Below are 230,686 nucleotides of genomic sequence, written 5' to 3'. Positions count from 1 at the left end.
CTGAGAAGAAAGTTACAAAGGATTGTATATTCTTATCATCATAGCGCTGTTACTACAGTAATAACACTAAGAATAACTATAAGTTTCTTTGAATGATAGTTGAATTTTGATTGAAATTTTGAGGCTATAAAAACCGCAGGTACCAGTTGGTTTTTATTAGCTAAAGTAAACGTCAAATATCTGGAATTCTGGACATAAAATCCTCCTTTGAAAAAAAAGATTAGAAAAAAATGCAATGCACATACGACAGAAATTAAGTATGTGTGTATGCACCCACATACGCTGAAGAGGATACGCTACATTTTTTTATGAGTTTGATTGTTTAATAAAAAAAAGTCTGCAGACAAAGATAAATTTTTGAGCTCTAAAAGTATCTCTAATTGTCATTATAATCAGATTTAGAATATGCGGAAGTAATTTTTTAGCTATAAGAATATATTATAGAAAAAAGGAACCCAAAAGTTAGCGTTATTGGTAATCCAACTTGGTGTAACGGCACTGTAGACCTTACAATAAAGACTGAGAGGAAAGTTACAAAGGAAGATTATCATGCTTCTTCCATATTCTTTCTACTTTCTTGTTTTTAAGTAGCTCTAATGCTTTGTGAAAGTGATGCCTTGTTTTACTTGGCACTATAATGTCATCAATGTATCCATGTGATGCAGCAAAAAATGGATTAGCAAATTTCTCTTTATATTCTTTGATTAACGTTTGCTGGTCTTTTTCATGCCTAAATATAATTTCAACTGCACTTTCAGGGCCCATTACAGCTATTTCAGCGGTTGGCCAAGCATAATTTATATCACCTTTTAAATGCTTTGAGTTCATAACAATATATGCACCACCATACGCTTTTCTAGTGATAAGGCTAATTTTCGGCACGGTCGCTTCAGCATAAGCGTAAAGCAGTTTCGCTCCGTGTTGTATTATATTATTGTATTCTTGATTTGTACCTGGCAGGAAACCTGGAACATCAATAAGTGTGATGATGGGAATGTTAAATGCGTCACAAAATCTTACAAACCTCGCAGCTTTTCTTGAAGAGTCAATATCCAAGCATCCTGCAAGGTGCATAGGTTGATTTGCAACAACACCAATAGTATTTCCTCCAATTCTGCCAAAGCCAATTATGATGTTACGGGCAAAATCGGGTTTTAGTGCAAAAAATTTCCTTTCATCACACACCTTTTCAATAAGTTCATACATATCATAAGGAGTATTAGGATTACTAGGAACTAGAGTGTTCAAAGATTCATCAACATCATCAATTAAGTCACAGATTGTTACAGGTTTTGGCAACTCTTGATTGTTTGCTGGCAAAAAGGTAAAGAATTCACGCATTTCTAGCAACATTTCAACGTCGTTATTGAATGCAAAATCTGCTACTCCTGTTTTGCTTGTATGAATTTTTGCTCCACCGAGATCTTCGTGGCTTACGTTTTCGTATGTAACCTTTTTTACTACATCTGGTCCGGTTATAAACATGTATGAGCTATTTTTTACCATGAAAATAAAATCGGTTAGCGCTGGAGAGTAAACTGCACCGCCAGCACATGGGCCCATGATTAGAGAGATTTGTGGTATAACGCCTGATGCATTTACATTCCTTTGAAAAATTTCTCCGTAACCAGCAAGGGAATTTACTCCCTCTTGAATTCTAGCTCCACCAGAGTCGTTTAGTCCGATAATTGGAATCCTGGCATTAATTGCCATATCCATAATTTTGCATATTTTTTTTGCATGTGATGCACCAAGTGATCCACCAAAGACAGTGAAATCCTGAGAATAAACAAAAACTTTTCTGCCATGAATAGTACCATGGCCAATTACAACTCCATCACCTAAAAAATCAGCATTTTGCATGCCAAAATCAGTTGCGTGATGCTTCACAAACTTATCATACTCTTGAAATGAATTTTCATCGAGCAATATACTCAGCCTTTCTCTAGCGGTTAGCTTTCCTTTTTCATGTTGCTTGTTAACTCTATCAGGACCTCCTCCTTTTTCGGCTTCTAATGTTTTGATCTTTAGAGTTTCTAGTATTTCAGAGTCTTGCATGTAGTAAAATAACTTTCAAATTGGTTGTAAACTTTATTGAGCTTACAAATCCTATTGATTATACACATACACCGTTACTGCATGCAACGGTGTATGTGTACGATAATTAATGCGCTAGCAATTTCTATTTAATATTTTGAGAATGCTGAGACTCACTAACATTCTGTGCACTTGCACTTGTTACACCTGTTGATGGATTAATTGTTATAACTTCTCTTTCAATTCCTTGTAAGTTTGAAGCCAATGAGACCAATTTTGCTAGAGTCATGTCATTATATTTATCCATCTTCTTATTCTCATAATAGCCAATTTTTATTTTTACAGCTTTGTTTTCCTCGAAGTCCTCAGGACTTATATTATCACTTAAATCAGTACAAAATACGTTACCATTTCCACTAATATTTAAAGCAATACTGCAATCTCTATCACCCACTTTCCAGTTAAATTTAATTATACAAGACTCATTTAGTATTTGATAAAGCCTTACACCATCATCACTTTGTGAAACACGCACCAACCTTTTATCTTCTGGAGATACCAATGTAAAAGCTCCAATTTTTGGATTACTATCCTTTAAGGCTTTACCAAGAAATGAGTTATCAAATTTTAACTCACCTCTGCCTTCTTTTAACGATACCCATGCAGTAAATGATTTATCTTCTTTTCCTCTCAACCTCACATCTATAGAATCATTACCTGTATATTCAGGAATTCCTTTTCGAATTACACTCAGAAATTTCTTAGTTTCTTCATCATTGTCACTCAAAAAAAGCTCCTTATTTTCATGTGACCGGGATGGATCATTGAGATTCTCCAATGCTTTAGCTAAAGTTATATAGTTATATATACGTGTCCTGTTGTTATAAGGTGTCCCTAATTTATAAATTTTAGGAGTTAATTGAGCAACTTGATCGAAATTCATTATTAAAGTTTCATTTGCATTATGCATAGCGCCTCCAATTCTACATAATAAACTTAAGATAAAATATCCTAATTTTAGGATAGGTATATAATCTATCAAGTCAATAGTTAAATTAAAAAATTTTGATTATAATTTACTATTTATAAAATACGCTCTTAAACTATGCTGAAAATAGTCATAATAGGCCTTCCAAATGCAGGCAAGTCAACTCTATTTAATAGGCTGGTGGGAAGAAAAGCAGCGGTAGTTAGTGACATTCCAGGAGTAACAAGAGATAGGCGTGAAGGAATTGGAAGAATTAGTGATTTAGAGTTTAAAGTCATAGATACAGGAGGATGGAATGACCAAACCAGTTTTTCACTACAAGTTATTGAACAAATAGAGTTTTCTTTGTCGAGTGCAGATGTAGTTTTCTTTCTTATTGATGCAAAAGTGCAAAACGAGCAGAACAAAGAGTTTGCAAAGTGGCTGAAGAGAAAAACAAATAAACCTGTAATACTAATAGCAAACAAATGTGAAAGTCATAAATCGGAAAATGTTGATTATTTGCAGTTTTTCAATTTCATAGGTCCGGTATACATCTCAGCCGAACATAATCTTGGTATGATTGATCTTTATGATGCATTAGCTAGTGTTATTGAAGGTCTTAGCGAAGGCACTGAGCTGCCTGAAAGTGAGTCCATTAGACTGAGGATTGCAATCATCGGTCGCCCAAACGTTGGAAAATCAACTTTTTTAAACAGTTTACTTGCAGAAAATAGACTAATAGTAAGCTCAGAACCCGGTACCACGCGTGACTCTGTGGATATTTCATACGAACATAATGGGAAATTAATCACTCTCATCGACACTGCGGGAATCCGCAGAAAGGCAAATGTTGTTGATAACTTAGAATCAAGATTTGTTGAAAAAAGTATAGAGTCAATAAAGCGCTCTCATGTAGTGATTTTAATGTTAGATTCCTTGCTTGGCATTGAGCAGCAGGATTTATCAATTGCTGAAGCTGCAATTAAAGGGGGGAAGGGAATTATCATTGTTTTAAATAAGTGGGATTTAATAGGTAAGGATGACAGAAGTAAGTTAATAAAATTTGTCAAACAACAGGAAGTGACTCGGTTATTTTTGGAAGTGCCAACTGTAACAATTTCTGCATTGAAAGGTATGCGCTGTGGTGATGTGATAGATAAGTGTCTTGAAGTGAGTGAATCCTTAAACAAGAAGATCAGCACTGCAAAACTGAATAATTGGCTAATAGATGCTGTGGAAAAACATTCTCACCCACTTATAAAAGGTAGAGAGATTAAAATGAAGTATATTGCTCAAATTGGCACCAAACCTCCAGCTTTTTCTTTGGTATGCAACGTCCCGGAAAGTGTTGATGAGAGTTATAAACGTTATTTGACTAATGGTCTTAGAAAAAACTTCTTTGTTGAAGGTGTACCAGTTAGATTGCTTTTGAAAAAGAATAAAAACCCCTATGTAAAGTAGATAATCTTGTTTTACTAATAATATACTTTTTTATCTTAGTAATATTATTAATAAGTAAATAATATTACTTAAATAAGTAGTTGATAAATTAATATTATATAGTAAAGTATTAACTTGTTTAGTACTTTTGCTATGAATTATAAAGGACAAGATTTAAGGCCTGGATCTCCACATACTTTCACGGTTGATACACCTTTAGTATTTCAGTGGCTTCCAAAAAGATATGGATACCCGATTCCAGAAAAATATTTGGAAAGATTGAGCAATTGGGCAAAAAGGGAAGATACGCGTGTAGTGAAATTAGTAATAAATGGATCTGGTTTTACTCCTACGCAACGTAAAGAGTTGGAGAATAAAATATCAAACAGAGAGTTTAACCCAAACAAAAACATAGAGCTTATAGACTTTAATGAGCTGGATTTAGGAGAGTATGAATTTAGCTTTCACTTACAAACAGATAAGAAAACAGAACTATCTAAATGTCCTTTATACACTGTATCTCAATATTTCAAAGATCTATACTCTATTCCAGAAAGTAAAATTTTGGTGTTGAGATAGACAGTATGCGTATATTTATGTTGTTGGTATTGAAATCTCCTATGATCTATTTTGATTTTGATATCTTACCTAAAGAAGATAAGAAAGTTGGTGAGATTCAGGCTGTGCATGGCTTTTTGGTTGCTGAAAATGACAGAAAAGGTTATGACTATGATGGTATAGCAAGTATTGAAAATGCTATCATTGCTCTAAGCGATGCTGGTAGAGTAAAAATTATGGAAATTTACAATGAAGTAAAGAATAAGTTTCAAAAAGATTATCCTTTGTTTAAGTTATCAGAACATGAGATTTACAAAATTATGGAAGAGATAGTATATTTCACTCTTTCTAATGACGTTCTTCTTCTTATATCTAGCTATCAAGATTCTAACAAACGTTACAACAGACGTTTGGAAGAAGCAAGATTGCTTATGCAAGAAACATTTGGGTTTAAAACCAATGGAGGAGAAGTTGATATTCAATATGACAATAGCTGGACGAAAAACAAGGATGAATTGTATACCAAAGAAGAAATTGCAAAAATAGATAGTGATACTAGGGTTGTAACTAGTATGCAAACTAAATCAGTATCTAGCTGTGAATACATGCATAGAGGCTAGATAAAAAAGTTATAGAGTGATATGTGTCGCTTTATAATTATATAGAACATTATTAAACAAAAGTTGACTTTTTCGGTTGTTGTGGTAATTCGTTAATTATGTCAGATATAAATAACAGTTCTACAATCTTTTTGCTGTCAAGTGCCGCTGCTCTGATTTTTGCATATGTGCTAGAGTATTTCTTCAATATGCTACCATGCAAGTTATGCATATACGAGCGAGTAGTTTACTATGTTACAGGGCTACTTGCAGTTGCGTACATGTTCAAAGACAACAAAATCCTAATCTATGCGATGTTTTGCAGCTATCTCATTGGTGCAATAATATCTTTTTATCATGTAGGTCTTGAACTCCACTTATTTCATGATGTTTTAGGCTGTACAGAGCAAGCAAGTGGTAACGTTAGCATAGAAGAGTTGAGAAATAATCTATTAAACCCCAATTACTCTCCGTCTTGTGACAGGCCTCATTATATTTTTGGTGTTTCATTAGCAACATGGAATCTTATTTATCTTATAGTAGCCCTGTTTGTATCAGGTAGGATATATTGTAAAGAAAGAAATTTAAGGCACAATTGGTGCAAAAAGTAGCAAGAGTAGATGCTGCATTTGTACACCGCTTAGTTGTCACCCAGTTTCCGCAATTTAAAGATCTGTCTATCTGCCAAATCGTGCCCGGTGGATGGGACAATAGAACATTTCGTCTGGGTGATCACATGCTTGTGCGTATGCCAAGCGCTGCAAAGTATGCAATGCAGGTGGAAAAGGAACAAAAGTGGTTACCCAGGTTGGCACCTTTACTGCCACTTTCAATTCCAAAGCCTTTGGCAATGGGAGAGTCGTGTGAGGGTTACCCATGGCAATGGTCTATTTACCAATGGATTGATGGCAACACCGCTGCATCTGTGCACATAGCAGATCTGAATAACTTTGCAACCAGCCTTGCTCAATTTCTCGCTGCTTTACAACGCATAGATACTACAGATGGGCCTCTTCCCGGACCACATAATTTCTATCGTGGAGGGGTACTAACAACCTATAATGCTGAGACAAAGCAAGCAATTGCCGTTCTAAAAGATAGAATAGATGCCAATGCTGCAATCGAGCTCTGGGAAGCAGCGCTAGCAAGCGCTTGGAAAGATTTGCCAGTGTGGGTCCATGGTGACGTTAGCGCTGGCAACCTATTGGTGCAAGAAGGAAAATTGAGTGCCGTCATTGATTTTGGAGGATTGGGGATCGGCGATCCCGCTTGCGATCTAATGATTGCTTGGACGCTGCTTAGAGGAGAAAGCCGAAAAATCTTCCGTGCAATGCTTCCGTTGGATGCTAGCACTTGGACTCGTGGCCGTGCCTGGGCTTTATGGAAGGCTCTTGCTGATATTACCACAAACACGAACGCTGTCGAAGCTTGGCACACTATTAATGAAGTGTTTAGAGATTATAAACGCAATTCATAAAGTATATTTGTATGAACATTGTGATTTGAGAGCAATCTCCACTAGAAAGGATGTAATCTCAGTATTGAAATCCAGTTTTTTTATCAAAAAATTTTTTGTATAAGGAAGGTGTCATACTAGTCACAGCTGTACGAACATTGTGATTTGGGCTAAAAAGATGCGAGTAGCCCCTTCGGTGTCATCTTATGTTTTTGTCATCCCAGTGCCCAGATACTGGGATCCAGAACAGGTAATAAGAAGTGCTGGAATGACATCCTGAAATTTTAGCTACAAATATTAAGAAATTTACCAAATAGAAAAAAGGCAAAAGAATCCCCCAGTAGTGAGTTTTGACCCTATAATAATGTAAATTGGCGTTGTAATAATGTGCTAACGCTTATTTAAAGCGCGTTTTGGCTGAATGTAGAAAAAATAAAAAAAGACATGCAGCCGCTATAATTTTTTGTAATTTGCCAATAAATATCTGAGTTTTTTACTGAATTTTGTTGTTAAATCTGCAGAGATTAAAAACAAGGATAAATACTCTTATTGATATGATAAGGAACGTGGGAAGGTTTGTCAAGTCGCTTCTATACACCTGAGCATTGATCATACGGGTTCCATCTGTTATATATAGTCTTTTGCACACGAAAAAAACTGATGAATGAGTATGATATTACAGTTATAGGCAGCGGTCCTGGTGGTTATATAGCAGCAATTAGGGCGGCGCAGCTTGGACTTAAAACTGCAATTGTTGAAAAGGAGGAAAATTTGGGTGGTATATGCTTAAATTGGGGATGTATACCAACAAAATCGCTACTTAGAGCGTCTGAAGTTTATAGATTAATAAGAAGATCAGAAGAATTTGGCATAAAAGTAAAGGATGCAAGTTTTAATATACAATCAATGGTGAAATATTCAAGGAACGTTGTTGGCAAGCTATCAAGTGGTGTTGAGTATTTGATGAAAAAAAATAACATCAAAGTCCATCAAGGCTTCGGTAAACTTGCAGGTAATCGTACTATAAAAATTCTTAATGACAAAAAGGAGGAGGAAATTTCTTCCAAGCATATCATTTTAGCAACAGGTGTAAGGGCAAGAAATCTTCCTGGAATCGAAGTAGATGGAGATTTAATATGGAATGCGCAGCACGCTATGACTCCAAAGAAGTTACCAAAATCTCTACTAATCATAGGTTCTGGTGCGATAGGAATAGAGTTTGCAAGTTTTTATAGTACTTTGGGAGTTGATGTAACAATTATAGAAGTAAAAGACACTATTTTGCCGCTGGAAGATAAAGATATTTCAAATTTAGCACAAGAAATATTCACAAAACAAAGGATAAAAATATATACAAACAGTAGCGTAAAAGCTTTGACTAAAAATAAAGACTTTGCTCAAGTGTTACTAAGTAGTGGTGAGAGCAAAGAATTTGATAGGGTGATTGTTGCAGTTGGCGTGCAAGCAAACACTGAAAATATAGGTTTAGAAAATACAAAAATTAAGTTGAGTCCTTCTGGTTTCATTGAAACGAATGAGTGGTATGAAACAAGTGAATCAAGTGTGTATGCAATAGGTGATGTAGCTGGTCCCCCATGTTTAGCGCATAAAGCAAGTCATGAAGCTGTAATCTGTGTTGAGAAAATTGCCGGTAAAAATGCTCATAAGTTAAAAAAAGAGTGCATACCAAATTGCACTTACTCTCATCCGCAAGTAGCAAGCGTTGGCCTTACTGAGGAACAGGCAATAAAAAGTGGATACGATATAAAAGTAGGAAAATTTCACTCCAACTTTAATGGTAAATCTATTGCACTAAGTGAAACTGAAGGTTTAGTGAAAACAATTATAGACAAAAAAACAGGCGAACTTCTGGGTAGCCACATGATAGGTGCGGAAGTAACAGAGTTAATTAGCAATTTTGCTCTTGCAAAGCAACTAGAAGGAACAGACTTCGACATAAAATCTACGATTTTTCCTCATCCAACCATTTCAGAGATGATACATGAGTCAGTACTTGCTGCAGATGGTGAATCGCTGAATAGTTGAACTAACGTTCTATCGTTTTGGAGCTACAAGTATCCTGATTAGGCGATTCAATTCTAATAGATTGATTACCAATATCAGATTTTTCTAACTTTTCTTTTAACCCTTCAGCTGCTTCTTTCACTTCAAGCTTTTTTTCCTGATTAAGATCCTCTGGGCTTTTTCTTTTACTGTCTAAACCTTGTTGTCTATCAATATTTTTATTGAGTTGTTCTTGCTGAGGTAGATCAACAACTGAGTTAAAAAGAGCTTTTATTATGTTTTTTAATAAACCTCCGCTTCTGCTTTGCTCTTGAGGCTTATTTTTTACGTTAGATTCTTTTTTACTGTCACTATTTTTAGGCATTTTTAACTCAACTATCATAAAGCTTGATAAAATTTTACATGCAAAGTATTAAAAAATAATTAACAATCTATTATCAAATTACTACTTACAGATGACTATTATTCTAGCAACAGGCGGTACAGGTGGGCATGTTTTTCCAGCTATAACCTTAGCAAAAGCACTAAAGGTACAAGGGCACAATTGTATATTATTCAATGATCAAAAAACCATCAATATAGAAAGTTATATTTTACCATTGTGCAAGCCAAGTGGCAACAAATTGAAGTTTCTCTTTTTGTTAATGTATAGTTGTGTATTAGCACTGTATCAAACGAGAAAATTAAAACCAAAGCTAATCATTGGTTTTGGTAGCTACGCTTCTTTTCCAACTCTTCTTGCAGCAAAGATTCTTTCTATACCTATAGTTTTACATGAACAAAACACAGTTTTAGGGAGAGTAAATAGATTCTTTTTCAAGAGTGCAAAATTAATTGCAACTAGCTTTCCAGAGACTAAGTATGCAGAAGGTAGTAAATGCGTTTTTACAGGAAATTTTGTCGATATAGAAGCACAAGGCTATTCTAGAGCTGAAACAGTTTTAAACGTGTTAATAATAGCAGGCAGTCAGGGTGCAAATTTTTTTGATGATGTAGTGAGCAGCGTAATTTGTGATCTACCTGTTGAAGTAAAAGAGAGGATTAGAGTAACGCAGCAATGTACGAAGAAAAATATAAACAAGGTCAAGAGTCTATACAAAAGTGAAGGAATTGATTGTGAGTTAAGTGAGTTTTTCGATGATATGGAAAATAAACTGGCCAATGCTCATTTGGTAATTAGCAGAGCGGGGGCAACTTCAATAGCAGAGATTACTCTTGCTGAGCGTCCTGCTGTATATATTCCTTATCCTCACTCAAAAGATAACCATCAATTTTATAATGCAAAACATATTGAAGATTCGGAAGCAGCTGTAATGGTTGAGCAAAATAGTAACGCGAAAAAGAATCTAGGAGAGTTGCTAGTTGATTTATTGCAAAATTGTCAAAAATTGCGTGATATGGCTAATAATACTAAGAAAACAAGAATAAGGAATGGAGTTACTGAATTTATTAAGGCAATAGCTCAAGAACTTAGTTGACGAATTGCTTTTTCTTCAAATGCATCCCATAGTTCTTTTTCTAGTGATTTACTATACAACTTATTGATATAAACTACTCCCGTAGGCGAAGTTGTGTTAATTTCAAGAAGGAAGTCATCTATAATATCAATACCAACAAATATTAGCCCTCTTTTCTTTAGCTCAGGACCAATTTTATTACATATTTCAGTGTCTCTATCATTCATTTCAATAGATTCAAAACTTGCTCCAAGTCTCATATTTGTTCTGATTTCTCCGCTAGACTTTGGAACTCGCTTCATTACTCCTATTGGCTTTCCATCCAGTAGCAGTATTCTTTTATCTGTATTTATCTTTTTACAAAATGCTTGTGCAATTACAGGACATTCATATTTTGCAATCATGAGATCGACTACCACTTGAATGCTATTTTGGTCTTGTATTCTTATTACGTCATTTCCTCCATAGCTATATAGTGGTTTCAAGATGATATCCTGATAGTCGTGACAAAAATTTCTAATCATCGATATATTTTCAGTGATCAAAGTTGGAGGAATTAGCTCTGGAAATAGTGAAGTAATTAATTTTTCAGGACAGTTTCTTATTTCTGTTGGATTATTTATTACTAACGCAGTAGTCTTTTCTAAGATATAGGTTGTTGTAATGTACCGCATATCAAAAGGTGGGTCCTGCCTGATAAGTATGATATCCATTTCATTCAAATCTATAGTTACATCTTCTTTAGAAGTAAAACCAAAATCATCAACGCTGACTTTCTGAGCAAGAGCAATTGACTGATTTAACTTGAGTGCTAGATTATTAGGAACATAGACAAAAATTTCGTGCTTTCTCCTCTGCGCTTCTTTTATTAATGCAAATGTAGTATCAGTTTCAAAATTTATATTTTCATCCATTTGAAAAGCTACTTTCATTTATCCTCCCTTCCTATTACAATATACTATAGTACCATAAAAGTGTTAATAATGGAGCAAAGTATGGAATTAACAGTAGGAAATAATGCACCTGATTTTAGTTTGCCAACAGATTCTGGCGAAATTTTATCGCTGAGTGAATTTTTTGATAAAAAAAATGTAGTCCTTTATTTTTATCCTAAAGACGATACTCCGGGCTGTACAATGGAGGCAAAAGGCTTTAGAGACAAAATAGAAAATTTCTCTTCTCTTGACACAGTGATAATTGGTGTATCAAAAGATAGCGTTAAGTGCCACGCTAACTTCAAAGCAAAATATTCTTTGCCATTTTCTTTAGTTTCTGATGAAAATGCTGAAATGTTGGAAAAATATGGTGTTTGGGTAGAAAAAAGCATGTTTGGCAAAAAGTATATGGGAATAGAGCGCACTACTTTTTTAATCGATAAAAAAGGTAAAGTAGTGAAGATCTGGAAAAACGTAAAAGTTAGTGGACATGTTGATGAGGTTCTAGAAGAAGTAAGGAGAATATAAATTAAAGAATGACTACCCATTGCTATATAAAAAAACTGAAATTATATAACTTTCGTAGTCATTCAAACTTTGAACTGGATTTAGATGATAGACCAGTTGTAGTAACTGGCAAAAATGGTATTGGAAAAACTAATATACTTGAAGCAATCTCATTGCTTGCTAAAAGCAACGGAATGAAAAAAGCAAAAATCAATGAGATGCAAAATAGGCGCAGTAATGAAAGTTGGGTAGTGTATTATGATTTTTTCAATGGAGCAGAGCTTAACTCAATTGGTATAGGAAAGAATCTTAATAAGAAATTAATACAAATTGATGGGAAAACGCAGTCAAGCTACTCATCTTTGTATAGAATATCTAATGTAATATGGCTAATTCCACAAATGGACTATATTCTTCTTAATTCTCCAAGTGACAGGTTAAAATTTTTAGACCGTATAGTTTCACTATTTGAAGAAAATTACACCTATTGCTACATGAAATATAGAAAAGCTAAGCATGAGCGAAGTAAATTGCTTAGAGAGAATATTTTGGACGAAAGTTGGCTCTCTAGTCTTGAAAACGTCATGGCTACCAATGCAATTGATATTTTACGTATGCGATCATCTGTTTTAAAGATATTACAAGACACAATTGATAACCATTCTTGTGAGTTTTTTCCAAAGGCAAGTTTGAAATTTAGCAGTCAGCTAACTTTGAACGATACTGCAGAATATTTTCAGAATCGTCTAAAGGAAAACAGAGAAAAAGACTCATTAACTGGTAGAGTAACCTTTTCTGTACATAATGATAATTTTTGGGTTTTTTGCCAAAAAGGGGACATGCCAATAAATCTTTGTTCTACTGGAGAGCAAAAGCTATTACTGCTTTCTATCATCTTATCTAGTGTAAAAGCAAGGTGTATTCATTACAATAAAGCACCTCTTCTTCTGCTTGACGATATAATGTCGCATCTGGATAAAGATTACAGAAAGGTGTTAATGGAGGAGGTGTTAAGCATTCAATGTCAAACTTGGATAACCGATGTAAATCAAGATAATTTCAATAACTATCTTTGCTCTTTCAAGTTTTTTGAATTATCAAGTAAATAAATTTCAAGCGTGCTGTCATACATCAAGCTCATATTCGGTATGTAAATCTCTAATTAAAGCCTCAGCGTGTTTTTTTTGAACAACTATACTGATCTTGATTTCGGACATTGTGACAGCAAGTATTTCTATCTTTTTTTCGCTTAAAACCTTGAGTGTGCGATACATCACTTCAGTGTTAGACATAACACCAATACCAATTATTGAAATTTTAGCTATATTATTGTTTACGACATAATTTTCATTTTTGTTCAATAACTTTGTCATTAAATCAACATCAAATTTAGAAATCAAAAAGCTTGACCCATGTATCATGTCAACTTTAACGTTTGCTCCTGCTATATCTCTTAAAGTATCCAGAGTATTTGCAAAGTTAGTAAAAGTTACAAGAGCTTCGTGAGTGCTATAAGTTATTCCAGTAATTAAGTATCTTTCCAGTACATCTTTTTCGTGTAGTACTGTAGTGCCTTCTACTTCCTCAAAAGTGGATAACACTTGCACCTTAATATTATGCTTCATTGCAAGTTGTACTGAACGATTATGCAATATTTTAGCACCAGATGACGACATCTCCAATATTTCATTGTAAGAGATAGATTTAAGCTTGCGTGCCCTTGGAACAATTTTTGGGTCTGCTGTATATATTCCGTCAATATCAGTAAAAATTTCACAAGTCCTAATACCAAAGACTACAGCAAAGGCAATTGCTGAGATATCAGATCCTCCTCTACCAAAAGTAGTGATTCTATCATCGTGTATACCCTGAAAACCAGCAATGATTGCAGCAGTATAACCCTCAGCAAAAGATCTTTTTACATGGTCAATTTTTATCTTTTTTATTTTAGACTCAGAATAAAAATTATCCGTTACAATTGGTAACTGCCAGGCGAGCCATGATTTAGCATTAACTCCAACAGACAGAAGAGTGATAGCTAATAACCCGCAAGAGATTTGTTCTCCTGCTGAAAGCAGGACATCATACTCTGATAACTCTTGTCTACAATTTAAATTTGAAATTTGCCTGGCTTGAAAAGCCATTTGGTCAGTGAATCCTGCAGCAGCAGATACAACAGCAATTACATTATAACCTTTTTCAATATCGTTTTTTATTAGATTTGCAACTCGATTTAAGTCAGTTAGCGAAGTACCACCAAATTTTTTTATTATTATTTTGTTCATAGTTACAATAAGGTCAATTTCACCTTTCTAGAGAGTATAGTTGCTTAATTAAATGTGTTTTTCTGATCACTAATTAAAGTGATAGAGGATTATTCATCTTTATCACTACCAAGGTCTTTTAACATACTGTAGTTGCCTTTTCTAAATTTACCTTTTAAAGATGTAACTCCGCTTTCGCTAATTCCACTTAAGCTTAATGCTGCTCCACCTAGCTGCAATCCAATCTCAGACGTCTCGGGAATAATTTTACTAGCCCCTAGATCTTTATAAACCTCCACATTATTCAAATCTGGTAAACGTATTATAATATTTACATGTGGGAAGTTTGTTGCAACTAGAGAAACTATTTTCTTTATAGTGACTTCGTTCTTTATTGAAACCACAAGAGCTTGAGCTCTTTCTATTCCTACTGATTTTAAAATTTCATATCTTGTAGCATCTCCAAGATATATAGGGAAACTGTCATTTTTTCCTTCTTTCACTATTTTTGATTGAATATCTACAACAACATAACTTAAATGCTCTGCAGTAAGCATTTTCGTTACCATATATCCCACTCTACCAAACCCGGCAACTATTACGTGGTTATAAAGATCTTGTGTGTCTGTTTCGATTGCTTCATCGTCTAGTATTATTTTTTCAGTGCTAAATGAATTTGCTATCCAGTCTCCAATTCCCGATAAAAGAGGAGTAAAAGCCATAGTTACTGTAGTTACCATCATAAGCACTTGAGCGATTTCACTTGATAGTACATCTAATTCATCTGCTAAACGGAATAAAATAAATGCAAATTCACCGCCTTGTGCAAGCAGTAATCCAGCTTGTATTGCAGGTGCACTTCTAAATCCAAAAAATCTACACAATGTATATATAATGGACGTCTTTAAAACGATAAGGATAATTGATAATAAAGTAACGAGTGGTAACTTATTGAGTAAAAGGTCAATATCAATAGACATGCCAACAGTCATAAAGAATAAACCAAGAAATAAGTCTTTAAATGGCAATACTGCATGTTCTACCGAATTCCTGTGTTCTGTTTCTGCAACTAGTAACCCAGCAACAAATGCGCCTAATGCCATTGATAAATGAAATTGTTCAGTAATAAATGCTGATCCTAATATTATCAGAAGTGTTGTTGATATAAAGATTTCATTACTCTCCATTTTGGCAATAACCGAAAACAATGGCCTCAGTAATAACCTACCAGTTACAAATATCAACACCAATGCAATAGCTGCTTGCACTAATGAGCCTGCCAACGAGCTTATTAAGCTGTGTTCAGAATTGCCAGTAAGCAGGGGCACTAGTACTATTAGAGGTACCACTGCAAAGTCCTGCATTAGTAGCACTGCTATTGACAATCTACCAACTTGGCTTGCTTGAGAACCCTTTTCTTGCAGAACCTGCAACACTATTGCTGTTGAGGATAGTGCAAGTCCACCACCAATAACTGCTGCCATGTTTGTATTTACTCCAAAGGCAAGAGCAATGCACCATATTGCTATCATGGTAACTATAACTTGAAGGGAACCAAACCCAAACACATGCCTACGCATAGCGATAAGGCGTTCAAATGTCAATTCAAGACCTATAATGAACAATAGGAAAACTACGCCAAACTCTGCAAAGTTATCCATTACTTCAACTGAATGTATCAGATTAAATCCATGAGAACCAATCAATGCACCTGCAACAAAGTAACCAAGCACTGGACTAATATTCATTTTCCAAAACGCTATGACTATAAACACAGCAGCGGAAAGTAAGATTATAATATCAAACAAATGCTGAGAGCCGCTGTGCATAATATTTAACCTGTAGAATTAGACCATTTTATTGAACAACCAATACTTGATTTTTGGTCAATTGGAGGATTGCTAGTTTTTGCAATAAATTTCATCGCTTGAAATAAATCACTACTTCCTATTTCATAATTTTGAACTTTCTCTTTTTTTGCATTGTTAAAACGTCCACGATAACGAAGTTTTAAATCAGCGTTAAACCCAAAGAAATCAGGGGTACAAACAGCACCATACTCTTTAGCTACTTCTTGGTTACTGTCAATTAAATATGGAAATGTAAACTTATTTTTCTCTGCAAAATTAATCATGTTTTCAAAGGAGTCTTCTGGGTACTTATTCACATCATTTGGCATGATTGCAACGGTGTTTACCTGATAATCTTTTTTCAACAAATTAACATCGCTTACTAGATTGCTAATAATTGATTGAACGTAAGGACAGTGATTGCATATAAACATTACAATAAGACCATTTTCCCCATAGCAGTCACTTAATGTATAATATTTGTTATCCACTCCCAAGAGATTGAAATTCTTTGCAGTAAAGTCTAAATCTATCTTAGGAGTGTCTAGCGTAACCATAGCTCATAGAGAATTGTATACCGTATATAATTTATGATCTTATTGCTTAAATGTCAAATGGTTTCTATGTACACTATTTGCATTTAGCATTGTAATTATAAAATTTATGTTCATAACCTTCGAAGGAATAGATGGTTCTGGTAAAACAACACAGTCTGAGTTACTTGCAAATTATTTCAAGCAAATTCACGGTGAAAATAATGTCGTATTGACTAGAGAACCAGGTGGTACTGATCTTGCAGAAAAAATAAGAGGATCACTACTTAAGGATAATATTGATCCCATCTCTGAACTTTTATTATTTACCTCAATGAGATATGAACATATGAAAGAATTAATACTACCAGCTCTTAAAGAGGGAAAGACAGTTATTTGTGATCGATTTATCGATTCAACTATTGCGTATCAAGGGTATGGACTAGGTGTTGACTTGAGTCTAATAAGAGACTTACACAAATTAGTGGAAATTAAATATCCAGATATCACATTTATTTTAGATATTGATGTTCAAGTTGGACTCAGCAGAGCAAAGGATAAAAATAAGTATGAAGAAATGAGCATTGATTTCTATCATAAAATTCGAAAAGGATTTCAAGAAATAGCTATAAAAGAATCTAATAGATGTAATGTTATTACTGGAATTGCAGATAAAGACAACAATAAAGTGTATAGTGAAATTATTGATGTAATAAGAAAAAAGAAAAAAGGCATGCAGCCGCTATAATTTTGTCAATAAATACCCTGAGTTTTTTACTGAATGTTACGATTGAGCCTACAGGTCAAAAACAAGCTTTGAGTTAGAAATAACATTGCTATTATAATAAAAGAAATCGCAATATTTGTACAATTGAAAGATGGTTGCGGGAGTAGGATTTGAACCTACGACCTTCAGGTTATGAGCCTGACGAGCTACCGAGCTGCTCCATCCCGCGTCGTTGCTTATTTATTATTATATGCGTAATAATAATAAATAAAAGAATAAAATCACACTATTACATATATTTATATATCTATTAACCTTTCTTAACATGATAGTAAATTATATACATAACAATCTGTGCAATGAAAAATATAACTTGATATTGTGGTTCCCTATTTTTCAGTGTGCAGGAATTTTAACCTATTTCTCATTAAATTTTGAACCAAGCTGTGCTTTCACTATATCTATTTTTCTCTTGCTTTCACCTATACTAATTCTGATTGCAATATTATACAGGAAATACGCAATATTATGCATTTCTTTAATTGCAGTGCTCATAGGATTTACAGCCAGCAAATTCAGAACAGATTCAGTTAATACTCATATTCTTGATAAGGAAAGGTATGTGAAAGATATTGTTGCTACAGTGAAGGATATTAACGATAGGGGCTCATATAAACAATTTTTGCTTTATGAAATAAAAAACACGAAGTTCAAGCTGGATAACATCAGAATATCAGTTAAAACAAAAGCGGAAGAAGGCATTAAAATAGGGGATCAAGTAAAATTATCAGCAAAACTCTTTCCTCCAAAAATTGCGCCTTCGGAATATGCATATGATTTTGCAAGAATAGCATATTATCAGAAAATAAGTGCAACAGGCTTTGCAACAAGCAAAATAGTCCTGTACAAAAAGGCTGAAGCAAGAAAATTTCAAGAGTATATAGAATCTTTCCGTCAATATATCTATGAAAACCTACAGCAAAATACCAAAAAGCCACACGCGGACATAATCTCTGCATTATTAATTGGCAAAAAAGACGGGATAGATCAAAAAACTATGAATGCGATACGAGATTCAGGTATAGCACATTTATTCGCTATATCTGGTTTACATTTATCGTTTGTTGCTGGTCTATTTTTTATAGTATTCCGTAATTTATTTGCAATATCTGAAACTTTGACTCTTAAATATAACACTAAAAAAATATCTGCATTCTTTACTATCTTGCCAACTACCTTTTATTTGTTGATTACCGGTATGCAAATTTCTGCTCAGCGTGCCTACATCATGGTGATCTTGGTACTTGTTGCAATAATCATAGAAAGGAAATATCGAGGATTAATAGCAATTGCGTTTGCTGCTTCGGTGATACTCATAGTGGAGCCAGAAGCAATCTTAAAGCCAGGTTTTCAAATGTCATTTTCTGCTGTTTTGGCACTAGTTGCCAGCTATCAGATCAATGCTAATAAGTTATTCAAAATAAAAATAATAAAATATTTTGTGTCGATAATGATCAGCTCAGTCATAGCAAGTTTAGCAACTGTTCCGTACACAATATACAATTTTAACTATTTTTCAATCAGTGGCATTATCACAAATTTGATTGCTATACCAATAGTTACACTCATTATTATTCCACTTGGAATAATTTATGTTTTATTGATTCCTTTAGGTATTGAATGGATTATAGCGCCATTTATAGAGCGCCCAATTGACAGTATCTTGTGTATAACAAATGCAATCGCTAGTCTTCAGTATTTGGTTATTCCCACTCGCACTTTTCCTGGCTCATCAATTATTATAATAACACTTGGGTTATTGTGGCTATGCTTGTGGGAAAGGAATTGGCGTTTTTTTGGAATTTTCTTTATTGTGCTGGGTATTTTCTCTAGCGCTATGTATAGAACCCCTGACATCCTGGTCAGTATTGATAATCTTGCTGTAAAAGAAGATGACAGTTTACTATATTCTCTTACTAGGAAAAATAGGAACTTTGTTGTCAAAACATGGGCTAAACAAAACGGGCAGAATCAAATTTTGAATCACACTAAATTCAGTAATTCAAACAAAAGGCTAAAATGTAATGATTATGACTGTACATATAATAAAGGAAATAATAAGTCAGTGTTGCTAGCTCATAAAAGAGAAGATATTTTAGAAAATTGTAACAATGTCGATCTAGTAATTCAGTTAAGCAAGTTTAACTATCCAGCTTGCAATACTAAAATCATCAAATACTCTGACTTAGAGGCATATGGCACACACTCTGTTTGGCTAGCAAATAGTGGCATAAAGGTTAGCAAAGTCCGTTCTAATCGTCCTTGGCATAAGCCAAAAAACTTGTTTTAAAAGTGTTATTAGTATATAATTAATTAGGTGCTAGGAAGTTTATGCCTTTAGATATAATAAATCCTTTAAGTGTTAAAGTAGATCATAATTTTGCCAAAATAGATGATGCTATTGGTTTTTTCCCTAGATTATGGCATGCAGCAAAGAAATATTCCGTAAGTAACACTCTACCTATAGCAGCTGTAAATACTTGGCTTCAATTTTCTTTGGCTTATGTAGCTGCAATAATAATAACTAGTAATAATTTAAGCTTTATTACAGATATTTTTAACCCAACATTCATGCCAATTTACACTTTGGTTTCTATTATTCTTTTAACAACTTTTGCAGCCTCTTCTGCTATGAGATATATGCATAAGCAGAAGATAAAAGAAGGAAAAAAGCCGATAGAGGAATTAATAAATGATAAAATTAGAGGTGGCAAAGACAACGAGATAAGTGAACTTGCTGAAAATGCTCTAAAAATAGAGATAAAACCAAATTTAAGTTTTACAAGTCACAAAAAAGCAAGCTTTTCAATAATTTTGCCAATCTCTGAAAATCAAAAAAAAATATTAGATGATCAAAGACAAGAGAATAAGAATAAGGCAATTTTTCTTACCATACCATATGTAATTAGTGCTGTAATTATAGTTGGTGCGTTAATACAAAATAGACTGAGCTTTGCCAATATTCAGGATTTGGAATGGGCCATAGTTGCACTGGCTAGTATCATTGCTATTGTTGGGATATGTATAACATTCAGCAAGCTAAAAAACAATGAGATAAACAATAATCATAATATTGTTAAAAAGTTTAACAATTTGGATATTCTCTTTCCATTCAGAAGAGGTGGGGTTGTATCAGTAATGGAAAAAAAGACAAAAGATGAAGAAGAAAATGATTCTACATCTCGATTGATAAAATTACTTGATAAGCACTTGACTGATTTTACAGATAAAATTGTTGACTCACTTGATAAGCAGTTAGATGAAGTTAAAGGTCTACTCGATAATAAGCTTCTAAAGCCTGCAAATGATGAAATTAAAGAAACACTTGTTCATCTACGAAGAGTCAGAGAAGACATCAAAGAAGATTTGGATGAGTTGCACAAGGAAATCTCGCCCATTTTAAGTGAAGCTAAAGGGCTGGTAAAAAGAGCAAGTTCACTAAACATTGAAAGTATTTTTTCTAGTTTAGATAATGCTATTAAAATCGCTGAAGATAAGGTTGAGCGATTTGAACCAAGCAGATTTGTTGGCTTTTTTAAATCTGGGGAAAGCACAGTTAGTGATGATCCTTTGTTTATAGATATGTTGGAAAAGCAAAAAAAAGAGGCGGAAAAGATAAGGAAGAAATTAGAGGAAGAGCTAAAAAAAGTAAAAGATGAACTAGAAGAATTAAAGAATAAACAAACTCAATCAACCGAACCTAATAGCAGTGAAGGCAGTATTACTGCTACTTCTCTTGAAAAACAGCGAGATGAAGAGAAAAAAGCAATAGAAAAAAATAGATTATTAAAATCAAAAAAAAGGATGAAAGAGCTGGAGCAAGAAAATGCAAAATTGGAAAAAGAATTATCTGAACAAGAAAAAATGGATGAATGGAGAAAAAAAGTTAACGGTAAAGCAAGTGGCTTTCTATATTATTTATTAGAGTCTATTAAGCTAGAAGAAAAAGATAAAAAAGAAGAAAAGAGGGAGTTAACGCTACGGAATTTTGATAATAAAATAATAATTTACTGGAAAGATGGCTCTCAAACAATTTGCCACATTAAAAAACAAGACGGCCTTCAAATTCAACCTAGTACAAAAGTTGATTTTGTGAATCCAGATGTTCATGCAGCATTTGAAGTAGCATGTTCAGGACTTTAAATATTAGTAGTGAAGAGAAAAAATTAAGATTAGATACTTATGTAGCTAAAAAATGCAACATATCTCGCAGTAAAGCGCAAAGATTGATACAGAATGAGCAGGTGAAATTACTTGGTATACCGATAATTAATAATGATCACATAGTAAAACCAGGTGAAGAGTATGTGGTGCATCTCATTCAACCTGACATATCCACATCAATTGAGCCTAATTATGACATAAAACTTGATATCGTCTATGAAGATGATGACATTATAGTTCTGAGTAAACAAAGTAGATTAACAGTACACCCAGGTGCTGGAACAAACAATGATACACTCCTGAATGCAGTGATCGCTCACCTTGGCAAAATTCCATATACAAATACAAGACCAGGAATTGTTCACAGGCTTGATAAAGATACTAGTGGACTCATGGTAATTGCAAAAAATGAACAATCCCACAGCTTCTTGTCTGAACTGCTATCAAATCGTAAAATAAAACGGGAATACTTAGCAGTAATTTGGGGAGCATTACCTAATCTGCAAGGAACAGTAAAAACCCATATTGCTCCAAAACGCAGTAATAAAGAAATGATGTGTGTCACAAAAACAGCAGGTAAATTAGCAATCACTCATTATTCAGTGAAGAAAATTATAGGGCAAGCAAGCCTGGTTAAATGTACTTTAGAGACAGGCAGAACACACCAAATTCGAGTACACATGAGCCACATAGGACATTCTGTAGTTGGTGATCAAGTTTACGGAAAAAATAGTAGTAAAAGTGAAAAACATGCTAAAAACTCTGACTTTATCCGTAATTTCAATAGACAGGCACTACATGCTCACACGCTAGGCTTATATCATCCAAAAAGTAAAGAATATATAGAATTTGTTTCTGATTTACCACAAGACATGCAAGTCTTAATCGGTGAATTTGAAAATATATCTTAACAACATTCATATCAATATTATCATCCATGTTATCAAGAAATTAATTAATGAGAGAAAAACTGCTGCACTACCTAGATCTTTCACTTTTTTTGAAAGTATATGTTGTTCACTGGAAATACGCTCAATTGTTGTTTCAAAAGCAGTGTTAATAATTTCTACAATTAACACCAAAAATAGGCTACTTACCATTACTGCACGTTCTAAATTACTTACATCTAAAACAAACAAAGTTGAAACACATATTATAAAAAGCAGTAACTCCTGTCTAAACGCAACTTCTGATACAAAAGCTGATTTTATTCCTTCACAGGAGTATTGAATTGCTTTTATTAGACGAGTAATGCTTTTCTTCATTATCAATTTTGGAAACTCAATGAATTACACTTATTGCACTCAGGTAAAAAATGCATGAAAATACCTTTCAGTCGTGATCACTTACAAAGATTTTTAAGTTAAAGTCTAGCATATTGTTTGAATCAAGAAAATTAGTACAAAGCCTTTCAACAAACGCTCAAGGCAGTTATAGCATTTCTCATAATAGTCCGAACAGGTCATAGGAAGGCAGAATCAACAGCACGACGAAAGGATTCGAATAGAGGAATGTTTTTCCTGGCTCTGTTTTTTATAGCAAACCAATAATGCTCAATTTTGTTGAAATCTGGAGAATATGGAGGAAGATATAAAATTTCTGCACCAACTCCTTTAGCAAATCTTATTAGACTTATGAAAAGTAGCATTATCAAGGATAACAGTTTGTCCAGGTTCCAAAATCGGTGTCAGAAACTGCTCAAACCATTTATTAAAGATATCCATATTGCAGTGGCCTTTAAAGGTTAACGGAGCAATTATTTTTCTTCCACTTAAGGCTGCAACCATGCTAATTCGTTGAGTTTTCTTTCCAGATTTTAGGGCATAAAACCGCTGTCCTTTCTGGCAATACCCATAGGTTCAGTGTTATCAATGCCAGACTCATCTATATACACTAATTCTTTAGGTTCTTTTGTTGCTATAACCTTTGAAAATTGAGCTCGCTTTTCTTCATTTCTTTCTTTATATCCGTAGGTCTTTTTTTTCTTGTGAATCCTATATTTTTAAGTGCTCGATGAATTGTTTGTCTACTAATATTGCCCCAGCATCTCTGACTGAGTTTTGCCACCTTGCTCATTTGCAAATTCGGCAAATGCATTCCAGTCGGTAATTTTATGCCACGCTTCCAAGCTTTTTTGATTGAAAATCTCCCGTTTTCTCACGTCTTTTCTTCCACTCATATAAAGTTGTTTCTCCAATCTTAAATCTCTTGGCAACAGTTTCTCCACTCTCTCCTTCATCCAATGCTTCCATTACCTTTTTTCTTAAGTCATAACTATATGCTGCTGGCATGCTTACCATCACTACTATAAATCCATATCTTACCTTTTTTGGACTATTATGAGAAGTGCTATATATATTGATACTGACACAAAAATCCTTTAATTAAATTTCTCTCGCCTTAGCTTACACGATCCTCATTTTGAAATAAGTAATAATTTATTATAGTCTTGATATTTAAACATTTTGTATCTGCTGTAATGATTTCACTTCCAATTTGCTATTCTTTACATATTGAATTGCAAGCGCTAACGCTTTACTCCCAGAAGCTGTGGTGCTATAAGCTATATTTTGCAAAATAGCAGTTCTCCTGATATCTTTGCTATCTGAAACTGATTTCACACCTTTTGAGGTATTGATCACTAGATTTATTTTTCCATCTTTGAGCATATCAACTATGTGGGGTCTGCCTTCTCTCACTTTATTTACAGCTTTTGCAGCAATGCCGTTATTGTTCAGATACGAAGCTGTGCCTTTGGTGGCATATATTTCAAAACTCAGTTCTTTCAACATTCGTGCAACAGGCAATATACACTCTTTATCATCATCTTTTACTGAAACCAGAGCTGCTCCTTCTGTTGGTAACTTGTATCCTGCAGCCATGTGCACTTTTGCAAGTGCAGCTTCGAAAGATAAGTCAATTCCCATCACTTCTCCTGTTGATTTCATTTCAGGACCAAGTAAAGTATCAACTCCTGCAAAGCGGGTAAATGGAAAAACAGCAGCTTTAACTGCAAAATGATTGAAAGGCTTGTTTTCCTGATTCAAATTTTTACCCAAAATAACCTGAGTGGCAAGCTTTGCAACAGGAATGTTGATTACCTTGGAAATGAAAGGAACTGTACGGCTAGCCCTTAAATTCACTTCAAGTATGTATACATCACTCTCTTGAACAGCAAACTGAATGTTTATCAGACCTTTCACTTTTAATGCTAATGCTATTCTTTCAGTTTGGAGCTCGATCTCTTTTATTACTTCGTCACTCAATGTATTTGTCGGTATTGAGCATGTTGAATCGCCAGAGTGGATACCAGCTTCTTCAATGTGCTCCATGACCGCTGCAATGAAAACTTTTTTCCCATCACATACAGCATCAACGTCAACCTCAACTGCATTGACTAAAAATTTATCAAGAAGCAGCGATCCGTGTTCAAAAATTTTGGTTTGATTCAAGACATACTCTTTAAAGCTCTGAGTATCGTGTCTAATCGACATAGACTGACCGCCGAGGACATATGATGGCCTGACTACTAGTGGAAACCCCACCTTTTCTGCGTTGGTTAACGCTTCTTCTACTGAATGGCAGATAGAATTTTCAGGTTGTTTTAAATTAAGTTGCAAAGCAAGATTTTTAAATCTCATGCGATCTTCTGCAAGGTCAATAGAATCAAACGAAGTTCCCAGAATTTTGAAACCTCTCTCGTTAAGCACTTTGGCTAACTTTAAAGGCGTTTGCCCGCCGATTTGAACTATTACACCAACCAGTGTGCCATTTTCTTGCTCTTTGCTTAGTATTTCAAGCACATCCTCTGCAATCAGTGGGGCGAAATATAAACGATCAGCGGTATCGTAGTCAGTTGAGACGGTTTCTGGATTACAGTTAATCATTATTGTTTCATATCCCATTTCTTTGGCGGCAGAAGCTGCATGTACGCATGCATAATCAAACTCAATACCCTGACCAATGCGGTTTGGACCACTTCCTAAAATGACAACTTTTTTTCGATCCGAAATATTCGCCTCACATTCCGTTTTATTTTCAACATCACCCTCATAGCAGCCATACATATAAGCAGTGCTCGATTCAAATTCAGCTGCACAGGTGTCTACACGTTTATAAACTTGTTTAGTACCAAACCTTTTCCTTATTGCTTCAATTTGCTCTACTTTCTTATTGCTTAACTTTGCCAACCTTGCATCTGAAAATCCCATTTTTTTCAGCTCTAACATTTCATATGCAGTTCCAGGAAGGCCGTTTTCCTTGATTTTTTGTTCAGCCAAGATGATTTGCTGTATATTTTGCAGAAACCATAAGTCATATCCTGTAATCGAATTTATTTCTTCTATGCTAATTCCGTGACGCATTGCGTCAGCAGCAATCAGTAATCTGTTTGGCAGCAATTTTGCTAATTGAGATTTAACATCTGTGTCTTCAGAAAACACTTCATCAAGTCCCGTGAGCCCTGTTTCAAGTGAGCGAAAAGCTTTCTGTAGTGACTCATTAAAAGTGCGGCCTATAGACATTACTTCTCCCACTGATTTCATGGAGGTTGATAGTTCACAATTCGTCCCCTTAAATTTCTCAAACTCAAATCGAGGAATTTTAGTGACGATATAATCAATCACTGGTTCGAATGCAGCAGGTATAACTGGAGCACAGTCGTTACATATTTCATCGAGCGAATAGCCAATAGCAAGTTTAGTTACAACTTTTGCAATAGGATAGCCTGTTGCTTTCGAAGCAAGTGCAGAGGAGCGAGAAACCCTTGGATTCATTTCAATTACAACGAGGCTTCCATCTTCTTTAGGATTCACTGCAAACTGAACATTTGCACCACCGGCGCTAACATCAATTTCTCTCAACACTGCTATAGATGCATTTCTCATCTGTTGGTATTCTACGTCACGCAGAGTCAAAGCAGGAGCAACCGTGATACTATCTCCGGTGTGCACTCCCATTGGATCAATATTTTCTATCGAACAGACTATTATGCAGTTATCTTTACAATCACGGATAACTTCCATTTCATATTCTTTCCAGCCGATAATTGATTCATCTATCTGAACTTCATTTATTGGTGAAATTTTTAGAGCACTTTCTGCAATATTGAAAAACTCCTCTTTATTGTATGCTATGCCGCTACCTGCGCCACCAAGAGTGAATGATGAACGGATGATTGCTGGTAATCCAATGTAATCCAAAGCCTTTTTTATTTGTTCTTGATTTTTTATAATGATACTTTTGGGGTATTTTAGACCTATTTTATCCATGGATTGGCGAAATAATTCTCTATCTTCCGCTTTTTTTATTGCTTCTCTATTTACTCCTATTAATTCTACGTTGTATTTGTCTAACACTCCATCATCTGCAAGTTTTATTGCGCAATTGAGTGCTGTTTGCCCGCCCATTGTTGGCAATATTGCATCTGGCATCTCCTTAATTATAATTTTCTCTATGATTTCAGGTAGCACCGGCTCAATATAAGTTGCATCAGAGAATTCAGGATCTGTCATTATAGTTGCGGGGTTGGAGTTAACTAAAATGACTTTATAACCTTCACTTTTTAATACTTTACAGCTTTGCGTTCCAGAATAATCAAACTCGCATGCCTGACCTATAACTATTGGGCCTGCTCCTATTACTAATATAGATTCTATATCTGTGCGTTTTGGCATAATTACAATAATAGTCTCGACTCAAATAATGTTACCAATCTTTCCTGTGTATGTGAATTTTTATTAAACCTAACTACCTTTAGGCTTAACAGTATCTTTGCAGATACTATGGTAATTTACTCGGGAGATTTGCTAAGTGGTAAGATTTGTCCTGATATGCTACAATCTTCAGAAGCAAGTTCTACAAATTTGTCTGTCAGTTTATCAGGTGGCACCAATTCAGATATATCTTTTCCCGAAAATGCTTGCTTATACATTTCACTATCGATAGGCCCTTCCGAATACACGGCATTTATGCATAAGTTCGTATGTTTTGTCTCAGATGCATATATCTTCACCATTGCTTCTAGTGCAGCCTTACTTGCAGCATATGGTACCCAATATGGATAAGAGGAAGGAGAAAGTGTTATCTCTGAGGTCATGAATATCGCTCTTCCAGCATTAGACTTTTTTAGTATTGGACCCAAATTTTTTAGCAAGTACCAACTGGCAGTAAAATTTGTATTCATTACGTTCTGTAGATCTTCAAGCTCACAATCATGAACAGAGCTCAACTTACCTAAAATTTCAGTGCATGCAATCAGTATATCAAGTGTTCCAGATTCTGATAATTTTGGGCTTTCTATCATATTTGCCAGTTTTTCTACGTTTTCAAAGTCTAAAAGGTCAAGCTGAATTAGTTTCACAGAGCCTTCTTTCAGCTCTTCAATTTCGTTATACAATGGCTTGAGATTATCAAGAGATCTGGAAATCAGAATTACACATGCACCTTCTTTTACAAATCTTTTTGCAACAGAAGAGCCTATTCCACCTGAAGCTCCGGTAATTAAAGCTATTTTACCTTCTAAGTCACCCATTTCTTTCTCCTTAGCAAGATCCATTGAAATATTTTAGCTGAAAATTAAATTTTGCTCCATATATAAAAATCAAACTTAGCACATAAAAAAATAGTAACGATACTATCACACCACCTAAACTTCCATATATCAAATTCAGTTGGTCAAAGGAAGCTTTTAAGTATTGCTTGAAAGCTGAAGCAGAGATCGTCCAAAGAATAACAGCTACACAAGATCCGGGAAATACGTCTGATAAGTTTTGTTTTATGTTTGGCAATGTAAAATATAGCCAAGATACTATAGTAAAAAGCAAAAACTCAATAAGTAAATATCTAGTATAACTTAGCCCTTGGTAAGAAAAATCAATTAATATTGGCACTAATGTAAAAAATACTATAGTCAGAGTTGTAACAAGCGTAATTGCTAAAAATTGTAATATACTGAGCACCCTTCTCCATATATAAGGCGATGAAACCGGGACTTTATAGGCCTTATTCAATATCGTTCTGAATCCTTCAATTGTCGATGAGGCAGTCCAAACAGCGCCTACAATTGCCAAGGTTAATAAGCTTTGCGGAGGGCCTGATATTATCTCCCTAATACGTGGCATCAAAGATGATAAAATATCCTGTGGCATGTTATCAATAATAAATGCCCAGCCGACATTGTATTGATCTAAGAAATTTGCGAACGTTGATGCCATGGCCATTAAAACAATAAGAAAAGGAAATATTGATAACAGGATTAAAAATGATAGATATCCTGCGTGCTCCACTCCATCATTATAAATTGTGTCAATTAAAGCACGATAAAGGCAATAAACGATACTATAAAATTTCTGTAGCACTTGTAATACAAATAAACTAAGAAAAGTATTCTAAATGAAATAAAGCATACTTTTAAGCAAAAAATCCTCACCGTTTACTTAAATTTAATCAAATTGAAGGATAATCCAGCGTTAAATACGGAGGCATAATGAAAAACTTTCTTCTACTTGTAGCTTTAATTCTTTCCTTTGCGTTTGATGTACATGCTGATGAAACATCAGCAGTGATATGTAAAATAGTGAGCTATACTCACAGTTTGGGTGGACCAATGATCACGATAGTGATAATAGGTGCAGCATTGCTTGCAATATTTGGCAGAATGCCGTGGCCAGCACTTTTTGCACTTGGTGCATTTACTGCTGTGTTTTTTGGTGCTCCTGCAGTTGTGAAAGCAATAACAGGACAAGATGCATGTACAACTAGTAGTACAACCCCAACTTGCCCTAGTGGTCAAAGATGGGATGCAGCATCAAATAGATGCCGCTAGGCACTAAAATTTCAGAAAAACATTAGCAAATGGTGCTTCTTAAAGAAGCACCATCATTGCACGAACTTGTGATTTAAGAGCAATTTTTGCCAGTTCATCCAAGTACTGGTTTACTTTATGACGGTGTCATCCCAGTGCTTGACACTGGGATGGCTTTGTTGCACCACTCAAGGAAAGAACAGGCAGTTACTGATGGAATTTGTTATAAAATAGATATTTAGCCGACAAAGGAAAAATATGCCAATAAGAATGAAAGTCAGTAACTGCAATGAATATAACAAATTTCTTCAAGAAAGGGGAAATGTTTTTCATTATATCAACGATGCCATTGAAAATTGGTACGAAAATAGTCCAAAAGTAGCAGGTGGCAACAATGTCTACAGCGACAAAGTAGTGATTCTAATTCACATAATAACCTATCTATTCAGGATTGGTCTTAGGCAAACAGTGGGATTTATAGAGAAATATCTTGAGCAAATAGGGAAAATTTTGCAAATTATCAGCTATTCGCAGGCTTCAAGAAGGTTTAAAAAGCTTAATATCAAAATCAACGACTGCAGAGTTGATAAGAACGATATGGAAGATATTGAAATTGCTATAGATAGTACAGGTATCAGCATCTACAATAATATTCCAGGCCATAGTAAGGCAAATGGTACAGATAGAAAGTATCGCCGCTATGAGCAAACAAGAAAGCTACATGTAATGCTAGAGATAGGTAGTAAAAAAGTTATAGCTGCAAAATACAGTAGTGGAGTTTATTCCGACCACTATGGAGCCTGTGATCTTATTGAAAGAGTGGATACCAAGTATAACATAAGCACGATATATGCAGATAGGGCATATAATCGAAAGAAGTTATACAAACTGTGCGATGAGCTTGACATAAAGACAAGGATTCCTCCGCAAAATAATGCAGTAGAGCATCCAAAGTTGGATTATATGAATGAGAGAAATTCTACAATCAAGCTCATAAAGTCATATGATGAAGATGGTATGAAGAGGTGGAAAAAAGAGATAAATTATTGGAAGAGATCTTATATAGAAAGTTTTTTCTCGCGACTGAAGCAAATATTTGGATTTAGTTTTAGGAATAAATCTGAGATTAATCGTGAGAAGGAACTGCTACTCAAGTGTTATTTGCTTAACAAATTTACTGAAATAGGCATGGCTAAGTTTGATATAGCTTCATGAATTTATTATACATTACCCACTATCCGAAGAGCTGTGCAACAAAGCCCACTGGGATCCAGGAAATTTGATTGGATATTAAGTTTATGAGCATAAAAGCAGTTAATTTTATGTTAAAACACAACATTTTTGATGAGGCTGTATTAAGCGATGGATCCCAGTGGGCTTTGTTGCACCACTCAAGGAAAGAACAGGCAGTTACTGATGGAATTTGTTATAAAATAGATATTTAGCCGACAAAGGAAAAATATGCCAATAAGAATGAAAGTCAGTAACTGCAATGAATATAACAAATTTCTTCAAGAAAGGGGAAATGTTTTTCATTATATCAACGATGCCATTGAAAATTGGTACGAAAATAGTCCAAAAGTAGCAGGTGGCAACAATGTCTACAGCGACAAAGTAGTGATTCTAATTCACATAATAACCTATCTATTCAGGATTGGTCTTAGGCAAACAGTGGGATTTATAGAGAAATATCTTGAGCAAATAGGGAAAATTTTGCAAATTATCAGCTATTCGCAGGCTTCAAGAAGGTTTAAAAAGCTTAATATCAAAATCAACGACTGCAGAGTTGATAAGAACGATATGGAAGATATTGAAATTGCTATAGATAGTACAGGTATCAGCATCTACAATAATATTCCAGGCCATAGTAAGGCAAATGGTACAGATAGAAAGTATCGCCGCTATGAGCAAACAAGAAAGCTACATGTAATGCTAGAGATAGGTAGTAAAAAAGTTATAGCTGCAAAATACAGTAGTGGAGTTTATTCCGACCACTATGGAGCCTGTGATCTTATTGAAAGAGTGGATACCAAGTATAACATAAGCACGATATATGCAGATAGGGCATATAATCGAAAGAAGTTATACAAACTGTGCGATGAGCTTGACATAAAGACAAGGATTCCTCCGCAAAATAATGCAGTAGAGCATCCAAAGTTGGATTATATGAATGAGAGAAATTCTACAATCAAGCTCATAAAGTCATATGATGAAGATGGTATGAAGAGGTGGAAAAAAGAGATAAATTATTGGAAGAGATCTTATATAGAAAGTTTTTTCTCGCGACTGAAGCAAATATTTGGATTTAGTTTTAGGAATAAATCTGAGATTAATCGTGAGAAGGAACTGCTACTCAAGTGTTATTTGCTTAACAAATTTACTGAAATAGGCATGGCTAAGTTTGATATAGCTTCATGAATTTATTATACATTACCCACTATCCGAAGAGCTGTGCAACAAAGCCATCCCAGTGTCAGCTACTCGGATGACACCATTTGCTACGCAATTTACTTTCAAAAATGAATGCTCGTACAGCTGTGTGTCAGCTACTTACATAACACCTCTCGAAAATTACTTTAGTTGCAAATATTAAGAAATTTACCAAATGAAGAAAAAAGGCAAAAGAATCCCCGTGTGACAAGTTTTATAATGTAAATTGGCGCTATAATAATGTGCTAACAAGCGCGTTTTGGCTGAATGTAGAAAAAATAAAAAAAGCCGCTATAATTTTTGTGTAATTTGCCAATAAATATTTGAGTTTTTTACTGATTTTGTAATTGAGCCTGCAGGTCAAAAATAAGGATAAATATTCTTGGTATCATAGTAAAGGGAATGACGAAATTTGTAAAGTAGTTTTCACTCAAATGACGCCCAGGCAAAAACTATATGGTTATGCAAAAAATCTATTTTTAAAACTGTTAATATAACATAGAAAAAACCTCACCTTTATTAATAATAGATTACTTACCAATTGGGTAGTCACCAGTGAAACAAGCATCACAATATTGCGGTGTAGCGTTGTTACGTTTTTCTTCTTTAACAGCCCTGTATAGGCCATCAATACTCAAGAAGGCTAGGCTATCTATTCCTATAACTTCCTTAATTTCCTCTACAGATTTATTTGCAGCAATTAAATCTTTGCACTCTGGCGTATCTATTCCATAAAAACAAGAGTGCTTAATTGGTGGACATGAAATCTTTAGGTGAATTTCTTTTACTCCTGCATCTTTTAACATAACTATTATACTTCTGAGCGTGCTACCACGCACTATACTATCGTCTATTAAAATTATGTTTTTACCCTTTAAAATATGCTTATTAGCATTGAACTTTAATTTTATTCTAACCTTACGTATTTCAGGGATTGGCTGTATAAATGTTCTTCCTATATAATGATTACGAATTATCCCCAGTTCCATAGGTAATCCTGAATGCTTTGCATATCCAATAGCTGCAGGTATTCCAGAATCAGGTATTGGTACAATCATATCTACATTGTTCTTTGGTGGACTTTCCTTTGCAAGTATTCTTCCTATTTCTTTTCTTGTATCGTATATAGACCTATTCTCCATTATGCTGTCTGGTCTTGAAAAATAAACGTATTCAAAAATACAAAAACTTGATTTTTGCTTTGGGAAAGGAAACATTGAGGCTAGCTTACTATCCGAACTGATGGTAACTAATTCGCCTGGTTCTATTTCTCTAATAAACTCTGCATTTATTATATCAAGAGCACAAGTTTCAGATGCAAGAACGTAAGAACCGTTTAACTTTCCTAAAACAAGAGGCCTGATTCCAGATGGATCACGTACTCCAATAACTACTTCTTGATTGATTGCCACAAAAGAATAAGCACCTTGTATTTGCTTTAATGCATATATAAAACTCTCTAAAAAGCTATCTTTTTCACCGCTTGCTGTCAGATGCACTACTACTTCTGTATCAATATCTGACTGAAAAACACACTCTTGTTTAATTAATTGTTCGCGTATCGGAGAAATATTAATTAAATTACCATTATGTGCTATGGCGAAATCTCCAAATTTGCCACTTTTGCCAAACATGGGCTGCACTCCAAATTTACTACCACTGGTTGAGTATCGAACATGACCTATTGCACAATCTCCAGGTAAGGATTTCTTTATTTCATCTATATCATCAAATACGCTGCTCACTTGACCTTGAAAGTGATAAGAGAGCAGCTTATCGTTGTTACTGGTTACTACACCAAAAGACTCTTGACCTCTATGCTGCAAAGCGTGGAGAGCAAGTATAGAGTTAAAAGCAGCACTTTGGTTGCAACTTATGCCAAATACCCCACACTCCTCATGTACTTCATCAAGCATGAAAAATATTAAATAAAGCCTGATTGTACTTTAGTAGAGGTAAAGTACAAGAATTTTATTTGTTAATCCCTTTCAAAGTTGAAGCTTTCTACGGTAGTTTTGATGTATACCAGAAAGTAGATTATATGCAATTAACCAATTTTGAGATTTTTGACAATTTTTTAGCACTGAAGAGAAAAAGATATCTTTATTGACTTATCTATGTATTGAAGTAATCACTAAAAAGTTTTATTGGTTATGGTATATAATATGTCTAAGCAAGTAGGTAAACAAGGTGAAAGTAATCTTATTTTAGAGCCTGAACAGTTCTCTAACAGCTTCTTCAATAGTCAACAGAGTAGTTCATCAAATCCAAAATTACCGACTATAAGTCGTAAAGATAGGCATATGGATTTAATCAAGAAAAGGTACGCAAAAAACAAAGATGTTGCAGAATATCTAAGAAGTTATGACTTTATTAAAAGAGCAGAAGAATTGTCAATAATTTATCTTTTTGAGCGAGACTCATCTTCTACGAAATTGCAAATACCATTGACTACAGATGAACAAATTCTAGTTAAAAAATTTTGTGATGAGATGATAAAAGGTATAACAGAACACGATGAGCAAGAAAGCGTTTTAAAGTACATGGAACGCATAATAGAGGGTTATTTAAATCAAGGAATAAGATTAAACTCATATTACGGTAAGGATAATAAGACTGTAACAAATTTTATATTTGAAAAAATGGAAGAATTAATTAATCGCTTTCATGCAAATCCACACAATTCAACTACAAAAAATATCATACAAAAGATCACTCGTAATTTAGTGTTAAAAGGTGGGGTAGAAAAAGGATTATCTTTTTATAGCGATATTGAAGGCGGATATTACGGCTCTAATTATTTAAATGATCTTAACGAACAATGTAAGAGTAAGAAAAAAATGCTAGAGGGTCTAGCATATGAAGGTATTGTGAAAGAAAATAACAAGCAAATTGATAAATATGATCTTGAAGTAGAAGTAGATAATAAATATTTTTATATTAAGTATCCACAAGGTAGTATTGTTGAAATTGCGAGAACTTTAAATAATGAAAAAGCTAAGGATTTAGAAGTTGGCATATTTCAGATTGAGGAAAGTATAGTAAAAGTTGAAATTACAGAAGATGGAAAAAGAAATTACACAGATATCTTAAAAGGTGGTATTGAAATATTTTTTACTACTAAAATAGGAGAGATTAGTATTTATCTACGGAAAGATGGTAACAAAATGGTAGTAGAAATTGATGAGAAAAGCAAAATAAGGTTTAGCAAGTTAGAAAACAAATCAAGCTTTGGAGGGAATTGTCTTATACAGGGAAAAAGTGTTTTAGAAGTTATGGGCAAGAGTTTTGAAAATATTCCTGAGGAGTTAACTCAGACTATTAAAAACGTTCCATCTACTAGTCTTATGCAAACATGTTTACAACAACAAGAAAACTCTAATAGGGAATTAAATTAATGTATTTTTAGGATAATAATTAAGAAATTAATTATAAACATTCATACGCATTCGATTGTAGTAGAGGATATGGGGCAGCAATTAGCACAAGAACTAAAGGCAAATGTGGTTGGTTGTCAAATAGTGATTGATTAAATCAATTTAGAGAGGTAAATAGCAGCTTTGCAGCTTGTTTTTATGAACAAAGATAAAACGTTGTAGCCAAGTGCGCTTTCGGCATTGTGCTGAATTGCAATATCTCTGTGCTCTAATTCCTCATCGCGAAATTTACTTATAGTTTCTCTTAATTCCCCATCTTCTAAATGTAAGACTTGCTCCTTGTAGTGCTCTCCGATCACTTCTTCAACTGCAGCAGTGCAAGCCATAGCGGCTTTTTTACCCATCATGGCAGTTACAACACCAAGTGATACCCCTAAAGCACCCCAAACTGGCAACAAAACAGTAGGACGAACTCTTTGCTCCTTGATTTTCTCATTAAAATAGTGGAAATGTTTTTTTTCCTGCTCCTCCATTTCAATTATTTTGTCAATTATGGAAGATTTTTTAAGAATAAATTTTTGACCGGAATAAATGCAAATGGCTCCATATTCGCCAGCATGATTTACTCTAATTGCTTGTTCTAAAAAATTTCCTTTCAATTTTTTTATATTGCTTTCCAATGTCTCCTCCCTTTATTTCTGCATTAGTACTACTATAAACCAATATATTATAGAGTAAATAAAATTCCATGCGTGCATTGCACCAACATTGTGATTACAGGAACTCAAGCAGCTATAGCAACGGCAAGAGTTACTTGACGGACTCCGCCATTCTCCTTAAAATAAGGGTGAAGATATATTATTTATCTTCAGTCTGTGCAGATAAAAGGACAAAAAGCTCGATATACTTGATGTTTAATTTTTTGCACTATGTGCACTCTATGTCTTTATAAAACTTTTACCCACATAAGCTAAAATACGCTTATCAAAGCATTTAATGCAATGAAAAACGCCAATTAAAAAAAAGGTAGTAGCTGATAGATTTTCTTTTGCCTTTTTCTCTGTTTAGTAAATTTTTCAATATTTAATGCAATTAGCCGGCACTGGGATGACAACGAGTAGTGAGCTAAACGTCCGTGTGGTTATTGGTATTATCAAGATATTCTCTAATCTTCTTTAAATCTTCCCAAGCTAAGCGTTTTTGTGCTGGTTGACGAAGTAGATAGGCTGGATGAAATATAGCGGCTGTGGTAATTGCATGAGATAAATATTGGTTAGTATAAGTATGAAATTTGCCACACAAGTTCGATATAGTCTTTGTGTTATCAAGAAGGCTATAACATGCGATTCCTCCAACAAAAATCAGAATCTGCGGTAAAACAAGAGCAATATGCTTCTCAACAAATGGTCTGCACATATCAAGCTCTAGATCAGTTGGTTTTCTATTACCTGGTGGACGCCAAAACACGGTGTTGCTTATATATACCTTAGTGCGGTCCAGATTAATTGCACCGAGCATCTTATCGAGCAGCATTCCGCTTGCACCACAAAATGGTATGCCTTTCAGGTCTTCATTTGCTCCTGGTGCTTCACCAACAAGCATGATTTTTGCATTTGGATTACCATCGGAAAAAACAGTATTAGTTGCAGTTTTTTTTATTTCACAACCCTCAAATGACTTAACTGCACTTCTTAGTTCATCTACACTACCACATTCACTTGCAAGCTTCCTTGCTTCAATGATCCAGTCACTTGGGAACATGGCTTTTTTCTGCTCGATGACAGAAGACTGTGCAGCTCTCTCATTTTCCACTTTTTTTTCCTCTTCACCTTCAGTTAGCGTGCAGTCAACACCCACTTCATGATAGAACTTCAACAATTCTAGATCTTCATTGTTCATAGTGCCTCTTAACCTTTTGAGCTTTTTTCATAGCCATATCGTACTTCAATTTAGACAAATGTCTAACGTATAATATACCATTTAAATGATCTAACTCATGCTGAATACACCTTGCAAGCCAACCACTAGCTTTTAGCGTCTGTTCTTCGTTATTTAAATTTTTATATTTCACAGTTAAATATTTTGGACGCTTAATTTCATGGCTTTGCTCTGGAATTGAAAGGCACCCTTCTTTGAGAATTACTTGTTCACCCGATAATTCTGTAATTTCAGGATTAATCATGCAAAATTTGCCAGTTGATTCATATCCTGCTGGCCCATCTTCAGCCTTCTCTGGCTGAACGTCCATGACAAAAACTCTCTTCATCACTCCAATTTGCACTGCAGCAAGGCCAAGACCATCTTCATGGTACATAGTTTCGAACATGTCATTTACTAATTCTTTAATTTTATCGGTTATATCTATTACTTCACTGGCACGTGTAGTTAACCTTTCATCAGGGGCAATTACAATTGGCAATTTAGACATAAAATTAAAATTTTATGTTTTATTTTTTCCTTTGTACAGTATTTTGGGTATATTAAAATGTTGCTGTATTTTTAATAGAAATATAAATTATTAAAGGAAGCTACAATTTGAATGGAATTGTGTCATAAGGTCAACTAATGTACTCTGCAGTAATAATAAAACCAAAGCGAAATGTTTTTGCCGTTTTAGACGTAGGTACAACAAAAATTATCTGTCTCATTGTTAAGATCAATAGCAACTTCAGCTATAAAATAATAGGAACGGGTTATAAAAGTGCAGAAGGTATAAGCGGTGGATCAATAACTGATGCAAAGCATGCAAGTTACTCTATTTCATCAACTATAGGTTTAGCTGAGCAAGTATCAGAAGAGACTATAGACCAGATATATGTGAATGTAGCCGGATGTGGAGTCTCATCTTTTAACGTATATAACGAAATTATTGCAGCTAATCACGAAATTTCAGACCGAGACATAAAACGTGTAGTCTTTCAGACATTTGAGAAATATATCGAAGAAAATGTCATCATTCACAATATACCACTGAAATATCACTTAGATGATATGACTGACATAAAGGAAGTCAGTGGATTATATGGAAAAAGATTATCTGCTGATGTTAATGTTGTCACTGCTTCGCGTCCAGCGCTTACCAATATCGAAAATTGTATAACTAATAATAGTGGGATAAGTATGGCTGGTTGTGTTGCTTCTGCATATTCTGCAGGCCTTGCCTGTCTAAGTAAAGATGAAAAAGAGCTAGGAACTGCCGTTGTTGACATAGGAGGTGGATGCACTGCAATTGGAATTTTTAAGAGAGGAAAACTTGTGTACACAAGCAGCATTCCAATTGGTGGCATTCACATTACCCGAGATATAGCTTATGGACTATGCACAAGTATAGAGCATGCTGAACGCATAAAAATACTATACGGTAGCACTATTGTAACTTCAATAGATGAGAATGAATGTATTGCAGTGCAAAGTAATGAAAGCGATGAACCAACTCAAGTGTTTAAGTCTGAACTTGTTAACATCATAAGACCAAGGGTTGAGGAAATACTTGAGCTGATAAGAGAACAATTTCAAGAACAGAAAGATCCAATTAATAAAGTAGTGATCACAGGTGGAACCAGTCAACTCACAAGCATGAAAGAAATTGCAAGCTATATATTCAATAAACAAGTCCGTATCGGATGCCCTGAATCTTGTAGCGGTCTTGATGGCGAATACGACAAAAATCCTGTATTTTCTGCTGCTTTAGGCTCTATAAAGCTAATAGTTGACACCTTTTATAGAAATAATTCTGGAATGCTTGGTCACGATGGCAAAATAAGTAAGTTATACCATTGGGTTAAATCAAAAGTCACAGTCTAGATTTTTGTCTTTATCTCTTAATATACAAATGGCTTGATCTAGGAGCTTATTTTTATAGTATTATTACACTGATGTATCCGTAAGAGAAGCAGAAAATTACAATAAAACGTAAGAAACATGAACATAACTATACATTCACAAGAAGATTTTGACTTTATGCGTAAAGCTGGCAGGCTTGCAGCTGAAACCCTTGATTTTATTGCACCACACGTCAAAGTAGGCGTAACAACTAATGAATTAAATGATCTATGTCATGATTTTATAATCAATGCAGGTGCAATTCCAGCACCACTGAATTATAAGGGATATCCGAAATCAATTTGTACTTCGAAAAATGCTGTTGTATGTCATGGTATTCCTGATGATAAACCTCTTAAAGATGGAGATATTTTAAATATTGACGTTACAGTGATTTTAAATGGCTGGTATGGTGACACAAGTCGCATGTTTTGGGCTGGTAAACCCTCAATAAAAGCAAAGCGTTTGTGTAATGCTACTTATAATGCGCTAATGGAAGCAATAAAACAAGTCAGGCCAGGCAATAAGTTAAATAAAATAGGACTTACTATAGAAAAATATATTGAAGATTTTGGATATTCTATCGTACGCAATTATTGTGGACATGGCATAGGAAAGGTTTTTCATGCTCCACCAAATGTTGTACATTTTTATGATGAAGGTGAGGATCTTATCTTAAAAGAAGGCATGTTTTTTACGGTAGAACCAATGATCAATGCTGGAAAACATGAAACTCTGCTCAGCAAGCTAGATGGCTGGACAGTGACAACACGTGATCTTTCACTTTCTGCACAGTTTGAGCATACGCTTGGAGTCACAAAAGATGGAGTTGAAATATTTACACTATCACCTAAAAATTGGCATTTTCCACCTTATGATTAGATTTTTTAAACACTTGGTTTTTGAAAAAATCTAACTCTTAACTTGTGATATAGCAACTAACCCAATTAATGCACAGAAAATCATGTAAAAACTTGCTAAAGTTCCTTGTCCTGTAACTTTGATAATAGTTGTGCATATAAATGGTGCAAGACCACCAAAAAATCCCGAAGCTATATTTCTTGATAAACCAAATCCACTGTATCGTACCTTTATTGGGAATAATTCACACATAAACGCGCTAACAGGACCAAGAGAAGCAGCTATTGGGATTATAAAAAGAACGTGCGCCATTATGGTGAGCAAATTATTACCACTTAGTATCATTGAAAAAACTGGATAACTTACTACTATAAAAGTCACAAATGCAAATTTCATGACTCTTTCTCTCCCTACCTTATCAGAAAGTATTGCAAATAGTATAGTCAATCCTCCAAGTGCAACCTGATTCAATATTTCTACTGCGTGATTAAAGTGAGTGTTTATTGTTGATGCAAGTAGATTAAAAAACACTAAATATATGTAAAGAGATGCATTCTCAACTATGTCAACTCCAATTGATATTAGAAAAGGTTTTTTATAGCCATTTAACAGTTCTTTTAACGGTAATTCATGTGGCTTTTCCTGCTTTTTATATTCTGGGCTTTCATCGAGTATATATCTCATATATATACTGATTAATCCTATTACAAAACTGAAAATAAAAGGCAATCTCCATCCCCAAGATTCAAAATCGGATACTTTTTTGCATATAAGCACCACTATAAGACTTAATATTGAGCCAAGAATTGCGCTCAATACTTCAATACTGCCAAAGAATCCTCTTTTATTTTTAGGAGCATGCTCTATTAAAAATGGGGCATTTCCTGCCTCTCCTCCAAGAGATATACCCTGCAATAATCTTAAACATACCACCAGTACTGATGCGAGTACCCCAATGTTCTGATACCCTGGAACAAATGCAATAAGTACGGTTGATAGAGTCATCAATATGATAGAGAGAAATAGAGCAATCCTTCTTCCATATTTATCTCCAATGTGGCCAAATATAGCAGCACCAATTGGTCTTATTAAGAAACCCACTGCAAACACTCCAAAAGCTTTAAGTATGCTGACTAATTTGTCGTCTGATGGAAAAAACACATCTCCGATTATGCTTATTAGATGGCTGAAAAGCATGTGATCATACCACAACAAAGTGTTACAAATTAAACTTGATAGTATTACTTTTGTTATTTGTTGCACGAAATCTTCCGTAATTTGTTTGATATTATAGTAATATTACTTACTTTTTCAAACGTGAATTATGTAAATGTTATATTAATAATATTATCTTATTAAATTTTTATATCGTTGATTATATTTAAATATTCTTATACTATACCTATATATTTCCATATATTTTTTGGCGAGAAAGTTATTTTAATTTAAGTGCACAAAGTCTCTTGATATGACACATACTCCAGTTTTGTTAAAAGAGATGCTATTTCAATTAGCACCACAAAGTGGTGGCATATATGTAGATGCTACATTTGGGGCTGGAGGATATAGCAAAGCAATATTGGAATCCGCTGATTGCAAAGTGTATGCAATTGATAGGGATGAAACAGTTACCAAATTTTATGATGATCTAAATGTTAAATACCCTAATAGAATAAAGTTATTTATTGAAAAGTTTAGTAATATCAAAGATTTATTAGATAGTAATAATATTAAAGGTATCAATGGAATAGTTTTCGACGTTGGAGTTTCATCTATGCAGCTTGATAATGGAGATAGAGGATTCTCATTTCTACGTGATGGCCCACTTAACATGAGCATGGATAACTATTCTCATATGAATGCTTCGACGTTTGTTAACGCTTTACGTGAAGAAGAGATTGCGAACACTATATATAATTATGGGGGTGAGCGTCATTCCCGCAGAATCGCAAGAGCGATAGTAAATGCGCGGAAGAAGAAAATTATCAAAACTACATTTGAACTTGCGGATATTGTACGTTCTGTAGTGTTTCGTGGAAAAAGCAAGATTGACCCTGCAACTAGGACATTTCAGGCAATCAGAATATGGGTAAATGATGAGCTAGGAGAGCTTGAAAAGGGTATTAAAGCTGCATCTGAGATTTTAAGTGAGAACGGCAAATTAATTGTAGTTACTTTTCATTCTTTAGAAGATCGTATAGTCAAAACTGTTTTTAAAGATTTATGTGAACCAGGATCTACTAAAACATTCTCCCTTTTAAATAAAAAAGTGATCAAAGCAAGTTCAGAAGAAATAAATGTAAATCCACGCGCGCGTTCAGCAAAACTGAGAGCTATACAAAGGTTATCATGAGGACCTTTCGTGCCATTTCAATAATTATGTTTTTCTTCAGCATTGTAGGATTATTTAAGGTAAAATTATATGTCCAATCACTAAATAAATAGCTAACACAAATAAAGCGTGAAATTAATTTAGTGCAAAGCAACATAAAAGTTCTTCAAGCAGAATGAAGTTATTTGAGTAATCCAAAAAAACTTGCAGTCTTACGGAGAAATACCTAAAAAATAACTCTTTGATACTAGCTAGCCAGGTTCAACTTTCTAAATAGCCGCAGTGCGTTAGCAAAATCATAGTAACGATTAGGTTTAGGTTTTTAGATAAACACACTACAATAAAATTTACTTTAGTATAAAGTTATTTGCATAAGATTTTGGCAGTCTTTTAACATCTTTTGGCATTTCAATTGTGTAATTTGTGTTGTGTTTCTTTGCGTAAGATATTGCTTTTTCAAGAGAATCAAACTTTAATACAATCTGTTTTTGGGGATCTTTTGAGCCAACCCATCCCATCAAAGGTTCAATATAGTAAGAACAAGGCTCAATTTTTAGGTACCAGAATTTTGTATTACCTAAGCCAGATTGTGTTGCAGTTTTTGTTGGCTTATAAATCTTAAAAACTACTTGATCGTTAATACTCATAGCTCTTACTACGTAATCTTAAGTATATATCTAAATAAATTTTTCCACAAAGAATTAGTGTGAAAGAATGAAGTTTGAAATAAATATTTTTATGTTATATTATTAAATTATATAAAAAGGATTAGCTGAATAGGAGTAATCGATGGCACAGCAAGAAATGGTAACAATTAATGCAGAGTTACGTGATGTAAAAAAAAAGAAAGCGATGCAGGCTCTGAGGGAGAAGGGAAGTATACCTGCAGTTATATATGGTAAAGGGCATGATAACGTAAATTTGACATTGTCTGCAAAGGAATTTACTAAACAATATAAATCAGGTGCTCTTTCTGCACATTTAATAGAACTAGATATTTCAGGGAAAAAAGAATATGCTCTTGTTCGTGATATTCAATGGCATGTAGTAAAGGATACTGTGCAACATGTTGATTTTCAGTTTGTTGATAAAGGTAGTGAAATTAAAATAGATATACCTTTATCATTCATCAATGAAAGTAAATCACCAGGAATCAAATTAGGTGGAGTGCTTAATGTTCTGTGTCGTTCTATTACTGTCAAATGCTCTCCTGAGAAAATACCTCAAGTCATAGAAATTGATTTGTCTGGCAAAATGATTGGTCAGTCTATACATATCAATGATGTAAAATTGCCAGAAGGTGTTAAATTTGTAGCTCATGAGGAAGAAAATTTCACCATTGTAACAATCTCTGCTGCCGATAGTGATGTTGAAGAAACTCAAACAAAAACAGAGGAGTAGTGCATTTAATAGCTGGGCTTGGTAATCCTGGTAGTCAATATGAGTTAACTCATCATAATATTGGTTTTATCGTTATTGACGCAATCTACAAATATTGGAATTTTCAGTCATTTTCTAAGAAAGCCGATTACTTGATAACCTCTGGCATAATTAACAATAATAAAGTTATGCTAATAAAGCCTTATTCGTTTATGAATAATTCAGGTATTCCTGTTGCAAAAATAAAAAATTTTTACAAATTATCGCTAGACAATATTGTTGTCATACATGATGATGCTGACTTGAAATTTGGAAGAATAAAAGTAAAAAAAGGTGGTAGTTCTGCTGGACATAATGGACTTAAGTCTATAGATAGCTTTATTGGTAATGATTATTGGCGTTTAAGATTTGGAGTAGGCAGGCCTGAAGGTCAGAAAAGCTTAGCAGACTATGTGTTATCAAAATTTGAAAATTTTGATAACGTTATCCTCTTAGTGGAAAAAATAGCAAAAAATATACACCTAATGCTGCAAGGAGATACCACAGCTTTTATCAACTCGGTTGAGAGTGAAACTTTAGTATAGCAAACGAATACTGCCCAATACAAACTAATTTAGATTAGAATACTGATTCTTCTAGAAGTTGTTCGCGTTCCTCTTCTATTGCAATGGAATTATCATGATTTTTAAATAAATCTCTGATTTTTGTTTCTATTTCACTTGCAATTTCTTTGTTTGCCTTGAGGTAACTTTTTACATTTTCTCTTCCTTGGCCAAGACGCGTATTGTTATATGAATAATAAGCACCTGCCTTTTCAAGTACACCAAGTTTTGCTCCTATATCTATTATTTCTCCAAGTTTTGATATGCCTTCATTGTACATTATATCAAATTTTGCCTCTCTAAACGGAGGAGCAACTTTATTTTTTACAACTTTAACTCTCGTTTCATTACCCGTAATATTCTCCTTATCCTTTATCGCACCAACTTTTCTTATATCAAGTCTTATAGAAGTATAGAATTTTAACGCATTTCCACCAGTGGTAGTTTCAGGATTTCCATATACTACTCCTATTTTCATACGAATTTGGTTGATAAATATCAATATACAGTTTGCTTTTGAAACTACAGAAGTTAGTTTCCTGAGTCCATGGCTTAGAAGTCTTGCTTGTAGTCCCATGTGCTGATCGCCCATATCCCCTTCAATTTCAGCTCTTGGAGTTAGTGCTGCAACAGAATCAATAACTATTACATCAACTGCACTAGAACACACTAAATACTCAACAATATGCAACGCCTGCTCTCCAGTGTCTGGTTGTGAAATTACCAAATCATCAGTTTTCACTCCAAGTTTACGAGCATATATAACATCCAGTGCGTGTTCCGCATCGATAAATGCACATAAACCTCCTTTTTTCTGTGCTTCAGCAATTACATGCAAAGCAAGGGTAGTTTTACCAGAACTCTCAGGGCCAAATATCTCAATTATACGTCCTTTTGGCAATCCCCCAACACCCAGAGCTGAATCAAGTGCAATCGACCCTGTAGATATCGTGTCTATTTTTTCTACAGGATTTTGCTTTAGTTTCATTATTGCACCTTTACCGAATGCTTTTTCAATTTGACTTATTGCATTATCTAGTGCTTTTTGCTTATCATTATTTCTTTCTTCTGGATTATGTGCCATGGATCATTTATTAACTTGTATAGTCTCCATGGTAATTGAACGCAACCAATCTGCCAAGGGTTTTTTAATAACGAAGAACGTTAGTTACCTAAAATTAGATAGATAGACTTTGTAGTGCGATACAAAATAACGATAGAATACAATGGTAGTAGTTTCTCTGGCTGGCAAAAGCAACAACACTCTGCTAACTCAATTCAGGAAACCATAGAAAACGCTATATTTAATTTCAGTGGCGAGAGAGTCTCTTTGCATTGTGGTGGCAGAACTGACACAGGGGTTCATGCTTTAGGGCAAGTTGCTCATTTCAATATGGAAAGGCAATTTGAGCTTTACAGAATAAGAAATGGAATAAACTATCACTTAAAAGCGATTCCTATAGTTGTGCTTAGTGCAGAAGCCGTAGATGATGCATTTCATGCGCGATTTTCAGCAAAAAAAAGATATTATGAATATAGAATAATTAATCGCTACGCTCCTGCAGCTCTGGAAATCGGTTATGTGTGGCAAGTATTTAACCCACTTGACGTAAACATCATGCGTGAAGCTGCTAGACACCTGCTTGGAAAACATAATCTTTCAAGCTTTCGCTCAAAAGATTGTCAAGCTACAAATCCGGTCAGAACAATCGATGATATTGATATAGTACAAAACGGAAGTCACATATACATCAAAATATCTGCGATTTCCTTTTTACATAACCAGGTGAGGATTATTGTTGGTACTTTAGTTGAATTTGGAAAAAATAGAACTAATCCACAAGAAATGCTAAACATATTAAGTCAATGTAAAAGAAACGCTGCTGGAATCACTGCACCGCCTCACGGCTTATACTTAGTAAAGATAGATTACTAGCTTAAGTCCTCATTGGCATTACTATATATAGTGCACTTGGATCATCTTCATCAGTGATAATTGTAGCGCTATTACCATCTGATAAGCTAAATTTACACTTGTTTTCTATACAGGATAAAACATCAAGTAAATAACGAGAATTAAATCCTACTTCCATAAGAGCTCCATCGTAATCCACTTCTATAGACTCAGTTGCATCACTACACTCTTGGGAATTTGAATGTAGAGTTAATAAATTCTCTTGCAATGAAAATTTAATTGATTTTATTTTATCGGACACAACAACGGAAACTCGGTCTATAACACTAGCAAGTTTGCTACTCTCAACAATCATTTGTTTATCTTGAGACGTTGGAATAACGGCTTTGTAATCTGGAAAAGTTCCATCTATCAATTTTGATATTAGAATATACTCACCACATGTAAATTTGATTTTTCTATCTGAAAGTTTTATATTTATCTCATTACAATCATCCAATACTTTCAACAGTTCCATGATAGTTTTACGTGGAATGATCACCCCAAATTCTCCGTTGATATCTTCAGGTTTAGGCCTTTTTATACATGATAAACGGTGGCCATCAGTTGCAACGCAGTACAGAAATTGCTCATCTGTATGCAGATATATCCCATTCAAATTATACCTTGTATCATCTAGCGACACAGCAAACTTCGTTTTAGTCAACAAGTCTACCAAATCTGCACTTAGTAGAGTGAAATCGTATTGATGATCACCTTCTTCAAGAACAGGGAAGTTATTTGAAACTACGTTCGGTAAAGAAAAATTTGCATTTCCACAGGATATCAATAATTTTCCTTGATTATTCATTTCGAAATTGACATCCAAATTAGTTGGCAATTTTTTCACTATATCATGTAAAGTATGTGCTGAGATTTTCACTTCTCCTTCTGCTGATACATTTGCAGTAAGTGAGGCAAATATTGAAATGTCAAGATCAGTAGCCTTCAATTTTATGCTACCATATTGTGCTTTGATATTTATACACGCTAAAACATCTATCGCGTTGCGCCTTTCAACCACTCCACTTACCCTGGATAGCGTATTTAAAAGGCTTGCACGACTTACACTAAAACGCATTTGTTCACACACAGAACTTTGTTCTTTGATTCCTATATCTACAATTTTTGACATATTAATTCTCAAAAATATATTTTAAATGATATTCATATTCTATGTAAAGTGATATCCATATTTTTGTCTGAGAGACAAAACAGCCTATCTTATACTTTAGTGATCAATAATTTACTTTGTATGGCATAAGTCATGCATTTTTTGGTACGCTTTTTGAAAGCCAAGCAAGGAATAAGTATCATCAACATTTGCTGTTTTTACTTTTCCATTAACTACCATTGATAATCCCTGCTTCATTTTTAGAATCAAATCTTGGTCCATTTTTGTATCATCTGTCCACGCAAGACTTCCCTGTATTATTGGCAATTGATATTTAATTTTTTTATCGATATTGAGAACTACAGGCTCATTATTATACTGAAAGCCAGAAGTGACGCTCACCTCATCTGCTTTTTTATCAACGTAACTGACCATTACATACGGCTTGCGATCGGCTGTATAATGTTCACTTTTTTTCTTAGGATGAGATACAATATAACACACTTTTTCACCATCTTCCAATGCAGTATACACAAACCAGTCTTTATATTTTTCGCTCAGTTGTACATTACTAACCGATGCAAGAGTGTCTATTGAAAGAAATATTAGAAATACGAAAAGACTACGCATGTAAACCGAATTTCAAACTCTCTGATTTTATATGTTGTTTTACCTTACTCATCGCTTGCTCAGCCAGCTGTCTTATTCTTTCTCTTGAAACACAATATTTTTTGCTAAGCTCATCCAAAGTCTGAGTATTCTCAGATAAATATCTGCTAATGAAAATGTCTCTTGATCTTTCATTAAGACTTGCCAGCGCATTGCTTAAAATTGTTTCTTTTAATGCCTTTTCTTCATGATTCTGGTAAGCTACTTCTTGACTAACTAAATTACACGGAATCATATCTTGTAACTCCTTTTTAGAGTCATCACCTATTTTTATACAATTATTTAACGACTGATCCTTACAAGCCAGACGATAGCTCATCTGTACAACATCTTCTTCAGATACAGAAAGCTCATTTGATATTGCTTTTATTTCTTCTTTACTCAAAGTTTCTCTGTTTGTGTATTGTAAAATTCTTTTTTTTATTTTACGTAAACTAAAAAACAATCTCCTTTGTGCTTGCGTTGTACCTATTTTTACAAGTGACCAAGATTTTAATATAAAGTCTTTCATTGAAGCTTCAATCCACCATACTGCATAAGTTGAAAAACGAAATCCCAAGTCAGGATTGAACTTTTTCACTGCATGCATTAAACCCATATTTCCTTCCATGACCAGGTCCATCAACAATAGACCGTAATTCTTAAATTTCATTGCAATTTTTACTACCAAATTCAAATGGCTAGTAATCAACCTGTGAGCAGAAGAAATATCCTGGTATTCTTGCCAATTTTTTGCTAATCGCACTTCCTCTTCTTGGGAAAGCATAGGAAATTTTCGCACTTCAGCAATATATTGCATGAGATTAGTGCTACTATTAACACATAAATTTGCTACTGGGGTCAACATAATAACTTAAATTAAAACTCTATACATATAATATATTGATTTTCAGTGAAAAATTCAAGCTTTAATTAAAAAAGCATAACTTTATATCTAGTTGAGATCTTAACAACAGCTACCTAAATGTAGAATTAAAATTGCCAGCGTGTAACGATAAAAACTACATTAAATAAATAATGTGTTATTCCAGTGCTCAAACACTGGAATTCACATTTCTTTTTTCTAGATCCCAGTGTCATGCTACTTGAATGACAAGAAAAACCCACTGGGATAATAAGACAAAGATAGACTAGAAATTAAACGCTACTCCAGCTTCTGCACCAACAGTGCTGTAAAGAACTTTGATTCCGCCATCATCTTTAGCTGTCTTACCAAAATTAGCACCATAAGAACCAAAATAACGAGCACCAGCATAAAGCTTGATTTCTGGGGTTACATCATAACTAACACCAGCTTTTGCTTGATAAGCAAAACCAAATCCAGATTTTTTATCACCAGTAACCTCTGTTACTAAAGGATTGCTTACATACGCTGCACCAACACCAACACCAACATATGGAGTGATAGGCATATCTTCAATTGCTATATCGTAATAAACATTAACTAGTCCTGAAAATGCTGTTAAACTTTCTACAACTGCTGGAGAAGTATCTACTACATCTGCATCTTTACTCAATTGTGAGTAAAGTCCTTCAACATCAACCCTAATATCATCCATTTTATAACCAAATGCACCACCTCCAGCTAGAAAAGATGCTTTTAAGGGACTATTGTTGTCCTTACCTGATTTATATGTAACACCATCAATCTTTGTTTTAAAAGGTAAAACTTCACCATTATATTGCAAACGAACATAGTAGCTAGTTTCTTCATCACTTATTGGACCAATAGGGTCTGATGAAAAAGCAGAGTTTGATAGGCTTAGCAACGTCACTAAAGCAGCTGCCGAAAAAAACTTTTTATAATGCATAATTGCCCTCGTTAAAAAAATTAAAATTCCACTTTAGCAGTCTAAATAATAACTAAAGTTAAGTCAAGTGCTAACTTAATAACACAAAACCTTCTGTATCTTAACTAACTTTTAGGAAAATACAAAGATTTTATTAATTAATAAATAGAGTTACTCTACTTTTTTTACTCTTGATCTTCTGACACCTATTTCACTAATGTCTTTTTATCTTCTGATCTGCATTCATCATTGTGAATTGCTGCATATTCATGCAGTAATATGAATGTACTTCATGGAAGTACTAGTATAAAAGGAAAACACTTAGTTACTGCATTAAGTCAAACTTCAGTAGTAAATTTAAAAAGGAAGTTTAAATCCAGGTGGTAACCCCATCATACCTGCAAGATCAGAGGTTGCATTTGCCATATCTTCTTCTGCTTTTTTAATGGCATCATTAAACGCTGCTGTCACTAAATCTTCTACTATGTCTTTTTCTTCATTTCTCATAAGCTCTAAGTCTATGTTTACCTTTTTAGCTTTATAGCCACCTATTTTTATAACTTCCACTAATACAGAAACTTTGCCACCACCAGAAATACCTTGAAACTCTTTTCCAATATATTTTTCTTGGGCTTCCGCAAGCTTTTTTTGCATTTCTTGCGCTTGCTTCATTATTTGACTGAAATCCACAACCTACTCCTTATTTTCTATATTAACTACCTTTGCACCTTTAAACGTATTTAATATATCCTTAACTACAGGTGCATAATTTAAATTACTCACTTCCCTATTCATATAACTCGTATCAACTATAATAACCCACTCCTGATTAGTAGCTTGATTTAAGTAACTTTTCAAGTCATTACAAAAATTACTGTTCAAGTTAGATACAGCTTTTAATTTTAAATACCCAAATTTACAATCTATTAATTTTAGATTACTACACAGTTGTTTGTAAAGATAAATTTGGTTACTCCGCCTTAATAGTTGCAAAATCTTATCAAAATCGTAATTTTGTTGTTTATTTTTCACATGGATCCCAGTGTCACGCACTGGGATGACAGAGTGGGGTTTTTCCACATATTTTTTTGGATCCGAGTAGTCAGTTACTTGGATGACAGAGGGGGAAGGTGCAACAGGTCTGCCCTGTCTATTTCCTTGCTCTACATTCTGTGAAAGAATTTTTTTGATCACCTGTTCCGGAGAAGGCAAATCAGAAAGATAACAAAGGCTAATTAACATCATTTCAGCAGCAACCTCATTGCATGTTGAAATTTTTATATCTTGAATACCCTTAAGCAGCACCTTCCACAATCTCGAAAAAAATATTAAAGACTTTTTTGCACTCAAATCTTTTACTCTGCTCTTCTCATATTCTGTATCAATCTCTTTTGTAATTAAAAAACGGCATATTAACTGGATTGTTTGCAGCAGATCTTCAAAAATATTGAGCGGATTTGCTGTTTTTACCACATTGTCGAATACTAACAAAGCCTTCTGTAAATCACTATCTAATACTGCTTCCAGTAGATCAAATATAACGTTTCTATCTACTAGACCAAGTATGTCTGTAACACTTTGAGTGGATATTGTACCATCTTTGCTATATAGCAATGCTTGATTCATCAAAAATAAAGCGTTACGCATTGAATTGCTACAGTGGTGAGCAATTAATTCCGATGCTTCTTTTTCAATAAAATAATTTTCTTTTTGTGCAATATCATTTAAACGCTCCATTATCTTAGCTGAAGGAATGTTATGTAAGTCAAACCTTTGACAACGTGCAATAACAGTTATTGGTATCTTTTTTATTTCTGTAGTTGCTAGAATAAACTTTACGCTAGATGGTGGTTCTTCTAGAGTTTTAAGTAATGCATTAAATGCATTACTGGATAACATGTGTACTTCATCTATAATGTAAACTTTAAATTTAGAACTTATTGGTAAATAGCAAATATCTCCCAAGATCGCTCTAACATCCTCAACACTAGTGTGACTTGCCGCATCGATTTCAACTACATCTGGATGGCTTGAATTTTTTATTGCCAGACAACTTGTACATGATCCACAAGGTTCAAAAGTTGGCCCCAATGAGCAGTTCAAACATAAAGCTATTATTCTTGCAGTGGTGGTTTTACCAATTCCACTGCTACCAGAAAGCAGTATAGATTGTGGAATTTTGTTGAGAGTAAAAGCATTTTCTAGTATACGCACCAATATATCTTGACCTACTAAATCTTTAAAGCTACTAGGACGATATTTTAATGCTATGTTCATAGCCTAGAATAAAACAAATAGTACAAATAGGTATGCAACCCAAAAAGATTCTGATATGGTTGCTTCATTTCTGACCTGACCAAGTTACAGAATTTTTGCCTGCATACCTTATCAAAGGTTATACTTTTTTTTTTTTTTAGCAAGGTATATTCTATATTAGTCTTATAATTTATATGTTAGACCTTTTGCAACATTACTTTGGAGTAAACAGCCGTTACCTAAAATACTCTTCTTCTGTCATCCCAGTGTCCAGACACTGGGATCCAGAAAACTTAATTTTAAATGAATACATTAGGCTGTTGTATAATAAGAACTGGATTCCAGTGGGCTTTGTTGCACAGCTCTTCGGATAGTGGGTAATGTATAATAAATTCATGAAGCTATATCAAACTTAGCCATGCCTATTTCAGTAAATTTGTTAAGCAAATAACACTTGAGTAGCAGTTCCTTCTCACGATTAATCTCAGATTTATTCCTAAAACTAAATCCAAATATTTGCTTCAGTCGCGAGAAAAAACTTTCTATATAAGATCTCTTCCAATAATTTATCTCTTTTTTCCACCTCTTCATACCATCTTCATCATATGACTTTATGAGCTTGATTGTAGAATTTCTCTCATTCATATAATCCAACTTTGGATGCTCTACTGCATTATTTTGCGGAGGAATCCTTGTCTTTATGTCAAGCTCATCGCACAGTTTGTATAACTTCTTTCGATTATATGCCCTATCTGCATATATCGTGCTTATGTTATACTTGGTATCCACTCTTTCAATAAGATCACAGGCTCCATAGTGGTCGGAATAAACTCCACTACTGTATTTTGCAGCTATAACTTTTTTACTACCTATCTCTAGCATTACATGTAGCTTTCTTGTTTGCTCATAGCGGCGATACTTTCTATCTGTACCATTTGCCTTACTATGGCCTGGAATATTATTGTAGATGCTGATACCTGTACTATCTATAGCAATTTCAATATCTTCCATATCGTTCTTATCAACTCTGCAGTCGTTGATTTTGATATTAAGCTTTTTAAACCTTCTTGAAGCCTGCGAATAGCTGATAATTTGCAAAATTTTCCCTATTTGCTCAAGATATTTCTCTATAAATCCCACTGTTTGCCTAAGACCAATCCTGAATAGATAGGTTATTATGTGAATTAGAATCACTACTTTGTCGCTGTAGACATTGTTGCCACCTGCTACTTTTGGACTATTTTCGTACCAATTTTCAATGGCATCGTTGATATAATGAAAAACATTTCCCCTTTCTTGAAGAAATTTGTTATATTCATTGCAGTTACTGACTTTCATTCTTATTGGCATATTTTTCCTTTGTCGGCTAAATATCTATTTTATAACAAATTCCATCAGTAACTGCCTGTTCTTTCCTTGAGTGGTGCAACAAAGCCATTCCAGTGTCAATCACTGAAATGACACCCTTCCGGTGGGGATTGCTCTCAAACTACAATGTTCGTACAGTTGTACTGGGATTCAAGTATAAAAATATTTGGAAATTATACAATGGACAATGGATTCTAGGAATATATGTTAAAAGTAATGTCCATAATGAAATAAGCTGGATTCCAATGTCACGTACTGGAATGACAACATATAGGTATTGGAATAACAAAAGAGGAATATTATGATTTTATATCATTTTCCTCTTTGTCCATTTTCACGAAAAGTTAGAGCTCTTCTCAAGGAAAAAAAGCTGAGTTGTGATTTGGTATATGAAAATCCATGGGAAAAGCGGAATGAATTCATGGAGATCAATCCAATCGGACAAGTTCTCTAATTGCATAAAAGTCAACAATAATTTTTTGTATCATGAAAAATATTTTTTGATGTAAAATTCAGCTCTAATACAACCTTTTATTTATTATTGTATTATCTTATTCAATCAAAAGAGGTTTTATTGGCAATAAAAACATCAACACTAATTTCCAATTAATCTCTTTTAAACTATGTAGCCAATGAATATGTGGATAAATACGTCCACACAAACTTAAAGTATTTATCCACATATTCATTAAGCTTATAAAAACTAAGGTATCATTCTTTTCCTCTATAGTCTTAATGATTTTACATAAGTTAAAAGTAGCATGCTTCCATTGTTCTCTCCGCGGTCTAATATGGCTAATTCATATTGTAGCCAAGCCGCACTATACTTGTTAGGCGGAAGTGGACGGCAACATGTACGCCACGAAGTCTATGCTTCAACTTATCCTCTTGCTTATCCCTTCCATCGGCATTGCTATCTTTACTTTCAGTAAAATTATTGTTTTATACTTCTTTAGTGTTTATTGATAGCAAAACTCTTTTCTATCGATTAGCATCTTATGCATAATCACGGCTAATTTTCTTGCTACTGCAACAATTGCTTTTTTCATGCCCTTTTTCTTTTTAAGCTTCAATCCCCAGCTTCTTAATTTAAATGTCCTTTTACATTTTACCAGTAAGACCTGCGCGGCTTCATATAACATATTCCTACAGTCCACTGGTCCCATTTTTGATATACTTCCGTGTCGATCAATCTCACCAGAAGCGTACTGTCTTGGACTTAATCCCATATAGGCTCCAACTGTATAAGATGTTTCAAACCTATGCAGATCATCTATTGCAGCTTTATATGTCATTGCTACTATAATACCAACTCCTGGAACAGTAGTTAATAATTTACAATCCTCATCTTTTTTGCTTTGTTCTGAGAGCATTTTATCAAGTTTTCTTATTGATTCTTCTATTATTTCTAAACTATGTACTAATGATTCAATTGAGGTTTGGCTAATTTCATCTAGATTATTAACCATTTCTTGCACTTTTAAAGCAAAGTTTGCAGAACTAAGACGTTGATTAACTTTTATCCCGTATATTTTCAGTAATCCCCTTATTGTTCCCGCAATTTGCTCTCTGCAACGTATTAATTGTCTTCTGCTTCCAAGTATTATTTTAACCTGACAAGCTTCGTCTGATTTTACTAATACCTCCTTAAATAGCCCAACTCTCATCATTTGTGCTATGCCTCTTGCATCATTTTTATCATTCTTATTGATTCTCGCAGATAATGCTGCTGCCATATGCCTTGCATCTACACAAGTTACTGGTAATCCAAGATTCCTCAACTCTTTGCACATCGATATTGATAATTGCCCGCTTTCTATTCCTATGGACTCGTATTTTTTGTTTTGACCAAGCAGAAACTCAGCTATTGCACTGCTTTCACTTGCAACAACCCCTTCTTTAACAATTTTTCCTTTCTCATCAATGATACTAATAAAAGTTTCTTTGAGTGAGACATCTAACCCGCTATAATGTTTCATGAGACTACTCCTACTGTAAAAGTTTAAATTATTCTTGAAGAACTAATTCATTGAATTTGTTACTTCGTGCTAAAATAATGGAGTATGTCTCTCCATCATTCAATAGCAATTACAGTATGTACCAGTATTAATAGATAATAACTTTGTAATAGCGGATAGTAATGCCATTTGTGAATATATAGAAGAGATTTACAATAGTAACGTCAAATTACTTGGTTCATCAACTATTATTAAGTCTAAAATACGCGCTTTAATCAATTGGTTCGATAGCAAATTTTACAATGAAGTTACTAAGTATATTATGAATGAAAAAGTAATTACTAACCGCAGCCCTGACTCTAGATTTCTTCATGCAGCTCAGCATAACCTGCCTTACCATATGGAATACATCGAACACTTAATTAACAAGAACGTTTGGCTTGCAACCGATAAGTTCACTTTAGCCGATATTACTTTAGCATCACATATTTCTATAATAGACTACGTAAATAGTTTTCCCTGGGAAAAAAGTAAGATTTTAAAAGAATGGTACTCCATTGTTAAATCAAGGCCTTGTTTTCGCGAAATATTATTAGAGAGAGTTTTTGGCTTAACTCCCCCTAGACATTACGCTGACCTTGATTTTTAACTTGCGTTAGTTTTAAAGCTACAGTCATTCCTTCGTCAGTAGGAATCAATATGGAGAAATATTTTTTTTCATCTGACAATCTATCGTTAAACTCTCTCATAGCATGCCATGACTTTTCTGATACTTCTTTTGGAGGAGATTCTAAAAATACTGTATCAAATAATAGAGTGTTATCTGCAACGATTAGCCCATCTTGTTTAATGTATGACTCTGCCCAATCTAAATACTTAGGATAACTACTTTTGTCAGCATCGATGAATATCATGTCAAATGGTGCCTTTGCTGATAATTCATTAATTTTTTCCAGTGCATCACCTTCTATTAGAGTAATTTTATCACTTAGATTAAAAGCACTAAAATTTTTTTTTGCTATTCTTGAGTGTTGAGGATTATTTTCTATTGTATATATATGACCATCTTTCGGTAAAGCTTTTACCATACAAATTGACGAATAACCATATAAAGTGCCAATTTCAACTATGCTTTTAACTTTATGGATTTTGATAAATAAATTTAATAATTTTCCTTCTTCAGGAGTGATTTGAATACGTTGTTTCTTATCAAGAGTACAATGTTCTTCTATTTTTTTATACTCTTTTGCAAATAAGCTTCTTATGTACAACGATTTTCTGCTAAAGTTATGACGCATTAAGTTTTATAATATAAACTAAGGAGGTTTAATCTATATAAGATTTATAGATATAACAATAGAGTTAAGAATAATAAAAATTTTTATTTTAAGTTGTTATTTTATAAAGTAAAATTTTAAGTGACAAAGATTATTATATATTTTACTATGGTTAACTAGTATAATAACCAATTGTTATACTAGAATTAAGGGATCGTTTATTTTACATCTCTCTTAAAATGTAATTTTTATAATCAATTAGAGGGGGTTATATGTCTTATAACATTGCTAACGAAGTTGAAACGTTAAGCAAGAAATCTAATAATAATGAAGGAGTGAAATTACTGCACAATCCAGCTTATCGCGAGAAGTACAAAGAACGCTTTAACGAAGCTCAGAAAAAAGTTATGGATATGGTCCAATTTTATGATGGAACGATAGTATTAATAGAGAATAAAATTGCTATGTATTATTATGCTTGGCACAGTAAAAAAAGAGAGTTTGAGCGTAAAAAGCAACAAACAGTATCAAAAAATAATGATTCAGCATAGGGTTTTTATATGGTAAGCTACAGTGTTATTACTTCACTATAGCTTTTCCATATAACTCATCTATTACATTAGTGAAGTATTCCAGCTCTCTATACCCTTCATGTTTGATTTTACCATTCTCTACATATGATTTGTCATCGTTAATCTTGATGATGAATACAGGAGTAGCTGTGATATCAAGTTTATTAATTGCAAGTGATTTATCATTTATAATTTTGTCCATCATCTTTTTATCATTAATGCATTGGTTAAATACATCTTGCTTCAAATTGCTTAGTGCAGCAATTTTTTGTAGTATAGTTAAATCACTAAAATTAGAGTAGTTCCACGAGTCTATTGCATTAAACACAGCTTTGTTAAAATTAAAATAGTCTTCTTCTTTTTCATAGCAATAACTTAGCATTGCAGCTTTTAATCCTCTGTAATCTAGAGGAAAATGACGGAATATGTATAACATCTTACCTGTATCTATGTACTTTTCTTTGATTTTAGGAAAAACTTTCTTATGAAAAAGAGAACAGTGATAACAAGTGAGCGAAGCATATTCTATCATTAAAATTGGTGCTTTTGGATCACCTAATAATTTATCATCAGGCAGTAGTGACAGTAGTTCTTTTGATGTTATTTCATCAGTTTTTTGAGTGTTGGGTAAGTTTTGTTCAATAGCTGCATAAGAACTAACACTTATAAAAATAAGTAAGAACAATAATCTAAAAATCATTACAATGGAAATACTTAACTTATTAAAGAATTTATGCATTTATATAAATGATGTCAAGATAACTTTTTCTCGGCAACACTTTCTACTCTGTCTTTAAATGCAGCAATTATTTTACTTTGTGTGTATTTATAAACTGAGTTTAATAAGGCGGAAAACAAATTGGATTTAAATTCAAACTTTATATAGAACTCTACCATAGTTTTACTTTCATCTATAGGAGTGAATTTCCATTCGTTGTATAAATGTTTAAATATTCCATTTGACGACACAGCTTTTATCCAACTTTTATTTGCTCCATTTGGAGAAAGAAAGGTCACTTCTGATGTGTAACTTCCTTTAATGCCATGAAAAGCTGCAAGGAGGTCCACAATCATTTGGCTATCAGTTTTTTCTTTTATATAAACAGCTTTGCACCAAGGAACAAAATCAGGATACTTCTCAACGTCAATTACAACTTGAAATATCTCATGAGATGAACAGAAAAAAACACCTTGTTCTTTATATTGGTGTAACATAAACCTAAATAATGGAAAAGGGATCCATATCTACCGTCAGTCTTAGTAGATTCCTGAGACCTAAAGTTAAGGTGGGCATCACGTACTAATTTCAATGAAATTAACAGAGGCAATTCCCTTGATCAGAAATTATCGCTCGGGAAATTTAACTTAACTCATAACGCATAGCACAGACCCCTAAATTAATTATAGATTATTTATATAGAGTATGTCTATAGATATATTAAAACTAGCGATCATTATTTTGCCTTTGTTAAATTTTGCATTTTAAGTATCATAGCTAATAAATATATCTTATGAATCTTATTAAGTTCTTAACCATTTTTATTGTAATCTCCTCAAGTGCTTACGCGAATTGTATAGGGCACAAAACTTTTGTGCTTGCCATGAAGCAGCAAGTAGACAACACGTCTATGAAAGGGAATAGAAAAAATCTAGAACATGTACAAGAAGAACTTCTGAAAATTATTCAGAATAATGTTGACCTCAAAGGAATATCTCGATTTGTCATAGGGAAATATTGGAATTTATCTACTCAGAAAGAAAAAGAAGAGTTTCTAAAAGAATATGAAGTATATCTCGCGCGTTTGTGCGCTAAAATTTTGTATAAATACATAAATAATAGTGAAATGATCATAATGAGTACAAGAGCAGTTGACGATGAAACTTGTCTGATAGGAACAAGATTTTCTTATGGTGATGAGGAATTTACAAACATTGACTTTAAAGTGACTAAAAGTGACAATTCTTTCTTAATAAACGATGTTGTAATGAGTGGAATAAGTATTTCTATTAATCAACGTTCTCAATTTAGTGAAAAGATCGACACGAATGGCATGGCAAGTGTAATAGATGAATTAAAACGTAACAATAATTTATGATATACATGCCTCATTGGCCTAAGCCGATTGGCAGTAGGCCAAAGGATTTTTCTCTTGATCGCATAAAAAGTTTTCTAAATAAACTGGGTAATCCCGAGAAAAAAATACCGCCAATAATTCACATAGCTGGCACTAATGGCAAAGGATCAACACTATCCTTTATAAGATATATAATGCAAGCAGCAGGGTATAAAGTTCATACGTACACTTCTCCACATTTAGTGAATTTTAATGAGAGAATAGTTGTTGCAGGCAATGATATCGATGATAGTGAATTACATAACTCACTGGAAGAATGCCGTATAGCAGTCGCAGAACAACCCATCACTCTATTTGAAGCCGCAACGACTGCAGCCTTCTTAGCTTTTTCTCGTCATAAAGCTGATATTACTTTAGTTGAAGTGGGTCTGGGTGGAAGGCTTGATGCAACAAATGTTATAGATAATCCGATTCTAACGATCATCACTTCCATTGCACTTGACCATACAGAATATCTTGGTCCTACCGTAGAAACCATAGCAGGTGAAAAGGCTGGAATAATGAAACCTAATGTTCCTTGCGTAATAGCACCACAAGAAAAATCTATAATGAACACGCTAGAACAACACGCAATAAACAAAAAATCTCCCTTATATAGAGGAGGATTTGAGTGGAATTGCGAAAAACAGAATAACAGAATAGTCTTTCAATCGACTATTCAATCAATAGAATTTTCTTTGCCATCTTTAAAAGGAGATCATCAAATAATCAATTCAGGAAACGCAATTGCAGCATGTAGCATTTTGAGTGGGAAGTATGGATTTAATATTGGAGAAGAGGACATTGCTTCAGGTTTACAGAGCACTTATTGGCCTGCGCGGCTAGAGTCTATAAAAGAAGGTAATTTAATTTCTTTATTACCAAAAGATTGGCAATTATTTCTAGATGGCGCGCACAACAATGATGGTGCCAAAGTGTTAGCTAAGTGGGTAAGAGACAATTTTGCTGAAGGTATCTATATGATCTTTGGTGTTACTCGTAACAAAAACGTCGCAGAGTTCTTAGAGCACTTAAAGCCATACATCAAACTACTATGCGCCGTTTGTGTTAAATCTGAACCTAAAGCAACAAGTACAGATTTAATTAGAGAAGGAGCTCATAATATAGGAATCAATGCTATCGAATGTGAATCAATCAGAGATGCTATATCAAATCACATACTAAAAGCTTCTATACAAAACGTCAAAACCATACTAATCTGTGGCTCGCTATTTTTAGCCAGAGATTTGAGTATGGAGAATAGCTATCAATTAATCCAAGAACAATAAATGCACTACACAACTTGCTCTCTTCCATGAGCGTGAACACTATCGGGATTTACAATGCTGCTTGGCTTTTCGGTTAATGCTCCTATAGGTACATTTTGTTCATCACCTCTTCCTTCAGTTTTTACAAGATTTACAACTTTTCTCTCGTAGATCTCACTTGCTAATTGTAATAATAAAGTACAACCTAGTACTATAGCAAATCCAATGAGTACTTTACTGTCTACGCAACTAGATTGGTACTGCAACACCAAACCTGCTATTAATAAAATAGGAGGAAGATAATTTGAAATTTGGGAAGTAAGAATTAGATATTTAAATGCTTTACTTTTGAACATTTCATCTATATAAATAGTACCTTCAAAAATAAACGTTAGTGCGGTTGTGTGTCCCACGCTGGCTCTCTAAAATTACTTTAGCTACAAATATTAAGAAATTTACTAAGTAAAAAAAGACAAAAGAACCCCCGTATAGCGAGTTTTAATAATTTAAATTGATAATGTACTAACAAGCGCGATTTGGCTGAATGTAGAAAAAATAAAAAAGACATGCAGCCGCTATAATTTTTATGTAATTTGCCAATAAATATTTGAGTTTTTTACTGAATTTTGCTGTTAAATCCGCGGAGATTAAAAACAAGGGTAAATACTCTTGCTATCATAGTAAGGGAGATGGCGTAATTTGTCAAGTTAAATAAGCTAAGTTATTAACATGTAATAATTAGGCAGCTATTGCAGATTGAATGTTCAAATGATCACTAACTTTGAGGTTTTGGTTTCATCTATTTGCGGCTGACTAATCATAGTTCGAATGAAATTGGTTGCCATAAAGGTACAACCTAGAATAAAAAAAGCAACGGAAATAAAGGGGATAATAGGAAATTCAAGAGGTAATATAGATGTAATTCCTCCTATTAAAAATGAAACGTTAGATGCAATGTCGAGGCAGATCTTCATTAATTTCTCTTGCCGAGAGGTATCGAGTTGCTTATTAAGGCCACACTGCCTAAAATGATCAGTTAATGACCATATATTTAAAGCAAGCGAAAGTGCACTTAGTATAGTGCTGACAATAGTAAAATACAAGCTTAAGGAAGAAATATTTAGGGCTAATGCTGCTATGTACCCACTCAAAGAAGCAATAGATAGTGCAGTAACCAAGCGTTTTGAATAAGTTCTTATTTTCTTTCTGTAAACAAGCTTTTTTTCTTCATAACTCATAAACTTAGTAGTAAATACATTATATCATAGCATTAATTGACTCAAAAATCAATACAGAGTGCCCGGGAGAAGACTTGAACTTCCACAACTTGAAAAGTTACTAGCACCTGAAGCTAGCGCGTCTACCAATTCCGCCACCCGGGCTTTTTGTGATTTACTATGTTAAAATTAAATAATATACTTAAACAATTTTTAGCTCAAAGGTAATGCCAAATCTAGATCAAATATTTTTTGCTCAGAACAATGTTAATATTAATAATGTATATAAAATAGTCAACAACGCTTTGAGCAATAGTGATGGTGGTGAGCTATTTTTAGAGTTTTGCCAATCAGAATCCCTGATTTTTGATGATAATATATTAAAACATATGGATTTAAATATCAGAAGAGGATTTGGTCTCAGGTCTTTTTGTGAAGATAGTACGTCTTTTGTTTGCTCTTCTGAGATTAGCGAAAAAGAAATTAGTAAAGCTGCCTCTATGGTAAAAAGTTCAGCATCTTTAAGCAAAACAAATTCAGTAAACTTAAATGAGGAGGCAAAAAGCCTGTATTCAAAGATTAATCCCATAAATGAAATGGATCTGAGCTCAAAAATTAAACTACTCAATGAGATTAATGAGTATGTAAGGTCGAAGAATAACTGCGTGAAGCAGGTAAAAATAACTCTAAATGGAGAATGGCAAGTTGTACAAATAATAAAAGATGATCACAGGTTAAGCGATATCAGGCCTTTGGTACGTTTTAATGTACTAGTCATCGTAGAGAAAAATGGCCGAGCAGAGAGAGGTTCTGCAGGGCACGGTGGAAGAGACTCTTATAGTAAATTTGTTTCTGAGAAGAAGTGGAAAAAAGTTGCAAACCAAGCGTTAGAACAAGCGCTAGTAAATCTTGAGGCAATTCCAGCTCCGGCTGGAGAGATGACAGTTGTTTTAGGTTCAGGTTGGCCAGGAATATTATTGCATGAAGCTGTAGGTCATGGACTTGAAGGTGATTTTAACCGTAAAGGAATCTCGGCATTTTCAAATTCTATGGGTAAACAAGTGGCAGCCAGTAACATTACTGTAATTGATGATGGAACTCTACCTAATTTGCGTGGTTCTATTAGCATAGACGATGAGGGTACTTTACCTGGCTATAATGTGCTTATAGAAGATGGAATTCTAAAAGGATATATGCAAGATCATATGAACGCTAAACTTATGGGTGTAAATCCAACTGGTAATGGTAGAAGAGAAAGTTACAAAGAAGTTACTATGCCACGCATGACAAACACCTATATGTTGGCAGGAAAATATGCACCAGAAGAAATAATATCCAGTGTAAAAAGAGGCCTATATGCAGTAAATTTTGGTGGTGGACAAGTTGATATAACATCAGGAAAATTTGTTTTCTCATCTTCAGAAGCTTACCTAATAGAAAATGGTAAAATTACACAGCCAGTGAAAGGAGCAACACTAATTGGTGATGGGCCAACAGTGCTAAAAAAAGTATCAATGATTGGTAATGATCTAAAGTTAGATCCTGGTGTTGGTACGTGCTCAAAAGACGGGCAAAATGTGCCTGTTGGAGTTGGTCAGCCAACACTCAAGGTCGATGCAATAACTGTTGGTGGAACTGAATATGTAGATAAGGGCTAAGCGAACTCAGCTCATGCTGTACAATTGTACAAATATTGTAACCATTATTCAAGTAGCTCATATAGATGCAAAAACTACTTAACAAATCTCTCTGCCTTCCTTGCCATAACGTGTATAACAATCTCACAAAAAATAATATCATAGAATTCAATAGGTGGTCTTTAAAAAATCCTTAAGGAAAGTAAAATCTGTTTAAATAGGCCGATATAGATGGTTTTACGATATAATAAAATTATTATAAACAAGAACTTATAAACTCTAGCAAATGAATTTGTGAGTTTAGTGGTGTTAGGAATACCTGGCTCTTTTATGTGGATTGACATTCTCAATAACCTGCTCTAGAGATAGATTATATAATTTTGACAAGGTTCTTGGCATGTGATATTTTTCTCGAATATAGGTAATGGCATAAATGACTTTATATCTATATCCAGCTCTAGGGGAAGATCTTCAATGTTTACGTCCATCCCTGACAAAGGATATTCTATGTCCATGTGCAGCTTTGGGGGATAGTTCTACTTTGAAGATTTCTTTCACTTTTACTATTGCGACTCCCAATTCCACTGAAATCACTCTTTCCCTTAATTCATATTGATATGGTGACTCCATTTATTCCCTCACTTTCAGCTTTTTCTTGCTTTACCATATCTCTTCCCCTCTTGTCTCTATCTTTATGTATTAAGCTATATAACTCAAAATCTTGATAAAATGCAGAAAAGTTTTTTTAATTTCAGCTCCATCCTCGAAGAGTTAGAAAATAACTTTAAGCAAGTTAGTCAGAATTTTTCTGACGCAAAGGAACAAGTTTTAAATTTAGCTGTCAACTCTGAAAATTTGGCAGGCAAGTTTCTTAATTATCACCCGAATATGTGCATAGTATAAAATTAGCTTGATAGACTTCAAGAGCTTTGCCTATGAAGTCAGTGTGCTTCTTGAAATGCAATATACTTTTATTACTTTAATTATGAAAATCCGTTAAGCCTTCTTGCCAATTACTACAATATTTTCACTTGGAAAAAAGTAGTCAGGTATAGCCATGTTCTTTGGTGCAGGACCGCCAATTACTCGGCCTGATGTGTCATAATATGAACCGTGACAAGGGCAGAACCAACCGTTGCCGTCTTTTGTAGCGTGATCAACTGGTACACATCCAAGATGGGTGCATATTCCAATCATAATTAACCATTCATCTTTTCCTTTATATACTCTTTTTTCATCTGATTCAGGATCTCTCAAATTTTCTGCATTTATGGCTCTTGCAGCCTCAATCTCTTGTTTTGTGCGCTTGCGGATAAATACTGGCTTACCTTGCCATTTTACCTTTTTTCCTTGTCCTTCTTGAATATCAGATAGATTAACCTCAACCGTAGACATCGCTAAAACCTCAGCAGAAGGATTCATAGACTTAACCAATGGCCAAAGACCGCTTGCAGCTCCTATACCTGCCATGGCACACGTAGTTAATGTGATAAAATCTCTTCTACTCTTATTTTTGGCAAAATCTTTAACAAGAGATGTTTTTTTATTCTTCTCATTCGTCAATGATTTTTTATTTTTAGTTAACTTCTTATCCATCAATCTCTACTTGAACATAGACATATATTTTAATTTAAATATTATAGATTAATCAATAGAAATTTGCACTATTTGTTTAACCTTTGCTATACAGTTAAGAAGAAGCAGAGTTGTCAATTTCGGAAATACTATCTTCAGTGGAATCGGGATCCTCAATTTTCGCTACTGACACCACCTTTTCTCTACTCTCTGTTTTAAACAGAGTGACTCCTTGAGTGCTACGTCCTGCAATTCTGATATCATTTACTGAAATACGAATTAACTTTCCTTTATCTGTAATAAGCATGATATTATCACCCTGTTCAACTGGAAAGCTAGCAACAACATTACCGTTTCTGTCGGTAGTAAGGATATTTGTAATACCAACACCACCTCTATTTGTTACCCTATACTCGTACGCAGAAGTTCTTTTACCAAAGCCATTTTCAGTAATAGTTAATATGAACTCCTCATTCATTGCAAGTTTTAAGAACAGTTTGTTATCTATTCCTAAATCATTCAAAGTCTTTTCCAATTTAGAATCAATGAAGTTATTAATTGCAGTCCCCAGTCTTTTTGCAAGTGGAACTTTTAAGTAAAGTTCTTTTGTTTCTGTTGCTACACCTATCCCATTTAATATGGTCATAGATATCACGCTGTCATTCTTTGCAAGTTTGATACCTCTTACGCCATCTGAATTGCGACTTTTAAATTGACGCACATCACTTACAACAAATCTGATGCTTTTTCCAAGTGTTGTTGAAAGTAGAACATGATCAATTTCGCTACATACTTTAACTGATATTAACCTATCCCCTTCGTCGAGCTTTATTGCTATTTTTCCATTGCTTGGAATATAGTGAAAATCTGCTAAGGAGTTACGCCTTATGTTCCCATGAGCAGTAACAAAAACTATATTTTGATTTTCGTCATTCTCACTTGGAAGCGGCATGATGTTAGTTATAGTTTCACCATCGCTAAGCGGGAATATATTAACAAGCGCTCTTCCACGTGCAGTTGGCTCTGCAAGAGGCAGTTTATAAACCTTTAATCTGTAAACTCGACCAGTATTAGAAAAGAATAAAAGGCTAGTATGAGTATTTCCAACAAATAATTTTGTGATTACGTCCTCCTCTTTTAACCCCTGTCCTAGCTTTCCTTTTCCACCACGATGCTGGGTTCTATAGTGAGAGAGCTTCACACGTTTGATGTAACCATTCATAGTTACGGTCACTACCATATCTTCTTGTGGAATTAGATCTTCAGCTTCAATGTCCGTATCTGATTCCTCTATTGAAGTTTTTCGCGGCACAGCAAATCTGTTCTTTATTTCTTGTAGATTGTTTTTTATTTCTTTCATCAACTTCTCTCCTGAGCCAAGAAAAGCGATATATTCTTTTATCAGGTTGATCATTGAACTTAGCTCAGCTTCTAATTTGTCTTTTTCAAGGCCTGTTAAACGTTGCAATTTCATGTCAAGAATAGCTTTCGTTTGCAGCTCAGTTAATCTATACACTCCGTCTTTCAAAAAGCTCATGCTGTCTGAGATTAATCCAATAATTGTGTTTATCTCAGCTGAAGTTTTCCATTCTTTATTTAAAAGTTCTCTACTTGCTTCCGCAGGATCTTTTGCACCACGGATGATTTTTATCACTTCACCTATGCTCAAGACCGCAATGTAGAGCCCTATATATATATGAGCTTTTTCCCTCGTTTTTCTTAGACGAAATTCTGTTCTCCTGATTAATACTTCTTTTCTAAAATCAACAAAAGCAGCTATGATTTCTTTTAATGACATCAAAGCAGGCCTGTTATTGTTGAGGACTAGAGTGTTAACACTAAAACTACTTCTTAGTGGAGTTAGTCCTAATATTTGATTAAGTATAAAACTTGCTTCAGCATTTCTTCTGAGGTCAATTACTACCCTAATACCAGACTTATCAGACTCATCCCTAATTTCTGTTATGCCATCAATTCTTTTTTCTTTTACAAGCTCACCTATCTTCTCAATTAATTTTACTTTATTTACCTGGTAAGGTATTTCATTAATCACTATTGCTTGCCTATCTTGTGGCAGGTCTTCTATGTGAGTCTTGCCTTGCACAACAATTGAGCCACGACCAGTTGCAAATGCTGATCTTATTCCAGACCTTCCAAGAATCATTCCCCCAGTTGGGAAATCCGGCCCTGGCATCACTTCAAGTAACTCATCCAAAGTAACTTCAGGATTATCTATATATAACATACAAGCATCTATTATTTCTCCAAGGTTGTGAGAAGGAATATTGGTTGCCATACCAACTGCAACACCGCTTGCACCATTTACCAATAGATTCGGAAATTCTGCAGGCAGTACAACAGGCTCTGTTTCATTTCCATCATAGTTTGGCCTAAAATCAACTGTATCTTCGTCAATATCATTTAGTAAAAAATGCGACACTCTGTGGAGCCTTGCTTCTGTATATCGCATTGAAGCTGGCGGATCTCCATCTATCGAACCAAAGTTACCTTGCCCATCAATCAGTGGTAAAAGAAGAGAAAAATCTTGAGCCATCCTGACCAAGGAGTCATAGATAGCCATGTCACCATGTGGGTGATATTTTCCCATTACATCCCCGACTATACGAGCTGCTTTTTTATACGGTTTACCGGCATCGAACCCAGCCCTCGACATTGCGTATAATATGCGCCTATGAACAGGTTTAAATCCATCTCGCACATCAGGTATAGCTCGACTTATGATCACACTCATTGCGTAGGAGAGATAAGAATCCTCTAGCTCTTTCACTATTGAAACTGGTACTATGTTGTCTTGCATTTTCTATACTTTGATTGAAATAACTGTAATATTAATATTCAACTAGGCTAATGGGCAATGACAGACTTGAACTGCCGACCTCCTCGGTGTAAACGAGATGCTCTACCAGCTGAGCTAATTGCCCCTCTAGATATAATTCTATAGTTCAATGTTGTTGTTGTAAACAAAAATAGCGATACAAGCAACTCTTATGGAATCGCTGAGTGCGCACTATGGAGTTGTATAAATTTTAGCCTTGCTGCTACCTTGTATAAAGGTATTCTTTCACTTGCATTTTTTGACATGTTCAACAACTTTGAATAACATGCTGTGGCATTTTTAAAATCTGAGAGCTTATCTAGAATAACAGCTAAATTATAGGTATAAAAAATATTGTTTTGATCTAAAGAAATTGCTGCTTTCATATATTCTTTAGCTTTTATGTAATCCCCTTTTTTCATATAGATCAAACCTAAATTTGCTGATAAAGGGGCGCTATTTCTGAGTGTATCATACAATTTCAACATTTCACTCAATGCTAAATTAGGATCATATTGTGAAATTATCGTCAGAAAATTCTTTAATACATAAGGGTTGCTAGGATATTCTTTTAACAGTCTTGTGTAAATCTCTACAGCTTTTTTAAATTCTTTGTTAGCGTAATAGATATTCCCTAGTCCAATTAAAGCACTTTCATGATAAGGAAATTTTGCGATAATCTGATTGAGGAGAGAAGTAGCTGTTTCACTATCTCCTAACTCAAAGGAATCTTTTGCTTTTTTTAAAATAGAGTATATGTCAAAATTCTTGCCAGAATTCTGCGAAATTTTGATATTAAATTTGTCACTTTTTCTCTCGATAACATCAAGATCTTTATATTTTTTATCAGCTTTTATATGCTTGACAACACTATCAAAGACCTTCTGTATCTCCAAATTTTCACTAGCATAAGTAACAGAAGACCTCCATAAAATCACAACGCAAATTAACATGCAGACAAACATAGATCCTAGTGTTGTGGCATTGGCTGCAGCGCGTAACCAGTAAATCTTATTTCTTTGAACTATACGCAACACATTACAAATTCATAAATGCTAAATTACTTATCTAATATAATAATAAAGATATTATTAATTGGCAGATACTATCTAGAATGAGTTAAAAGAGCACTTCTACACATTCCATATGGTTGCCAATTACACTCCTCACATGCGTAGTCAAATTTCTCTAAAGACATTTTCTTTCTAATTCTTTTTACTGCTTTACTCCAGGTCAAAATCTCGCCAATTTTTATTCCTAAAATTTCCATATGCCTTCTATCTAGCTCTAAAACTTTAGCTTGTGTGGTACATTTACCTTGTTTAGTCTGGTTTGGGCAAACACTACAAATAGTGTCAAGATTATCAACTACTTCGATTTTAGTATTAGGATCACTAATTACTTTACTTGCTATCTTTTTGTAATTTTCTACAAAGCTCTGAGAATATCCATACCCTTGAAATGCAAGAGTGCACATAAAATGATGAGGACGAAACCTTATCACTTTTTCAAATACTGCAAAGCTGCTACAAGTAGAAAAATTTTTACCAAACCAGGAAGGATGAATGGTAAAACACCTACCATTATTGCTTGTTTCAGACCCACGTAAATAGTAAGCCAACTAATACCACAAATAAAGATTACGACTGTACCCGCCAGACAACTTAAAGAATTACACATAAATGATTTATATTTAGAGTTCAGTAATTCATTTACTTTGTTCATTACCATAACAGCAGCTAAACAGCCAATTAAATATCCACCTGTTGGTCCAAGAAAAATGTGATAACCACTAGAAAAATTCGCAAAAACAGGAAATCCTGCTGCACCAAGTGATAGATATGTAAGCACAGAATAGAATGCTGTTCTGCGGTTAAATTTAAGCCCAACAAGCATTAATCCTAAAGTTTGCAATGTGATAGGCACAGGCTGCAATGGTATGCTTATTTGAGCCATCAAGAATAAAAGTAAAACACAAGACAATATTTCAGCCAGTGTTGACCTACTGCTTGATTGTGTTATAAACATATCTTCCCAATAAAAATAACTTACTAAATGTAATATATGTGTATAAGAGGTTTTGCAATTTAAATTTTGCTTATATTGCGCTACAATGAATTATTTATGCACTATTTAAAAATGATGAGTAAACAAGATCTATTATCGTTGATGAAAGAAAGACACAGCGGACGTTCATACGATCCTACAAGAGCAATATTTCAGAAAGAAATGGATATTTTAATAGAAGCTGTAAGGCTAACACCCTCGTGTTTTGGTGATGAACCTTGGCGATATGTGATATGCAACAAACAGAACAATCAAAGCGCATGGAAAAAATTGCTCGGTTGCCTTGATGAATCTAATCAAAAGTGGGCAAAAGATGCACAAATACTAATTATATCTCTAAGCGCTAAGAACTTCCGTAAACAAGGTAAAGGAGAAAATCTTTGGGCTAAACATGATACTGGTGCAGCAAATTATGCACTTATGCTGCAGGCTGCAGCTATGAACTTAATGGCTCATCAAATGGGTGGATTTGATAGAGATAAAATAGTTAAGAGATTCAATATACCTGATGATTTTAATGTAATGTCAGTGATAGCAGTTGGTTACGAAAAAGAGGGTGCTGAAGTCAAAGAAAAACAAAGAAGATCAATAAAAGAAATATTCTTTTATGACGAATGGCCAGCGAGCTGACTTGACCATTCTTCTCTTAATATCTTAAAAATTGAATTATTTGGCAAATAATTTTTTTTCATCCTACCCTCTTCAATTGCTTGCCAGTCTTTCCATGAAAGCTTCTCGTTTCCAAGTTCATAGTCCATACCATCCCATATATCTTCTCGAAAGCCATAAACAGCAAAATGCCAATTATATTCATTAAAAATAGAAGTAAGATCTCGAAAATAGTGCTCTAATCCTTTTGAGCAGCGGTGCCCGCCAAACTCTCCAGCAAGGATCTTATAATCTGGTATATTATACCTCTTTTGGAAAATTTTTACAGGTTCTATATATGATTTTAACTTATCTTTATTCCAATACTCTACTTTTTTTGCATCAAAAGATTGAACATGTCCAGGGTAGGCGAAGTTACCTTGGTTTAATTTTAAGTTTGTATAAGCAAAGGGCTCATATATATGAAATGAATAAAGAACATTTTTATCACTAACTGGTTCAAATTTGTTAAAAGTATTAGAGTCAGCATAACTGCTGCTATCAAGTATTATTGGGGTCTCTGAGTCAACTTGGCGGATACTGTTTACCACGCTGCTATAAAAGCCAAATAGATTCTTCTGAACTTTGCTTTGTTCTACTTTATAAATAGCCGAGTCTGCAGTATTATAAAGCCTTTCTGGATGTGGTTCATTTAAGATATTATATCCAACAATAGCAGGATGATCTTTAAGCTCTTTCGCAAGATCTTGCCAAAATTTTGCTGCTTGTTTTTGAAAAGCTTGATCTGACCATAAACGTAAATCATCTTTATCGTTATTATTTTGCTTCCATCTAGATCCAGGTAAGCTAAGCATCGTTAACACTACTGGTATTTTTTGTTGATGAAAAGCATCTAAAACATCTTTCAGAACTTTCAGGTCTTTGGAAATCAGGCCCGGATAATTGTCTGCATTGCCTAAGAGGAAGTCACGTTGCGTAGTTTCAAATTTGTCAGGAGCAAGACGAATAAAACCAATTTTGTATTCCTTTGCTGCTTTGATTAAGTCACTATCAACTTTTCTATTGAAAACATTTGCTCCCTTTCTGACTCCAGTTTGCCAAAAGAGCATTTTGCTGTTCTCCGGTATTGACTTAGCACTCACATTACAGAAAACTATAGAATACAAAACAGCTGTAATTAGAAGAAAAATTTTCACTTATATAATTTTGCTATAATGGTAAGTAACCTAACAGACAAGATCCCGTTTGTAAAGATGCATGGTACTGGCAATAGTTTTGTTATCATAGACTCACGTTCAGCAAATAATTTAGACTGGAATTATAGACAAATTGCTGATCAAGGCAGTTGTGATCAAGTGATAATTATAACAATGTCTAATGCTGCAAACTGCTTTATGCATATCTACAATGCTGACGGTAGTCGAGCTGAAATGTGTGGAAACGCAGCACGCTGTGTTGGATATTTGATAATGTTAGAAAAAGGTACTGAATATATCACTATTGAGCTGATAAATAATCGTATCTTAGAATGTTTTAAAGTAGGTGATAAATCAATAAAGGTCAATATGGGTAAACCACTGCTTAAATGGAATGAAATTCCTCTTTCTTGTGAATGCGATCCCCTTTATCTACCTATAGAGCTTGAAATGCTGAAAGAGCCAGTTGCAGTAAATATTGGTAACCCTCATATAGTTTTTTTTGTTGATAACATAAGCGAAATACCATTGCAGAATTTAGGACCAAAGCTAGAAAATCACGAATTATTTCCTCAGAAAACAAATGTTAGTATTGCACAAATAGAAAAATCTGGAGAAATAAACTTAAGAGTTTGGGAAAGAGGAACAGGTATTACTGCTTCATGTGGTAGTGCGGCTTGTGCAGCATTTGTTGCATCTATACTTCGTAAGTGTTTGGCTACTAAACAAACTTCAGTACATTTACCAGGAGGTCATTTACTGATTGAGTGGTCAAAAAATATACTGATGACTGGGGATATAGGGTTTTTATGACCTAGGCTAGGCACTGACACTCATTACTTCTAACACCTTTTTACCAATCACAGCAGGGGTTTCTGCAATCGCAATCCCAGCACTGCGCATAACCTCTAACTTTGCACCAGCACTTCCACCGCTGGAAGAGATGATTGCTCCAGCGTGTCCCATACGTCTTCCTGGAGGTGCCGTTTGGCCTGCTACAAAACCAACGATTGGCTTTTTAGTTTTTTCTGTTTTCACAAAATGTGATACATCTTCTTCTTCGTTTCCACCTATTTCACCAATAACTACAATACCATGAGTATCGTCATCTTTTAAAAAGAGCTCCATACAGTCAACAAATGTCATACCATGAACTGGATCCCCCCCAATTCCGATACACGTGGATTGACCAAGACCAACAGCAGTTGTTTGTGCTACCGCTTCATAAGTTAAAGTTCCAGAGCGAGACATAATTCCTATATGTCCACGTTTGTGAATATGTCCTGGCATAATTCCTATTTTGCATTCTTCAGGTGTAATAACCCCTGGACAGTTTGGGCCAATCAATCGACTGTTTGAACCAGCGAGAGCATGCTTTACCTTTACCATGTCAAGTATAGGAATGCCCTCTGTAATACAAATTATCAATTCTATTTTTGCATCTATTGCTTCAAGTATTGCAGCAGCAGCAAATTTAGCAGGTACATATATAACTGTAGCATTTGCACAGGTTTTTTCTTTGGCTTCTGCTACAGTATTAAAAACCGGTAAATTAAGGTGAGTGCTACCACCCTTTCCAGGAGTTACACCTCCCACCATTTTCGTTCCGTAATCAATTGCTTGCTCTGAATGAAATGTGCCTTGTGCACCAGTAAAACCCTGGCATATTAATCTTGTATCTTTGTTTACTAAAACGGACATGCTTTATTTTACCTCTTTTACTATCTTTTGCGCAGCATCACCCAGTTCATCTGCAGCAATAATATTTAATCCTGACTCTTCTAAGATTTTTTTTCCTTCTTCAAAATTAGTACCTGATAATCTAACCACTAGAGGAACTTTAATGCTCATTTCTTTTGCAGCCGCAACAATTCCACTTGCGATAATATCGCAACGCATTATACCACCAAATATGTTAACCAGAATTCCTTTTACGTTGCTATCAGACAATATGATTTTAAATGCTTCAGTTACAGTTTCTTTACTCGCTCCACCACCAACATCCAAAAAGTTAGCAGGCTCTGCTCCATAGTACTTTATTATATCCATTGTTGCCATAGCAAGACCTGCACCGTTCACCATGCAACCAATATTGCCATCCATTTTGATGTAACTAAGTCCATGTTTTGAAGCTTCTATCTCTTCTTTAACTTCTTCATCATAATCACGAAGCTGCACGATTTCTGGATGACGATATAAAGCGTTGTCATCAAAATTAATTTTAGCATCAAGTGCAACAAAATCCCCAGAATTTGTTTCAACTAGTGGGTTAATTTCTATTTGGCTTGCATCAGTTGTAATAAACGCATCATATATATTTTTTGCAATATTTGTTATTCTTTCTATTTGTTCTGAATTCAAATTAAAATTATTGGCAAGTTTACTGTTATCAAGATTTGTAAAACCAGTAGCAGGGTCAATATCAAATTTCACAATTTTTGTAGGAGAATTTTTTGCTACCTCTTCAATATCCATACCACCTTCTGAGGAAAATATAAATACTAACCTACTGAGCTTTGGATCAACTACTAGACTCAAATAGTACTCTTTTTTAATGCTTGAACCTTCCTCAATGTATATTCTTCTTACCTGCTGTCCACTAGGCCCTGTTTGATGAGTAACTAAAGTTATGCCGAGCATGTTCTTTACAAACTGTTGAGCTTCTTCAACTGACTTTGCTAGCTTTACACCACCAGCCTTACCCCTACCACCTGCATGAATCTGAGCTTTAACCACAAACACGTCAGATTTTAGTTGATTTATTTGAGTTTCTACTCCTTCTGCAGATGTAGCAACAAAACCCTTTGGTACCGGGACATTAAACTTGTGTAAAATTTCCTTTGCTTGATATTCATGAATATTCATAAGATAACTAATTATTAACCTTAGTAAAAACTACCAACCATAACGCTGTCTTCTGCATTCTTGCTGATACCTCTTTTTCCTTGCTTCAGCTTTTTTTTTAGCTGTTTTCTCTGATTTCTTTTCGTGATATTTTTTTTTCATTTTGAGCCCTCTTCCTTCCTTTTGAATTATTTTTCTCAACACTGGAAGAGCTCTATCTACATCACCATAATGGACTGATACTTCAATCAAACTCTATACCTCCTTCGGTAATCACTTCAAAATCCATTTATAAATTAGAAAATTAACATTGTCAATTATTTTATAAACTTGAGCGATAGAATATGATATGCAGTGATTTATATGAAAAAAGCTTCATTCTGCTGTCAATCATTTACTTGCTGATAAAAATTGCTCTTAGGTTACAGTGCTCTTGTAATTTTTCTAATCTCGGGGCGGAGAGATTTGAACTCCCGACCCTTTGGTCCCAAACCAAATGCGCTACCAGGCTGCGCTACGCCCCGACTTCTTTACTAAGAGTATCGATAGTTCGGAAAAATGCAAGTTTCATTTATTTCTTTTAGGAAAAATATAATGCAGATTTCTTTATATAGAGTGTCAAGTTGCACTAGCCATATTAAAAAATCTAGCTATACCAATTGGTGAAGGTTAATGCAGCAACTACAGCAGTATCAACTCTCAAAATTCTTTTTCCTAGACTCAGTTTCTGACAAAATTTATTGGCAGAATCAAGTTCGCAAGATGAAAAACCACCTTCGGGGCCAACAATAATAGCAACGTTTTTCTTGCCTTTTAGAACTTTATTAGGAGGTTGTCCTTCACCTGTTTCATCACACAAAACAAAATTTTTATTCTGGGAATCGGATAATTCACAAAAATTAATAGGAAGAAAAATCTGTGGTATACTTGTCCTACCGGATTGTTCCGCAGCTTCAATTGCCTGTAATTTCGCTCTACTTAGGTTAATGTTTTTTACTACTGTACGTTCTGTTGAAATAAATTGAATGCAGGTTACTCCCATTTCAGTTGCTTGTCTTACTATGTTGCTTAAGGCGCCGCTTTTTACCAGAGCACAATACAAATATAGATTTTTTTCATGTTGTTGTTGTTTAGTGCGTTCTTTTATTATAATTTTTGTCGATTTACTTGATATATTCACTACTTCTCCTAACCATTCTCCATCCTTTCCATTAAAAAGATAGATGTTATCATGCTTCTTAAGCCGCATTACATTGTAAATATAGTGACTTTGTCGTGGATGAAGCGCCAAACTTACATTTTGTGATAAAGCTTCTTCAACATAAAGCCTAATTTTTTTCATTCAAAACTTTAGTTATTTGCATTCTGTTTGAGTGACTCTTACGGGATTTGAACCCGTGTTACCACCGTGAAAGGGTGGTGTCCTAACCACTAGACGAAAGAGTCGACTTGAATCTAACTGAGTTATATCGATTATACATATAAAGTCAATTCAATTATTTTGAATCACACAGTTAGAGTAGTGATTTTATATCGACAGCCTCCTATTACCCCATGTTCAATGCTTACTGAACCTATCTCAGATTTAGGAGCTTTAGATCCTAATTCTAATTTTTGTTCAACTTTTGTATCTGAATCATAGCCAGAATCGTATCCAGAATCTCTACGCTCAAAATTTTGCCTTATTTCTTTTACGTTAAAGCCAGCCTTGGTCTTGATTTGCTGACTCGCTGGCTTATTAGCACTTTGCTCATTTAGTTTTACTTGCAAATTATTCACTTTATCCTTCACTAATCCATGATAAGTCCCAGAATTATCTTTTATATGTTTTGCTTGTCTTTCTGATCTCTTTTTCGATAAATCTACTTTAGCATAAATAGGCTCTGGTTGCTCTTTATGATTTAAGCTAGTGGGCTTTTTTTGCTCTGAGAAATCATCTACATCTTCATAAATAGGTTCTCCTGATATACTAGAATAACCACTATCTTTCAATGATAAATTTTCAGTAGATCTTTTATGCAAATCATATACTTCAGCATAAATGGATTCTTCCGATACGCTCAACTCTTCTAATGAGTTACTAACCTTAGCGTCATATACCTCATCATAAATGGGCTCTTTTAAAAGTAAAATATCATCATGCTCAAAAATCCTAGGAGGTTTTTTAGGTGAGTTGGCCTTAAATTTTATCTCTACTTCCTCTTTAAGCTTGTCACAACTTTCCGTTTGTTTCAAAATCTCCAATATTTCTTTTCTTTCTTTTTTTATTAGCTCACCAAGCACTAAACAACATTTTTCTTTATGATCTTTGAGACTGTCCTTATCTCCGTACTGCATAGCTTATGATGCTATTTTGTATTGAAGGATTACATTTCCTATACTATTATTTATCTCATTAATATTTGCTCCAGCACTAATAAGTAACGTCATTACATTATGATCAAGATTTGTTACTGCATACTCTAAAGCTCGATTTAAAGTTTGATCATTATTCAAGTCAAATGACCCCTTGTTCCTAAAAGGATTAATTCTAGAAAAGAGTTTTTCAAAGCTGTTTACTATATTATGAAGACTTAAAGCTAGCCTCACGCCTCTTATATTGCTATTTCTAGCGGATTTAATTAAAAAACTATCTACTTATACCCATGATTGTACCCCTCTATACAAAAGCTCACCATATGTGGTACAATCTTAAACTATAACGATTTATTTTATATTAATAATCGCTTTTCACACCCACTTAACAAGAGGAGGCATCGACATCATAATTGCATCGGGGTTACCATTAGTCATTAAACCAAACCTTGTACCACGATCATAAAGAAGATTGAACTCCACATATCTGCCACGTTTTATCAATTGTTCTTCTCGTTGTTCTTTTGTCCAAGATTTTTGCATATGTTTGTGTATGATGTGTAAGTAAATTTCTAAAAAGGCTTCACCTACTGCTTTTGTGAACTCAAAATCGTTTTTCCAGTTGCCAGAAGTTAGATTGTCATAAAAAATTCCACCAATACCACGTGGCTCTTTTCTATGTTGTAAAAAAAAGTAATCATCACATTGCTTTTTAAATTTCGGATAATATTCGATGTTGAACTCATCGCAAGTTGCTTTAATTGATTCGTGAATATACTTGCAATCTCCCTCATCCTTATAAATTGGAGTAAAGTCCATTCCTCCACCAAACCATTGTTTTGAGGTATATATCAATCTTGTGTTCATATGTGCTGCAGGGATAAGGGGAGATTGCATGTGAGACACTAAAGATATACCGCTTGCCCAAAACTCTCCATTGCTTTCACTTGCACCAGGAATTTCATTAATGGCTGAGTCTTCGAGCTTTCCGTATACTCTTGAAACGTTTACTCCAACTTTTTCAAAAATATTACCAAAGATAATTGTAGATTCACCACTTCCTCCACCTGGTCGGTTCCACTTTCTTTTTTCGATTTTTGGTTGTGTGAATGACTGTACCTCAATTGATAAGAAAGATTCGGTGATCTTGTTTCTCAGTGCGCAGAACCATTCAAATGCTTGTGTCTTTTGTTTTTCCATAATGCCTTCTGTTGGCTTATTAATATTATTGTACTCTATATTTACAGGACTTAATTAGATTGGGATAGTAACTACTCATCAAGGATGTTAATAAATCTATAATAATTAAATCAATATAGTAGAATATTTTTATATGTGCAAGGATGCCAAGCAATAATAATGAGTAAAAGATACATAGATAACAAAAAAGAGAACAGAGTTGACTTCATACTAAGAAATTATGGGATGTCAATTATTGTGATGGCAGTCATTATGTTCTTACCTCCAATAGCAATATCAGTACTCTATTTTTCTAATGTATATAGTCAGCATGTTAATATAGAGATTAATTTATTAATTAGCATTCTAATGACTCTCTTTGTGGTATATAATATAAAACGTTACAAGTATCTACTTAATATCATAGAGTTTCAAAATGCAATATTTGCAAATGCGCTGAATCATAATACAGAGTTTTGTCTCATTTTACATAAAGATGAGGGTATTATTTATGCTGATGCGAGGTTCTACGAAAGGTTCAAAGATCACATAAACGATGATGTTACGCTAGATAAAATTCTTGAAGCAGGAGATGTGTCAGAAAAAGACAGAAAATCACTCTATCATGCGTTAAGAAATAACACTTCTGTAAAAGTATGCATTTCCTTAAGCAAGAAGAGTAGAATATCTAACTTTCTTTTGCTCTCTGAACCAATACCGGATAATCCACAAATTGCTATAAATAGTAATAAGACTTTAAATTTATCATTAGCCCCAATAGCAAGACCGAATGGGTATTTTGTACTGAAGGCAACACAGGTAAACAAAGAGCAGGTATATGAAGAGTTGATAGAGAAACACAATATAGCAACTTACGTTGCAAATACAAAAGGAGGTATCTTATCTGTAAATAAAAGATTTTTAGACATGTTTGAACTAAAAAAATTGGAAAAAGGTAGCTCAATCAATGATTTTATATCTCAATCTAAGTATGACGATACAATAACCAAAAATGAAATTATGTTTTTTACTATAAGCGGTGCTCCATTTAAGGCTTATATGAGTACTGCTATATTTTGTGATAAATACAATCATAGCTATATACACGGCTTTATAACACCAACTGAATCAAATATTGTTGATTATCAACTACACCCTTGTTTTACAAATTCGTCAATTGCTATTGCACAATGCGATATAAATGGCAATTTTATAAAGAAAAATATAGCATTAGTAAAACTTGCGGGGTCAAGTAATGATTCTATCTTTGCATTGATATCAGATGGTTATCATATGAAAGTGCGTGAATATTTTTCAAGTAATAGGATAAATAATGCGTCCTTTGATGTGCAGCTCAATGGCGGTAATAACATGAAAATATATTTTAATAAGTTTCTTCATAATAAAGTGATGTTCATACTTTGTTATTTTATTGATAATACTGAACGTAAAAAACTAGAGATAAAACTTGAGCATTATCAAAAGGTGCAAGCTATAGGGCAATTAGCAGGTGGTATTGCACATGATTTCAATAATATATTAACCGGAATAATAGGATTTTGTGATTTGCTTTTACTCCAGCACTCAGCTAGCGATCCATCTTTTGGAGATATAATACAGATACAGCAAAATGCAAAACGTGGGTCAAATTTAGTAAGACAACTGCTTGCTTTTTCAAGAAGACAGACTTTGCAGCCAAAGATTATTAATGTAAATGGTACGATAGCTAATCTTTATGAAATGATCAAAAGATTAATAGGTGAAAATATAAAATTTAATATTTATTATGGTAGCGATTTGGGTGCTGTTAGGGCTGACCAAGGACAATTAGAGCAAGTTATGCTTAACTTAGCAGTTAATGCTGGTGCTGCTATGGAAAAGGGGGGAGAGTTAACTATACGAACCTTTAATCAAAAGGTTGATTCATTAAATTCTACACCTCAGGATATGTTTTCTCCAGATAAGGAAACGATTGAACATGGGAATTATGTTGTGATTGAAGTGATTGATACTGGATGTGGAATGACGAGTGATATAATTGAAAAGGCATTTGATCCATTTTTTTCTACCAAAGATATTACTTCTGGTACAGGTCTTGGCCTCTCTACTGTATATGGCATTATTAAACAAACCGAAGGATACATCTATGTTGCTAGCAAAGTGAATCATGGAACTAAATTTAGCATATTTTTGCCCATAGTTTACATATCGGATGAAAATGATAAAGAGGAAGATAGTAAAGAAATAGAGAAACCGGTAGAGATTAAAGGTAATGGTATAATTTTATTAATTGAAGATGAAGATTCAGTAAGGGAATTTACTGCTAAGGCTCTTACAAGAAAAGGATTTAATGTAATAGAAGCGAGTATAGGCAGCGAGGCACTAGAGATCATTAGAAAAAAAAATCAACACATAGATCTAATAATCACTGATGTAATCATGCCAGAGGTGAGTGGTCCAGAAATAGTTAAAGAAACATTGATACATAGGCCAAACATCAAAGTTATTTTTATTTCTGGGTATACAGAGGATGCTTTTTTAAAGAGCGATGAAATCAATATAGAAGACTTCCATTTTTTACCCAAACCATTTACTCTGAATGAGTTAGGAAATAAGGTTCAAAGTGTGTTACACAAGACAAAAAAAGGCAGTTTACTTTGAGCATGATTGGCAACAAAAAAATTTTTCTAATGCAAAAATTTCTTGCATATATACAATAGAGTTATTTTATACATAAGATAAAAGGCGTGAGCAAGATCATTGCAATAGTAAATCAAAAGGGTGGAGTTGGTAAAACTACAACTAGTATAAATTTATCAACAGCCTTTGCTGCTGTGGGAAAAAGTACTTTACTGGTAGATCTTGACCCTCAAGGAAATGCTAGTACAGGACTTGGGATTTCTTATCGTAGCAGGGAAGAAAAAAATATATATAAAATACTGCTGAGCAGCGAAAGTGAATTGGTGGAATCGGCAATTTTCAATATAAAGGAAATTCCAAATCTATCGCTGATTTCATCAGTGGTTGACTTATCAGCTGCAGAAATTGAGCTATCACAACTTGAGCAGGGAAAATTCGTACTAAAAGATACGCTAGAGAAAGTACGTAATAATTATGAGTACATAATTATCGATTGTCCTCCATCACTTGGTCTGCTTACTATCAATGCTCTGACCGCTGCTGACTCGATTATTGTTCCTCTTCAGTGTGAATTTTTCGCTCTGGAAGGATTGAGCCATTTAGTTAAGACTGTAGAGCTGATAAAAAGAAATAACCTAAACCCTTTCCTGTTAATAGAAGGAATATTGCTCACAATGTATGACAGACGCAACAAACTTAGTGAGCAGATTAAAAATGATATTTGCCAATATTTAAATGATAAAGTATATAAAACTATTATCCCCTTGTATGAGACCATTATTCCACGTAATGTACGGTTATCAGAAGCGCCTTCTCATGGAAAACCTGCTATTGTATATGATCTTAAGTGTCCTGGTGCACAAGCATATATAAGTTTGGCAAAAGAAATTTTAAAGAAACACATGAGCATCTGTAAAGAGAAAAAGCTGATAAGTGAGGGTGCAGCGTGAAGGACAATAGGCGCTTAGGTAGAGGTCTTGCTGGCCTCATAGGCGATAATTATGGTAATAAAGAAGATCGGTTACCTATTTCATTACTACACCCGAGCAAATTTCAGCCGAGAAAATATTTTGATGAGGAGTCATTAAAAGAACTTGCAGGTTCGATAGAGAAAAATGGTATAATACAACCTGTTGTGGTGCGCAAAGATCCAAGTAATGAAGGTTATGAAATAGTAGCAGGGGAACGTCGTTGGCGAGCAAGTAAGGTCATAAATCTTGATAGTGTGCCGGTTATCATAAAAGATTTAAATGACAAGGAATGCTTAGAAGTATCGATAATTGAAAACATACAGAGGCAAGATATTAATCCAATAGAAGAAGGTGAGGCGTACAGAAAACTAATAGATGAATTCTCCTATACACACGAAGAATTAGCCTTAACTTTAGGTAAAAGCCGCAGTCACATAACCAATATGATACGAATGCTGTCACTCCCTAATGGAGTAAAAACAATGATCAACGAGAAAAAATTGTCTATGGGTCATGCAAGAGCATTGATTAATGTTGAAAATGCGGAAAGTATTGCAGAAAGAATAGTTTCTCAGGGCCTGAGCGTTAGGCGAACTGAAAAATTGATAAAAGACTTACAACAAAATAACGACCGAAAAGAGCATAAGTGTACTAAAAATCAAGATATGGCAGTATTAGAAGGAGCTATATCTTCTCAGCTTGGTTTAAAGATCAAAATTAATGACAGTAATTCTAAGGGTAAAGTCATGATACGTTATAACAACTCAAATGAATTGGATTTTATATTGAAAATTTTGAATAGAAGACTTGAATCAGCTATTAATGTCGAAAGTAGCTCATAGAAATTTCTTGACAAACCTTCCCACTTTCCTTGCAATGGAAGTGAAATGGTGGAGTTTGTCAAGTAAGTTATTTCGTTTCTACCTTCAATAAAAATTTGCACGCAATAGCACAGAAGCATACGTTGCTATTCCCTCATTTCTTCCAATAGAACCTAATTTTTCCGCTGTGGTTGCTTTGATATTTACGAATTCACCATTAATTTCTAATATTTTTGATATGAATTCCTTCATTCCTGCTTTGTAAGGCGATATTTTAGGCTCTTCACAAACTATAGTAATATCTAAATTAGACACGCTATATCCTTTTTCCTGTGCTTTTTTAGCAGCAAAGTCAAGAAAATGAGATGAATTGCAATCCTTCCATTTAGAGGAATTAGGAGGAAAATGTTCTCCTATATCGCCACATCCTAGTGCTCCGAGTATTGCATCAACGATTGCATGTATTGCAACATCACCATCGGAATGTGCCTCTATTGCCATATTATGCTCAATTTCCACACCGCAAATTTTTATAAAGCTCTTAGCATCATTTTGAATTTTAACAAATTTATGTATATCATAACCGGTTCCGACACGGAATTTTGGCTCTCCAAAGAGAAGTTTTGCCATATTGATATCCTCTTTTGTAGTTAACTTAAAATTCTTTTTCTCACCTTCAATAATCGCAACATGTTTTTTATGCTCTACCATTAGTGATGAATCATCAGTAAATTCTTTGACTGATTGATGGCACGATAATAATTCTCTGAAATTAAAAATTTGAGGAGTTTGCATGGCTCTAAGTTTTTCTCTTGAAATCGTAGATTCAATGAAATTATTACTCACCAACGATATAGTATCCTCGACTTCTATTGCTGGAACTACTCCTGTATATTGACCATTAATCATAGATTCAATCAAGTTGTTTATTAGAATATTTGATACAAAAGGCCTACAAGCGTCATGTATAATAACAAAATCTGGATTGATCTTTTGCAAACTCTCCAGTCCAAGTTTAACTGAACTCTGCCTGCTTTTTCCTCCACATACTGGACTCAGCAATTTAGTATCTATAGTTGATGACGTAACTTCTTTATAGAAATCTTTTTGACTTTCATTCACTACCACTCTTATGTAACTTATGTACTGATTAGCTAAGAATTTCCTAATTGTGTGAAATAAAACAGACTTACCTGCCAATTTTATATACTGTTTAGGGATTTTGGCATTGCATCTACTGCCTACTCCTGCTGCAACTATTAATGCTGCTATCTTGTATTCCTCAAGTCTGTTAGTGTACATGCTTACCATTTTCGGTGTTAATACAAGTTATCTAGCATTTTAAAAAAGTTGATCCAATTCTCAAAAAAGAATATTCTTTTACTAGGTGTAATATATGCTAGAGGAAAATAATACACGTTGCTAAGTATAATAAAGAAAATGAGATACATCTTATATTTTTTCATGGAATAGGTGATAATTATAAGAATGCGGCCAGGTATATACAAGATAGATCTACATATCTCCATAGGTCTAATTTTCACACTCATGCACATAAATACCCAATTGGTCAGGTAAGGAAGCAGTATTACTACTACCCCCTCCCTTAGAAACGCAGCATGCAGGTTTCCCCACACTACGCTTGAGCCCCTTATCTAAGTTCTTCTTTTCTAGAACCGGCTTGTCCTTCATGATTCCTCAGGAAACATCATTCTTAATGGTGACACCAACAGTAGAGAACCTTCTCTTGAAAAGGAGCTTGCTAACATTCTTGTTCGTTTCACTCTCTCATCAAAATACTTTTTCCATTTTAAGTCAAGGGGATTTGCATCCGCTCTGATTTTAACATGTCGTCTGATAGGTATATCAATCAGCTTAAGCAGTCTTAAATACCGTATCTCTTTTGGTTTGTTCTTGCATATGGGTGCAGCAAAAACCCATTGGCGTTGACCCATTACTTTGAAGTAACGATTCTTTATCCAACGTAATCCTTTACGAGGATGTCTTTTCTTTGCCCATTTCCATAAACTATGCCAAATTTCATTGTCGATCTTTCTAAACGCTTTTTTAGCACACACATGGTGATAGTAATTTCCCCATCCTCTCAGTAGAGAGTTGAGTGACTTAATTACTATAGCCTGAGTGTTCGCTATATTTGCTTTTATCAATGTACGTGCTTTATTAAGAAGTCTTTTAATACTTTCTTTCGAAGGTTTAATAATTAACTTCTTATTATATCTACGTACATTACAACCAAGAAAGTCAAACCCTGTTGTAATAGATGTAATCTTTGTCTTCTCTTCTGACAGAATTAAACCTCGCTCATGAAGAAAAGATGATACTAAAGGCTTAACTTCCTTTTCCAGTACTTCATGTGTGAAACCTGAAATAATAAAGTCGTCTGCGTACCTGATTACATTCACTCCACTTCTGATTTTTCCTCTTCTTTTGCTACCTAATTTACCAAAGCGACTTTCTAATAACTGTTCAAGACCATCTAAGGTAAAGTTAGCTAGTATTGGAGAAATTATACTTCCTTGCGGAGTGCCAGCAGTTGTGGGATACAGAGTTTTCGATTCTAGGAAACCAGCTTTTAACCATCTATGAAGAATTTTCTTTTCCATAGGAATATGCTTCATAAGCCATTCATGGTTAATGTTGTCAAAGCACCCTTTGATATCACCTTCTAGTATCCATTGTGGTCGATTGCGTCTTGCCAGTAATAAGTGACAAGCAGCAATAGCATCCGCGCAGGATCTTTTAGGTCTAAAGCCATAGGAGTGACGATCACTGATCGTTTCAGCTATCGGTTCCAGAGCAAACAGATATAATGCTTGCATCGCTCTATCTTTTATCGTGGGTATACCGAGAGGCCTTCTTTTGCCATTAGATTTACTGATATAAATTCGTTTGAGCGGAGAAGGTTTATATCCTCTTTGTTTTAACAGCTTTATTCCTTGAAATTTAGCATTGCAAGTTGACCATAGTTGACGATCTACACCTGCTGTGGTTTTTCCTTGGTTTTCAGTTACTCTCTTAACAGCCAAAGCTTTTCCGCTAAAAGAGCGTGTGAGAAGATGTTGTAAAGCTTTTACCTTACCCCATCTTCCTTCTTGGACAGCCTTAACAATACGTCTTTGTAGCCTCACAATAACTTTCTGGCATTTCTTCCATGGCAATTGCTTCCATGCTTCAAAGCTTTCGGTAGATGCACTTACAGGTTTACTTGTAATCATCTGCTTTCCTACCTTAAGTGGTTAACAAAGTTTCTTGTCACGAGGGACCAAATGGAAGTCTGCTCGTTTTCACGCGAATTAATGTTACAAATTCTATCCATTTCGTTACAAAATGGCATTCGCTTTCTCCATTCTCCTTTACCTGCACTTCCATCAGCATTCCTTGCGGTTTGCTTGCCATGTAGGCGAAAATACAGGCTTACCCTGTTTCTCCAGTCATACAACAGTGGGTTAGGTGGCTTCTCTATACCGGTGGAGTTATTATTTGCGTACATCTAGAAATGAAAAATGTAACTTATCCACATTACCTTTTGGTCAGAGCTTATCAGCATCTTTAGCTCTTTCATCGTATCGGTACTTATAAAGCTTCACTTACGTTCACCATACCACTAGCCTAGCCCTCCAACCACATGATGCTTGCAGTTTATGCCCCTCTCACGATTGAGCATCTTCTTTTTCAAGAGGAGGTTCATTGTCCGCATCGCTTGGCACCAACCGGTTGCCCGATTCGCACTGATGCGTAGACTCAGACGGCAAAACATCTGGTTTAATAAGTTTTAGAATCCTTTCAGTTTCTTTCTGAATGAATTCCTCTCCTTTTAAACAATATGACCGAAGACTTTCAGGTCGCACCATTTCAAAACTATATAACTTACGCAATAGCTAGTTTCTTATTTTTAGGAATATCCATATTATCACCCACTCTGATATTATTTACCAACCCAATGACGTCTAGGACAGCGAATTCAGCAATATTAGCAGCTTTGATTTGCACTTTTTTGTCTATATCAATACTCATGATTCCATTTATAAATAAGAATAAAAGCTTATCTCAGTCTTCGATAAAAAAAATCAATGAATTAATGGACAAGGGTGTAAAACCTGAAAACATCATACTTTTCGGCCATTCCTTTGGAGGAGCAGTTGCATCAGAAGTATTAAAATATTTTACAGACAAAAATATTAAACTTGGAGGCGTTATTTTTACTAGCACTTTCAGCTCTTTTCATAATGCAATAAAGCATTTTCCAATTCCTCAAGCAAAAATTTTAAGTGTACTGCCCTCATGCTTATTGAAAAAGATGCTTAAGGTCCTAAATTTAGATTTTGATATAGTAAGCAATATACAAAAGCTACAAAATGATAATATACCAATAGTAGTCATTAATCATGAAAGAGACACCTTAATACCATATCCTGCACAATTGGCAAAGGCAGTAGATGATCTATTGTTAAATAGAAATTCGATTAAGATCGTTAATCTGAGAGGCTTTACAGATAACCCGCATAACGGAGTTTTATCTAGTTGGCAATTGAGTGAAAATTTGGCTGATCTCATGCCTAATAAAATAATGAATAGATAGTACTTACAAAAAACTTTATATTTTTCGGTAAATTAACTATTCTAAACACATGCAAAAACGTCATATAACTATTTGTTGTGTACTGCTTTTCATAATAGGGGCATTATTTTTGATGCGTCCTATGATTGTTCCGTGTCTAATATCTGTTTTTGTTGCACATCTATTTAACCCGCTAGTAACCAAGTTTGAAAAATATAGAATACCACGTTCATGTTCTGTAGTTTTTATAATACTTACCTTATTGATAGCTTTTATATTAGTTATCACATTTGTTTTACCTATTATATATTTTCAAATTACTTTAATATTAAATTTCTTAGTGAATAAGATACCTTCATTAAAGCTTAAAGTGATTCCTTCTGTGCTAGAATTTCTTAATATAAAAACTGAAGATAGTTTATTTGATCACTTGTCTAAAAATCTAGTAGAAAATTACAGTGATTATATATCTTATTTTATAAATGCTCTTAGCATGGGCAGTAATCTTATAATTCAAGTGCTAAATTCAAGCTTTAATTTGATTTACATGGTATCATTAATAGCTATTACGCTTGTGGTGTTTTTTTATGTATTACGTGATTGGCCTGCAATTGTAGAAAAGGCTAATAAACTAATTCCCATTCTTTACAGAGAAAAAGCTGCAGGTTATTTTTCTAAAGTAGATTTCATTATATCTAATTACCTAAAGGGACAGTTAAACGTATGTATAGTCATGATGATCTTTTACTCCGTGGGCCTTAGCATAATTGGGCTGAAGCATTCTGTAGCTATTGGAATTTTATCAGGAACATTAACATTTATACCCTATATAGGGCCATTATTATACACTATTATCGGATTTTTGAGCGCCATTACTCAATTTAGTGGATGGTTTGAAAGTACTGCTGTCTTGCTATTATTTAGTGTTGGTCAATTAATAGACTCAAGCATATTAGTGCCTTTATTAATAGGAAAAAAAGTTCATATACATCCAACTATCATTATTTTAGGAGTTGTCATATGCACCTCATATTTTGGGTTTATAGGTATATTATTTTTTATTCCAATAATAGCAATGTTCAGTGTATTAGTAGAATATGCAGTCAATAAATATTTTGAAAGTGAGCTTTATAAAAATGGCTAATTAGTTCACGATAAAAAAAGGATCTCTGATACATTTGAGAGATGGTGCGACCTGAAAGTCTTCGGTCATATTGTTTAAAAGGAGAGGAATTCATTCAGAAAGAAACTGAAAGGATTCTAAAACTTATTAAACCAGATGTTTTGCCGTCTGAGTCTACGCATCAGTGCGAATCGGGCAACCGGTTGGTGCCAAGCGATGCGGACAATGAACCTCCTCTTGAAAAAGAAGATGCTCAATCGTGAGAGGGGCATAAACTGCAAGCATCATGTGGTTGGAGGGCTAGGCTAGTGGTATGGTGAACGTAAGTGAAGCTTTATAAGTACCGATACGATGAAAGAGCTAAAGATGCTGATAAGCTCTGACCAAAAGGTAATGTGGATAAGTTACATTTTTCATTTCTAGATGTACGCAAATAATAACTCCACCGGTATAGAGAAGCCACCTAACCCACTGTTGTATGACTGGAGAAACAGGGTAAGCCTGTATTTTCGCCTACATGGCAAGCAAACCGCAAGGAATGCTGATGGAAGTGCAGGTAAAGGAGAATGGAGAAAGCGAATGCCATTTTGTAACGAAATGGATAGAATTTGTAACATTAATTCGCGTGAAAACGAGCAGACTTCCATTTGGTCCCTCGTGACAAGAAACTTTGTTAACCACTTAAGGTAGGAAAGCAGATGATTACAAGTAAACCTGTAAGTGCATCTACCGAAAGCTTTGAAGCATGGAAGCAATTGCCATGGAAGAAATGCCAGAAAGTTATTGTGAGGCTACAAAGACGTATTGTTAAGGCTGTCCAAGAAGGAAGATGGGGTAAGGTAAAAGCTTTACAACATCTTCTCACACGCTCTTTTAGCGGAAAAGCTTTGGCTGTTAAGAGAGTAACTGAAAACCAAGGAAAAACCACAGCAGGTGTAGATCGTCAACTATGGTCAACTTGCAATGCTAAATTTCAAGGAATAAAGCTGTTAAAACAAAGAGGATATAAACCTTCTCCGCTCAAACGAATTTATATCAGTAAATCTAATGGCAAAAGAAGGCCTCTCGGTATACCCACGATAAAAGATAGAGCGATGCAAGCATTATATCTGTTTGCTCTGGAACCGATAGCTGAAACGATCAGTGATCGTCACTCCTATGGCTTTAGACCTAAAAGATCCTGCGCGGATGCTATTGCTGCTTGTCACTTATTACTGGCAAGACGCAATCGACCACAATGGATACTAGAAGGTGATATCAAAGGGTGCTTTGACAACATTAACCATGAATGGCTTATGAAGCATATTCCTATGGAAAAGAAAATTCTTCATAGATGGTTAAAAGCTGGTTTCCTAGAATCGAAAACTCTGTATCCCACAACTGCTGGCACTCCGCAAGGAAGTATAATTTCTCCAATACTAGCTAACTTTACCTTAGATGGTCTTGAACAGTTATTAGAAAGTCGCTTTGGTAAATTAGGTAGCAAAAGAAGAGGAAAAATCAGAAGTGGAGTGAATGTAATCAGGTACGCAGACGACTTTATTATTTCAGGTTTCACACATGAAGTACTGGAAAAGGAAGTTAAGCCTTTAGTATCATCTTTTCTTCATGAGCGAGGTTTAATTCTGTCAGAAGAGAAGACAAAGATTACATCTATTACAACAGGGTTTGACTTTCTTGGTTGTAATGTACGTAGATATAATAAGAAGTTAATTATTAAACCTTCGAAAGAAAGTATTAAAAGACTTCTTAATAAAGCACGTACATTGATAAAAGCAAATATAGCGAACACTCAGGCTATAGTAATTAAGTCACTCAACTCTCTACTGAGAGGATGGGGAAATTACTATCACCATGTGTGTGCTAAAAAAGCGTTTAGAAAGATCGACAATGAAATTTGGCATAGTTTATGGAAATGGGCAAAGAAAAGACATCCTCGTAAAGGATTACGTTGGATAAAGAATCGTTACTTCAAAGTAATGGGTCAACGCCAATGGGTTTTTGCTGCACCCATATGCAAGAACAAACCAAAAGAGATACGGTATTTAAGACTGCTTAAGCTGATTGATATACCTATCAGACGACATGTTAAAATCAGAGCGGATGCAAATCCCCTTGACTTAAAATGGAAAAAGTATTTTGATGAGAGAGTGAAACGAACAAGAATGTTAGCAAGCTCCTTTTCAAGAGAAGGTTCTCTACTGTTGGTGTCACCATTAAGAATGATGTTTCCTGAGGAATCATGAAGGACAAGCCGGTTCTAGAAAAGAAGAACTTAGATAAGGGGCTCAAGCGTAGTGTGGGGAAACCTGCATGCTGCGTTTCTAAGGGAGGGGGTAGTAGTAATACTGCTTCCTTACCTGACCAAGTAAATTTTTATGCAAAAATTATTATCAAAAAGTAGTAATGTAAGAGGCTTTACGTGCAATTAAATTTATTTAACAATAATCAAGTTGATTATTGTTGGCAAAATTATATCACCTTAGATGAAAATAAGCACGTATATAACTCAATAGTTAATGATTTATCTTGGAAATGCCTGATTCTTTTTGGACCTAACAGCTCTGGGAAAACTCACCTTGCTCATATCTGGCAATCAAAAAACGATGCTATTTTCATTGATGTAAATAATTTTGTAAGCGAAATGAGGTACAGCGATGCGTTTATTTTAGAAGATGTACAAAACATTAAAGATGAGGAAATGTTGTTACATTGTTATAATTACATGAAAGAAAATGATAAGAGACTGCTAATTACTTCTTCGATTTTACCGAAAAAGCTTAACTTCAAACTAAAAGATTTAAGCTCGCGAATATTATCAACTATCAGCGTAAAAATTTTACCTGCAAGCGAAGAATTATTAAGAATTATGCTAATAAAACAATTTTCAGATAAACAGTTAAAAATTGATCTAAAGGTAATTGATTATATTCTAGCAAGAATAGAACGTTCTTTCCACAGCATTAATAAAGTTATAGAAAAAATAGATAATGAATCTATAGGATCAAATGTAACCATTCCTTTTATTAACACTTTATTAAAAAAAAGTGCCAATTGATTCCTTTTTTTGTAAGGTATTTATTACATATATTAAAAATTTATTAATACCCATACAATAATGAAGTTGAAATCACTATTTCTTTATGTTAAAATTATAATAAATACTATGATATAATAAGAATAAACAGACATAGCTAAGGGAAATTTTATACGATAGTAAAACTTACTTTACAGGATGTTTTTTATAGACTCAATGTGATAATTGAAATATGGTAAAAATAAGATCAAATTTAAAAAAAAGGTTAAAACAAAGGTTTGTAGTACTTACTTTATTGATAAATGCTTTGTTTATCTCATATTTTCTTATAAAAAACACAAAAAATACTTTCAATCAAATTATAGTCAAAGAAATAAATATAGGAGCTGATAATGAAAAATAAACAACCACAAAATAAAAAAGAGAATCTTTACATCACGTATTACATAGATGCTTTGGTTTCTGAAAAATCCTCTACACAAAATACTTTGGAAAGTTATCGTTCAGATTTACACCAACTTGAAAAATTTTTATTAGAAGGAGGCACTACCTTAGTTGGTGCAAGTAAAGCTAATATTAAAGATTATGTAAACTTTTTACGTACACAAAAGAAATATAAAACTAGTTCTATATCAAGAAAAATATCTGCTATCAAAAATTTCTATAAGTGCCTATTTAATGATGGAATAATAGATTTTAATCCAGCACCGGCTAATGATAATGAATTAAGAAATCCAAAGGTTTCCCGTCCTTTGCCTAAGTATTTAAGTGTTCAAGAAATATTTTTGCTCATGGAAACAGTAAAAAAATCAGCAAGCGGATCGAATAAAGAGATAAGCAGTAAAAGGCTATGTGCAATTTTAGATATTCTTTACTCTTCCGGGATGCGTGTTTCTGAACTAATTAATATGAAGTTATGTGAAGTATTACATTTAGTAAACGGTAATGGTAAAGAAGGCTATATAATAATAAAGGGAAAAAGTAGCAGAGAAAGGCAAATCCTTTTTAATGAGCAAGCATTGCAAAGTCTTAAAAATTATTTATCAATTCGTGACAATCTGCTTCCTAACAACAAAAAATCTGATTGGCTATTCCCAGGTGATAAACCTAATAAACCCATTACAAGGCAAAGAGTTGGTCAATTAATAAAGGAATTAGCAAGAAAGTGCGATATTGATGAAAATAAAATCTCTCCACATGTGATTAGGCATTCTCTTGCTACCCATCTACTGAATAGCGGAGCAAATATTGTACTGATACAAAAAATTCTTGGCCATACTAATCTTTCTACAACACAAATATATACTCATATTGCTAACGAAAAGTTAAAGGACAAATTAGCTGATTCTCATCCTATTACTCAGATGATCAATAATTAAACTTATTGCTTTTAGTTTTGTAGTAAAGTTAAATTCAAATAAGTTTACGTGTGTTTGTGATTGCAAGTTTATTGTTTAATTTACTCCTTATATTATGGGAAGTATTCTATACTTTAATTACTCTCCCTGTAATTTTCTTTCCTGAGTGTGTAATAACCATTTTCCTTGTTTGCTCGGTGAGAGTTGTATTATTCATGTTGCGTTTATTATGTGGCATTAAATATGAAGTGAGGGGAATGGAAAACATTCCTAAGCAACCTTTTATAATTGCATCTAAACACCAATCTCCATTTGAAACATTTATTTTTATACTACTCTTTAGAAAAGCAGTTTTTATTTTAAAACGTGAATTGAAATGGATTCCATTCATTGGTTTACATCTTATAGCGCTGAAAATGATTTTTATTAACCGTTCAGATGGTATCAGTTCTATACGCCATATAATTAAACTAGCAAAAATGCATATAAAAGAAAATAGAAGCATAATAATATTTCCTGAAGGCACAAGAACGACTATAAACCAAAATATAAAATATCAATCGGGTATTGCTGCTTTATATAGCGTATTATCTGTTCCTGTGTTACCGATTGCTTTAAACACTGGTTTGTTTTGGCCAAAAAGCATACTTTCTCTGAGAAAGAATCCCGGAAAGGCGGTAATAGAAATATTACCTCCCATATATCCTGGGTTAAACAAAAATGAATTCTTGCAAAGTTTAGAAAAAATCATTGAAGAAAGAAGTAGTAGATTAATTGCAGAAAAAACTGATATTGCAAATTAACAAAAAAACTTTATAATTAAAAGAAAAGTACAGGTATTAATATATGGCAAATCATAAGAGTGCTAAAAAAATGATGAAGGTAATAGCAAAGCGTACTTTAGTAAATAAGATGCGAAAAAGCAAAACTCGTACTGCTATTAGAAGATTAGTTGATATAATCAAGTCTGGTGACAAAGAGAATGTTGTCTTGGCATTTCGGAATGCTGAATCCAATTTACACAAATGTGTAAATAAAGGTGTCATTCATAGGAATACTGCTGCACGTAAAATAAGTCGCTTAAATGCAAAAGTAAAAGCATTGATGACCGCTTAATACGGTTAATGTAAAGTTAACTGTATTAATATATACTTTTCAGTTTGTATATTCTGTATAAAATTAAGTAGCTCAAGTGATGGATAAAAAAGCATTATTGGAACTAAGTAATGGGTCAAAAATTGATCTGCCCGTATTAAGTGGAACAGTAGGTCCTGACGTGTTAAATATTAAGGATTTATATAAGACGACAGGATTATTCACTTATGATCCGGGGTTTGTTTCCACAGCTTCATGCTCTTCCACAATTACATTCATTGATGGAGATGAAGGAGTTCTTAAGTATAGGGGACATGATATAGCTGATTTGGCAGAGAATAATAGTTTTACTGCTGTGATTTATTTATTGCTCTATGGTGAACTACCCAGTTCAGAGCAACACAAAAAATTTCTTCTCAAAATACAAGAATCATCCAAAGTATCAGAGCAAGTTACAAATGTAATCAAAGCATTTCCAAAAACTGCTCACCCTATGTCGATTTTAGTTGCATGTTTTGCAAATTTGTCAGCATCTTACCATGAAACACATGGCAACAATGTCAATGGTGAAGATTTAGATTTTGGAATTTCTGCAATAGCACAAGTTCCTGCAATTGTTGCAATGATTTATAGACATATCAACAATCAGGAATTCACAAATGCTAATAATAAATTAAGTTATAGTGAGAATTTCTTAAATATGATATTTGGCAGTGCTGTTAATAATACCCTTTTTGTAAAAGCTCTGGATAAAATATTTACTCTCCATGCTGATCATGAACAGAATGCTTCTACAGCAGCTGTCAGATTGGTAGGGTCAGCTGGTTCTAATCTATTTGCAAGCCTGTCTGCAGGAGTTGCTACACTTTGGGGTCCAGCACACGGTGGAGCTAATGAGGCAGTTATAAATATGCTAAAAGAGATAGAGCAAAGTGGAGATGTAGATAGATTCATTGAGAAAGCTAAAGATGATAAAGATCCATTTAAGCTAATGGGATTTGGACATCGTGTTTATAAAAACTATGATCCGCGCGCGCTTATATTAAAGGATGCTTGTCATGAGATTTTAAGCAAACTAGAGCAAAACAATGAATTACTTGAAATTGCAAAAAAACTTGAAGAAATAGCTTTAAAGGATGAGTATTTTATTACACGTAAGTTGTATCCAAATGTTGATTTTTATTCAGGTATAATAATGAATGCTATCGGTATCCCTTCAAGTATGTTTACACCCATTTTTGCACTTGCAAGAACCACTGGTTGGGTTGCCCAGTGGTATGAAATGGTAAACGATAAAGAAACCAAGATTTGTAGGCCAAGGCAGCTCTACCTTGGCAAATAAACTTTCATTCACAATTCATCTTTGAATAGCCTAATTTCCTTTAGCTATAAAATACAACAAATTGATTTTTTATTAGTTGATGTCTGCTTTTTTGCAGAACATTGGTCAGGCTGTGATATAGAAGGTTGGTTAAATGTTGTTTCGGGCTTATTAAAAGAAGATCGTGCTGAAGAAGGGCCAAAGCCACTATCTTTAGCCGAAGCATCATCCCCACCTTTACCTTCACCATAGTAGTCGGGCCTAAGGAATTTTCTTGAGTTTCCAGTATGTGATTTACCTATAACTGAATTCTTAGGTGAACCAGCAAAACCACTATCTGCACTTGGTCCATCCGTCCCTACTTTTTCAGGAGGGACAAGAATTTGTGGTTTCATAGCTTGCACACGCGCAGGATCAATGGATAGCTTATATTTAACTTTATCTTTACCTGTATCTTCGCTGATTAAAGAGCTCTCCATGATCTTATCCATCACGCAGTAAGCAATGTCTGGGTTAGCAAAATCTATTCCGTACAATCCTTTACTATCACTATTCAATAGAGACTTCTGCGAAGTATAAGCTTCAACATTATTTAATACATCCATACCAAACATATTATTAACGTGATTCACTTCTTCTCTTGTTAAATATCTATTACCATTACTACCACTTATAATAGGAATTAAAACTGAATCTTCATCACTCCCTAAGTAAGAATTACGCACCATAAAATCAACTTGTATGTTTGCTTTAAGAAACAAATCAACCACTGCAAATTTCATCATGTCATTAACTCCAATCTCGCCTTGTGGAGTATCAAAACAACGACCTGTCAAGTGTGCTTCATGCTTTACTATGTCTTTGATGAATTTAAGATCATCAAAAACGCCTTTCTTTAGATATACATAATTCCCCTTCTCTTCTAAAAAATCCTTAAATCTTTTAGGACTATTTTCATAACTTTCCATTCTCGATGAGAATGATTTTACAAAAGATTTTTTTAATTCTTGATCATCAAAGCCCTTACAGTATAAATAAGATTTTCTTTCAAAACCCACATCGTATACATTTTCATTCACATAATCTGGACCTTTAGGATGATCGTCTATAATACGTGCTATTGTAAATCGTATAAGTTCATTAGCTAGCAAATATTTTAGATTACAAACTACCTCTTTTTCAATTGGCACTGAAAACCTATGTCTGCTATTATCTGTAGTCCATTTTCCTTGATTAAAGTTAAAAGGAAAAGAGTCTGTATAAAAAAGATCATTGGCAGCCTTTTCGACAAAAACTTTTTCATCCTCATCTTCATTATCTCCACAAAACTTTCCTACTATACTCTCTCTCATATTTTTCAAGTAGTCTTTGCGCTGACCAATATTCATATCTTTATCAAATGAGAGAACAACATGATCTTTTTCTATAGTGAGATTAGTAATAGCAGTATTATCAGAAAGAAGAACACTATTAAACGCTTTTACTAATTCTCGATTTATTTTACTTTTATTAGGCATAACGCCACCTCTCTAATTAATTAACATAATTACTTACCACTCCTACTGGTGCCCTGACCACTAGATTGATTTTTCTTTCTTTCCTCTTCACGTCTAATCATGTCTCTAAAATCATCTATTTTCTTTGGATCTATTTTGCTCAGATCAACCCTTCCTCCTCCTGGAGCAGTATTATCAAATACTCTTTTGCCTGAACCATTGTTACCATGCATATCAACCTCTAAATTAAATTATTATGTAATGAGTATATTAAGAATCAATTATTAGCACAAGCAGTTTTTTAACATAAATTTTATTCACCATTTTTATACTCCTGGATTCCAGACTGGGATGACAAGAGAGGAGGTAATGGAATAACACCTTTCCTTATTGACTTAAGTCGCAACTGTACAAACATTGCAATATGGCACATCGTTGGCACTGCCTCCCATTCAAGACGGTGTCATTCCAATACTTTCTCTCTTGTCATTCAAGTAGCCTCTTTAGTATCAAAGAATAGCCTCTTTAGTGTCATCAAGTAGCTCCTTTAATGTCATTCCAGTCTGGAATTCGGTAAATTTATTTATTATATATGAAAAGTTATTATATTTATATACTTGCAAGTGAACGCAATGGGACTCTATATATAGGTATAACATCAAATTTGACTAAACGAATTTGGGAACACAAAAGCAAAGCCATCTCTGGTTTCACGTCAAAGTACAATGTTTGTAAACTAGTCTATTTTGAAAGACATAAATTTAGCAATTAGTAGAGAAAAACTCCTAAAAAGTTGGCAGAGAAAATGGAAAATAAACTTAATTGAAAAAACAAATCAAGAATGGAAAGATTTATATGATGAAATTGTATCTGGATGACAGTGTCTGAGTACACAACTTTACGAACATTGTAATATGGCGCATCGTTGGCACTGGCTTCCATTCAAGACGGTGTCATTCCAGTCTGGAATCTAGAAGAAAAATGGATCCTAAACTGGAATGACAGCTCTTTTAACTAAGTTCCTGGATCCCAGTGGGCTTTGTTGCACCACTCAAGGAAAGAACAGGCAGTTACTGATGGAATTTGTTATAAAATAGATATTTAGCCGACAAAGGAAAAATATGCCAATAAGAATGAAAGTCAGTAACTGCAATGAATATAACAAATTTCTTCAAGAAAGGGGAAATGTTTTTCATTATATCAACGATGCCATTGAAAATTGGTACGAAAATAGTCCAAAAGTAGCAGGTGGCAACAATGTCTACAGCGACAAAGTAGTGATTCTAATTCACATAATAACCTATCTATTCAGGATTGGTCTTAGGCAAACAGTGGGATTTATAGAGAAATATCTTGAGCAAATAGGGAAAATTTTGCAAATTATCAGCTATTCGCAGGCTTCAAGAAGGTTTAAAAAGCTTAATATCAAAATCAACGACTGCAGAGTTGATAAGAACGATATGGAAGATATTGAAATTGCTATAGATAGTACAGGTATCAGCATCTACAATAATATTCCAGGCCATAGTAAGGCAAATGGTACAGATAGAAAGTATCGCCGCTATGAGCAAACAAGAAAGCTACATGTAATGCTAGAGATAGGTAGTAAAAAAGTTATAGCTGCAAAATACAGTAGTGGAGTTTATTCCGACCACTATGGAGCCTGTGATCTTATTGAAAGAGTGGATACCAAGTATAACATAAGCACGATATATGCAGATAGGGCATATAATCGAAAGAAGTTATACAAACTGTGCGATGAGCTTGACATAAAGACAAGGATTCCTCCGCAAAATAATGCAGTAGAGCATCCAAAGTTGGATTATATGAATGAGAGAAATTCTACAATCAAGCTCATAAAGTCATATGATGAAGATGGTATGAAGAGGTGGAAAAAAGAGATAAATTATTGGAAGAGATCTTATATAGAAAGTTTTTTCTCGCGACTGAAGCAAATATTTGGATTTAGTTTTAGGAATAAATCTGAGATTAATCGTGAGAAGGAACTGCTACTCAAGCGTTATTTGCTTAACAAATTTACTGAAATAGGCATGGCTAAGTTTGATATAGCTTCATGAATTTATTATACATTACCCACTATCCGAAGAGCTGTGCAACAAAGCCATCCCAGTGTCAAGCACTGGGATGACAAGAGAGGAGGCACTGAGATGACAACAAAGGGGCCACTTGAAGACAAGAGAGAGCTACTTGTCCGCCATGTCATTCCAGCACTTGATGCTGGAATCCAGATAAAAAACCAGTCTGGAATGAAAAAAAGAGAGAGAACCTTTACACACCTCTCTCTTTGACTGAAGAAGCGTGGTTTTCAACTCTTACACCATCAGTTAATCCTCCTGGCAGTTCCACAGCAGCATTAGCAGCTTTTTGCTGACTCTTAGCAGAAGGCTCTTTTATTCGTTTCGTCCCATAAGTATCCCTCTCTTTGTTATTTCTTCTAATTCTCCTGTGTTCCTTTTGCTGTGGAGCAGGTGGACAGACAGCTAATTTTGGTTTTTCATTTTTCTCTTCTTTTGCTTCTTTCTTTTCTTTATTCATTTTTTCCAGTTTTTGTACTTCACTATTTTTGTGACTTATAACAGGTTTAGGTAGAGTGTCTACTAATTTTTCTATAGGCTTTGGTAAAATAGCACGTTCTTGCTTATTCAGAGTGATTGGCATTGGAACTTGAGATGAAAAATTAAATAGGGAAATTGGTGTGATTTCATTCACTTTTGTTTCTATTTCTTGACGAACTTCTTTTGATTCTGTTTTTTCTGCTTTTTTGTCTCTTTTTTCCTCAGTTACATCTTGCTCTACTACTGCTGCTAAATCAACTGCAAAAATTTCTGCAAACATTGCAATGACTGAGCCCACGAGAAAAGTTTGAAGCTTCAATTTTAAATTTTGCAACGCTTGCAAACGTTCGAGTATTGCTATTTCTTCTTCAGGAGATAACTCACCGCTGAGTAATTTCTCCTGCAATTCTTTTATCTCTTTGTCTAGCCTTTTATCCCAACTTAAATCTAAATCTTTTTTGAAGATCTTTTTAACTAATTCCTTAAGCTTATCACGCAAAAACTTAATTATCGAAAGAAGCAGATTTTTCTCTTTCTTCTCCTTGAGCATTTTGTAGACTTTCGGATCTACATTTACTTCAAAAAGATTAAAGAGGGATTCAAAGAAATTTGCGAATACCCCTTGATTATCATCAGTAAAGTAATCCTCATTATCTTGTATCTGTAGCTCTACTTGAGATAATGTTTCATCAATGCAACTCGCAGCCTGACGCTCAAGCTCTATTCTCTTGAGCTCAGCTTTCCTAGCAAGCTCCTCCATGAATCCTTTTAATTCATTGAGCTTCTGCTCTGCAGAGAGATCTTGCTCTCTGATTCGATTAATGTAGATTGAGCTACCGTCCTCTTCGTTGTTATTGATTAAAAAATTTTTCATTGCTTTTTCTCCATTAATTGAATTACTGTTTCTATAATTGTTTAGAAGGCTTTTTACCATTTTATCTTAAGTCTATAAAATACAATAACTCAATCTTACAATATGAAGTATTTAATAAGTATTAATCTTAAAAAATATCAATAAATTATTGATATTTTTACATTCATACTATATACAGCCTAGCATATATTACGTAATTTTTCAAGAACATATTCACTATAACAGAAGACTTTCTTATTTGCCTCTAAAACACCTGCAAATCATATAATAAAAGAATATTATAATGTTTAATGTAATACTATACAATGTTATAAAATATAGTATAATACTAGCATACCACTGAATTAATGCTGAGATATTCCCTTGCTTGATCAGTTAAAACACGTCCTCTTGGTGTGCGCTTTACAAAACTGACCTTGATTAAATAAGGTTCTACTGTTTCTTCAATATTGCCAACATCTTCAGATAGTGCAATAGATATGGTGTCAATTCCAACAGGTCCTGAGGTGTTAAACAAAAATCTCAGATAATCCATATCTAATTTATTTAGTCCCATTTTATCTATACCCAATTTTGATAGTGCAGAACCGGCAATTTCACAGGTAATTTTTTTATCATCTTTTACTTCAACAAAATCTCTTATTCTTCTGAGTAATCTCAAAGCAATTCTTGGAGTACCACGGGCGCGGCAGGCAATTTCCTGCACAGCATCCTTTTCGATTTCAGCACAAAGAACTCTTGCACCTCTTTTGATAATATCAATCAGTTCCTCAAAAGAATAAAACTCAAGATGCAGGGGAATACCAAAACGATCCCTCAGCGGTGCAGAAAGCAGTCCAAGCCGTGTTGTTGCCCCAATCAGTGTAAATGGTGGTAAATCTATTCTTAAAGTTCTGGTAGATGGGCCCTCACCTACTAGTATATCTAGGCAAAAATCTTCCATAGCAGTATATAAAACTTCCTCAATGCTACGATTTAATCTATGGATCTCATCGATAAATAGAACATCTTTTGCATTTAAAGTAGTGAGCACTGCAGCTAAGTCCCCAGCTTTACTAAGCAATGGACCAGAAGTTGCACGAAAGCTAACCCTTAACTCCTTAGAGACAATTTGTGCTAAAGTTGTTTTACCAAGCCCTGGAGGACCATAGAGCAATACGTGATCCAAAGCTTCAGCTCTCGTCTGTGCAGCATTTATAAACACTTTTAAATTTTGTATTAAGTCTTTTTGCCCGACAAAATCATCAAGTTGCTCAGGCCGGATATTTAAATTACGTACATCTTCAGAGTATTCCTTACTACATGATATTGACTTCATATTGTTTTAAGCGCCATACGAATAATATCTTTAGTGTCCAAGTTTGGTGATTCATCTTCTATTTTTTTTATTGTATCATAAGCTTTTGTTCTTTCATATCCAAGATTGATCAAAGCTGAAAGAGCATCTTCACTAATTGAGTGAAAATGATTGTTATTTATCTCTAATTTACTTACTTTGCCATTCAGCTCAGTAATAATTCGATTTATGAGTTTCAGGCCAAGTCCACTCACCTTAAGTGCTAGTTTATCCTCATTTATAATTGCCAAAAACAGTTGCTCTGGAGTTAATTTGCTCAAAATTGACATTGCGGTTTTATAGCTGACACCGCTCACTTTAACTAATAAACGCAGACACTGCTGTTCTTCTTTACTTATAAAGCCATATAGCTGAGTAACGTTTTCTCTGCTATTTGCATAAGTGTCGATAAGTAATTTTACTCTACTTCCAATCGAACAAGCACTTAAAGTTTTGGCTGAAAGATATACTATGTAGCCAACATCATTCACATTCAGGATTATGTGATCGCTACACACCTCATCAACTATTCCTCTTAGATTTCCTATCATTTCTAGTACTTTATAAAATTCAGTTTAAATGCTCCTGAATCTTAGGTCAAGCAAACGAACATTATAGAAGTAGTTCCAGTTTCAATCATTGCAGACAAGTTTGCAGGAAATCTATTTTAATATGTTATTCCAGATCATTATGTAATTGAACCACAAGTTACTCCGATAGAAATAGAATTGCAGTCTCCTAACTTAGCTAAGTAATAGAAATTTCTATCTTTGGTGAAATAAAGGTAATTGTTTACTGTTTGCGAAAATATTTGCATAATTTAAGTAACATTACTTGATAAGAATTAACTATGGAGCTTAATAAGATTGCAGCATCGATTTTACTTTCTGGATTAATAATTATGATAGTTAGTAATGTAGTTGATATGCTCTACAACCCAGAGGATTATAAAATTGAACACCAAACAATAGTAGCAGCCAGCAATGAGCCTCAACAAAAGATTGAACAAGTGGCACTTGATATTGGAGAACTCATGCAGAATGCTAGCTTTGAAAAAGGCAAGTCAGCAGCAAAAAAATGTATAGCTTGTCATAGTTTTGAGAAAGGTGGAATGAATAAAGTGGGGCCAAACTTATGGAACGTGGTTGGAAATAAAAAGGCCCATCTTGGCAGCTCATTCAATTACTCAAAAGCACTACTTGAAAAAGGTGGGAAATGGGAGTATGAGGAGTTATTTGCTTTTTTAAAAAATCCAAAAGCCTACATAAAAGGTACACGTATGGCATTTGCAGGCATTTCCAATCCACAAGAGATTGCAGATCTAGTCAGCTATTTGCGTTCGATGAGCGATAGTCCGGTTGCCTTGCCAAAGTAGTATGAATTATTGTAAATTACTCGATGGAAGTAATGGCCATATAGCATATCGAAAGCTACAAGGAAAGAAGGCTTCTATAGTTTTTTTTAGTGGTTTTGCATCCAATATGGATGGAACTAAAGCAACTGCCGTTTACAAATTTTGCCAAGAAAATGATATAGCACTTGTGCTCTTTGATTATTTTGGCCATGGTAATTCAAGCGGTGATTTTGCTGATTATACAATAAGTGATTGGCAAAAAAATTGTGCTAAAGTGATAAGTGAATTAACTAGCAATAAACAAATAATTATAGGTTCAAGTATGGGAGGATGGCTGATGCTGCTCACTGCTCTTCAATTTCCAGAAAAAATTGCAGCATTAATCGGCATATCGTCTGCTCCTGATTTTACTGAAGATTTGATATTCAAGCAATTGTCAGGCAAGCAAAAAGAAGAACTAGGTTCTAAAGGTGTAATAGATTTTACTTCGGAGCATTGTGCATACAAAATAACTAAAAATCTGATCGAAGACGGTAGAAAGAACCTTCTTTTAAACAGAGAAGCAATAGATATAAACTGTCCTGTGCGCTTATTGCATAGCATTAATGATAAAGATGTTCCTTATCAAACTTCATTGAATTTAGCTGAAAAAATTAAGTCAACAGACGTTGAAGTACACTTAATAAAATCAGCAGAACACAACATGTCTGATAATCATTCACTGAAAATTTTATTTAAGACCATCAGAGAATTTTTGCCAGGAGAAATATATAATTGAAGTAATTCAGATGTGTTTGTCGTAAGAGCTGCAGTTATAGCTTCAACAGTAGGCACTATTCTTGATCACCTCAACATTTTCTCTTGGCAATTCTTTAATAAATCGAGAAGTGCTCATTGGTTGCCACTGATTATTAATTTCCCTCCTATCTGCACATGAAATGATCAACCTTTCTTTTGCTCTAGTTATGCCAACATATGCAAGTCTTCTCTCTTCTTCCAAAGCTTTACCACTTTTATCTTCAAAAGATCTTTGATGAGGAAATAATCCTTCTTCCCAACCAGGTAAAAACACGCACGGGAATTCAAGCCCTTTAGCCGCATGAAGAGTCATAACATATACAGTGTCATCGCTATTCATATTATCCACTTCCATCACCAAACTAATATGCTCCAAGAAGGTTATAGTGCTGTCAAAATTCTTCAAAGATGAAATGAGCTCTTTAACATTTTCTATTCGCGCTAAACCCGTCACTCCTTCATTCTCAAGCATTTCCATATATCCTGATTGATTTGCTACGATTTTAACAAATTCATGCAGTGGTTTTACGCTTACTATTTCTTCCCAAGCTTTAATTTTATTTAAAAAATCATTTAGTGAGAGTTTAATTCTTTCGGTTACTTGATCACTATTAACCAATATTTTTGCTGCCTCAAAAAAAGAAATTTTGTTATCCTGAGCAGTCGTGTATATTTTCTTTAGAGTTGTAGCTCCTATGCTTCTTTTTGGACGATTTACGATCCTTTCAAAAGCGAGATCATCATTATTATTTGTAACAAGCCTCAAATATGCAATTATATCCCTTACTTCTTGACGTTCGTAGAATTTTACGCCACTTATAATCTTATAGGGAATTGAATATTTTATAAAATACTCTTCGAGAACTCTAGTTTGAAAAGTAGCCCTGACGAGCACTGCAATATCACTAAATCTGTATTTATTGAGTTTTAATATCTGTTCGCTTATGAACCTTGCTTCAGCCTTTCCGTCCCACAATTTGATTAGATTTACCTTTTCGCCTTCAATGTTTGTTGTCCACAATTTTTTTTCTAAGCGAGTCTTATTGTGATTGATCACATATGATGCAGTTGCAATTATGTGGGATGTTGACCTGTAGTTACACTCCAGTTTAACGGTTTTTGCATTTTTAAAATCATCGGAAAATTTCAAAATATTTTCAACTTCTGCACCACGCCAACTGTATATCGACTGGTCATCATCTCCTACACAGCAAATATTTGAATGCTCTTTTGCAAGGTATTTTAGCCAAAGATATTGTATTGCATTTGTATCTTGATACTCATCTACCATGACATACTTAAACTTGTTTTGGTAGTAGGACAGAACCTCGGTCTTTTTATTAAAAAGTTGTATGTTATATAACAATAAGTCACCAAAATCAACAGAGTTAAGGAATTTTAACCTTTCCTGATACTGGTAATAGACTTTAAGTGCAGTTACGTAAACTGGCCTAAATGATTGAACATCTTCCACTTCAGACGGCAATAAGCACTTCTCTTTCCATTGCTGAATAATATTCATAATGGTCTTATATTTTTCTGATAGGTAATCAGGATTTATTTCATTGATAATATTTTTTATTACCTGTAATTGGTCATCCACACCAATGATTGTAAAATTGGGGTTTAAGCCCACAATTTCTGCGTGCATGCGCAAAATTTTTGCTGCAATTGCATGGAAAGTGCCAAGCCATGGTATGTTTGTGCCCGTTAGCTCAAGTACCCTTGATACCATCTCATTTGCTGCTTTATTTGTAAATGTAACTGCTAATATCTCATCAGAATAAGCGTGACCGTTTCTAATTATGTGTGCTATTCTTGAAGTAATCGTTCTTGTTTTTCCGGTTCCGGCTCCTGCCAGTATCAAAACTGGCCCATTTATGTTAGTTACAGCTAATTGCTGTTCTGGATTTAACAGTGAGAGATAATCGTTCATTGAAGCTCTATAGATTATAACTTTATAAAGTTAAACCTATGATCCAAATATTGTAAAGGTCTTATTGAACATAACATTCAACTCATTCAAGTACTAGATATTTAAGCGTAGATCTATCTTGTTGGGGTAGCTTCAAGTGTATGGTGAGTAACAACAACTTGATTTGAGATATTGGCATCAAAACTTCTGCTTGTTTGATGAATAGGTGGAGTTTGAAATGGCTTAGGCTTACGATTCAGTTCCTTCATCTTTATTTCCTCAGCTTTAATAGGAAGTTTTTCTGGAACATAGAAGTTATGAATTTCAGCTCGTTCAGTGAAATTTTCATATGTTGCTTTCAACCAAGCTCCAATATCATATATAAAACCATATGCTTTTTCTTTAAATTCTATCAATGATCTACTGAAACTTGCTAATGTGTTATTAAAGTAAATTGTCATATAGTCTCTTGTGGTGTATTGATAACCTTCTCCATTTAATCTGCTATTTTGTGCGTTAGAACTATTGTTGCTTTTGAAGTAACCAAATATGTTGTACATTTTGAGCTACCGCTGACTATTAATATACATACATTATATATTAATAAATCAAGATTGTCAAGAGTGTTTATTGCATTACTGAGGAGTTGAAGCTTGTAGTACGATATTTTCAAATCTTTAATATAGTATTGACTTTACAGCAACAATTACCTTAAGTTAGTAACTATTGTTGCAGTTAAAGTATCGATGCCTTTTTTCTTTTATTTTTTTGCAATTCTCAGCATTTTATCTGCTGTATGCGTAATTAGTGTAAGAAATCCTGTGCATGCAGTATTATTTTTAATTTTCACCTTCGTTAACTCTGCAGTTCTTTTCATTCTCCTTGGAGCTGAGTTCATTGCTATGATGGTGATGATAGTATACATCGGTGCGGTTGCGGTGTTGTTCCTCTTTGTAGTTATGATGCTCGATATTGACTACATAAGGTTGCGCCAGGGTTTTGCAAAGCATTGCACTCTTGGTGCTATGTTGTGTGTTGTGTTTTTTCTAGTCATCAGCTTTGTAATCCGCAGCTCAGCACCGAATATAAGCAATGTTATAAACTATAATACCAATAATGTGAAAGCTATTGGTAATTTGCTGTATACCGACTACATGTACGCTTTTCATCTTTCTGGTATTCTGCTGCTTGTTGCAATTGTCGGTGCAATTGCTCTTACTTTGCAGGACAAGAAAAAAGGAGTTAAAAAACAGAATGTATTAAAGCAATTGACACAATCTTCATCTGTAAAATTAGTTAAGGCTAAATTTGGAAAAGGAGTAGAATGGAAATAGGATTAAATCACTTTTTGATAGTTGCTGCTGTTTTGTTCACTATTGGAGTGTGCGGTATTTTCATCAACCGTAAGAGCATAATCAATATATTGTTATCAATAGAAATATTATTGCTGGCAATTAATATCAACTTAGTTGCTTTTTCTGCCTTTATGAATGATATAGTTGGGCAAATTTTTGTGATGTTTGTGTTGACTGTTGCGGCAGCAGAGTCAGGAGTTGGGCTTGCAATATTGGTTGTATATTATAGAAGCCGTGGCAATATAGATGTTGAACAAGCAAATTTAATGAAAGAATGATGGATATACTGAAATTAATAGTATTTTTGCCACTCTTTGGTTCGCTGTTTGCAGCACTTTTTAGAAGAGGTGTTTTTAGTCAGTTAGTTACAACGGCAGGGATTGGAATATCTGCAGTTTTATCTTGGTATGTTTTTCTCACCTTCTCTGAAAATTATCACTTGAGTTTATTTCCTTTATTTTCATTAAGTGTATTAAAAGTAAATTGGGCAATTAGTGTGGATGCTCTCTCATCCTTAATGCTTATTGTTATTACCACCGTTTCACTGGTAGTACATCTCTACTCTATCGGTTATATGGAGCATGATAAGGGGAAGTCGAGGTTTTTTTCTTACCTATCGCTATTTACGTTTTGCATGATTGTGCTGGTTGTAAGCGATAATTTCGTGCAGCTTTTTTTTGGCTGGGAAGGGGTTGGCCTATGTTCTTATTTACTCATAGGATTTTGGTTCCAAAAATATTCTGCAAATAATGCAGCAATTAAAGCATTTGTTGTGAATAGGGTAGGAGACTTTGCACTATTGATTGGAACCTTTCTTATTTATTATACATTTCACTCTTTGAATTTTACTGAAGTTTTTGACACAACTGATCTTCTTGGCACGCAGAACATTAGGGCATTCTGCTGTGAATTCAAAGTAACTCATATAATATGCATATTACTTTTTATTGGCTGTATGGGTAAATCTGCACAGCTTGGTTTACATGTTTGGTTGCCAGATGCAATGGAAGGGCCAACCCCTGTTTCTGCACTCATTCACGCAGCAACGATGGTAACAGCAGGTATATTTTTAGTAGCAAAATGTTCTCCATTATTTGAGCTATCAAATGTGGCACGAGAATTAATAGTTATTGTTGGGGCACTTACTGCCTTCTTTGCAGCTACGGTTGCGATTACTCAGAACGATATAAAAAAAATAATTGCTTATTCAACCTGCAGTCAACTTGGTTATATGTTCATGGCATGTGGGCTTTCTGCTTACAATGTTGCTATTTTTCATTTAATGACACACGCTTTTTTTAAAGCTCTACTATTTCTTGGTGCTGGCAATGTGATTCATGCAATGCATCATGAGCAAAACATTCAGAAAATGGGAAATTGCTGGAAGAAAATCCCTTGCACTTATACTCTCATGTGGATTGGATCTCTTGCGCTTTCTGGAATATTTCCATTTGCAGGTTTTTACTCAAAGGATTTGATAATTGAACATGCTTATAGCACGGATAGCTTTGCTTTTGTAATAAGCTTAGTTGTTGCATTCTTCACAGCGTTTTACTCTTGGAGGTTATTGCTTCTTGTGTTCCACAGCCAAAAACAAAGTAAAATTAATATACATGAGGCACCAAAGATTATGCTTATACCATTACTGATACTCGCTTTTGGATCAGTATTTTCTGGAATATGGGGAGCAAATATTTTGAACATAACTAGTAATGCGTTTTGGAAATCAAGTTTAGTGATGATTGATGAGCATGGAGTTCATAATTTCTTTATAAAACTACTGCCAACCTTAGCAAGCCTAAGTGGAATAGCACTTGCGTGCCTAATTTACCAATATCAAGTAATTAGGCAAATTAAGAGTAAATTTTTACTTAAGTTTTTGCAGAATAAATGGTACTTTGATGAGGTGTATGAGTTTGTTATAATTGCACCGATAAGGTTTATATCTAGGCTTCTATGGAAGTTTGATGTTAAGGCTATTGATTCATTTGGACCAAATGGTGTTGTAAGGTTGGTTAATGAATGTTCAAAAAGTTCTATAAAGTTACAAACTGGTTATATATTTGATTATGCATTTATTATGTTTGTTACTTTAATAATCGGTGCTTTATATATTATTGAAATTAAATAGAAGGTGTTGTTACTTAGTATATTCTTGCTTCCACTGATAGGAGCGTTGATTTTATCCTCGATCAGGATTAATCATCAATCTATACACCTAAAATTCCTTGCCCTATTTTTTGCTATACTTCCATTTTTGCTTAGCATTGTAGCTTGTATAGAATTTGATTATAACAATGCGGACTTTCAGTTTGTCAGCTATCCAATCAAGAATGTAGGAATAGGGATAGATGGTATATCGTTGCTTTTCCTTCTGCTTACAACTTTCTTGTTTGTAATTTGTATACTCTATAACTGCAAAATGAGTTATACGACCCTAAAAGCCTATATGGCATTATTTCTACTGCTTGAGAGTTTTGTAGTCGGTTTTTTCGTTTCACTGAATGCTATAAGCTTTTATGTGTTTTTTGAAGCTGTTTTAATACCAATGTTCTTTATTATTGGCATTTGGGGAGGGAAGCAAAGGATATATGCGACGTTTAAGTTATTTCTTTATACATTAACTGGCTCATTATTATTTCTGCTTGGATTAGTGTATATCTATAGTACTTTTGGGACGTTTAATATACAAAAATTAGCTACATTAGTGCCAAGCCTTGATCTTGAAGTGCAGTCATTGCTGTGGATTACATTTTTTATTTCTTTTGCAATAAAAGTACCTATGTTTCCATTTCACACTTGGCTTCCTGATGCGCATGTGCAATCACCAACTTCTGGATCTGTGATTTTAGCTGGCTTGCTTATTAAAATGGGGGGATATGGATTTTTAAGGTTTTCTATTCCAATGCTTCCTCAGGCAAGTTTGTATTTTTCAAATTTCGTTGTTGTGCTGAGCATTATTGCGGTGATATATGCTTCTCTAGTTGCGTTTGCTCAAGATGATATAAAGAAGTTAATAGCTTATTCTTCAATAGCACATATGGGGATCGTTACCGCTGGCCTCTTTTCATTTTGTGAGGAAGGAGTACTGGGTAGCATATTTCAAATGATTAGTCATGGCCTTATTTCTGCTGCTTTATTTTTGTGTGTTGGAATGCTATATACTCGAACTGGAACTTTGGAGATTGCAAAGTATTTTGGCATAGTAAACACAATGCCAAAATTTGGTTTTATGTTCATTTTATTTTCAATGGCTTCAATAGGGCTACCTGGAACATCTGGATTCATAGGTGAGTTTTTGGCTATGGTTGGAATGTTTAAGAGCATAGGGTTTTTTACAGGATTTATCGCACTTGGCACTATTTTAAGCGCAGTTTATATGCTGAATTTATGTAAGCAAATAATATGGGGGGTTAGCTATTCTAAATTATTAAATAATCGCTTGGATAGCATAGAATTTTCTGTCTTAATTCTGCTTGCAGTGTTTGTTATTTTGCTTGGATTCTACCCAACCCTTGCACTGAATTATTTGAAGCCATGTATGGCAAATTTGTTAGTCAAATATAATGCGCTATGAATTATATACAGATATTGCCGGAAACGTTCTCTATTATCTCCTCGTTAGTGTTGCTACTACTTGGAATTATATTTAACCGCCGAACTATCAACTTATTAGCACTTGGCTGCACAGTGGTAACTTTGATTATTTTAATTATTTCGGCAGAAAACAATGAAATTTTTCTCTTTAATTCGTTGTTAAAACTCAATTTATACATCAGGTCAGCCCAAGGGTTAATTCTCAGCACAGGAATTTTAATACTTTTGATGATGAATTTATCAAAATATGACTATAAATATGAATTTTCAATACTGATTCTTTTTGCGCTATTTGGCATGATAACTTTGGTTTCAGCAAATAGTCTGATTTCTTTTTATTTAGCTTTTGAGTTGATGAGTATATCTTTGTATGTTCTTGCGAGCTTTAATAAAGATTCAGCTTATTCATGTGAAGCAGGAGTGAAATATTTTACACTTAGTGCACTATCTTCCTGCATTATGCTGTATGGAATGTCGCTGCTTTATGGATATACAGGACAAGTCAATTTCTCTGAGCTCGGTTCATTCTTGCAAAACCATCAGATAACTTATGGAATAGTTTTTGGGTTAGTTTTTATCCTTATTGGTTTGTGTTTCAAGCTTGCTATTGCTCCTTTTCATATGTGGGCTCCAGATGTCTATCAAGGTGCACCTACCATAGTAACTGCGTTTTTTTCTACGGCCCCAAAAGCTGCACTTGTAACATTTTTAATTCGACTGATGAATGAAGAGTTAGTAAATGTAAAAAGTTATGTTCAGCCTATTTTCTTATACTTTTCAGCATTGTCTGTGCTTATCTCAGCTTTTGGGGCCTTGCGTCAGCAAAACTTAAAAAGGCTGCTTGCTTACAGTTCAATTGGTCACATTGGTTTTATATTTGCTTCACTTTCTATTTTTACACAAGCAGGAACAGATAGTGCCTTAATGTATCTGGTGATATATATCATCACAAGCATAGGGCTATTCTCATATCTCGTACAAATTGACGATGATGATTGTGATATTGCAAATTTATCTGGTATAGGAAAAAAGCAACCAATTTTAGCATTCCATCTTTCTATACTATTACTCTCGATGTCGGGAATACCTCCACTTGCAGGTTTTATCGCTAAATTTTTTATATTCAAAAGTTTAATAAATTCTGGCTTTATCAGCCTGTCTTTGATCCTTGTAATATCGAGTGTGATATCATGCTACTATTATTTAAATATCATGAAAGTTATGTATTTTGATAAAGCTAGTGGTAATAAGGTTGCTTATTCTAAGAGTCTATTCATTATCACTTCAGTGGCTTCACTGATCAATCTCGTTCTTTTCTTGTATGTAGAAGATCTTGACTCACTCATTAAACTAAAGGGCTGACAAGGTGATCCTTGAAGGTTTTCGTATTTATCATTACAAAGAAGTTCCAAGTACTAATAAAGAAGCATTGGGTTTAATTGAGAAAGGGATATCAAATGAAACTGTCATTATTGCTGATAAACAAACAGAAGGCAGGGGACGCACTGGAAAAAGCTGGATTTCTCCAGAGGGTAATCTCTATGCGAGTTTGATAATTAACCAAGAAAAGGATGTCAGCAAATTGACAGAATTGACTTTTGTGACTGCTCTTGCTGTTGGAAATACTTTATTATCGTTAAATTTCTTGAATAATCAAACCCACTGCGGTGTCATTCCAGTGCGTGACACTGGAATCCATACTTTTTCTTCTGAATCCCAGTGTCAAAGCACTGGGATGACAAGAGATCCATTCATAAACGATCTCAATCTTCAATATAAATGGCCAAATGATGTTCTAATCGATGGCAAGAAAATAAGCGGAATATTGCTTGAAAAAAAATCCAATTCGAATTGGCTCATTATAGGAATTGGAATTAATGTCAATCATGCACTACTTCCAGGAACAACGTGCATTAGCAATTATGGTGGATCTGTGTCTAACATAGATCTGCTAAAAAAATTAATAATAAATTTTAATAAGCTAAGAAAGCAATGGCTATTTGATGGGTTTCATGCTATAAGAGAAATGTGGTTAAAAAAAGCATTCAAAATGAATGAGCAAATCAGTGTAAAGTTAGTTGACAAATTGTATGAAGGAATTTTTGCTGATATAGACAAAAGTGGTAAATTAGTGTTGCAGCAAAAGGATGGAAGCTTAATTTATTTTGATGCAGGTGAGTTATTTATTGGCAGTGCATTATGAATATATATGTAATTTTTGCTTACCTTATTAGTTTCATACTGATTGGTGGAAATTTGATTTTTACCGTTTCTTGCTATATAAAAAGTAAAAAAAACTTAGAAAGTCTTAAAAGCAACAATGAAGAAGAAACATAAGCGATTACTTATAACTTCAGGAATTTTCTGCTTTTTAAGTTGTGCAGTTTTTTTTATTTTAACAACGCTCAAAGAAAATATCTCATTTTTCTATACAGTAAGTGAGGCAATAGTTTTACCAAATAATCAAAAGCCAATCCGTGTTGGTGGAATGATTGTTGAAAATAGCGTGATACGGAGCGAAAGCGAAGTAATTTTTCAGATGACAGATTTTAATAAGAGCGTTATGGTGAAATATCAGGGAATACTTCCACCAATGTTTTCAGAAAAAAGTGGTGTTGTTGTACAAGGTAAAATGTTTGATAATGGTACCTTTCTTGCAGATACGGTGTTTGCAAAACATGATGAGAACTATAAGCCGAAAGTCCTAAAATAGATTTCCTAATTCAGTTGTATTGAAATGGTATGTGAAAGAAAGCAACAGCCTGCTAGCAAGCTGTTACTTTCCTAACTACCACAATATATCAGAGTGAGTTGGTGCTTCCCATTCTACGTTATTATGGTCAATTATTGCTGCTTTTAATCCTTCAACTTCTCCCCTTAGGTGATCAAGTTCTTCTGCCCATGTTCTATAGTTTTTATTATTATCAATAAATCCATCCTGTTGAATTAACTCATTCAAATGAGATAAACCTTTGGCCAAGCGTTGGTTTATATCAAGAGACTCTTTTCGAAGTTGTGCTATGTTGTTCATAAGTGAGGCATTCAAATCAGAAACAAACTTCTCATTTAAATCGTAGACTAACTTATCCATAACTTGATAGACGTAATGAATTGTTGCAATTTTATCTGCAATGTCCTCAAAGTTTGTGGGCTTAACTTCAACTTCTATATTGTCTATTTCTTTAAAGTTGAAATCGCTCATTTGGTTTATTACTTCAAAGTTATTTTCGCTTTCTTGTTTACTGTTGTTACTCATGTTAGCTCCTATTGAAATGGCATATACAGACTGGTATGAGGCTGTTACTTTCTTATACTTTACAACATGTCATAATAGGGTGGTGCCTCCTCAGGTAACATATCATTTAATTTAGCGGTTAAATCTGCTAGATCTTTTTGTAACCCTTTACTTTTGTTGCCTATAATATCTTGCAAACTTGCAACTTTATCTTGCTCTTCTTTTAACATACTATTCAACCTATTAATAAGTTGTTCATTAATATTATTAGCTAATTCACCAAATGCTTTTTTAACAGTATCACCACTAACCGCTTTCTTAAAGTCCTGTATATCCTTACCACTACCTGTCTTAAGTGTAATAAGACCAAGAGCGCTTATAAGTTGTTCTTCATTATTAGCACTTTGTAAAAGGTTTTGCGAGTTCTCACTCATATAAATTACCTCCATAAATTATTAAAGTTTAAATTATTTTTTAGTTTCACATGCACACTGTTAATTTATCAATATCCAAGTTCACAATAAATTATCTATTATTGCAAACTCAGTATTCATATCTTGAAAAACGTAAGTTGATGGATGTGCATCATTCCAATTTGCTTCACTCTCCTCAGGAATCATTCGGTCAACCTTATCCAGAAGCTCTTTCATTTTTTCATTTTGCTCGTTAAATTTCTCCTTCAATGCATCAAGAATAGCTTTAGAATGACCTTTACTATCAAGATTACCAATCACAGATATAACTTTCTCGTGAGGCAATTTGTGAATAATATCTTTAAGCTCTCCTGCACCTAAATTATCCAAAAGTTCTTTAAACTGCTCATTAGACATATTGCGAGCAAAAGCTTGAAGTTTGTCTGGGTTGTCAGCTAAAGACTTAATGATAATCTGAATCTTATTAGAATCAGTTAAATCTCGAGCTACTATTGCAAGTTTATCGTGGTCTAGTTTATTAATTAAATTATGTAACCTATCTCCTTCTAAAGTGTGTACTAGGGCTGGAAGTTGCTCAGACCACAATTCCTTGGAAAGAATGGTCAAATGGTGCTCATCTAAATCTTTTGCTAATTCTACAAGCTGATAATCGTCTATATTATTGATAAGTGCCTTGAACTGATCGACTTTTAAATGAGGTAAAATTTCTCTTACTTGCTCTGGATTTAATTCTCTCACTAGGGCTCCAAGCTGATCATCATTTAAAATAGGAATAATTATTTGTAATTTTTCTGGATTTAGTTCATAAGCAAGAATATGTAATTGGTGATTGGTTAAATGACTCACCAAAGTTTTCCATTGATTATCTGTTAAGTGCTTTACTAAGTTCTCTATTTGGACTTCACTAAGAGTATGGGTAAGAGTTTCTAACTGATCTTCTGTTAGTCCCCCAACAAAAATTTTAGCAAACACCTTTGATAGTATTATATTCTCTGGTATTTTAGATAATATATTTTTTACTGTTTCTTCACTGACGTCCAGCCCAATATATTGTAATGCCTGATTGTCAGGTGAATTAACAATATTTCCTTGATAATCTGAGAAATAATATTTATAAGTATCAGACAATTCTTCCTGTGTTACATAAATGTACTTAGATCTCTCAGATTTAATATCATTACGCAAAGTACCAGAACAACCTTCTTCGCAGTCTACAAAGTACGATTTCATTGATAGCTTGACTAACATATCATTATAATATACAAATGCACAACTGTTTTTTGTATAACATGGTTTATCTCTAGAAAAACTACCTTTCAAAGTATTTCCCTCTTCGTTCCTTATGCAATAAAAGGTATCTCCAAGGATGTTATTGCCGCATAATCTTATTGGTAATTCTATCGTTTCATCTTCTTTTCCCAGTTGCACAAGCTTAACTTTTTTAACCGATTGAAAAAGAGAAAATTCAGGCCAATAGACGTTGTTACCAAATCCTTTTGATAATTCCTCTCCGGGTACCATCTTAAAAACGCGTTTCTTGCTACTCATAAGTATTTCCTAATCAACTTAATTATAGCTATTCTAACATTTATTGATTAATTTATTGTTAAGTTAGTATATATCAGAATTATAATAACACACATTACTTGCATAAAGAAAAGTTACAGAAAGAGGGATTTTTTAGGAAACTAGTATAAAACACTCCTAGATTAAAATAAGCTGACTTTATGATACGCTAGAACCTATATTGGTGGAGGCAAGCGGGATCGAACCGCTGACCTTCTGCGTGCAAAACAGATGCTCTACCAGCTGAGCTATGCCCCCAATTCTTGCTTAAAGCATAAATCACTCACGCTGAAATGCAAGAAATATTTATTTGTGAGGCTATTGCTAAATAGTGCACAAATTCTGCATTTATGTATAATTCTCTATCTTTTTAGAGTTGTACGTCAGCTTTACCAAAATGAATCTTTGAATTAACAAGAAGTTTTCCTTCAAAAATTTTTAATTAAATTATCACTAATGCAGTACATTATGTAATTTATTTAACCACACATGAAAATTTTAGTTTGATTAAAACGGATAAAAACTATATTACTGTTTAGTGTAGCTGAAAAATAAAATGATCCCGTAGCTCAGCCGGTAGAGCAACTGACTTTTAATCAGTGGGTCACGCGTTCGAATCGCGTCGGGATCACTTAGAATCTTAAAAGCATGCTAAAAGAACAGGACAAAATATTCACAAACTTAAATGGTAAAGAAACACCACTACTTGAGGGTGCAAAAAAACGTGGTAGTTGGCAAAAAACAAAGGAATTACTGGATTTAGGATCAGAAAAAATCATTGAGGAAGTAAAGAAATCTGGCTTGAGAGGTCGAGGGGGTGCAGGATTTTCTACTGGCCTTAAGTGGAGCTTTATGCCTAAAAATACTTCAAAAGCGTATTTAGTAGTCAATGCAGATGAGTCAGAACCTGGTACGTGTAAAGATAGAGATATATCACGATATGAGCCACATAAGTTACTTGAGGGAATTCTTCTAGCTGGCAGAGCGATCAGCGCATCAGTTGCATATATTTATATCAGGGGTGAATTTTATAATGAATATTTAGTTCTAAAAAAGGCACTTGAGGAAGCCTATAAAGAAAACTTAATTGGAAAAAATGCCTGCAAATCAGGTTATGATCTTGATGTATTCATTCACAGAGGTGCAGGAGCTTATATATGTGGAGAAGAAACAGCTCAACTTGAATCAATTGAAGGAAAAAAAGGCTTTCCTCGCATGAAACCTCCATTCCCTGCAGGTGTTGGACTTTTTGGCTACCCAACCACAATAAACAACGTTGAAACTATAGCCATGGTTCCAGATATTCTAAATCGCGGAGGAGAGTGGTTTGCATCTCTTGGTAAACCAAATAATACTGGCACTAAGGTCTTTTGCATTTCAGGGCATGTAAATAATCCATGTAATGTTGAAGAAGAGCTCGGAATTTCACTGCGTGAATTAATTGAAAAATACGCAGGTGGAGTGAGAGGAGGTTGGGATAATTTACTTGCTGTAATACCTGGTGGGTCTTCAGTCCCACTAATTCCAAAATCTATATGTGATACTATTGAAATGGATTTTGATTCATTAAGGGCTGCACAATCAGGGCTTGGTACTGCTGCTGTAATAGTGATGGATAAATCAACTGACATAATAGCTGCAATAGAAAGATTATCACATTTCTATATGCATGAGTCCTGCGGACAATGTACACCATGCCGTGAAGGCACTGGATGGATGTGGAGGATTATGAGAAGAATGGTAGCAGGAAATATTAAACCTGGTGAAGTAGATAAGCTACTTGACCTTACAACTCAAATAGAAGGGCATACAATTTGTGCACTTGGCGATGCTGCAGCTTGGCCAGTTCAAGGATTAATCAGACATTTTCGTCATATAATTGAAGAGAGGATAGTAACTTAACTTATACTTTTAAATGATTTTACTACTTAGCAGCTAAAGTTAAAGAATATTGATTTCCTTCCCTTTTAGGTGCTAATTCTACTTTTGCAATATCTTCAGCGTCTCTAATTAGCCGTTCTAATTTTTTCAGTCCAACTTCAGTGTTTACAAGCTCTCTCCCTCTAAATCTCATTGTGACTTTAATTCTATGTCCATGCACAAGAAAATCCCTTGCTTGACGCAATTTTGTTTCGTAGTCGTGATCACCAATATTAGGACCCAGTTTAATTTCTTTTATAGTTAATGTTTTTTGTTTCTTTTTTGCTTCACTTGCCTTCTTTTTTATATCATACTTTTGTTTGCTATAGTCCAGAATTTTACATACTGGAGGAGTTGAATCAGGTGCGATTTCTACCAAGTCTAAATTAACACTTTGTGCAACTTCCAAAGCTTTTTCTATTGGAACAATTCCGACCATTTCACCACTATGATCAACTAAGCGTACCTCCTTAGCTGTGATGAGTTCATTAATTCTGTTTTTATTGTTCTTTTTGACTTGCAAATTTTAGCTCCATTAATTCAAATTAATAATCTTTAACAGCAATTCAGTAGCATTCTCCAAAGAAAAAGACTCCTGTTTTTCCGATCCTAAATTTCTCACTGACACAGTTTTATTTGTAACTTCATTTTTGCCTATGATCCATAATATAGGTACCTTACTTGAACTATGCAAACGTATCTTATAGCTAATTTTTTCATTGGTCAAATCAGTTTTGATTCTCACACCTTGTTCTTTTAAAACGTTGCTGATTTCTGTAGCATAACCGTCAGACTCATTTGTAATGGTCAGAATAGCAAGCTGTGTTGGAGCAAGCCAAACTGGAAATTTTCCTGCATAATTTTCTATTAAAATTCCAATAAAACGCTCAAAAGTTCCAAGAATTGCCCTATGTAACATGACAGGGTGATGCTTGTGCCCGTCTGTTCCTATATAAAAAGCTCCAAGCCGCTCCGGTAAAATAAAATCAACTTGCAACGTTCCACATTGCCAATTTCTACCTATTGCATCTTTCAAAATAAACTCTAACTTTGGACCATAAAATGCACCTTCACCAGGATTAAGTTCATAACTAAGCCCTGCTTCTTTAACTGCTTCAAGCAGTGCTCTTTCAGCTCTATCCCACACTTCATCATTACCTGATCTAGTATCTGGACGGTCTGAAAATTTCACAGAAATTTCATTGAACCCAAGTTCTGAATATACTTCTTTTAAAAGGTCACAAAACTTTACAGTTTCAGAATTCACTTGTTTTTCCATACAAAAAATATGTGCATCGTCTTGCGTAAAACCACGCACTCGCATCAGTCCATGCAATGAGCCTGAGCTTTCATTTCTATGGCATGTGCCAAACTCTGCCATACGTATCGGTAAATCACGATAGCTTCTGATGTGAGAATTAAAAATCTGCACATGACAAGGGCAATTCATGGGTTTTATTGCTAGCTTTTTACTTTCAGATTCATCAATAATGAACATATTTTCACGAAACTTATCCCAATGTCCCGATTTTTCCCACAGCTCTTTGCTTACTAAAATAGGGGTTTTCACCTCAAAGTAGCCATTGTTCATTAACTTTTTTCTGATGTAAGACTCAAGAACATTATATAAAGTATATCCCTGTTCATGCCAAAAAATCTGCCCAACAGCTTCCTCTTGAATGTGAAATAAGTCCATATCCTTAGCAATTTTGCGGTGGTCGCGTTTTTCTGCTTCCTCCAGACGTTTAAGATAAGTATTTAATTCATCCTTATTTCTCCACGCGGTGCCATATATTCTTTGCAACATTGGGCCCTTAGAATCGCCACGCCAGTATGCACCTGCTACTTTCATAAGTTTAAACGCTTTAACTCTGCCAGTTGATGGTGAGTGCGGACCACGACATAGGTCTACAAAGTTGCCTTGTTTATAAACAGTTAGGTTTTCGTTTTCTGGTATTGATGAGACAATATCAACCTTGTATCTTTCACCTATATCACTAAAGAAATCAATTGCCTGCTTACGAGTCCAAACTTCTCGGACGAATCTGTGGTTACTTTTTATAATTTCCTTCATTTTTTTTTCTATTGCAGCAAGATCGTCCGTGGTAAAGGTACGATCTGTAGCAAAATCATAGTAGAAACCATCTTGAATTGTTGGCCCGATAGTAATCTGAGTATTAGGAAAGAGCTCTTTTACTGCCTGCGCCATTATATGAGCAGCATCATGCCTTATTATATCTAAACCCGCTTCGTCACTCAGTTGTATTACCTCTATCTCTGTATCAGATTCAATTTCACGTGAGAGATCATACAACTCACCATTTACCTTAAAGGCAATTGCTTCTCTCAAAGCATCCGGTTGTAATATATCAAAGCCAGTGACTCTACCACTGTATTCTTTTACTTTTTGTTCGGCTAAAAAGGTAACTTTTATCATTCATTAGACCTTTTATCATCCCAGTGCTTGACACTGGGATCCATGTTTCTTTCTTTTCTAGATTCCAGAGCCACGCGCTGGAATGACACCAAAAGGTGAGCTACTGATCTTTCAGTTAAATAACAGTTGTACAAGAGATCTATTACATACTTGCTGTAAGAAATTTTAATTGTTGACATACCTAGTTAATAATACGGCCTATTCTTTTTTAACCTGAGTGCAATTGCTTCTTCCCAAACTTCACCATTACGCAATAGCTTTTCTTTATTGTACATTAGCTCCTCTCTTGTTTCAGTAGCAAATTCAAAGTTAGGACCCTCCACAATTGCATCAACTGGACATGCTTCTTGGCAAAGTCCGCAATATATGCATTTTGTCATGTCAATATCATAGCGTGTGGTGCGGCGACTACCGTCTTCTCTTTCCTCTGCTTCAATAACTATTGCTTGAGCAGGGCAGATAACTTCGCATAACTTACAAGCTATGCATCGTTCTTCACCATTTGGATACCTACGCAGCGCATGCTCACCACGAAACCTTGGACTTAAAGGGCCCTTCTCCATAGGATACCTCAAAGTAACCTTTGGTTTGAACATATATTTTAATGTAATAACAAACCCTTTAATTAACTCTACAGAAGACCAATACCAAGCTAATTTCTTGAGCATAATATTTAAAACTTGTGTCAGTCATTATAAATCATATTATCAGTTTTCAAAATAAATATTTTCATCTGGATGACTTTTGTAGTTTTTCTATACAATATATTTACTAATACTGCATTAATATGAATAAGTAATATAAGCAAAAATTTTTTAGATTAGGTATTTCGATTTCTTAAATTGCTAAGTAGTTTATATAAATAATGACAAACACAAATGAAACTATTTTTGCTTTGTCGACCGTATTTGGTAAGTCAGGAGTTGCAGTAATCAGAATTTCAGGCAACTACACCCTTAAAGCTTTAAATCATTTTCATATTAAGAAAAAAATCAAACCAAGATTTGCTACTTTAGTTGATCTATATGATGATTCCAATCAATTGATAGATAATGGAATAATCATCTATTTCCCTGCTCCAAACAGTTTCACTGGCGAGGATGTTATAGAGTTACAAGTGCATGGAAGCAAGGCCGTCATAAAAATCATCTTGGAGAAATTATCAAAAATTTTCGTTATGGCCAGGCCTGGAGAATTCTCACTTAGGGCTTTTCTAAATGGTAAATTTGACTTAACGCAAATAGAAGGAATTGCAGACTTAATTGATGCTGAAACGAAAATGCAAGCTAAACAAGCGATTAAGCAGATATCAGGAGAATTGGAGAGACTATACAGCAATTGGAGGCAAAGATTAATAACGATACAATCCAAAATCGAAGCATATATAGACTTTCCAGAGGACATTTGGGCAGAAAAAAGTGAATTGGAAAAAATTAATAATGAAGTGCAATCTCTCGTGCAGTTGATACAAGAGCATTTAAATGATAATAGACGGGGCGAAAGGTTGCGTGAGGGTTTACATATTGTAATAACTGGTGAACCAAATGTCGGTAAATCAACTCTGTTTAATTTCTTAGCCAAGCGTGATATTGCTATTGTTTCTGAATATGCAGGCACAACAAGAGATATACTTGAAGCTCATATTGACATTGGGGGATACCCAATCATTCTCTCTGATACTGCTGGAATTCGTGAGAGTTCAGATCCAATAGAATCAGAAGGTATAAGTCGAGCGAAAAAAAGGTCTTTTGAAGCTGATTTAAGAATAGAACTATTTCCTTTTGAACAGCGTCATAATATCAATTGCAACGTTGTAAATAGCGATACTATTTATGTATTGAGCAAAGCTGACGATGCAATTAATGACAGAAATATACTGATTGGCGGTGTAGATTTTCTACCTATTTCTATTTTAAAGGGAATAGGTACAAACAAGTTGATCTCTCTCATAAAAAAGAAGGCAGAGGAAAAATTTGGGCATGATAGAGACACTCCTGTGATTACTCGGCAAAGACATAGGAGTCACATGCAGAAAGCACTGGAACATTTACAACGTTTTAAAATCGATAATCCAATTGAGTTGATATCTGAAGACTTGAGGCTTGCTGCATTTGAACTTGGTGCAGTGATTGGAATTATTAATGTTGAGGAAATATTGGATAGTGTGTTTAGTAGCTTTTGTGTAGGCAAGTAAGATTTTTATAGATTGCTTGAAATTAAATATTGTGGTAAAAAAGAGGTGGACGGATGGCCGAGCGGTTTAAGGCACCAGTCTTGAAAACTGACGTACGGAAACGTACCATGGGTTCGAATCCCATTCCGTCCGCACTTACTTCTCAGATTTAAAATGTTAGTTAATTTTTAGAGCTTATTTAGATGGTTCATAACGCTGGAAATCTTATCTAATCTAGCCACATCTTTTAAAAATACATCCCTTTGTAAATTGACCTTGTTAGCAAAGAAAGCTAATATCTATAAATAGATCACCATCTGAATATGGAAACCGATATAGTAATAATAGGTGCAGGGCCTATTGGAATATTCACTGCTTTTCAAGCGGGAATGCTTGATATGAGATGTCATGTAATAGATGTTTTGGATCAAGCAGGAGGACAATGCACAGCTCTTTACTCAGAAAAGCCAATATATGATATACCTGGTTATCCTGTAATTACTGCCCAAAAATTAATTGAGCAGTTAATGGAGCAAGCTTCACCGTTTGAGCCTGTTTACCATTTAAGTCAAAAAGTGGAAAAGATTTCAAATAACGAAGGTGAAAACTTTACTATCATAACGAACATAGGTACAGAGGTAAAATGCAAAGCCGTTATCATTGCTGCAGGTAACGGAATGTTTGAACCTAACCGTCCACCCTTAAGTGGTATATTAGAATATGAAAATAAATCTGTATTTTATAGTGTAAATAAAATTTCTGATTTTCAGGACAAAACTATAGTCATTGCAGGGGGGGGTGATTCTGCGGCTGATTGGACTGTAGAACTTTCTAAAGTTGCGAAGAAAATTTATGTGATACATAGGAGAAAGGAATTTCGCTGCACTCCTGAAACTAGAAATAAATTAGAATCACTTGAAAATGACGGAAAGATAGAACTGGTAGTGCCATATCAATTACACGAACTAGCAGGAGGTAATGGGCAGTTGAGAGCAGTGATAGTAAAAAACATTGCCTCTAAGGAAGAAAGAGAAATATCCGCTGATTTTTTGCTGCCATTTTTTGGATTATCAATGAATCTTGGTCCAATAAACAATTGGGGTATAGAGTTAGAACATGGCCGCATAATTGTCGACCCAGCTACACTTAGAACCAGTAGAGATAGAATATATGCAATCGGAGATATAGCTACTTATCCAGACAAACTAAAATTGATACTAAATGGTTTTGCTGAGAGCGCCATGGCTTGTTATCACATATACAAAGTAATTCACAATTCTCCAGTTAATTTTCAATATTCAACTTCAAAGGGAATTCATCGAAATTAAAGAGTAAAGAGATCCATGAACCTGCATGCAGTTATCTCAAGCATAAGGGAATACAAACGAAAAAGATTACTTTACAAATTTCCCCAACTCCCTTATCATATCAATAAGAGTATTTATCCTTGTTTTTAATCTCTGCAGATTTAACAACAAAATTCAGTAAAAAACTCAGGTATATATTGGCAGATTACATAAAATTATAGCGGCTGCATGTCTTTTTTATTTTTTCTACATTCAGCCAAAATGCGCTTTAAATAAGCGTTAGCACATTATTACAATGCCAATTTACATTATTATAGGGTCAAAACTCGTTACACGGGGATTCTTTTGCCTTTTTTCTTCATTTGGTGAATTTCTTAATACTTGTAACTAAAGCTTCAGGCCAGCACTTGATGCTGGAATGGCTTTGTTGCACCACTCAAGGAAAGAACAGGCAGTTACTGATGGAATTTGTTATAAAATAGATATTTAGCCGACAAAGGAAAAATATGCCAATAAGAATGAAAGTCAGTAACTGCAATGAATATAACAAATTTCTTCAAGAAAGGGGAAATGTTTTTCATTATATCAACGATGCCATTGAAAATTGGTACGAAAATAGTCCAAAAGTAGCAGGTGGCAACAATGTCTACAGCGACAAAGTAGTGATTCTAATTCACATAATAACCTATCTATTCAGGATTGGTCTTAGGCAAACAGTGGGATTTATAGAGAAATATCTTGAGCAAATAGGGAAAATTTTGCAAATTATCAGCTATTCGCAGGCTTCAAGAAGGTTTAAAAAGCTTAATATCAAAATCAACGACTGCAGAGTTGATAAGAACGATATGGAAGATATTGAAATTGCTATAGATAGTACAGGTATCAGCATCTACAATAATATTCCAGGCCATAGTAAGGCAAATGGTACAGATAGAAAGTATCGCCGCTATGAGCAAACAAGAAAGCTACATGTAATGCTAGAGATAGGTAGTAAAAAAGTTATAGCTGCAAAATACAGTAGTGGAGTTTATTCCGACCACTATGGAGCCTGTGATCTTATTGAAAGAGTGGATACCAAGTATAACATAAGCACGATATATGCAGATAGGGCATATAATCGAAAGAAGTTATACAAACTGTGCGATGAGCTTGACATAAAGACAAGGATTCCTCCGCAAAATAATGCAGTAGAGCATCCAAAGTTGGATTATATGAATGAGAGAAATTCTACAATCAAGCTCATAAAGTCATATGATGAAGATGGTATGAAGAGGTGGAAAAAAGAGATAAATTATTGGAAGAGATCTTATATAGAAAGTTTTTTCTCGCGACTGAAGCAAATATTTGGATTTAGTTTTAGGAATAAATCTGAGATTAATCGTGAGAAGGAACTGCTACTCAAGTGTTATTTGCTTAACAAATTTACTGAAATAGGCATGGCTAAGTTTGATATAGCTTCATGAATTTATTATACATTACCCACTATCCGAAGAGCTGTGCAACAAAGCCTGCTGGAATCCAGAAATCTTTTGAGCACAAAAGTTATGCTAGGTTTTGTTGGTAAGAAACCAGTGTCAGCTACTCGGATGACACCAAAGGGGCACTTGGATAGAGGCTACTTGAATAACACCATCATAAGGTGAACCAGTGTCAAGCACTGGAATGACAAGGAAAGGGCTACTTGGATGACAAGAAAAAGGACGCTGATATGACACCAAAGAGGCTGACACCACCATAAAGTAAATTCCACTAACACTATAGGAGACTAACATGAACTTTTTAAAATTTATCGAACTATGCTTTCAAACGGTGATGCCGGGATGTGAGTATAACAATTATCAGTATATAAAAATTATAGCAGACAGGCTTGAAGCAGCAAGCACTGGTGAAGTGAAGCGAATAATATTCAATATGCCTCCGCGCTCGATGAAGTCTATGTGCGTGAGTGTTGCATGGCCCGCATGGATACTTGGTAATCAGCCAACCGCAAGAATAATAGTTGCAAGCTATTCTCAGCGGCTTAGCGAAAAGCATTCGCTTGACACCAGGTGCGTGATGCAGTCTAGTTGGTATAGAGTGCTATTTCCAGAGGTAGAACTATGCAAAGACCAGAACACTAAATATAAATTTCAAACAGTGCAGAGAGGATGTAGGATTGCAACATCTGTTGGTGGAACACTGACTGGTGAAGGTGGAGATTTTATCGTCGTGGATGATCCACTGAGTTCCTCTCAAGCTTTGAGCGAGACGTTTAGAAAACGTGCCACAAACTGGTTCGATCAGACTCTAATAACCAGGCTCAATGATAGGAAAAAAGGAGTTATCGTTGTTGTAATGCACAGACTACATCAAGAGGATTTGACTGCGCATCTTCTCTCCAAACCAAGAAATATATGGCATCATATTTGTTTGCCAATGATCTCTGAAAATAAGGAAATTATCTATTCAATCAAAAGATCAATTCTCCCTTCTCCTGTTCCTATTATTCAAGTAACTACAAATGAGTGCAAAAGCTCAACAGGCGCTACATCTTCAAGGATTTTATACTTAAAAAAGGAAGGTCAGCTGCTATATCCCCTAGATGTAGGAGAAATTGAAATGATAAAGGCTGAACTTGGGAGTTACGCTTTTGCTGCTCAATATCAACAAAATCCTCTGCCACTTTCAAGTGGTATAATTAAGCAAGAATGGTTGAAACGCTATAGAAATTTTCCTGACAATCTCTCACATATAACTCAGAGCTGGGACACTGCTGTTTCAACAAACGATTCTAGCGGCTTTAGTGTCTGCACCACCTGGACAAAGGTGAATAATAAGTTTTATTTACTCGATGTATACCGTGCGAAGCTTGAGTATCCAAAACTTAAAGAACAAGTTCTATCACTAGCTGCAAGGTGGAAGCCACACGCAATTTTAATCGAAGCAAAAACAAGCAGTCAACAATTGATTCAAGAGCTCAAGGCAATACCTATTATCGGGATAGTGCCACACAGTGGCAAACTTGCTCGATTCCACCAGATTGTTCCGATAATAGAATCTGGCAAGGTTTTTCTGCCACACCAAGCAGTATGGCTCAGCGATTTTGAGTATGAAATTTTAATGTTTCCAGAAACCCGCCACGACGATCAAATCGACAGCACCGTGCAATATCTGCAGTGGATGAGAGATAGTAGCTTCAGGGTTGCAGCTATACGAACATTGTGATTCAATTTGCTACCCACAATTTCGATTATAAGCTCATTTAAAATAAATATTGATTTCTTATTTTAATTATTTTAAAATTAAAGTAAATTATTTAAGATTGGGGTAAAAATTATGACAATAAATTATCAGCAGTGGCGGGAAATATTAAGGACGGTTAATAGTGATAATAAATTAGATAAAAGGAACGTAATTGAAAAAGTAAAAGAAGAGCTAAAGGCAAGCAATGAAGAGGTATTTAAACAGTGGGAAGAGAGTAATTTTTATGTAAATTATAAATTTGAAGTTGGAGATAATGAATTCACATTATTACATTTAACTGCTAAGTTAGGCTATACGAGCTTGACAAAGGCTTTAATAGTAACAAAAGGGATAGATGTTAATATAAAAGATAAAAATAAAAAGACACCTTTACATTTAGCTGCTGAAAATGGTTATAAAGAGGTAGTAGATGCTCTGTTGGAAAAAGATGAAATCAGGATTAATGAACAAGAAGATAAGGAGGGATGGACACCTTTACATTTAGCTCTTATGAATGGCCATGCAGACGTGGTAGAATCTCTCGTAAGAAACGGTGCGAATGTTAATATAAAAGATAACTATGGAGTGACACCTTCATCTTTGGCTATTCAAAGAGATTATGTATTTACTCCGCCAAAAAAACGTGAAGACTCCTATGTTAATGTGAAAAATCATGCTAGAACTGCTTCTAGGAATTTAACTAAAGAGGAAAAACAACGCACATCAGCAATTGCGAAAGGTTTTTTTGCCGGTAGTGCAACTGCATTATCAGGTGTTTTAATAGCGAAAGCACTTTCTGCAACTGGAATAGTTACAGTTGAGTCAAAACCCTCTACACCAATAGCAGTGGCTAAAACTGCAGCTATAGCGCTAGTAGTTGGCAGTGCTGTATATGCATTGTCAAAACCTGATACTCAAGTTGATAAATCAGTCTTAACAAATGGACAGCAAGAAGCTGCTCGCTGATAGGTTTGCCTAGCGCGTATTCGACCTACCAGTGTCAAACACTGATCATAGGGAATGACATTAAAGGGACACTGGAATAACGTAGGAGAGAGCGCTGACAACTTTCGTTTAGGCAAGATTATACCTTGAAAAAATTAAGCTTTAGTGCTATTAAATAGTTGTAAATTTTGTCTCTTTGGTAGCTTTATGAATGTTGAAAGTAAGAAAATACATGATACTAAAATAAAATTACCAATATTTCTCGATTATCAATCTACTACTAAAGTAGATCCTCGTGTTTTGGAGGTGATGATACCTTATTTTGGTGAGTTTAGTAATGCACACTCTCGTAGTCATTCATTTGGTTGGACAGCTGAGGAAGCAGTAGAAAAAGCAAGGAAGCACATTGCTGATTTAGTGAATGCAGACAGCAAAGAAATCGTCTTTACCTCGGGTGCAACCGAATCAAATAACATGGCTATCAAAGGTGTTGCTCATTTTTATAAGAATAAGGGAAATCATATAATAACTGTCTGCACGGAGCATAAGTGCGTTTTAGATTCTTGTCGACATCTGGAAAATGAAGGCTTTAAAGTTACATATTTGTCCGTTAAGCAAAACGGAATTATAGATTTGTTGAAACTTGAGGAGGCAATCACTGATAAAACAATTCTGATTTCAGTGATGATGGCAAATAATGAAATCGGAGTAATGCAACCTGTCAAAGAAATTGGTGCAATATGTAGAAAGCATAATATATTTTTTCATACAGACGCTGCCCAAAGCTTTGGAAAAGTTCCAATAGACGTAAATGAAATGAACATTGATCTTATGAGCCTTTCTAGCCATAAAATTTATGGACCTATGGGAATAGGTGCATTATATGTCCGTAGAAAAAATCCTCGTGTTAGATTGACGCCACTAATTAGTGGTGGTGGACAGGAGAGAGGCATGCGCTCTGGAACAGTTCCCACTCCCCTTGCAGTTGGTTTTGGTGAAGCGGCACGTATTGCTAAAGAAGAAATGGGAGCAGAAGCAAGTAAATTAGAAGAACTGAGAGATATTTTGTACAACAAAATAAAAGAAGCATTTCCTGATGTTGTTTTAAATGGTGACTATGAAAATAGGATTCCTGGTAACCTCAACTTAAGTTTTCCTTATGTTGAGGGTGAGTCTCTTATCATGGCAATCAAGGATTTAGCAGTAAGCTCTGGTTCTGCATGCACATCTGCATCCCTTGAGCCTTCTTATGTCATAAGATCACTAAACAATGGCCACGATCTTGAGCATTCATCAATTAGATTTGGCCTTGGCCGATTTACAACTAAAGATGAAGTTCTATATGCAGCAGATCTTGTTACTAAAAATGTTGGACGGCTAAGAGAAATGAGCCCACTTTTGGAAATGGTACAAGAGGGAATAGATTTAAGCACCGTAAAATGGGATTCTCATTGAAGAATAAGACGTTAACCATTAGCAGAGTGATGGTTGTCTAAGCTCTTTCTATGGGTGAAATCGGAAACTTAGCTTTAAGTCCTTTATAGATGCCACGGAACTAAGTAGCAATCCTATACATATTAAGCTCGCAGCAGTTGTGCTTCCGCCATAGGATAGAAATGGAAGTGGGTCACCTATTATAGGTAAAAGGCCTATTGTCATTCCAATGTTTATAAAGAAATGAGCACCAAAAAAGGCGAAAACCCCGATAGATATTAACTTAGAAAAATAATTTTTTGACCTGTAAGCGATAGAGAATATTATAGCGAGGAATGTGGTATAGAGTAAAATCAAAGTCATGCTGCCTAAGAACCCCCATTCCTCACTAAGTACCGCAAAAGCAAAATCTGTGCGTTTCTCTGGCAAAAATCCAAGTTGAGTTTGACTCCCATTAACAAATCCCTTACCAAACAAACCTCCTGAACCAATAGCTATTTGAGATTGCTGTGCATTATAACCTATTCCAAGTGGATCTACTGATGAATCCAAAAATGATAATATCCTTTGCTTGTGATAAGGGCGCAAAAAAGGCCAAATAGCTGGTATTGCGAAAATGCCAAGAGTTCCAAAAATTATTAAATGAGATCTTTCCATTATTGCTGTGAATATAATTGATGCTCCTATAAACAATATTATTACAGCTGTTCCTAAATTAGGTTGCTTCAATACAAGGAATACAGGTAAGAAAATAATTATAAGTGGCTTAAATAAGCTTTGAAATTTCATCATTTTATACACACTTTGTTTATTAAAATAACAAGCAAGTGCAAGTATTAAGCCCACTTTTACAAATTCTGATGGTTGTAAACTAATTGACCCAATTCTTATCCATCTTGTTGCACCCATTATATGCGAGCCAAAAAAATTTACTGCTAACAGCGCAATTACTGCTACTATGTAAAAAAAATAAGCGTGCTTCAAATAAAAATCTAGCTCTATAAATGACATAGCTATAGCAAGCAAAAAGAAGAAAGAGAATATGACCAATTGGTGAATTGCAAATGGAGCCCACTTTCCTCCAGCAGAAGAATATTGCACAACAATGCCAACGCAAAACAGAGCTATTACGTTAATGACTAATAATAAGTGAATCTTCTTCAGCTTATCCACAGCAAAAACTTTACAGACTTTGAGATACAATAAAACATAAGAAAATCAAAAAGCAAATTTATTAATTACCAACCGAATTGGACTACTATATATCCCAGTTATTACCGTTAAAATTGCCATAAATAATAGACAAAAGAGCATAAGCAATGGTACCTCATTAAGTGTCATTCCAGCGTTTGATGCTGTACTGTTTTCAAAATATATTTTCTCAACCATTCTCCACATATATATTAGTGCAAGAAAAGAGCCAGCAGCAAAAACTGCAAGGGAAATCCATGCATGAGATTCGATAATTGCTTTCATCATATACCACTTACTTACAAAGCCATTTGTCAAAGGTACACCGATTAATGCGAAACTAAGTAGAGTAAATGCAAGTGTTGTATAGGGCATTGACTTTTTTAGTCCTGATAAATTTTCTATTTTTGTCATACCAAACTTATAAGAAATACACCCTGCAGTCATGAATAAAGACGTTTTTATCATGCTATGATTTACTATGTGAAGAACTGCTGAAAACAAACCTGCTTTTGAATTTAAACCCAGCATTAAAATTATATAGCCAATCTGACTGATACTGGAGTGAGCAAACAGTCTTTTTATATCTTTTTCGATCATTGCAGATATTGATCCAAATACAACAGCACAAAGCGCAAGGATGATCATCACGTTGCTTAGTGGTAAGAAAAAATTTTGCTGAAAAACAGTGTAAAAGATTCTAATAAAAACATATATCATCACTTTGGTTACTGTACCTGAAAAAAATATGCTAATGAAGCTAGGTGCTTCACTATATGCGTTAACCAGCCATCTGCTGAGTGGAAACAGTGCCATTTTGATTGAGAGACCAACAAAAATGAATAATGTACCAAGTCTTATGATGTTATTATCGTATAATGGTACTATTCTTTCAGCCATGTCAGACATGTTGAGCGTTCCGGTCATAGAGTATAAAAGGCCGATGCCAAACAAGTAAAATGTTGCTCCTACAGTACCACTAATGAGGTATTCAAATGCTGCAACTAAAGCTTTCTTATCCCTTCCCATTGAAACTAAAACATAAGAAGAAAGAGATGAAATTTCTAAAAAGACATAAAGGTTGAATATATCGTTTGTTACTAAAATTCCAAGTAATCCACTCAAGCACAGTAAAAATAGAGAATAAAAACCAATGATTTTGTTTTTGCTAATCTCTTTTTCATTAATATGAAAGCTATAAAGCACACTAATCAGCGCTATAAAATTCACCAAAGTTAGAATCAAGGAGTTCAATATGTCGATTCTCAACTCTATTCCGTATGGAGGAGCCCAATCTCCAAGATAATAAGTTATAATTTCACCATTGTATGTTTTCACTAGCAACATTAATGAAATAAAGAAAGTAGCTGCCGTTGTAAAAAAAGAGATAAACCAGGACACCTTATGTTTCCTGGTAAGAAAGCAGAACATCGATGCAATTATTGGTATAATAACTTGTAGAATTGGTAATTGCATTAAACTGTTGTTAATACATCGTTAAAGTATTAGTATATATAATACTTTTTGTTTTAATACCTTTATGTTATCTAAAATTTATAATGCAGTAACAAACTTACTAAGGAGAAAAGGTAAACTTATAGGTAGGGATGAAAACGTAAATTCTTACTATGAGTCAAGTAAAGGGAAAAGATGGGTAATATATGGTAATGTTTCTGAGCCCACAACAATTCCTCCAGAATGGCATATATGGCTGCATTATACTAATAATGAAGTACCAGTTAATAATAACAAAAGAAAAACTCCTAATTTAACAGGTACGAAAGGTGCATACTACCCAAATCAAAAGGTGAAAAACTACTATGAAAGCTGGAATCCTAATAATTAAAGATGCGAAGGTCAAATATACTTGAAATAATTGCTGGATCATTTGTATTAATTTTCACTATTTTTCTTGTCTTCTTCGCTATTAATAAGCTATCTTACATAAAGAGAAACTATAAGGATTGCTATAAAATACATGGCCTTTTTACTGATGCTAACGGTGTAGGGGTTGGTGATAGTGTCAAGATCTCTGGTGTAGAAATCGGAAGCATAACTGGTGTATCACTTGACAAAGCTACCTACATAGCACGAATCGATATGTGCATAAGCAGAGACATAAAGTTGCCAATTGATAGCTCAGCTCTAATCGCTAGTAGTGGAGTTGTTGGTAGTAAATTTGTTAATATATTACCTGGTGCAGATCCTAAATTAATTTCACACGGTGGTAAAATAGCGCATACTCAAGCTGAAGCAAATATGGGTGGAATAGTGGATAAAATTATTGGCATGTTTACAAAGTGAGAATAAGAACACATAAGCCAACTTGGCCTATGTACAATTAAGGGATTTTTCTATCAATAGCTTGAAGTTGTTCAGCGTTTGAATTATCAAGATTTCTGCTAGGTTTTACATTCCTAATAATCTCAACAAATGCTTGTACTTTCAGTATAGGAGTGTTTTTTTTACGTACTTAGGGAAGTGTTAAATAAACTGTATCAAACCGAGAAGTAATAATAAAATAGAAACAAAAAATGGAGGTTTGACAATGAGTCAAGCAAACAGAACTACCGGTTTGGTAGACTATAAAGAATTAGAAACAAATATCTTATCGTCTATACGAGAAGGAAGACCATTGACGGAAAGAGATGGTGCATTAACACCGTTTGTAAAAAGGCTACTGGAATCGAGTCTGGAAGGTGAAATAAAAAATCACTTGTCGGCTAAAAGCGAAGAAAATAACCGAAGAAATTGAAGAAATTCAAAGACTTTACGGACAAGTGTAGGTTCATTTGAGTTATTGACACCAAGGGATAGGGAAGGAAGCTTTGAGCCACAAGTAGTCAGAAAAAGGCAAACAACCGAACTTGAAGCAAAGGTTTTAAGTATATGCCAGTGGCATGGTATATAGAGATATAGCGTCGCATGTAGAAAAGATATAAAATATCTGTAGCAGAGATATCAAGTATTACTGATAAATTATTGCCTGTAATCAATGAGTGGCGTAGTCGTCCACTGCAATCAGTGTATCCAATAGTGTTTATGTTTTTTTAAGGTCAAAGAAGACAGGCATTGCGTAAGTAAATACATGTAGAATATATTAGCAGAATGAAAGGAAAGAAGTTTTAGGTTTTTATATAGCAGAAAGTGAGGGAGCTAACTTTTGGCTAGGGATGTTAAATGACTTAAAAGAGAAAGGAGTAGAAGATATCCTGATTGTATGTGTAGATGGGCTAAAAAGCTTTCCTACAGCAATAAACAGTGTATTTCCTAAAGCAGAAATACAACTATGTATTGTACATCAGATAAGAAATTCACTGAAATATGCATCGAGCAAAGATGTGAAAATTTTCATGAATGATTTGAAAAAAATATACCGTGCTGCAAGTAGAGAAACTGCCGAAAATTATTTGCTTGAGCTAGAGGAAAAATGGTGAGAAAAATATATAGCTCTTCTCATAATAGTGGAAACAGGATAAAATAGAGACTTAGGGTAATAAGAAGGTAAAAGTGCCAGCAGCATACAGTTATGACTTAGGGAAAAAAGCCATGAAGGAGAGAGTAAAACAGCAGTAGCAAAGAGGTTCAAAATCGGTAGAGTGACATTGTACAAATGGGAGAAAAGGCGGAAAGAAACAGGAATCGAAGAAACTGGGAAATAGAGGCTATAATCATAAAATCACCGATTGGAATGCGTTTGTAGAATTTATAAAAAAGCACGGCGGTAAAACACAATCAGAGGTGGCCAAACTCTGGGGCAATATAAGTCGTCAAACGATTCATAGAGCTCTAAAAAAATTTGGATTTACACGCAAAAAAAGATTTATGGATATGAAGAAAGAAACGAAGAAAAACGAGCTGAATTTCTGAAAGTCATATCGGCAGAGTCCCCTAAAAATTTGGTATATATTGATGAATCTGGTATAGACAATACAGAAGATTACCCATACGGATATTGCAGAAAGGGAGAGAGGTTTCATGCACTAAAATCAGGCAAGAAAACTCAGAGAGTTAGCATGATTGCATCTTTAAATAAGGGAAAAATCGTTGCACCTATGACGTTTGAAGGCTATTGTGATACAGAGGTTTTTAATGGCTGGTTCGAGCAATTTCTGGCACCAACTTTACAGCCTGAACAAACAGTGATTTTAGATAATGCAACTTTTCATAAGTCTAAAAAGATTGTCGAATTTGCCAAAAGGGTTGGTGCAGACATTCTGTATCTGCCTCCATATTCTCCAGATTTCAATAAAATTGAGCATCATTGGTTTGCTATAAAAAACAGAGCCAGGAAAAACATTCCTCTTTTTAAATCTTTTCGTCAAGCTGTCGATTCTGCTTTTCTTCATTTGTTTCCACTATTATGAGAACAGCTATACTTTAGTTTTGGGAAAATAATTGGGAAAATCTGTCTAGTTATTTTAAATATTCCGGCCCTGTAAGAAAATTAATTTATACCACAAATCCTATTGAAGGGTTACATAGACAGATCAGAAAATTTACTAAAACTAAGGGCTCATTTACTAGCACAAATGCCTTCTATGAACAGGTATATTGTGCTATAAAAAAGTTAGGAGAAAAATGGGCTATGCCTATACATGATTGGGCTTTGACTATGTCTCAACTTGATATCTTTTTTTCTTGTAGAGTTGAATTAAAAATGCGGCTTGACACAGTTTATTTAACACTCCCTTTTTGAAAGTTACAGATCGCTAAAAATATTTAAACAACTAATTTTTATAACTTTATACTAAAAAAACTATTCCCACCTTAATTATCAAACAGTAACGTATAGAACTACAAACTTTTGTATATTAAGAAATTGTTTAAATTGCATACCTGGCTACTATGTCTCCTACTTCCAAGATAAAGTACCTTTCACTAAAAAATATTGAATTTAATTTTTGTAATCACTTAAGTCTAGTATTATTTTGTTAATGTATCGTTCATTTGCATCCTTGATGATAAATTTTATACCATTTTTATATCTTATAACTTCATCTACAGAAGGTACCTTACCAGCAATTGAAAGAACCAAACCACTAAGTGTGGCATAATGCTCTTCAGAGTCACACAACTCTATTTTTAGATTTTCCTCTATATCCTTTATAAGGGCCCTTGCCGATATTTCAAACTTATTTTGAGATAATTCAGTAATGGTGTGTTCTGAATTTACCTCATTCTCGTTATCAATATTTGGTATCAATTCTTCTATAAGATCATTTATCGAAATTAAACCATCAGTTCCGCCATATTCATCCAGTACAATAGCTAAATATGACTTGGAAGATTTCATTCTAACAAAAAGATTTGTTGCTTTCATTGAGGCTGGGACAAATATTACATTTTGTATAATATTTCTCAGATTAAAATCTTTATTCTTATTGAAAATGATATCTTTTACGTAAAAAAAGCCTATTACGTTGTCAAAGTTATTCTTATAAGTTGGTATCTTAGCATGGTAAGTGTTTTTCACCTTCTTTATTACCTCATCCTTGCTCGATTCAATGTCTATTGCACATATCTTCTTACGTGGAGTCATTATATCCATGATACTACAATCACGGAATTTTAATAGACTATTAAGTATGTCAAGACCTGACAGATCACCCATTAATGCCTCAGTCGCACATTTTTTTAACACAGAAGTTTTGTTGAAGAGAAAGAAAAAAATTTTGTATGCTATTTTTTCTACTAAAGTTCTTTTCTTATTCAATTTATTCCCTTTAATGGTGAAAATATCTTTAGATAAGGTCTATCAAGAAAACTGTTATTAAATGTTTAATAAGCATGTGAATAATGTCAAATTAATTTGTGAATTATTTGTTAATATAAAATACTAACAATTGATCAACAACTTTCTCAACGACATATACATAATTGTGTAACAATACATGATAGTAAAGTATTTTCCGTAAAAGAAAATTACTAACATTATAAATATCTTACTTATACACATAAATTATAAGGCAAAATCAATAGTATATAGAAGTTATTAACATATTTATCCACAAGTTAAGTAACAATAATTTTTACTGAATTTTAAGTTAATAACAATTTATTGATAGAACTATTATTACTACTATACTTTAGTATAGAAAAAAGTAGATAAAATAGATTGGAAAGCAACAAACCAGCGATAGTAAGAATTATTAAGCAGAATAAGCCAAATGAAAAAGTACCTATTTGGTTAATGCGCCAGGCTGGTAGATCTCTTCCTGAGTATCGCAAAGCCGTAGAAAAAACGAGTAATTTCATGGAGATATGCTATAGCATAGATTTAGTGGTAGAGCTGACGCTACAGCCAATAAAAAGATTTGATATGGACGCAGCCATAATTTTTTCAGACATTTTAATAATAGCTGACGTTTTAGGTTGTGATGTGAATTTTGTTCGCGGTGTGGGTCCAATAATAAAACCTGTGAAAAGCTCTGAGGAGTTAAAAAATTCACAAGAATTTGAAACTAAAACCTTTCCAATCTTAAATGCCATCAGGAAAGTAAGAAGCCAATTATCAGAGGAAAAGTCCCTTATAGGCTTTGCTGGAGGGCCGTGGACGGTAGCTTCCTACATCATAGAGGGTGGTAGTAGTAAAACTTTTTCTAAAGTATTACATTTCTGTTCCCTAGAACTAGAAGAAGTAATTAAAAAAATAACAGAAGCGACAATTATTTATCTAATCAAACAGATAGAGTTTGGAGCAGATGTTATTCAGTTATTCGACAGCAATGCTGGTATATTGCAGGGAGAACTGTTTGAAAGGTATGTAATCAAGCCAACAAAGGAAATTGTTTCAGCAATAAAGAATAAGTTTCCTGATTTTCCTATAATAGGTTTTCCACGCTCTGCTGGAAATCTTTATAAGGATTACTATGAGAAAACAGGTGTATCTGCAGTAAGTATAGATTATAATGTTCCAATAGAATGGGCGAAAGCAAATCTAAAAATTCCTCTGCAAGGGAACCTTAATCCTAGTCTTTTGGCCTACAATAAGGCAGAAGCAATTGAAGAAGCAAAGCGTATAATAGATTGTTTTAGAGGGTTACCTTTTATATTTAATCTTGGACATGGAGTGCTTCCTGATACTCCGGTTGAAAATATTGCTGCATTAGTGGACCTAGTAAGAAACTACTAAAACTCTTGTATGAAAAGCCTTTATGAGGGTGGAATGAAAACCTTACTTGACAAATCTTTACACTTTCCTTATTATGGCAATAAGAGTATTTATCCTTGTTTTTGGGCTCAACGACAAAATTCAGTAAAAAAACTCAGATATCTATTGGCAGGTTACAAAAAATTATAGCGGCTGCATGTCTTTTTTATTTTTTCTACATTCAGCCAAATCGCGCTTATTTTAAGCGTTAGCACATTATTACAATGCCAATTTACATTATTATAGGGTCAAAACTCGCTATACGGGGATTTATTTGCCTTTTTTAATTTATTAAGCTTTTTAATATCTATAGTTAATATATTTAAGAGTACAAAAATACCAACCTTTATGTAAAATAATAAAACTTCTAGCTTTTTTGTTGTGTAGAGTTTATCATTTTTATTTAACTTTAGTGAGATTATGTCAGACCTTGCAAAGAGGATGTCTCTGATAAAACCATCGCCTACAATCGCTGTGACCGATAAGGCAAACAGATTAAAAAGCGAAGGAAAGAAAATTTGCGTTTTAGCTGCGGGAGAGCCGGATTTTGACACTCCAGATCATATAAAAAAGGCAGCTATTCAATCGATAAATGAAGGCAAAACTAAATATACTGCTGTTGATGGAACGCGTGAGCTTAAAGAGGCGATAATCAATAAGTTAAAAAGGGATAACATTCTAGAATACACACTTAGCCAAATCTGTGTTGGTGCTGGTGCTAAGCAGGTGTTATTCAATTTGTTCATGGCAACAATTAACCCTGGGGATGAAGCTATAATACCAGCTCCTTATTGGGTTTCATATGTTGATATGGTAAGTCTTTTTGGCGGACTGCCAGTTGTTGTAGAGTGCAAACAAAACTTTAAGCTGATACCGGAGTTACTGGAAAGCAATATAACTGAGAAAACTAAGTGGTTAATTCTCAACTCACCAAATAATCCAGCAGGAATTGTCTATACATATGATGAATTGAAAAGCATAGCGCAAGTATTGCTTAAACATCCACATGTGAATGTTGTTACAGATGATATTTATGAGCACATAGTATACGACGAAAAGTTTTTTACCATTGCTCAGGTTGAGCCAAAACTTTATGATAGAGTTTTTGTGGTCAATGGAGTATCAAAAGCCTATGCAATGACGGGCTGGAGAATAGGCTATATTGCAGGCAGGAGTGATGTGATAAAAGCTATTTCTACACTGCAGTCTCAAAGTACTTCTAACCCAAACTCGATAGCACAAGCAGCAGCAGTTGAAGCGTTAAACGGTGATCATAGTTTTTTGAAAGAAAGAACAAAAATCTTTAAGGATCGTAGAGATTTTGTAGTAAAAAAGCTAAATTCTGCTTCAGGATTGTCAGCATCTATTCCACAAGGTGCATTCTATTTGTTTGTCGCATGTGAAGGTTTATTGGGTAAGAGCACGAAAAGTGGTAAAGTAATAAATAGTGATCTTGATTTTGCTGAATATTTGTTGGAAGACCATTTAGTTGCTGTTGTTCCAGGAATTGCGTTTGGTCTGAAAAATTTTATCAGAATTTCTTATGCAACCTCTCAGGAACAATTAGAAATTGGATGTAATAGTATTATTAAAGCATGTGAAATGCTAAGTTAACTTTTTAATATTCTTATGTATAATATTTCAGTAAGATAGAGTTGATTTATGGCGTGGGTATATTTGCTATTAGCTGGTTTGGTTGAAATAATATGGACCACAGCACTGAAATATAGCAATGGCTTTACTCGTGTTATACCTGTAGTAATTATTTTAGTTAGCGGTTCTGTAAGTCTTTACTGGCTATCGTTAGCAATGAAGTCTATTCCTCTTGGAACATCTTATGCAGTTTGGACTGGTATAGGTTCTATAGGTGCAGCGATAATAGGAATAATGTTTTTTAATGACCCAGTAAATTTTGGGCGTTTATTTTCCCTTGCTTTGGTAGTGCTGGGTATTATAGGATTAAAAGTATTTTCCAATTAGGAAAAGTTAAGTACGTCTATTTTACCATCTCAGGACTTTCTACTAAAGTTGCCTTGGATTTTTCGGTTCTTGAAGAGGGCATTCCTATTGATTTAGCAAGTACCTTTCTGATGTTCAATGTTTCATTTTTCTCATTTTGTTGAATTAAGTTAATATCGTTTATTTTATTCATTAAATCTTTTCCTTCCTTTAAAATTTTTAAATCGCTTTCGTTGATATGATGTTCATTTTTAAATTCTGCAACGATTTCTTTCTTCTTTGGATGAGTATTCAGAAATTCTAATATCTGGTGTTTAGCAACAGCTTGAATAAATTTCTTATCGTGAAATATTGAATTGTTATGTAGTTCTTCTATGATTTTATCATATTGTTTTGCTTCATTTACAGTAAGTTTTATTATTTCTTCTGCGCTACTTAAAAGTTCCCTGTATAACTTGTCGTATCTATTGCCTGTGTGTGCGGCAAATGTTTGTTCAATGTATTTTGTTATGTAGTTTTGTAGCGTATTGTCTATTGTACCTATGTTCATTCACTCACCTTGCTTTTATATTATATTTTACACACAAAAAGGTTAATATTTAGTTAACTACAGCGTTTCTGATACTGAATTTCATTAAAAATTATATTATTTAAAGTATAATCGGTATCACGAAATAAAAGCGTAAGTAAAATGAATTTTGTAACAAAACTAAAACTTATAGTAAAAAAAATAAAGCTTAAGATGAACAAGGGTAAAATTATAAAAATCCTTATCATCTGTGGTATAATTTTTTTCATATACCTTATCCATGAACCAGTTATAGATATGCTAAAAGGTCTCTTTTAAGAAAGATACTCGGATTAGAGTAGCTATTTACAAAAGTGTTGCTCCTTGCTGATAAAATACCTATAATTCTGTTTTTTAGGTAATATTAGGATTGCAGAGAAACTTTTTCATATGGTTGCTAGCATCACTATTTTATGCATACCAGTATATATTACGTGTAATTCCAAATATAATCGCGCCTGAATTAATAACGAAATTTAACATAAGTATTACAGATGTTGGTCAATTTGGTGGGCTATATTATATAGGCTATACGCTTGCTCACATACCTGTTGGTCTTGCCCTTGATAGATTTGGGCCAAAGTTTGTTTTGCCTGCATGTATTGTCTTAACGTTTACTGGGACATTACCACTAATATGCTTTGATGAGTGGTATTACTCAATACTTGGTAGAATGATTGTTGGAGTTGGGTCATCTGCTTCAGCAATTGGGCTTTTCAAAGTTGCAAGCATGTATTTTTCACAAGAAAAATCAGCAAGGATGGCTAGCTTATCTATAATAATAGGGTTACTGGGAGCTATTTATGGTGGATTACCTCTAGACTTCTTGCTCAATAAATTTGGTTGGAATTATGTTATATACACTTTCTCAGCGTTTGGTTGCTTGCTCGCCCTACTTTTATTCTTAATAACGCCAAATTCTAACATAGAGGAGAGTAGAAATGACAACATACTTCAAGATTTAAAAACTGTACTTTTCAATAAACATATCATTCTAATCAGCTTTTTTGGGGGCTTGATGGTTGGGCCACTAGAAGGTTTTGCTGATGGTTGGGCAAAAGCGTTCTTATGTGAAGCATATCAAATGACCGGAGATTTGGCATCTTCACTTTCCTCTCTCATGTTTATAGGTATGGGAGCTGGATCATTCTTTCTCGCTTATTTACTGGAGAAGTATCCAGACAAACATTACGAGGTGATTATTGCGTGTTCTTTTGCAATGATCGCTAGCTTCCTCTTGCTTTTTACACAATTTGGCGGTTTATATATTGCATTACCTACACTTCTTGTTATCGGCTTTGCATCTGGGTATCAGGTAATTACTATTTACAAGGCAATAAGTTATGTAAACAATAACTTGGTAGGCTTAGCCACAGCTGTATCAAACATGATAGTTATGGTTTTTGGCTATTTTTTTCATACTGGAATTGCAAAAATAATAGACTTATGTTGGAATGGAACGGTAATACAAGGAAATCCTTTGTATGGTACTGATTTGCTGGTAAAAGCAATATCAATTATTCCTGTATGTCTGCTTTTGGCTGTTTTTGGATTTATGTGGTTAAGGAAAAGGTCTTATGACAATTGCTTCAGAAAGGATTTGTAACTCTGAAAATAATTTAAAGTCTTGTGATAATGAAGTTTATCTCTCTATAGAGAAGGAACTGCAGCGTCAAAGATCGCAGTTGCAATTGATTGCATCGGAGAATTTTGCAAGTAAAGCAGTGATGGAAGCACAGGGTTCTTTTCTGACTAATAAATATGCAGAAGGTTATCCTGGTAAAAGATATTACTGTGGCTGTGAGTATGTAGATGAAGTTGAAAATCTGGCTATAGAAAGGCTTTGTAAGCTGTTTAATGTTAAATTTGCAAATGTTCAACCTCACTCTGGTTCTCAGGCAAATCAAGCAGTGTTTGCTTCACTACTTACTCCGGGTGATACAATACTTGGATTGTCACTGAATTGTGGTGGACATTTAACTCATGGTGCAGCACCAAACCTTTCTGGTAAGTGGTTTAAGTCGATTCAGTATACAGTTAATAGAGACACTTACCTGCTTGATATGGATGAGGTGGAAAGGCTAGCGCTGGAGCATAAACCAAAATTAATTATTGCTGGTGCTTCTGCTTATCCAAGAAAAATAGATTTCGAGCGCTTTCGTGAAATTGCGAATAAAGTTGGTGCATATCTGCTTGCAGATATTGCTCACTATTCAGGGCTTATTGCTGCAGGTTGTTACCCATCACCTGCTGAATATGCGCATATTATAACTTCTACAACTCACAAGACTCTACGTGGTCCTCGTGGTGGAGTGGTAATGACAAATGATGAAGCGTTACATAAAAAAATTCAGTCTGCAGTTTTTCCAGGATTGCAAGGTGGGCCACTTATGCATGTGATAGCTGCAAAAGCTGTTGCATTTAAGGAAGCATTAGCGCCAGAGTTTAAAACTTATAGTAAAAAAGTTGTAGAAAATGCAAAAGTGTTAGCTCAAGCGCTGCAAGAACATAGACTTGACATTATAACTGGCGGCACTGACTCTCATATAGTGCTAGTTGATTTAAGATCACGGAAATTGACTGGAAAAGACGTTGTGAATAGCCTTGAAAGAGCTGGCATTACCTGCAATAAAAACTCCGTGCCGTTTGACACAGAAAAACCAACCATTACTTCAGGGCTCCGTTTTGGTACCGCTGCTGAGACAACACGCGGACTTGAGAAAAAAGATTTTAAAGAGATAGCTGATCTGATAAATGAAATAATTCAGGGATTAATTGATGGAAATAGCCCTGATGTTGAAAAAGCAGTGAAAAATAAAGTTGAAAGTATTTGTAGTAATTTTCCTATTTATTAATTTATTTAGCATTGGAATTTCCTTCCTTTACTTTGGATTAAACTATTGTATAGTGATTTTATAGCTCTTTAATTTTATGATAAATGTACCTAGCATAGAGAGTTGTGATTTTCACAATAAAAATGTTCTGCTCAGGGTTGACTTCAATGTTCCTATAAAAAATGGAAGAATTTGTGATGCCACTCGTATTTTGAGAGCGCTACCTACCATTCAGTATTTGGCAAATGCGGGTGCAAAAGTTATTGTTATCTCACATTTTGGGCGTCCAAAAGCCAAAGACAGTAACTTATCGCTAAAAAACGTAGTTGAAACTTTATCGCGGCTGCTAAGCAAAGAAGTGAAATTTATTGATGATTGTATTGGTGAGAGAGTACAAAGAGCAATAAATGCGATGGATGGAGGAGATATAATATTACTAGAGAATCTGAGGTTTTATAAAGAAGAAGAGCAGAATGATTCAAATTTTGCTAAACAATTAGCATCTCTAGCAGATATATATATAAATGATGCGTTTTCTTGCTCTCACAGAGCTCACGCTTCTATTTCACGCATTACGGAATTTTTACCTTCTTATGCAGGATTTTGCTTGCAAGATGAGCTAAAGTATCTTGAGCAAGCTATATCGTTTGACGCTAAACCTATTACTGCGATAGTTGGTGGAGCTAAAATATCAACTAAAATAAAAATGCTTATAAAGCTAGCAGAAAAGGTTGATTACCTTATTCTGGGCGGCGCAATTGCTAATAATTTTTTGTTATTTAATAAAGTTAATATAGGCAAGTCTTTTTTTCAAAATGGCGTTGATGATCTTCTGCACGATATTGTTGAGACGGCAAATAAAAACAATTGCAAAATAGTTGTGCCAGAAGACGTTTTGGTTGCAGTAAATTCTGATTATAGCACTGGCGTTTTAAGAAAAATTGAATCCATTTTGGACGGTGATATAATTTTAGATATCGGACCTCAAACTTTAAGCACAATAAGCGGTATAATAGCAAGCAGTAAAACTCTGCTGTGGAACGGACCTATTGGTGTTTTTGAACATTCAGCTTTTGCAAATGGTACAGTAGAGGTGATGAGAGTAGTAAGTGATTTGACACACGAAGGAAAATTAACCAGTGTAATAGGAGGAGGAGATAGTCTATCTGCAATAAATACTGCAGGTCTTGCCGATAAAGATTTTACATATATTTCAACTGGTGGGGGAGCGTTTTTAAGTTGGCTAAGTGGTGATGAGATGCCAGGACTGCGATCAACATTAGATTAAAACTTTTTTAAGTTGTTGCTTATACCCTAGCTTCTTTATGAATATGATTATGTCGAAAATAGCTAAGTTAATCTTGTGCTTAATAATACCAGTAATAGGATTTGTTTTTTACATTAAGGAGCATTATCTCAATGATGCAAATTCACAAATTGGCTTTGAGCCGTTTTTCAAAACAGATTCTTCAGATCCAGACTATATTCCACCACTTCCAGAGTTGACTGATTTTGATAGAGGAGTGTTAAGGGTTTGTGGAGATTGGGGAACACAGCCTGATGAAGAAGATTTCAGAATTTTGCTTGATTGTCCGCAGCATCAAGAAGTGGTGAAAAGGATATACGATAAGCTTGATCATCAGGTGATTACACCTAGTGCAGACTTGGGGTTGTTTAAAGATGAATTGACTAAGATTTGGTTTACAAATAGCGGAACTGAAAAAGAAACTATAGGGTTTGGGCATATTTTTTGTGGTGAACCAGATAGATTGGGGCTAGGTGGTATGCATTTTGTAGGTAGATATGTTGAGGCTCAAGAAAATAAGTGGGCGGGTGCGATTTGGGATAATGAATCTCTGTGCAATAAATTAGATATTAAGCCACCTGTTTACACATTTGGAATGAAATATCTAGGTAAGGATGGAGAAGTGAAAGTTAAGTGCCCAAGTGGGTACGCGTATAACCTTCATGCTGATGATATTTTAGTTTCTGCAACTAAGGCGTTTAAGGAGCTGGGAAAAGATGGAATGTGTCTGTATAAAATGGAAGATGACAATTATCAATCAGTGTTTGTGAGAAAGAAAGACGCTATACTCACATTCTATCCTGACTTAACACCAAAATGTAATGATAAGAGTATTAATTGTAGCTGTAGCAAGTCTTGATTGGCTGAAAAAAAGTAAACATTTTATGTGTGTTATGCTAATTTAGTTATATTAAGGGCAATTTGTAGAGCTACATGAAACTTATAGTAAAAAAATGTTTGTCTGTTTTATTTCTGTTGCTGCTTGTAGCGCCTCTTTTATATGGACAACAATCTTGTTTAAGTGATATTGAGAACGATTTTCAAGATTTGAAAACATCATTAAAAAATCCAATATTTTTAGATCCTGCACCGAGTTTAAATTATGATGATAGAGAAGGCAAAAAAGTGTTGATGGTGGTGGTGCACCATACCGAATCACCAACATTAAAAAGTACAAAATACGCATTAAATTCTTCAGGGATATCAGTACAGCTTATTGTTGATAGAGATGGTAGCATTACTCTGATGGTTCCACTTGAAAAACGAGCATGGCATGCTGGTATAAGTTATGCGAAAGTTCAAGTAGATAATGTGGTTGAAGAGCTACGAAAACTGAATGATTATTCTATAGGTATAGAGATTGTAAACACAGGGCTTGAGCCTTTTCCAGAAGAGCAAATGAAATCTGTCAAAGATCTGATTTTGTACCTCATGAAGCGCTTTAAGATTAGAAAAGATATGATATTTAGTCACGCTGAGATAGGCACTATAGTGTACAACTCAGCAATTGAAGGTTACGCAATGCGTAAGCCTGATCCACATAAGTTATTTGATTGGGAGTTATTAGAGAAAAGTGGTATTGGATTGCATATAGGTGATAGAATCAGTCCTCAAGACGCAGAACAAAAAGTAAATGAGGTTTTGTATAAGGTAGGTGATAAGAGTGAAAATATTTTGAAATTAAAAAAAAGGTTAAACGGTTTTTTTTATAAAATACTGCCTTGGAATGATAGGGAAGGTAATATGATTTTTCCTGACAATAATGCTAATTACTCAAATGAGTTTGATGAAAATTTTGCGTGGGTTATCAATCAGTTTTCAATGCACCACTTGCCGAAAGAGATTAGAAAAGACTTGCCTCTAAAATTAGAACAAGAAGATATTTTGCCTGAATTTTTAGTTAAGTATAGAAATCTTATTTTTAGTGAATTCTTATCTTTAAGTGATAAAACTCAATTAAGCTTAAAGCCACCATTTTTGAATGAAGAGGATTATAAGCATTTATTATCTTCTCTTGCAGAATATGAAAATAATATTTCTTCTGATGCATTTGCTATGCTCATGTACAAGATTAAGCTATATTATGACTCTTATCTAAGATACAATATAAGATCTTCACTTTATATTCCATTTAGACTTAATTCATTTGAAAAGCTAGATATTTTAAAGAATGAAATATTATCTTTTAAGTCTATAAGCCCTGAAAAGGCTATAGAAGTCTCGAATTTGATTAATGAGTTTAGGTCGAAAATTTTATCTGATTTCCAAAATTTTGAAAAGCAATGGTTTCAAGAATTTAAGGACACTTGGAAACAAAAATTTATACCGAATATGGAAAGGCAAATGTCTTGGACTGCGCTACATGAAACTGTGTTGGAATATTTAGAAAAGGCGAAGAAAGAAGTCTAATGAGTATTACAATGACCAGATGCATGGGCAGAGAAAAATAAAGGCACATGCATCTGGAAGTATACAAAAATTTCTAAATGAGATTAATATAGTATTGGGATGACAGAGTTTAAAAAATAAGTTACTTTTTTTATTTTTGGTAAAAAGTAGTCTATGGGTATTAAAATTGCACCTTCTATACTTTCAGCAGACTTTGCAAAATTAGGGGAGGAAGTAAAAAGAATTAGCGACTTGAATGTAGATTATATACACATAGACGTTATGGATGGAAATTTTGTTCCAAATATTACAATAGGTCCGAATGTTATCTATGCGATACGTAAATATAGCAACCTTCCTTTTGATGTGCACTTAATGATTAAATCTCCTGGTGACCATATTGAAAGTTTTATAAATGCTGGTGCTGATATTATCACTATACATGCAGAAGCAGAGATACATCTTGAGAGGCTAGTAAGAAAGATAAAATCATATAAAAACAATACAAAAAAAATAATACAAGTTGGAGCTTCAATTGTTCCTTCAACTTCTCCAAGCGTGCTTGAGTATATAATAGATGAGCTAGATATTGTGCTAATTATGACAGTCAATCCTGGATTTGGAGGACAGGAGTTTATTCATTCGCAGTTGAGTAAGATATCTACTGTGAGGAAAATGATACAGGACCGTAATCTTAAAACACAAGTTTCAGTAGATGGTGGAGTTAACTTTTCTAACGCAGCTGATATAATAAAAGCAGGTGCAAATATATTAGTTGCTGGATCAGCAATATTTAAAGCTGAAGACATGAAAAAGGCTGTAAACGATCTTAAAAATCTTTCGTTATAACCCTACAGATAACACAAACCATTTTTGTTATCTTGTCAGTTTTAAAAATTCCTATTATCCCAGTGTTTCGACACTGAGATAATAGAAAGTAAGTTCAACCTCAATAGAAACCTGATGACGAGTCATTATTACCAAATTTTGGTCTGCTTCTATTACTAAAACCAGAACGAGGACGAGTAGGTCTATTACTATGATAATTATCTTCAGGTTTTTTATTAAACGAGTTGTTATAATAATTATCCCTATTATTTAAACCATCTCTCCTTTCTTCATTGTAAAGCTTACCTTCAAAAAATTCACCTGTTTCTTGATCAACACGACGTCTTGATAATTTTGGACATCCACCTTTTTCAAAGTCAATTATCAAAGCTTTGAAGGTATCACCCTGTTTAAGTATATCCTCAATGGACTCTACATGTTGATTAGCTACCTCGCTTATATGCATTTTTCCTTTTCTTCCATTAAGAAGTTCTAGCTCTACAATAGACTTCTCTATCTTTACAACTTTAGCATCAATTATAGAACCTTGTTCTAGCTCTGTTATTGAATCAATCATCATATTCTTTGCAGCTTCAGCTTCAGTACTACTAATGGCAAAAACAGAAACTTTACCGTCATCCCCTATTTCAATTTTTGCATTACTTCTTTCACATACACTGCGTATATTTTTTCCTTTAGTACCAATAGCTGCAGAAATTTTATCTTTATCTATATAAAACGATAACACTCTTGGTACATGATCTTTTATATCCTTACGATGTTCTGAAATTACTGCATTCATTTTTTCTAAGATATGTAATCTTCCGACTTTTGCTTGTTCTAAAGATTTTTCAACAATTTCAAAGCTTATACCAGGAATTTTCATATCCATCTGCAGTGCTGTAATCCCTTCGCTAGTTCCTGCTACTTTGAAGTCCATATCACCAAGATAGTCTTCATCGCCCAGTATATCAGAAAGTATTATATGCTCATTTTTGTCTTTGATGAGACCCATAGCAATTCCTGCAACGGGAGCCTTTATTGGCACACCTGTATCCATTAATGCAATGGAAGTTCCACAAACTGTTGCCATAGAAGAAGAACCATCAGATTCCATAATCTCAGATACTACCCTTATTGTATAAGGAAATTCAGATTTATCAGGTAAAACAGGATGAATTGCTTTCCAAGCAAGTTTACCATGACCAATTTCTCTCCTTCCTGGTGCGCGTATAGCAGAAGCCTCTCCAACAGCAAATGGAGGAAAATTATAATGCAACATAAAATGTTCACGTCTATCCCCTTCAATGTCATCCACAATTTGCTCATCTTGTGTAGTACCAAGAGCAGTAACAACTAGTGCCTGAGTGCTACCCCTTGTAAATAGCGCAGAACCGTGAGTCTTGGGTAGAATGTCAGCCTCAATTTCTATCTGGCGTATTTCATCATACTTACGGCTGTCTATTCTCACACTTTTCCTTCTAATCATTTCACGCACTAAAGATCTTTCAAAGCTTTTTACTGCATAAGTAATTAACTTTTCGTCTTTTCCAGCCTCTTTAAGAGTATTCAATATATTATTCCTGACTACTTCTAGAGCTTGGACTCGCTCTTGTTTTACTGTTTTTGAATATGCTTCTTCAAAGTCTTTTCGATATTTTTCAAGTTCTTGAGTTATATCTGATATATCAACAGGAGCAAAGCTTTCAGGTTTATTGCCAACTGTATCAGCAAATTCTTTTATGAGCTTAATAACAGGTTGAAGGTGTTCATGACCAAATTTTATTGCGTTTAAAACATTTTCTTCAGAGAGCTCTTTGACTTCCGATTCGACCATTAAGATCGAATTTTCATCACCAGACAAAAACAGATCCAAGTTGCTCGCTTTCATCTCTTGAACGGAAGGATTGAGTATATAATTGTTATTTTCATCACAACCGACCATGACTCCAGCTATAGTAAAGTGGAAAGGAACACCAGAAATTGCAAGAGCTGCGACGGTACCTATCAATGCTGGTACTTCAGGAGAATTGACCGTATCGTAAGTTAACAGATTACATACTACACTAATTTCATCATGAAAACCTTCAGGAAATAACGGCCTTATACTTCTATCTATTACTCTTGAAATTAAAGTTTCTCTATCAGATGGTTTTCCTTCTCTTTTAAAAAAACCACCAGGAATCTTACCCATGGCATAACTTTTTGCAATAAACTGCACATTTAAAGGGAGAAAATCAACACTTTCTTCCTTCTTTTTTCGTACAACAGTGACTAAGATAGAAGTATCTCCATAATTTACAACTACTGAACCATCAGCTTGACGTGCTATTTTCCCAGTTTCTAAAGATAAGGTACGCCCCTCCCAATCTATAGATTTTTTTATAATTTCAAACATACAAAATTCCTCGATTATTTTCTAATGCCTAACTTCTCTATTAACTCTTGATAGGCTTCATTACCAAATTTACGTTTTATATAATTTAAGTGCTTGCGCCTTCTACCTATCAATATAAGTAAACCGCGCTTAGAATTATGGTCATGCTTATGCGCTTTAAAATGCTCAGTTAAATTACTGATCCTCTCGGTTAAAATTGCACACTGTACAAAAGATGAACCTGTATCATCTTCTTTAATTGCATATGTACTAATCAAACTTTTTTTCTTTTGGGATGTTATTGACATCTAAACCTCATTTCAAAATATTAAAAACACGAATAGGCTTCACATAACCATGAGTAAAACTGCAAATTGCAATAGGTACATTACCCACTATCGTACAAAAAATATCATAATTCTTTAAATTACGCAAGTTATTTAATATAATTTCTTGACCTTTTCTGATTTTCTCCGCTTCCTCTAAGGAAATTTCAACTTTGAACATCGATTTTAAAGCCGATTCAATGGGAATGATGAAGCCTTTTGTATTACCTCCATCATCTTCTGTCATCCCACCCTCCGATGTCATCCCAGTGTCAAGCACTGGGATCAAGCCTATTTCATCACGAACATTGTTTTTGACATATGCTCCTAGAATCTTTTGTCCATTACATGATTTGTAAGTATTTGTATCCAGTGTCAAGCACTGGGGAGAGTAAGTTGTTGTGTTTTTTTTAGTAAGTTGCTCAATTGTCACTGATTCATCTTCCTTAAAATCACCTACCATCGTTCTTCTTAATTGTGTAATATGTCCAAAACAATTTAATTCAATTCCAAGATCTCTTGCAATTGATCTTACATATACGCCGCTACCGCAGATCATAGAAAAATCGGCAATATTATTTATGGTGTCCAAAAATATCATCTTTAGTTCATGTATTTTGACTTGTCGAGGTTTTATATTTACCTTTTGCCCACTTCTTGCTAATTTATATGCTCTTGCTCCCTTGATTTTCACTGCTGAAAATTGAGGAGGAGTTTGTGTTATCTCACCAATAAAATCCTTAATCGCACAGTTTATTTGGTTATATTCGGGTTTTATATCGCTAGTTCTAATGATATCACCACCCAAATCATCCGTAGTTGTTTGTTTTCCCCATTTTATTGTGAAATTGTATGCCTTTAAGTCACAAGATAAATACGGTATAGTTTTTGTTGCTTCACCAAGAGCGATCGGTAATATACCTGAAGCCAAAGGATCAAGTGTTCCCAAATGTCCGGCTTTTTTTATTCCAAAAATCCTTTTAATTTGAGTTACAGCTTGTGCAGAACTCATTCCTGTTGGTTTATCAAGATTCAGCCAGCCATTTACCATGTATCAATCTTACATAATTAGTAACAATTTAGAAAGTAGATAAAATATTAAGTTGTTAATAAAAATGCTTGACTAGTGTGCATTGTTAATATACAATTAACTTTTTATTAACCTTAATTAAGGAGGAAGTAATTATGACTACTATATGGAAATTGAAAAATATAGCACCCATAACAAAAATGAGTATTGAAAGTACAGTTGCAACTGCATCTTTAGCAGCAGCAATAACAACATTATTGATTGCTACTAAAGTAATTGCTGGACCTGCATCTTTAGCACTTATTGCTAGCCCTGCTGGAATTGCAGTTCTGTTTATTGCCGCTGTATATTTTGTCGCAGCAGCTTGTGCTTCATATCAGCAAATGAATGCAATGGAAAATGTTAAGGGTGAAAAAGGCGATAAGGGTGAAAAAGGCGATAAGGGTGACCAAGGACCTCAGGGTGAGAAAGGCCTACAAGGTGATAAGGGTGAACAAGGACCAGTTTGTGATAAAAATGAAGTTGTGCAAACATTGCTTGATAAACTTAAAGACGATGATGTTAAACAGCAATTTAAGCATGCACTTGGCCTTTCAGTTGATGAATAAATTAGCATAACCAGAGGTAGATTTTCTACCTCTTCCTTTATCTCTATTATTCAAGTGGATAAAGGCTACTGTGACTTATCCCACAACTCAACCACATCCTCACTGAACTCTATTATCTCTACTTTTTTAAATTGGTAACAGTTGTTGATGGATTGAATTCCTAAATTCCCTACAAAAGGAGTGGCATCATTGCCTAGAATTTTACCACTGCGGCAGATTATCAGCCTGTCGATTAAACTATGCTTCAGTAGCTCTGTGATTAACACTCCTCCACCTTCAACTAATAACCTTGTTATGCCAATTTCTGAAACAAGTTTTGATGCCATGTCTTTTAGGCAGACTTTGCCGATAATATCAGGTTCTGATGTCATTCCAGTGCTTGACCAGTTTTCACTACTCAATTGCTTGAAGTTTTCTGGATCCCAGTGTCTGGGCACTGGGATGACAGGAGAAGGCATTGGAATGACAGGAGGTTTGTGGTTTGAATTGACTATCAAATAATTAATGTTTTTTATTTTTTTCTCTATTTCTCTGTTTGTAATCACCCAAGTTGTTATTTTGTCTGCAGTTTTTGCAATATTATGCTCTTCCTGCAATTTTTCCTGGCTATCTATAATTAGCCTTATTGGCGACCTGTTTTCGAGTCCTGGTAATCTGCAAGTTAAGAGTGGATCGTCACTAACAAGGGTATTGCTGCCAATCATAATTGCGTCATATTTTGCTCTGAGCTCATGTATCCAATTTCTCGTATCCTCACTTGTTATCCATTTGCTATCACCTGTAAACGTTGCGATTTTTCCATCGAGAGTTGTTGCGATTTTGCAAGCTATAAATGGTCTATGGAGTTTCTTGATGGTAAAAAAGCCAACATTCAGCTTCTCTGCTTCTTTCTGCATAATACCTTGCTTCACTTCAATTCCTGCTTCTTTCAGAGCTTTAATTCCTCCGCCTGAAACTCTACTATCTGGATCAATTGCTGCAATCACTACCTTTCTTATTCCTGATTTTATGATTTCTGCAGTGCAAGGTTCTGTAACTCCAAAGTGGCAGCATGGTTCAAGAGTGACGTACATAGTTGCACCATGAGTTAAATCTTTAGCATTTTGCAAAGCAACTACTTCTGCATGTGGGCGCCCACCGATTCCTGTGTAGCCTTCACCGATCACCATACCGTCTTTTACAATGACACATCCAACAGTGGGATTTGGTGCAACACTTCCAAGACTTTTTTCTGCAAGTTTTAATGCGATCGACATGAAATAATCTTCAGTCATTAGAAAGAAGTCATTTCGTATGAGGTATCAAAAATTCTTCTGTGCTCGTGTATGGCAAATCTATCTGTCATACCTGAGATATAATCACATATTATTACTGAACGCTGAGATTCACAAGCAAGCTTGTTCCACTCTATAGGTAATAACCCTGGGTTTTCATAAAAACATTGAAAAAGCTCCTGTACTATACGTTTTGCTTTGTTCATTGTTCTATTCAATTTATAGCTTCTGTATATTTTTTCCATGTTAAATTTTTTCATCTCTTTTGTGGCATTTGCAACTTCTGGTGAAAATGTGACTAGCATTGTATTTAGACCTCTTACATCTTCTACGCTTTTTATTTTGTAGTCTTTAATATTTTTTTCAGTCTGAAAAACGACATCATTTATCATAATCCCTATAGTTTTACTCAGTGATTCATGTATGAGTTTACTTTGGGCCAATTCTGAATATTCGCTTTTTACTTCTTTGAACATTTTGCCAATTAAAGGAACATCGAGCAAATCTTCGATGGTTACTAAATTTGCCCTGAGTGCATCATCAAGATCGTGAACACTGTAAGCAATATCATCGGCAATTGAAGCAACTTGTGCTTCAATGCTTGAAAATTCCTCAAGTTTTAGATCATATTTTTCATTATATTTTAATAGCAGCTGATTATTTGTAGAAGACTCCGCGTTTTGACCAAGCAAGGGACCGTTATGCTTTGCAACACCTTCAATCACTTCCCAACTTAGATTCATGCCATTAAAGTCAGCATGTTTTTGTTCAAGATAAGTTAAAATCCTTATAGCTTGAACATTATGATCAAACTTATACTTCTCCTTATCAACTTGAACTAGAGCATCCTCACCTGTGTGACCAAATGGAGGATGACCAAGGTCATGTGCAAGCGCTATGCATTCAGTGATGTCCTCATCTAAGCCAAGTCTACGAGCAATGGATCTTGCAATTTGTGCAACTTCAAGGCTATGAGTTAGCCGAGTACGATAGTAATCATGCTCATAATTGATAAAAACTTGTGTTTTGTACCCCAATTTCCTAAACGCATTAGAGTGAATAATGCGGTCCCTATCACGCTGAAAGCAGCTGCGATTTTCATCTTCTGGCTCTTTAAAATTTCTTCCTTTTGTTTTATTTGGAAAGCACGCGTAACTTAATAGAAAATTATTGTTTGACATGTAAAATTTCTACTATAATAGGTTATCAATAATGAACGGTGGTTGTTATGTCAACAGATTACAATATTAGCTTAACTGACAATGCATTAAGGAAAATCCACTCCCTTGTAGAACAGGAAGGAGATGAGAGTTCTGTTTTGCGGGTTGTAGTTTCAGGTGGTGGATGCTCTGGCTTCAAGTATAATTTTCTTATGGATCAAATAAATAAGAAGATGTCTTTGGGTGACGATTTTGACGATGATGAAGACGACGATTTTGACGATGACGAAGATAGCGAGGATTATAGAAGCCACTCCAGTTTTAGTGAAAAAGGTAAAGATATAGTAATTAATGATGAGAATGGAAACCCTGTGTTAATGGTTGATAATTGTTCAGCGAAATTTTTAAATAATTCAACTATAGATTATACTGAAGATCTAAGTGGTTCTGGTTTTCAAATCAAGAATGCTCTCGCTAAGTCTCGATGTGGGTGTGGTAACAGTTTCTCGGTCTAATTCTCCCTCCTGGATCTTTTTATAATATGGACAGTGATGTAGCACTAGAGCTAGCTTCTGTGAGTAAGAGCTTCAAAAAAAGTCCTGCTATTGTAGAAGATATCAATCTGAGTCTTACAAGAGGGCAAGTAGTTGCATTGATCGGCAGTTCAGGATCAGGAAAAACAACTATATTGCAAATTGCAGGCCTATTGGATAAGCCAACTTTAGGTGTAGTGACAGTAGATGGAGTAAATTGCACGCAAGCCAGCAATAAATATAAAACTCATGTAAGAAGAAATTTTCTTAGCTTTGTTTATCAATTTCACTATTTATTACAAGAGTTATCAGTGTTGGAAAACGTTATGCTTCCTCAGCTTATTGCAAGAAGAAGCAAAGCTGAAGCAAAAAAAAAATCGCAAGCAATATTAGAAAAATTTGGTCTGGAAAATAAAGCAAGTAGTATGGTATCTGAAATTTCTGGTGGAGAAAGGCAGAGGGTTGCAATTGCAAGAAGCATTGTAAACTCTCCAAAGCTTTTACTTGCAGATGAGCCAACGGGAAATTTAGACCCAACAAATTCTTTGAATGTATTTTTGCTGTTACATTCATATGTAAAGGAAAATAACAGCTCTATGCTTATAGTAACACACAACTATATCCTTGCAGAAAAAGCAGATCACATTTTTCAGTTAAAAAACCGATCATTAGTAAAGCTGTAAATGGAAGAAACAAGTACAATACAAAGCTACCTATAACTTGTACTTATTTAACCAATGGTCATTAACGGAGTATAATTCGCATGAAATGCTTTCATTATTTTTTATACACGGACTCTTTAACTTACGCTGTTTACTTAGAAAGCATCCTGACAGCATAAACATTGCTAAAACGAGAAATAATAATTGCCTAAACATAACAAGACTTTTTTTATTTATATTAATACGTTCATTTCTCTCATTTGTAAAGTTAGGCATATTCTTTTACCCTTATCTCTTTTTTAACTTTTTTGGAGGAAGTGACTGCACTGTTTAAGCGTAGTTTTATATAATTATCTATAATTTGAGCTACTTCCTCTTCTTTATCCCTTAAAAAGTGGTTAGTATCGTCTACTATATGGTATTCCATATGGTTATTTTTTACCGAATTTATTAACCTTTGTGCTAATTCTGTTACATCGCTTTCTTCTGAAATTGTATCATTATTACTTTGTATTATAAGTCCAGGAACTGGGCAAGGAGAGAGAAAAGAGAAATCGTACTTAGTTGCTGGAAGAGAAAGGGCAACAAAACTTACTATCTCTGGACGGCGCATTGTCAATTGCATAGCTACCCATGCTCCAAAAGAAAAACCGACTATCCAAATTGGAACATTGTTAGAGTTATGCTCCTGAAGCCAATCAATAGCTACTGCAGCATCAGTTAATTCTCCTATACCCTTATCAAAAGTTCCGGTAGATTTTCCGACACCACGAAAATTAATTGTCAATGCAGAAAAGTTATTATCGATAAAAGATTCATATATAGTATGTATAATCTTACTATCCATACTACCACCATATTGAGGGTGATGATGTAAAATTAGCACAACTGGTGCATTGGTATCTTTGCTTTGATGGTATCTACCTTCTATCTTTTTTGTTGAATTATTTAAAAAGACTTCTACCATGATAACTCCTAATAAAAACCTGTTTTGACAGGTGTTGATAATGTAAATTGTTTATTAATTATGTATTAATTTCCCTGTTTTTGCAATAAATTTTTATCGTGTTAAAGTTAACATACATAATTGGTTAATGGTAAGTGACAAATAAGCCTGTGAGTTTATTCTCTCTGGAAGATAGTAGTTGTGTGTATGCCGATTATAATGCAACTGCTCCAGTGAGTAAAAATGTAAAAAAAAGTATACTTGAGATTTTGTCAAAACAAACACTAAATCCATCATCGCTGCATAAAAGAGGACAAGAAGCGAGGAAGATTCTTAAAGAGGTAAGAGATAACGTACGTGATGCTCTTGACGTTCCAAATGATAAAGAAATAGTTTTTACGTCTGGTGCAACTGAAGCAAACAACCTCGTCATGAGAGGAATGAAAGGCTATCTGCATGTAATTTCAGCTACAGAGCATCCTTCAATTCTTAATTCTGCATATAATCCACATATAATACCCGTTAATCAAGAGGGTATTGTTGACTTTTTAGAGCTAGAAAAAATTCTAAGCGAACTTGAAGGGAATAAAGTAATAATTTCAGTGATGATGGCTAATAACGAAACTGGAGTTATCCAGCCTGTTAAGGAAATAGCTAAAATGGCACATAAATTCGGGGCAATCTGTCACACTGACGCTGCTCAAAGTGTTGGGAAAATCGAATTAAATATGAAAGATTTAGAAGTGGATTTACTTACTTTATCTGCTCACAAATTTGGTGGTATAGCAGGTAGTGGAGTTTTAATATTTGACAAAAAGCTTGTAATAGAACCTACTATAATAGGTGGTGGGCAAGAAAGAGGATTGCGTGGTGGTACAGAAAACATTGTTGCAATTGCAGGTCTTTCTGCTGCATTGCAAAACATTCCAGATCTTCTATCAAAAATGAATGAAGTGGAGAAGCTGCGTGATCAATTGGAGTGTGAATTATTAAGTCTTGTCAGTGATATCAAGATCTTTGGCAGAAATTCTGAAAGATTGCCAAATACAAGTTTTATTTATATGCCGAGGGTAAAGAATGATCTGCAGCTCATGCATTTTGACTTAAATAATATTGCAGTCAGCAATGGTTCTGCATGCTCTTCTGGAAAAGTTGGGCCTTCTCATGTTTTGCTTGCAATGGGAGCAACAAAAGAGCAAGCAGAATGTTCAATTAGAATCAGTATAGGTCCGGAGGTTAAACCGCGAGACATAGAAAAAATAGTGGATTGTTGGTATAGTATCTATAAGAAGAATGCTTTAGTAAATGCAAAAACTACTTTCACCATTCCCCTTAAATCATGATAGAGGGAATGGTGAAAGTAATTTCTATTGCCAGAGGTTGTTATAATAGTTAAATGCTGCTGAAAACCGATTTGCTTATAGTTATGGAAGAAATTCTCTAATTGCATACCACACCATTCAATTGTAGTATGTCATTTTATACTTGATAAAAACGCTGTATTGTATTATAATATATCATCAAGAGATAATAAGGAGTTACATATGTCTTATATGAAAAACGAACAGGATATTCGCTCTCAGGGCGTTTATTATAGTGCTGGACTCAGGAGTTACCTAACTAAAGTATACAATTATATGGCTTTAGCTTTAGGTGTTACAGGGCTTGTTGCGTTTTTAACAGTGTTTTCTGGTCTTTTCCAGGTGATTTATTCCAATCCTGTTCTATCGCTTGTGGTAATGCTATCTCCAGTTGCATTGGTGTTTTATATGTCTTTTAGGCTTCAACACCTAAGTGCTCAGTCAACACTTACTGTATTTTTTCTATTCTCAGTTTTAATGGGAATTTCTTTATCTCATATTTTTATAATTTATACTGCAGAAAATATAGCGAGAGCATTTTTCATTACATCGATCATGTTTGGTTCTATGGCTTTATATGGTAATACTACAAAAAAAGATCTTACCAGCATGGGTTCTTTTTTGATTATGGGAATCTGGGGGTTAATCATTGCATCTATAGTTAATCTGTTTCTTGGAAGCAGTCCTCTCTATTTTGCAATATCGTTTGTATCAGTGATAGTGTTTACTTTAATGACCGCATACGATGCTCAGAGAATCAAAGATGTTTATTATAGATATAATGATGGCTCAGAAGTTGCAACTACTAAGCTGGCAATACTTGGTGCAACTAATCTTTACTTTGACTTCATCAATATATTCCTCAATTTACTCAGGTTACTTAACTTGTTCAACAATAAGGATTAGATGATTTCCTTTTTAAGGGGAAACAATAAAAGTTCTATAGTTTTCCTCCTAATATCTTTAGTGGTATTGATGCTGTGTCTTGCATATGCTTCAGTACCGTTGTATAGCATCTTTTGTAAAGCTACTGGATATGGTGGCACAACGAGAAAAGTAACTAATGCAACAATAAATGCAACTGACCAAAAAATCAGGGTTCACCTTAATGCTGATATAATATCAGGTCTGCCTTGGGAATTTAAATCAGAAACTAACTACATCGATACAAATATAGGGCAACAAAGTTTAGTATTTTATTATGCAAAAAATTTATCTGATCAGCCTTCTTTTGGAATGGCAGTGTATAATGTCACACCTTTTAAAGCAGGTAAATATTTCAATAAAGTTGCATGCTTTTGTTTTGAAGAGCAAATGCTGCTACCAAAACAAAAAGCGGCTATGCCCGTATCCTTTTACGTAGACCCTGAAATAATGCGTGACAATAGTACAAAAGATTTAAGTGAAATAACACTATCATATACGTTTTTTAAGCTTAAATAACAAACCTTTGACTATTGTTGATTTAAATAATAGTTATGCAACAGATCTATTTAATTGGGCAGAAGCACTTATTTGTTTTTTGCACACTAAGTACTTGTATTGCGGTTTTTGGTATTGCGAATTCCCATTCTTCACTATTTGCTTTACAGGCATTCCAGTACTCAGTTAACTCTTTATTACTTTTTATAGAGTCTGGCATTTTACTGTGAGGTTTTTTTTCTAATGTATGCTCAATTAGAATTTTACAGCAATCCTTGGATTTCGTTGACTTATCTCTACCATATAATTTAGCAACATAGTCTAAAGCGGTATTTCCACCATAGTTTTCATTTGGGTTATCATTTACTCCCGCTTTTATGAGAGCTTTTAATATATCTGGAGAACGAGCCAAAACGCAGGCATGTAAATATCCTTTTTCATTTTGCACATTAGCTCCTGCTTTTATTAAAACTTGCGCTAAATTTGTTAAAGTGTATAATTTATAATTAATGGCAATAGAAAAAAGACTATCTATTGGAAAGCCATCATAATCTTTCAAGTCAAATTGGTGATTAATATCAAACCCTTTTTTTTCCCAAGAAGTATATAAATATTTACAATAATCTCTTTTTTTATCTGATTTTTGTATTCTATATTCTAACCTTTCTTTTATTTTTTTTATTACATTGTTAACATCCAAATCATTATCTTCATCCACTTTGCACAACACATTGAATAAAACACCATAAAGCCAAATTTCTCTGTTCATGATAATTTGTGCCTCAAAACTATTAACAATACGCTTATGTAGTGTATAAACTCTAAATAACATTTTGCAAAATATTAATTGCTAGATAACATAATTAAAGTTTTTGTCTTACATTTATCATGGTTAGAGCTATACAAATTAAAAAAACTGGGGGGCCAGAAGTATTAGAATTTGTAGATAAGAGCATAGGTGAGCCAAAAGATGAGGAAGTCTTAATACGTCATACAACTATCGGCTTAAATCGTTATGATTTAGAACACAGAAAAGGTACACGCAAAATTAAAGATCTGCCATCAGTACTTGGAGTAGAGGCAGTAGGAGTTGTTGAAAAGCTTGGTAAAAAAATTAGTGATGGACTTAAGGTTGGAGATAGAGTTGGATATTGCACAGCTCCTCCAGGGGCATATTGTGAAAAGCGCATTGTACACCAGAAATATTTGATAAAAATTCCGAATGATATACCTGATGAAGTTGCTGCTGCAGTATTGTTTAAAGGTATGACAGCTCACTATTTAGTTAATCAATCTTATAAAATCAGGCCTGGTGCTTTTGTACTAGTTCATGGAGCTAATGGTGGTTTGGGGCAAATAATATGCCAATGGGCAAAGGATAAAAAAGGTATAGTGATAGGTTCTATAAGCTCTGACGAAAAAATGAAGATAGCTTTACAAAGTGGCTGCACATACGCAATAAACTACAATGATAAAGACTTCGTTTCTAAAATCATGGAGATTACGAAAAATAGAGGAGTAGGTGCGGTGTATGACCCTATAGGTTACGCTACAAGCAAGCTCTCTTTTGAATCTTTAGGTAAGTTTGGCATATATGTTTCCTATGGGCAGATATCAGGTAATGCTCCTATTAATTTCTCTTTACTTAGTTCGCGTTCGTTATTTGCAGCTGGAACTTCGATATATCACTACAAGCACAATAGACTTACGTTAGTGCTTACTGCAATGGAAATTTTTGAAATGATAAGAAAAAAACTTTTAATTGTACGAATTAATAAAAAATATAAATTTGATGAAATAATAGAGGCTCATCGTGACATGGAAAATAGAAAAGTAAGTGGGCTAAATATTATCAAAGTTTCTTAAATAACTTAGTAACCTAAAATAATTATTCATTAAGTCATATCAACAAGAATTTCACATGGTTAATTTTCTTTTTGGGAGAGTTAAAAGCATACAGCTGTAGCTAAACTGACTGAGATTTTTATACCGGACTAGTTTGAAAAACTTGTCATTCTGCTACTCGTTAGTGGCGTGGTAATGCAATGTTTTATCTATAGATATTATGTTCACAGTAGTTTCAAAAGAAGCTGAGTAAATAAGTTATATTTCAAATTAGATTTGGTGTCACATCTAACATTATAAGTATTATCACTTCAATAGTATATGGAGCTGTTATTTTTCTTTTAAATGAATGCTTTTTTCTGTTTTACAATAGTTTTAGAGTTAGTACTTAGAAAGTTTACATTGCTTTATGAATTGTCTCTGTTGTTCTGATATATCCAGTAATCATAAGTTCTCCTTTAATGGCATTTTGTTCTCATATTTTATATACCATTACACTCTGGGACCATACATATAAGGCTAAAGTGTGCTGAAAGTCAATTAAAAACTCCAAAAAGAATAACATAGAAGTATTGACTATAATGTGTTAGTATGTTAGCCTTTATATAAGTTTTAATTAAAGAGATAAGGTTATGAGTGGTTTCCAAGATCAAGAATTTAAATCAAATCTGATATATGAAATGGCAATAGCAGGGATATCCTGTGGAATAGTGGGGGGGATAGTAGCAGGCTTAGGAGCTATTGATGGAATTTTTACAAATTACGCTATAAGCTCTATTTCTGGTTTGTCACCTCTTGTTGCAGGTGGAATGGTTGGTGTTGGGTTTCTATTATCATCGTTATATGCAATAGCTTTAATAGCAAAACTCTCAACTTCGGGCTTTAAGGACTCTTCAAAAGAAATAGTGCAAGCAATTGCGTGTACTGGTGTTAGATTTGGGATAGGAGCAGGATTGGTTGCTCTTGGCTTTACATCACCAGCAGCTATAGGTGCTTTAACTTTTGTAGTGAGTGTGATTGCTTGTATTCCTTTAAATTTCTTAATTGATAAAGCAATTGAGTGCTTTTTTCCAGAAGGAAATAAACAGCCAGGTAGCTCAGTTGATAGTGATGTGAAAATTGTTGGTGGGTATACGTGCAGGGAAGTATCTTAAGAAACGATAGATAGAAGTTTTTGAAGAGGATTTAGCTCATTTTTTTCATGTTAAGTATAATTGAATTATCCGCTCAAGTCCTAATCCTGCATAGCTAGTTGATTTTTCCATCCAAGAATCATTTTATTAGCTTGCCTCAATGTTTCAATAGAAGGCAAGTCTTCTGTGCTTAGTGGTAGACGAACAGTTTTGTGTTCTATAAGCCCAATGTCATGCAAGAGTGCTTTAGTAGGTATTGGATTGCTGGCAGTAAATAGAGTTTTGCAAGCTTGTTGCCAACTGTCTGCCTGAGGGTTCTCGCCACTCATGCATTGCTTAACATATTCATGTACTACACGTGGCCAAACATTGGCAGCAACAGAAACCAGACCAGCCGCACCCTTAGCAGCCATATCGGGTATCATATTATCATCTCCGCAAAAGACCTCAATATTTGGTGCAACTTTCTTATACTGAGTTAAAGTATCAACGGTGCCACTTGAATCTTTGATAGCCCAAAATTTTTCGTGGCTGGATAAGTTGCGTACAGTTTCAGCGTGAAGACTCACTCCTGCTCTTGATGGAATATTGTAAAGCATGGCTGGCACATGTGCTTTTTCAAGCAGCTTTTCAAACCATAAAGTTTGCCCCATGATTCCAGGCTTTGCATAAATGGGAGTTGTCATTAGATAGCCATGAATAGGCATACCCTTGCAAAAATCAAGCCATTCAAGAGTCTGATATAGATTCACTCCTGGTACACCAATTATAATTTTCGTATTTAATTTTAGCTCACATACAAATTCAACTAATGTGCGCTTTTCAGAATCAGTAAGTGATAAGCTTTCACCTGTGCTACCTAGCAACACTACACCATTTTCAGCTTCAGCTTGCATTGTTAGTAAACGCTGCAAGCTTTGGTAATCTATACTATCTCCACTGCAATTAAAAGGAGTAACACAAGCAGTCCATAAAAATGTAGATTTCAATTGAAGTTATTAAAATGGTATTTCATCATCGATTAGTTCGTCTTTTATATCGTTGTCAAAACTTCCGTGTTTATCTTTTTGTTCTGTTTCATTTTGTTTGTATTCACTTGGCTTGTAATCAGAGTTTGACATACTGTTGCGTGAATCTAAAAGGGTAAGGGCACTATTAAAGTTATATAGCACCACCTCTGTCGTATACCTTTCGCTACCATTTTGGTCAGTCCATTTTCTAGTTCTCAGAGAACCTTCAACGTAAACTTTACTACCTTTGCGCGCAAAATCCTTAACAATTTTTACTAATCCTTCACTAAAAATTACAATATTATGCCATTCTGTCTTTTCAGAGCGCGTACCAGAAAATTTGTCAGTCCAACTTTCAGATGTGGCTATCGAAAAACTTGCCATCTCTTTTCCATTTTGTGTAGTCCTAATTTCAGGATCTTTTCCTAAATTACCAACTAATATGACTTTATTTATAGTACCACTAGACATAATTATGCTTTAAAATAAATCTCTTTATTATCTTATGTGAGAGTATTATTGTCAAATTTAATTAAAAACGCGCTTGGAGGGATTCGAACCCACGACCTTTGCCTCCGGAGGGCAACGCTCTATCCAACTGAGCTACAAGCGCAGATGTATTAGATTATTTAATAGATAAACTATCTAAATCAAATTTTTGTTCTGGATAAAGCGTAAACATAATACCTCCATGTCCAAAATGTACATTTTTAGAATTGCTTATCCGTTCTTTTGTTATCTTTTGGTTTACAGCCCATGAAAAAGTTACATAATTTTCAGTTACTGAGTGCACTTTTAAATCCTTAGTATTTATAAACAACTTTCCATTTACCCATATTTTCCATGTATCGGGGGAAAAGTATAAAATTGAATCTAAACTGACTACTTTACAATTGAAATTTTCTTCCTCTGTAACTCCTGAAGACTGTAAGTTAAACTTTTCCATCTCACTAACTATTCTATTAACCTGCTCTTCATCAAAAAAAATGCTTTTTATGCTACCATATTGCGATAAAGTACTCTCTGCTGCCTCTTTTATTATATCGTCTCGATCTATATAATAATTGTTGATAAAAAAACACTCCTTCGCACGCAAATTTGCTATATCAATGAAGTCATTTATTTCTTGATTTCCAACTTTTAAAATACTTTTTAAGTACTTCTTTTCTATAATCATTCCATCATTAGAATGATGACAGACCATTTCATCATTGCCTTGTCTTTCTATATATACACATAAATTTTCACTATTTAACCCTAATATTTTATGCTCAATAAAATCTTCATTACTAATATGCTGTTGGCAAGAATATTTTTTACAAATCCCTATATTTTCTACAAGATCTTCGCAATTGCAATATGCACTAACATTAAAAAACAGCAGCGTAAAAATAAAAAACAACTTTATATTCATCTACTTAATATGGTATACCAATCAAAAACTATACTAGCTCTCACTATCTCTATCATATTACCACTTAAAATCTGGTTTATAGCTGCAGAATCTATATTTCTCTGCTTATTCAAGGTAAGAGATCTGATCATAACATAACCAGGAAGATTTGGAATAGACTGTAGAAATAAAAAAATATGCTTATCGCTAATTGAGCTTAAACTTAGAACCACTTCACTTCTTATTACTTTTGTATGTTCACTTTTATTGTGGAGTTCAGCTTCTTCAGGTATAGAAATTGATATTTCAGGTTCTAACATGTAGTGTTTTTTATATAGCTTGTTAAGCTCAAAATTTAAATTTGTAATGTATCTGCTACTATGTAAGTTTGAAGAAGAAATTCTTTTCCATAAATCTAGGTTTTTATTTAGAACGACTTCTTTCTTTTGAATTTCAATGATCTGTAAATTAATAGAGCGTATTTCCTCAGCTGCAGTTTGATTTTTATTATAAACCTTTTTGTTATAGATAATAAAACACGTTGATAACCCTATTAATACAATAGATAACAATAAGTAATATATGCACTGAATTGTAGCTTTTCTTTTTAGTTGAGAGATAGTCATCAATCTACATTGCCTCTCCTATTTCAACATCAATAGATAGATTTTTCTCTTTAGTAGTAGGTAAGCTAGAGATACTAATATCATGAGTACGGAAATTATCGTTTAAATTTTTCTGTAGTTTCTCGTATTGATAAGAAATGTCTTTACCAGATTGAAAATTAAACCTTAAAGTTGTGGTAATATAACTTTTTGCCTCATTATAATTCCACTCAAACGATTGAAGCTCTACACCTGGTACTTTTAACTTTTCTGCATACTTAATTTGTGTAAGGGGAGAGTACTCTATTTTTGATAAAATATTATTTATATTAATAAAATCGTAAACTTCATCTATCTTTTTTACATTATAGATTTGGCTAAGTTTTATTAGTTTGTTATTTAAAGCACTCCGCGTTGCAGATAAATTATCAGCAACATTAAAATTTGAATACAAATTTTGCAAACAAAAGGCGTTAATTACAACTAAAACCAAGAGTAGGTATAGAAAAATTTGAGGAGAATTTAAATAAAGATAATTAAATAGATAAAATTCTTTAGTTTCTTTTGTGTTAAAAATATTTATTGGCTTATTCTTAAAGCTGTGAAACAAAATTGTAGTATCACAAAAGCTATCTTTTTCGCTTATAGCTAATTCTGCCCCCAATAGTTTACCCAGCTCATATGGAGTCAATATGTTCACACTATTCTCTGAAAAATTTATAACTGATAAACTAGATTTAATAGCTTCTGATACTATAATGCAGAGGTCGACAGGGTCATTTTTTTCAAATCCAAACTTAGTTAAAGATTGAATTGTATTTTTCACTTCCTGATATATTTCACCAGCAATGATTCCTGGTAAATTATCATTAGTAAATGGTATTAAACGTGTAAATATCATTTTGTTCTCTTTAAGAACCACTTGTCTATAGCCACCTGTTTTAGTTGCAGCAACTATAATTTTCCAGTTACTAGGATCTTTGTGTAGAATCTTTTTTGCTATACTGACTAGTTCTATAGGAAACATTAATATTCCTTTAAAGTTAGAGCCTATTTCAACAAACACGTCCAACCAATATTCTATTAAATGATTTGCTTTTGATGAAACAAATAGATACCACCAGTTTTGATTAAATTTATTCGGCTTTTCGACCAAGAGAATAGAATTTATATCGTTATTATGAGCAAAATGCTCTACTTTTGTTTTTGCTGATAGATAAGCACTAATCCTATTTACTCTTGGGATAGACTGTAGCAAATAGTTCTGATCAGTGTGATTGAGAACCAGATATAAGGGTGCTTTTTTATCTGATGAGAGACATGAAATTAAGTCAGAAACAACTTTATTATTTTTGTCCTTAGCAAAATATCTTTTATTTAAAGTATCATTTTTAAAATATAGTAACATTGTGCCTTCTTTTCCTATAGAAAGCATAAACTTACTTTTGGGTTTTGACCCAAACATATTAACAAAGTGTATACTCATCTAGAATTAAAAAGGTAATTTATTGAAATTCATTAAACATTAGATGACAATATTACTTATATTATAAGTTTTTGATAAAATTAGTAGTAATATTAACCCTTTTGTATGATGAAGGTTTTTTATATTTGTGCTAGACACAACTTAACCTGACAAACGAGGATTAATTATATCTCAGCTTGATATTTTATTCTCCAACAGACTGAAAATTGAATTAAGCTAAAGACTTGATTTGACGCACGTTGTTGCACATTACCATTTAGTATACTTGAACTGAACATTTTCAGTGAATCCATCTGGCATGACTGAAACTTTTGTATTCATATTTATTTTTAAGTAATTTACTAGCTCATCAACTAATATATCAGGAGCAGAAGCACCTGCAGTAATTCCTATTTTTTCTGCGCCCTGCAACCAATTTTTGTTCATACATTTATAATTATCAATCAAATAGGCTCTTTTTCCTGTGGAAATGCACAGGTCTAATAAACGGTTTGAATTTGAACTGTTTTTGCTTCCTACAATTAACACTACGTCTGTAATTTTAGCCAATTTTTTAACAGCGTTCTGCCTATTTTGTGTTGCATAGCATATATCTTTTAAGTCGGGGCCTGTAATGCTTGGAAATCTGAGCTTCAGTGTAGCAATAATTTCTTTGGTATCGTCAATACTTAACGTGGTTTGTGTTACATAAGATAAATTATCTGGATCTTTGATTTGTAAATTGTATACGTCTTGCATAGTTTGCACTAGAGATATAGGATTACTTACTCTTCCTATAATTCCTTTAACTTCTGGATGATTTTCATGTCCAATTAGAATTAATTCTTTACCACTATCCTCATACCTTTTTGCCTCTTTATGTACTTTGCTAACTAATGGACATGTTGCATCAATCACTTGAACACCCTTTCTTTTTGCCTCATCCTCTATACTTTTCGACACTCCATGTGCACTGAAGATCAATATTCCTCTATTGTCTTTAATGTCTTCTATGCTGCTTACAAAAACCACTCCTTGTTTCTTAAAGCCCTCTACTATATATTTATTATGAACGATTTCGTGTAGTACATAAACTTGGCGTTCATTTTTGTATTTCTCTAAAGTGATTGCTAATATGTCTACAGCTCTTTTAACCCCTGCACAGAAACCGCGTGGTTCAGCTAAGATAATCTCCATTTTTTAAGTAAGTATGTAAACATTGCTAAAAAGTAAGCTCCGCTCACTATGTTTCATATCATGACTGCTTTACTATAATTTCAAATTTATCACTACCAAGACTCTTGTTAATATACCAGGAACCGTCATCTTTAATTGTAAATTCAGGACTCTTGAGGTCTCTTTTTATTGTCTTTCCATCTTGGCCATCCATAGCAATATGGATATCGAATGTAACGATGTCTATATTTACCATGGCTTTTTTCCCACTGTGTGAATTTAGACTAAACTTGCCCAACATGACATCATTAATACTCACTTCTCCTGCATAAGTATCACACTGACCATCTACACAACACTCACTTTCAATATAAAAAAGATCTGACATATTTATATCTATAAAAAAAAGAACTAAACTTACATACTAAATATAGCTTATCATTAATAAGCAATTACAGATTACTTTGGCTACAACAATAATGCAACAGACATAATTAATTGTATAAGAAACTACACTTTAGAGAAATGGTTGTTTGGTTTTTTTATTAATTTTTTTCACCATACTGTCAATCATGTGTTTTATTCCTTGATATACAGAGTGTGTACTTTCATCACTACGCATATAAGCAGAGCAGGAAAATATATTATGCTTTTCGTCTTCTATTGATAGCTTTGTATCGCATGTTATATGTTCGCCGCCGAGCTTCTCTATCAACTGGTCTTTGTCGTCTCCTATAGTTACCTTAATCTTACTTTCTTCTTTACCTATTTTGCTACTTAAAATTAAAACAATAATGGCTGGAGATATACATATAGTTCCTATTGGCTTTTTTGCAACAAAGAACTCTGAGACTAATCTTTCAAACTCAGGCATTACTGTTTTATTTTCAGCTAAGTCAGATAAATTTTTCGCAACTCCATATCCACCAGGTACGACTAGCATGTCAAAATTTTCAGCTTTAGCTTCTCTTAAATCATTTATCTCACCTCTTGCAATTCTTGCTGATTCTACAAGTACATTCCTTTTTTCTTTTACTGCTTCTTTTGTTTTGTGATTCATAACTTGTGTGATATCAACATCAGGAGCAAAGCACGTGACTTCAACTTCCTGCTGATCAAGCACAAGCAAACTTAAAACTGCTTCTCTCACCTCTGTGCCGTCGAGGTGGCCGCATCCTGATAAAACCACAGCGGCTCTTAATTTTTTCTCACCCATAAAATACCTTGATTTCATATAATCTAGGTATTGTAATACAAATTCCATATTTGGAAAGGAGTAATTATTTTATGTCAATTATAATATAATTAATAATTAGTATATATAATTAGGCATATTTATAATTGATGGGAATTGAATATGGTACAAGGTGGTGCAGTAGATACTGGTAACAGCGAGTACCTTGCTCAAGGTATATTTGAAATTATTCAAGGAGATAAAGCTTTACAGGAAGAAGCAAGAAAGTTTTTGGATCAAAATGAAGATCTGAAAAATTTAGATTCAACTAAAAAGGCAGACATAATCAGTTTATTAGAAAATGAGAAAAGCGAAAAATTTTTTACAGCTGTGTCAAAAAAATTATCAGGAAGAGAAAAATTCAAAAAACTAGCTGAGCAAGTTGGTAAAAATCTAGTAATGGAGGAAAAACTTGAAGCTTTAGGCAACCAACTGTTAGTTCAAGGAGTTATAAGTGGAGCAGCATTTACAACATTGACAGGTGCATTAGTAGGTACATTAGCAATAGGGGGAGTGGCTGGTGCATTGTTGGGTGGTGGAATAGCGTTGTTAGGGCTTTTAGCAATAGCGGCTATAGCTGCTATTGGTTATGCCATATATCAGCATAGAGATGAAATAAAAGAAAATGCAGATAAAAGTATTGGTAAAGTAAAAGAGGGTGCAATTGAATGCGGAAAAGCAGTGAAAAGTTTTGTGAAAGATGTGATCGATGAATTGACTTGGGAAAAGATTAACTTCTCTAGATTAGAGAAAGAGTTCATTGATGATATGGTATACCCTGAAAACGCTGAAAAATCAAAAGAGGCCCAGAATAAAATAAGGATCATAAAAATGCTTAAAAATGAAGAGCAACGATCTGCTATACAAGAGTTAGTAAAGAATGGAACTATTCAAAATTTTTTAGAAGTTGATATGATCAGACTTCTGGAAAAGGGCATCAGTACTCATAAGGAAGATATGCAGAAATTGCTAGATTTGATGAAAGATTTTCTACCTGCAATTATGGCAATTGGTAATAATAAAATAGAGGAGGTGGAAAAAAAGGTTAATGAGAAAGTTCAGAAAATAGAACCAAGTCCTAAATTAGATAGTTCAAGTGCTGAACGAGTTAGTGAAGGAGGGAAAGAAATGGGTTGATACATTTGAAGAGCGTTTTAATGTATCTGTCTATCTTATTTTGCCACCCTGCTAAGCGGACACAAAAAATTACTTCCGCATATTTTAAATCTCATTATAATTACAAATAGAGATATTTTAAGAGCTCAAAATCTATCTTTAGTCTGCAGACTTTTTAATCAAACTTATTAAAAATGTATTCTTCAGTGTATATCTGTCGTATGTGCACTGCATTTTTTTCTAATCTTTTTTACAGGGGGATTTTATGTCCAGAATTCCAGATATTTGACCTTTACTTTAGCTAATAAAAACCAACTGGTACCTGCGGTTTTTATAGCTACGTTTCTCAAACAAGTTTCAAATGAATAGATTTCTTGCATAACTGGAATTCAAAAGTTGATGTCATTCTAGCGCGTGACGCTAGAATCCAGTCCTTTTGTGCAAAAAACGTTGTAAAGTAACTTAGTTGGATCCCAGTGTCAGCTACTCTGATGACAAGACAGGTTTCAATATTTGCATGCATCTAAACAGATAAGCAATTACTATCAGAAAGAGGTAGACTATGCTACTCCTTTCTATCCGTTTTCTTGAGCAACCTGCTTTCAAGTCTAACACACATCTCAGTAATTATAATATCCAATTTTTGATCGTGTTTTTCCACAGGTAAATTTTTACAATATTGCTTCTCATAGGCTACACCTATAAATATTTTTCCAAGTGGCCGTAATTTTTTTATCATTTCATCATACCAACCACCGCCAAAACCTAACCTATTAAAATGATCATCAAAAGCAATAACAGGAGTAATGATTGTATCGGGGATTATATCTTCATCTGCTTTATTCCATTCCTCAAATTTTAATAACTTGTTTTTATTAGGGACTGCTACTTTATAATCTAAATCGAGTAAACGATGCATCAAAGGCACAACATTAATTTCTCCGTCTGTTGGAATGTACGCTGCTATTGTTTTACCTTTAACGTAGCTTAAGTTCTGATTAAAGAGATTAATAAGGGAACTTGCTGCATAACTGGAATAACTTTCATCAACATCTTTTCTTATGGTTCTATATTGCTTCCTTAGTTCCTCTTTGTGCTGTTTAGTGTCTTTGAACATGTTCTATCCATTTTGCAGTGAGCTTTTCTTGTAAACTATTTTGCTTCAAGCGCTCACTTAAAAAATCAAAGTCAACAAGCTCCATATCCTGGTCTTGATTACTGCAACTATAAACAAAACTTATTTCTCCTGTTTCCTTATTTATGTGTTGCTGAATACATTGAGCGCAGATTTCTTTCATCATGCACTGCATAGGAGAGTTAACTGATGATATTGCTATGTGTTTTGGTTTTAGATATGGCTTTAAAATTGTTTTTCTAGCTTCATTTATAGCTTTCATCATTTTATCAGAACCAATAGTGATGATTTTATCTATAGTGTTTAAACTAATAGTAATTTTACCTAACTTTCCTTGCTGATATGAGATTATTGCATCAACTATATTACCATGAAAGGATTTATCCTGTTCTCTGCTTGTTTCTATCAATCCTTCTTCACATGCCCAAATTACTGCACTTGATGCACGTTCTATCAGTGCTCGTTTAAATACATCACTTAATTTTTTATAGCCAGCGAAATATAAAACCTTATGATTGTTTTCAAGACATGCCTTCCCTATCGAAAATAACACTGCATTTCCAACTCCACCGCCAATGAGCATTATATTCTTCATAAACTTTTTATGGAGTAGAAAACCTCTCTAACTTCAATTAAACTGATAACTAACAGCTGCATTTTTACGCATATTATCCAATAACAGGTTGCTTTGTATCATAATCTTTTGTTGATACATTTCCTGTTTGATTGCTTCTATATCCATTGCATTATTTTTGATATCACATAACATCATCAACTTTGCAGTGCTATTTTCTCTTAATTCTACTATTTCATTCATATTTGTTTTACTAAATAAAATCTGTAAATCAGGATTTAAATTTCGCATTTTTATTTCAAACTCTTTTACGCTTGGCAACTTGAAATCATCTGCTAACTTGTCAAAATTTAAACAACTGACCTTTTGCTCCTTAAAACTAGAGAGTAAACTTTCTGAACCTTCAACTACAACCTGTTTCAGTTTTAAAGTACTTTTCAGCATTGTATGATTAAGCTGTACTTTATCTATGACTTTTATAACAGAGTAACCTTCGCTTAAACTAACCGGACCTGCTACATCACTGATTTCTAATCCTTCCAAAACGTCCTTGAGTTTACCTTTTAGCTGACTTAAATTAACGGTTGCTTTGCTCATCTTTATTGAAGATTCTGGATTATTACTGGTACGTAATTTTTTTACTAAGTCTTCAGCTATCTTCTGATCGGGAATTATGAACTCCTGAAACGTAATAAGGTAATCAGACTTCTCTTTTTGCTTTCTTGCATCATCCACTTCTTGATCGCTGATATTAATAAGCGGTACAACTCCTACTTCAATAATCTTGTTCCACAGCAGCTGACACTTTATTTGTTTTTTTAGGGTATTGAGATCTATATTATGCTTTTTTACGTATTGATCAACTTCATCAGCCTTAAGTTTTAAACTTTGAGTTAAGAATAACGTGACAGCATTATTTAACTCCTCGTTACTCAATTCTATATTCATCTTCTGTGCTTCGCTGACAATGATAATTTCGTCTATTAACTGTCTTAGAATTTGAGATTTTACCTCTTTTTGATTAATCTTCTGAGTGCCAAGCAATGAATTTATGAAGTTTATACGTCTTTCGATATCTAAATTTGAAATTGGCTCACCATTTACATCTGCAACAATTTCAATCTCAGTTGCAAGTAACCTAAGCGGCAGCATTATTAATATCAAAATTAGTATTTTATGCATATAAAATTATTTAGCTAATAACTAATTCTATAATAAATACTGAATAAACGCTAGCTAACTTTTTAATAATTAAAAAAGAGGGTGAAATTACTGTAATGAATACCTAAACAATAATATACGGAAGGAGAGGGATTCGAACCCTCGATACGACTTTTCAATCGTATAACGGTTTAGCAAACCGCCGCCTTCAGCCGCTCGGCCACCCTTCCAAGTTTAGAACTTAAGATTATATAATATCAAGACCTTTACTGCCTGTCTAATGCTTTTAATTGCAATATTTGTATCTGTTCAGATGCATGCAAATATTGAAACCTGTCTTGTCATCAGAGTAGCTGACACTGGGATCCAACTAAGTTACTTTACAACGTTTTTTGTGCGAAAGGACTGGATCCCAGTGGGCTTTGTTGCACCACTCAAGGAAAGAACAGGCAGTTACTGATGGAATTTGTTATAAAATAGATATTTAGCCGACAAAGGAAAAATATGTCAATAAGAATGAAAGTCAGTAACTGCAATGAATATAACAAATTTCTTCAAGAAAGGGGAAATGTTTTTCATTATATCAACGATGCCATTGAAAATTGGTACGAAAATAGTCCAAAAGTAGCAGGTGGCAACAATGTCTACAGCGACAAAGTAGTGATTCTAATTCACATAATAACCTATCTATTCAGGATTGGTCTTAGGCAAACAGTGGGATTTATAGAGAAATATCTTGAGCAAATAGGGAAAATTTTGCAAATTATCAGCTATTCGCAGGCTTCAAGAAGGTTTAAAAAGCTTAATATCAAAATCAACGACTGCAGAGTTGATAAGAACGATATGGAAGATATTGAAATTGCTATAGATAGTACAGGTATCAGCATCTACAATAATATTCCAGGCCATAGTAAGGCAAATGGTACAGATAGAAAGTATCGCCGCTATGAGCAAACAAGAAAGCTACATGTAATGCTAGAGATAGGTAGTAAAAAAGTTATAGCTGCAAAATACAGTAGTGGAGTTTATTCCGACCACTATGGAGCCTGTGATCTTATTGAAAGAGTGGATACCAAGTATAACATAAGCACGATATATGCAGATAGGGCATATAATCGAAAGAAGTTATACAAACTGTGCGATGAGCTTGACATAAAGACAAGGATTCCTCCGCAAAATAATGCAGTAGAGCATCCAAAGTTGGATTATATGAATGAGAGAAATTCTACAATCAAGCTCATAAAGTCATATGATGAAGATGGTATGAAGAGGTGGAAAAAAGAGATAAATTATTGGAAGAGATCTTATATAGAAAGTTTTTTCTCGCGACTGAAGCAAATATTTGGATTTAGTTTTAGGAATAAATCTGAGATTAATCGTGAGAAGGAACTGCTACTCAAGTGTTATTTGCTTAACAAATTTACTGAAATAGGCATGGCTAAGTTTGATATAGCTTCATGAATTTATTATACATTACCCACTATCCGAAGAGCTGTGCAACAAAGCCATCCCAGTGTCAAGCACTGGGATGACACCATTTGTTGTAAACTCACTTTTACTCTATGGTTATACTACCACCGCTATCCTGAACGGATACCAATATTTACCCATTAAAAACAACAACATTTTTCCGAATAACTGTAATTTAAGGCTAAATCAACGCAAACTAATTTCTACTTTTTTCAATGATTTCTTTTGCTTTTTCCACATTAGCCCATTCTCCAACTGTCACCGTTTTTCCCTTTTCTAAATCTTTATAATGAGAAAAGAAATGAGCTATTTTATCTAGTAAGTTTTTAGATAAATCAGAATAGTTTTTTATATTGTCATAATAGCTATCAACACTGGAGATAGGTACAGCTAATATTTTTTCATCCTCTCCTTTCTCGTCTTTGGTAAGTAATGCACCTACTGGACGCACCGATATCAAAACTCCAGGCGCTAAAGGAAATTGAGTTAGCACCAAAACATCCGCAGGGTCACCATCACCTGCGCAGGTATTTGGTATAAACCCATAATTGCAAGGATAAGTCATTGAGGTAGACAAAAATCTGTCAACTTGTAACAACCCAAGCTCTTTATTAAATTCATACTTTACAGGCTCAGCATTTGCACTTATTTCAATTACTACATTTATTTCATCTGGTTTTGTTGTTACTTTGCTTAAATCCATGGATTACCTCGTTATTCAAGAGAAGATATTATATAGCATACACTTTAAAAGTGCTACATTTATCATTCATAAGTAGAGATTCATGATTGAATAGGACCATTTGCAAAACTGTTAATAGTTGTATCATTGATCGTTGAATGTGGCGGTTCTTGAGGTGATTTTAGTAGTTGAAATAAAGCATATACTATTACGATAGTAAGTACTGCAGCAACTATGAAATTGATGAGATTATTTTGTGGCAAAATATTTGTTATTGAGTTGAATAACTTTTGCTCCATAAAGAAATAATCAGCAGTATATAATCCAATAGACAATATAAACATACCTAAAGCTAATTTACAAAATGTGTTTTTATGATTTTTGTTTTTTTTGTTACTGATACTAGAGTTTAGTCTGCATTCACTTTGTGGCACTGAGTAATACGTATTCTCAGGGTTTGTTACTAATTGTTCAAATGCATCACTATTTTGGTTTTTTAGTAGTTGCTCTAGAGTACGTTTGATATTTTTAGGATATAGAGAATCTTGACTGTCTTGCTCTCTTGCAGCTGTAAATGTCCCGTTCAATTCACTTATACCTCTATAATTAAGTGTATACTTGGTGAATCCATTTCTATACGGTAACTCAATTTTTCTTAATACCTTTATTAACTGTAAGATGTAACTGTAATACAGTGGTGTGTTGATTACTCTAGCTTTCTCATTAATATATTGATTGAGTGATAAAATATCTCCATTTCCAGTACATGTAGAAAATATACCATAACTAGAAAATAGTAATGCTATGTCTTTATCTATTTTTATACTGTGAATCGAGTAATAATGATTTATTACCTCTTTACATAAGCTAAACTCTTTATCAAATTCATTTGCATAGCTTATTTTGAGTAACTTTTTAATATTATTGAGTACTTGTTTCTCAAAGTCATCATTATTGTTAAATAGAGCTTCACCTTTCGGATTTGCTAGAATATTAAAAAGCTTTAGTTTTTTTTGATCTTCTGTCAATTCTACTTGATCTACAATTTCCCTTAGCAGTTTCTTCGAAGTGTCACAAAGAGTAGGTATTTTTTTACTTTCAACTGCAGCATATATTTTATCAATTACTTCTTGAGTATTGAACTGAGCATTTTCTGCAAGAACTCTATAAGCTTGAACATAAATTAAAAACAATCCTTGTAGACTAAATTTTAAGTTAAAATATTTATCTAATGGCTCTTGTTCTTTTTTATTAATGAATTCGAATAGACCTATATGATTTCTGTAATCCATGCAATGATGTAAGTCAGCATGTTGAAAACTGCCCAAACGAATAAATGCTGCTTCTAGTAAATTGCCCTTACCAACAATTTTTATTAACTCTTCAACTTCTTTAACCATCCCTCTAGTCCACAATATAATAATTATCTTTATAGTATAAAGAATATAGGATAAAACAGCAATAAATTTTATTGTATGTTTACATTCTGCATTAAAAAATTAAACCACCAAGTTAGGAGCATATCCAACCTCCACCTATAACTTGTTCGCCCTTATATGCTACACAGGCTTGACCTGGACTGATGCCAAAGTAATCGTCGTTTAAAATTACACAGGCTTTGTTCTTTTCGTCAGTTGAATATATTGTCGCTAAGCTTCCTGCATGTGATGACCTAAGCTTCACAGTTACTTCCATGCCTTCTTTTGGTTGTTCTAACCAATTTAACTCTTTGACCAATATCTTTTTTTGCATTAGAGCATTGATCGGGCCTACTACAACTTCATTATTTTCTGTATTAATTTTTATCACGTAAAGAGGCTCATTGTGTGCGATGCAGAGGCCTCTTCTCTGTCCCACTGTAAAATTTACTATGCCGCTGTGCTCACCTAGCACTTTTCCATGAATATCTACTATTTTACCTTTCTGCACAGATTGTGGAGCTAATTTAGCTATTGTTTTACTATAGCTTTCGGAAACAAAGCATATATCTTGACTATCCGGCTTTTCAGAAATTTGTAAGCCAAAATACTTTGCTAATTTTCTTATATCACTTTTATAGAACCCACCTAATGGAAATCGCAAAAGCTTTAACTGCTCCTCAGTAGTTGCAAACAAAAAATAACTTTGATCTTTACTTTTATCAATACTTCTGCACAACTTTACCTCACCATTTTCTTCTAATCTTCTTACGTAATGTCCTGTTACGAGCACATCCGCACCAAGATTTTTTGTAACTTGCAATAGATCGCGAAATTTTACTGTTTGGTTACACCTTACGCACGGTATGGGAGTTTCTCCACGCATATAGGTATTTGCAAAATCCTCTATTACTTCCTTTTTGAATATTTCCTCGTAGTTTAAAATATAGTGGGGAAAGCCAACACTTTCAGCCACGTATTTGGCATCATAAATATCCTGTCCAGCGCAGCATGCACCCTTTCTCGCATTACCATCACTGCCATAGAGCTGAAGAGTCACACCTATCACTTCGTACCCAAGGTTATACAGCAGTGCTGCAGCAACGGAGCTATCAACTCCCCCGGACATTGCAACAATAGCCTTAGTTTGATGCGGAGCTTTATCTTTTAATAAAGGTTCAATTTCAAATTCTTTTAGCATATAATTTATAAACACAAACCTGTGTCAAGCACTGGAATGGCTTTGTTGCACAGCTCTTCGGATAGTGGGTAATGTATAATAAATTCATGAAGCTATATCAAACTTAGCCATGCCTATTTCAGTAAATTTGTTAAGCAAATAACACTTGAGTAGCAGTTCCTTCTCACGATTAATCTCAGATTTATTCCTAAAACTAAATCCAAATATTTGCTTCAGTCGCGAGAAAAAACTTTCTATATAAGATCTCTTCCAATAATTTATCTCTTTTTTCCACCTCTTCATACCATCTTCATCATATGACTTTATGAGCTTGATTGTAGAATTTCTCTCATTCATATAATCCAACTTTGGATGCTCTACTGCATTATTTTGCGGAGGAATCCTTGTCTTTATGTCAAGCTCATCGCACAGTTTGTATAACTTCTTTCGATTATATGCCCTATCTGCATATATCGTGCTTATGTTATACTTGGTATCCACTCTTTCAATAAGATCACAGGCTCCATAGTGGTCGGAATAAACTCCACTACTGTATTTTGCAGCTATAACTTTTTTACTACCTATCTCTAGCATTACATGTAGCTTTCTTGTTTGCTCATAGCGGCGATACTTTCTATCTGTACCATTTGCCTTACTATGGCCTGGAATATTATTGTAGATGCTGATACCTGTACTATCTATAGCAATTTCAATATCTTCCATATCGTTCTTATCAACTCTGCAGTCGTTGATTTTGATATTAAGCTTTTTAAACCTTCTTGAAGCCTGCGAATAGCTGATAATTTGCAAAATTTTCCCTATTTGCTCAAGATATTTCTCTATAAATCCCACTGTTTGCCTAAGACCAATCCTGAATAGATAGGTTATTATGTGAATTAGAATCACTACTTTGTCGCTGTAGACATTGTTGCCACCTGCTACTTTTGGACTATTTTCGTACCAATTTTCAATGGCATCGTTGATATAATGAAAAACATTTCCCCTTTCTTGAAGAAATTTGTTATATTCATTGCAGTTACTGACTTTCATTCTTATTGGCATATTTTTCCTTTGTCGGCTAAATATCTATTTTATAACAAATTCCATCAGTAACTGCCTGTTCTTTCCTTGAGTGGTGCAACAAAGCCCACTGGAATCCAGTTTCTATTACACAATTTCATCGAAACAGCATACTTATTTGTAGTCAAGTTCCAGTGTCAAGCGCTGGGATGACACCCCTTCCTGCTGGAAGTTGCCTTTAAATTACTTGGTGCGTGACACTGGGATCTCATTTATATTACATAATTCCATCAAAACAATTCGATCTTCAAAAACAATTTAATCTTGCTTGAATAAAACATGGCCAAAATAGTCCATGTTTTCAAGTACTTTTCCGCTACCCAGGGCAACACAACAAAGTGGATCATCTGCAACACGAACTGGTAATTTTGTTGTTTCACTAATAACTTTACTCAAGTTGCGCAATAACCCACCTCCACCAGATAAAATTATTCCTCTATCAACTATATCAGAAGAAAGTTCGGGTGGAGTACTCTCCAGTGCAGTTCTAATAGCAGAAATTATCTGATGTACAGGCTCTATTAGGCTCTCTGCAACTTGATATTCTGATAAAAGCATTTCTTTTGGCATACCACTCACTAAATCCCTGCCTTTAATTATCATTCCCTCTTTGTTGTTTTCAACTGGCAGACTGGCTGAACCGACGTTTTTCTTAATTTTTTCAGCAGTTGTTTCGCCAATCAATAACTTATGATTTTCACGAATGTATGACTTTATTGCCTCATCCATAATATCACCACCTACTCTGGCAGAACGTGAATAAACAATTCCACCTAAAGAAATAATTGCAACTTCAGTTGTACCACCTCCTATGTCAACAATCATAGAACCTTCAGGTTCGGTAACTGGAAGTCCAGCCCCAATTGCTGCAGCCATTGGTTCTTCAATTAAGAATACTTCATTTGCACCAGCACTTTCTGCTGCATCTTGTATAGCACGCCTTTCAACTGGGGTAGATCCAGATGGAACACATATGATAATACTAGGCTTATTAACAGTGAATCTTGTGTTTGCGCTGCGTATGAAATATTTTAACATTTCTTCCGCGCTTTTAAAATCAGCAATAACTCCGTCTTTCAAGGGCCTTATCGCTTCTATTTCTCCAGGTGTTTTTCCGAGCATCATCTTAGCTTTTTTGCCAAAAGCATAAGGAACGTAACTTCCTTTTTCTTTTACTCTTGCTACAACTGAGGGTTCATCAAGCACTATCCCCTGACTTTTCTGATAAACTAAAGTATTTGCAGTACCAAGATCTATAGCAATATCGCTAGCAAATAAACCTTTGAAAGTAAAAAAATTTCTGATTAAATTCTGAACAAAACTCATACACAACTCAAGAAAACCATTTATTGAGACAAATTATACTTTTCAGATAAGTAACTAGTGTAGCACTCAATATCTAAATCCCTACCTGTTACCTTTTTTAGCTGTTCCAAAAAGCCATAATTTGCACTATATACATTTTTAGAGAACCAATCGATAAGTAAACTGAAATCTCCTTTTACTATAGAATCTAAAAATTCGTAATGATTTTTCTTAATGAAAGAAAAAAACTGCACAGCAGCGATTAACGCTATGACTTTAATAGGAAAGTAGCCTATAACACCACTTATCCAATACTCATCTTGAAAATAAGTGTCTAGCTCATTTTTAGCTTTTACTGAAATCTTGTAATGCTTCATACCTTCCAGCCATTTATCGTGTAGATCTTTAACTTCTAACGTACCATTTATTAGATCTTGTTCTAATTTAGTTCTTAGCATAATGTGAGCCAATAAACTAAATTCATCCGCATTCTTCAAAAAAGATGAAAGATTTACTTTATTGAAAATCAAATACAAATTTTCAACACTACTATTAATTTTGCCTTTTGTAGAAAGTTTCTCCTTTATGTGTGGTTGAATGAACTCAATAAATTCTCTCGATGTTCCAATGATCTTTTCCATGAATAACCCTTGAGTTTCATACATAATATGTTTTGTAATTGAGCTCTTTATAGAATTTTGCGCTAAACATTTTTGATGAATTGCATAACCAGTATGCCGTAAAAGTAAAAATAAACCATAACAAAGGTCAGATTCATCATAATCGATAGAATCGTAATAAGAAATGGAAATCTCATTTGGTGTAACACTCATTTGCTGTAAGAATAAGGAACCAAGTTCAATCTGTCTCTGAACCGTAACTTTTTGTATATTAGTAACCTTATCCTTCTTCTGCTTTTGAGTTACTTTCTCTACATTTTCACTAAAAAATTTACCTAGCTTAGGAAATATTTCCTTTATGTTCTTTTCTGTGATATTAGAGTCATAGTCAGCAAGCAATGACTCATAGTTTGAGCGCTTTAATTGCTGCGATTTTATAGAAGCTGCTTCACGAGTAAGCTTAATTAGGTTAGTAAAGCATTCTTTCAGCTTTTCTAAGTTACTAATTTCAGAATTAGTTAGCCTCCATAAGTTTTGGCATTCAATCTTAGCTTTGGACAAAGATTTTACTAAATCAACAGGAATAGCACTGCTGCTTTTGTGTATCCCCTCTATTAACTTTAGCTGCTGAATATTAGCACTCTTTTTATTCCTAAGAGCATTCGCTAATGATTCCTTTATTGCATCATGAGAGATAATTTCATGTCTGATTTCCTCTAGAAGACACATTTGTTCAACTTTGTCCTCTACATTCAATTGGCTTTTGCTTAGTAGTTTTAGTGTGTTTTCGATATTCCTTACCTTATGTAATACTTCCTCTAAAAACTTATAAGATCTCATTTTTATTCATTGCTTTGAAACATCTGCTTAATATCGTAATAGATTAATAATAAAGTTAAAAGTATATTTGCTTAAAGTACAATAAAAAATTGTATTTTTATTCTTTTATTGTACTTCATTGCTAAGAATTGAGCATCTTATCAGAAAATTAATTATAAGATTGTAAAGAAAACATTTAGTATTTTATTTCCCTTGACTCTATTCTAGTATAGAGGGATTATTAGTACTAAAATTAAAATTACGCACTATATTTTAAATTTATGGAGGTTTAGTGATGTGGAGTAGACTGATTATAATGTGTTGTTTTTGTTTACTGCTTACTGGTGTAAGTTCTTGCCCTAAAAAAGGAGTAAATACGACAAATAAAATGAATGCTGTTGTTAAGCAGATAGGTGATAAAAGAGTTTTCTTTGGTTATGATGAATCTAGTATCAGTGAAGTGAGTGCAGATGCATTACTTGACGTGATGGAAGTGTTACAAAATAATCCTGACGCAAAGGTCACTTTAACTGGTCATACTGACAATCGTGGTTCTCACGAGTATAATCTTGCACTAGGAGCTAGAAGAGCAGATGCAGCTAAAAAATTTATGGTCAGCTGTACACCTTATCTAGAAAATAGAATAAAAACTGCTTCTAAAGGTGAAACTGAGCCTTTGGTTAATGTAAAAGATGATTCTAGAAATTCTAAATATGAAAAAGAGCATGCTAAAAATCGTAGAGTGGAATTTTCATTTTCTGGAATAAAGAAGTAGTTTCTTGCATTAAAACCTGGATCCCAGTGTCAAGCACTGGGATGACAAAAGAGAGCAATTCCGCTGCTTGTTAGCGGGATCTATATATACCACAAATAAGTCGCTGTATGACGTAGAGACTATCTGGCCATCAAGAAACATAATGAAATTAGAGTTATTATTTCAAAATATAGCTAATAGTTTTGCTTTCCATAACCAAATCGCAGTTGCAGTATCAGGTGGTGTAGATAGTATAGTCTTACTGCATTTAATGACTAACTGGGCAAAAAAAAACAAGCTTTCACTTCCTATAGCATTAACAGTAAATCATGGGTTACGTTCAGAGTCTCAAAAAGAAGCTGATTTTATTATAAGTTATGCAAAAGCACTTGGAGCAAAGGAATCGTTCATATTAAATTGGGAGAAGCAAAATATTAAAGGTAATATTCAGTTACAGGCACGAAAAGCACGATATAAGTTACTAGCAGAGTGGTGTAAAAACAATAATGTTAAATGTTTGCTCGTTGCTCATCACAAAGATGATCAAGCAGAAACGTTCTTATTAAGATTGGAGCGAGGTAGTGGAGTAGATGGATTATCATCAATGGATTACAAATCTTTCTTAAATGGTATTTATATATTTAGGCCGTTGTTAAATTTTAGTCGTAGTGAAATAGAAAGGTATGCTAAGCTTCATCAGTTAAGATGGATCGAAGATAGAAGCAATTATGACTTAAAATACAGACGAACTTTATACCGTAACTTACTTAAAGCAAGTGATAATCAAGATGTTCTAACAGAGCGAATATGCCTTACAGCACTTCATATGAAAAGAGCTGCAAAAGCGTTGATGCACTACACACGCCTTGCATTTGATGATTGTGTTAATGTTCATGATTTTGGTTATATTGAAATTAAACTAAGTGAATTTTATCAATTGCCAGAGGAAATAGCCTTGAGGCTTCTTCTTTACTCTATAATGGCAATTGCCAGCAAACATTATAAACCAAGGTACAACAGCCTTATCGTAATATTTAATAAAATATTGCAAAAGGGTAGTAATGTTAACTGTACACTTTCTGGGTGCAAAATAAGAAAATATGGAGAAAATATCTTAATAATTAGAGAATCGTCAAAGATACAAGAAATTACTGTACACTTACCATTAAATGGTTCTATTGAATGGGATAACAGGTTTAGCTGCACAATATTTGGAGATCAGGAGTGTTCAGTAACTATTGCTCCACTAAAGAAAACACAAAAAATCCCTGAATTTCTAAAAAATTATGATTATTGCTCTGAAGTTTACTATTCTTTGCCTACAGTACAAAAAGATGGAAAGATGCTTGCTTATCCTGATGTAAATTATAACGGAAAAAATACCGATGATGATAAGGTTCGATTCATTATTAATAGCACGATAAAACAAAATTTGGTAAGCTTGATTAGTATTTAATTAGAAATGTAAATGAAAAAATTTTTAGAAGGCTTATTGATCTGGTTAGTGATTATTGTTCTTATTTCAGTTGCTTATATTCAATTTAGCGGAAGTATAGGTAAGAGTAAAACAACCATACCTTTTTCAGAATTTTTAACTAGACTAGAAGATAATGATATAGAAAATATTACAATAAGAAACCAAAGCATCGAAGGGAAGTTTAGGGATGGGTCAGCCTTTAACTCAAGTGGTGTTATATATAGTGACTTAATAAAAAGTTTGCATGATAGGAAAGTGAAGTTCTCCTTTTCAATTGGAGACTCTGCAATAGGTATAATTGGTGGATTACTTATTCAATGGGTTCCGACGCTTATCTTTATCGGTTTATTACTTTTCCTTTTTAAACAAACGCAAGCAGGAGGTAATAGAACTATAAGCTTTGGCAAATCAAAAGCTAGGCTTATGACTACTGGAAAAAAAGTGACATTTGATGATGTTGCTGGGATTGATGAAGCAAAAGAAGAGTTGGTTGAAATTGTTGATTTTCTTAAACAAAGGCAAAAATTTCAAGTGTTAGGTGGGAAGATACCAAAAGGATGTCTTTTAATTGGTTCCCCTGGAACTGGTAAAACTCTACTTGCTCGTGCAATTGCAGGTGAAGCTAATGTACCGTTTTTTAGTATTTCTGGATCTGATTTCGTTGAAATGTTTGTCGGTGTTGGTGCAAGCCGTGTCCGGGATATGTTTGATCAAGGCAAGAAAAATGCTCCTTGTATAATTTTCATAGACGAAATAGATGCAGTAGGTAGGCATCGCGGCATTGGTCTTGGTGGCGGTAACGACGAAAGGGAACAAACATTAAACCAGTTACTGGTTGAGATGGATGGTTTCGAGTCTAATGAAGGTGTGATAATAGTTGCTGCAACTAACCGTCCAGACGTCCTAGATCCAGCACTACTTAGACCTGGTCGTTTTGACCGACAGATTACTATTTCTTTACCTGATATAAATGGGCGTGAGAGAATATTAAATACGCATATAAAGAAAATATCGATAGCACCAGATGTAAACGTAAAAACAGTTGCGAGGGGAACGCCAGGTTTTTCAGGGGCTGATCTAGCAAATTTAGTGAATGAGTCTGCGCTTATTGCTGCAAGAAGAAATAAGAAAATTGTTACCATGGATGATTTTGAGTATGCACGTGATAAAGTGATGATGGGCATGGAAAGAAGGTCCTTAGTCATTACAGAAGAAGAAAAAAAGCTTACTGCTTACCATGAAGCTGGTCATGCAGTAGTTGCAGTTAATATGCCTGCTTCTGATCCTATACACAAAGCAACAATTATTCCACGTGGTAGAGCACTCGGTTTAGTTATGAGACTACCAGAAACAGATAGAGTGTCCCTCACAAGAGAAAAGATGCTAGCAGATATAACTGTTGCAATGGGTGGACGTGTGGCAGAAGAGCTAATTTTTGGCTATGATAAAGTCACAAGCGGCGCATCTTCAGATATAAAACTAGCATCAGATTTATCACGTGCTATGGTGACAAAATGGGGAATGAGTGACAAAATAGGGCCAATATATCACAATCGTGAACAAATCACACATGATTCTGAGACAATTTCTGAAGATACGTTAAGACTTATAGATGAGGAAATAAAGAAAGTTGTATTTTCTTGCTATGAAAAAGCAAAAGACATTTTAACCAAGCGTAGGAAAGACTTGGAGCTCATTGCTGAAAATCTACTGGAGTTTGAAACTTTAACAGGAGATGAAATAAGAGACATATTAAGTGGAAAAAAAATTGTTAGAAATGAAAATGAAGGTAAAGAAGAGATAAGAAGATCCTCTCTCTAATAAGATCTGGCTTTATTTAACCGCTAAAACAAAAATTTTTAATTAATTAGCTTAAGTTATAAGATCATAGTTAAGCCGATGTATTTTATAAATGGACTTTTTTGAACATTCTTCCAATTTTTTTCTAAATAACTCTTTGCCTATTTAAATAAGTATGTTCAGTATTAGAGCTTTCCAGACCGCTACTAGGAGAAAGATTAGGTTCTTGACCTTTAAACATCTCTATTAGCTTTAATACAGGAGCAGTTCCTGCTACAATAGCTCCTATAACAGCAGTAGCACCCATGATGAGAAGAATCGGTTCTGCAGTGGTGATTACACAAAGCTCAATACATAAACCAGCAATGACCATACCAACCATTATACCAATGAAAGCACCTACAATTATGGATGAAACTACACCAATTAATTGTCCTATTTTTGAACTAAGTGGTACTTCTCTTTCACGTCTAACAAAATTTGGCCGCATTCGCCTTCCCGCTCTTCTTCGTTCTCTCATTATTGTATATTCATCCCTATTTTCGGAGAGATTTAGTGATACTTCACTTGGCTGCATTTGTTCTCCTGGTCTTCTTATATTTTCACTCCTGTTTCCAGAGAGATTCAATGACGCTTCTCTTTCTCTAACAAAATTTGGCCGCATTTGTTGTTCTCTTGCCCTTCTTCGTTCTCTCATTATTATGTTTTCCTCAAAGAAGTTTAGTGGTACTTCTCTTTCACCTCTAATTCTAACATGATTTAGCTGTGCTTGTTCTACTAACAACCTTATTATACTTTCTATTTCATTTAGCGTTGCTCTTCCTCCAATATCCTTAATTGCCTTCTCAAATTTTAATAGCGACTTGTTATTTAGTCTGACATTATTCTGAGAATCACAAACAATAACCCAATCTAAAATTGGCTTTTTTTGACCACCATACTCTATATCATCATTAATGTGTTCCTTTAGTTTTTTAATTATCTCTACTGCTCTTGTTTCCATAGCTTCTATGGCGCTATCTTCACTTTCTATGAGTATATTGAAAACAATTCCTAATAACTCCTGTTGTAAATCCTTTCCTTCTTTAATATTCATAATTAGCCTCAACTTTTATATGCTATTTTGCCAAAATAATTTTACCAAATAAGTAATATATATACAATAATTCTCGTTTAAAAATTTTTTTACATTGGCTTATCTCAGTTATGTTTTAGGATGTAAAAGCTTCTTACTTTAATAATTTATTAAAGTAAACCATATATGGATTGCTATTTAGGAGCAGCTGTTGTACTTTAATCAGAAAGTACAGTAATGTAAGAAGGAGGTACTTTATGTCTTTAAAAAATGAAATTTCTGAATTGATAGAGCAACAGCTTGGCATTAAATATCATGACAATTGCTTAGCTTACACTATCCATAATTCGGCTGCAGGTGAAATATCCGATTCTATTGCTCTTTGCATAGTTGGCTGTGGCGATTGTGAGATTAAGTATCAAGGTATTGCTAATTCATTTAACATAACGAAAGAAGAAATTAACCAAAGTAATATAGAAAGCATAAAAAATAAGATAGAAAGTGAAGCTAGAAAAGAAGGTAGTGAATTTTCCGAGTTGATTTCTAGAATGGATCAATCGCTGAAAGAACAAAGTGAAAAGTCTATTATACAGATTTTAAATTCATCTGCTGAAGAGATGTTAAGGAGTTTTTGTGGTAGTTCTATACAGAGAACAGATGATAAAGAAGTTAGTCTGTCCTCTGCTTCACATGAAGAGCCTGCTACAGAAGATTCGGAAACTACTATTAATTCTGATCTTTTATCAATTTAACCAGCTCCTCATATAAATTTTTTCTGTACCCAAGCTATATGTTTGTGAGAGGATAGTAAGCACTACATTTTTCTATTTCCATTATAACAGATTCGTCTATTTTCATGATGATCTTACTATTTGTACTCTGTCTAGGACTAAGCAATAGAAATAGTAGGATAACAGTAGTCAACCAAGATTCCAGCATCACGTACTAGGATGATATAAGTATCATAATTTACGATTAGATTGACATAGGGTAAAGAGTAAATTAAAAGTTAAATAGATCTTTTAATACAGAATAAATGCCTATAGAAATATTGATGCCTGCTCTTTCCCCAACAATGAGTAAAACTGGAGGAAAAATTGTAAAGTGGTGTAAAAAAGAACAAGATAAAGTTGAAATAGGTGATGTAATCGCTGAAATTGAGACTGATAAAGCCATAATGGAGTTTGAATCTGTCGATGAAGGAGTTTTGGCAAAAATTTTAGTGTCGGAAGGAACAAGTGGCGTGCCTGTAAATCAACTGATAGCTCTAATGTTAGAGGAAGGGGAAGATAAAAGCGCACTTGATTTAGCTTCTGCCATCAATACCAAGGTTGAGAAGGAGGTTGAAGCCGATTTTTCAGTATCATCCAACCCTTCGATTTCATCTAGCTCTTTAATGTCATCCCAGTGCGTGACACTGGGATCTAAAAAAGAGGATAGAGCAACAGAAAATAGAATAAAAGTAAGCCCCTTAGCTAAAAAAATAGCTCAAAATGAAGGTGTTGATATAAAGCGATTAAAAGGTACAGGTCCATATGGTCGTATCATCAAAGCTGATGTATTAGAATTTTTAGATCAAACTAAAAGCTATGAGAGATTTGAGGAAAATACAACAGTTGAAGTAAGTAATATGCGCCAAGTGATAGCGCAGCGCCTAGTTGAATCTAAGCAAAATATTCCACACTTTTATTTAACTGTAGACTGCTACGTTGATAAGCTAATATCGCTCAAAAATGAGGTTAATTCAGCAAATGAGAACAATAAAGTAACAATTAATGACTTAATTATAAAAGCTGTGGCTTTCAGCATGAAAAAATTTCCTGATATAAACTCATCGTGGATAGATACTAAAATAGTAAGATACTCAAATATAGATATCTCAATTGCTGTAGCGCTTGAGGATGGACTGATTACTCCTATAGTAAAAAATGCTGATGAAAAAAGTGTTTTATCTATATCAAAAGAAGTGAAAGATTTAGTAAATAGAGCAAGATCTGGAAAATTAAGGCCTGAAGAATTTCAAGGAGGAGGGTTTACCATTTCTAATTTAGGCATGTTTGGTATAAAAACTTTCAGTGCTATAATCAATCCACCACAGTCTTGCATTATGGCTGTCGGCGCATCTAAAAAACAACCAGTTGTCATAAGTGAAAAAATAGAGATAGCAGAGGTAATGACAGTTACTCTCTCTGTTGACCACAGAGCAGTTGATGGAGCACTCGGAGCAAAATTTTTAAATGCCTTTAAGTACTATATAGAAAACCCTACGGTGATGCTTCTTGAGCCTTTATTATTATAATAAAATTAATACCTCTTAGTTTATACTTTTATTAGTTAATAGGTTTAGAGGTAAAATATGACTTATAAAAAGATAGAAAAACGTAGTATATCTTTTGATGCTACAAAATCAAAATTTTCAAACGATAGGTTTCAAATAGATTCCTCATCTAATGAGTCAATAGATACCATTGGTAAAAAATTTAAGTATGAAGTGAAACTTCCAGGTGTTATTCACACTACAACAAGAAAAAATAATGTTGGAAGCGGATTAAATGAGTTGGATCTAAGAAAGAAAAATGAAAACTCTTTCAAGACACCAATAAAGAATATTGAAGAATCAGATAGTAAGAGAAACCAAAGTCATTTGCTGTTTCAGGAGGACTCATTTCCAGAACTACCAGCATGTGCATATAAGCCAGCACTGCTGCCAAAACCATCAAAAGAAAAAATAAAGGAAGCTGTAGATAAAATGCGCAATAATAGAAAAGCTCATAATTCTGCAAGTGTTGAAAATGGTGTTAGTTCAGACAGGTTCAAAGTGCGCCCGTTCTTATGTAGTGATATAGATGGATATGTAGCTCCTGACAAACGTGACCGTAATCTAGAAAGGTGTAGGGTTACACATGATAGCAGTAAGCTTGAAGCACAAATGGAAAGAAAGCATGGGTTTCAATCAGATCCAAGTGTTAAGCATGTAAAGGCTGATACTGTAGTATGTTCTATTACTAAAGGTCATGACAAAAAAGGCGTTAAATCTGATGTCTCATATACACAAGAGCCTACATCAGAAATGTCTAAGGTTAATGTGAGAGAATTAGCAAATAGGTTCCGCGGCTAATCATTATTGGATTTTTCGAATAACAATTGCTTAAGATTTTATAAACTGTGCATATAGTACTCTATAAGAGAAAGAGAAGTGTGACAACTTCTCTCTTTCTTAACCACTTGCTGAAGAACGTTTATCTTCTGTGGCATCTGGTGATGGAGCAACTAATCTACTCAAAATCTCATCTTTGGTCCCATAGCATAAATAACCCCATCTGACATGACGATCACTGTATTGACTACAGATAGTAGCTGTAGCTTATGAGTGATGATAACAGTGGTAGTATTTTGCTCTCTTGCAACATTGATTGCATTAATCAAGCGCGCCTCTCCATTACTGTCTAAGTTAGCATTCGGTTCATCAAGCACTAAAAGCTTAGTATTACCATAAAAAGCCCTTGCAAGTCCAAGAAGCTGTTTTTGGCCACCAGAGAGTATTACTCCTCCAGGTCCTCCTATTGTTGTATCATACCCATTTGGTAAGCTCAGTATTAATTCATGTATTCCTGCAATTTTTGCTGCTTTGATTATTTCTTCAGGATTTGGATCTGGTCTCATGCGGGCAATATTAGCTTTAACGCTCGTGTTAAATAACTCAATATCTTGAGGTAAGTAACCAACATAATTACCAAAGTTCTCTCGATTCCAAGTATATACATCAGCGCCATCTAGTCTGACTACACCTGATATGGGTTTCCAAACACCAACGGTTAGTTTTGCAATGGTCGACTTACCAGAAGCACTTGCACCAATAACACCAACAACATCCCCTGGTTCTATTACAAATGAGATTCCTTTTACTGTTGGCTTATTGCTCCCATAAGGAGTAAAAAATACCCTATCAAATTCCAACTTCCCTTCAGGCTCTGGTAGAGCCATAGTTTGCTCTCTTTTTGGGGATGTTAGGATAAGTCTTTGCAGCCTGCCATATGACATCTTGGCTTGATTTAAAAATTTCCAAGTATGAACTGCTGCATCAAATGGAGCCAATACTCTACCCATCAAAATCGAGGCAGCAATAATGCTACCGGCAGTTTTGTGAGCTGTGATTGCAAGTAATGCACCTGTTCCAATTACTGAAATTTGGAGAGTTGAACGTAAAAATTTAGTAATACCAGTAATTACATTAGAACGATTCTGCGCTGTAACTTGCATTGCACGATTTTGATCATTCCGTTTACACCAATCAGAAACTATAAATTCTGACATGCCCATAGCTTCAACCACCTCTGCGTTTCTTGTTGCAACATCTATAGCATTAATATTGCGTATAGTTTCTTCATTGGTTTCTCGCAATATACGCTTAGTGGCAAGTTCATTCCATACTGCCATTGAAACTAATATAATGATCCCGGCAATAGCTATAAACCCTGTAGAGGTATGTATCATAAAGATCACAACAAGGTAAATTAGCGACCATGGAGTATCGAACAGTGAAAATATACCATTTCCTGTAATGAAATTTTTTATTACTCCAAGATCTCGTATTGCTTCACCACTTGAAGTTGAGCTTTGTACTGATGTTAACCTGATTGACCTTACTATTAGATCTGGTGTTGCAGTTTTATCAATCCAATCACCAATTTTAGCCATAGCTAAATATCGACAAGTTTCAAGCATTGCAGAACATGCAAACGCAGATAAAGTAATAATCGTCAGCATAACTAGTGTTGACACACTCTCGCTCGATATCACTCGATCAAGTACCTGAGAGGTATAAAGTGGCAAAAATAACATTAACGCATTAATCCCTGAGCTAAACCAGAAAATGAACCAAAACGCACTCTTGCACTTCTCTAGACAAGTATATAGTATACTTTGCTTTAATTCCTTTTTTATTGACGGAGTGATTTCCACAATCTTCCTTTTATTTAATTATATGTACCATATATAGTTTTTATTTCAAAAGTATTAACAGTTATTGCCTTACCATATCATTAATGTAATAAAATATTAATGATATGCGAATATAAACTTTTTCATGGAAATTTAGCAAGGCTATCTAATTTCTTCTCTACTATAACCTTATACGATAGCCTTGCCAATTGTTCTACGTTTTTCTTATCTACTACTCAATGACAGTTCTTACTATCACTCCTCTGAAAGTTGATGCTATCAGAGTCAGTGACTACAATCTGCATCTATTTTCCTCTTTCTATATGATCAGGAAGTATTACATATTCCAATGATCTAGCTGTAATTGCTCTTTTTCTCACACAAGATGGACTTGAATATACCCTTGGTCTATATCTTTCGAATTTAAAACAGTCAACAGTAATCCCCTCCTCAAAGTTAGAAAGTATTAGAGATGGAGATTTACTAACTTCCTTATCACTCACAGGATTATTTGCACTACCATAACTCACATGACGCGCTGCACTATGATTGTTACCACACTCTTCTCTTGAGGTTGAACTGCTTGGATTAAAAGGAGTCGAAAATATTGAATACCCATTGGTATCACCAAATCGTTTTATCAACCCACAGTTTTCTTCATTCATTTTTGTAATATTCTCGTGATTAGCACCTTCTGATAAGCTTGATGAAGCGATAAGATCTTCTTTTTTCTTACTAAAGATATTGCCTATTTTTAGCTTAGTTGCAACATTCTTGAATTTGTTTTTCGGAGCTTTTGGTTTAATTTCTGAATTCTCATTTATAGTAATTACACATGATGGATTATCTAACTTGTCCATTGTATTTTGTACTCTACTGTTGCGTCTTGAACACAGACTAAGTTTTGCTGTTAAATCATTCAAAACAGGTGAACTTTTTCTACCTTCTAAAGACTTATTCGAACATAGTAGTGCACTACCACCCCTACTCATTTTCTGAGGAGAAATATTGAGTTTGTCTTTACTCTCTAATCTAGTTTCATGCGTAAACTTGTAAAGTTCATTTTCCAATCGTGAAATATCTTCTGCATTCTTTATTAATAGTTCCAATATTGAGTTGTATTCCTCCAAATCATGATCCCCTACTTTTGTCTTAGCTAACTTTCCTGTAGCCTCTTCAATTCTGTTCATTTTTTCAGTATAGTTTTCTATCTTACGTTTAACAGGTTCTTTTTGAAGGCCAATCACTAAGTTGTATAAGATAAGTAAAAATGATATCGAAGAAAATGCAATGGAAATCCAGGTAGGAATTTCTTCCTTTTCAGATTCTGCATTATTATACTTAATGCAAACAGAAATAATCACACTTGATATTGACATGGCCAGATTATAGTAGTCTAGAAGCTTTTTGCTTCTTTCTTGATCTTCCATGTTAAGTTTATCATATTTCCTTTTTTTGTTTTCCCTTATTTCATAAAAGAAATCTAAAAATAACCTCAAGATATTTGTGTCACCATGTTTAAAAGCATAATCTAAAGCTGTTTTTTTTGCATTATCCTTTATATCAAAATTTATCTTTTCATTTAAAGTTTTCTCTCCGGTGCTGATTGTTAGGTAGAATAAGGCTTTAATAGCTTTTTCCCTTAAGTGCTCATTTTGTTTACGCTTTTCTAAAACTAACTTTTTCAAAAATTGACCTTGCTTAAAATCCTCATTTATAGTTTTTTCAAAATCATTATCACTCATTACAAGATAGTGTAATGCTGTTCTTCCAGATTTAGATACAACATTTAACATTTTCTTATTATAGGGGTAATGATTATCTTTCATAAAATATTCTATTAACTCAGCATTAAGGCTCATGGCAGCTAAATGTAGAGGTATAAGCCCTTGACTGTTTGTGTTAAAAAGTGGTACTGTGTTCCTAATAGTTGACTTAGCAATACTTTCAATAACATACTGAGGGAATTCTATGTCGTTGGCAAGAGCAGCCATGTGTAACGGTGTATTGTCATTTTCATCATATAACACTTTGATGCTAGCAGCCACCTTTTTACCTACAAGTTCTTTTGACACAAATTCAAGACATTCCTTATTGCCGCTCAAAATAGCTGCAAATAACAACTTTTTTTGTGTATTTTGTTCTAAAAAAATACCCTTTGGGCTTTTTTTTACCAAATACTTAACGCATTCTACTCTTCCACTGAGGATAGATAAGTGTAGTAAAGTTTGTCCATCCTTATTTTTCTTACTTAATATTTCTCCCACTCTCTCTTTTTTAAAAAGGTGCTCAAGGCATGATTTATTACCAACACGTGCTGCCATATGAAAGACGGTGTCACCGTTGCTATTCTCACGCAAAACCTCTTGATAAACGTCAAATTTCTTCTCTTCCAACTTTTTTTCTATCATGCTTAAAAACGATAAATCAAGTTGGGCAGCAAAATGTAAAGGGGTGTTTCCTTCATTATTACTCTTATTTACTTGCATGCTTCTGTCTATTAATAGACTCACACATTTTTTTCTTAGTTCTGTTTCTGTATTACTCGATAGAGCTAAGTGTAGGGCCATATTTCCTTTGTGTGTTTCTGTGCTTAAATCGTAATCAGGAAATTTCTTGAGTAAAGATGTTAGACAATCATACTTCCCGTACATTGCAGCTAAATGTACAAGATCTCTTCCATAATCACCTTTGGATTGAAGTATGCTATTTCCTATATTTTCATAAAATAGGTCTATACAATATGAATTACCATGTATAATAGCAATATGTAAGGGGGTGTTACCTTGTTTATTCTGAACAATTTTTGCACCTGATTGAGTAAACAATTTCATTAGCTGGTTATTTCCATGTTTTGCAGCTATATGCAATGGGGTGTTACCATCTACATTTTCTTGATTAATTTCACTTTTTCGTCTACCTAAAAATTTTAGATGCTCTATAAGAAAATTTATGGCATTTTCTTGAGTTTCTGAGTTACCTACAATCTTATGAAAAGGATTCTCATTATATTTATTTTTTAAAAATTGTACTTGATTATCAATGAAGAATTTTATGCACTCAGCATTTCCAGATTGCACAGCATAGTGTAATGCGTTATTTCCATATTTATCTGTTTTAATTTTCTCCCTATCAAAAATTCCTTTTGCTGTCAATATTTCTTTTAAATATTCTAGGAGGTTAGGACTTCCGCTTCTGGCAGCATAGTGTAACTCGGTTTTATTATTGGTAGTGCAACTAAAATCTGCTTCATTTTCTATGAGAATTTTCAAGCATTCTTTATTGCCAGATTTAGCCGCATAGTGTAGTGGTGTTTTACCATCTCTATCTTTATTCCTTACTGCTTCTTTAATGTCAAAATTAGAATTTTCTATCACAAAACATAAAATATCTTCTTTACCCGACTCAGCTAAATAATGTAGAAGTGTTTTATCATTACTATCTGCAAAATTCTCCAATTTTATAATCAATTCTCTGCCCATACTAAGAATTAGAGATACAGCTATTTCAACATGAATATCATAATTCCTATTTTTCTTTTGTTCTTTCCTAATTCTTTCAATAGCCACTGTTAATAGCGAAGAACCATCATTACTTATTATATTCCATCCATCTTGACGAAATTTTTCAGCTAATGAATCACTTATATTTTCTGCTAAAATCCTGCTTTTTATACAATCAAGATTATTAGTACATATATTATAGTTTTCTTCTTGAGTTACTTTATTAATATAATCATATATGATTATTAGGTCTTGCTTATTGACTTTATCTTCTGAATTGCCTTGTAATGAAGAGAGGTCTATCTCACTAATTGCTCTGGCCATAACAACGTTTCCCGCAACAAATAAACCTGAACTGAGTGTCTTTGCGCTTGTACTAGATTTAGCTTTGAAAACACTAATAACTGTGTCAAATTTATTTTTGAACATACTGTACCTCATAAATAATAATGCCGGTAAGGCTTTAGTAGATACCACTGTAATTTTTAAGCCTACAAAAATTCACCAGCGGCCGCATTATATAGTAGATAATTTTTTGTGCTAGTAATATTTTTCTAATTCCCACTTTGGCCTTGGTGCAAAGTCAAGAGAGTCTACATAGCTTCTCTGTAACCTTTCAATTCCTGTCCATCCAACCATCACTGCATTGTCTGTACATAAATTGCTTGGAGGAGAAAGCACGTTCAAGTCTATGTGCTTTTTTAATCTCTCTTTCAGGAAATTATTTGCTGCAACTCCACCAGTAATTACAAAATCATTGATTTTAATATTTAAAGATACAGCGATACCAATAGCATTTCTGACTCTATCGAGTAATATGTCGCTAATACACTCTTGAAACGAAGCACACATATCACACACATCCTGTTCACTCATTACAAATTCTCGTGCTAAGTTTTTTACCGCTGTTTTAATTCCAGAAAATGAAAGGTCACATCCAGAACGTTTTATCATTGCTCTTGGCAGCTTAAATCTCATACCATCACCTTTTTTAGCTAACTCTTCAATTAATGGACCTCCCGGATAGCTTAGACCCAGCGTTTTAGCGACTTTGTCAAATGCTTCTCCTAATGAGTCATCAAGCGTTTCTCCAAGTTTGATGTATTTACCTACATCCTGTGCAATTAAAAATTGGCAGTGACCACCTGATATCAGCAGGACTAAAAACGGAAATTCAACCTCATATAGTAGCCTAACAACTAACGCATGTGCTTCTAAGTGATTAACTGCAATAAACGGTTTTTGTGTTACGTGTGCAATTGCTTTAGCCATCATTGTACCAATTATTAATCCACCTATGAGTCCTGGTCCTGATGTTGCTGCAATTGCATCTAGATCACAAAAGTTAAGGTTAGATTTTTCCATAGCACTTTTTATTAAACCACTTAAATGCTTCATATGAGCACGTGATGCTATTTCAGGAATCACTCCACCGCACTTTTTGTGCTCTACCTGAGAAAGAATTTCGTTAGCAAGCACTTGCTTATCACTATTTACAATCGCAACTGCAGTTTCATCGCAACTTGTTTCAATCGCTAAAATGGTTTTCATATATATTTGAACTCTTTAAATTGCGAGAACTATAACTTGAAATGTTGAAGAAGTGAACTTTGTTCTGCTGAGCTAATTATCATCTTCAAATATAGAACCAATTTTTTTGCTTCCAGGAGAAAATTTATTAGTCCAACTGCTTTGTACTTTGTTTATATCTTTAAAAGCAGTTTTATCGCTATATTCCTTTACTTCTTTATCTATTCTCTCCATTATTTGTAGATCCAGGTAGCTCTTTTTCCATTGGTTAGTAGCAAGAAATACTCTGTTTAAATCTTGAGTGCGAATTAGATATTCTTTATCTTTAGGATAAACTTCCTGAGCCCAAGCAAACAGCTCAAAATAGCGTGCGAATAACTCAGACGCACGTGATTTTGGAGTTTGGTAAACTTGTATCTCCTTAAATATAATTTGACCAATAATTTTTTGTACCAGAATATTTGACTGCTTTAAGTTCTGCTCAATATCCTGATAAACTTTATAGAGAAATTCTTGCTCTAAGCTTAAGTTCAGTTCATTTTCAACCATATGTGAAAGTTCATGTACTATGATGTAAGGATTTGACCTTCTTAGCACAATAACATACTTATTTAAACCAGAAGAACGAATTGTCTTACACACTCCCTCTTCCATATCCACTAATCCTTCTTGATATATTTCAAACGAGAGTCTAGTTTGCTTTATTATTGACAAAGTGAGGTTTAATGTATTTCTAAACTTCTCAAATTGATAGAGATATTTGACATATTGTATTACGTTTTCACTATTTCCTACTTGAGTTGCTTGTTTTATTAAGTTCCTGATTAGCATGCTTCATTATTAAAGGAATTTTCTTTATGCTCAAGAATTATAAAGTGTTTTCAGGAAGTATAGCTAAAAAAGTTTAATTTACTTACATTCCGCTACTTATTATTAGCCAAGAGGTATCACGTCAGTATGACTTAGGAATGTACTAGATATAAAAGTGCAATATCAAATATATTTTACTAAAAATCAATCAACTTTTCACATGTTTGCTCTTCATAAAAGAAGCTCAATGTTATCGTAGTACCAAGTTTTGCTTCACTTTGAATGTTGAAAGTCCCACCCATTAACTCTACTAATTTCTTGCTTAGAGGTAATCCGATACCTGTGCCTTCGTTTCTATATCCCGAATCTGCTTGGCCAAAAACGGACATAACTTTATATATGTCCTGCTGCATTATCCCTATTCCATTATCATGAAACTCAATAGTTAATAAATTTTTTTCTATATTCTCTTTAATAATCATTCTTATTAAACCACCTTGAGGAGTGAACTTGATTGCATTTGATAACAAATTTATTATAACTTGCTTCATTCTTTTGGGATCGGCGATAACTAATAATTGTTTATCAGATATCTCTTTCTTTAAACTAATCCCTGTTTCTTTTAGTTTAGGTGATAACATTTTTAAGCACGAATCTATTATCTTATTCAGATTAAACTTCACTTTCTCTACTGTTAAACTACTTGATTCAGCTTTAGAAAAATCGAGCACATCATTAATCAAAGCAAGTAAATGTGTACCAGCATTATATATATCGTCTACGTATTCCTTGTATTTAGAGTGATCTACCGAACCTAAAGTTTCATTTTTGATCAACTTTGCAAATCCAATAATAGCATTAAGAGGTGTACGCAACTCATGTGTAACACTTGCAAAAAATTTTATCTTATTTGCATTTTCTTGCTCTAATGCCTCTTTAACCCTTTGTAATTCAATATTAGTTTTATGCTGCTTGGCTAGCATTTGGGTATTGGAAAAGTGCAAATAAAGCATTATTAGTATTAAGATAACCAGTAATAAGCCCATTAATATTGAAAATAGACTATATACCATAATATAAGAGTCATTATAGCTTTGAATGATCTTCAAAAAAAATGAAGGCTTAATGTCATCTTCATGAAATATAGGGAAAGTAGAAGTTAATGTATTTCCTGTAGCGTAAAATATTTCTTGATTGCTTAGCAATTTATCAATTTCATCATTTGTAAGCAACTGCTCATAGTCATGACCTTGAGTATTAAAATTACTGAAAATTACTCTGGCATTTTGATCATACAGTATTAAGCTAAAATTTCTTACTTTGCTTACTGATTGTAACAATTCAGCACGCAATTTTACCAACTGGTTTATGTAATCAAAACTGTTATATTTAATATGATGTTTTTCTATTAGTAAATAATGATATTTTTTTATTATACTATTTTCCAATAGATCTTTTAAGTTTGCATTTGAATTACGGTAAAAAGAAAGAAAATTATTCTTTAATGAATAACTGCGGTATATTGTGCCCAATAAAACCACAAAAATTAATAAGAATAGCGAGATAATTTTTGTATATCTATTTGTTTTTAGTGTAGTAAAAATTAATTTACTTAATTTATACATATTCTTCTCATTGTGAAATAACGTCTTTTATGGTATTAATAAAAAATTAGCATATCATACTTTTATGACAATTTCTCCTATCTTGCCAGTTTATTCTCCTATTAACATAAATTTTTCTTATGGCAAAGGTATTTACTTGTATGATATCGATAATAAGCGCTATATAGATTTTCACTCTGGAATAGCTGTTAGCAGTTTAGGTCATGCCAACCCACGATTAACTGATGTCCTAAAATTACAAGGAGAAAAACTATGGCATATATCAAATACCTATAATATATCTACTGCCAACAAATTTGCAGAAAATTTAATAAACAACAGCTTTGCTAATACTGTATTTTTTGCAAATTCTGGATCAGAAGCAGTGGAATGTGGACTTAAAATCGCTAGGGCCTATCAAAATGGAAAAGGTAATAAAAATCGCTATAGAATTCTAACATTTCATGGTGCATTTCATGGAAGGACATTTTTAACTTGTGCAACAAACGATAGACAGAAATTTTCTGAATTACTGAATCCTTATATTGACTGGTGTGATAACATAGAGCCCAATATTGAGAGTGTAAAGAAAGCAATTTCTAATGGCATAGGTGTTATATTAATAGAACCAATACAGGGACAAGGTGGTATTAAAGTAATGAGTGAAGTCTTCATGAAAGAGCTAAGAGAACTATGTAACGAAAACGACATACTGCTATTTTTTGATTGCGTTCAGTGCGGTGCTGGCAGGACAGGAAAGTTATTTGCATCTGAACACATAGGAATTAAGCCTGACATATGTGCTCTTGCAAAAGGAATAGGAGGAGGTTTCCCTCTGGGGGCTTGTCTTGCAACTGAAAAGGTTGCTAAGTACATGGCGGTCGGTATGCATGGTTCTACTTTTGGTGGTAATCCACTTGCAACTTCAGTAGGTAATGCTGTATTGGATGAATTGCTCGGCCCTGGCTTCTTAGAAAATGTTGAAGTTAGAGGTAAGTCTTTAAAAAACAAACTAGAGGACTTAGCAAGCAAGTTTCCAATGATAGAAGAAGTGAGAGGAAAAGGGTTGATGCTAGGAATAAAAGTAAAAATGAATAACCAAAAATTTGCAGAAGAGCTAAGTCACCGTGGTTTACTCACTGTTGGAGTAACATCAGATAACGTTGTAAGAATCTTGCCTCCACTCATTATCACTGAAAAAGAGATTGATGAAGGCATTGAAATCCTCACTCAGTATTTATCTGAAAAGTTCTAGTTAAAAACTAAACCTTCCTGCTCACTAGTTGTTGGCTGTATCAAAATTGCAGATAAAGCAGTAGATACAACTTTATCAGCTACTTCATTTGTACACTTTGCCTTTTCCTGTTCTCTTATCAGTGTAAGCTCATTTATATCACTTAGTGAGTCAAATTTTGTTATATCCTCAAATATAAACGATTGCACGATGTCTTTCGGAATATTGAGAAAAGCCGAGTTACCAAGCGATAATGTCATATCTAACAAACTTTTCATTGAGCCGTTTCTCAAAACACATTTAGACAGTTCTCCTAAAAGAATTGGCACTCCAAAAATAAAAAATGCTCCTCTCACTAAATAGGTCGTTATTTCATATAACAATGCACCACACAAGAGTGCCAGTGGTCCAAATACTATAAAACCGCAAAGTAAAGGCAATTGCATGGTCTGACCTGATGATATTCTACCTATAAGCTCCATTGAAATTATAAACCCAATAAGTAACATAGCTCTACCTAGATATGTCCTTTCTTTAGAGCGTTTGTTAAAGTTTTTCTCACGTAACTTAGAAAAATCATTATTGACTCTTACGTCAAAAATATTATGGCCATTTTTTAATTTGAGCTCCAAGTTCTCTATTCCATGACGCCACTTATGGCACCTTACAACTTCATTAATTACCATACTAATTCGATCATTGATCTTGCATAATTTGCTTTCTTGATATAAATCTCCTTGATAATACTTTTCTCTAAATTTCACACAGTCTAATTTCTTTAAATCAGATAAAAAATCTTTAATTTCTTGTGCCATTTTATCAGTATCACCTCTGTAGCCTACAGCTTTCAAAATTGCTGCTAAGTGTTCATTTTCAATTTGAGCAATTGTTCTATCTAATGCACGTATATATTGCTTGGATTGAAAATATGAGATGATTTTTTCTTTACATCTATCCTCATTGCCTTCGTACAAACTATTTCTTTTGAAACTGCTGTCATGTTCTTTGGCAATTTCTAATGCATGAACCAATACATTTTGCGCCTTCACACTACTTTCACAGTGACAGTTTCTGATTATGTGTACATACGCTCTTGCACTGGTATCTCCAGATTTATCTATATTGTACGCTTTAGCCAAAAAGACTAAATAGTCAAACCCTGCCCAAAGATAATACATTACCTTTGTTATAGCACTCCCCACAGAAAATAAAGCTGAGCGTGTGCAAGATAATTTACCGTTGTTTTTAATTCTGTTCTCATATGAACGAAGGTATGCCTCTGTACTTTTTAAAATCCTATGTAAATCTTGTTCTGTCTTTTTGACATCAAAATCATTTATATCATGAACTTTTTCATACGTTTCTTTTATCAAATCACTAGAAAACTTCTTCAGAGCTGAATCATCAATATTTCCTAATGCATCAATATTTTTACTAATATAGATTTCTATTTTTCTTCCAAGTTCTTCTCCCATTCTATTTTTTAGCAACTTATTGTATTTATTAGTAGCTGGAAACAAAACTTTCTGACAAAATTTCTGTGGTTCCTTTTTAAAATTTGCTAAGATCTTATTCACAAATAGCTCAACTTCTTCACCTGCAGCAGCGAAAAACCATGATTGTCTGCTCTCATTACGTTCTCTATTTCTTCCAAGATTCTGTAGGGCTTCAGATGGATTATTGAATTGACTAACCGAATCTGCAAATATTGATGCAACATGATTATATTCACTATCAAATCCACGACCTTTCGATCCATCTATAACCGTTGTCAACGCATATTTAGCCAATGAATCAAAATCTCTTTTTTCATAATCACAATAAAGAGTTCGATATCCACCTATCTGATTACGTATTATCGCTGAAAAGAGTCTGTTTTCTCCAATATCAAGATCATTTTTCCCAATTCCTGCAAAGATACATTTATTTTGTTTGCAGAAATCAATGAGACTATGTAGTATACCTTTCTCTCTTTCCATGAGGTCATGGAGCTCTTTGCTTAAGCGCCAATTATCAACTATTAAGCTGCATTGCTCATTATCACTTTTACTCAGTGCTTCAATTACTGTCTTTATTTGCAGTAAGAGCTCATCTCTAGCAAATTGCTCACTAAAGCCTTTTCTCTCTAGGTAGCTTATAATATTGTTATCATTAGTGGTGCTAACATTCTTTTTAACATCTTCTATCAATTCACTCAAACCTTCTCTTCTTTTTTTATCTAAAGTAATATTATCACACTTCATTAAATATGAGAGAGTAAGATCGATCATTGAATGCATTACTCTATATTTTAGATATTCAGCAGTACTACTGAAATCCACCTTTTCTTTTAATTCAGATATCTGCTCTTCTGTCAGACTAGGATGTTGCTTTTTAACGCAGCTTATAAAGTTCGCTTCGCGTAACTTGAGCCTATAGTCTTGATAAGACATCCCTTCAGGCTGAAATTTATTATACACTTCATAACGTGTACTACCTTCATATACTAAATTATCTCTACCCTGCAACGCAAAGTTAAGATTAACTATACTATTTACATCATCAGCTAAAAGCAGAGCACTTTCTCCAATTGGGCTTTGCACATTCCATCTTATAGAAGTTAATAAATCATCGGTATCAACAAGCTTATTGTAATTAAAAACTTCTTCGCTCTCTTCAACATATTCATAAGCTGGGCTCGATTTTTCTCTAGTAAATAAGCTACGCACGTTAGCAAGAAATCTAGAAAGCAGTTCTTTTGACTCTACACCAGTTGCTTTAGTTAGTACCCACCAAATTGGCAACATTACTATACCAAATATAAACATAGAAATTGTATAATATAAGTTTCCAATCAAAGCAGAATACAGCCAATAATCTGAAGTGAGACCAATTACGGCAGCAACATTACTATTTATAATAGGAAACAATATAGCTAAAGATATTATGGAGGTAGTAACATTAACTGCAAACGCTTGATTGAAATTTGCTCTTCTATTGGTTTTTGCAATAACACTTGCTGTTTCGATAGCGTTTGCAATACAACGTCTACTCAATCTTGTCGGGCTGATAACTTTTCCGCATCTATTTAAAATCCTTCTCTTTGGTGTTGCAGTGAGGTAAGTCGTAGGATATTTCTCATCAAGCTTGCACATGTTCTCAAAATCCTGCTGCTTGTTAATACTGTCTGCTTCATCAACACTAATCCACAACTTGGTATTTTGGTCTTTAAATTTACGATCATTTTCTTGCTGTAATAACAGGTCATGTGTCACTATAATTGTTGTAGGTTTAGTTGCCTTCAGTGCATTTTTAATTTCCTCAGCAGTTTTAGGTGTCCTAATGTTTACAGTAAATGCACTACTCATCATTTTTTTAGCTTGGTTTACTAGATCACTGTTTGGTACTGCAACCAGATGATGAAACCCTGCTTGGGCTAGTACATGGCTCCACATTCCAATATCGTAAGTCTTGCCAAACCCAGTTTCTGCATCGATCATAACATTACAGTTAGCAATGGAAGGGTTTTTGAGATGTTCCAATATCCCTTTAACAACAGATTTACGACGTGCTACTATTATAGATTCCTTTGTATCATCAAGTTTTATAGATTCACCTTTTAGCTTGCAGTTGATTTTTTCTAAGCTACTTATAATACTTTGCCTTTCTTGATTACTGATAGAACTCACACATTACCCGCTATAATTATTACAATATTAATTGTATGTTAATTCAGTAAATTGTCAATTCTATGGACAAAAAGCTGATTTCAACTATCATATTAATATGAATATATGCCTCGGAATAATTACTTCTCCCCATGGAATCAAAGGAGCTGTCAAAATAAAAACCTTTACTGAAAAGCCCGAAAATATTTTCCTATATGGTGAACTAATAATCGGAAGTGAAAATTATAAAATAAGCTTGGTGTCTGTTGTCAGTAATAATTTAGTAATAGCAACAATTAGCGGTGTGAATTCCCGTAATGAAGCAGAGCTTTTAAGAAATAAAAAGTTATATATAGAAAGAGATAAGCTACCACAGTTAAATGATGAGGATGAATTTTACCAAGATGATCTTGTGAATATGGAAGTAAGACTAGAGAGTAATGAATTATATGGCTATGTGAAGTCTGTGAATAATTTCGGCTCGGGGGATATATTAGAAATTTTGGTTATCAGCACAAAAAAAAACATTATGTTATCTTTTACTAAAGAAGTATTTCCATACATCAACATGAAGGAAAGGTATATAGTAATCAACATGCCAGAATTCATTGGCCAATAAAAATTTTGATATTTGTATAAAGTTATTTATAATAATCAGACCAAATTAAAAGTGTAATTATGGCAGAAAGGGCTAATGATATCAGGCCAGGTCAGGTACTAGAACATAACGGTGGATTGTTTTCGGTTATAAGTATTATGCATACTCAACCTGGTAAGGGTGGTGCATATATACAAGCTGAAATGAAAAATATCCAAACAGGAGCAAAGTACTATGAGAGGTTTCGCTCTGATGCAACAATCAGAAGGGCAATTTTAGATGAAGAGGAATATGTTTATCTCTTTACTGAAGGGAATATCGTAAATCTTATGCATCCAAGTAGTTACGAGCAGATTGTTATAAATTTAGACTTATTAGGGGAAAAGAAGGCTTATTTGCAAGATAATATGAAAATTAAAGTAGTAACTTATCAAGATAAAATAATTTCTGCACATGTGCCTGATCACGTTACACTAACTGTAAAAGAGACAGAGTCTGTTATCAAAGGTCAGACTGTTACTGCTTCTTATAAGCCTGCAATTTTGGAAAACGGAATACGTGTTAACGTGCCTCAATTTATAAAAGAAGGGGATAAAATTGTATTACATACTCCTGATAACAGCTATTACGAAAGAGTAAAAGAGTAAATGGCCATTTCATCACCACGAATCAATGTGATGCTTGATTCTGTACGCAGTGCCTCCAAGCAGCTTATACGTGATTTTAATGAATTGCAAATTTCAAGCGTTAAGTCAGCAGACTTTATCAATAAAACTTATTCAAAATCCAAGCAACTTATATACGATTGCTTGAAAAACTACAACCAGAACTATGACTTTATTTTTGAAGACGATTTAGGGCAAGATCTAAAAGAAGGCAGTTATACTTGGTTTATTATGCCTATAGAAGGCAAGGAAAACCTTTTTAGTTGTATGGTTTATTTTGCAGTATCAGTTTGTCTCATTCATAAAAACAGAGTTGTAGCAGCTGTGATTGATGCTCCAGCCCTTAGAGAAACTTTCTGGGCAGAGGAAAAGAAAGGAGCTTTTCTTGAAGATTTCAAATCTCGCCATGTAAAAATGCGGATGAAAGCTCGTGAAGGGGGAATAATAGACATAAGTGGTAATTTGTTAAATAAATTACCACTTGACAATAATAATCTGCGCTCCCTTGGCTCAACGGTACTAGGTTTTGCATATCTTGCTGCCGGAAGATACAATGGAATAATTTACTCTGGAATTAATAAATATAAAACTTCACTCGGTAGGCTTTTTTTGCAAGAAAGCGGTGGGAGATTAAAGGAAGATAACGCGCTTGTCATTGCTGGAGATATAAACTAAAGTTCATTCAAAAGAGCAAAAGTCACGTAGTGAAAATAATAAATGGTCTTACCTACCCCTCATTGCAGCAGGGTGGCAAAATAAGATAGACGAGAAAAGACAACTATAGGAACAAATAGTCAGTGTGTGACAATGGCATCTAGTCCTTTTGCACAAAAAATGTTGTAAAGTAACTTAGTTGGATCCCAGTGTTAGCTACTTTCATGACAAGAAATAAAGCACTGATTTTGTACATTAACCATGCTTTTAAATAGATACCTTATTCTTGGCAACTTTAAACTCAACAACAGACACAAACAGACAATTTCTCAAAAACTTTTACAAGAGATTTTGTTAAATGCTCTATCATTTCATTTGTATGGTAAGGCGTAGGAGTAATACGGAAGCGCTCAGTCCCCCTTGAAACTGTTGGATAATTTATATGTTGTACATATATTCCATACTCACCAAATAACAATTTTGATGCTTTTTTGGACAACTCAGGATCGCCAATTATGATTGGAATTATATGAGTTTCTGTTTGCATAAAATTCACTCCTGCATTTCTCAGTGAGTCTTTTACCTTTTCAACAGACTGCTTTTGCTTCTCTCTTTCAACATTGCTCGATTTTAAATGCTCAACGCTTGCCTTTGCTGCTGCTGCTAAAACGGGTGACATAGCAGTAGTAAAAATAAATCCTGGGGCTGAACTTCTTATTACATCCACCAAGCTCTTTGAAGACGCTATATATCCACCCATCACTCCAAAAGCCTTTGATAATGTACCTTGAATAACAGTTATTCTATCCATCAAACCTTCTCTTTCTGCAATTCCACCGCCGCGCGGTCCATACATGCCAACTGCGTGTACCTCATCCAAATAGGTAATTGCATTATACTGATCTGCTAGATCACATATCGCTTCAAGCGGTGCTACATCACCATCCATTGAGTATACAGATTCAAGTGCTATTATTTTCGGCGTTTTTATATCTATAGACTTTAGCAACTGCTCTAAGTGATCAACATCATTATGCCTAAATATGTGCTTCGGTCTTTTTCCTGATTTTATACCTTCTATCATTGAAGAATGGTTTTTCTCATCTGAAAAAATTACCACGCCCGGAATAACAGACGATAAAGTACTAAGTGTAGTTTGGTTGGCAAGATAGCCACAAGCAAAAGTTAAAGCAGCTTCTTTTTGATGCAAGTCAGCCAAAGATTTCTCGAGCTCAACAACTTCCTTTGTTGTACCTGATATATTTCTTGTTCCTCCAGCACCAACAGATGAATTTTGAATAGCAGCAATGACACTATCGTTTTGTGACATTCCCAGATAATTATTACTGCACCAGACAATAACCTCTCTATTTCTTTCATAATCCATAATATAGGGAAGTTTGCCAGGTAATGACGCAAAATGCGTAAATTCACGATAGCGCCCTTCTTCTTTTATATCTTTGATTTTATTTAAGAATATTTTTTCGTAGTCTACCAAGTTTTTATCTATTAACAATCAATATAATTATAATAAATTATTAAATGATAGACTACTATATTTATTACTTAGACTGACATTCTTCTGTCTGCATAACCTTTGTGACCTGATTATCCTCAACTAAGCTTTTAGGCCTATAGCAGTACGTAATTGTAGCTGCAATAAGACAACAAACTGCAACTGCTATTCCTATTGCTAACATTTCCAAGTAAACTGCAACAGCTGCTCCTAAGGCAATAACAGTTATTGCAAGCGCAGAAGCAGCTACGACATACTTTTTTGTGTTTTGTGGATCATTCTTTGAATTGCTTGGTACGGTTGCTGAATAGCCTAAAGATGACATAAATTCCAAAAATCCCTTATTTCCTCGCTTTTTTGCCATATCTAAAGAGCTTCCTTTCAAAAGAGTATCTGATGGTTTATTAATAATTGGATCGTTTTCTAAATACGGGCTTGTACCATTGTCTATTAGCAATTTTGCAGATTTTTTATGCCCTTCATTTATTTTTCGATTATAATCTATAACATGTAGCGCAGTACCAATATCCCTACTTTGTGTATTAACATACTTTTTTTTATCTTTTGCTGCACCTATCAAAATGGCAACTACATCAGAATGACCATTATCAGCAGCTAAGTGCAATGCAGTTTCACCATTATGATGTTGTAAATAAAGATCTGCCTTTTTTTTTAAAAGTAATTCCACCATTGCCGAATTACCTTCTGCAGAAGCATACATCAAAGGAGTAAGATTATATCGTTCTTTAGCATCAACTGTTGCGCCACGATCTATTAGCAATTCCGCAACATCTAAATGTCCATCGTACGCTGCTTCATGTAAAGGAGTTACTCTGCTGCCTGTACTGCTTACTGAATTAACATTTGCGTCATTATCAAGTAAAAGCTTCACAAAATCTTTATGACCACTCTTGGCAGCTAAATGAAGTGCAGTGTCACCACCTACTTTTGTTTTTGATTTAATCTCAATATTTGCACCACATTCTAGTAAATGCCTGCCAAGCTCAACATTACCTTTTTGTGCTGCAACGTGTAAATGAATAAATCCATCATTATCATAATCTGTGAAACGTTCATTAATATCGTCTAGTAAACTTTCCCTACCAGCTTTTAATTCCTCAGAAATGATAAGTGTTACTTTACCATTTTCATACTCTACTTCACCATTATGAAATTTAAGTGTGAACTCTAAAATAGCATCAACCCTGCATATTTCCCTATTTGTATCAAGTTTCCTGACAGGCATACTTGGACAATACTGAACATTGAGAGAACCTTGGCTATTATATACAATACTTATCTTTCTATCATTGGCATGAGGCAAGATTAGTTTATGCTTAGAGAATATAGGAGAGAGCTGCATTAACAAAGAGCCATCATACCCAGCTTGATTGCAACTAGTAATTAACTCTTCCAGTATATAGTCATTTGGAACCTCTGCTTTAGCATGTTTAAAAATTTCCGTAAAAACATACTTTGCAAACAGACGTTTATCATCTCCCTCATTATATTTATCATATAACCCTTTAATGAAACTATTATCTATAGTGCGATCATTGATTACAAAAAAATCCGTTCTATATAGGTCTTGATAAGCTGTGTTACCAGACTTTACATCTTCATTATTCTCATCTGCCTTTACTTGACCCAGCAGAGATTGTGTTAGCTGAAATTCTAACGTAGTTACTGCACTAGATTTAGTATCAGAATTATTAACGCCAGATTCCTCTTGACTTTCATTACCTGAATCCTCAGAACGACGGCGCTCTTTTTCCTCTCGTTCTAAAATTTCAAACCCTTCTTCAGTTCCCGAATCCCTAGAATCTGATTTCTTTAAAATTTTGTTTGATTCCTGTGATACAAAATCTGAACCTAACATGTTTTTCCTCACTAATTAGTAGCTAAGCTAAGTGTAGCATTAAATGGCAATTTTGTCAACTTAGCAAGCATCTCTTCGTAGTCTACCAAGTTTTTATCTATTAACAATCAATATAATTATAATAAATTATTAAATGATAGACTACTATATTTAGTATACAGACCTTTCCTTGAACACAATCTCTGCAGGCTCACCATTCTCAATTAAGCTTTTAGGTCTACAGCAGTATGTAACTGTAGCTGCAATAAGACAACAAGCTGCAACTGCTATTCCTACCGCTAACATTTCCAAGTAAACTGCAACAGCCACCCCTGAAACAATACCGGCTATCGCAAGCGCAGAAGCAGCTACAACATACTTCTTTGTATTTTGTGGATTTTTTTTGAGGCCACTTTTGCTGCTTTGCTCATTAATTCTTGGCAATTCTGTTTTTGGCTGTCCATTTCCGTTAGCAACTTGTTCTACATGCTCAGTAGGTTGATTAACGTTAATATCATTATTAACATCTTCAATTTCAATCGAAAGAAATTCATCTTCATCATCACTTGTTAATTCTACTCTTAAAGTACAAGGAACAGAATTACTAGAAACAGTACCATTAGCTGTTGCTTCAGCTTCCACTGTGTCAATTACAGATATTCTTGTTTCATGACCTTCTTCACTAATTTTTTCAAATGGAGAATTACTATTAGAGTCTGAGGAAGTTCCGGCAGAGCAATCACTTTTATTACCTTCAAGTTTAGAAAAATCATCCTCCTCAGAACTCAGTGATGGTGAGCTTTCTTTAGACTCTACCAAAGGAGCTTCTTGGCTACTTGCAGCAGCTTCTACATTTGTCTACTGGTAATGTAGTAGCAGTGTGCTTGAGCTCATTTTCAAGAAATAGTATTATTTGTTCAAGAGCCTCTTTTTGCTCACCCTCTTCCAAATTTGTAATTTTGTCATTTGCTTGACTCAAGAGCTTCTGTACAGTAGGTTCATATGTGCTGACTTCTAATTTCTTTAATAAATGTATCAAACGAGTAAGATTGATTCTATCGACAGCATTAGACAATTTTTCTCCTATAATTTTTTCATTTCCAGGCATTTTACCCTCCTCACAATTATTACCTATAGCTTCTTCTATTGAAGCCTCTTCATTATTCATAATATTCTCTACTTTATCAACAATGTTTCTTTGCGGCTGTTGATTATCAATATTTTTGGATTCTGGATCTTTTTTAATATTTAAATGCAAAGGTGTTTTATCATCTAAACCTTCAAGAAATTTTGTGATTTTTGATTCACTAGAAGATTTTTCCCTGTTTTCTTCCCTTACCAAATATAAACTTTTCGTTCCTACCAGATCTAAAGCTGTTTTGCCATCTCTATCTTGAATGTTCCAATCAGCTCCCTTGTTTACAAGTAATTTTACTATTTCAAATTTATCATGGTAAGCAGCCCAATGTAAAGCTATTCTGCCATGCCTCTCATCTTGAATATCAATCTCAGCGCCATTTCCAATAAGCAAGCCCATTAATTCTAAATTATTACGTGCCACAGCCCAATGCAAAGGTGCATGCCCTGAATTGTCTATACTATTAATATCAGCAATTTTATGATTAATAATAGTCTTTGCTACATCTATAAAATCTTGTTGTATAGCATAGTGCAAAAATTTTTCTGACATATCAGAAACTCTAGACCTGGCTTCAGTATCTTTAAATTTATCTAATACCGCTTTCACGCATTCTTGATTACGAATAGACAACGCCCTTCGAAGTTTTTCACATATGCTATGCCAAGGTAGAATAGTACTTCGATTTTTTTCCAAATCTTCTAATAAAAGCTTAGTATAGCGCTGTCCACCAACACCAATAAGTAGCCTATCGAGACCTTCATCTTGCGTAAATAATATACTTTTATGCGTTTCTGCATACCTTTCCACAAGTGTGTCATCAGCTGCAATGGCTAGTAGTGAAAGCTCTTTTACTGAATAATTATAATAACCATTTGTTTCATCATAGCTATTATTCAACAGCACATTGTGCATATGATCAGTCAAATTAAGCTGTTGAGAGCAAAAATCCTTCAAATTACCACAATTTAAATCAGTAATAAATCTATCGCTTTCCTCTATATTATTTATAGTTTTATCTAAATCTGCATAATCACCATAATTTTTTGCTTTATTTATAACGTCTATTAATCCATCAAAGGTTAAATTTTTAGGGGTAATGGTAAATTCTTCTTCATTATGCCTTGGTTCTATATTAACCTGATCTTGAGGCCAAAATAACTCTGTTGCTACAACTGCTGTAACTTCTGCAACACCTACCAATACATTCGCAACATTACCTAAAATGCCTGGATCAGTAACTACTTTGTTTGCTACTTCACTACTATCAGATGAACTCTCAGTAATAGACAAGTCTTCAGCAGCAAATGACTTAGGTCCTTCATTCATATTTTTCTCAAGAGTCTCTGTAATTCTATTATCCTCATCTTCGAAATGCCTATTTATTTCATCTAACAAACTTTTGCCATCAACTTTGTAATTCTCTAATTGTTCAGGAATAGCAAGTGTTACTTTGCCGTTTTCATACTCTACCTTACTATCTCGAAACTTAAGGGTGAACTCTAAAATAGCATCAACCCTGCATATTTCCTTATTTGTATCAAGTTCTCTAACAGGCATACTTGGACAATACTGAATATTGAGAGAACCTTGGCTATTATATACAATACTTATCTTTCTATCGTTGGCATGAGGCAAGCTTAGTTTATGCTTAGAGAATATAGGAGAGAGCTGCATTAACAAAGAGCCATCATACCCAGCCTGATTGCAATTAGTAATTAACTCTTCTAATATATTGTCATTTGGAGTTTCTGCCTTAGCATATTTAAACATTTCTGTGAAAACTTGCTTAGCAAACAGGCGGTAATTTGCATTTTCACTCGAAATTAAGTGATTGTGCTGGCAATATAACTCGTGAACATACGCTTTGCTTATTGTTTGCCCATTAATTACAAAATCCATTCTTTCCAAATCAAGTTGTGCTTGCTTGCCAGAATTTGCATTCCTATTATTCTCACCTGCCTTTACTTGACTTAGCAAAGATTGTGTTAGCTGAAATTCCAATTCAATTGCTCTGTTAGTATTTTGTCCTTCCTCAACCTCTGAACAATTGCCTGAATCTCCAGAATGACGATGCTCCTTAATTTCTTCTTGTTCTAAAACTTCAAATTCTTCTTCAGCACCTGAATCTCTGGAATGGCGACGCTCCCTTTCTTCTGCAGTATCTACTGCTGGCGGCATGAGCCCACCAAGTAAATTCCACCCCATGTTTTACCCCCTAATTATTAGCTAAACTAAGTATAGCATTAAATAGAAATTTTGCCAAGCAAGTTATTGAGCCTTTTAGCAAATAGACTTACGTCTTCCATCTCTTCACCTTCCACTATACAAGCTTGATAGAACAATAAGTAAATCATATCTCCAAGTGTTGGATTTTCACCATTTTTAGCGTGAGATTCCATTATGTTTCTTATCAAAGGATGCTTAATGTTAATTTCAAGTACTTTTGGCGTGCGGTAATTTAGCTGCTTCTGTTCACGTAAAAAACGCTCCATACGGAGATCCATAGTTCCTTCATCAACTGCTAGACACACAGGACTATCGGTTAATTTCTTAGAGATCTTTACACTTTTTACTAAGCTTCCAAGAACCTTGGTGAAGTATTCGAGTATAGAATCCGCGTTTTCTTCGCTTTTGTTTTCATCTGATTTATTTTCTTCATCTTTCTTGCCTTCTTCTGAAGAAAATTTTTCTAAATCAACATCAGCGCGGGTCACAGACTTAAATTTTTGATCTTTATATTCATGAATCACGCTAGTCCAGAAATCATCAACTGGATCAACAAATAGAAGCACTTCCAATCCTTTGCTGACGAATCCTTCAAGTTGTGGACTGTTTTTTACTGAATCGAGACTATTACCTGTGAGATAGTAGATATGTTCCTGTTCAGGCTTCATTCTGCTTATATAATCATCAATGCTAACTAGCTTACCATCACTGGTGCTATGAAATCTGCAAATGGAAAGCAATGCTTCTCTTTCATCAGTTGGCATAGCTTCGCAAAGACCTTCTTTTAACACCGCACCAAAATTGCCCCAGAATTTTGTATATTCCTCTAAATTCTCTTTTGCTTTTTTGCCGAGCTCTGATATTATGCGCTTAGTTAAAGATTTCCTAATCTGCTCAACAACGCGATTGTTCTGCAGTGTTTCTCTGCTGATATTGAGAGGCAAATCCGGTGAATCAACCACACCTTTCAAAAAACGCAAGTACTGCGGTATAATCTGCACATTATCTTCAGTGATAAACACTTTATTTACATACAATTTTACAGAGCAGCGTCTATCTGGATGAAATAAATCAAAAGGCTTGATAGAAGGAACATAAAGCAAGTTCGTATACTCTATTGCACCTTCATTTTTATTATGAAATATCATCCAAGGCTCACCGCCCACATGTGCAACACCACGGAAGAAGTCGTTGTGCTCTTCTGGAGTAACGTCATTTTTTGGCTTAGTCCAAATTGCAGCTTTGCTATTTAATTTTTCACTTTTTCCTTCTTCATTTACAAACTCAACGGGAAAATTTATGTGGTCAGAGTAAGTAGTAACGATGTTTTCAATACGGAATTTGTCTAAAAATTCGCTTTCTTCAGGACGCATGATGAGCGTAATTTTTGTGCCACGAGAGATTTGACCATCTAATTTGCTGATTGAATACTCTCCATCTCCTTTAGATTTCCACACCCAAGACTCTTCTTCTCCGGCTTTCCTTGATTCTACTATAACTTCTGAAGCAACCATGAAGCTTGAATAAAAACCAACACCAAACTTTCCAATCAGCTCTACAGCTTGGCTCGAATCTTTATTATTCTTAATTGCATCCAAGAATTTTTGCGTACCAGAACTTGCAATCGTGCCAAGATTATCTATTAAATCTTGCCTGTTCATGCCAATTCCATTGTCGGTTATATACAGCTCATTCTTATCTTTACTGGAGCTAATAGTAATCTTCAACTCATCACTTGAATCTAATAAATCAGCATTTAATTGTGATTCATAGCGCAATTTATCACATGCATCTGATGCATTTGATATTAACTCACGCAAGAAAATATCCTTATTAGTATAAAGTGAATGAATTACTATATTTAGTACTTTGCCTACTTCAGCGTCAAATTTTAAACTTTCAGTTTCTTGTATGTTGTGCATTTTGAGCTCCATTATTAGCCTACTACTCTAATAATTTAAGTATTGCACTGCGATCTTTCAAGGTCACACATGCTAAAATTTATGTGGGCCAACTTATGGTTCCAATGCTAAACTGGAATAAGTACAATCATTGTGTCATGCAAATTAAAAAGAAAGTGCTAGAATATAATATCTCTTATTTGCTTCAAAGATTTATGATTCTTTGATTCTTTTTCTTTAAAAGTAGTTTCAAGAGAAGTTTTAAGCTTTTCCCATTCTTTCGAACTGTTTAGAATCAAAGCGCTCTTAATCTTCTCCAGTGCTTTCTGAGGTGATGAATATAATTCCTCATACAAATCAGTGTTTACTGACTGTAGTATTACTAAAAATGTAAATAAATTTGGATCAACTTTCACATAACATAGCTTTATTTTCTTTACGCAGTACTGTATTGCTTTTAATGATAATGAGAAGCTTTCTGCGTAAAATATAAAGCTATCTATTATTAAACTCTTTGATTTTTTCGGTAATTCAGAACTTTCAAACAGTTTTCTTATAAACTGCTCTGTTGGCTGTTTTGGCAAATGCAAAGAGAGATCAGTAAAAGATTTTAGGCTAAAATTTGGTCCAAGTATTGTGCTGATTGCTCTTTGCACGTTACTTTTATCTTGACTAACAGAGATAATGAAAACCAGTCCTTCCACATCGAGCATATACTTTATGGATTCTAAAAAATCAACAATGAATTTAGGGCGGCATATATCAAGATCATCCACCATTATATAAATGTTTTTGTCTTTCCTGATTTTATTAACCACATCTGCTAGTTGTATTTTAAAATCTCTAATGTTCTCTTTTCTCCTTTGGAGAAGATTTAACTCACCCAAGACAAAACCAATGTCTTTCTTATCAGCCTCTTTTGCAGCATCGAGAAATACTGAAAGCATAGCAAGTGGAGATTTACTGATTAGCTTTCCTAATGTATTGAGAGAAAATAGTTCTTGGTTTATGTTTTTGAACTGCTGTATAACACTCCTTTTTACTTTGTATGATGCGAATAGATCCTCAAACAGGAAATGCAAAAAAGAAGGCAATGGTTGATCTAGCGCACTAATATCCCATGCGCTGTAATAAGCTGCAATTTCATTTTGCTGCTCTAGATCCTTTACCCATTCTTTCAAAAAAAACGTCTTACCCCATTTATCATATCCTTCTAAGGATACAATAGAAAAAGACTTACCAATTGTCTTGATTATAGAACTAAATTTACTTGCAACTTGTTTATAGCCTAAGCAATCATTCTCCCAAGTTGTTACCTTAGGCAATTGCTCCTCTTCTTTTTTTTTTAATGTTATTAGCGATATAAGTTTTTTTAAGCACATACCTTCTTTTGTATTTACTCATACTCTTGTCTTGAAGTAAGCGCTATCTTCAGAGTCCCTTCATCTAGGTAGTCAATTTCTCCACCTATCGGTATACCACAAGCAAGGCGCGATATTTTTACATTCGAATTCTTTAGCAATTCAATTATATATTGCGCAGTAACTTGGCCTTCTAATGTCGGATTGATTGCAATAATGACCTCTTCAATTTTAAATTCTGTAACTCTTTTGGGAATGTTATCAAGATTCAGTTCTTTTGGACCTATGCCATTTATTGCTGATAGCCTTCCACCCAAAACATGATACATACCTGAATATATATTCCCTTTTTCAAATGCCCATAGATCACCCAATTCTTCTACTACACACATTAACTTGGTGTCACGCTTTGGGTTAGTACAAATAGAACACGGCGATTTAGTATCTAGGTTTCCACAAATTTTGCACTCTATTATAAGATCCGCTAGCTCTCTAATCAAAGATGCAAGCGGTAGCATGACTTTCTCTTTATTTTGGAGCAAATGTATAACTAATCTTCGTGATGATGATGGACCTAAACTTGGCAATTTAGAAAAAGCATGAACTAAATTCTTTATATTAATGTTCATTTAACAAATTCAGGATATAGTTTATAAAATGATAACATCAAACCTTTCGTAAAGAAAGCTTAGTTTGATTGGCTATGAAAAAGATTTCCCACTTTTTTTAGAACTGTCTTGAAAAAATTAATGTAATCACAATCTACTGTAACCTAACTCTGATTCAGGTATAACTGAAATTATCTCACACATTTGCGTAGTTACTACGGTACTTCTTTTTTGAAAATGACGTAATTTATTTTTCAACATATTTCTTTCTTCTACATAACTGTCTGACTCTTTATTCAAACTAGAATTTTTTTCTTCATACTTGGAAAGTATTGTATCGATCAAATAATTAAAAAATAATATTAGACCTGTAGTGTTGGCAAGCAATGCAAGAGAATAATATAACATATCTTCACTCACTTCTTCATTTATTATGTCATGGGAATTTCTATACATTCTAAAACAAGAGCCGAAGGCTGCTAAGCATACACAAGTAAGTTTTGTTTTGTTTAGGACGCACTTAATTCGTGCTAGTTTTTTATTATTATCTTCTAATTTTATACGCAACTCACTAATTTTACTACTATAGTGCTGAATAAACAATTCTATGGCCTCTTTGTTATTAGCATAATTATATGCTTTGTAAGATTCCTTATCTATGAGTTCAGTATCTATATCCTTTGATTTGAGAAGCTCTTTGATTGCTTCATTTTTGTTAAGAAGCATAGCTTCGTGTAGAGGTGTGTACTCATTTTCAACATCTTTTCTTCTGTTAATATTTTCACGAGTTAAGTAGTTAAAAAGAGCTGAAATGCATTCTGAATTATTGCTTTCAATAGCCAGAGTAATTGCATCTTTTCCATCCTTGTTATTAGTATTAATAACTTTGAAAAGCGGCTTTTCATTCTCTTGCTTATGTTCAAAATATTTGCGTTTGTAAAACTCACTTGAACAGTATGGTTCCTTAAGAATACACAAAAGTTTTTCTACAAAACAAGTACGATTTCTTTTTATAGCTACATGTAAAGGTGTGTCATGATTCTCCTCGTCTTGCAACAATAAGACATCATACAAATAACCCTCTTTATATAAAAAATTAATCTCTTGATCAAAAGAGATATCTTCTTCTCCTTTACAGATATTTAGTAGCCGTAACCCTATACTTTCTGTAGTACTGTAATCAATTGCAGAGCTACGTTGCACTTTAGATTGATAAAGGGTTACGTCCATACTATTCCTACCTTTAAACAACCCAGCTATACCTCTAAATATTACAGCTATACCTGATTCACTCCGAGCAGCACAAGGTGTTTCATCTGGAATGTTAATCTCAACATTTTCACTAGAAAAAAGTTCTAAAACATGCGAGTTGCTTTTTCTACTGGAAAAAGGCACATCGTTCCTTTTATCTTTAATCTCAGCACTCTTTGCATTCAAAGAATTTAGAGAGTTAGCTAAACAATCAAGATCTGTAGCATTTTTAGACTCAAGGTCTTCTGCTTGAAAATTTGCTGCAGTGTTTATTTCACCTTTCATATTTCTTTATTTTACAGGGATTGCATTTCAGGTAGGGTATCTCATCTTTAAAATTTTTCAACTCTATTTAAATTTTTTTAAAATAGTTTTTGATAAAAATACTTATGAAACTAACTTCTGTGTTAATTTTTTAGAAGATTTTATAGCTAAAAAATTACTTCCGCATATTTTAAATCTGATTACAATTACAGTTAGAGATATTTATTGAGCTCAAAAATCTATCTTCGGTCTGCAGACTTTTAAATCACACTCACTAAAAATGTAGCGTATCCTCTTCAGAGCATATCTGTCGTATGTGCACTGCATTTTTTCTAATCTTTTTTATACAGGGGGATCTTATGTTCAGAATTCCAGATACTTGACCTTTAATTTAGCTAATAAAAACCAACTGGTACCTGCGGTTTTTATAGCTACGTTTTCTCAAATAAGTTTTAAATGAATAGATTTCTTGCATAATAAGATGTCATCCCAGTGCTTGACACTGGGATCCAATAAGAAAAATGCGCTGGAACTTTCGAATTCCAGTTATGCAAGAAATCTAATGTTAAAAAACTCACAGTTATCCTAGTACTGCTTTATTATCTACAGTCTTTTCATGCTCGACAGAAGAGAGTTGAGGATTAACAGCTTCTTCTATTGATTTAGCCTGTTTATAGTCTTGACTTAGGAAATATATAGCCACTCCAACTGCTATTCCAGCAACAAGAGCAGATACTGCGAGTGCGCATAATATAATAGTCATTGAAGGGACTAAAGCACCACCAACACCGAGTCCAATGCCAAGAAAAACGCCAGGTATAATGCCAATCAAACTATTACATCTAGCACTTTCTTTTTTCGATTGAGCTTGGTCTTTCATACATTTGATGAGTACTTTTTTTGTATCTCCATGAGCTAAATCTAATGGAATTTGCTTATTTATATTCTCTATTAAAGGATTTGCACCATGTTTTAAAAGGGCTTCTATTGCATCAGTGTTATCACTTGTAACAGCTTGGTGTAATAATGTATTTTTACTACTTTGATCTTGAAAATTTATCAATTTGTAGAAATACTGAGGAGTAATAAACCTATTCACAGTTTCATCTAAAATCTTCATCACGTCTTGAAATGATAATTTCTCTTTTTTCTCAGATATTGCACTATCGTGTTCAATACAGTGGTGCAAGATAGGGTATACTATCTTTCCTCCTTCCTTATTGATAAGATCTCCATTTACAGGGATTTTATTTAAAATAGCCAGTGCGAATAACCGCTTGTTAATCACAATTTCGCTATTATCATTAAGATATTCTTGTAACTCTTTAATTTTTTCTATAAATTTCTTTTCTCCATCATTAATGATTTTAGGTAAATCAGTCATATTATCTCCCTATTCTAATTATATAAATAATATAATAAATTCTAATAAAAGTCAAGTTTTTTAATTAAAAAATTAATAGAACTTATTAGCAATTCCTACAAATGTCAAATAAATTCAAAAGAAACTCACAGGATCAACATCTATTGTTACTGCAATATTTGAATTCAAGTTGTAATTTTTAATCCAATATTTTAGCTTTTTCTTTATAGATAAACTATGTTTATTGTGTATTTTGAGTAGCACTCTATACCGATATTTATTATTTAAGAAATTTATTGCTGCTGGTGATGGGCCAAAAATTTCAAATTCTTTCAATGTCAAGTGCTGAGAGGTAGTTGAAAATTGATTATGCAAAAAGTTTGTTATCTCATTTGCTGCTTTTTGTGTTGCAAATTGATCCTTACCGCAAACTATAAGCGCTATTAATCTACTAAATGGGGGCATTTTAGCTTTGCTTCTTGACTCAAGTTCAATTTCATAAAACAAATCCCTTTTTTGCTGCTGCAATGCTTTTATTATCAAACTTTCAGGATTATTAGTTTGCACTATTACCATTCCTTTTTCATTAAACCTTCCCGACCTTCCTGCAACTTGATGCAATAATTGATATGTCTTTTCTGCTGCCCTAAGATCAGAATTTTCAAGTCCTAAATCTGCATTGATCACTCCAACCAAAGTTAACTTAGGGAAATTATGCCCTTTAGCAATTACTTGTGTACCAATTATAATATTCACTTCTTCTTTGAGCACTGAGTCAATGACGCTACCAAGCGATTTCTGATCGCTGCTGATAATTGCAGTTTTTGCATTTGGTAATAGTTTTACTATCTCTTCAAGTAACCTCTCAATTCCTATACCACAAAGGGATAATGACTGCTCACTTTGACAATTCGAGCATTTTTCTGGAAGTTTTGATTGGTAAGAACAATGGTGACACAAAAGGACGTTCTTTTTCTTGTGGTACGTAAGCCATACAGTGCAATTTGAGCAGGAAATTTTATATCCACATTTTTTACAAACTGCAAGTTGCGCATACCCCCTGCGGTTTAGAAAGAGCATAACTTGCTGTTTTTTCTCTATGGTTTGTTTTATCCCTTCGAAAAGCTCATTTGAAATCCATTGTTTATTATTCACTACTTTTATGTGCGGCAACTCTGCACCACCGAATCGTTCGGTTAGCTTTACATGGTTGTAATTCCCTTTTTTAACATGATAAATTGTTTCAAGCAGCGGAGTAGCGGATGATAAAATAATCGGAATATTTTCGAGTTTGGCTAAGATAATTGCCATATCTCGAGCATTATATATAATTCCTTGTTCCTGTTTAAAGGATGAGTCATGCTCTTCATCAACGATGATCAATTTTAGGTTCTTATAAGGCAAAAAAAGTGATGACCTTGCCCCAATAATTATCTGCGCACTTCCATTTGCTATATTAAGCCAATTATTTCGGCGAGCTTTGGGAGTAAGTCCTGAATGCCACTCAGCTATATTTCCAGATATCTGACTGTGAACACGATTTACTAATTGTGAAGTTAGGACAATTTCTGGCAGAAGGATCAGGACTTGTGCATCGTTTACGATTTCAATTAACCTTGCAATCACAGAGAGATAAACTTCCGTTTTTCCAGACCCGGTTTCACCGTCAAGCAAAGTCACTGAATACTCATTCAAATTACTTATTATCTTATCGCGAGCTGCTTGCTGCTCAGGGCTTAATTGGTAATCTATTTCACTTATTTCCTGCTTTTGCTTAGTGAAAACTAACTTATCTATCTGATTTACCTTTAATACTCCTCCCATTATTACTTTGGCAAGCATACCGATAGGTATTACATTATACTGCGCAACCCACTCTGCAAATTCGATCAGTTTTGGTCTGATACTCGGTAACTCGATCTTTTGTTCAATGCATTTTAATTCTCGATCACTCTTGCCGCTATATTTCCAAACTATTCCAATCAAACGCTTTCTGCCAAATGGTACCACTACGTAATCTCCAATTGAAGTTTCAGTATCTTTCTCAATTGCATATGAAAATAGCTGATCAATTGGAAGTGGTAGTAATACGTCAACTATTCTTGTCATAAGTTAGCGCTGTTTTTAGATACATAAAGAAGCCTTAATGCTTTTTTCATAGTACACAATTTATAATCATAAATATTGGAAATGTGAGGAAATTCTGTATGTTTAGCGATAAAATAGTCCTAGACTTTGAAATAGAAAAAGGTGACCGAATAGATCGGTGTTACTTCTCTACACGCATCAAACTTACAGATAAGAGCAAGAGTTTTCTATGTGAAAAGCTCGGTAAACCTAACAATTTAGATGATTACTTTAATCTTAATCCTGAGAATTTTTATATTTATTACAACAAATATAGTGGGCACTATGGTATAAATGAGCTGTATGTCAGAGATAATAATGGTAGATATTTAGCTACTAAACTTCCACTTGATCAGAGCGGATTTTCGATAGAGTTATCATTCGACGAGGTGAATTATGGTTTTTATCCTCTGTATGCAATCTATAATCCCACTCAATATGACAAAAAGCAGGAAAAGAGCTTTGAAGATAATGGTGAATTGCAGCCGTTTGTGTCAAGTGTATTGGATTACTTTCTAAATGGCTTAACCATTCAAGATATGTTTTTGCAAATACAAAATGAGCTTGTTGAAAAAGAAACAAAATTAGAAGAAGACAGAAGAAAGGCAGAGGAAGAATTAAATCAAAAGAATGAAAAGTTAAGAGAACTCATAGAAAATGATGAGATTAAAGTACTTAAAGTAATAAAAGGCCATAGTATTGGGAATGGACGTTCAGCAGCAATTTTACAGCTTAATGGTGATCTTGATGCAAGTAAATACTACATAGCAGAGTATGAAAGTAATGAATACTTACATTGTACGAGCTCTGGTTATGACATACTGCTTGACCAGAGCGATTTATTTTTTGTTCTCAATAGCAGCTCTTATCTTGAACTTGAAAGCGGTTTCTACTCAATACTTGCTGGCAACTATGCTAAATATCTCGATACTAAGAATCGGCTTTTCAGCGATGATCAACTATCTCAGCAGTTGTGCAAAAACAAGGTAAAGGCTGAATCTACAGTTAACGCATTTTTCTCAAGACTTATTTATAGTGAAAATTTTTAAGAGGTGGATATGAAATTTAAAACAAATTCTGAATATGATAAATCACAAACTTTGATTAAAAAATTATTTCCAAATAAAGAAAGTATAGTAATAAACGATCAGCTTACAATAGAAGTAAAATATGGGGGATTAGCTAGTTATACCCCTGAGTATATAAAACAAACTGTAAAAGATGCTTACGGAGCCTGGTCTGATAATTTCTATTCACAAAAAAGCGTTCATTCTGGTCCAGTAAAATTGCAGCTTTATGTGCTGAAAAATTACGATGATTACAAAGCTCACATCAAGGAACTTTCAGGTGGTAAGGACCATAGAGAATTATGGGGTGGTGGAACAGTAAGAGCACACGAAGCTGACGGCACGATAGCAAAGACTTTTATTGTTGGAGATGTAAATGGCTTACTTTGTGCAAAATCTAAAATTTTAATGGAAAAAATGAGCGATGCATTTCTTGAGTACTCTACCGGTAATATGGATACAGTACCTGAAGTTTTACGTACCGGTATGAAGCTTTTCATGTGGAGCTATGATGCAGCTAAAAAAGAAAGCACTCGCGATATGCATTATACAAAAGAAGCATACAATAAAATGCATGAATCTGGGCATGATACACCATATAAAATAGCAAGTATGTCTAACGACTATAGAATATCAGATTGCTTAGTGACATTCCTACAAGAAAAACATCCTCAATTCATAAAGCAATTGCTTACTGAAATGTCCTTCAATAGAGTAGAAGCGATATCAAAATTCAAGCATCTTTTGAATAACTCAGAAGTTGAAAAAGAATTTAAGCAGTGGATGGATGTAAAAAGTGGCGATAAAATTGTGGCAGATCTTGTGCCAGATAGTGAAGTTATGACTTTTGGCGAACACAAGCTTCAAATAAATATAAAATATGATGATGAGGAATTAACTCAGAGCAAATTGAGTAGTGTAAAAAATGCCATCGAGAGTACTATAAAAGATTTTGATTCAGCATTTGGCATTAATAATTCTCAGCCTTGGCACAACATACCAAATAAAGTTAATGTTTTCGTATTTAATACAAAGAGTGACTACGAAAATTATCTTAAGGAGTTGAACGTTAACTATAAAGGCGCTTCTGGCTTAACAGTTCAAGGGCGTGGCTCAGAAGTTCATGTTTATTTTTATCTACAAGACCAATTTGATGACTCGTGTAAAACTTTAAAACACGAATTGGGGCACGCCTTAACTATCATTAATTCCTATTATGGTACAGGTGATGTCTTATCTAAGGCCATGCATGAAGGGGTTGCTAACTATATGGCAAGTTTAGAAGATGGTCGGCATGTCAATGACCACGGAGATAAAGAGGCCTTGATTGCAATAAAGAATAAAGGTCTCAAACCAGATGAAATATTGCGCAATAATATTTGGAGTAATAAAGGGGAACATTATCATTCGGATGCTGAACAAGTGATCAAATTTCTTGAAGATAAACATCCAGATATGATTGATAATTTGCTCAAGAGCCTTTCTAAATCTGGTGCAAATAGGTCTCAAGGTAATAAATTATTTGAGGATTTTTTGACTGAGCTGAAAGGTTATGATCAAGAATTTAAACAATGGGTTAAGGCTGAGCTGAGTGGTGAACAACATATGGAATATAATGTTGTTGAATCTAACAGTGTTGAAAGTTCAACAAGCCAACAAAGTGCAGGCAAGGGTCTATATGGTTATAGCCCAGTACATAATGTAAGTGGTGATAAAACCAAGATAGAAAGTGTCAGTAGAGAAGATTCTATGCAACCTGCTAAAAAAGTGAGTGAAGACGAACAAGGAAAAGCTGTTACAACAAAAGTTATGAAGTATAATAAATAGCCTTTCTTAAAGGTGAATATTGATGACAATAATGTAGAAAACACTATAGGAAAAGTAAACGAGATAAATAAGGTAACAGGTGCGACGAGTTTACATTTTGCTGCTTCATTGGGAGATTTAAGCAAAGTAGCAATGCTACTAAAACACAATTCATATACTGATACAAGAGACCATAATGGACAAACGCCACTACATTATGCCATTCAGTCAGGAAATACGGAAGTAGCAAAATATCTTATTGATCATGGAGCAAATCTTAATGTTCATGACAATTATTATCAGAAAACTAATACTAAATATGTGTATTATAAGACACCTTTACACTATGCCATTGAGTCTGGAAATATAGAGATAGCTAAATACTTAATAGATCGTGGTGCAAATCCTAATATTCAAGATGCTTATTCCAAAACGCCATTATACAGTGCTATTTATTCAGGTAACACAGAAATAGTGAAGTATCTATTAGATCATAACGCAGATCCTAATAGTAAAAGTTATTATACTTTTCCGTTACTTGCTGCTATTAAGCTAGGGAATGCGGAAATAGTTAAGAGTTTAATTGAGCATGGCGCAGATCTTGGTATCAAAAACACGTCAGCTCAAACACTGCTGCACTATGCAATTGAGCTAAAACATACGGAAATTGCTAAATACTTAATAGATCGTGGTATAGATGTTGATACCCGTGATATTAGCTCTGGTAAATCTCCACTACATTTTGCCATGTACATGAAAAATATGGAAGTAGTTAAATATCTCATAGAGCATAATGCGGATATTGATATTCAGGATAGCTACGGCTTAACACCTTTGCATCTTGCTGTTGATCTTGGGAATAAGAAGATGATAGAGCAGTTAGTTGAAAAAGGTGCGAATATTAATGCTCAGGATAATGATGGTTGGACACCTTTAGTTCATGCAGTGAGGCATGGAAAGTTAGATACAATAGAATATCTAATAAAAAACAAAGCTGACGTTGACGTTGTAGGCAAAGATGGCAGGACACTTGTTGAACATGCTGAGTTATGGGCAGAAGAGAAAGGACTAGCAAGAGATGTAATAGATAGCAAAGGCGGTAATGATTCTTATTATCGTGAGCTTTCAAAAGAAGCTGCAACTTGGGAAAAAGCTGGAAAGGATATGCTTAGCTATCTCAAAAAAATTACTATGCAAGAAGAAGAATCTAACGATATAGACCAAATGCCAGCAGATCAACCTGCGAGTGAAGAAAGGAGTAAAAGATCGATAAGAGGAGATGAAGAGAAGCAAGAGGAAACAATTGTTATAGATAATGTGAAACAACATCCTTTAAAAATCAAAGTGGGTGAGGCTGTTGAAATAGGGAAATATAAGGTAGAACTGCAAGTTACGTATGATGATGTAAGAAATTTTTATGACACTATACGTGGTAAATATCATGATGGTAGTGGATACAATTATGAGCAAGTAATGGTTTTGTACAATGAAATTGTTAGGCCAGCATCACAGCATCATGATGAACCATTTACTCTTGCTGAGTCCTATATTGCAGATGGGCATCTATTTATTAAAAATCAAGATTTTGGAATTTTGAATGATTTTAATGAGATGTTCTATAAAAGTGATGAGTTTATGTAATGTAAAAGGTGGATGAGAATTAATTGATATAAGGAATTAGATCTTTCACTGTCATCCCAGTGTTTCTTTCCCCTGCCATTCCGGCGTTTCCTTCTCCTGTCATCCCAGTCTGGGATCCAGTTTTTCATATAATCTCATCACAAACATTTATTTTAATTTAAAATCAATACCAAATTTAGAATCAAAATTCCTGGATTCCAGTGTTAAGCACTGACCATCCACTATGTAATTTACTTTTTTATATAATAAATAATACTAATTTACTAATATATTAATTGACAAGTGGTGTAGGTTATACTATTATTAAGATATATAGTTAATATCTTAATAAACAATATGCCAAAATATGTTAATCGCATTGCTCAATCTATTGTATTAAAAGTCTATACTGATAAGGAACATCCTAGAGTTAAAGTGTTTTGTAAAACTGAAGATAGAGAAGATGGACAAGTTGAAACAAGACTCTCAAAACAGGAAATTGCGGAGTTTTTAAATCAATTTGCCAATAAAGGAAAGCACCAAATTTCTATCAGTAAAAATGTAGAACAAGGTATAATTAAAGATATAGAAGGTATACGTAGAGAAAATGGTAGATATGTATACAAAGCACCGGATTTATCAGCTGAAGAACAATATGATAAATTATTTGAAAGTGAGAAAGCTATTCAATTTAATTTGAATACTTTTATGTCAGATAGTATATCTAAAATTGTAGAATTAAAAGATAGATTTGAAGAAATTTTAGGTTTTTCTCTCGAAAGAGGGTTATGTCACTCATTAAATTACTTTGTTACTTTTCTAAAATTAGAGAATAGGCAAGATTTTGTTGGATTTCTCGAGTCTGATAATATTATATCTGAACAAGATTTTATGAATTATATTGATGGAAGAAAAGAACAAACGATTAAGTTATTGATGATGAAGTTTTTATCGCAATTTTTACCTATTCTTGATGTTCAGAGCATTAAAAAGCGAGAAGGAGATACATTTTATTCTGATGAAACAATATATGAGCAATTATGTGATGATTTATCTTCAACAAAAGTATGGATCGATACTGAGCAAGAACAAATCAAACATGTCTTAAATAATGTGGAGATAGGATGCTACTTAGAATTTAATTCTTTTTGTTTTACTCATAATAGAGCAGATGTCAAGGGTGCTGGACATTCTATGTTGGTGTATAAAGCAGAGAATGATAAATACATATTTTTTGACCCTAATAAAGGAGCGGTTGGCTTTTGTCCTGATACAGGAGCTGCTAATTTTACATTAGAGGAAGTTTGTAGGGTAATGGAACTTGCTGTAAACCATTATTCATATGATATGTATGTTGAAAATTTTGCAGATTATTGCGAAGTTCATATTGGACTTAGAAATGCAACACTGATTTCAAAGAAAGCTGAAAAACTTTATGAAACAACAGAAAGAACAAATTCAAAAATAATTGATATATCAGTTGATAAAGGTATGAATAAATTGTTGCTCACACCTGCAAGTCTGTGAAAGGACATAACTCGATCTTTTTGGCTATTTACCAAGTATAGACATCAGCTCATTCCATTCTCTTTTACCAATGCCACTTTCTTCTCTCGCAACATTTTCTCCTTTTATTAGCTTGCGAATTATTTCAAGACCAGTTTTTGAAATGCAGGCTGATTTTAGCGAGTATTCAACAAAAGCATTATAGGCCAGCGGGACCCATTTCTTTACTATGTCCAACATAACTTCTGCATAGACTCTAATTTCATATTGGGCGTGCTGATCAGCTCTAAGCCTTAAAAAGTGAAGAAGGTTGTGTAAATCTATTTTCCAATAAAACTGAGTATAGTAATTAAGTGTTAGATTAGTTCGGGCAATTTCCCTTGCAAGGCCCTGTTCAATAAATTTCTCATAATGAGAATATACTAAATTAGAATCATTTATTAGAGAATCTATTATTTCTTTTGAAGTACTTGAGTCAAAAGCTTCACCGCTGCCTTGTTTATTATTATCAGATTGTTTTGCAACCTGTTCTGGTATATAAAATTCATTATCAAGTATCGAATACCTTCCGGAATATTCATTCACATTTGCAGTTCTGTGTCTTATCCACTGTCTTGCAATAAAAATTGGAAGTTTCACGTGAAACTTAATTTCACACATTTCAAATGGAGTTGTATGATGATGCCTCATCAAATACTTTATAAGTGCCTCATCTTGATTTATCTGTTTCGTTCCCTTTCCATAAGAAACGCGAGCAGCTTGAACTATGGCGCTATCAGAGCCCATATAATCAATTACTCGAACAAATCCATGATCTAATACTTTATGTTCTTCGTATAGAATGTCATCTATTTCTTTTACTGTAGTTCGCTTAGTTGTCTCATTCATAATATATCCTCAAGATGAAACGAAAATATCAGCCCCGCATGAATTGAGTTTTTCGTGCATTGCCTCATATCCTCTCCATAAATGATGTGAGTTATTTATTGTAGTTTCTCCTTTAGCTACCAAAGAAGCGAGAATTAAAGCTGCTGTTGACCTTAAGTCATTAGCATGCAGATTAGCTCCAGATAGGCTCTTTGTTCCACTTATAGTAGCTTTACTTTTTTCGATGCTAATATTAGCACCTAATTTTCTTAACTCATTCGCATGTGCAAATCTACTTTCAAAAATGTTCTCTTCAATGATTGATATTCCATCTGCAATGCACATTGCAGACATTAGTTGTGGTTGCATATCACTGGGAAAGTTGGGATATGGATTTGTTGCAACGTGAGCAGATTTAATAGAGCCATTTTTTCTGGAAATAATAATACCATCGTCATGTAACTCAACTCTGGCTCCTATAGTCTTCAATTCATTTGCAATACATTCTATATCAGACAAACTTACTCCTTCTAACTTTAGCTCGCCGTCGGTAATGACAGCAGCCAAAGCATAAGTACCGGCCTCTATGCGATCTGGTATTATTTTATGCTCACACCCATTTAATGCTTCAACACCTTCTATTGTGATTTTTGTATTATTAACTTCAATATTGGCACCCATAATCTTCAGAAACTCTATTAAATCAAGAACTTCCGGCTCGATTGCAGCATTGTTTATTATTGTTACTCCCTCTGCAAGTGTTGCTGCCATTATTATATTTTCTGTTGCACCAACACTTACTTTTTCAAATGTTATTTCTTTGCCTTGCAATTTCCCCTTTGTTGTTGCAGTTATATTACAGCTATCAATTTCAATTTTAGCTCCCATTGCTTCAAGTGCCTTGATATGAATGTCAACAGGACGTTTTCCAATATTACATCCACCAGGAAATACTGTTGAAACTCTACCAAATCTGCTGAGCATTGGACCTAGCATTAAAAAAGATGCTCGCAGTCTGCTTGCAATTTCATGTGATATTAAATGGTTATTGATATTGCTACAGTCAATTTCCAAAGTGTGATTTGCTTTATAGTCTTTATTGCATATAAAATTTACTTCTGCACCAAGACTCTTAAGCAGCTCAGACATCAAATGCACGTCAATTAAATCAGGTACGTTATGCAAAGTTATTGAAGAATTACTAAACAAGCTTGCCGCCATTATTGGCAAGACTGCATTCTTTGAACCATTAATCTTGATTTTTCCAATCAAGGGCTTATGGTTACTTCTTACTAATATTTTATGCATTTAATCAAGCGATAGAACTTATCAAGTAAGTATAATAGGTTAGCGGTAAAAGGCAAAATTTTGCTTTTTCTTCTTCTGTCATTCGAGTAGCTGACACTGGGATCCATTTCTTCATCATCATCAAAATGTTATATTTCAACATTACTGTTATGCTGACCAATTTAACTGGATTCCAGTTGGCTTTGTTGCATCGCTATCTACGGCGGATTAAAGATAAAAAAGATGAAGAATATCAGTAGCTTATTATTCTAGCATTTATAGTAAGGACGGTCAGTGAATATCTAAATTTGAGTAAAAGAAATTTTACTACCATTCACTAATCTAGCTAAAATTCAAGAATTTCAATGCTTTAGCTATTTTAAGTAGAATTAAATTTACTAATACAAACAATAAATTACTATTCTTAAATTTGATCAGATTGACTGCAAAAAAAATAAGATTTTCAATAAGTTGCTTGTATAGTTAGCCTTTCATAGGTAGCGATGCAACAAAGCCATTCCAGTTTCAGCTACTCGAATGACATTTTCGTAGTCGATTCAAAATAGCATAATTAACTACACCTTTCCAAAGATGAGAGACGCGTTGGTACCACCAAAACCAAATGAATTAGAAAGCGCATATTGAATTTTATGCTCTTGAGCTTTAAGTGGTACAAAATTTAAATCACACCCTTCTGAAGGTTTGTGTAGATTTAAAGTTGGTGGAACAATTCCATTGTTTAATGCAAGGATACTAAATATTGCTTCAACACTTCCTGCGGCACCAAGTAAATGTCCTATAGAAGATTTAGTCGAGGAAACAGGTATTTTATAGGCATAGTCACCGAATAACTGCTTCATTGCTATTACTTCAACTTTATCCCCAAGTGTTGTTGAAGTCCCATGTGCATTGATATACCCAATTTGACTTGGGCTTACTTGTGCACTCCTTAAAGCAAGTTCCATTGCCTTAAGTGCGCCTCTTCCTTCTGGATGTGGTGCTGTGATGTGGTGCGCATCTCCTGTGAGTCCATATCCAGTGAGTTCCGCATATATTTTTGCTTTTCTTTTTTTTGCATGTTCATACTCTTCCAGCACTAATATACCTGCTCCTTCGCCCATGACAAATCCATCACGTTCTTCATCCCATGGCCTTGAGGCCTCTTCAGGCTTATCATTGAATTTAGTTGATAGCGCCTTCATCGATGCAAAACCTGCAATTCCAACTCTGCATAACGCGCTTTCTGCTCCGCCTGCAATCATAATGTCAGCTTCACCGAGTTTTATAGCTCTTGCTGAGTTTATAATCGCATGC

At 34.1% G+C, this 230,686-nt stretch carries 204 protein-coding genes, 10 tRNA genes, 2 other RNA genes and 10 pseudogenes (1 of these 226 cut by a window edge); 104 read left to right on the top strand and 122 right to left on the bottom strand.

Going from position 1 to position 230,686, the window contains the following annotated elements; translation table 11 throughout:
- Window positions 1-531: 531 nt before the first annotated feature.
- Both AAHF52_RS05245 and AAHF52_RS05240 read right to left on the bottom strand, forming a co-directional pair.
- A complete protein-coding gene (locus AAHF52_RS05245) occupies window positions 532-2,058 on the bottom strand; it encodes an acyl-CoA carboxylase subunit beta (RefSeq protein WP_264376698.1) in 1,527 nt (508 codons plus the stop codon).
- Window positions 2,059-2,182: 124 nt separating this feature from the next.
- Complete coding sequence (locus AAHF52_RS05240; RefSeq protein WP_342068392.1) at window positions 2,183-3,007, bottom strand: hypothetical protein; 825 nt, start codon at window positions 3,005-3,007, stop codon at window positions 2,183-2,185.
- Between the two features lie 135 nt (window positions 3,008-3,142).
- On the opposite strand from AAHF52_RS05240, the gene der reads away from it, so the two are divergent.
- From der to lpdA, 6 genes are all read left to right on the top strand, one after another.
- Complete coding sequence (gene der / locus AAHF52_RS05235) at window positions 3,143-4,468, top strand: ribosome biogenesis GTPase Der (protein ID WP_149168764.1); 1,326 nt, start codon at window positions 3,143-3,145, stop codon at window positions 4,466-4,468.
- 132 nt (window positions 4,469-4,600) lie between these two features.
- Window positions 4,601-5,026, top strand: a complete 426-nt coding sequence (locus AAHF52_RS05230; protein ID WP_246111615.1) for a hypothetical protein — start codon at window positions 4,601-4,603, stop codon at window positions 5,024-5,026.
- 5 nt (window positions 5,027-5,031) lie between these two features.
- The gene (locus AAHF52_RS05225; RefSeq protein ID WP_149168763.1) at window positions 5,032-5,625 is read left to right on the top strand and encodes a hypothetical protein; all 594 of its coding nucleotides are present in this window, start codon (window positions 5,032-5,034) and stop codon (window positions 5,623-5,625) included.
- Window positions 5,626-5,723: 98 nt separating this feature from the next.
- Entirely contained in the window at window positions 5,724-6,215 is a 492-nt protein-coding gene (locus tag AAHF52_RS05220; protein ID WP_012481943.1) for a disulfide bond formation protein B, read from the top strand.
- Entirely contained in the window at window positions 6,203-7,081 is an 879-nt protein-coding gene (locus tag AAHF52_RS05215) for an aminoglycoside phosphotransferase family protein (protein ID WP_264376701.1), read from the top strand. Before AAHF52_RS05220 ends, AAHF52_RS05215 begins: the two co-directional genes overlap by 13 nt.
- A 639-nt stretch (window positions 7,082-7,720) precedes the next feature.
- A complete protein-coding gene (lpdA, locus tag AAHF52_RS05210; protein WP_264376702.1) occupies window positions 7,721-9,106 on the top strand; it encodes a dihydrolipoyl dehydrogenase in 1,386 nt (461 codons plus the stop codon).
- Window position 9,107: 1 nt separating this feature from the next.
- On the opposite strand, the gene AAHF52_RS05205 is transcribed toward lpdA, so the two are convergent.
- Window positions 9,108-9,467, bottom strand: a complete 360-nt coding sequence (locus AAHF52_RS05205) for a hypothetical protein (protein ID WP_064085903.1) — start codon at window positions 9,465-9,467, stop codon at window positions 9,108-9,110.
- 73 nt (window positions 9,468-9,540) lie between these two features.
- Here AAHF52_RS05205 and AAHF52_RS05200 point away from each other — a divergent pair, with 73 nt between their 5' ends.
- Complete coding sequence (locus AAHF52_RS05200) at window positions 9,541-10,563, top strand: UDP-N-acetylglucosamine--N-acetylmuramyl-(pentapeptide) pyrophosphoryl-undecaprenol N-acetylglucosamine transferase (protein ID WP_342068391.1); 1,023 nt, start codon at window positions 9,541-9,543, stop codon at window positions 10,561-10,563.
- Here the strand turns inward: AAHF52_RS05200 and gshB are convergent.
- On the bottom strand, window positions 10,548-11,474 hold the full coding sequence (gshB, locus tag AAHF52_RS05195) for a glutathione synthase (protein ID WP_264686172.1): 927 nt from the start codon (window positions 11,472-11,474) through the stop codon (window positions 10,548-10,550). The genes AAHF52_RS05200 and gshB overlap by 16 nt on opposite strands.
- 63 nt (window positions 11,475-11,537) lie before the next feature.
- Between gshB and bcp the strand changes: the two genes are divergently transcribed.
- Window positions 11,538-12,005, top strand: a complete 468-nt coding sequence (bcp, locus tag AAHF52_RS05190) for a thioredoxin-dependent thiol peroxidase (protein ID WP_010403789.1) — start codon at window positions 11,538-11,540, stop codon at window positions 12,003-12,005.
- Window positions 12,006-12,013: 8 nt separating this feature from the next.
- Window positions 12,014-13,093 carry a DNA replication/repair protein RecF gene (recF, locus tag AAHF52_RS05185; RefSeq protein WP_007302298.1) on the top strand — a complete coding sequence of 360 codons (1,080 nt, stop codon included), beginning with the start codon at window positions 12,014-12,016 and terminating at the stop codon, window positions 13,091-13,093.
- A 15-nt stretch (window positions 13,094-13,108) separates the two neighbouring features.
- On the opposite strand, the gene AAHF52_RS05180 is transcribed toward recF, so the two are convergent.
- From AAHF52_RS05180 to AAHF52_RS05170, 3 genes are all read right to left on the bottom strand, one after another.
- Window positions 13,109-14,269, bottom strand: coding sequence for an aspartate kinase (locus AAHF52_RS05180; protein ID WP_007302299.1), 1,161 nt, complete (start codon window positions 14,267-14,269; stop codon window positions 13,109-13,111).
- An 89-nt stretch (window positions 14,270-14,358) separates the two neighbouring features.
- Window positions 14,359-16,077, bottom strand: coding sequence for a monovalent cation:proton antiporter-2 (CPA2) family protein (locus AAHF52_RS05175; RefSeq protein ID WP_007302300.1), 1,719 nt, complete (start codon window positions 16,075-16,077; stop codon window positions 14,359-14,361).
- A gap of 5 nt (window positions 16,078-16,082) precedes the next feature.
- Entirely contained in the window at window positions 16,083-16,655 is a 573-nt protein-coding gene (locus AAHF52_RS05170) for a thioredoxin family protein (RefSeq protein WP_052264880.1), read from the bottom strand.
- 106 nt (window positions 16,656-16,761) lie between these two features.
- Here AAHF52_RS05170 and tmk point away from each other — a divergent pair, with 106 nt between their 5' ends.
- Window positions 16,762-17,379 carry a dTMP kinase gene (gene tmk, locus AAHF52_RS05165; RefSeq protein WP_342068390.1) on the top strand — a complete coding sequence of 206 codons (618 nt, stop codon included), beginning with the start codon at window positions 16,762-16,764 and terminating at the stop codon, window positions 17,377-17,379.
- A 131-nt stretch (window positions 17,380-17,510) separates the two neighbouring features.
- Here tmk and AAHF52_RS05160 read toward each other — a convergent pair.
- A tRNA-Met gene (locus tag AAHF52_RS05160) sits at window positions 17,511-17,587 on the bottom strand.
- 96 nt (window positions 17,588-17,683) lie between these two features.
- On the opposite strand from AAHF52_RS05160, the gene AAHF52_RS05155 reads away from it, so the two are divergent.
- From AAHF52_RS05155 to AAHF52_RS05145, 3 genes are read left to right on the top strand one after another with little or no spacing between them, the layout of a single operon-like run.
- Window positions 17,684-19,708 carry a ComEC/Rec2 family competence protein gene (locus AAHF52_RS05155; RefSeq protein ID WP_026097260.1) on the top strand — a complete coding sequence of 675 codons (2,025 nt, stop codon included), beginning with the start codon at window positions 17,684-17,686 and terminating at the stop codon, window positions 19,706-19,708.
- Between the two features lie 41 nt (window positions 19,709-19,749).
- Window positions 19,750-21,561, top strand: a complete 1,812-nt coding sequence (locus AAHF52_RS05150) for a coiled-coil domain-containing protein (protein WP_052264881.1) — start codon at window positions 19,750-19,752, stop codon at window positions 21,559-21,561.
- A complete protein-coding gene (locus tag AAHF52_RS05145) occupies window positions 21,546-22,493 on the top strand; it encodes an RluA family pseudouridine synthase (protein ID WP_007302305.1) in 948 nt (315 codons plus the stop codon). Before AAHF52_RS05150 ends, AAHF52_RS05145 begins: the two co-directional genes overlap by 16 nt.
- 6 nt (window positions 22,494-22,499) lie before the next feature.
- Here AAHF52_RS05145 and AAHF52_RS05140 read toward each other — a convergent pair whose 3' ends face one another.
- The 5 genes and pseudogenes from AAHF52_RS05140 to AAHF52_RS05120 all read right to left on the bottom strand — a co-directional run bounded on the left by AAHF52_RS05140 (window position 22,500) and on the right by AAHF52_RS05120 (window position 28,940).
- Complete coding sequence (locus AAHF52_RS05140) at window positions 22,500-22,847, bottom strand: diacylglycerol kinase (RefSeq protein WP_007302306.1); 348 nt, start codon at window positions 22,845-22,847, stop codon at window positions 22,500-22,502.
- Between the two features lie 197 nt (window positions 22,848-23,044).
- A pseudogene (locus AAHF52_RS05135) lies at window positions 23,045-23,873 on the bottom strand (IS630 family transposase).
- A gap of 165 nt (window positions 23,874-24,038) precedes the next feature.
- Window positions 24,039-27,257 (bottom strand): carbamoyl-phosphate synthase large subunit, encoded by a 3,219-nt coding sequence (gene carB / locus AAHF52_RS05130; RefSeq protein ID WP_019236851.1) that lies wholly within the window; start codon window positions 27,255-27,257, stop codon window positions 24,039-24,041.
- Window positions 27,258-27,373: 116 nt separating this feature from the next.
- Window positions 27,374-28,138: an SDR family oxidoreductase gene (locus AAHF52_RS05125; protein ID WP_006013430.1), complete on the bottom strand. Its 765-nt coding sequence runs from the start codon at window positions 28,136-28,138 to the stop codon at window positions 27,374-27,376.
- Complete coding sequence (locus AAHF52_RS05120) at window positions 28,125-28,940, bottom strand: YihY/virulence factor BrkB family protein (protein WP_264376704.1); 816 nt, start codon at window positions 28,938-28,940, stop codon at window positions 28,125-28,127. The genes AAHF52_RS05125 and AAHF52_RS05120 overlap by 14 nt, the downstream gene beginning before the upstream one ends.
- Window positions 28,941-29,068: 128 nt before the next feature.
- Between AAHF52_RS05120 and AAHF52_RS05115 the strand changes: the two genes are divergently transcribed.
- The 5 genes from AAHF52_RS05115 (at window position 29,069) to AAHF52_RS05095 (ending at window position 31,804) form a co-directional block, all read left to right on the top strand.
- Complete coding sequence (locus AAHF52_RS05115; protein WP_264376705.1) at window positions 29,069-29,407, top strand: TrbC/VirB2 family protein; 339 nt, start codon at window positions 29,069-29,071, stop codon at window positions 29,405-29,407.
- Window positions 29,408-29,493: 86 nt separating this feature from the next.
- Entirely contained in the window at window positions 29,494-29,628 is a 135-nt protein-coding gene (locus AAHF52_RS05110) for a hypothetical protein (RefSeq protein WP_264687584.1), read from the top strand.
- A 16-nt stretch (window positions 29,629-29,644) separates the two neighbouring features.
- Entirely contained in the window at window positions 29,645-30,601 is a 957-nt protein-coding gene (locus tag AAHF52_RS05105) for an IS5 family transposase (RefSeq protein WP_213863789.1), read from the top strand.
- Between the two features lie 83 nt (window positions 30,602-30,684).
- Window positions 30,685-30,831: a hypothetical protein gene (locus AAHF52_RS05100; protein WP_264376706.1), complete on the top strand. Its 147-nt coding sequence runs from the start codon at window positions 30,685-30,687 to the stop codon at window positions 30,829-30,831.
- Window positions 30,832-30,847: 16 nt separating this feature from the next.
- Window positions 30,848-31,804: an IS5 family transposase gene (locus AAHF52_RS05095; RefSeq protein WP_213863789.1), complete on the top strand. Its 957-nt coding sequence runs from the start codon at window positions 30,848-30,850 to the stop codon at window positions 31,802-31,804.
- Window positions 31,805-32,346: 542 nt separating this feature from the next.
- Here the strand turns inward: AAHF52_RS05095 and purF are convergent.
- On the bottom strand, window positions 32,347-33,732 hold the full coding sequence (gene purF / locus AAHF52_RS05090; protein ID WP_052265009.1) for an amidophosphoribosyltransferase: 1,386 nt from the start codon (window positions 33,730-33,732) through the stop codon (window positions 32,347-32,349).
- 249 nt (window positions 33,733-33,981) lie between these two features.
- Between purF and AAHF52_RS05085 the strand changes: the two genes are divergently transcribed.
- Window positions 33,982-35,214: a hypothetical protein gene (locus AAHF52_RS05085; RefSeq protein WP_052265010.1), complete on the top strand. Its 1,233-nt coding sequence runs from the start codon at window positions 33,982-33,984 to the stop codon at window positions 35,212-35,214.
- Window positions 35,215-35,345: 131 nt separating this feature from the next.
- Here the strand turns inward: AAHF52_RS05085 and AAHF52_RS05080 are convergent, their stop codons facing one another.
- From AAHF52_RS05080 to def, 3 genes are all read right to left on the bottom strand, one after another.
- Window positions 35,346-35,873 (bottom strand): demethoxyubiquinone hydroxylase family protein, encoded by a 528-nt coding sequence (locus AAHF52_RS05080; protein WP_007302313.1) that lies wholly within the window; start codon window positions 35,871-35,873, stop codon window positions 35,346-35,348.
- A 445-nt stretch (window positions 35,874-36,318) separates the two neighbouring features.
- The gene (locus AAHF52_RS05075; RefSeq protein ID WP_342068389.1) at window positions 36,319-37,092 is read right to left on the bottom strand and encodes a uracil-DNA glycosylase; all 774 of its coding nucleotides are present in this window, start codon (window positions 37,090-37,092) and stop codon (window positions 36,319-36,321) included.
- Window positions 37,082-37,621: a peptide deformylase gene (def, locus tag AAHF52_RS05070; RefSeq protein WP_264376708.1), complete on the bottom strand. Its 540-nt coding sequence runs from the start codon at window positions 37,619-37,621 to the stop codon at window positions 37,082-37,084. Before def ends, AAHF52_RS05075 begins: the two co-directional genes overlap by 11 nt.
- A 137-nt stretch (window positions 37,622-37,758) precedes the next feature.
- Between def and ftsA the strand changes: the two genes are divergently transcribed.
- Both ftsA and map read left to right on the top strand, forming a co-directional pair.
- A complete protein-coding gene (ftsA, locus tag AAHF52_RS05065; protein WP_264376709.1) occupies window positions 37,759-38,997 on the top strand; it encodes a cell division protein FtsA in 1,239 nt (412 codons plus the stop codon).
- Between the two features lie 117 nt (window positions 38,998-39,114).
- The gene (gene map, locus AAHF52_RS05060; protein WP_007302317.1) at window positions 39,115-39,897 is read left to right on the top strand and encodes a type I methionyl aminopeptidase; all 783 of its coding nucleotides are present in this window, start codon (window positions 39,115-39,117) and stop codon (window positions 39,895-39,897) included.
- Between the two features lie 30 nt (window positions 39,898-39,927).
- Here the strand turns inward: map and AAHF52_RS05055 are convergent, their stop codons facing one another.
- Complete coding sequence (locus AAHF52_RS05055) at window positions 39,928-41,139, bottom strand: MFS transporter (RefSeq protein WP_012481950.1); 1,212 nt, start codon at window positions 41,137-41,139, stop codon at window positions 39,928-39,930.
- Window positions 41,140-41,344: 205 nt separating this feature from the next.
- Here AAHF52_RS05055 and rsmH point away from each other — a divergent pair, with 205 nt between their 5' ends.
- Entirely contained in the window at window positions 41,345-42,229 is an 885-nt protein-coding gene (gene rsmH, locus AAHF52_RS05050) for a 16S rRNA (cytosine(1402)-N(4))-methyltransferase RsmH (RefSeq protein WP_264376710.1), read from the top strand.
- Window positions 42,230-42,555: 326 nt separating this feature from the next.
- Here the strand turns inward: rsmH and AAHF52_RS05045 are convergent, their stop codons facing one another.
- On the bottom strand, window positions 42,556-42,855 hold the full coding sequence (locus tag AAHF52_RS05045; RefSeq protein ID WP_213863861.1) for an ETC complex I subunit: 300 nt from the start codon (window positions 42,853-42,855) through the stop codon (window positions 42,556-42,558).
- A 142-nt stretch (window positions 42,856-42,997) separates the two neighbouring features.
- Here AAHF52_RS05045 and AAHF52_RS05040 point away from each other — a divergent pair, with 142 nt between their 5' ends.
- The gene (locus AAHF52_RS05040; protein ID WP_007302321.1) at window positions 42,998-43,609 is read left to right on the top strand and encodes a 50S ribosomal protein L25/general stress protein Ctc; all 612 of its coding nucleotides are present in this window, start codon (window positions 42,998-43,000) and stop codon (window positions 43,607-43,609) included.
- On the top strand, window positions 43,609-44,172 hold the full coding sequence (pth, locus tag AAHF52_RS05035; RefSeq protein ID WP_007302322.1) for an aminoacyl-tRNA hydrolase: 564 nt from the start codon (window positions 43,609-43,611) through the stop codon (window positions 44,170-44,172). Before AAHF52_RS05040 ends, pth begins: the two co-directional genes overlap by 1 nt.
- 34 nt (window positions 44,173-44,206) lie before the next feature.
- On the opposite strand, the gene recA is transcribed toward pth, so the two are convergent.
- A complete protein-coding gene (gene recA, locus AAHF52_RS05030) occupies window positions 44,207-45,274 on the bottom strand; it encodes a recombinase RecA (protein WP_007302323.1) in 1,068 nt (355 codons plus the stop codon).
- A 114-nt stretch (window positions 45,275-45,388) separates the two neighbouring features.
- Between recA and truA the strand changes: the two genes are divergently transcribed.
- A complete protein-coding gene (gene truA, locus AAHF52_RS05025; RefSeq protein WP_007302324.1) occupies window positions 45,389-46,126 on the top strand; it encodes a tRNA pseudouridine(38-40) synthase TruA in 738 nt (245 codons plus the stop codon).
- 1 nt (window position 46,127) lies between these two features.
- Here the strand turns inward: truA and dnaN are convergent, their stop codons facing one another.
- The 7 genes from dnaN to ffs form a co-directional block, all read right to left on the bottom strand.
- A complete protein-coding gene (gene dnaN, locus AAHF52_RS05020; RefSeq protein ID WP_007302325.1) occupies window positions 46,128-47,279 on the bottom strand; it encodes a DNA polymerase III subunit beta in 1,152 nt (383 codons plus the stop codon).
- 111 nt (window positions 47,280-47,390) lie between these two features.
- Window positions 47,391-47,888 (bottom strand): invasion associated locus B family protein, encoded by a 498-nt coding sequence (locus tag AAHF52_RS05015; RefSeq protein WP_019078627.1) that lies wholly within the window; start codon window positions 47,886-47,888, stop codon window positions 47,391-47,393.
- Window positions 47,881-48,774, bottom strand: a complete 894-nt coding sequence (locus tag AAHF52_RS05010) for an RNA polymerase factor sigma-32 (protein ID WP_012481951.1) — start codon at window positions 48,772-48,774, stop codon at window positions 47,881-47,883. Before AAHF52_RS05010 ends, AAHF52_RS05015 begins: the two co-directional genes overlap by 8 nt.
- Before the next feature lie 283 nt (window positions 48,775-49,057).
- Window positions 49,058-49,738: a P44/Msp2 family outer membrane protein gene (locus tag AAHF52_RS05005; RefSeq protein ID WP_010407060.1), complete on the bottom strand. Its 681-nt coding sequence runs from the start codon at window positions 49,736-49,738 to the stop codon at window positions 49,058-49,060.
- A gap of 336 nt (window positions 49,739-50,074) precedes the next feature.
- Window positions 50,075-50,389, bottom strand: coding sequence for a YbaB/EbfC family nucleoid-associated protein (locus AAHF52_RS05000; protein WP_006013488.1), 315 nt, complete (start codon window positions 50,387-50,389; stop codon window positions 50,075-50,077).
- A 21-nt stretch (window positions 50,390-50,410) separates the two neighbouring features.
- The gene (gene dnaX, locus AAHF52_RS04995) at window positions 50,411-51,994 is read right to left on the bottom strand and encodes a DNA polymerase III subunit gamma/tau (protein WP_007302330.1); all 1,584 of its coding nucleotides are present in this window, start codon (window positions 51,992-51,994) and stop codon (window positions 50,411-50,413) included.
- A 16-nt stretch (window positions 51,995-52,010) separates the two neighbouring features.
- Window positions 52,011-52,109: signal recognition particle sRNA small type (gene ffs / locus AAHF52_RS04990), an RNA gene on the bottom strand.
- A 121-nt stretch (window positions 52,110-52,230) separates the two neighbouring features.
- Between ffs and AAHF52_RS07215 the strand changes: the two are divergent.
- Window positions 52,231-52,320: pseudogene (locus AAHF52_RS07215) on the top strand (WPE palindromic element domain-containing protein); the annotation flags it as partial.
- A 46-nt stretch (window positions 52,321-52,366) separates the two neighbouring features.
- On the opposite strand, the gene AAHF52_RS04980 reads toward AAHF52_RS07215, so the two are convergent.
- Window positions 52,367-53,323 (bottom strand): IS5 family transposase, encoded by a 957-nt coding sequence (locus tag AAHF52_RS04980; RefSeq protein WP_213863789.1) that lies wholly within the window; start codon window positions 53,321-53,323, stop codon window positions 52,367-52,369.
- A 319-nt stretch (window positions 53,324-53,642) separates the two neighbouring features.
- On the opposite strand from AAHF52_RS04980, the pseudogene AAHF52_RS04975 reads away from it, so the two are divergent.
- A pseudogene (locus tag AAHF52_RS04975) lies at window positions 53,643-53,789 on the top strand (glutathione S-transferase family protein); the annotation flags it as partial.
- Between the two features lie 511 nt (window positions 53,790-54,300).
- On the opposite strand, the gene AAHF52_RS04970 reads toward AAHF52_RS04975, so the two are convergent.
- Window positions 54,301-55,320 (bottom strand): IS110 family transposase, encoded by a 1,020-nt coding sequence (locus AAHF52_RS04970; RefSeq protein WP_214303242.1) that lies wholly within the window; start codon window positions 55,318-55,320, stop codon window positions 54,301-54,303.
- A gap of 118 nt (window positions 55,321-55,438) precedes the next feature.
- Between AAHF52_RS04970 and AAHF52_RS04965 the strand changes: the two are divergent.
- Window positions 55,439-55,948: pseudogene (locus tag AAHF52_RS04965) on the top strand (glutathione S-transferase family protein); the annotation flags it as partial.
- Here AAHF52_RS04965 and AAHF52_RS04960 read toward each other — a convergent pair.
- Entirely contained in the window at window positions 55,920-56,597 is a 678-nt protein-coding gene (locus tag AAHF52_RS04960; RefSeq protein ID WP_006013497.1) for an O-methyltransferase, read from the bottom strand. The pseudogene AAHF52_RS04965 and the gene AAHF52_RS04960 sit on opposite strands and share 29 nt — an antisense overlap.
- Window positions 56,598-56,848: 251 nt before the next feature.
- Here AAHF52_RS04960 and AAHF52_RS04955 point away from each other — a divergent pair, with 251 nt between their 5' ends.
- A complete protein-coding gene (locus AAHF52_RS04955) occupies window positions 56,849-57,127 on the top strand; it encodes a DUF2671 domain-containing protein (protein ID WP_007302334.1) in 279 nt (92 codons plus the stop codon).
- A 28-nt stretch (window positions 57,128-57,155) separates the two neighbouring features.
- Here AAHF52_RS04955 and AAHF52_RS04950 read toward each other — a convergent pair whose 3' ends face one another.
- The 3 genes from AAHF52_RS04950 to ssrS form a co-directional block, all read right to left on the bottom strand.
- Window positions 57,156-57,887, bottom strand: a complete 732-nt coding sequence (locus tag AAHF52_RS04950; protein WP_012481954.1) for a thioredoxin domain-containing protein — start codon at window positions 57,885-57,887, stop codon at window positions 57,156-57,158.
- Between the two features lie 14 nt (window positions 57,888-57,901).
- Complete coding sequence (locus tag AAHF52_RS04945) at window positions 57,902-58,363, bottom strand: type II toxin-antitoxin system RatA family toxin (RefSeq protein WP_006013504.1); 462 nt, start codon at window positions 58,361-58,363, stop codon at window positions 57,902-57,904.
- A gap of 17 nt (window positions 58,364-58,380) precedes the next feature.
- A non-coding RNA gene (ssrS, locus tag AAHF52_RS04940) (6S RNA) lies at window positions 58,381-58,542 on the bottom strand.
- 117 nt (window positions 58,543-58,659) lie between these two features.
- On the opposite strand from ssrS, the gene AAHF52_RS04935 reads away from it, so the two are divergent.
- Complete coding sequence (locus tag AAHF52_RS04935; RefSeq protein WP_213863858.1) at window positions 58,660-59,244, top strand: phospholipid-binding protein MlaC; 585 nt, start codon at window positions 58,660-58,662, stop codon at window positions 59,242-59,244.
- Complete coding sequence (locus AAHF52_RS04930; RefSeq protein ID WP_264686179.1) at window positions 59,241-60,551, top strand: bifunctional folylpolyglutamate synthase/dihydrofolate synthase; 1,311 nt, start codon at window positions 59,241-59,243, stop codon at window positions 60,549-60,551. The genes AAHF52_RS04935 and AAHF52_RS04930 overlap by 4 nt, the downstream gene beginning before the upstream one ends.
- A gap of 5 nt (window positions 60,552-60,556) precedes the next feature.
- Here AAHF52_RS04930 and AAHF52_RS04925 read toward each other — a convergent pair whose 3' ends face one another.
- The 3 genes from AAHF52_RS04925 to AAHF52_RS04915 form a co-directional block, all read right to left on the bottom strand.
- Window positions 60,557-60,943, bottom strand: coding sequence for a hypothetical protein (locus AAHF52_RS04925; protein WP_007302338.1), 387 nt, complete (start codon window positions 60,941-60,943; stop codon window positions 60,557-60,559).
- A gap of 351 nt (window positions 60,944-61,294) precedes the next feature.
- Entirely contained in the window at window positions 61,295-61,768 is a 474-nt protein-coding gene (locus AAHF52_RS04920) for a hypothetical protein (RefSeq protein WP_007302339.1), read from the bottom strand.
- A gap of 59 nt (window positions 61,769-61,827) precedes the next feature.
- Window positions 61,828-61,912 (bottom strand) — tRNA-Leu (locus tag AAHF52_RS04915).
- A gap of 62 nt (window positions 61,913-61,974) precedes the next feature.
- Here AAHF52_RS04915 and tldD point away from each other — a divergent pair.
- Window positions 61,975-63,405, top strand: a complete 1,431-nt coding sequence (gene tldD, locus AAHF52_RS04910) for a metalloprotease TldD (RefSeq protein ID WP_007302340.1) — start codon at window positions 61,975-61,977, stop codon at window positions 63,403-63,405.
- Window positions 63,406-63,855: 450 nt separating this feature from the next.
- Here the strand turns inward: tldD and AAHF52_RS04905 are convergent, their stop codons facing one another.
- The 7 genes from AAHF52_RS04905 to AAHF52_RS04875 form a co-directional block, all read right to left on the bottom strand.
- The gene (locus AAHF52_RS04905) at window positions 63,856-64,014 is read right to left on the bottom strand and encodes a hypothetical protein (protein WP_019078626.1); all 159 of its coding nucleotides are present in this window, start codon (window positions 64,012-64,014) and stop codon (window positions 63,856-63,858) included.
- 366 nt (window positions 64,015-64,380) lie between these two features.
- Window positions 64,381-64,980 carry a ubiquinol-cytochrome c reductase iron-sulfur subunit gene (petA, locus tag AAHF52_RS04900; protein WP_006014178.1) on the bottom strand — a complete coding sequence of 200 codons (600 nt, stop codon included), beginning with the start codon at window positions 64,978-64,980 and terminating at the stop codon, window positions 64,381-64,383.
- 94 nt (window positions 64,981-65,074) lie between these two features.
- Window positions 65,075-67,777: a DNA topoisomerase (ATP-hydrolyzing) subunit A gene (gyrA, locus tag AAHF52_RS04895; protein ID WP_264376685.1), complete on the bottom strand. Its 2,703-nt coding sequence runs from the start codon at window positions 67,775-67,777 to the stop codon at window positions 65,075-65,077.
- 51 nt (window positions 67,778-67,828) lie between these two features.
- Window positions 67,829-67,901: transfer RNA gene (locus AAHF52_RS04890), tRNA-Val, on the bottom strand.
- A 64-nt stretch (window positions 67,902-67,965) separates the two neighbouring features.
- The gene (locus AAHF52_RS04885) at window positions 67,966-68,832 is read right to left on the bottom strand and encodes a tetratricopeptide repeat protein (RefSeq protein ID WP_012481956.1); all 867 of its coding nucleotides are present in this window, start codon (window positions 68,830-68,832) and stop codon (window positions 67,966-67,968) included.
- 68 nt (window positions 68,833-68,900) lie between these two features.
- Window positions 68,901-69,299, bottom strand: coding sequence for a DUF1284 domain-containing protein (locus AAHF52_RS04880; RefSeq protein WP_342068388.1), 399 nt, complete (start codon window positions 69,297-69,299; stop codon window positions 68,901-68,903).
- Window positions 69,296-69,823 carry a biotin transporter BioY gene (locus AAHF52_RS04875; RefSeq protein WP_214303151.1) on the bottom strand — a complete coding sequence of 176 codons (528 nt, stop codon included), beginning with the start codon at window positions 69,821-69,823 and terminating at the stop codon, window positions 69,296-69,298. Before AAHF52_RS04875 ends, AAHF52_RS04880 begins: the two co-directional genes overlap by 4 nt.
- A 96-nt stretch (window positions 69,824-69,919) precedes the next feature.
- Between AAHF52_RS04875 and AAHF52_RS04870 the strand changes: the two genes are divergently transcribed.
- Window positions 69,920-70,492 carry a nitroreductase family protein gene (locus tag AAHF52_RS04870; RefSeq protein ID WP_052264977.1) on the top strand — a complete coding sequence of 191 codons (573 nt, stop codon included), beginning with the start codon at window positions 69,920-69,922 and terminating at the stop codon, window positions 70,490-70,492.
- Here the strand turns inward: AAHF52_RS04870 and AAHF52_RS04865 are convergent.
- Entirely contained in the window at window positions 70,468-71,613 is a 1,146-nt protein-coding gene (locus AAHF52_RS04865; protein WP_230609270.1) for a glycoside hydrolase family 5 protein, read from the bottom strand. The genes AAHF52_RS04870 and AAHF52_RS04865 overlap by 25 nt on opposite strands.
- 72 nt (window positions 71,614-71,685) lie before the next feature.
- Here AAHF52_RS04865 and dapF point away from each other — a divergent pair, with 72 nt between their 5' ends.
- A complete protein-coding gene (dapF, locus tag AAHF52_RS04860) occupies window positions 71,686-72,480 on the top strand; it encodes a diaminopimelate epimerase (RefSeq protein ID WP_012481958.1) in 795 nt (264 codons plus the stop codon).
- 6 nt (window positions 72,481-72,486) lie between these two features.
- Here dapF and sucD read toward each other — a convergent pair whose 3' ends face one another.
- The 9 genes from sucD to hemF all read right to left on the bottom strand — a co-directional run bounded on the left by sucD (window position 72,487) and on the right by hemF (window position 78,066).
- A complete protein-coding gene (sucD, locus tag AAHF52_RS04855) occupies window positions 72,487-73,368 on the bottom strand; it encodes a succinate--CoA ligase subunit alpha (protein ID WP_007302348.1) in 882 nt (293 codons plus the stop codon).
- A 3-nt stretch (window positions 73,369-73,371) separates the two neighbouring features.
- Complete coding sequence (sucC, locus tag AAHF52_RS04850) at window positions 73,372-74,532, bottom strand: ADP-forming succinate--CoA ligase subunit beta (protein WP_007302349.1); 1,161 nt, start codon at window positions 74,530-74,532, stop codon at window positions 73,372-73,374.
- A 30-nt stretch (window positions 74,533-74,562) separates the two neighbouring features.
- Window positions 74,563-74,763: a 30S ribosomal protein S21 gene (rpsU, locus tag AAHF52_RS04845; protein WP_007302350.1), complete on the bottom strand. Its 201-nt coding sequence runs from the start codon at window positions 74,761-74,763 to the stop codon at window positions 74,563-74,565.
- A 198-nt stretch (window positions 74,764-74,961) separates the two neighbouring features.
- Window positions 74,962-75,035, bottom strand: a tRNA-Pro gene (locus AAHF52_RS04840).
- 122 nt (window positions 75,036-75,157) lie between these two features.
- Window positions 75,158-75,853, bottom strand: a complete 696-nt coding sequence (locus tag AAHF52_RS04835) for a 16S rRNA (uracil(1498)-N(3))-methyltransferase (protein WP_007302351.1) — start codon at window positions 75,851-75,853, stop codon at window positions 75,158-75,160.
- 32 nt (window positions 75,854-75,885) lie between these two features.
- A tRNA-Glu gene (locus AAHF52_RS04830) sits at window positions 75,886-75,957 on the bottom strand.
- Between the two features lie 60 nt (window positions 75,958-76,017).
- The gene (locus tag AAHF52_RS04825) at window positions 76,018-76,848 is read right to left on the bottom strand and encodes a hypothetical protein (protein WP_007302352.1); all 831 of its coding nucleotides are present in this window, start codon (window positions 76,846-76,848) and stop codon (window positions 76,018-76,020) included.
- A gap of 3 nt (window positions 76,849-76,851) precedes the next feature.
- Complete coding sequence (locus tag AAHF52_RS04820; protein WP_007302353.1) at window positions 76,852-77,007, bottom strand: hypothetical protein; 156 nt, start codon at window positions 77,005-77,007, stop codon at window positions 76,852-76,854.
- 234 nt (window positions 77,008-77,241) lie between these two features.
- Window positions 77,242-78,066, bottom strand: coding sequence for an oxygen-dependent coproporphyrinogen oxidase (gene hemF, locus AAHF52_RS04815; RefSeq protein ID WP_052264973.1), 825 nt, complete (start codon window positions 78,064-78,066; stop codon window positions 77,242-77,244).
- Between the two features lie 159 nt (window positions 78,067-78,225).
- On the opposite strand from hemF, the gene AAHF52_RS04810 reads away from it, so the two are divergent.
- From AAHF52_RS04810 to AAHF52_RS04800, 3 genes are all read left to right on the top strand, one after another.
- Window positions 78,226-80,706, top strand: a complete 2,481-nt coding sequence (locus AAHF52_RS04810) for a response regulator (protein ID WP_007302355.1) — start codon at window positions 78,226-78,228, stop codon at window positions 80,704-80,706.
- Window positions 80,707-80,792: 86 nt separating this feature from the next.
- On the top strand, window positions 80,793-81,635 hold the full coding sequence (locus AAHF52_RS04805; RefSeq protein ID WP_006014513.1) for a ParA family protein: 843 nt from the start codon (window positions 80,793-80,795) through the stop codon (window positions 81,633-81,635).
- Entirely contained in the window at window positions 81,632-82,498 is an 867-nt protein-coding gene (locus AAHF52_RS04800) for a ParB/RepB/Spo0J family partition protein (protein WP_213863753.1), read from the top strand. The genes AAHF52_RS04805 and AAHF52_RS04800 overlap by 4 nt, the downstream gene beginning before the upstream one ends.
- Before the next feature lie 84 nt (window positions 82,499-82,582).
- Here AAHF52_RS04800 and ispD read toward each other — a convergent pair whose 3' ends face one another.
- From ispD to AAHF52_RS04780, 4 genes and pseudogenes are all read right to left on the bottom strand, one after another.
- A complete protein-coding gene (ispD, locus tag AAHF52_RS04795; protein ID WP_264376683.1) occupies window positions 82,583-83,788 on the bottom strand; it encodes a 2-C-methyl-D-erythritol 4-phosphate cytidylyltransferase in 1,206 nt (401 codons plus the stop codon).
- A gap of 252 nt (window positions 83,789-84,040) precedes the next feature.
- A pseudogene (locus AAHF52_RS04790) lies at window positions 84,041-84,169 on the bottom strand (transposase); the annotation flags it as partial.
- A complete protein-coding gene (ltrA, locus tag AAHF52_RS04785) occupies window positions 84,166-85,713 on the bottom strand; it encodes a group II intron reverse transcriptase/maturase (RefSeq protein WP_019236826.1) in 1,548 nt (515 codons plus the stop codon). The gene ltrA (AAHF52_RS04785) and the pseudogene AAHF52_RS04790, both read right to left, overlap by 4 nt.
- 652 nt (window positions 85,714-86,365) lie before the next feature.
- Window positions 86,366-86,512: a hypothetical protein gene (locus tag AAHF52_RS04780; protein ID WP_264376682.1), complete on the bottom strand. Its 147-nt coding sequence runs from the start codon at window positions 86,510-86,512 to the stop codon at window positions 86,366-86,368.
- On the opposite strand from AAHF52_RS04780, the gene AAHF52_RS04775 reads away from it, so the two are divergent.
- From AAHF52_RS04775 to AAHF52_RS04735, 9 genes are all read left to right on the top strand, one after another.
- Window positions 86,511-87,077 (top strand): alpha/beta hydrolase, encoded by a 567-nt coding sequence (locus AAHF52_RS04775; protein WP_264376681.1) that lies wholly within the window; start codon window positions 86,511-86,513, stop codon window positions 87,075-87,077. The two genes, AAHF52_RS04780 and AAHF52_RS04775, sit on opposite strands and share 2 nt — an antisense overlap.
- Window positions 87,078-87,126: 49 nt before the next feature.
- Entirely contained in the window at window positions 87,127-88,200 is a 1,074-nt protein-coding gene (locus AAHF52_RS04770) for an AI-2E family transporter (protein WP_264686181.1), read from the top strand.
- A 677-nt stretch (window positions 88,201-88,877) separates the two neighbouring features.
- The gene (gene ltrA / locus AAHF52_RS04765) at window positions 88,878-90,425 is read left to right on the top strand and encodes a group II intron reverse transcriptase/maturase (RefSeq protein WP_019236826.1); all 1,548 of its coding nucleotides are present in this window, start codon (window positions 88,878-88,880) and stop codon (window positions 90,423-90,425) included.
- Window positions 90,422-90,583 carry a hypothetical protein gene (locus AAHF52_RS04760; RefSeq protein ID WP_012481963.1) on the top strand — a complete coding sequence of 54 codons (162 nt, stop codon included), beginning with the start codon at window positions 90,422-90,424 and terminating at the stop codon, window positions 90,581-90,583. Before ltrA (AAHF52_RS04765) ends, AAHF52_RS04760 begins: the two co-directional genes overlap by 4 nt.
- A gap of 18 nt (window positions 90,584-90,601) precedes the next feature.
- Window positions 90,602-91,237, top strand: a complete 636-nt coding sequence (locus AAHF52_RS04755) for a DnaA ATPase domain-containing protein (protein ID WP_007302365.1) — start codon at window positions 90,602-90,604, stop codon at window positions 91,235-91,237.
- 371 nt (window positions 91,238-91,608) lie between these two features.
- On the top strand, window positions 91,609-92,595 hold the full coding sequence (locus AAHF52_RS04750; RefSeq protein WP_007302367.1) for a site-specific tyrosine recombinase: 987 nt from the start codon (window positions 91,609-91,611) through the stop codon (window positions 92,593-92,595).
- Between the two features lie 56 nt (window positions 92,596-92,651).
- A complete protein-coding gene (locus tag AAHF52_RS04745) occupies window positions 92,652-93,377 on the top strand; it encodes a lysophospholipid acyltransferase family protein (RefSeq protein WP_012481964.1) in 726 nt (241 codons plus the stop codon).
- A 43-nt stretch (window positions 93,378-93,420) separates the two neighbouring features.
- Window positions 93,421-93,690: a 30S ribosomal protein S20 gene (gene rpsT / locus AAHF52_RS04740; protein WP_007302369.1), complete on the top strand. Its 270-nt coding sequence runs from the start codon at window positions 93,421-93,423 to the stop codon at window positions 93,688-93,690.
- A gap of 79 nt (window positions 93,691-93,769) precedes the next feature.
- Window positions 93,770-95,011: a citrate synthase gene (locus AAHF52_RS04735; RefSeq protein WP_007302370.1), complete on the top strand. Its 1,242-nt coding sequence runs from the start codon at window positions 93,770-93,772 to the stop codon at window positions 95,009-95,011.
- A 44-nt stretch (window positions 95,012-95,055) separates the two neighbouring features.
- Here the strand turns inward: AAHF52_RS04735 and AAHF52_RS04730 are convergent, their stop codons facing one another.
- Both AAHF52_RS04730 and AAHF52_RS04725 read right to left on the bottom strand, forming a co-directional pair.
- A complete protein-coding gene (locus tag AAHF52_RS04730; protein ID WP_264376679.1) occupies window positions 95,056-96,507 on the bottom strand; it encodes a hypothetical protein in 1,452 nt (483 codons plus the stop codon).
- A 29-nt stretch (window positions 96,508-96,536) separates the two neighbouring features.
- On the bottom strand, window positions 96,537-96,719 hold the full coding sequence (locus AAHF52_RS04725; protein ID WP_213863843.1) for a hypothetical protein: 183 nt from the start codon (window positions 96,717-96,719) through the stop codon (window positions 96,537-96,539).
- A gap of 359 nt (window positions 96,720-97,078) precedes the next feature.
- Between AAHF52_RS04725 and AAHF52_RS04720 the strand changes: the two are divergent.
- Together AAHF52_RS04720 and AAHF52_RS04715 are read left to right on the top strand one after the other, a co-directional pair.
- Window positions 97,079-97,364: pseudogene (locus tag AAHF52_RS04720) on the top strand (GIY-YIG nuclease family protein).
- A 243-nt stretch (window positions 97,365-97,607) separates the two neighbouring features.
- Window positions 97,608-98,564 (top strand): IS5 family transposase, encoded by a 957-nt coding sequence (locus AAHF52_RS04715; RefSeq protein ID WP_342068387.1) that lies wholly within the window; start codon window positions 97,608-97,610, stop codon window positions 98,562-98,564.
- 211 nt (window positions 98,565-98,775) lie between these two features.
- On the opposite strand, the gene AAHF52_RS04710 is transcribed toward AAHF52_RS04715, so the two are convergent.
- From AAHF52_RS04710 to ruvA, 3 genes are all read right to left on the bottom strand, one after another.
- A complete protein-coding gene (locus tag AAHF52_RS04710) occupies window positions 98,776-99,996 on the bottom strand; it encodes a hypothetical protein (protein WP_264376676.1) in 1,221 nt (406 codons plus the stop codon).
- A gap of 268 nt (window positions 99,997-100,264) precedes the next feature.
- Complete coding sequence (ruvB, locus tag AAHF52_RS04705; protein WP_052265003.1) at window positions 100,265-101,254, bottom strand: Holliday junction branch migration DNA helicase RuvB; 990 nt, start codon at window positions 101,252-101,254, stop codon at window positions 100,265-100,267.
- Window positions 101,251-101,823, bottom strand: a complete 573-nt coding sequence (ruvA, locus tag AAHF52_RS04700; RefSeq protein ID WP_007302375.1) for a Holliday junction branch migration protein RuvA — start codon at window positions 101,821-101,823, stop codon at window positions 101,251-101,253. Before ruvA ends, ruvB begins: the two co-directional genes overlap by 4 nt.
- A 299-nt stretch (window positions 101,824-102,122) precedes the next feature.
- Between ruvA and AAHF52_RS04695 the strand changes: the two genes are divergently transcribed.
- Both AAHF52_RS04695 and AAHF52_RS04690 read left to right on the top strand, forming a co-directional pair.
- Window positions 102,123-102,647, top strand: a complete 525-nt coding sequence (locus AAHF52_RS04695) for a c-type cytochrome (RefSeq protein WP_007302376.1) — start codon at window positions 102,123-102,125, stop codon at window positions 102,645-102,647.
- A 1-nt stretch (window position 102,648) separates the two neighbouring features.
- Entirely contained in the window at window positions 102,649-103,404 is a 756-nt protein-coding gene (locus tag AAHF52_RS04690; RefSeq protein WP_007302377.1) for an alpha/beta hydrolase, read from the top strand.
- A gap of 42 nt (window positions 103,405-103,446) precedes the next feature.
- On the opposite strand, the gene AAHF52_RS04685 is transcribed toward AAHF52_RS04690, so the two are convergent.
- Both AAHF52_RS04685 and AAHF52_RS04680 read right to left on the bottom strand, forming a co-directional pair.
- Window positions 103,447-105,360 (bottom strand): ATP-dependent helicase, encoded by a 1,914-nt coding sequence (locus AAHF52_RS04685; RefSeq protein ID WP_007302378.1) that lies wholly within the window; start codon window positions 105,358-105,360, stop codon window positions 103,447-103,449.
- Between the two features lie 113 nt (window positions 105,361-105,473).
- Window positions 105,474-105,899 (bottom strand): hypothetical protein, encoded by a 426-nt coding sequence (locus AAHF52_RS04680; protein WP_052265004.1) that lies wholly within the window; start codon window positions 105,897-105,899, stop codon window positions 105,474-105,476.
- A 186-nt stretch (window positions 105,900-106,085) separates the two neighbouring features.
- On the opposite strand from AAHF52_RS04680, the gene AAHF52_RS04675 reads away from it, so the two are divergent.
- The 7 genes from AAHF52_RS04675 (at window position 106,086) to ccmE (ending at window position 113,004) form a co-directional block, all read left to right on the top strand.
- Entirely contained in the window at window positions 106,086-106,673 is a 588-nt protein-coding gene (locus tag AAHF52_RS04675; protein WP_012481965.1) for an NADH-quinone oxidoreductase subunit J, read from the top strand.
- Complete coding sequence (gene nuoK / locus AAHF52_RS04670; protein ID WP_006012916.1) at window positions 106,664-106,972, top strand: NADH-quinone oxidoreductase subunit NuoK; 309 nt, start codon at window positions 106,664-106,666, stop codon at window positions 106,970-106,972. The genes AAHF52_RS04675 and nuoK overlap by 10 nt, the downstream gene beginning before the upstream one ends.
- On the top strand, window positions 106,969-108,825 hold the full coding sequence (nuoL, locus tag AAHF52_RS04665) for an NADH-quinone oxidoreductase subunit L (RefSeq protein ID WP_342068386.1): 1,857 nt from the start codon (window positions 106,969-106,971) through the stop codon (window positions 108,823-108,825). Before nuoK ends, nuoL begins: the two co-directional genes overlap by 4 nt.
- 3 nt (window positions 108,826-108,828) lie before the next feature.
- Window positions 108,829-110,271, top strand: a complete 1,443-nt coding sequence (locus AAHF52_RS04660) for a NuoM family protein (protein WP_214303156.1) — start codon at window positions 108,829-108,831, stop codon at window positions 110,269-110,271.
- Window positions 110,268-111,653 carry an NADH-quinone oxidoreductase subunit N gene (locus AAHF52_RS04655; RefSeq protein WP_264376673.1) on the top strand — a complete coding sequence of 462 codons (1,386 nt, stop codon included), beginning with the start codon at window positions 110,268-110,270 and terminating at the stop codon, window positions 111,651-111,653. The genes AAHF52_RS04660 and AAHF52_RS04655 overlap by 4 nt, the downstream gene beginning before the upstream one ends.
- A 4-nt stretch (window positions 111,654-111,657) precedes the next feature.
- A complete protein-coding gene (locus tag AAHF52_RS04650) occupies window positions 111,658-112,494 on the top strand; it encodes a biotin--[acetyl-CoA-carboxylase] ligase (protein WP_264376672.1) in 837 nt (278 codons plus the stop codon).
- A 117-nt stretch (window positions 112,495-112,611) separates the two neighbouring features.
- Entirely contained in the window at window positions 112,612-113,004 is a 393-nt protein-coding gene (gene ccmE / locus AAHF52_RS04645; protein ID WP_012481969.1) for a cytochrome c maturation protein CcmE, read from the top strand.
- A 75-nt stretch (window positions 113,005-113,079) separates the two neighbouring features.
- On the opposite strand, the gene AAHF52_RS04640 is transcribed toward ccmE, so the two are convergent.
- The 4 genes from AAHF52_RS04640 to AAHF52_RS04625 all read right to left on the bottom strand — a co-directional run bounded on the left by AAHF52_RS04640 (window position 113,080) and on the right by AAHF52_RS04625 (window position 115,784).
- Window positions 113,080-113,547, bottom strand: coding sequence for a hypothetical protein (locus tag AAHF52_RS04640; protein WP_262986272.1), 468 nt, complete (start codon window positions 113,545-113,547; stop codon window positions 113,080-113,082).
- Window positions 113,548-113,606: 59 nt separating this feature from the next.
- Entirely contained in the window at window positions 113,607-113,960 is a 354-nt protein-coding gene (locus tag AAHF52_RS04635) for a hypothetical protein (protein ID WP_342068385.1), read from the bottom strand.
- A gap of 81 nt (window positions 113,961-114,041) precedes the next feature.
- The gene (locus AAHF52_RS04630) at window positions 114,042-115,508 is read right to left on the bottom strand and encodes an MgtE intracellular N domain protein (protein WP_264376671.1); all 1,467 of its coding nucleotides are present in this window, start codon (window positions 115,506-115,508) and stop codon (window positions 114,042-114,044) included.
- A 200-nt stretch (window positions 115,509-115,708) separates the two neighbouring features.
- Window positions 115,709-115,784, bottom strand: a tRNA-Ala gene (locus tag AAHF52_RS04625).
- Between the two features lie 300 nt (window positions 115,785-116,084).
- Between AAHF52_RS04625 and AAHF52_RS04620 the strand changes: the two genes are divergently transcribed.
- Together AAHF52_RS04620 and nuoF are read left to right on the top strand one after the other, a co-directional pair.
- A tRNA-Lys gene (locus AAHF52_RS04620) sits at window positions 116,085-116,157 on the top strand.
- Between the two features lie 17 nt (window positions 116,158-116,174).
- Window positions 116,175-117,428, top strand: a complete 1,254-nt coding sequence (gene nuoF / locus AAHF52_RS04615) for an NADH-quinone oxidoreductase subunit NuoF (RefSeq protein WP_214303163.1) — start codon at window positions 116,175-116,177, stop codon at window positions 117,426-117,428.
- A gap of 22 nt (window positions 117,429-117,450) precedes the next feature.
- On the opposite strand, the gene infC is transcribed toward nuoF, so the two are convergent.
- The 3 genes from infC to nuoI all read right to left on the bottom strand — a co-directional run bounded on the left by infC (window position 117,451) and on the right by nuoI (window position 120,551).
- The gene (gene infC / locus AAHF52_RS04610; RefSeq protein ID WP_007302391.1) at window positions 117,451-117,969 is read right to left on the bottom strand and encodes a translation initiation factor IF-3; all 519 of its coding nucleotides are present in this window, start codon (window positions 117,967-117,969) and stop codon (window positions 117,451-117,453) included.
- Between the two features lie 12 nt (window positions 117,970-117,981).
- Complete coding sequence (gene thrS / locus AAHF52_RS04605) at window positions 117,982-119,883, bottom strand: threonine--tRNA ligase (protein ID WP_007302392.1); 1,902 nt, start codon at window positions 119,881-119,883, stop codon at window positions 117,982-117,984.
- Between the two features lie 185 nt (window positions 119,884-120,068).
- Entirely contained in the window at window positions 120,069-120,551 is a 483-nt protein-coding gene (nuoI, locus tag AAHF52_RS04600; protein ID WP_012481971.1) for an NADH-quinone oxidoreductase subunit NuoI, read from the bottom strand.
- Window positions 120,552-120,748: 197 nt separating this feature from the next.
- Between nuoI and mnmE the strand changes: the two genes are divergently transcribed.
- The 7 genes from mnmE to AAHF52_RS04565 all read left to right on the top strand — a co-directional run bounded on the left by mnmE (window position 120,749) and on the right by AAHF52_RS04565 (window position 128,985).
- Window positions 120,749-122,077, top strand: coding sequence for a tRNA uridine-5-carboxymethylaminomethyl(34) synthesis GTPase MnmE (gene mnmE / locus AAHF52_RS04595; RefSeq protein WP_007302394.1), 1,329 nt, complete (start codon window positions 120,749-120,751; stop codon window positions 122,075-122,077).
- Between the two features lie 47 nt (window positions 122,078-122,124).
- Window positions 122,125-122,209 (top strand) — tRNA-Ser (locus tag AAHF52_RS04590).
- A 170-nt stretch (window positions 122,210-122,379) separates the two neighbouring features.
- Window positions 122,380-123,384: an NAD(P)/FAD-dependent oxidoreductase gene (locus AAHF52_RS04585; protein ID WP_007302395.1), complete on the top strand. Its 1,005-nt coding sequence runs from the start codon at window positions 122,380-122,382 to the stop codon at window positions 123,382-123,384.
- A 485-nt stretch (window positions 123,385-123,869) separates the two neighbouring features.
- Entirely contained in the window at window positions 123,870-124,826 is a 957-nt protein-coding gene (locus AAHF52_RS04580) for an IS5 family transposase (RefSeq protein ID WP_213863789.1), read from the top strand.
- 307 nt (window positions 124,827-125,133) lie between these two features.
- Complete coding sequence (terL, locus tag AAHF52_RS04575) at window positions 125,134-126,567, top strand: phage terminase large subunit (protein WP_342068384.1); 1,434 nt, start codon at window positions 125,134-125,136, stop codon at window positions 126,565-126,567.
- A 111-nt stretch (window positions 126,568-126,678) separates the two neighbouring features.
- Window positions 126,679-127,551, top strand: a complete 873-nt coding sequence (locus AAHF52_RS04570; protein ID WP_342068383.1) for an ankyrin repeat domain-containing protein — start codon at window positions 126,679-126,681, stop codon at window positions 127,549-127,551.
- A gap of 186 nt (window positions 127,552-127,737) precedes the next feature.
- Window positions 127,738-128,985: an IscS subfamily cysteine desulfurase gene (locus AAHF52_RS04565; protein ID WP_264376668.1), complete on the top strand. Its 1,248-nt coding sequence runs from the start codon at window positions 127,738-127,740 to the stop codon at window positions 128,983-128,985.
- A 48-nt stretch (window positions 128,986-129,033) separates the two neighbouring features.
- Here AAHF52_RS04565 and rodA read toward each other — a convergent pair whose 3' ends face one another.
- Both rodA and AAHF52_RS04555 read right to left on the bottom strand, forming a co-directional pair.
- Complete coding sequence (rodA, locus tag AAHF52_RS04560; RefSeq protein ID WP_264376667.1) at window positions 129,034-130,137, bottom strand: rod shape-determining protein RodA; 1,104 nt, start codon at window positions 130,135-130,137, stop codon at window positions 129,034-129,036.
- Between the two features lie 45 nt (window positions 130,138-130,182).
- Window positions 130,183-131,631 (bottom strand): proton-conducting transporter membrane subunit, encoded by a 1,449-nt coding sequence (locus tag AAHF52_RS04555; protein WP_026097249.1) that lies wholly within the window; start codon window positions 131,629-131,631, stop codon window positions 130,183-130,185.
- Between the two features lie 64 nt (window positions 131,632-131,695).
- Between AAHF52_RS04555 and AAHF52_RS04550 the strand changes: the two genes are divergently transcribed.
- The 5 genes and pseudogenes from AAHF52_RS04550 to AAHF52_RS04530 all read left to right on the top strand — a co-directional run.
- Window positions 131,696-132,001, top strand: a complete 306-nt coding sequence (locus AAHF52_RS04550) for an NADH-ubiquinone oxidoreductase subunit NDUFA12 family protein (RefSeq protein ID WP_007302403.1) — start codon at window positions 131,696-131,698, stop codon at window positions 131,999-132,001.
- Between the two features lie 2 nt (window positions 132,002-132,003).
- Window positions 132,004-132,459 carry an outer membrane lipid asymmetry maintenance protein MlaD gene (gene mlaD, locus AAHF52_RS04545; RefSeq protein WP_007302404.1) on the top strand — a complete coding sequence of 152 codons (456 nt, stop codon included), beginning with the start codon at window positions 132,004-132,006 and terminating at the stop codon, window positions 132,457-132,459.
- A 244-nt stretch (window positions 132,460-132,703) separates the two neighbouring features.
- Window positions 132,704-133,589: pseudogene (locus AAHF52_RS04540) on the top strand (IS256 family transposase); the annotation flags it as partial.
- 76 nt (window positions 133,590-133,665) lie between these two features.
- Window positions 133,666-134,522, top strand: a pseudogene (locus AAHF52_RS04535) (IS630 family transposase).
- Between the two features lie 20 nt (window positions 134,523-134,542).
- Window positions 134,543-134,854, top strand: a pseudogene (locus AAHF52_RS04530) (transposase); the annotation flags it as partial.
- A gap of 198 nt (window positions 134,855-135,052) precedes the next feature.
- Here the strand turns inward: AAHF52_RS04530 and AAHF52_RS04525 are convergent.
- Window positions 135,053-135,871, bottom strand: coding sequence for a transporter associated domain-containing protein (locus AAHF52_RS04525; RefSeq protein WP_264376666.1), 819 nt, complete (start codon window positions 135,869-135,871; stop codon window positions 135,053-135,055).
- Between the two features lie 402 nt (window positions 135,872-136,273).
- Between AAHF52_RS04525 and hemE the strand changes: the two genes are divergently transcribed.
- From hemE to AAHF52_RS04510, 3 genes are all read left to right on the top strand, one after another.
- Window positions 136,274-137,290 (top strand): uroporphyrinogen decarboxylase, encoded by a 1,017-nt coding sequence (gene hemE / locus AAHF52_RS04520; protein WP_007302249.1) that lies wholly within the window; start codon window positions 136,274-136,276, stop codon window positions 137,288-137,290.
- A gap of 438 nt (window positions 137,291-137,728) precedes the next feature.
- The gene (locus AAHF52_RS04515) at window positions 137,729-138,922 is read left to right on the top strand and encodes a pyridoxal phosphate-dependent aminotransferase (RefSeq protein ID WP_017531947.1); all 1,194 of its coding nucleotides are present in this window, start codon (window positions 137,729-137,731) and stop codon (window positions 138,920-138,922) included.
- A 48-nt stretch (window positions 138,923-138,970) separates the two neighbouring features.
- A complete protein-coding gene (locus AAHF52_RS04510) occupies window positions 138,971-139,288 on the top strand; it encodes a DMT family transporter (protein ID WP_010403511.1) in 318 nt (105 codons plus the stop codon).
- 16 nt (window positions 139,289-139,304) lie between these two features.
- Here the strand turns inward: AAHF52_RS04510 and AAHF52_RS04505 are convergent, their stop codons facing one another.
- Entirely contained in the window at window positions 139,305-139,817 is a 513-nt protein-coding gene (locus AAHF52_RS04505; protein ID WP_019236797.1) for a hypothetical protein, read from the bottom strand.
- Window positions 139,818-140,205: 388 nt separating this feature from the next.
- Here AAHF52_RS04505 and AAHF52_RS04500 point away from each other — a divergent pair, with 388 nt between their 5' ends.
- From AAHF52_RS04500 to rpe, 6 genes are all read left to right on the top strand, one after another.
- On the top strand, window positions 140,206-141,441 hold the full coding sequence (locus AAHF52_RS04500; RefSeq protein ID WP_019236796.1) for an MFS transporter: 1,236 nt from the start codon (window positions 140,206-140,208) through the stop codon (window positions 141,439-141,441).
- Complete coding sequence (gene glyA / locus AAHF52_RS04495) at window positions 141,413-142,690, top strand: serine hydroxymethyltransferase (RefSeq protein ID WP_254229338.1); 1,278 nt, start codon at window positions 141,413-141,415, stop codon at window positions 142,688-142,690. Before AAHF52_RS04500 ends, glyA begins: the two co-directional genes overlap by 29 nt.
- Window positions 142,691-142,769: 79 nt before the next feature.
- Complete coding sequence (locus AAHF52_RS04490) at window positions 142,770-143,957, top strand: phosphoglycerate kinase (protein WP_179943647.1); 1,188 nt, start codon at window positions 142,770-142,772, stop codon at window positions 143,955-143,957.
- Between the two features lie 49 nt (window positions 143,958-144,006).
- Window positions 144,007-144,834: an EndoU domain-containing protein gene (locus AAHF52_RS04485; protein WP_012481925.1), complete on the top strand. Its 828-nt coding sequence runs from the start codon at window positions 144,007-144,009 to the stop codon at window positions 144,832-144,834.
- A 74-nt stretch (window positions 144,835-144,908) separates the two neighbouring features.
- The gene (locus AAHF52_RS04480) at window positions 144,909-146,384 is read left to right on the top strand and encodes an N-acetylmuramoyl-L-alanine amidase (RefSeq protein WP_007302240.1); all 1,476 of its coding nucleotides are present in this window, start codon (window positions 144,909-144,911) and stop codon (window positions 146,382-146,384) included.
- Between the two features lie 153 nt (window positions 146,385-146,537).
- Window positions 146,538-147,212 (top strand): ribulose-phosphate 3-epimerase, encoded by a 675-nt coding sequence (gene rpe / locus AAHF52_RS04475; protein WP_007302239.1) that lies wholly within the window; start codon window positions 146,538-146,540, stop codon window positions 147,210-147,212.
- Window positions 147,213-147,312: 100 nt separating this feature from the next.
- Here the strand turns inward: rpe and pnp are convergent, their stop codons facing one another.
- Genes pnp through truB form a run of 3 tightly spaced genes read right to left on the bottom strand, consistent with a single transcriptional unit; the run spans window position 147,313 to window position 150,945 of the window.
- Window positions 147,313-149,589, bottom strand: a complete 2,277-nt coding sequence (gene pnp, locus AAHF52_RS04470; RefSeq protein WP_012481924.1) for a polyribonucleotide nucleotidyltransferase — start codon at window positions 149,587-149,589, stop codon at window positions 147,313-147,315.
- Window positions 149,590-149,603: 14 nt separating this feature from the next.
- Window positions 149,604-149,876: a 30S ribosomal protein S15 gene (gene rpsO, locus AAHF52_RS04465; protein ID WP_007302237.1), complete on the bottom strand. Its 273-nt coding sequence runs from the start codon at window positions 149,874-149,876 to the stop codon at window positions 149,604-149,606.
- A gap of 7 nt (window positions 149,877-149,883) precedes the next feature.
- Entirely contained in the window at window positions 149,884-150,945 is a 1,062-nt protein-coding gene (truB, locus tag AAHF52_RS04460) for a tRNA pseudouridine(55) synthase TruB (RefSeq protein ID WP_007302236.1), read from the bottom strand.
- A gap of 134 nt (window positions 150,946-151,079) precedes the next feature.
- Here truB and AAHF52_RS04455 point away from each other — a divergent pair, with 134 nt between their 5' ends.
- On the top strand, window positions 151,080-151,532 hold the full coding sequence (locus AAHF52_RS04455; RefSeq protein WP_264376664.1) for a collagen-like protein: 453 nt from the start codon (window positions 151,080-151,082) through the stop codon (window positions 151,530-151,532).
- A 65-nt stretch (window positions 151,533-151,597) separates the two neighbouring features.
- Here AAHF52_RS04455 and ribD read toward each other — a convergent pair whose 3' ends face one another.
- Together ribD and AAHF52_RS04445 are read right to left on the bottom strand one after the other, a co-directional pair.
- Window positions 151,598-152,806, bottom strand: coding sequence for a bifunctional diaminohydroxyphosphoribosylaminopyrimidine deaminase/5-amino-6-(5-phosphoribosylamino)uracil reductase RibD (ribD, locus tag AAHF52_RS04450; RefSeq protein ID WP_264376663.1), 1,209 nt, complete (start codon window positions 152,804-152,806; stop codon window positions 151,598-151,600).
- Window positions 152,806-153,987 carry a deoxyguanosinetriphosphate triphosphohydrolase gene (locus AAHF52_RS04445; protein ID WP_108783942.1) on the bottom strand — a complete coding sequence of 394 codons (1,182 nt, stop codon included), beginning with the start codon at window positions 153,985-153,987 and terminating at the stop codon, window positions 152,806-152,808. Before AAHF52_RS04445 ends, ribD begins: the two co-directional genes overlap by 1 nt.
- Before the next feature lie 47 nt (window positions 153,988-154,034).
- On the opposite strand from AAHF52_RS04445, the gene AAHF52_RS04440 reads away from it, so the two are divergent.
- Window positions 154,035-154,481 carry an iron-sulfur cluster assembly accessory protein gene (locus tag AAHF52_RS04440; RefSeq protein ID WP_342068382.1) on the top strand — a complete coding sequence of 149 codons (447 nt, stop codon included), beginning with the start codon at window positions 154,035-154,037 and terminating at the stop codon, window positions 154,479-154,481.
- A 26-nt stretch (window positions 154,482-154,507) separates the two neighbouring features.
- Window positions 154,508-155,182 carry an ABC transporter ATP-binding protein gene (locus AAHF52_RS04435; protein WP_052264796.1) on the top strand — a complete coding sequence of 225 codons (675 nt, stop codon included), beginning with the start codon at window positions 154,508-154,510 and terminating at the stop codon, window positions 155,180-155,182.
- 247 nt (window positions 155,183-155,429) lie between these two features.
- Here the strand turns inward: AAHF52_RS04435 and AAHF52_RS04430 are convergent, their stop codons facing one another.
- Window positions 155,430-156,128, bottom strand: a complete 699-nt coding sequence (locus AAHF52_RS04430; protein ID WP_010407025.1) for an alpha/beta hydrolase — start codon at window positions 156,126-156,128, stop codon at window positions 155,430-155,432.
- A gap of 134 nt (window positions 156,129-156,262) precedes the next feature.
- On the opposite strand from AAHF52_RS04430, the gene AAHF52_RS04425 reads away from it, so the two are divergent.
- The 3 genes from AAHF52_RS04425 to AAHF52_RS04415 all read left to right on the top strand — a co-directional run bounded on the left by AAHF52_RS04425 (window position 156,263) and on the right by AAHF52_RS04415 (window position 158,911).
- A complete protein-coding gene (locus AAHF52_RS04425) occupies window positions 156,263-157,450 on the top strand; it encodes a cysteine desulfurase family protein (RefSeq protein WP_264376662.1) in 1,188 nt (395 codons plus the stop codon).
- A gap of 201 nt (window positions 157,451-157,651) precedes the next feature.
- On the top strand, window positions 157,652-158,374 hold the full coding sequence (locus AAHF52_RS04420) for a Bax inhibitor-1/YccA family protein (RefSeq protein ID WP_007302228.1): 723 nt from the start codon (window positions 157,652-157,654) through the stop codon (window positions 158,372-158,374).
- The gene (locus tag AAHF52_RS04415) at window positions 158,375-158,911 is read left to right on the top strand and encodes a cytochrome c oxidase assembly protein (protein ID WP_010407017.1); all 537 of its coding nucleotides are present in this window, start codon (window positions 158,375-158,377) and stop codon (window positions 158,909-158,911) included.
- Window positions 158,912-158,957: 46 nt separating this feature from the next.
- Here AAHF52_RS04415 and AAHF52_RS04410 read toward each other — a convergent pair whose 3' ends face one another.
- The gene (locus AAHF52_RS04410) at window positions 158,958-159,659 is read right to left on the bottom strand and encodes an ankyrin repeat domain-containing protein (RefSeq protein ID WP_214303448.1); all 702 of its coding nucleotides are present in this window, start codon (window positions 159,657-159,659) and stop codon (window positions 158,958-158,960) included.
- 119 nt (window positions 159,660-159,778) lie between these two features.
- Here AAHF52_RS04410 and AAHF52_RS04405 point away from each other — a divergent pair, with 119 nt between their 5' ends.
- Window positions 159,779-160,756, top strand: a complete 978-nt coding sequence (locus AAHF52_RS04405) for a quinone oxidoreductase family protein (RefSeq protein WP_007302226.1) — start codon at window positions 159,779-159,781, stop codon at window positions 160,754-160,756.
- A 611-nt stretch (window positions 160,757-161,367) separates the two neighbouring features.
- Window positions 161,368-161,889: a hypothetical protein gene (locus AAHF52_RS04400; RefSeq protein WP_264376661.1), complete on the top strand. Its 522-nt coding sequence runs from the start codon at window positions 161,368-161,370 to the stop codon at window positions 161,887-161,889.
- 80 nt (window positions 161,890-161,969) lie between these two features.
- On the opposite strand, the gene dapA is transcribed toward AAHF52_RS04400, so the two are convergent.
- The 9 genes from dapA to elbB form a co-directional block, all read right to left on the bottom strand.
- Window positions 161,970-162,857, bottom strand: coding sequence for a 4-hydroxy-tetrahydrodipicolinate synthase (gene dapA, locus AAHF52_RS04395; protein ID WP_264376660.1), 888 nt, complete (start codon window positions 162,855-162,857; stop codon window positions 161,970-161,972).
- Between the two features lie 9 nt (window positions 162,858-162,866).
- Entirely contained in the window at window positions 162,867-163,349 is a 483-nt protein-coding gene (gene ssb, locus AAHF52_RS04390; RefSeq protein WP_006014313.1) for a single-stranded DNA-binding protein, read from the bottom strand.
- Between the two features lie 68 nt (window positions 163,350-163,417).
- Window positions 163,418-163,491, bottom strand: a tRNA-Arg gene (locus AAHF52_RS04385).
- Window positions 163,492-163,503: 12 nt separating this feature from the next.
- A complete protein-coding gene (locus tag AAHF52_RS04380; protein ID WP_052264933.1) occupies window positions 163,504-164,292 on the bottom strand; it encodes a hypothetical protein in 789 nt (262 codons plus the stop codon).
- The gene (locus AAHF52_RS04375) at window positions 164,289-164,897 is read right to left on the bottom strand and encodes a hypothetical protein (RefSeq protein ID WP_264376659.1); all 609 of its coding nucleotides are present in this window, start codon (window positions 164,895-164,897) and stop codon (window positions 164,289-164,291) included. Before AAHF52_RS04375 ends, AAHF52_RS04380 begins: the two co-directional genes overlap by 4 nt.
- Before the next feature lie 4 nt (window positions 164,898-164,901).
- Window positions 164,902-166,341 (bottom strand): hypothetical protein, encoded by a 1,440-nt coding sequence (locus AAHF52_RS04370; protein ID WP_264376884.1) that lies wholly within the window; start codon window positions 166,339-166,341, stop codon window positions 164,902-164,904.
- Between the two features lie 270 nt (window positions 166,342-166,611).
- A complete protein-coding gene (ispH, locus tag AAHF52_RS04365; RefSeq protein WP_007302221.1) occupies window positions 166,612-167,538 on the bottom strand; it encodes a 4-hydroxy-3-methylbut-2-enyl diphosphate reductase in 927 nt (308 codons plus the stop codon).
- Between the two features lie 58 nt (window positions 167,539-167,596).
- Complete coding sequence (locus AAHF52_RS04360) at window positions 167,597-167,905, bottom strand: hypothetical protein (protein ID WP_052264887.1); 309 nt, start codon at window positions 167,903-167,905, stop codon at window positions 167,597-167,599.
- Window positions 167,906-168,034: 129 nt separating this feature from the next.
- Window positions 168,035-168,733, bottom strand: a complete 699-nt coding sequence (gene elbB, locus AAHF52_RS04355; RefSeq protein ID WP_214303179.1) for an isoprenoid biosynthesis glyoxalase ElbB — start codon at window positions 168,731-168,733, stop codon at window positions 168,035-168,037.
- 141 nt (window positions 168,734-168,874) lie between these two features.
- Between elbB and AAHF52_RS04350 the strand changes: the two genes are divergently transcribed.
- Window positions 168,875-169,888 (top strand): hypothetical protein, encoded by a 1,014-nt coding sequence (locus tag AAHF52_RS04350; RefSeq protein ID WP_264376658.1) that lies wholly within the window; start codon window positions 168,875-168,877, stop codon window positions 169,886-169,888.
- A 544-nt stretch (window positions 169,889-170,432) separates the two neighbouring features.
- On the opposite strand, the gene AAHF52_RS04345 is transcribed toward AAHF52_RS04350, so the two are convergent.
- From AAHF52_RS04345 to AAHF52_RS04330, 4 genes are all read right to left on the bottom strand, one after another.
- On the bottom strand, window positions 170,433-170,984 hold the full coding sequence (locus tag AAHF52_RS04345) for a 5-formyltetrahydrofolate cyclo-ligase (protein WP_019236783.1): 552 nt from the start codon (window positions 170,982-170,984) through the stop codon (window positions 170,433-170,435).
- Window positions 170,968-171,597 carry a hypothetical protein gene (locus AAHF52_RS04340; RefSeq protein ID WP_019236782.1) on the bottom strand — a complete coding sequence of 210 codons (630 nt, stop codon included), beginning with the start codon at window positions 171,595-171,597 and terminating at the stop codon, window positions 170,968-170,970. The genes AAHF52_RS04345 and AAHF52_RS04340 overlap by 17 nt, the downstream gene beginning before the upstream one ends.
- A 33-nt stretch (window positions 171,598-171,630) precedes the next feature.
- Window positions 171,631-172,758 carry a SurA N-terminal domain-containing protein gene (locus AAHF52_RS04335; RefSeq protein ID WP_019236781.1) on the bottom strand — a complete coding sequence of 376 codons (1,128 nt, stop codon included), beginning with the start codon at window positions 172,756-172,758 and terminating at the stop codon, window positions 171,631-171,633.
- 118 nt (window positions 172,759-172,876) lie between these two features.
- Window positions 172,877-172,967 (bottom strand) — tRNA-Ser (locus AAHF52_RS04330).
- 274 nt (window positions 172,968-173,241) lie between these two features.
- Here AAHF52_RS04330 and AAHF52_RS04325 point away from each other — a divergent pair.
- Window positions 173,242-174,198, top strand: a complete 957-nt coding sequence (locus AAHF52_RS04325; RefSeq protein WP_264376809.1) for an IS5 family transposase — start codon at window positions 173,242-173,244, stop codon at window positions 174,196-174,198.
- Window positions 174,199-174,403: 205 nt separating this feature from the next.
- On the opposite strand, the gene ppa is transcribed toward AAHF52_RS04325, so the two are convergent.
- The 6 genes from ppa to AAHF52_RS04295 all read right to left on the bottom strand — a co-directional run bounded on the left by ppa (window position 174,404) and on the right by AAHF52_RS04295 (window position 181,332).
- On the bottom strand, window positions 174,404-174,910 hold the full coding sequence (gene ppa, locus AAHF52_RS04320; RefSeq protein WP_019236780.1) for an inorganic diphosphatase: 507 nt from the start codon (window positions 174,908-174,910) through the stop codon (window positions 174,404-174,406).
- Between the two features lie 80 nt (window positions 174,911-174,990).
- Window positions 174,991-176,289, bottom strand: a complete 1,299-nt coding sequence (locus AAHF52_RS04315; protein ID WP_019236779.1) for a hypothetical protein — start codon at window positions 176,287-176,289, stop codon at window positions 174,991-174,993.
- A 112-nt stretch (window positions 176,290-176,401) separates the two neighbouring features.
- Window positions 176,402-177,508, bottom strand: a complete 1,107-nt coding sequence (gene mnmA, locus AAHF52_RS04310; RefSeq protein WP_019236778.1) for a tRNA 2-thiouridine(34) synthase MnmA — start codon at window positions 177,506-177,508, stop codon at window positions 176,402-176,404.
- Window positions 177,509-177,592: 84 nt separating this feature from the next.
- Entirely contained in the window at window positions 177,593-178,549 is a 957-nt protein-coding gene (locus AAHF52_RS04305; RefSeq protein ID WP_213863789.1) for an IS5 family transposase, read from the bottom strand.
- A 276-nt stretch (window positions 178,550-178,825) separates the two neighbouring features.
- Window positions 178,826-179,893, bottom strand: a complete 1,068-nt coding sequence (locus AAHF52_RS04300) for a rod shape-determining protein (RefSeq protein ID WP_007302210.1) — start codon at window positions 179,891-179,893, stop codon at window positions 178,826-178,828.
- A gap of 20 nt (window positions 179,894-179,913) precedes the next feature.
- Complete coding sequence (locus AAHF52_RS04295; protein ID WP_007302209.1) at window positions 179,914-181,332, bottom strand: carboxypeptidase; 1,419 nt, start codon at window positions 181,330-181,332, stop codon at window positions 179,914-179,916.
- 274 nt (window positions 181,333-181,606) lie between these two features.
- Between AAHF52_RS04295 and AAHF52_RS04290 the strand changes: the two genes are divergently transcribed.
- From AAHF52_RS04290 to ftsH, 3 genes are all read left to right on the top strand, one after another.
- On the top strand, window positions 181,607-182,086 hold the full coding sequence (locus tag AAHF52_RS04290; RefSeq protein WP_007302208.1) for an OmpA family protein: 480 nt from the start codon (window positions 181,607-181,609) through the stop codon (window positions 182,084-182,086).
- Window positions 182,087-182,228: 142 nt separating this feature from the next.
- Window positions 182,229-183,521 (top strand): tRNA lysidine(34) synthetase TilS, encoded by a 1,293-nt coding sequence (tilS, locus tag AAHF52_RS04285; RefSeq protein WP_264376657.1) that lies wholly within the window; start codon window positions 182,229-182,231, stop codon window positions 183,519-183,521.
- A 12-nt stretch (window positions 183,522-183,533) separates the two neighbouring features.
- Window positions 183,534-185,363 (top strand): ATP-dependent zinc metalloprotease FtsH, encoded by a 1,830-nt coding sequence (ftsH, locus tag AAHF52_RS04280; protein WP_254229344.1) that lies wholly within the window; start codon window positions 183,534-183,536, stop codon window positions 185,361-185,363.
- 124 nt (window positions 185,364-185,487) lie between these two features.
- On the opposite strand, the gene AAHF52_RS04275 is transcribed toward ftsH, so the two are convergent.
- Window positions 185,488-186,438, bottom strand: a complete 951-nt coding sequence (locus AAHF52_RS04275) for a hypothetical protein (protein ID WP_264376656.1) — start codon at window positions 186,436-186,438, stop codon at window positions 185,488-185,490.
- A gap of 236 nt (window positions 186,439-186,674) precedes the next feature.
- On the opposite strand from AAHF52_RS04275, the gene AAHF52_RS04270 reads away from it, so the two are divergent.
- The 3 genes from AAHF52_RS04270 to AAHF52_RS04260 all read left to right on the top strand — a co-directional run bounded on the left by AAHF52_RS04270 (window position 186,675) and on the right by AAHF52_RS04260 (window position 189,535).
- Entirely contained in the window at window positions 186,675-187,169 is a 495-nt protein-coding gene (locus AAHF52_RS04270; RefSeq protein WP_019236773.1) for a hypothetical protein, read from the top strand.
- Window positions 187,170-187,453: 284 nt separating this feature from the next.
- Window positions 187,454-188,716, top strand: a complete 1,263-nt coding sequence (locus tag AAHF52_RS04265) for a pyruvate dehydrogenase complex dihydrolipoamide acetyltransferase (RefSeq protein WP_342068381.1) — start codon at window positions 187,454-187,456, stop codon at window positions 188,714-188,716.
- A gap of 57 nt (window positions 188,717-188,773) precedes the next feature.
- Window positions 188,774-189,535, top strand: a complete 762-nt coding sequence (locus tag AAHF52_RS04260; protein ID WP_007302202.1) for a hypothetical protein — start codon at window positions 188,774-188,776, stop codon at window positions 189,533-189,535.
- A gap of 99 nt (window positions 189,536-189,634) precedes the next feature.
- On the opposite strand, the pseudogene AAHF52_RS04255 reads toward AAHF52_RS04260, so the two are convergent.
- The 5 genes and pseudogenes from AAHF52_RS04255 to AAHF52_RS04235 form a co-directional block, all read right to left on the bottom strand.
- Window positions 189,635-191,379, bottom strand: a pseudogene (locus AAHF52_RS04255) (type I secretion system permease/ATPase).
- Between the two features lie 284 nt (window positions 191,380-191,663).
- On the bottom strand, window positions 191,664-195,290 hold the full coding sequence (locus tag AAHF52_RS04250) for an ankyrin repeat domain-containing protein (RefSeq protein ID WP_264376655.1): 3,627 nt from the start codon (window positions 195,288-195,290) through the stop codon (window positions 191,664-191,666).
- Window positions 195,291-195,401: 111 nt separating this feature from the next.
- Window positions 195,402-196,412: a tRNA (adenosine(37)-N6)-threonylcarbamoyltransferase complex transferase subunit TsaD gene (tsaD, locus tag AAHF52_RS04245; protein ID WP_007302199.1), complete on the bottom strand. Its 1,011-nt coding sequence runs from the start codon at window positions 196,410-196,412 to the stop codon at window positions 195,402-195,404.
- Window positions 196,413-196,484: 72 nt separating this feature from the next.
- Window positions 196,485-197,222: a hypothetical protein gene (locus AAHF52_RS04240; protein ID WP_012481913.1), complete on the bottom strand. Its 738-nt coding sequence runs from the start codon at window positions 197,220-197,222 to the stop codon at window positions 196,485-196,487.
- Window positions 197,223-197,398: 176 nt separating this feature from the next.
- Entirely contained in the window at window positions 197,399-198,826 is a 1,428-nt protein-coding gene (locus AAHF52_RS04235) for a sensor histidine kinase (RefSeq protein WP_010403276.1), read from the bottom strand.
- Window positions 198,827-198,890: 64 nt separating this feature from the next.
- Between AAHF52_RS04235 and AAHF52_RS04230 the strand changes: the two genes are divergently transcribed.
- Window positions 198,891-200,060, top strand: a complete 1,170-nt coding sequence (locus AAHF52_RS04230; protein WP_052264687.1) for an aspartate aminotransferase family protein — start codon at window positions 198,891-198,893, stop codon at window positions 200,058-200,060.
- Here AAHF52_RS04230 and AAHF52_RS04225 read toward each other — a convergent pair.
- Window positions 200,057-203,707, bottom strand: a complete 3,651-nt coding sequence (locus AAHF52_RS04225; RefSeq protein WP_264376654.1) for a DEAD/DEAH box helicase — start codon at window positions 203,705-203,707, stop codon at window positions 200,057-200,059. The genes AAHF52_RS04230 and AAHF52_RS04225 overlap by 4 nt on opposite strands.
- A 97-nt stretch (window positions 203,708-203,804) precedes the next feature.
- Between AAHF52_RS04225 and rimM the strand changes: the two genes are divergently transcribed.
- Genes rimM through AAHF52_RS04210 form a run of 3 tightly spaced genes read left to right on the top strand, consistent with a single transcriptional unit; the run spans window position 203,805 to window position 205,624 of the window.
- Window positions 203,805-204,305, top strand: a complete 501-nt coding sequence (gene rimM, locus AAHF52_RS04220) for a ribosome maturation factor RimM (RefSeq protein ID WP_006014540.1) — start codon at window positions 203,805-203,807, stop codon at window positions 204,303-204,305.
- 59 nt (window positions 204,306-204,364) lie between these two features.
- A complete protein-coding gene (efp, locus tag AAHF52_RS04215; RefSeq protein WP_007302193.1) occupies window positions 204,365-204,931 on the top strand; it encodes an elongation factor P in 567 nt (188 codons plus the stop codon).
- The gene (locus AAHF52_RS04210) at window positions 204,932-205,624 is read left to right on the top strand and encodes an inositol monophosphatase family protein (RefSeq protein WP_213863819.1); all 693 of its coding nucleotides are present in this window, start codon (window positions 204,932-204,934) and stop codon (window positions 205,622-205,624) included. It abuts the gene before it with no gap.
- Between the two features lie 280 nt (window positions 205,625-205,904).
- Here AAHF52_RS04210 and hemA read toward each other — a convergent pair whose 3' ends face one another.
- From hemA to priA, 10 genes are all read right to left on the bottom strand, one after another.
- Entirely contained in the window at window positions 205,905-207,101 is a 1,197-nt protein-coding gene (gene hemA / locus AAHF52_RS04205) for a 5-aminolevulinate synthase (RefSeq protein WP_264376883.1), read from the bottom strand.
- A gap of 64 nt (window positions 207,102-207,165) precedes the next feature.
- On the bottom strand, window positions 207,166-208,998 hold the full coding sequence (locus AAHF52_RS04200; RefSeq protein WP_264376653.1) for an ankyrin repeat domain-containing protein: 1,833 nt from the start codon (window positions 208,996-208,998) through the stop codon (window positions 207,166-207,168).
- Window positions 208,999-209,148: 150 nt separating this feature from the next.
- A complete protein-coding gene (locus tag AAHF52_RS04195; protein ID WP_342068380.1) occupies window positions 209,149-209,796 on the bottom strand; it encodes a hypothetical protein in 648 nt (215 codons plus the stop codon).
- Between the two features lie 13 nt (window positions 209,797-209,809).
- Window positions 209,810-212,323: an ankyrin repeat domain-containing protein gene (locus tag AAHF52_RS04190; protein ID WP_342068379.1), complete on the bottom strand. Its 2,514-nt coding sequence runs from the start codon at window positions 212,321-212,323 to the stop codon at window positions 209,810-209,812.
- A gap of 38 nt (window positions 212,324-212,361) precedes the next feature.
- Window positions 212,362-214,266: a molecular chaperone HtpG gene (gene htpG / locus AAHF52_RS04185; protein ID WP_007302187.1), complete on the bottom strand. Its 1,905-nt coding sequence runs from the start codon at window positions 214,264-214,266 to the stop codon at window positions 212,362-212,364.
- Between the two features lie 158 nt (window positions 214,267-214,424).
- Window positions 214,425-215,627 carry a P-loop NTPase fold protein gene (locus tag AAHF52_RS04180; protein ID WP_214303191.1) on the bottom strand — a complete coding sequence of 401 codons (1,203 nt, stop codon included), beginning with the start codon at window positions 215,625-215,627 and terminating at the stop codon, window positions 214,425-214,427.
- 14 nt (window positions 215,628-215,641) lie between these two features.
- Window positions 215,642-216,229, bottom strand: a complete 588-nt coding sequence (recR, locus tag AAHF52_RS04175; RefSeq protein ID WP_180708353.1) for a recombination mediator RecR — start codon at window positions 216,227-216,229, stop codon at window positions 215,642-215,644.
- A gap of 132 nt (window positions 216,230-216,361) precedes the next feature.
- A complete protein-coding gene (locus AAHF52_RS04170; RefSeq protein ID WP_007302183.1) occupies window positions 216,362-217,750 on the bottom strand; it encodes an ankyrin repeat domain-containing protein in 1,389 nt (462 codons plus the stop codon).
- A 559-nt stretch (window positions 217,751-218,309) separates the two neighbouring features.
- On the bottom strand, window positions 218,310-219,113 hold the full coding sequence (locus AAHF52_RS04165; RefSeq protein WP_264376651.1) for an ankyrin repeat domain-containing protein: 804 nt from the start codon (window positions 219,111-219,113) through the stop codon (window positions 218,310-218,312).
- A 114-nt stretch (window positions 219,114-219,227) separates the two neighbouring features.
- Entirely contained in the window at window positions 219,228-221,201 is a 1,974-nt protein-coding gene (gene priA, locus AAHF52_RS04160) for a primosomal protein N' (RefSeq protein ID WP_264376650.1), read from the bottom strand.
- Between the two features lie 98 nt (window positions 221,202-221,299).
- Here priA and AAHF52_RS04155 point away from each other — a divergent pair, with 98 nt between their 5' ends.
- The 4 genes from AAHF52_RS04155 (at window position 221,300) to AAHF52_RS04145 (ending at window position 227,239) form a co-directional block, all read left to right on the top strand.
- Complete coding sequence (locus tag AAHF52_RS04155) at window positions 221,300-222,268, top strand: hypothetical protein (RefSeq protein ID WP_264376649.1); 969 nt, start codon at window positions 221,300-221,302, stop codon at window positions 222,266-222,268.
- A 9-nt stretch (window positions 222,269-222,277) separates the two neighbouring features.
- Complete coding sequence (locus AAHF52_RS07210; protein WP_410541892.1) at window positions 222,278-224,113, top strand: collagenase; 1,836 nt, start codon at window positions 222,278-222,280, stop codon at window positions 224,111-224,113.
- 12 nt (window positions 224,114-224,125) lie between these two features.
- Window positions 224,126-225,733: an ankyrin repeat domain-containing protein gene (locus tag AAHF52_RS07205; protein ID WP_410541891.1), complete on the top strand. Its 1,608-nt coding sequence runs from the start codon at window positions 224,126-224,128 to the stop codon at window positions 225,731-225,733.
- 336 nt (window positions 225,734-226,069) lie between these two features.
- Window positions 226,070-227,239 carry a hypothetical protein gene (locus AAHF52_RS04145; RefSeq protein ID WP_264376647.1) on the top strand — a complete coding sequence of 390 codons (1,170 nt, stop codon included), beginning with the start codon at window positions 226,070-226,072 and terminating at the stop codon, window positions 227,237-227,239.
- A gap of 24 nt (window positions 227,240-227,263) precedes the next feature.
- Here AAHF52_RS04145 and thyX read toward each other — a convergent pair whose 3' ends face one another.
- The 4 genes from thyX to fabF all read right to left on the bottom strand — a co-directional run.
- Window positions 227,264-228,106, bottom strand: coding sequence for an FAD-dependent thymidylate synthase (gene thyX, locus AAHF52_RS04140; RefSeq protein WP_264376646.1), 843 nt, complete (start codon window positions 228,104-228,106; stop codon window positions 227,264-227,266).
- 9 nt (window positions 228,107-228,115) lie between these two features.
- Entirely contained in the window at window positions 228,116-229,393 is a 1,278-nt protein-coding gene (murA, locus tag AAHF52_RS04135) for a UDP-N-acetylglucosamine 1-carboxyvinyltransferase (protein WP_264376645.1), read from the bottom strand.
- A gap of 4 nt (window positions 229,394-229,397) precedes the next feature.
- Window positions 229,398-229,535 carry a hypothetical protein gene (locus AAHF52_RS04130; protein WP_158307661.1) on the bottom strand — a complete coding sequence of 46 codons (138 nt, stop codon included), beginning with the start codon at window positions 229,533-229,535 and terminating at the stop codon, window positions 229,398-229,400.
- Between the two features lie 412 nt (window positions 229,536-229,947).
- Window positions 229,948-230,686, bottom strand: the 3' portion of a protein-coding gene (gene fabF / locus AAHF52_RS04125; protein WP_264376644.1) for a beta-ketoacyl-ACP synthase II. It continues 533 nt past the right edge of the window; 739 of the gene's 1,272 nt are visible here — the last part of the coding sequence; its start codon lies off the right edge, out of view; its stop codon occupies window positions 229,948-229,950.

Origin of the sequence: Wolbachia endosymbiont (group B) of Melanargia galathea (assembly GCF_964030625.1) — a bacterium.
In the GTDB taxonomy this organism is placed as follows: Bacteria; Pseudomonadota; Alphaproteobacteria; order Rickettsiales; family Anaplasmataceae; genus Wolbachia.
This window is presented reverse-complemented; position numbering and strand designations above follow the sequence as displayed.

Excerpts from the sequence above, each read along its gene's own strand:
- AAHF52_RS05245 (WP_264376698.1), bottom strand. The coding sequence starts at position 2,058 with ATGCAAGACTCTGAAATACTAGAAACTCTAAAGATCAAAACATTAGAA.
- AAHF52_RS05240 (WP_342068392.1), bottom strand. The coding sequence starts at position 3,007 with ATGCATAATGCAAATGAAACTTTAATAATGAATTTCGATCAAGTTGCT.
- der (WP_149168764.1), top strand. The coding sequence starts at position 3,143 with ATGCTGAAAATAGTCATAATAGGCCTTCCAAATGCAGGCAAGTCAACT.
- AAHF52_RS05230 (WP_246111615.1), top strand. The coding sequence starts at position 4,601 with ATGAATTATAAAGGACAAGATTTAAGGCCTGGATCTCCACATACTTTC.
- AAHF52_RS05225 (WP_149168763.1), top strand. The coding sequence starts at position 5,032 with ATGCGTATATTTATGTTGTTGGTATTGAAATCTCCTATGATCTATTTT.
- AAHF52_RS05220 (WP_012481943.1), top strand. The coding sequence starts at position 5,724 with ATGTCAGATATAAATAACAGTTCTACAATCTTTTTGCTGTCAAGTGCC.
- lpdA (WP_264376702.1), top strand. The coding sequence starts at position 7,721 with ATGAATGAGTATGATATTACAGTTATAGGCAGCGGTCCTGGTGGTTAT.
- AAHF52_RS05205 (WP_064085903.1), bottom strand. The coding sequence starts at position 9,467 with ATGATAGTTGAGTTAAAAATGCCTAAAAATAGTGACAGTAAAAAAGAA.
- AAHF52_RS05200 (WP_342068391.1), top strand. The coding sequence starts at position 9,541 with ATGACTATTATTCTAGCAACAGGCGGTACAGGTGGGCATGTTTTTCCA.
- gshB (WP_264686172.1), bottom strand. The coding sequence starts at position 11,474 with ATGAAAGTAGCTTTTCAAATGGATGAAAATATAAATTTTGAAACTGAT.
- bcp (WP_010403789.1), top strand. The coding sequence starts at position 11,538 with ATGGAATTAACAGTAGGAAATAATGCACCTGATTTTAGTTTGCCAACA.
- recF (WP_007302298.1), top strand. The coding sequence starts at position 12,014 with ATGACTACCCATTGCTATATAAAAAAACTGAAATTATATAACTTTCGT.
- AAHF52_RS05180 (WP_007302299.1), bottom strand. The coding sequence starts at position 14,269 with ATGAACAAAATAATAATAAAAAAATTTGGTGGTACTTCGCTAACTGAC.
- AAHF52_RS05175 (WP_007302300.1), bottom strand. The coding sequence starts at position 16,077 with ATGCACAGCGGCTCTCAGCATTTGTTTGATATTATAATCTTACTTTCC.
- AAHF52_RS05170 (WP_052264880.1), bottom strand. The coding sequence starts at position 16,655 with ATGGTTACGCTAGACACTCCTAAGATAGATTTAGACTTTACTGCAAAG.
- tmk (WP_342068390.1), top strand. The coding sequence starts at position 16,762 with ATGTTCATAACCTTCGAAGGAATAGATGGTTCTGGTAAAACAACACAG.
- AAHF52_RS05155 (WP_026097260.1), top strand. The coding sequence starts at position 17,684 with ATGATAGTAAATTATATACATAACAATCTGTGCAATGAAAAATATAAC.
- AAHF52_RS05150 (WP_052264881.1), top strand. The coding sequence starts at position 19,750 with ATGCCTTTAGATATAATAAATCCTTTAAGTGTTAAAGTAGATCATAAT.
- AAHF52_RS05145 (WP_007302305.1), top strand. The coding sequence starts at position 21,546 with ATGTTCAGGACTTTAAATATTAGTAGTGAAGAGAAAAAATTAAGATTA.
- AAHF52_RS05140 (WP_007302306.1), bottom strand. The coding sequence starts at position 22,847 with ATGAAGAAAAGCATTACTCGTCTAATAAAAGCAATTCAATACTCCTGT.
- carB (WP_019236851.1), bottom strand. The coding sequence starts at position 27,257 with ATGCCAAAACGCACAGATATAGAATCTATATTAGTAATAGGAGCAGGC.
- AAHF52_RS05125 (WP_006013430.1), bottom strand. The coding sequence starts at position 28,138 with ATGGATCTTGCTAAGGAGAAAGAAATGGGTGACTTAGAAGGTAAAATA.
- AAHF52_RS05115 (WP_264376705.1), top strand. The coding sequence starts at position 29,069 with ATGAAAAACTTTCTTCTACTTGTAGCTTTAATTCTTTCCTTTGCGTTT.
- AAHF52_RS05105 (WP_213863789.1), top strand. The coding sequence starts at position 29,645 with ATGCCAATAAGAATGAAAGTCAGTAACTGCAATGAATATAACAAATTT.
- AAHF52_RS05100 (WP_264376706.1), top strand. The coding sequence starts at position 30,685 with ATGAGCATAAAAGCAGTTAATTTTATGTTAAAACACAACATTTTTGAT.
- AAHF52_RS05095 (WP_213863789.1), top strand. The coding sequence starts at position 30,848 with ATGCCAATAAGAATGAAAGTCAGTAACTGCAATGAATATAACAAATTT.
- purF (WP_052265009.1), bottom strand. The coding sequence starts at position 33,732 with ATGCTTGATGAAGTACATGAGGAGTGTGGGGTATTTGGCATAAGTTGC.
- AAHF52_RS05085 (WP_052265010.1), top strand. The coding sequence starts at position 33,982 with ATGTCTAAGCAAGTAGGTAAACAAGGTGAAAGTAATCTTATTTTAGAG.
- AAHF52_RS05075 (WP_342068389.1), bottom strand. The coding sequence starts at position 37,092 with ATGAACAATGAAGATCTAGAATTGTTGAAGTTCTATCATGAAGTGGGT.
- def (WP_264376708.1), bottom strand. The coding sequence starts at position 37,621 with ATGTCTAAATTGCCAATTGTAATTGCCCCTGATGAAAGGTTAACTACA.
- ftsA (WP_264376709.1), top strand. The coding sequence starts at position 37,759 with ATGTACTCTGCAGTAATAATAAAACCAAAGCGAAATGTTTTTGCCGTT.
- map (WP_007302317.1), top strand. The coding sequence starts at position 39,115 with ATGAACATAACTATACATTCACAAGAAGATTTTGACTTTATGCGTAAA.
- rsmH (WP_264376710.1), top strand. The coding sequence starts at position 41,345 with ATGACACATACTCCAGTTTTGTTAAAAGAGATGCTATTTCAATTAGCA.
- AAHF52_RS05045 (WP_213863861.1), bottom strand. The coding sequence starts at position 42,855 with ATGAGTATTAACGATCAAGTAGTTTTTAAGATTTATAAGCCAACAAAA.
- AAHF52_RS05040 (WP_007302321.1), top strand. The coding sequence starts at position 42,998 with ATGGCACAGCAAGAAATGGTAACAATTAATGCAGAGTTACGTGATGTA.
- recA (WP_007302323.1), bottom strand. The coding sequence starts at position 45,274 with ATGGCACATAATCCAGAAGAAAGAAATAATGATAAGCAAAAAGCACTA.
- dnaN (WP_007302325.1), bottom strand. The coding sequence starts at position 47,279 with ATGTCAAAAATTGTAGATATAGGAATCAAAGAACAAAGTTCTGTGTGT.
- AAHF52_RS05015 (WP_019078627.1), bottom strand. The coding sequence starts at position 47,888 with ATGCGTAGTCTTTTCGTATTTCTAATATTTCTTTCAATAGACACTCTT.
- AAHF52_RS05010 (WP_012481951.1), bottom strand. The coding sequence starts at position 48,774 with ATGTTGACCCCAGTAGCAAATTTATGTGTTAATAGTAGCACTAATCTC.
- AAHF52_RS05005 (WP_010407060.1), bottom strand. The coding sequence starts at position 49,738 with ATGCATTATAAAAAGTTTTTTTCGGCAGCTGCTTTAGTGACGTTGCTA.
- AAHF52_RS05000 (WP_006013488.1), bottom strand. The coding sequence starts at position 50,389 with ATGAAGCAAGCGCAAGAAATGCAAAAAAAGCTTGCGGAAGCCCAAGAA.
- dnaX (WP_007302330.1), bottom strand. The coding sequence starts at position 51,994 with ATGAACATAGCATTAAAATATCGTCCTAGTAGCTTTAAAGATTTAGTA.
- AAHF52_RS04980 (WP_213863789.1), bottom strand. The coding sequence starts at position 53,323 with ATGCCAATAAGAATGAAAGTCAGTAACTGCAATGAATATAACAAATTT.
- AAHF52_RS04970 (WP_214303242.1), bottom strand. The coding sequence starts at position 55,320 with ATGAAACATTATAGCGGGTTAGATGTCTCACTCAAAGAAACTTTTATT.
- AAHF52_RS04960 (WP_006013497.1), bottom strand. The coding sequence starts at position 56,597 with ATGCGTCATAACTTTAGCAGAAAATCGTTGTACATAAGAAGCTTATTT.
- AAHF52_RS04955 (WP_007302334.1), top strand. The coding sequence starts at position 56,849 with ATGTCTTATAACATTGCTAACGAAGTTGAAACGTTAAGCAAGAAATCT.
- AAHF52_RS04950 (WP_012481954.1), bottom strand. The coding sequence starts at position 57,887 with ATGCATAAATTCTTTAATAAGTTAAGTATTTCCATTGTAATGATTTTT.
- AAHF52_RS04945 (WP_006013504.1), bottom strand. The coding sequence starts at position 58,363 with ATGTTACACCAATATAAAGAACAAGGTGTTTTTTTCTGTTCATCTCAT.
- AAHF52_RS04935 (WP_213863858.1), top strand. The coding sequence starts at position 58,660 with ATGAATCTTATTAAGTTCTTAACCATTTTTATTGTAATCTCCTCAAGT.
- AAHF52_RS04930 (WP_264686179.1), top strand. The coding sequence starts at position 59,241 with ATGATATACATGCCTCATTGGCCTAAGCCGATTGGCAGTAGGCCAAAG.
- AAHF52_RS04920 (WP_007302339.1), bottom strand. The coding sequence starts at position 61,768 with ATGAGTTATGAAGAAAAAAAGCTTGTTTACAGAAAGAAAATAAGAACT.
- tldD (WP_007302340.1), top strand. The coding sequence starts at position 61,975 with ATGCCAAATCTAGATCAAATATTTTTTGCTCAGAACAATGTTAATATT.
- AAHF52_RS04905 (WP_019078626.1), bottom strand. The coding sequence starts at position 64,014 with ATGGAGTCACCATATCAATATGAATTAAGGGAAAGAGTGATTTCAGTG.
- petA (WP_006014178.1), bottom strand. The coding sequence starts at position 64,980 with ATGGATAAGAAGTTAACTAAAAATAAAAAATCATTGACGAATGAGAAG.
- gyrA (WP_264376685.1), bottom strand. The coding sequence starts at position 67,777 with ATGCAAGACAACATAGTACCAGTTTCAATAGTGAAAGAGCTAGAGGAT.
- AAHF52_RS04875 (WP_214303151.1), bottom strand. The coding sequence starts at position 69,823 with ATGTTTATAACACAATCAAGCAGTAGGTCAACACTGGCTGAAATATTG.
- AAHF52_RS04870 (WP_052264977.1), top strand. The coding sequence starts at position 69,920 with ATGCACTATTTAAAAATGATGAGTAAACAAGATCTATTATCGTTGATG.
- dapF (WP_012481958.1), top strand. The coding sequence starts at position 71,686 with ATGGTAAGTAACCTAACAGACAAGATCCCGTTTGTAAAGATGCATGGT.
- sucD (WP_007302348.1), bottom strand. The coding sequence starts at position 73,368 with ATGTCCGTTTTAGTAAACAAAGATACAAGATTAATATGCCAGGGTTTT.
- sucC (WP_007302349.1), bottom strand. The coding sequence starts at position 74,532 with ATGAATATTCATGAATATCAAGCAAAGGAAATTTTACACAAGTTTAAT.
- AAHF52_RS04835 (WP_007302351.1), bottom strand. The coding sequence starts at position 75,853 with ATGAAAAAAATTAGGCTTTATGTTGAAGAAGCTTTATCACAAAATGTA.
- AAHF52_RS04825 (WP_007302352.1), bottom strand. The coding sequence starts at position 76,848 with ATGCAGTACGGAGATAAGGACAGTCTCAAAGATCATAAAGAAAAATGT.
- hemF (WP_052264973.1), bottom strand. The coding sequence starts at position 78,066 with ATGGAAAAACAAAAGACACAAGCATTTGAATGGTTCTGCGCACTGAGA.
- AAHF52_RS04810 (WP_007302355.1), top strand. The coding sequence starts at position 78,226 with ATGAGTAAAAGATACATAGATAACAAAAAAGAGAACAGAGTTGACTTC.
- ispD (WP_264376683.1), bottom strand. The coding sequence starts at position 83,788 with ATGGTAAGCATGTACACTAACAGACTTGAGGAATACAAGATAGCAGCA.
- ltrA (WP_019236826.1), bottom strand. The coding sequence starts at position 85,713 with ATGATTACAAGTAAACCTGTAAGTGCATCTACCGAAAGCTTTGAAGCA.
- AAHF52_RS04775 (WP_264376681.1), top strand. The coding sequence starts at position 86,511 with ATGATTCCATTTATAAATAAGAATAAAAGCTTATCTCAGTCTTCGATA.
- AAHF52_RS04780 (WP_264376682.1), bottom strand. The coding sequence starts at position 86,512 with ATGAGTATTGATATAGACAAAAAAGTGCAAATCAAAGCTGCTAATATT.
- AAHF52_RS04770 (WP_264686181.1), top strand. The coding sequence starts at position 87,127 with ATGCAAAAACGTCATATAACTATTTGTTGTGTACTGCTTTTCATAATA.
- ltrA (WP_019236826.1), top strand. The coding sequence starts at position 88,878 with ATGATTACAAGTAAACCTGTAAGTGCATCTACCGAAAGCTTTGAAGCA.
- AAHF52_RS04760 (WP_012481963.1), top strand. The coding sequence starts at position 90,422 with ATGAAGGACAAGCCGGTTCTAGAAAAGAAGAACTTAGATAAGGGGCTC.
- AAHF52_RS04750 (WP_007302367.1), top strand. The coding sequence starts at position 91,609 with ATGAAAAATAAACAACCACAAAATAAAAAAGAGAATCTTTACATCACG.
- rpsT (WP_007302369.1), top strand. The coding sequence starts at position 93,421 with ATGGCAAATCATAAGAGTGCTAAAAAAATGATGAAGGTAATAGCAAAG.
- AAHF52_RS04735 (WP_007302370.1), top strand. The coding sequence starts at position 93,770 with ATGGATAAAAAAGCATTATTGGAACTAAGTAATGGGTCAAAAATTGAT.
- AAHF52_RS04730 (WP_264376679.1), bottom strand. The coding sequence starts at position 96,507 with ATGCCTAATAAAAGTAAAATAAATCGAGAATTAGTAAAAGCGTTTAAT.
- AAHF52_RS04725 (WP_213863843.1), bottom strand. The coding sequence starts at position 96,719 with ATGCATGGTAACAATGGTTCAGGCAAAAGAGTATTTGATAATACTGCT.
- AAHF52_RS04715 (WP_342068387.1), top strand. The coding sequence starts at position 97,608 with ATGCCAATAAGAATGAAAGTCAGTAACTGCAATGAATATAACAAATTT.
- AAHF52_RS04710 (WP_264376676.1), bottom strand. The coding sequence starts at position 99,996 with ATGGTAAAAAGCCTTCTAAACAATTATAGAAACAGTAATTCAATTAAT.
- ruvB (WP_052265003.1), bottom strand. The coding sequence starts at position 101,254 with ATGAAGTCAATATCATGTAGTAAGGAATACTCTGAAGATGTACGTAAT.
- ruvA (WP_007302375.1), bottom strand. The coding sequence starts at position 101,823 with ATGATAGGAAATCTAAGAGGAATAGTTGATGAGGTGTGTAGCGATCAC.
- AAHF52_RS04695 (WP_007302376.1), top strand. The coding sequence starts at position 102,123 with ATGGAGCTTAATAAGATTGCAGCATCGATTTTACTTTCTGGATTAATA.
- AAHF52_RS04690 (WP_007302377.1), top strand. The coding sequence starts at position 102,649 with ATGAATTATTGTAAATTACTCGATGGAAGTAATGGCCATATAGCATAT.
- AAHF52_RS04685 (WP_007302378.1), bottom strand. The coding sequence starts at position 105,360 with ATGAACGATTATCTCTCACTGTTAAATCCAGAACAGCAATTAGCTGTA.
- AAHF52_RS04680 (WP_052265004.1), bottom strand. The coding sequence starts at position 105,899 with ATGTACAACATATTTGGTTACTTCAAAAGCAACAATAGTTCTAACGCA.
- AAHF52_RS04675 (WP_012481965.1), top strand. The coding sequence starts at position 106,086 with ATGCCTTTTTTCTTTTATTTTTTTGCAATTCTCAGCATTTTATCTGCT.
- nuoK (WP_006012916.1), top strand. The coding sequence starts at position 106,664 with ATGGAAATAGGATTAAATCACTTTTTGATAGTTGCTGCTGTTTTGTTC.
- nuoL (WP_342068386.1), top strand. The coding sequence starts at position 106,969 with ATGATGGATATACTGAAATTAATAGTATTTTTGCCACTCTTTGGTTCG.
- AAHF52_RS04655 (WP_264376673.1), top strand. The coding sequence starts at position 110,268 with ATGAATTATATACAGATATTGCCGGAAACGTTCTCTATTATCTCCTCG.
- ccmE (WP_012481969.1), top strand. The coding sequence starts at position 112,612 with ATGAAGAAGAAACATAAGCGATTACTTATAACTTCAGGAATTTTCTGC.
- AAHF52_RS04640 (WP_262986272.1), bottom strand. The coding sequence starts at position 113,547 with ATGAGTAACAACAGTAAACAAGAAAGCGAAAATAACTTTGAAGTAATA.
- AAHF52_RS04635 (WP_342068385.1), bottom strand. The coding sequence starts at position 113,960 with ATGAGTGAGAACTCGCAAAACCTTTTACAAAGTGCTAATAATGAAGAA.
- AAHF52_RS04630 (WP_264376671.1), bottom strand. The coding sequence starts at position 115,508 with ATGAGTAGCAAGAAACGCGTTTTTAAGATGGTACCCGGAGAGGAATTA.
- nuoF (WP_214303163.1), top strand. The coding sequence starts at position 116,175 with ATGCTAAAAGAACAGGACAAAATATTCACAAACTTAAATGGTAAAGAA.
- thrS (WP_007302392.1), bottom strand. The coding sequence starts at position 119,883 with ATGATAAAAGTTACCTTTTTAGCCGAACAAAAAGTAAAAGAATACAGT.
- nuoI (WP_012481971.1), bottom strand. The coding sequence starts at position 120,551 with ATGCTCAAGAAATTAGCTTGGTATTGGTCTTCTGTAGAGTTAATTAAA.
- mnmE (WP_007302394.1), top strand. The coding sequence starts at position 120,749 with ATGACAAACACAAATGAAACTATTTTTGCTTTGTCGACCGTATTTGGT.
- AAHF52_RS04585 (WP_007302395.1), top strand. The coding sequence starts at position 122,380 with ATGGAAACCGATATAGTAATAATAGGTGCAGGGCCTATTGGAATATTC.
- AAHF52_RS04580 (WP_213863789.1), top strand. The coding sequence starts at position 123,870 with ATGCCAATAAGAATGAAAGTCAGTAACTGCAATGAATATAACAAATTT.
- terL (WP_342068384.1), top strand. The coding sequence starts at position 125,134 with ATGAACTTTTTAAAATTTATCGAACTATGCTTTCAAACGGTGATGCCG.
- AAHF52_RS04570 (WP_342068383.1), top strand. The coding sequence starts at position 126,679 with ATGACAATAAATTATCAGCAGTGGCGGGAAATATTAAGGACGGTTAAT.
- AAHF52_RS04565 (WP_264376668.1), top strand. The coding sequence starts at position 127,738 with ATGAATGTTGAAAGTAAGAAAATACATGATACTAAAATAAAATTACCA.
- AAHF52_RS04555 (WP_026097249.1), bottom strand. The coding sequence starts at position 131,631 with ATGCAATTACCAATTCTACAAGTTATTATACCAATAATTGCATCGATG.
- AAHF52_RS04550 (WP_007302403.1), top strand. The coding sequence starts at position 131,696 with ATGTTATCTAAAATTTATAATGCAGTAACAAACTTACTAAGGAGAAAA.
- mlaD (WP_007302404.1), top strand. The coding sequence starts at position 132,004 with ATGCGAAGGTCAAATATACTTGAAATAATTGCTGGATCATTTGTATTA.
- AAHF52_RS04515 (WP_017531947.1), top strand. The coding sequence starts at position 137,729 with ATGTCAGACCTTGCAAAGAGGATGTCTCTGATAAAACCATCGCCTACA.
- AAHF52_RS04510 (WP_010403511.1), top strand. The coding sequence starts at position 138,971 with ATGGCGTGGGTATATTTGCTATTAGCTGGTTTGGTTGAAATAATATGG.
- AAHF52_RS04505 (WP_019236797.1), bottom strand. The coding sequence starts at position 139,817 with ATGAACATAGGTACAATAGACAATACGCTACAAAACTACATAACAAAA.
- glyA (WP_254229338.1), top strand. The coding sequence starts at position 141,413 with ATGACAATTGCTTCAGAAAGGATTTGTAACTCTGAAAATAATTTAAAG.
- AAHF52_RS04485 (WP_012481925.1), top strand. The coding sequence starts at position 144,007 with ATGTCGAAAATAGCTAAGTTAATCTTGTGCTTAATAATACCAGTAATA.
- AAHF52_RS04480 (WP_007302240.1), top strand. The coding sequence starts at position 144,909 with ATGAAACTTATAGTAAAAAAATGTTTGTCTGTTTTATTTCTGTTGCTG.
- rpe (WP_007302239.1), top strand. The coding sequence starts at position 146,538 with ATGGGTATTAAAATTGCACCTTCTATACTTTCAGCAGACTTTGCAAAA.
- pnp (WP_012481924.1), bottom strand. The coding sequence starts at position 149,589 with ATGTTTGAAATTATAAAAAAATCTATAGATTGGGAGGGGCGTACCTTA.
- rpsO (WP_007302237.1), bottom strand. The coding sequence starts at position 149,876 with ATGTCAATAACATCCCAAAAGAAAAAAAGTTTGATTAGTACATATGCA.
- truB (WP_007302236.1), bottom strand. The coding sequence starts at position 150,945 with ATGGTAAATGGCTGGCTGAATCTTGATAAACCAACAGGAATGAGTTCT.
- AAHF52_RS04455 (WP_264376664.1), top strand. The coding sequence starts at position 151,080 with ATGACTACTATATGGAAATTGAAAAATATAGCACCCATAACAAAAATG.
- ribD (WP_264376663.1), bottom strand. The coding sequence starts at position 152,806 with ATGACTGAAGATTATTTCATGTCGATCGCATTAAAACTTGCAGAAAAA.
- AAHF52_RS04445 (WP_108783942.1), bottom strand. The coding sequence starts at position 153,987 with ATGTCAAACAATAATTTTCTATTAAGTTACGCGTGCTTTCCAAATAAA.
- AAHF52_RS04440 (WP_342068382.1), top strand. The coding sequence starts at position 154,035 with ATGTCAACAGATTACAATATTAGCTTAACTGACAATGCATTAAGGAAA.
- AAHF52_RS04435 (WP_052264796.1), top strand. The coding sequence starts at position 154,508 with ATGGACAGTGATGTAGCACTAGAGCTAGCTTCTGTGAGTAAGAGCTTC.
- AAHF52_RS04430 (WP_010407025.1), bottom strand. The coding sequence starts at position 156,128 with ATGGTAGAAGTCTTTTTAAATAATTCAACAAAAAAGATAGAAGGTAGA.
- AAHF52_RS04420 (WP_007302228.1), top strand. The coding sequence starts at position 157,652 with ATGTCTTATATGAAAAACGAACAGGATATTCGCTCTCAGGGCGTTTAT.
- AAHF52_RS04415 (WP_010407017.1), top strand. The coding sequence starts at position 158,375 with ATGATTTCCTTTTTAAGGGGAAACAATAAAAGTTCTATAGTTTTCCTC.
- AAHF52_RS04410 (WP_214303448.1), bottom strand. The coding sequence starts at position 159,659 with ATGAACAGAGAAATTTGGCTTTATGGTGTTTTATTCAATGTGTTGTGC.
- AAHF52_RS04405 (WP_007302226.1), top strand. The coding sequence starts at position 159,779 with ATGGTTAGAGCTATACAAATTAAAAAAACTGGGGGGCCAGAAGTATTA.
- AAHF52_RS04400 (WP_264376661.1), top strand. The coding sequence starts at position 161,368 with ATGAGTGGTTTCCAAGATCAAGAATTTAAATCAAATCTGATATATGAA.
- ssb (WP_006014313.1), bottom strand. The coding sequence starts at position 163,349 with ATGTCTAGTGGTACTATAAATAAAGTCATATTAGTTGGTAATTTAGGA.
- AAHF52_RS04380 (WP_052264933.1), bottom strand. The coding sequence starts at position 164,292 with ATGAATATAAAGTTGTTTTTTATTTTTACGCTGCTGTTTTTTAATGTT.
- AAHF52_RS04375 (WP_264376659.1), bottom strand. The coding sequence starts at position 164,897 with ATGACTATCTCTCAACTAAAAAGAAAAGCTACAATTCAGTGCATATAT.
- AAHF52_RS04370 (WP_264376884.1), bottom strand. The coding sequence starts at position 166,341 with ATGTTTGGGTCAAAACCCAAAAGTAAGTTTATGCTTTCTATAGGAAAA.
- ispH (WP_007302221.1), bottom strand. The coding sequence starts at position 167,538 with ATGGAGATTATCTTAGCTGAACCACGCGGTTTCTGTGCAGGGGTTAAA.
- AAHF52_RS04360 (WP_052264887.1), bottom strand. The coding sequence starts at position 167,905 with ATGTCAGATCTTTTTTATATTGAAAGTGAGTGTTGTGTAGATGGTCAG.
- elbB (WP_214303179.1), bottom strand. The coding sequence starts at position 168,733 with ATGGGTGAGAAAAAATTAAGAGCCGCTGTGGTTTTATCAGGATGCGGC.
- AAHF52_RS04350 (WP_264376658.1), top strand. The coding sequence starts at position 168,875 with ATGGTACAAGGTGGTGCAGTAGATACTGGTAACAGCGAGTACCTTGCT.
- AAHF52_RS04345 (WP_019236783.1), bottom strand. The coding sequence starts at position 170,984 with ATGTTCAAAGACACTAAACAGCACAAAGAGGAACTAAGGAAGCAATAT.
- AAHF52_RS04340 (WP_019236782.1), bottom strand. The coding sequence starts at position 171,597 with ATGAAGAATATAATGCTCATTGGCGGTGGAGTTGGAAATGCAGTGTTA.
- AAHF52_RS04335 (WP_019236781.1), bottom strand. The coding sequence starts at position 172,758 with ATGCATAAAATACTAATTTTGATATTAATAATGCTGCCGCTTAGGTTA.
- AAHF52_RS04325 (WP_264376809.1), top strand. The coding sequence starts at position 173,242 with ATGTCAATAAGAATGAAAGTCAGTAACTGCAATGAATATAACAAATTT.
- ppa (WP_019236780.1), bottom strand. The coding sequence starts at position 174,910 with ATGGATTTAAGCAAAGTAACAACAAAACCAGATGAAATAAATGTAGTA.
- AAHF52_RS04315 (WP_019236779.1), bottom strand. The coding sequence starts at position 176,289 with ATGGTTAAAGAAGTTGAAGAGTTAATAAAAATTGTTGGTAAGGGCAAT.
- mnmA (WP_019236778.1), bottom strand. The coding sequence starts at position 177,508 with ATGCTAAAAGAATTTGAAATTGAACCTTTATTAAAAGATAAAGCTCCG.
- AAHF52_RS04305 (WP_213863789.1), bottom strand. The coding sequence starts at position 178,549 with ATGCCAATAAGAATGAAAGTCAGTAACTGCAATGAATATAACAAATTT.
- AAHF52_RS04300 (WP_007302210.1), bottom strand. The coding sequence starts at position 179,893 with ATGAGTTTTGTTCAGAATTTAATCAGAAATTTTTTTACTTTCAAAGGT.
- AAHF52_RS04295 (WP_007302209.1), bottom strand. The coding sequence starts at position 181,332 with ATGAGATCTTATAAGTTTTTAGAGGAAGTATTACATAAGGTAAGGAAT.
- AAHF52_RS04290 (WP_007302208.1), top strand. The coding sequence starts at position 181,607 with ATGTGGAGTAGACTGATTATAATGTGTTGTTTTTGTTTACTGCTTACT.
- tilS (WP_264376657.1), top strand. The coding sequence starts at position 182,229 with ATGAAATTAGAGTTATTATTTCAAAATATAGCTAATAGTTTTGCTTTC.
- ftsH (WP_254229344.1), top strand. The coding sequence starts at position 183,534 with ATGAAAAAATTTTTAGAAGGCTTATTGATCTGGTTAGTGATTATTGTT.
- AAHF52_RS04275 (WP_264376656.1), bottom strand. The coding sequence starts at position 186,438 with ATGAATATTAAAGAAGGAAAGGATTTACAACAGGAGTTATTAGGAATT.
- AAHF52_RS04270 (WP_019236773.1), top strand. The coding sequence starts at position 186,675 with ATGTCTTTAAAAAATGAAATTTCTGAATTGATAGAGCAACAGCTTGGC.
- AAHF52_RS04265 (WP_342068381.1), top strand. The coding sequence starts at position 187,454 with ATGCCTATAGAAATATTGATGCCTGCTCTTTCCCCAACAATGAGTAAA.
- AAHF52_RS04260 (WP_007302202.1), top strand. The coding sequence starts at position 188,774 with ATGACTTATAAAAAGATAGAAAAACGTAGTATATCTTTTGATGCTACA.
- AAHF52_RS04250 (WP_264376655.1), bottom strand. The coding sequence starts at position 195,290 with ATGTTCAAAAATAAATTTGACACAGTTATTAGTGTTTTCAAAGCTAAA.
- tsaD (WP_007302199.1), bottom strand. The coding sequence starts at position 196,412 with ATGAAAACCATTTTAGCGATTGAAACAAGTTGCGATGAAACTGCAGTT.
- AAHF52_RS04240 (WP_012481913.1), bottom strand. The coding sequence starts at position 197,222 with ATGCTAATCAGGAACTTAATAAAACAAGCAACTCAAGTAGGAAATAGT.
- AAHF52_RS04235 (WP_010403276.1), bottom strand. The coding sequence starts at position 198,826 with ATGTATAAATTAAGTAAATTAATTTTTACTACACTAAAAACAAATAGA.
- AAHF52_RS04230 (WP_052264687.1), top strand. The coding sequence starts at position 198,891 with ATGACAATTTCTCCTATCTTGCCAGTTTATTCTCCTATTAACATAAAT.
- rimM (WP_006014540.1), top strand. The coding sequence starts at position 203,805 with ATGAATATATGCCTCGGAATAATTACTTCTCCCCATGGAATCAAAGGA.
- efp (WP_007302193.1), top strand. The coding sequence starts at position 204,365 with ATGGCAGAAAGGGCTAATGATATCAGGCCAGGTCAGGTACTAGAACAT.
- AAHF52_RS04210 (WP_213863819.1), top strand. The coding sequence starts at position 204,932 with ATGGCCATTTCATCACCACGAATCAATGTGATGCTTGATTCTGTACGC.
- AAHF52_RS04200 (WP_264376653.1), bottom strand. The coding sequence starts at position 208,998 with ATGTTAGGTTCAGATTTTGTATCACAGGAATCAAACAAAATTTTAAAG.
- AAHF52_RS04190 (WP_342068379.1), bottom strand. The coding sequence starts at position 212,323 with ATGGGGTGGAATTTACTTGGTGGGCTCATGCCGCCAGCAGTAGATACT.
- htpG (WP_007302187.1), bottom strand. The coding sequence starts at position 214,266 with ATGCACAACATACAAGAAACTGAAAGTTTAAAATTTGACGCTGAAGTA.
- AAHF52_RS04180 (WP_214303191.1), bottom strand. The coding sequence starts at position 215,627 with ATGTGCTTAAAAAAACTTATATCGCTAATAACATTAAAAAAAAAAGAA.
- AAHF52_RS04170 (WP_007302183.1), bottom strand. The coding sequence starts at position 217,750 with ATGAAAGGTGAAATAAACACTGCAGCAAATTTTCAAGCAGAAGACCTT.
- AAHF52_RS04165 (WP_264376651.1), bottom strand. The coding sequence starts at position 219,113 with ATGACTGATTTACCTAAAATCATTAATGATGGAGAAAAGAAATTTATA.
- priA (WP_264376650.1), bottom strand. The coding sequence starts at position 221,201 with ATGACAAGAATAGTTGACGTATTACTACCACTTCCAATTGATCAGCTA.
- AAHF52_RS04155 (WP_264376649.1), top strand. The coding sequence starts at position 221,300 with ATGTTTAGCGATAAAATAGTCCTAGACTTTGAAATAGAAAAAGGTGAC.
- AAHF52_RS07210 (WP_410541892.1), top strand. The coding sequence starts at position 222,278 with ATGAAATTTAAAACAAATTCTGAATATGATAAATCACAAACTTTGATT.
- AAHF52_RS04145 (WP_264376647.1), top strand. The coding sequence starts at position 226,070 with ATGCCAAAATATGTTAATCGCATTGCTCAATCTATTGTATTAAAAGTC.
- thyX (WP_264376646.1), bottom strand. The coding sequence starts at position 228,106 with ATGAATGAGACAACTAAGCGAACTACAGTAAAAGAAATAGATGACATT.
- murA (WP_264376645.1), bottom strand. The coding sequence starts at position 229,393 with ATGCATAAAATATTAGTAAGAAGTAACCATAAGCCCTTGATTGGAAAA.
- AAHF52_RS04130 (WP_158307661.1), bottom strand. The coding sequence starts at position 229,535 with ATGTTGAAATATAACATTTTGATGATGATGAAGAAATGGATCCCAGTG.